The 230,686-nt window shown below is 68.0% G+C and carries 207 protein-coding genes, 2 tRNA genes, 3 rRNA genes, 2 pseudogenes and 2 riboswitches (2 of these 216 only partly in view); of the genes and pseudogenes, 83 read left to right on the top strand and 131 right to left on the bottom strand.

The window, feature by feature from the left end; genetic code table 11:
* Nucleotides 1-301: the 3' end of an A/G-specific adenine glycosylase gene (locus I1A62_RS31550; RefSeq protein WP_219456185.1), read on the top strand. 578 nt of this gene lie to the left of the window's left edge; the window shows 301 of its 879 coding nt (coding positions 579-879); its start codon lies beyond the left edge, outside the window; the stop codon is at nt 299-301.
* Nucleotide 302: 1 nt separating this feature from the next.
* Here the strand turns inward: I1A62_RS31550 and I1A62_RS31545 are convergent, their stop codons facing one another.
* Both I1A62_RS31545 and I1A62_RS31540 read right to left on the bottom strand, forming a co-directional pair.
* Nucleotides 303-1,160 (bottom strand): methyltransferase, encoded by an 858-nt coding sequence (locus I1A62_RS31545; RefSeq protein WP_257890593.1) that lies wholly within the window; start codon nt 1,158-1,160, stop codon nt 303-305.
* A gap of 140 nt (nt 1,161-1,300) precedes the next feature.
* Complete coding sequence (locus I1A62_RS31540) at nt 1,301-2,557, bottom strand: hypothetical protein (protein WP_219456184.1); 1,257 nt, start codon at nt 2,555-2,557, stop codon at nt 1,301-1,303.
* A 218-nt stretch (nt 2,558-2,775) separates the two neighbouring features.
* Between I1A62_RS31540 and I1A62_RS31535 the strand changes: the two genes are divergently transcribed.
* The 5 genes from I1A62_RS31535 (at nt 2,776) to I1A62_RS31515 (ending at nt 10,383) form a co-directional block, all read left to right on the top strand.
* Complete coding sequence (locus tag I1A62_RS31535; RefSeq protein WP_219456182.1) at nt 2,776-3,828, top strand: cupin domain-containing protein; 1,053 nt, start codon at nt 2,776-2,778, stop codon at nt 3,826-3,828.
* Nucleotides 3,822-7,265, top strand: coding sequence for an ATP-binding cassette domain-containing protein (locus tag I1A62_RS31530; RefSeq protein WP_219456180.1), 3,444 nt, complete (start codon nt 3,822-3,824; stop codon nt 7,263-7,265). Before I1A62_RS31535 ends, I1A62_RS31530 begins: the two co-directional genes overlap by 7 nt.
* Complete coding sequence (locus tag I1A62_RS31525) at nt 7,231-8,157, top strand: hypothetical protein (RefSeq protein ID WP_219456178.1); 927 nt, start codon at nt 7,231-7,233, stop codon at nt 8,155-8,157. Before I1A62_RS31530 ends, I1A62_RS31525 begins: the two co-directional genes overlap by 35 nt.
* A gap of 1 nt (nt 8,158) precedes the next feature.
* Nucleotides 8,159-9,016, top strand: coding sequence for an aminotransferase class IV (locus I1A62_RS31520; RefSeq protein ID WP_219456177.1), 858 nt, complete (start codon nt 8,159-8,161; stop codon nt 9,014-9,016).
* Between the two features lie 122 nt (nt 9,017-9,138).
* Nucleotides 9,139-10,383, top strand: a complete 1,245-nt coding sequence (locus I1A62_RS31515) for an acetyl-CoA carboxylase biotin carboxylase subunit family protein (protein ID WP_219456175.1) — start codon at nt 9,139-9,141, stop codon at nt 10,381-10,383.
* Nucleotides 10,384-10,434: 51 nt separating this feature from the next.
* Here the strand turns inward: I1A62_RS31515 and I1A62_RS31510 are convergent, their stop codons facing one another.
* The 5 genes from I1A62_RS31510 to I1A62_RS31490 all read right to left on the bottom strand — a co-directional run bounded on the left by I1A62_RS31510 (nt 10,435) and on the right by I1A62_RS31490 (nt 15,280).
* Entirely contained in the window at nt 10,435-11,628 is a 1,194-nt protein-coding gene (locus tag I1A62_RS31510; protein WP_219456173.1) for an ATP-grasp domain-containing protein, read from the bottom strand.
* 31 nt (nt 11,629-11,659) lie between these two features.
* The gene (locus I1A62_RS31505; RefSeq protein ID WP_257890591.1) at nt 11,660-12,631 is read right to left on the bottom strand and encodes an acetylserotonin O-methyltransferase; all 972 of its coding nucleotides are present in this window, start codon (nt 12,629-12,631) and stop codon (nt 11,660-11,662) included.
* A 168-nt stretch (nt 12,632-12,799) separates the two neighbouring features.
* Complete coding sequence (locus tag I1A62_RS31500; RefSeq protein ID WP_219456172.1) at nt 12,800-13,984, bottom strand: PIN domain-containing protein; 1,185 nt, start codon at nt 13,982-13,984, stop codon at nt 12,800-12,802.
* Nucleotides 13,985-14,003: 19 nt separating this feature from the next.
* Complete coding sequence (locus I1A62_RS31495; protein WP_124391726.1) at nt 14,004-14,462, bottom strand: helix-turn-helix domain-containing protein; 459 nt, start codon at nt 14,460-14,462, stop codon at nt 14,004-14,006.
* Between the two features lie 62 nt (nt 14,463-14,524).
* On the bottom strand, nt 14,525-15,280 hold the full coding sequence (locus I1A62_RS31490; RefSeq protein WP_124391727.1) for an alpha/beta fold hydrolase: 756 nt from the start codon (nt 15,278-15,280) through the stop codon (nt 14,525-14,527).
* A gap of 32 nt (nt 15,281-15,312) precedes the next feature.
* Between I1A62_RS31490 and I1A62_RS31485 the strand changes: the two genes are divergently transcribed.
* From I1A62_RS31485 to I1A62_RS31475, 3 genes are all read left to right on the top strand, one after another.
* Nucleotides 15,313-15,627 carry an antibiotic biosynthesis monooxygenase gene (locus I1A62_RS31485; RefSeq protein WP_012691525.1) on the top strand — a complete coding sequence of 105 codons (315 nt, stop codon included), beginning with the start codon at nt 15,313-15,315 and terminating at the stop codon, nt 15,625-15,627.
* Between the two features lie 50 nt (nt 15,628-15,677).
* Nucleotides 15,678-15,811, top strand: a riboswitch (cobalamin riboswitch).
* A 22-nt stretch (nt 15,812-15,833) separates the two neighbouring features.
* The gene (locus I1A62_RS31480) at nt 15,834-16,028 is read left to right on the top strand and encodes a CbtB domain-containing protein (protein WP_005244930.1); all 195 of its coding nucleotides are present in this window, start codon (nt 15,834-15,836) and stop codon (nt 16,026-16,028) included.
* Nucleotides 16,019-16,813 carry a CbtA family protein gene (locus I1A62_RS31475; RefSeq protein WP_219456170.1) on the top strand — a complete coding sequence of 265 codons (795 nt, stop codon included), beginning with the start codon at nt 16,019-16,021 and terminating at the stop codon, nt 16,811-16,813. The genes I1A62_RS31480 and I1A62_RS31475 overlap by 10 nt, the downstream gene beginning before the upstream one ends.
* Nucleotides 16,814-16,854: 41 nt before the next feature.
* Here the strand turns inward: I1A62_RS31475 and I1A62_RS31470 are convergent, their stop codons facing one another.
* On the bottom strand, nt 16,855-17,799 hold the full coding sequence (locus tag I1A62_RS31470) for a DUF5996 family protein (RefSeq protein WP_219456168.1): 945 nt from the start codon (nt 17,797-17,799) through the stop codon (nt 16,855-16,857).
* 141 nt (nt 17,800-17,940) lie between these two features.
* Between I1A62_RS31470 and I1A62_RS31465 the strand changes: the two genes are divergently transcribed.
* On the top strand, nt 17,941-18,396 hold the full coding sequence (locus I1A62_RS31465) for a hypothetical protein (protein WP_219456167.1): 456 nt from the start codon (nt 17,941-17,943) through the stop codon (nt 18,394-18,396).
* Here I1A62_RS31465 and I1A62_RS31460 read toward each other — a convergent pair.
* Nucleotides 18,393-19,052 carry a DsbA family protein gene (locus tag I1A62_RS31460; protein WP_219456165.1) on the bottom strand — a complete coding sequence of 220 codons (660 nt, stop codon included), beginning with the start codon at nt 19,050-19,052 and terminating at the stop codon, nt 18,393-18,395. The two genes, I1A62_RS31465 and I1A62_RS31460, sit on opposite strands and share 4 nt — an antisense overlap.
* A gap of 236 nt (nt 19,053-19,288) precedes the next feature.
* Between I1A62_RS31460 and I1A62_RS31455 the strand changes: the two genes are divergently transcribed.
* Genes I1A62_RS31455 through I1A62_RS31435 form a run of 5 tightly spaced genes read left to right on the top strand, consistent with a single transcriptional unit; the run spans nt 19,289 to nt 21,263 of the window.
* Nucleotides 19,289-19,483 carry a CbtB domain-containing protein gene (locus I1A62_RS31455; protein ID WP_124391732.1) on the top strand — a complete coding sequence of 65 codons (195 nt, stop codon included), beginning with the start codon at nt 19,289-19,291 and terminating at the stop codon, nt 19,481-19,483.
* A 22-nt stretch (nt 19,484-19,505) separates the two neighbouring features.
* Entirely contained in the window at nt 19,506-19,949 is a 444-nt protein-coding gene (locus tag I1A62_RS47315) for an SH3-like domain-containing protein (RefSeq protein ID WP_206007334.1), read from the top strand.
* Nucleotides 19,946-20,245 carry an SH3-like domain-containing protein gene (locus I1A62_RS47310; RefSeq protein ID WP_219456163.1) on the top strand — a complete coding sequence of 100 codons (300 nt, stop codon included), beginning with the start codon at nt 19,946-19,948 and terminating at the stop codon, nt 20,243-20,245. The genes I1A62_RS47315 and I1A62_RS47310 overlap by 4 nt, the downstream gene beginning before the upstream one ends.
* The gene (gene scnC / locus I1A62_RS31440) at nt 20,242-20,931 is read left to right on the top strand and encodes a thiocyanate hydrolase subunit gamma (RefSeq protein WP_087559755.1); all 690 of its coding nucleotides are present in this window, start codon (nt 20,242-20,244) and stop codon (nt 20,929-20,931) included. The genes I1A62_RS47310 and scnC overlap by 4 nt, the downstream gene beginning before the upstream one ends.
* Complete coding sequence (locus I1A62_RS31435; protein WP_124391734.1) at nt 20,928-21,263, top strand: SH3-like domain-containing protein; 336 nt, start codon at nt 20,928-20,930, stop codon at nt 21,261-21,263. Before scnC ends, I1A62_RS31435 begins: the two co-directional genes overlap by 4 nt.
* Before the next feature lie 7 nt (nt 21,264-21,270).
* Here the strand turns inward: I1A62_RS31435 and I1A62_RS31430 are convergent, their stop codons facing one another.
* A complete protein-coding gene (locus tag I1A62_RS31430) occupies nt 21,271-21,708 on the bottom strand; it encodes an OsmC family protein (RefSeq protein WP_005244949.1) in 438 nt (145 codons plus the stop codon).
* A 39-nt stretch (nt 21,709-21,747) separates the two neighbouring features.
* Nucleotides 21,748-22,698: a YafY family protein gene (locus tag I1A62_RS31425; RefSeq protein WP_219456162.1), complete on the bottom strand. Its 951-nt coding sequence runs from the start codon at nt 22,696-22,698 to the stop codon at nt 21,748-21,750.
* A 61-nt stretch (nt 22,699-22,759) separates the two neighbouring features.
* Here I1A62_RS31425 and I1A62_RS31420 point away from each other — a divergent pair, with 61 nt between their 5' ends.
* Nucleotides 22,760-23,341: a TIGR03086 family metal-binding protein gene (locus tag I1A62_RS31420; protein WP_219456161.1), complete on the top strand. Its 582-nt coding sequence runs from the start codon at nt 22,760-22,762 to the stop codon at nt 23,339-23,341.
* 69 nt (nt 23,342-23,410) lie between these two features.
* Here I1A62_RS31420 and I1A62_RS31415 read toward each other — a convergent pair whose 3' ends face one another.
* The 18 genes from I1A62_RS31415 to I1A62_RS31330 all read right to left on the bottom strand — a co-directional run bounded on the left by I1A62_RS31415 (nt 23,411) and on the right by I1A62_RS31330 (nt 41,704).
* Nucleotides 23,411-25,948: an ATP-dependent Clp protease ATP-binding subunit gene (locus I1A62_RS31415; protein WP_124391737.1), complete on the bottom strand. Its 2,538-nt coding sequence runs from the start codon at nt 25,946-25,948 to the stop codon at nt 23,411-23,413.
* Between the two features lie 484 nt (nt 25,949-26,432).
* Entirely contained in the window at nt 26,433-27,368 is a 936-nt protein-coding gene (locus I1A62_RS31410; RefSeq protein WP_219456159.1) for a triacylglycerol lipase, read from the bottom strand.
* Nucleotides 27,369-27,467: 99 nt separating this feature from the next.
* Nucleotides 27,468-27,818, bottom strand: coding sequence for an Lsr2 family protein (locus I1A62_RS31405; protein WP_087559761.1), 351 nt, complete (start codon nt 27,816-27,818; stop codon nt 27,468-27,470).
* A 138-nt stretch (nt 27,819-27,956) separates the two neighbouring features.
* The gene (lysS, locus tag I1A62_RS31400) at nt 27,957-29,468 is read right to left on the bottom strand and encodes a lysine--tRNA ligase (RefSeq protein WP_124391739.1); all 1,512 of its coding nucleotides are present in this window, start codon (nt 29,466-29,468) and stop codon (nt 27,957-27,959) included.
* A gap of 55 nt (nt 29,469-29,523) precedes the next feature.
* Complete coding sequence (locus I1A62_RS31395; RefSeq protein WP_012691510.1) at nt 29,524-29,946, bottom strand: rhodanese-like domain-containing protein; 423 nt, start codon at nt 29,944-29,946, stop codon at nt 29,524-29,526.
* Nucleotides 29,943-30,476: a cysteine dioxygenase family protein gene (locus tag I1A62_RS31390; RefSeq protein ID WP_219456157.1), complete on the bottom strand. Its 534-nt coding sequence runs from the start codon at nt 30,474-30,476 to the stop codon at nt 29,943-29,945. Before I1A62_RS31390 ends, I1A62_RS31395 begins: the two co-directional genes overlap by 4 nt.
* A 122-nt stretch (nt 30,477-30,598) precedes the next feature.
* Nucleotides 30,599-31,414 carry a type III pantothenate kinase gene (locus I1A62_RS31385; RefSeq protein ID WP_124391741.1) on the bottom strand — a complete coding sequence of 272 codons (816 nt, stop codon included), beginning with the start codon at nt 31,412-31,414 and terminating at the stop codon, nt 30,599-30,601.
* 3 nt (nt 31,415-31,417) lie between these two features.
* A complete protein-coding gene (panD, locus tag I1A62_RS31380; RefSeq protein ID WP_087559766.1) occupies nt 31,418-31,864 on the bottom strand; it encodes an aspartate 1-decarboxylase in 447 nt (148 codons plus the stop codon).
* 18 nt (nt 31,865-31,882) lie between these two features.
* Entirely contained in the window at nt 31,883-32,818 is a 936-nt protein-coding gene (gene panC, locus I1A62_RS31375) for a pantoate--beta-alanine ligase (RefSeq protein WP_124391742.1), read from the bottom strand.
* A gap of 5 nt (nt 32,819-32,823) precedes the next feature.
* Nucleotides 32,824-33,750, bottom strand: coding sequence for a Rossmann-like and DUF2520 domain-containing protein (locus I1A62_RS31370; protein WP_206007338.1), 927 nt, complete (start codon nt 33,748-33,750; stop codon nt 32,824-32,826).
* A 147-nt stretch (nt 33,751-33,897) separates the two neighbouring features.
* The gene (locus I1A62_RS31365; protein WP_219456155.1) at nt 33,898-34,893 is read right to left on the bottom strand and encodes a DUF6779 domain-containing protein; all 996 of its coding nucleotides are present in this window, start codon (nt 34,891-34,893) and stop codon (nt 33,898-33,900) included.
* Between the two features lie 70 nt (nt 34,894-34,963).
* Nucleotides 34,964-35,431: a DUF3180 domain-containing protein gene (locus I1A62_RS31360; RefSeq protein ID WP_192581838.1), complete on the bottom strand. Its 468-nt coding sequence runs from the start codon at nt 35,429-35,431 to the stop codon at nt 34,964-34,966.
* A 20-nt stretch (nt 35,432-35,451) separates the two neighbouring features.
* Nucleotides 35,452-35,964 (bottom strand): 2-amino-4-hydroxy-6-hydroxymethyldihydropteridine diphosphokinase, encoded by a 513-nt coding sequence (gene folK / locus I1A62_RS31355; protein WP_124391746.1) that lies wholly within the window; start codon nt 35,962-35,964, stop codon nt 35,452-35,454.
* A complete protein-coding gene (folB, locus tag I1A62_RS31350; RefSeq protein ID WP_219456153.1) occupies nt 35,961-36,323 on the bottom strand; it encodes a dihydroneopterin aldolase in 363 nt (120 codons plus the stop codon). Before folB ends, folK begins: the two co-directional genes overlap by 4 nt.
* Nucleotides 36,316-37,173 (bottom strand): dihydropteroate synthase, encoded by an 858-nt coding sequence (gene folP / locus I1A62_RS31345; protein WP_083395653.1) that lies wholly within the window; start codon nt 37,171-37,173, stop codon nt 36,316-36,318. The genes folB and folP overlap by 8 nt, the downstream gene beginning before the upstream one ends.
* Nucleotides 37,170-37,787, bottom strand: coding sequence for a GTP cyclohydrolase I FolE (gene folE / locus I1A62_RS31340; protein ID WP_043826734.1), 618 nt, complete (start codon nt 37,785-37,787; stop codon nt 37,170-37,172). The genes folP and folE overlap by 4 nt, the downstream gene beginning before the upstream one ends.
* Before the next feature lie 60 nt (nt 37,788-37,847).
* Nucleotides 37,848-40,145, bottom strand: coding sequence for an ATP-dependent zinc metalloprotease FtsH (gene ftsH, locus I1A62_RS31335; RefSeq protein WP_124391748.1), 2,298 nt, complete (start codon nt 40,143-40,145; stop codon nt 37,848-37,850).
* Between the two features lie 212 nt (nt 40,146-40,357).
* Nucleotides 40,358-41,704, bottom strand: coding sequence for an amidase (locus I1A62_RS31330; protein WP_124391749.1), 1,347 nt, complete (start codon nt 41,702-41,704; stop codon nt 40,358-40,360).
* 164 nt (nt 41,705-41,868) lie between these two features.
* Here I1A62_RS31330 and I1A62_RS31325 point away from each other — a divergent pair, with 164 nt between their 5' ends.
* Nucleotides 41,869-43,953, top strand: a complete 2,085-nt coding sequence (locus tag I1A62_RS31325) for a serine/threonine-protein kinase (RefSeq protein ID WP_219456151.1) — start codon at nt 41,869-41,871, stop codon at nt 43,951-43,953.
* 10 nt (nt 43,954-43,963) lie between these two features.
* On the opposite strand, the gene hpt is transcribed toward I1A62_RS31325, so the two are convergent.
* Genes hpt through dacB form a run of 4 tightly spaced genes read right to left on the bottom strand, consistent with a single transcriptional unit; the run spans nt 43,964 to nt 47,954 of the window.
* Nucleotides 43,964-44,518: a hypoxanthine phosphoribosyltransferase gene (gene hpt / locus I1A62_RS31320; RefSeq protein WP_072947351.1), complete on the bottom strand. Its 555-nt coding sequence runs from the start codon at nt 44,516-44,518 to the stop codon at nt 43,964-43,966.
* Nucleotides 44,519-44,522: 4 nt separating this feature from the next.
* Nucleotides 44,523-45,503, bottom strand: a complete 981-nt coding sequence (gene tilS, locus I1A62_RS31315; RefSeq protein ID WP_219456149.1) for a tRNA lysidine(34) synthetase TilS — start codon at nt 45,501-45,503, stop codon at nt 44,523-44,525.
* A 19-nt stretch (nt 45,504-45,522) separates the two neighbouring features.
* Nucleotides 45,523-46,569 carry a zinc-dependent metalloprotease gene (locus I1A62_RS31310; RefSeq protein WP_219456148.1) on the bottom strand — a complete coding sequence of 349 codons (1,047 nt, stop codon included), beginning with the start codon at nt 46,567-46,569 and terminating at the stop codon, nt 45,523-45,525.
* Nucleotides 46,569-47,954, bottom strand: a complete 1,386-nt coding sequence (gene dacB / locus I1A62_RS31305; protein ID WP_124391787.1) for a D-alanyl-D-alanine carboxypeptidase/D-alanyl-D-alanine-endopeptidase — start codon at nt 47,952-47,954, stop codon at nt 46,569-46,571. Before dacB ends, I1A62_RS31310 begins: the two co-directional genes overlap by 1 nt.
* A gap of 131 nt (nt 47,955-48,085) precedes the next feature.
* Between dacB and I1A62_RS31300 the strand changes: the two genes are divergently transcribed.
* On the top strand, nt 48,086-48,577 hold the full coding sequence (locus I1A62_RS31300) for an inorganic diphosphatase (protein WP_124391753.1): 492 nt from the start codon (nt 48,086-48,088) through the stop codon (nt 48,575-48,577).
* Nucleotides 48,578-48,664: 87 nt separating this feature from the next.
* Here I1A62_RS31300 and I1A62_RS31295 read toward each other — a convergent pair whose 3' ends face one another.
* Nucleotides 48,665-50,323, bottom strand: coding sequence for an MDR family MFS transporter (locus I1A62_RS31295; RefSeq protein ID WP_124391754.1), 1,659 nt, complete (start codon nt 50,321-50,323; stop codon nt 48,665-48,667).
* A 125-nt stretch (nt 50,324-50,448) separates the two neighbouring features.
* Nucleotides 50,449-51,279, bottom strand: a complete 831-nt coding sequence (locus I1A62_RS31290) for a crotonase/enoyl-CoA hydratase family protein (protein WP_219456146.1) — start codon at nt 51,277-51,279, stop codon at nt 50,449-50,451.
* 82 nt (nt 51,280-51,361) lie between these two features.
* Between I1A62_RS31290 and I1A62_RS31285 the strand changes: the two genes are divergently transcribed.
* On the top strand, nt 51,362-52,681 hold the full coding sequence (locus I1A62_RS31285) for a monooxygenase (protein ID WP_219456144.1): 1,320 nt from the start codon (nt 51,362-51,364) through the stop codon (nt 52,679-52,681).
* Nucleotides 52,682-52,756: 75 nt separating this feature from the next.
* On the top strand, nt 52,757-53,824 hold the full coding sequence (locus tag I1A62_RS31280) for an alpha/beta fold hydrolase (protein ID WP_219456142.1): 1,068 nt from the start codon (nt 52,757-52,759) through the stop codon (nt 53,822-53,824).
* Between the two features lie 25 nt (nt 53,825-53,849).
* Here I1A62_RS31280 and I1A62_RS31275 read toward each other — a convergent pair whose 3' ends face one another.
* Nucleotides 53,850-54,428 (bottom strand): TetR/AcrR family transcriptional regulator, encoded by a 579-nt coding sequence (locus tag I1A62_RS31275; protein ID WP_206011678.1) that lies wholly within the window; start codon nt 54,426-54,428, stop codon nt 53,850-53,852.
* A gap of 124 nt (nt 54,429-54,552) precedes the next feature.
* Between I1A62_RS31275 and I1A62_RS31270 the strand changes: the two genes are divergently transcribed.
* The 3 genes from I1A62_RS31270 (at nt 54,553) to I1A62_RS31260 (ending at nt 56,857) form a co-directional block, all read left to right on the top strand.
* Entirely contained in the window at nt 54,553-55,644 is a 1,092-nt protein-coding gene (locus I1A62_RS31270; RefSeq protein ID WP_219456141.1) for a hypothetical protein, read from the top strand.
* Between the two features lie 34 nt (nt 55,645-55,678).
* The gene (locus I1A62_RS31265; RefSeq protein ID WP_072947342.1) at nt 55,679-56,152 is read left to right on the top strand and encodes a YbaK/EbsC family protein; all 474 of its coding nucleotides are present in this window, start codon (nt 55,679-55,681) and stop codon (nt 56,150-56,152) included.
* A 66-nt stretch (nt 56,153-56,218) separates the two neighbouring features.
* The gene (locus I1A62_RS31260) at nt 56,219-56,857 is read left to right on the top strand and encodes a flavin reductase family protein (protein WP_219456139.1); all 639 of its coding nucleotides are present in this window, start codon (nt 56,219-56,221) and stop codon (nt 56,855-56,857) included.
* 6 nt (nt 56,858-56,863) lie between these two features.
* Here I1A62_RS31260 and I1A62_RS31255 read toward each other — a convergent pair whose 3' ends face one another.
* The 4 genes and pseudogenes from I1A62_RS31255 to I1A62_RS31245 form a co-directional block, all read right to left on the bottom strand.
* Complete coding sequence (locus I1A62_RS31255; protein ID WP_124391760.1) at nt 56,864-57,490, bottom strand: hypothetical protein; 627 nt, start codon at nt 57,488-57,490, stop codon at nt 56,864-56,866.
* A gap of 55 nt (nt 57,491-57,545) precedes the next feature.
* The gene (locus I1A62_RS47305) at nt 57,546-57,614 is read right to left on the bottom strand and encodes a putative leader peptide (RefSeq protein WP_369325290.1); all 69 of its coding nucleotides are present in this window, start codon (nt 57,612-57,614) and stop codon (nt 57,546-57,548) included.
* Between the two features lie 28 nt (nt 57,615-57,642).
* Nucleotides 57,643-58,938, bottom strand: coding sequence for an aminotransferase class V-fold PLP-dependent enzyme (locus I1A62_RS31250; RefSeq protein WP_124391761.1), 1,296 nt, complete (start codon nt 58,936-58,938; stop codon nt 57,643-57,645).
* A gap of 51 nt (nt 58,939-58,989) precedes the next feature.
* Nucleotides 58,990-59,105: riboswitch (SAM riboswitch) on the bottom strand.
* 79 nt (nt 59,106-59,184) lie between these two features.
* Nucleotides 59,185-59,739 (bottom strand): annotated as a pseudogene (locus I1A62_RS31245) (MlaD family protein).
* A gap of 272 nt (nt 59,740-60,011) precedes the next feature.
* Here I1A62_RS31245 and I1A62_RS31240 point away from each other — a divergent pair.
* The 4 genes from I1A62_RS31240 to I1A62_RS31225 are packed head-to-tail and all read left to right on the top strand — an operon-like array spanning nt 60,012 to nt 64,164.
* Nucleotides 60,012-61,493 carry a cytosine permease gene (locus I1A62_RS31240; RefSeq protein WP_124391762.1) on the top strand — a complete coding sequence of 494 codons (1,482 nt, stop codon included), beginning with the start codon at nt 60,012-60,014 and terminating at the stop codon, nt 61,491-61,493.
* 27 nt (nt 61,494-61,520) lie between these two features.
* Nucleotides 61,521-62,147: a TetR/AcrR family transcriptional regulator gene (locus I1A62_RS31235; RefSeq protein ID WP_124391763.1), complete on the top strand. Its 627-nt coding sequence runs from the start codon at nt 61,521-61,523 to the stop codon at nt 62,145-62,147.
* The gene (locus tag I1A62_RS31230; protein WP_219456138.1) at nt 62,144-63,142 is read left to right on the top strand and encodes a nitrilase-related carbon-nitrogen hydrolase; all 999 of its coding nucleotides are present in this window, start codon (nt 62,144-62,146) and stop codon (nt 63,140-63,142) included. Before I1A62_RS31235 ends, I1A62_RS31230 begins: the two co-directional genes overlap by 4 nt.
* Complete coding sequence (locus tag I1A62_RS31225; protein WP_219456136.1) at nt 63,139-64,164, top strand: agmatine/peptidylarginine deiminase; 1,026 nt, start codon at nt 63,139-63,141, stop codon at nt 64,162-64,164. Before I1A62_RS31230 ends, I1A62_RS31225 begins: the two co-directional genes overlap by 4 nt.
* Here I1A62_RS31225 and I1A62_RS31220 read toward each other — a convergent pair.
* Both I1A62_RS31220 and I1A62_RS31215 read right to left on the bottom strand, forming a co-directional pair.
* Nucleotides 64,143-65,396, bottom strand: a complete 1,254-nt coding sequence (locus I1A62_RS31220; RefSeq protein ID WP_124391766.1) for an RNA polymerase sigma factor — start codon at nt 65,394-65,396, stop codon at nt 64,143-64,145. The two genes, I1A62_RS31225 and I1A62_RS31220, sit on opposite strands and share 22 nt — an antisense overlap.
* Nucleotides 65,396-66,106: a YciI family protein gene (locus I1A62_RS31215; RefSeq protein WP_124391767.1), complete on the bottom strand. Its 711-nt coding sequence runs from the start codon at nt 66,104-66,106 to the stop codon at nt 65,396-65,398. Before I1A62_RS31215 ends, I1A62_RS31220 begins: the two co-directional genes overlap by 1 nt.
* Before the next feature lie 219 nt (nt 66,107-66,325).
* Between I1A62_RS31215 and I1A62_RS31210 the strand changes: the two genes are divergently transcribed.
* Both I1A62_RS31210 and I1A62_RS31205 read left to right on the top strand, forming a co-directional pair.
* Nucleotides 66,326-70,216, top strand: a complete 3,891-nt coding sequence (locus I1A62_RS31210; protein WP_124391768.1) for a Pls/PosA family non-ribosomal peptide synthetase — start codon at nt 66,326-66,328, stop codon at nt 70,214-70,216.
* A gap of 14 nt (nt 70,217-70,230) precedes the next feature.
* Nucleotides 70,231-71,529, top strand: coding sequence for a M1 family metallopeptidase (locus I1A62_RS31205; protein WP_192581842.1), 1,299 nt, complete (start codon nt 70,231-70,233; stop codon nt 71,527-71,529).
* Here I1A62_RS31205 and I1A62_RS31200 read toward each other — a convergent pair.
* The 10 genes from I1A62_RS31200 to I1A62_RS31155 form a co-directional block, all read right to left on the bottom strand.
* Nucleotides 71,460-72,794: an MFS transporter gene (locus tag I1A62_RS31200; RefSeq protein ID WP_124391770.1), complete on the bottom strand. Its 1,335-nt coding sequence runs from the start codon at nt 72,792-72,794 to the stop codon at nt 71,460-71,462. The genes I1A62_RS31205 and I1A62_RS31200 overlap by 70 nt on opposite strands.
* Nucleotides 72,791-73,438, bottom strand: coding sequence for a GntR family transcriptional regulator (locus I1A62_RS31195; protein WP_219456134.1), 648 nt, complete (start codon nt 73,436-73,438; stop codon nt 72,791-72,793). Before I1A62_RS31195 ends, I1A62_RS31200 begins: the two co-directional genes overlap by 4 nt.
* Nucleotides 73,439-73,479: 41 nt before the next feature.
* Nucleotides 73,480-73,920 carry a RidA family protein gene (locus I1A62_RS31190; RefSeq protein ID WP_219456132.1) on the bottom strand — a complete coding sequence of 147 codons (441 nt, stop codon included), beginning with the start codon at nt 73,918-73,920 and terminating at the stop codon, nt 73,480-73,482.
* Complete coding sequence (locus I1A62_RS31185) at nt 73,913-75,505, bottom strand: gamma-glutamyltransferase family protein (protein WP_219456131.1); 1,593 nt, start codon at nt 75,503-75,505, stop codon at nt 73,913-73,915. Before I1A62_RS31185 ends, I1A62_RS31190 begins: the two co-directional genes overlap by 8 nt.
* Nucleotides 75,502-75,864 carry a non-heme iron oxygenase ferredoxin subunit gene (locus tag I1A62_RS31180; RefSeq protein WP_012691457.1) on the bottom strand — a complete coding sequence of 121 codons (363 nt, stop codon included), beginning with the start codon at nt 75,862-75,864 and terminating at the stop codon, nt 75,502-75,504. Before I1A62_RS31180 ends, I1A62_RS31185 begins: the two co-directional genes overlap by 4 nt.
* A 30-nt stretch (nt 75,865-75,894) precedes the next feature.
* The gene (locus I1A62_RS31175; RefSeq protein ID WP_219456129.1) at nt 75,895-77,337 is read right to left on the bottom strand and encodes an aldehyde dehydrogenase family protein; all 1,443 of its coding nucleotides are present in this window, start codon (nt 77,335-77,337) and stop codon (nt 75,895-75,897) included.
* Nucleotides 77,334-78,575 carry an NAD(P)/FAD-dependent oxidoreductase gene (locus I1A62_RS31170; RefSeq protein ID WP_219456127.1) on the bottom strand — a complete coding sequence of 414 codons (1,242 nt, stop codon included), beginning with the start codon at nt 78,573-78,575 and terminating at the stop codon, nt 77,334-77,336. The genes I1A62_RS31175 and I1A62_RS31170 overlap by 4 nt, the downstream gene beginning before the upstream one ends.
* Before the next feature lie 16 nt (nt 78,576-78,591).
* The gene (locus I1A62_RS31165; protein ID WP_124391776.1) at nt 78,592-78,948 is read right to left on the bottom strand and encodes a Rieske 2Fe-2S domain-containing protein; all 357 of its coding nucleotides are present in this window, start codon (nt 78,946-78,948) and stop codon (nt 78,592-78,594) included.
* A 65-nt stretch (nt 78,949-79,013) separates the two neighbouring features.
* The gene (locus tag I1A62_RS31160) at nt 79,014-79,733 is read right to left on the bottom strand and encodes a TenA family transcriptional regulator (RefSeq protein ID WP_206007366.1); all 720 of its coding nucleotides are present in this window, start codon (nt 79,731-79,733) and stop codon (nt 79,014-79,016) included.
* 154 nt (nt 79,734-79,887) lie between these two features.
* Nucleotides 79,888-80,334, bottom strand: coding sequence for a heme-binding protein (locus I1A62_RS31155; protein WP_219456126.1), 447 nt, complete (start codon nt 80,332-80,334; stop codon nt 79,888-79,890).
* Between the two features lie 179 nt (nt 80,335-80,513).
* Here I1A62_RS31155 and I1A62_RS31150 point away from each other — a divergent pair, with 179 nt between their 5' ends.
* Complete coding sequence (locus tag I1A62_RS31150; protein WP_219456124.1) at nt 80,514-82,205, top strand: CdaR family transcriptional regulator; 1,692 nt, start codon at nt 80,514-80,516, stop codon at nt 82,203-82,205.
* Between the two features lie 3 nt (nt 82,206-82,208).
* Here the strand turns inward: I1A62_RS31150 and I1A62_RS31145 are convergent, their stop codons facing one another.
* The gene (locus I1A62_RS31145; RefSeq protein ID WP_124391789.1) at nt 82,209-83,591 is read right to left on the bottom strand and encodes an MFS transporter; all 1,383 of its coding nucleotides are present in this window, start codon (nt 83,589-83,591) and stop codon (nt 82,209-82,211) included.
* Nucleotides 83,592-83,904: 313 nt separating this feature from the next.
* Between I1A62_RS31145 and I1A62_RS31140 the strand changes: the two genes are divergently transcribed.
* Nucleotides 83,905-85,479, top strand: coding sequence for a hypothetical protein (locus I1A62_RS31140; protein ID WP_124391780.1), 1,575 nt, complete (start codon nt 83,905-83,907; stop codon nt 85,477-85,479).
* A gap of 39 nt (nt 85,480-85,518) precedes the next feature.
* Here the strand turns inward: I1A62_RS31140 and I1A62_RS31135 are convergent, their stop codons facing one another.
* Complete coding sequence (locus tag I1A62_RS31135) at nt 85,519-86,379, bottom strand: LysR family transcriptional regulator (RefSeq protein ID WP_219456122.1); 861 nt, start codon at nt 86,377-86,379, stop codon at nt 85,519-85,521.
* A gap of 83 nt (nt 86,380-86,462) precedes the next feature.
* On the opposite strand from I1A62_RS31135, the gene I1A62_RS31130 reads away from it, so the two are divergent.
* Nucleotides 86,463-87,467 (top strand): bile acid:sodium symporter family protein, encoded by a 1,005-nt coding sequence (locus tag I1A62_RS31130; RefSeq protein WP_124391782.1) that lies wholly within the window; start codon nt 86,463-86,465, stop codon nt 87,465-87,467.
* An 8-nt stretch (nt 87,468-87,475) separates the two neighbouring features.
* On the opposite strand, the gene ehuA is transcribed toward I1A62_RS31130, so the two are convergent.
* The 16 genes from ehuA to I1A62_RS31055 all read right to left on the bottom strand — a co-directional run bounded on the left by ehuA (nt 87,476) and on the right by I1A62_RS31055 (nt 103,221).
* A complete protein-coding gene (gene ehuA, locus I1A62_RS31125) occupies nt 87,476-88,237 on the bottom strand; it encodes an ectoine/hydroxyectoine ABC transporter ATP-binding protein EhuA (protein ID WP_124391790.1) in 762 nt (253 codons plus the stop codon).
* A 19-nt stretch (nt 88,238-88,256) separates the two neighbouring features.
* Nucleotides 88,257-88,901, bottom strand: a complete 645-nt coding sequence (gene ehuD / locus I1A62_RS31120; RefSeq protein WP_124391783.1) for an ectoine/hydroxyectoine ABC transporter permease subunit EhuD — start codon at nt 88,899-88,901, stop codon at nt 88,257-88,259.
* Nucleotides 88,898-89,629, bottom strand: a complete 732-nt coding sequence (gene ehuC, locus I1A62_RS31115; protein ID WP_124391784.1) for an ectoine/hydroxyectoine ABC transporter permease subunit EhuC — start codon at nt 89,627-89,629, stop codon at nt 88,898-88,900. The genes ehuD and ehuC overlap by 4 nt, the downstream gene beginning before the upstream one ends.
* A 22-nt stretch (nt 89,630-89,651) precedes the next feature.
* Nucleotides 89,652-90,536 (bottom strand): ectoine/hydroxyectoine ABC transporter substrate-binding protein EhuB, encoded by an 885-nt coding sequence (gene ehuB, locus I1A62_RS31110; RefSeq protein WP_124391791.1) that lies wholly within the window; start codon nt 90,534-90,536, stop codon nt 89,652-89,654.
* Between the two features lie 228 nt (nt 90,537-90,764).
* Nucleotides 90,765-90,881 (bottom strand): 5S ribosomal RNA (rrf, locus tag I1A62_RS31105).
* 153 nt (nt 90,882-91,034) lie between these two features.
* A 23S ribosomal RNA gene (locus tag I1A62_RS31100) occupies nt 91,035-94,168 on the bottom strand.
* A 337-nt stretch (nt 94,169-94,505) separates the two neighbouring features.
* Nucleotides 94,506-96,024 (bottom strand): 16S ribosomal RNA (locus tag I1A62_RS31095).
* Together the 16S, 23S and 5S rRNA genes form the textbook arrangement of a ribosomal RNA operon.
* 538 nt (nt 96,025-96,562) lie before the next feature.
* Complete coding sequence (locus I1A62_RS31090) at nt 96,563-96,760, bottom strand: hypothetical protein (RefSeq protein WP_087557290.1); 198 nt, start codon at nt 96,758-96,760, stop codon at nt 96,563-96,565.
* A gap of 48 nt (nt 96,761-96,808) precedes the next feature.
* Entirely contained in the window at nt 96,809-96,931 is a 123-nt protein-coding gene (locus I1A62_RS46625; RefSeq protein ID WP_257890590.1) for a hypothetical protein, read from the bottom strand.
* 42 nt (nt 96,932-96,973) lie between these two features.
* On the bottom strand, nt 96,974-97,411 hold the full coding sequence (locus tag I1A62_RS31085; protein ID WP_124393243.1) for a DUF2752 domain-containing protein: 438 nt from the start codon (nt 97,409-97,411) through the stop codon (nt 96,974-96,976).
* 49 nt (nt 97,412-97,460) lie between these two features.
* The gene (locus I1A62_RS31080) at nt 97,461-97,781 is read right to left on the bottom strand and encodes a DUF3224 domain-containing protein (RefSeq protein ID WP_219456120.1); all 321 of its coding nucleotides are present in this window, start codon (nt 97,779-97,781) and stop codon (nt 97,461-97,463) included.
* An 80-nt stretch (nt 97,782-97,861) separates the two neighbouring features.
* Nucleotides 97,862-97,934 (bottom strand) — tRNA-Thr (locus I1A62_RS31075).
* A gap of 31 nt (nt 97,935-97,965) precedes the next feature.
* Nucleotides 97,966-99,180: a DNA polymerase III subunit delta' gene (locus I1A62_RS31070; RefSeq protein ID WP_124393242.1), complete on the bottom strand. Its 1,215-nt coding sequence runs from the start codon at nt 99,178-99,180 to the stop codon at nt 97,966-97,968.
* Between the two features lie 52 nt (nt 99,181-99,232).
* A complete protein-coding gene (gene topA, locus I1A62_RS31065; protein WP_124393241.1) occupies nt 99,233-102,154 on the bottom strand; it encodes a type I DNA topoisomerase in 2,922 nt (973 codons plus the stop codon).
* Between the two features lie 137 nt (nt 102,155-102,291).
* Complete coding sequence (locus I1A62_RS31060; protein ID WP_124393240.1) at nt 102,292-102,876, bottom strand: hypothetical protein; 585 nt, start codon at nt 102,874-102,876, stop codon at nt 102,292-102,294.
* A 141-nt stretch (nt 102,877-103,017) separates the two neighbouring features.
* Nucleotides 103,018-103,221: a cold-shock protein gene (locus tag I1A62_RS31055; protein ID WP_005248460.1), complete on the bottom strand. Its 204-nt coding sequence runs from the start codon at nt 103,219-103,221 to the stop codon at nt 103,018-103,020.
* Nucleotides 103,222-103,617: 396 nt separating this feature from the next.
* On the opposite strand from I1A62_RS31055, the gene I1A62_RS31050 reads away from it, so the two are divergent.
* On the top strand, nt 103,618-105,981 hold the full coding sequence (locus I1A62_RS31050; RefSeq protein ID WP_219456119.1) for a DEAD/DEAH box helicase: 2,364 nt from the start codon (nt 103,618-103,620) through the stop codon (nt 105,979-105,981).
* Between the two features lie 16 nt (nt 105,982-105,997).
* On the opposite strand, the gene I1A62_RS31045 is transcribed toward I1A62_RS31050, so the two are convergent.
* Both I1A62_RS31045 and I1A62_RS31040 read right to left on the bottom strand, forming a co-directional pair.
* Nucleotides 105,998-106,780, bottom strand: a complete 783-nt coding sequence (locus I1A62_RS31045) for a CoA-transferase subunit beta (RefSeq protein WP_124393238.1) — start codon at nt 106,778-106,780, stop codon at nt 105,998-106,000.
* On the bottom strand, nt 106,777-107,697 hold the full coding sequence (locus I1A62_RS31040) for a CoA transferase subunit A (RefSeq protein WP_219456117.1): 921 nt from the start codon (nt 107,695-107,697) through the stop codon (nt 106,777-106,779). The genes I1A62_RS31045 and I1A62_RS31040 overlap by 4 nt, the downstream gene beginning before the upstream one ends.
* A gap of 110 nt (nt 107,698-107,807) precedes the next feature.
* On the opposite strand from I1A62_RS31040, the gene I1A62_RS31035 reads away from it, so the two are divergent.
* Nucleotides 107,808-108,704 (top strand): LysR family transcriptional regulator, encoded by an 897-nt coding sequence (locus I1A62_RS31035; protein ID WP_124393236.1) that lies wholly within the window; start codon nt 107,808-107,810, stop codon nt 108,702-108,704.
* 10 nt (nt 108,705-108,714) lie between these two features.
* Here I1A62_RS31035 and I1A62_RS31030 read toward each other — a convergent pair whose 3' ends face one another.
* From I1A62_RS31030 to ssd, 8 genes are all read right to left on the bottom strand, one after another.
* On the bottom strand, nt 108,715-110,124 hold the full coding sequence (locus I1A62_RS31030) for an MFS transporter (RefSeq protein ID WP_124393235.1): 1,410 nt from the start codon (nt 110,122-110,124) through the stop codon (nt 108,715-108,717).
* 203 nt (nt 110,125-110,327) lie between these two features.
* Entirely contained in the window at nt 110,328-110,684 is a 357-nt protein-coding gene (locus I1A62_RS31025; RefSeq protein WP_219456115.1) for an Rv3654c family TadE-like protein, read from the bottom strand.
* Nucleotides 110,681-111,055: a TadE family type IV pilus minor pilin gene (locus I1A62_RS31020; protein WP_124393233.1), complete on the bottom strand. Its 375-nt coding sequence runs from the start codon at nt 111,053-111,055 to the stop codon at nt 110,681-110,683. Before I1A62_RS31020 ends, I1A62_RS31025 begins: the two co-directional genes overlap by 4 nt.
* On the bottom strand, nt 111,055-111,273 hold the full coding sequence (locus tag I1A62_RS31015; RefSeq protein ID WP_219456113.1) for a DUF4244 domain-containing protein: 219 nt from the start codon (nt 111,271-111,273) through the stop codon (nt 111,055-111,057). The genes I1A62_RS31020 and I1A62_RS31015 overlap by 1 nt, the downstream gene beginning before the upstream one ends.
* 57 nt (nt 111,274-111,330) lie before the next feature.
* A complete protein-coding gene (locus I1A62_RS31010; RefSeq protein ID WP_124393231.1) occupies nt 111,331-111,918 on the bottom strand; it encodes a type II secretion system F family protein in 588 nt (195 codons plus the stop codon).
* Nucleotides 111,915-112,706 carry a type II secretion system F family protein gene (locus tag I1A62_RS31005; RefSeq protein ID WP_219456111.1) on the bottom strand — a complete coding sequence of 264 codons (792 nt, stop codon included), beginning with the start codon at nt 112,704-112,706 and terminating at the stop codon, nt 111,915-111,917. Before I1A62_RS31005 ends, I1A62_RS31010 begins: the two co-directional genes overlap by 4 nt.
* Nucleotides 112,703-113,902, bottom strand: coding sequence for a TadA family conjugal transfer-associated ATPase (locus I1A62_RS31000; RefSeq protein ID WP_124393229.1), 1,200 nt, complete (start codon nt 113,900-113,902; stop codon nt 112,703-112,705). The genes I1A62_RS31005 and I1A62_RS31000 overlap by 4 nt, the downstream gene beginning before the upstream one ends.
* Entirely contained in the window at nt 113,899-114,984 is a 1,086-nt protein-coding gene (gene ssd, locus I1A62_RS30995; RefSeq protein WP_219456110.1) for a septum site-determining protein Ssd, read from the bottom strand. The genes I1A62_RS31000 and ssd overlap by 4 nt, the downstream gene beginning before the upstream one ends.
* Nucleotides 114,985-115,367: 383 nt before the next feature.
* Between ssd and I1A62_RS30990 the strand changes: the two genes are divergently transcribed.
* The gene (locus tag I1A62_RS30990; RefSeq protein WP_219456108.1) at nt 115,368-116,204 is read left to right on the top strand and encodes an HAD-IB family hydrolase; all 837 of its coding nucleotides are present in this window, start codon (nt 115,368-115,370) and stop codon (nt 116,202-116,204) included.
* 414 nt (nt 116,205-116,618) lie between these two features.
* On the opposite strand, the gene I1A62_RS30985 is transcribed toward I1A62_RS30990, so the two are convergent.
* The 5 genes from I1A62_RS30985 to I1A62_RS30965 form a co-directional block, all read right to left on the bottom strand.
* The gene (locus I1A62_RS30985; RefSeq protein WP_124393226.1) at nt 116,619-117,368 is read right to left on the bottom strand and encodes an oxidoreductase; all 750 of its coding nucleotides are present in this window, start codon (nt 117,366-117,368) and stop codon (nt 116,619-116,621) included.
* Between the two features lie 31 nt (nt 117,369-117,399).
* A complete protein-coding gene (locus I1A62_RS30980) occupies nt 117,400-119,136 on the bottom strand; it encodes an ABC transporter ATP-binding protein (RefSeq protein ID WP_257890589.1) in 1,737 nt (578 codons plus the stop codon).
* A gap of 5 nt (nt 119,137-119,141) precedes the next feature.
* A complete protein-coding gene (locus I1A62_RS30975; protein ID WP_124393224.1) occupies nt 119,142-120,116 on the bottom strand; it encodes an ABC transporter permease in 975 nt (324 codons plus the stop codon).
* Complete coding sequence (locus I1A62_RS30970) at nt 120,109-121,035, bottom strand: ABC transporter permease (protein WP_206007388.1); 927 nt, start codon at nt 121,033-121,035, stop codon at nt 120,109-120,111. The genes I1A62_RS30975 and I1A62_RS30970 overlap by 8 nt, the downstream gene beginning before the upstream one ends.
* 122 nt (nt 121,036-121,157) lie before the next feature.
* Nucleotides 121,158-122,774 (bottom strand): ABC transporter substrate-binding protein, encoded by a 1,617-nt coding sequence (locus I1A62_RS30965; RefSeq protein WP_219456105.1) that lies wholly within the window; start codon nt 122,772-122,774, stop codon nt 121,158-121,160.
* Between the two features lie 316 nt (nt 122,775-123,090).
* Between I1A62_RS30965 and acs the strand changes: the two genes are divergently transcribed.
* Complete coding sequence (gene acs / locus I1A62_RS30960; RefSeq protein ID WP_219456102.1) at nt 123,091-125,073, top strand: acetate--CoA ligase; 1,983 nt, start codon at nt 123,091-123,093, stop codon at nt 125,071-125,073.
* A 51-nt stretch (nt 125,074-125,124) separates the two neighbouring features.
* Here acs and I1A62_RS30955 read toward each other — a convergent pair whose 3' ends face one another.
* Together I1A62_RS30955 and I1A62_RS30950 are read right to left on the bottom strand one after the other, a co-directional pair.
* On the bottom strand, nt 125,125-126,942 hold the full coding sequence (locus tag I1A62_RS30955) for an adenylate/guanylate cyclase domain-containing protein (protein WP_219456100.1): 1,818 nt from the start codon (nt 126,940-126,942) through the stop codon (nt 125,125-125,127).
* A gap of 73 nt (nt 126,943-127,015) precedes the next feature.
* A complete protein-coding gene (locus I1A62_RS30950) occupies nt 127,016-128,401 on the bottom strand; it encodes an MFS transporter (protein WP_124393219.1) in 1,386 nt (461 codons plus the stop codon).
* A 176-nt stretch (nt 128,402-128,577) separates the two neighbouring features.
* Between I1A62_RS30950 and nhaA the strand changes: the two genes are divergently transcribed.
* Genes nhaA through I1A62_RS30935 form a run of 3 tightly spaced genes read left to right on the top strand, consistent with a single transcriptional unit; the run spans nt 128,578 to nt 131,282 of the window.
* Nucleotides 128,578-129,813 carry a Na+/H+ antiporter NhaA gene (gene nhaA, locus I1A62_RS30945; RefSeq protein ID WP_219456099.1) on the top strand — a complete coding sequence of 412 codons (1,236 nt, stop codon included), beginning with the start codon at nt 128,578-128,580 and terminating at the stop codon, nt 129,811-129,813.
* Nucleotides 129,810-130,334 carry a phage holin family protein gene (locus I1A62_RS30940; RefSeq protein ID WP_124393217.1) on the top strand — a complete coding sequence of 175 codons (525 nt, stop codon included), beginning with the start codon at nt 129,810-129,812 and terminating at the stop codon, nt 130,332-130,334. Before nhaA ends, I1A62_RS30940 begins: the two co-directional genes overlap by 4 nt.
* A gap of 9 nt (nt 130,335-130,343) precedes the next feature.
* A complete protein-coding gene (locus I1A62_RS30935; RefSeq protein ID WP_219456097.1) occupies nt 130,344-131,282 on the top strand; it encodes an alpha/beta fold hydrolase in 939 nt (312 codons plus the stop codon).
* A 3-nt stretch (nt 131,283-131,285) separates the two neighbouring features.
* Here I1A62_RS30935 and marP read toward each other — a convergent pair whose 3' ends face one another.
* From marP to nth, 4 genes are read right to left on the bottom strand one after another with little or no spacing between them, the layout of a single operon-like run.
* Entirely contained in the window at nt 131,286-132,476 is a 1,191-nt protein-coding gene (gene marP / locus I1A62_RS30930; RefSeq protein ID WP_206007395.1) for a MarP family serine protease, read from the bottom strand.
* Nucleotides 132,473-133,234 carry a CoA pyrophosphatase gene (locus I1A62_RS30925; protein ID WP_206007396.1) on the bottom strand — a complete coding sequence of 254 codons (762 nt, stop codon included), beginning with the start codon at nt 133,232-133,234 and terminating at the stop codon, nt 132,473-132,475. Before I1A62_RS30925 ends, marP begins: the two co-directional genes overlap by 4 nt.
* On the bottom strand, nt 133,231-133,887 hold the full coding sequence (locus tag I1A62_RS30920) for a TlpA disulfide reductase family protein (protein ID WP_219456095.1): 657 nt from the start codon (nt 133,885-133,887) through the stop codon (nt 133,231-133,233). Before I1A62_RS30920 ends, I1A62_RS30925 begins: the two co-directional genes overlap by 4 nt.
* Before the next feature lie 12 nt (nt 133,888-133,899).
* Nucleotides 133,900-134,685, bottom strand: a complete 786-nt coding sequence (gene nth / locus I1A62_RS30915; protein ID WP_087557263.1) for an endonuclease III — start codon at nt 134,683-134,685, stop codon at nt 133,900-133,902.
* A gap of 81 nt (nt 134,686-134,766) precedes the next feature.
* On the opposite strand from nth, the gene I1A62_RS30910 reads away from it, so the two are divergent.
* Nucleotides 134,767-135,039: a hypothetical protein gene (locus I1A62_RS30910; protein ID WP_124393211.1), complete on the top strand. Its 273-nt coding sequence runs from the start codon at nt 134,767-134,769 to the stop codon at nt 135,037-135,039.
* A 219-nt stretch (nt 135,040-135,258) separates the two neighbouring features.
* Complete coding sequence (locus I1A62_RS30905) at nt 135,259-135,933, top strand: Crp/Fnr family transcriptional regulator (RefSeq protein ID WP_005256089.1); 675 nt, start codon at nt 135,259-135,261, stop codon at nt 135,931-135,933.
* 63 nt (nt 135,934-135,996) lie between these two features.
* Here I1A62_RS30905 and I1A62_RS30900 read toward each other — a convergent pair whose 3' ends face one another.
* Genes I1A62_RS30900 through I1A62_RS30890 form a run of 3 tightly spaced genes read right to left on the bottom strand, consistent with a single transcriptional unit; the run spans nt 135,997 to nt 137,439 of the window.
* On the bottom strand, nt 135,997-136,788 hold the full coding sequence (locus I1A62_RS30900) for an MBL fold metallo-hydrolase (RefSeq protein WP_219456094.1): 792 nt from the start codon (nt 136,786-136,788) through the stop codon (nt 135,997-135,999).
* A gap of 4 nt (nt 136,789-136,792) precedes the next feature.
* Nucleotides 136,793-137,269, bottom strand: a complete 477-nt coding sequence (locus I1A62_RS30895) for a RidA family protein (RefSeq protein WP_124393209.1) — start codon at nt 137,267-137,269, stop codon at nt 136,793-136,795.
* 5 nt (nt 137,270-137,274) lie between these two features.
* Nucleotides 137,275-137,439, bottom strand: coding sequence for a DUF4177 domain-containing protein (locus tag I1A62_RS30890; RefSeq protein WP_005248493.1), 165 nt, complete (start codon nt 137,437-137,439; stop codon nt 137,275-137,277).
* A gap of 55 nt (nt 137,440-137,494) precedes the next feature.
* Here I1A62_RS30890 and I1A62_RS30885 point away from each other — a divergent pair, with 55 nt between their 5' ends.
* On the top strand, nt 137,495-138,511 hold the full coding sequence (locus I1A62_RS30885; RefSeq protein ID WP_124393208.1) for an ArsA-related P-loop ATPase: 1,017 nt from the start codon (nt 137,495-137,497) through the stop codon (nt 138,509-138,511).
* Nucleotides 138,508-139,647, top strand: coding sequence for an ArsA family ATPase (locus I1A62_RS30880; RefSeq protein WP_072938071.1), 1,140 nt, complete (start codon nt 138,508-138,510; stop codon nt 139,645-139,647). The genes I1A62_RS30885 and I1A62_RS30880 overlap by 4 nt, the downstream gene beginning before the upstream one ends.
* Before the next feature lie 67 nt (nt 139,648-139,714).
* On the opposite strand, the gene I1A62_RS30875 is transcribed toward I1A62_RS30880, so the two are convergent.
* A complete protein-coding gene (locus I1A62_RS30875; RefSeq protein ID WP_072938072.1) occupies nt 139,715-140,038 on the bottom strand; it encodes a WhiB family transcriptional regulator in 324 nt (107 codons plus the stop codon).
* Between the two features lie 256 nt (nt 140,039-140,294).
* Here I1A62_RS30875 and I1A62_RS30870 point away from each other — a divergent pair, with 256 nt between their 5' ends.
* Entirely contained in the window at nt 140,295-142,640 is a 2,346-nt protein-coding gene (locus I1A62_RS30870) for a transglycosylase domain-containing protein (RefSeq protein ID WP_124393244.1), read from the top strand.
* A gap of 53 nt (nt 142,641-142,693) precedes the next feature.
* On the opposite strand, the gene I1A62_RS30865 is transcribed toward I1A62_RS30870, so the two are convergent.
* Nucleotides 142,694-143,161 (bottom strand): GatB/YqeY domain-containing protein, encoded by a 468-nt coding sequence (locus tag I1A62_RS30865; protein WP_005248498.1) that lies wholly within the window; start codon nt 143,159-143,161, stop codon nt 142,694-142,696.
* Nucleotides 143,162-143,228: 67 nt separating this feature from the next.
* Here I1A62_RS30865 and I1A62_RS30860 point away from each other — a divergent pair, with 67 nt between their 5' ends.
* The 3 genes from I1A62_RS30860 (at nt 143,229) to I1A62_RS30850 (ending at nt 145,463) form a co-directional block, all read left to right on the top strand.
* Entirely contained in the window at nt 143,229-144,200 is a 972-nt protein-coding gene (locus I1A62_RS30860) for a metallophosphoesterase (protein WP_124393206.1), read from the top strand.
* 54 nt (nt 144,201-144,254) lie between these two features.
* Nucleotides 144,255-144,328, top strand: a tRNA-Pro gene (locus tag I1A62_RS30855).
* 127 nt (nt 144,329-144,455) lie between these two features.
* Nucleotides 144,456-145,463, top strand: coding sequence for an ABC transporter substrate-binding protein (locus I1A62_RS30850; protein WP_219456092.1), 1,008 nt, complete (start codon nt 144,456-144,458; stop codon nt 145,461-145,463).
* 27 nt (nt 145,464-145,490) lie between these two features.
* Here the strand turns inward: I1A62_RS30850 and I1A62_RS30845 are convergent, their stop codons facing one another.
* From I1A62_RS30845 to I1A62_RS30835, 3 genes and pseudogenes are all read right to left on the bottom strand, one after another.
* Entirely contained in the window at nt 145,491-146,294 is an 804-nt protein-coding gene (locus I1A62_RS30845; protein WP_124393204.1) for a metal-dependent hydrolase, read from the bottom strand.
* Between the two features lie 289 nt (nt 146,295-146,583).
* A complete protein-coding gene (locus I1A62_RS30840) occupies nt 146,584-148,053 on the bottom strand; it encodes a catalase (RefSeq protein WP_219456090.1) in 1,470 nt (489 codons plus the stop codon).
* Nucleotides 148,054-148,063: 10 nt separating this feature from the next.
* Nucleotides 148,064-149,868 (bottom strand): annotated as a pseudogene (locus I1A62_RS30835) (zinc ribbon domain-containing protein).
* A gap of 139 nt (nt 149,869-150,007) precedes the next feature.
* Between I1A62_RS30835 and I1A62_RS30830 the strand changes: the two are divergent.
* Together I1A62_RS30830 and I1A62_RS30825 are read left to right on the top strand one after the other, a co-directional pair.
* Nucleotides 150,008-150,652 (top strand): hypothetical protein, encoded by a 645-nt coding sequence (locus I1A62_RS30830; RefSeq protein ID WP_219456089.1) that lies wholly within the window; start codon nt 150,008-150,010, stop codon nt 150,650-150,652.
* Nucleotides 150,649-151,695, top strand: a complete 1,047-nt coding sequence (locus I1A62_RS30825) for an IS1634 family transposase (protein WP_257890588.1) — start codon at nt 150,649-150,651, stop codon at nt 151,693-151,695. Before I1A62_RS30830 ends, I1A62_RS30825 begins: the two co-directional genes overlap by 4 nt.
* A 99-nt stretch (nt 151,696-151,794) precedes the next feature.
* On the opposite strand, the gene I1A62_RS30820 is transcribed toward I1A62_RS30825, so the two are convergent.
* A complete protein-coding gene (locus I1A62_RS30820; protein WP_192581740.1) occupies nt 151,795-151,947 on the bottom strand; it encodes a hypothetical protein in 153 nt (50 codons plus the stop codon).
* 350 nt (nt 151,948-152,297) lie between these two features.
* On the bottom strand, nt 152,298-152,756 hold the full coding sequence (locus I1A62_RS30815) for a Fur family transcriptional regulator (protein ID WP_124390288.1): 459 nt from the start codon (nt 152,754-152,756) through the stop codon (nt 152,298-152,300).
* A 93-nt stretch (nt 152,757-152,849) separates the two neighbouring features.
* Between I1A62_RS30815 and I1A62_RS30810 the strand changes: the two genes are divergently transcribed.
* Both I1A62_RS30810 and I1A62_RS30805 read left to right on the top strand, forming a co-directional pair.
* On the top strand, nt 152,850-153,161 hold the full coding sequence (locus I1A62_RS30810; RefSeq protein WP_124390287.1) for a helix-turn-helix transcriptional regulator: 312 nt from the start codon (nt 152,850-152,852) through the stop codon (nt 153,159-153,161).
* Nucleotides 153,158-153,568: an SRPBCC domain-containing protein gene (locus I1A62_RS30805; RefSeq protein WP_124390286.1), complete on the top strand. Its 411-nt coding sequence runs from the start codon at nt 153,158-153,160 to the stop codon at nt 153,566-153,568. Before I1A62_RS30810 ends, I1A62_RS30805 begins: the two co-directional genes overlap by 4 nt.
* A 10-nt stretch (nt 153,569-153,578) precedes the next feature.
* Here I1A62_RS30805 and I1A62_RS30800 read toward each other — a convergent pair whose 3' ends face one another.
* The 4 genes from I1A62_RS30800 to I1A62_RS30785 are packed head-to-tail and all read right to left on the bottom strand — an operon-like array spanning nt 153,579 to nt 158,002.
* The gene (locus tag I1A62_RS30800; RefSeq protein WP_124390285.1) at nt 153,579-154,229 is read right to left on the bottom strand and encodes a hypothetical protein; all 651 of its coding nucleotides are present in this window, start codon (nt 154,227-154,229) and stop codon (nt 153,579-153,581) included.
* Complete coding sequence (locus I1A62_RS30795) at nt 154,213-155,925, bottom strand: FAD-dependent oxidoreductase (protein ID WP_124390284.1); 1,713 nt, start codon at nt 155,923-155,925, stop codon at nt 154,213-154,215. Before I1A62_RS30795 ends, I1A62_RS30800 begins: the two co-directional genes overlap by 17 nt.
* Entirely contained in the window at nt 155,922-157,412 is a 1,491-nt protein-coding gene (locus I1A62_RS30790) for an NAD(P)/FAD-dependent oxidoreductase (protein WP_219456088.1), read from the bottom strand. The genes I1A62_RS30795 and I1A62_RS30790 overlap by 4 nt, the downstream gene beginning before the upstream one ends.
* On the bottom strand, nt 157,409-158,002 hold the full coding sequence (locus I1A62_RS30785) for a TetR/AcrR family transcriptional regulator (RefSeq protein ID WP_124390282.1): 594 nt from the start codon (nt 158,000-158,002) through the stop codon (nt 157,409-157,411). The genes I1A62_RS30790 and I1A62_RS30785 overlap by 4 nt, the downstream gene beginning before the upstream one ends.
* A 129-nt stretch (nt 158,003-158,131) precedes the next feature.
* Here I1A62_RS30785 and I1A62_RS30780 point away from each other — a divergent pair, with 129 nt between their 5' ends.
* Nucleotides 158,132-159,070 carry a formylglycine-generating enzyme family protein gene (locus tag I1A62_RS30780; protein ID WP_219456085.1) on the top strand — a complete coding sequence of 313 codons (939 nt, stop codon included), beginning with the start codon at nt 158,132-158,134 and terminating at the stop codon, nt 159,068-159,070.
* A gap of 87 nt (nt 159,071-159,157) precedes the next feature.
* A complete protein-coding gene (locus I1A62_RS30775) occupies nt 159,158-160,060 on the top strand; it encodes a hypothetical protein (protein ID WP_219456083.1) in 903 nt (300 codons plus the stop codon).
* Here the strand turns inward: I1A62_RS30775 and I1A62_RS30770 are convergent.
* The 8 genes from I1A62_RS30770 to I1A62_RS30735 form a co-directional block, all read right to left on the bottom strand.
* A complete protein-coding gene (locus I1A62_RS30770) occupies nt 160,007-160,672 on the bottom strand; it encodes a GAP family protein (RefSeq protein ID WP_124390279.1) in 666 nt (221 codons plus the stop codon). The two genes, I1A62_RS30775 and I1A62_RS30770, sit on opposite strands and share 54 nt — an antisense overlap.
* Nucleotides 160,673-160,760: 88 nt before the next feature.
* On the bottom strand, nt 160,761-161,882 hold the full coding sequence (locus tag I1A62_RS30765) for a S9 family peptidase (RefSeq protein WP_219456081.1): 1,122 nt from the start codon (nt 161,880-161,882) through the stop codon (nt 160,761-160,763).
* Nucleotides 161,883-161,962: 80 nt separating this feature from the next.
* Complete coding sequence (locus tag I1A62_RS30760) at nt 161,963-162,994, bottom strand: aspartate-semialdehyde dehydrogenase (RefSeq protein WP_095862940.1); 1,032 nt, start codon at nt 162,992-162,994, stop codon at nt 161,963-161,965.
* Between the two features lie 3 nt (nt 162,995-162,997).
* Entirely contained in the window at nt 162,998-164,263 is a 1,266-nt protein-coding gene (locus tag I1A62_RS30755; protein ID WP_012691385.1) for an aspartate kinase, read from the bottom strand.
* A 95-nt stretch (nt 164,264-164,358) separates the two neighbouring features.
* Nucleotides 164,359-165,330 carry a hypothetical protein gene (locus I1A62_RS30750; protein WP_219456079.1) on the bottom strand — a complete coding sequence of 324 codons (972 nt, stop codon included), beginning with the start codon at nt 165,328-165,330 and terminating at the stop codon, nt 164,359-164,361.
* A 53-nt stretch (nt 165,331-165,383) separates the two neighbouring features.
* Nucleotides 165,384-166,724, bottom strand: a complete 1,341-nt coding sequence (locus I1A62_RS30745; protein WP_219461522.1) for a DUF1254 domain-containing protein — start codon at nt 166,722-166,724, stop codon at nt 165,384-165,386.
* Nucleotides 166,724-168,436 carry a SulP family inorganic anion transporter gene (locus tag I1A62_RS30740; protein WP_219456077.1) on the bottom strand — a complete coding sequence of 571 codons (1,713 nt, stop codon included), beginning with the start codon at nt 168,434-168,436 and terminating at the stop codon, nt 166,724-166,726. Before I1A62_RS30740 ends, I1A62_RS30745 begins: the two co-directional genes overlap by 1 nt.
* A gap of 12 nt (nt 168,437-168,448) precedes the next feature.
* Nucleotides 168,449-168,871, bottom strand: a complete 423-nt coding sequence (locus tag I1A62_RS30735) for a hypothetical protein (protein WP_124390275.1) — start codon at nt 168,869-168,871, stop codon at nt 168,449-168,451.
* Nucleotides 168,872-169,043: 172 nt separating this feature from the next.
* Between I1A62_RS30735 and I1A62_RS30730 the strand changes: the two genes are divergently transcribed.
* Nucleotides 169,044-170,174 carry an AI-2E family transporter gene (locus I1A62_RS30730; RefSeq protein ID WP_124390274.1) on the top strand — a complete coding sequence of 377 codons (1,131 nt, stop codon included), beginning with the start codon at nt 169,044-169,046 and terminating at the stop codon, nt 170,172-170,174.
* Entirely contained in the window at nt 170,171-171,979 is a 1,809-nt protein-coding gene (locus I1A62_RS30725) for an alkyl/aryl-sulfatase (protein WP_219456076.1), read from the top strand. Before I1A62_RS30730 ends, I1A62_RS30725 begins: the two co-directional genes overlap by 4 nt.
* 68 nt (nt 171,980-172,047) lie before the next feature.
* Here I1A62_RS30725 and I1A62_RS30720 read toward each other — a convergent pair whose 3' ends face one another.
* A complete protein-coding gene (locus I1A62_RS30720; RefSeq protein WP_219456074.1) occupies nt 172,048-173,337 on the bottom strand; it encodes a M23 family metallopeptidase in 1,290 nt (429 codons plus the stop codon).
* Nucleotides 173,338-173,672: 335 nt separating this feature from the next.
* On the opposite strand from I1A62_RS30720, the gene I1A62_RS30715 reads away from it, so the two are divergent.
* From I1A62_RS30715 to I1A62_RS30705, 3 genes are all read left to right on the top strand, one after another.
* Complete coding sequence (locus I1A62_RS30715) at nt 173,673-176,225, top strand: LuxR C-terminal-related transcriptional regulator (protein WP_219456072.1); 2,553 nt, start codon at nt 173,673-173,675, stop codon at nt 176,223-176,225.
* Between the two features lie 90 nt (nt 176,226-176,315).
* Nucleotides 176,316-176,564, top strand: coding sequence for a hypothetical protein (locus tag I1A62_RS30710; RefSeq protein ID WP_072938116.1), 249 nt, complete (start codon nt 176,316-176,318; stop codon nt 176,562-176,564).
* A 49-nt stretch (nt 176,565-176,613) separates the two neighbouring features.
* On the top strand, nt 176,614-178,422 hold the full coding sequence (locus tag I1A62_RS30705; RefSeq protein ID WP_219456071.1) for a serine/threonine-protein kinase PknD: 1,809 nt from the start codon (nt 176,614-176,616) through the stop codon (nt 178,420-178,422).
* Nucleotides 178,423-178,426: 4 nt separating this feature from the next.
* Here the strand turns inward: I1A62_RS30705 and I1A62_RS30700 are convergent, their stop codons facing one another.
* Both I1A62_RS30700 and I1A62_RS30695 read right to left on the bottom strand, forming a co-directional pair.
* Nucleotides 178,427-178,762, bottom strand: coding sequence for a WhiB family transcriptional regulator (locus I1A62_RS30700; protein WP_005253437.1), 336 nt, complete (start codon nt 178,760-178,762; stop codon nt 178,427-178,429).
* On the bottom strand, nt 178,747-179,751 hold the full coding sequence (locus tag I1A62_RS30695; protein ID WP_219456070.1) for an ROK family glucokinase: 1,005 nt from the start codon (nt 179,749-179,751) through the stop codon (nt 178,747-178,749). Before I1A62_RS30695 ends, I1A62_RS30700 begins: the two co-directional genes overlap by 16 nt.
* Nucleotides 179,752-179,980: 229 nt before the next feature.
* On the opposite strand from I1A62_RS30695, the gene I1A62_RS30690 reads away from it, so the two are divergent.
* Nucleotides 179,981-181,060 carry an ABC transporter ATP-binding protein gene (locus tag I1A62_RS30690; RefSeq protein ID WP_072938119.1) on the top strand — a complete coding sequence of 360 codons (1,080 nt, stop codon included), beginning with the start codon at nt 179,981-179,983 and terminating at the stop codon, nt 181,058-181,060.
* A gap of 2 nt (nt 181,061-181,062) precedes the next feature.
* Here I1A62_RS30690 and I1A62_RS30685 read toward each other — a convergent pair whose 3' ends face one another.
* Nucleotides 181,063-182,079, bottom strand: coding sequence for a LacI family DNA-binding transcriptional regulator (locus I1A62_RS30685; protein ID WP_124390267.1), 1,017 nt, complete (start codon nt 182,077-182,079; stop codon nt 181,063-181,065).
* Nucleotides 182,080-182,263: 184 nt separating this feature from the next.
* Here I1A62_RS30685 and I1A62_RS30680 point away from each other — a divergent pair, with 184 nt between their 5' ends.
* From I1A62_RS30680 to I1A62_RS30640, 9 genes are all read left to right on the top strand, one after another.
* Entirely contained in the window at nt 182,264-183,949 is a 1,686-nt protein-coding gene (locus tag I1A62_RS30680) for a glycoside hydrolase family 13 protein (RefSeq protein WP_219456068.1), read from the top strand.
* Entirely contained in the window at nt 183,946-185,211 is a 1,266-nt protein-coding gene (locus tag I1A62_RS30675) for an ABC transporter substrate-binding protein (RefSeq protein WP_219456066.1), read from the top strand. Before I1A62_RS30680 ends, I1A62_RS30675 begins: the two co-directional genes overlap by 4 nt.
* Before the next feature lie 13 nt (nt 185,212-185,224).
* Nucleotides 185,225-186,250, top strand: a complete 1,026-nt coding sequence (locus I1A62_RS30670) for a carbohydrate ABC transporter permease (protein WP_219456064.1) — start codon at nt 185,225-185,227, stop codon at nt 186,248-186,250.
* Between the two features lie 3 nt (nt 186,251-186,253).
* Entirely contained in the window at nt 186,254-187,141 is an 888-nt protein-coding gene (locus I1A62_RS30665) for a carbohydrate ABC transporter permease (RefSeq protein ID WP_219456062.1), read from the top strand.
* Nucleotides 187,142-187,231: 90 nt separating this feature from the next.
* On the top strand, nt 187,232-188,437 hold the full coding sequence (locus I1A62_RS30660; RefSeq protein WP_219456061.1) for a low temperature requirement protein A: 1,206 nt from the start codon (nt 187,232-187,234) through the stop codon (nt 188,435-188,437).
* A 124-nt stretch (nt 188,438-188,561) separates the two neighbouring features.
* Nucleotides 188,562-189,812, top strand: coding sequence for a molybdopterin-dependent oxidoreductase (locus I1A62_RS30655; RefSeq protein WP_124390262.1), 1,251 nt, complete (start codon nt 188,562-188,564; stop codon nt 189,810-189,812).
* A gap of 1 nt (nt 189,813) precedes the next feature.
* Nucleotides 189,814-190,326, top strand: coding sequence for a hypothetical protein (locus I1A62_RS30650; RefSeq protein WP_219456059.1), 513 nt, complete (start codon nt 189,814-189,816; stop codon nt 190,324-190,326).
* A gap of 11 nt (nt 190,327-190,337) precedes the next feature.
* A complete protein-coding gene (locus tag I1A62_RS30645; protein ID WP_225857930.1) occupies nt 190,338-190,982 on the top strand; it encodes a class I SAM-dependent methyltransferase in 645 nt (214 codons plus the stop codon).
* A gap of 87 nt (nt 190,983-191,069) precedes the next feature.
* Nucleotides 191,070-191,738: a hypothetical protein gene (locus I1A62_RS30640; protein WP_124390260.1), complete on the top strand. Its 669-nt coding sequence runs from the start codon at nt 191,070-191,072 to the stop codon at nt 191,736-191,738.
* Nucleotides 191,739-191,776: 38 nt separating this feature from the next.
* Here I1A62_RS30640 and I1A62_RS30635 read toward each other — a convergent pair whose 3' ends face one another.
* Nucleotides 191,777-193,189 carry a hypothetical protein gene (locus I1A62_RS30635; protein ID WP_219456057.1) on the bottom strand — a complete coding sequence of 471 codons (1,413 nt, stop codon included), beginning with the start codon at nt 193,187-193,189 and terminating at the stop codon, nt 191,777-191,779.
* A 20-nt stretch (nt 193,190-193,209) separates the two neighbouring features.
* Between I1A62_RS30635 and I1A62_RS30630 the strand changes: the two genes are divergently transcribed.
* Genes I1A62_RS30630 through I1A62_RS30610 form a run of 5 tightly spaced genes read left to right on the top strand, consistent with a single transcriptional unit; the run spans nt 193,210 to nt 197,622 of the window.
* Entirely contained in the window at nt 193,210-194,016 is an 807-nt protein-coding gene (locus I1A62_RS30630) for an S-methyl-5'-thioadenosine phosphorylase (protein WP_124390258.1), read from the top strand.
* Nucleotides 194,013-195,080 (top strand): NAD(P)-dependent oxidoreductase, encoded by a 1,068-nt coding sequence (locus I1A62_RS30625; protein WP_219456056.1) that lies wholly within the window; start codon nt 194,013-194,015, stop codon nt 195,078-195,080. Before I1A62_RS30630 ends, I1A62_RS30625 begins: the two co-directional genes overlap by 4 nt.
* On the top strand, nt 195,073-195,735 hold the full coding sequence (locus tag I1A62_RS30620; RefSeq protein ID WP_219456054.1) for a glycosyltransferase family 2 protein: 663 nt from the start codon (nt 195,073-195,075) through the stop codon (nt 195,733-195,735). The genes I1A62_RS30625 and I1A62_RS30620 overlap by 8 nt, the downstream gene beginning before the upstream one ends.
* Entirely contained in the window at nt 195,732-196,406 is a 675-nt protein-coding gene (locus I1A62_RS30615; protein WP_219456052.1) for a DUF2064 domain-containing protein, read from the top strand. The genes I1A62_RS30620 and I1A62_RS30615 overlap by 4 nt, the downstream gene beginning before the upstream one ends.
* Nucleotides 196,407-196,452: 46 nt before the next feature.
* Nucleotides 196,453-197,622, top strand: a complete 1,170-nt coding sequence (locus tag I1A62_RS30610) for an alpha/beta fold hydrolase (RefSeq protein ID WP_219456050.1) — start codon at nt 196,453-196,455, stop codon at nt 197,620-197,622.
* Here I1A62_RS30610 and I1A62_RS30605 read toward each other — a convergent pair.
* Together I1A62_RS30605 and I1A62_RS30600 are read right to left on the bottom strand one after the other, a co-directional pair.
* Complete coding sequence (locus tag I1A62_RS30605; protein WP_219456049.1) at nt 197,591-198,490, bottom strand: phosphatase PAP2 family protein; 900 nt, start codon at nt 198,488-198,490, stop codon at nt 197,591-197,593. The two genes, I1A62_RS30610 and I1A62_RS30605, sit on opposite strands and share 32 nt — an antisense overlap.
* Nucleotides 198,491-198,520: 30 nt before the next feature.
* Nucleotides 198,521-199,306, bottom strand: a complete 786-nt coding sequence (locus I1A62_RS30600) for a crotonase/enoyl-CoA hydratase family protein (RefSeq protein ID WP_219456047.1) — start codon at nt 199,304-199,306, stop codon at nt 198,521-198,523.
* A gap of 79 nt (nt 199,307-199,385) precedes the next feature.
* Here I1A62_RS30600 and I1A62_RS30595 point away from each other — a divergent pair, with 79 nt between their 5' ends.
* From I1A62_RS30595 to I1A62_RS30585, 3 genes are read left to right on the top strand one after another with little or no spacing between them, the layout of a single operon-like run.
* Nucleotides 199,386-199,997, top strand: coding sequence for a TetR/AcrR family transcriptional regulator (locus I1A62_RS30595; protein ID WP_206007441.1), 612 nt, complete (start codon nt 199,386-199,388; stop codon nt 199,995-199,997).
* Nucleotides 199,994-201,631 (top strand): acyl-CoA dehydrogenase family protein, encoded by a 1,638-nt coding sequence (locus tag I1A62_RS30590; protein ID WP_219456045.1) that lies wholly within the window; start codon nt 199,994-199,996, stop codon nt 201,629-201,631. Before I1A62_RS30595 ends, I1A62_RS30590 begins: the two co-directional genes overlap by 4 nt.
* A complete protein-coding gene (locus tag I1A62_RS30585) occupies nt 201,628-202,641 on the top strand; it encodes a crotonase/enoyl-CoA hydratase family protein (protein ID WP_219456043.1) in 1,014 nt (337 codons plus the stop codon). The genes I1A62_RS30590 and I1A62_RS30585 overlap by 4 nt, the downstream gene beginning before the upstream one ends.
* Nucleotides 202,642-202,654: 13 nt before the next feature.
* Here the strand turns inward: I1A62_RS30585 and I1A62_RS30580 are convergent, their stop codons facing one another.
* Nucleotides 202,655-203,914 carry an RNA polymerase sigma factor gene (locus I1A62_RS30580; RefSeq protein WP_124390248.1) on the bottom strand — a complete coding sequence of 420 codons (1,260 nt, stop codon included), beginning with the start codon at nt 203,912-203,914 and terminating at the stop codon, nt 202,655-202,657.
* A gap of 1 nt (nt 203,915) precedes the next feature.
* Complete coding sequence (locus I1A62_RS30575; protein ID WP_124390247.1) at nt 203,916-204,347, bottom strand: YciI family protein; 432 nt, start codon at nt 204,345-204,347, stop codon at nt 203,916-203,918.
* A 137-nt stretch (nt 204,348-204,484) separates the two neighbouring features.
* Between I1A62_RS30575 and I1A62_RS30570 the strand changes: the two genes are divergently transcribed.
* On the top strand, nt 204,485-206,308 hold the full coding sequence (locus I1A62_RS30570; protein WP_206007445.1) for an NAD(P)/FAD-dependent oxidoreductase: 1,824 nt from the start codon (nt 204,485-204,487) through the stop codon (nt 206,306-206,308).
* A 100-nt stretch (nt 206,309-206,408) separates the two neighbouring features.
* On the opposite strand, the gene I1A62_RS30565 is transcribed toward I1A62_RS30570, so the two are convergent.
* Both I1A62_RS30565 and I1A62_RS30560 read right to left on the bottom strand, forming a co-directional pair.
* Nucleotides 206,409-206,843 carry an SRPBCC family protein gene (locus I1A62_RS30565; RefSeq protein WP_124390245.1) on the bottom strand — a complete coding sequence of 145 codons (435 nt, stop codon included), beginning with the start codon at nt 206,841-206,843 and terminating at the stop codon, nt 206,409-206,411.
* 9 nt (nt 206,844-206,852) lie between these two features.
* A complete protein-coding gene (locus I1A62_RS30560) occupies nt 206,853-207,152 on the bottom strand; it encodes a DUF4193 domain-containing protein (RefSeq protein ID WP_073359047.1) in 300 nt (99 codons plus the stop codon).
* Between the two features lie 464 nt (nt 207,153-207,616).
* Here I1A62_RS30560 and I1A62_RS46620 point away from each other — a divergent pair, with 464 nt between their 5' ends.
* Nucleotides 207,617-207,799 (top strand): hypothetical protein, encoded by a 183-nt coding sequence (locus tag I1A62_RS46620; RefSeq protein WP_257890587.1) that lies wholly within the window; start codon nt 207,617-207,619, stop codon nt 207,797-207,799.
* A 22-nt stretch (nt 207,800-207,821) separates the two neighbouring features.
* Complete coding sequence (locus tag I1A62_RS30555; RefSeq protein ID WP_308340782.1) at nt 207,822-208,475, top strand: ABC transporter substrate-binding protein; 654 nt, start codon at nt 207,822-207,824, stop codon at nt 208,473-208,475.
* Nucleotides 208,476-208,479: 4 nt separating this feature from the next.
* Here I1A62_RS30555 and I1A62_RS30550 read toward each other — a convergent pair whose 3' ends face one another.
* The 4 genes from I1A62_RS30550 to I1A62_RS30535 form a co-directional block, all read right to left on the bottom strand.
* Nucleotides 208,480-210,864, bottom strand: coding sequence for a glutamate--cysteine ligase (locus tag I1A62_RS30550; protein ID WP_219456041.1), 2,385 nt, complete (start codon nt 210,862-210,864; stop codon nt 208,480-208,482).
* Between the two features lie 135 nt (nt 210,865-210,999).
* Nucleotides 211,000-212,970, bottom strand: a complete 1,971-nt coding sequence (gene ggt / locus I1A62_RS30545) for a gamma-glutamyltransferase (protein WP_124390242.1) — start codon at nt 212,968-212,970, stop codon at nt 211,000-211,002.
* Nucleotides 212,971-213,007: 37 nt separating this feature from the next.
* The gene (locus I1A62_RS30540; protein WP_257890586.1) at nt 213,008-214,573 is read right to left on the bottom strand and encodes an FUSC family protein; all 1,566 of its coding nucleotides are present in this window, start codon (nt 214,571-214,573) and stop codon (nt 213,008-213,010) included.
* Nucleotides 214,574-214,698: 125 nt separating this feature from the next.
* The gene (locus I1A62_RS30535; protein ID WP_124390241.1) at nt 214,699-215,136 is read right to left on the bottom strand and encodes a DoxX family membrane protein; all 438 of its coding nucleotides are present in this window, start codon (nt 215,134-215,136) and stop codon (nt 214,699-214,701) included.
* 86 nt (nt 215,137-215,222) lie between these two features.
* Between I1A62_RS30535 and I1A62_RS30530 the strand changes: the two genes are divergently transcribed.
* Nucleotides 215,223-215,897 carry a metalloregulator ArsR/SmtB family transcription factor gene (locus I1A62_RS30530; protein ID WP_219456039.1) on the top strand — a complete coding sequence of 225 codons (675 nt, stop codon included), beginning with the start codon at nt 215,223-215,225 and terminating at the stop codon, nt 215,895-215,897.
* Between the two features lie 79 nt (nt 215,898-215,976).
* Here I1A62_RS30530 and I1A62_RS30525 read toward each other — a convergent pair whose 3' ends face one another.
* Nucleotides 215,977-216,765: a putative protein N(5)-glutamine methyltransferase gene (locus I1A62_RS30525; protein ID WP_219456037.1), complete on the bottom strand. Its 789-nt coding sequence runs from the start codon at nt 216,763-216,765 to the stop codon at nt 215,977-215,979.
* Nucleotides 216,766-217,113: 348 nt separating this feature from the next.
* Here I1A62_RS30525 and I1A62_RS30520 point away from each other — a divergent pair, with 348 nt between their 5' ends.
* The 3 genes from I1A62_RS30520 (at nt 217,114) to I1A62_RS30510 (ending at nt 229,317) form a co-directional block, all read left to right on the top strand.
* On the top strand, nt 217,114-227,691 hold the full coding sequence (locus I1A62_RS30520) for a type I polyketide synthase (protein ID WP_219456035.1): 10,578 nt from the start codon (nt 217,114-217,116) through the stop codon (nt 227,689-227,691).
* Between the two features lie 94 nt (nt 227,692-227,785).
* The gene (locus I1A62_RS30515) at nt 227,786-228,199 is read left to right on the top strand and encodes a DUF732 domain-containing protein (protein WP_124390237.1); all 414 of its coding nucleotides are present in this window, start codon (nt 227,786-227,788) and stop codon (nt 228,197-228,199) included.
* Between the two features lie 152 nt (nt 228,200-228,351).
* Complete coding sequence (locus I1A62_RS30510) at nt 228,352-229,317, top strand: pirin family protein (protein WP_218268017.1); 966 nt, start codon at nt 228,352-228,354, stop codon at nt 229,315-229,317.
* A gap of 90 nt (nt 229,318-229,407) precedes the next feature.
* Here I1A62_RS30510 and I1A62_RS30505 read toward each other — a convergent pair whose 3' ends face one another.
* The gene (locus I1A62_RS30505; RefSeq protein WP_124390235.1) at nt 229,408-229,758 is read right to left on the bottom strand and encodes a hypothetical protein; all 351 of its coding nucleotides are present in this window, start codon (nt 229,756-229,758) and stop codon (nt 229,408-229,410) included.
* 1 nt (nt 229,759) lies between these two features.
* Nucleotides 229,760-230,686: the 3' portion of a hypothetical protein gene (locus I1A62_RS30500; protein ID WP_219456033.1), read on the bottom strand. Its footprint extends 81 nt past the window's final position; the window shows 927 of its 1,008 coding nt (coding positions 82-1,008); its start codon lies beyond the right edge, outside the window; its stop codon occupies nt 229,760-229,762.

Below are 230,686 nucleotides of genomic sequence, written 5' to 3'. Positions count from 1 at the left end.
TCGCACGCCCGACTGCACCCGCTGTCCGCTGCCGAACTGCGCCTGGGTCGACGCCGGACGCCCCGCTCACACCGGTGAGCGACGGAAAGTCCAGAAATTCGCAGGCACCGACCGTCAGGTGCGCGGCAAGCTCATGGCCGTACTCCGCGAAAGCACCGCGCCCGTCGAACGCGTCCTGCTCGACCAGGTGTGGCTCGACGACCCCGGGCAACGCGACCGCGCTCTCCACTCCCTGCTGATCGACGGGCTCGTCGAGCAGACCGACGACGGGCTCTTCGCCCTCGCCGGCGAGGGGAGCTAGCTCACACCGGAACCGCTTCGATGACGGACGACCGGGGACCTTGCGTGACCGAATCCAGCGTGAAGCCGTGGTCGGTCAACAGCCGGCGCCATTCGGTGATCGTGCGCTCGCGACCTCCCAGGAGAACCAGCATGTGGAGATCCAGCAGAGCCATGGGGTGGGTTGTCGCCGCTTCCGGCAGGACCTGCTCGACAATCAACAATCGTCCGCTCGGCGGGATCGCTTGCCGGCAAATGCCGAGGATTTTGCCGGCGGACGCGTCGTCCCAGTCGTGGAGAATCTGTGACAGCACGTACACGTCGCCATTGCCTGGGACGTCGTCGAAGAAACTTCCGCCCACGACAGTCGCTCGTTCACCGATGCCGGCCGAACGAAATTCCGACGGCGCTTCCGCGACCACATGAGGCAGATCGAACAGAATTCCGCGCAGATGCGCGTGCCGATCGAGCAGCCGGGTGATCAGCGCGCCGGTCCCGCCTCCGACGTCGACGACCGTTCCCACGTCGGACCAATCGTGGTCGAGCAATGGCAGCAAACGCAGCTCGACCAGCCCTGCCTGACCCCGTGCGAACTCGTCGGCTGCCGACGGATTCGCCGACAACCATTCGAAATACGGCTTGCCGAACGCCGCTGAGAACGATTCCTTCCCCGTTCGGATCGAATGCGCTGCGTGCCCCCACACGTGGTAAGCCTCGTTCGACATCAAGCCGACCAAATGACGAAGCGAGCCCGGAGTGTCCGCCCGCAGAAGCGCACCGGCCTCCGTCAACGAGAATCGTCCTCCACCATCATCCGCAACCAAGCCTTCCGCGACGAGTACCCGCAGGAATCGACCGAGTGCGTCGGCGTCGGCTCCCACGCTCGCCGCGAGATCGCCGAGTAGGCACGCATCGTCCGCCAATCGGTCGGGCACACCCAGCTCGCAGACGGCTGCAATAGATTGGGACACGATGTATCCCATGATCTGTTTTCTCACTCGGTGGTTGATATCGCTCATGTTCAGGCCACCTCGGACAGCCGCGGGAAGAGTGACATCGTGGCAGCATGTTTTAGATACGACGCGCCCGCCGTCCCGCCGGTACCAGGTACCGTTCCGATGACTTTCAGGGTGATGCCCCAGTGGCCGCGCTTCATCGCAACCCACGCGCGGTCCAGGCGCCGCATCGACTCCTCGACAACACGTACATCCGGATGTGTCTTCCGCATCGCAAGATAGACGTCCTGCAACGTATCCTCCCCGATATCGATTGTCCCAGCGTGTTCGAAGTCGCGCGGATCAAGTGGAGCGCAGGCGAACTCGACCTCACGAAACGCGCGCGACTGCACTGCGCTCCGCCCATGGGTGAACCCGCGAATGATCGCGAAGGCGTCGACCGGCATCGTCGTGAGAACCCGAAAGAGCGCAGGCACCGCTTCGAGGCGGATCGACGCCCGGTCGAGACGTTCCTTTGCCGCTGCGGTCAGACCCCGGCGCAGCTCACGGATCGCCGTCGAAATCGCGGTCGCGACTTGCCGATACAGACCTTCGAAGATCTGAATGCAGCGGATGAACATCTGCTCGTCGTGCAGGCGAGTCGTCGGCAACAATGTCAACCGAACTGCACTTCCGATCTCGTCAGGGACGCCATTCAGCGCCTCCGCGGCGACCGAAGCAAACGAACTGTAGTCGGCGCACGGCTGAGCCAGCGCCGCAAGACCGGCCGCAGCGACGGCAGGATCGAGCGCGAAATCGGGTGCGATCCTGTCGAGTTGGGTCACCACCCGTGTCGCGGCACGCGCCCGGACCACCTGTGATGCGTGTGCCGACCGCCCGAGTGCGCGCGCCTCCAGCAACGCGAGGTCCATGCCCGCGGCAGCAACGAATGCGTCCACTCGCTGCGCGTCGTCGAACCGGACGACCTGGTCGAAATAGTCGAGCCCGACGTAGGACAAATAGTCGCCGTTCTGCGCATCGAACGTCATCGGTAGCCAGGCACCGAGTACGTGATGCGCACGGTTGTCGAGATGGAAATTTCGCAGCATGGCGACCAGATGGGGCCGGACCCCGTGACGCCCGACTGTCTGATAATGGGCCGCGACAGCCGCGTGGGGAAACTCCGTGTGCCCCGATTCCCATTGCCGGAGCGCATTCTCGACAGTGCGGCCAGACAATTCATCGGTCGTCGCTTCAGCAGCCTGAACGCACGTGCCCCCGACGCCGATCACGCCGGAACGAACAAATTTCTGCTCGGCTTCGAGCAACGTTTCGGAGATCAATGCGAGACTCGCCTCTCATCCGTACTGCGGTGTTCAGCCATCTTCGGCGGCGCGCGGCGAATGCAGATAGACACCCTAGGGAGACTTCTCGACACCCTTTCCGTTTGGGGAGGTGACATTTCCAACCCTGGGGTGCCTGTTCGGCCGGCAGGCACGTGCCCAGGATTGGGAGCGATTCAGAACTCGAGGCAGGTCGATCCCACAGAAGGAAGAAATCTATGCACATCATCGCCAGAAGCGCACTCGAGACGATCAACGAAGCCGTTGTCGGCGGGAGCGTCCACAACCTGGGTGTCGTCAAGATATTCAGCCAGCATCCTCAGTTGGCGCAATTCATTCCTGCTGCGAGCAATGTGGCCATCAGCTGGGTCAGGTTGGAGTGCGGTGAGGTGCTGGCGGTGCACAAGCACCCGGAGCCCAGCCTGATCCTGATCTGCGAGGGTTCCGGACGAACGATGGGCAGTGCTGAGCAGGAGGTCGGTGCGGGAGACATGATCCTCGTCCCCGGCGACTCCTGGCACGGCTTCGAAGGAACCCGGGACGGTTTCTGGGCGCTCTCGATCCAGTTCAACGGCAAGGCACTCTACGAGGACGCGGAGAAGCCCAACGCGGTGTTTGCAGGCGAGGTACCGAATCCGGCGGCTGTGCTCCTGGCGGACAACGAGAAGTACCTGCAGCAATTCGGAGCCAGCAACCTGTTGCGGCTGATCGACGACCCCTCGTTCGACGACCCACACGTTCGGGAACGGCTGCTCGACTGCCAGCAAACCTGGTCGGACGTGTTTCAGGACCTGCTGCACCTGCGTGTCGCGATGACTTCCGATGTGGCGCACAAGCAGGTGGCACTCGACCATCTGGTCGAGGAACTGGGCCACAACGACAACCTGCGCAACCAACGGGGGTCAGTGCACGCGCCGGTCACCGATGAGACGTTCGTATCGACTATGGAGTGGTTCAGGCATCAGATGCTGTACCGGAGCGACATGGTGCGCACTCTGCTGATGCATGTGGTGCTGGAAGGTAGTGGCGAAATCTGGCACCGGGAAGCGGCGCGAGCGTTCCCGGCAATTCCGCATTTCCAAGAACACGGAGAAGACGACGGCGAGCACGTGAGTATGGGGATCGATCTGCTCGATCGAGCAACGCCGGCCGAGATTCGAGAGCTCCGCGAAGCACTTGCCGAGGGATGGAAGATGATCACGCAATTGTGCGACAGAATCGCGTCGATCGCCCTGGCCGACACGGCGGTCCCCACGTACTCCACATGTTGAGCGTTCTCAGGAAAGTAGTCTGGTTCGAGGTTCCCACACCCCGAACTCGACTCGACCCTGTGCCCAACCCCTCACACCTCGCCAGATGGCAGCGGTGGTGTGACGCGGCGCAGCGGGACAGCATGAACGCGCTCGGAGGCGAGCGACTCGGCAGATCCGTCTTCGGCGGGCTCCGTCGTGACATCGTGCTCGGGCTCGTGGCCATCGCGATCAACGCAGGATGCGCCTTCGGTGCCGCGATCACGCTGAAGTCGCTGATCCAGCGCCTCGTCGCCGGCGATTCCGCGCTCACGACGAACCTCACGCTCGGCATCACCTGCATCGTGCTGACGTACGTGGCGTGGCTTGCGTTGAACCACACTTTCATGCAAGCCGACGTGGTAGGAATCGGAGCCCGGACATACGTCGAACAACGACTGCTGCACAAGAAACGCAGCATTACCCCTTCCGGCCAACCGGCCGACCTGGTCACCCTGCTGGACCGGGAGGCAGCGCGCGTCGAAAATGCTTGGTCAGGACTCATTTTCATCATCCTGGCACTCGTAACCGTCACCTTCACCTCCGCGTACTTCTTCGTGGCACTGGGGCTGAGTGCGCTGGCGGCTCTGATCGTGATCCTCATCAGTTCCGTGGTGATCTACGGGAACGCCAGACAACTGAATGCCGCACATGCCGCACTGTCGGCGACGGCGGCAGATCGCATCGAAGTCGGCCTGTTCTCGCTGAACAATCGCCTGCTCGCGTGGCTCAAGAACTGGAACGACGAACTGTTTCGGCGCTATGCCGACAAGCGAGATGGCGAGGAGCGCGCGCTCCTGAAAGCGGCGCGTCTCATCGCGCGGATCAACCTCATATCGACACTCACTCCGATCGTTGCCATGCTTGCCGCGGTGTTCACCCAGCTGGCCCACCTTGGATACGTCGATCCAGCAGGCCTGTTGTCCACAATGGCGCTGGTCGGAGGCTTGAAATCCGTCGCCAACAACATCCCTTTCATAGTCCAGAGCCTGTCCCAGGGCATCGTCGGGCACGCCAACGTCGCGAGGTACCTATCCAGTCCCCATCCGCCGGACACCGATGCGACGCCAACACGCCTACCGGCAACGACCGCGAAACACATCGCCGTCGTGGGCGCCGCAGGCAGTGGCAAGACCTCCGTTCTGAAAATCGGTGCACGCCAGAGCAGCCAGGTGAACAGCAAAACGTTCTTCGTACCGGATGAACCGTGGATATTCCCTGGCGGGCTCTACGAGAACTTGTGCCTCTATCGAAGCGAATTCACCGACGAGGAGGCCCGTCGAGCCTTGACACTGTCCCGACTTCCCGAAACCTTCTACGGCGACTACCTCTCGAGCAAGTCACGCGACCGGACCGAGGGCTGGAACGTGTCCCGCGGGCAGGGGAAGCGGCTGGAACTGGCACGGGCAATAGTGGCCGAACCGAAGTTCGTCTACCTGGATCAGCCCACAGCAGGGCTGGACGACGACCTGGCGAATGGGCTGCTGGCCGCCCTTCTGCGCGGGCCGTGGCACGACACCACGGTCATTTATGCAACGGACAAGCCCGATGAAAAGGATGCTGCAGACGAGATATGGGTAGTGGCCGGAGGCGAGGTCGTGGAGGTGATGCGAAACCTCACACCACGTGCGGCGAATCCTGTTCGAGACCGCAAAAGGGCGCTCGCTCCCGAGGATCGGTCAGTCGCTCGCCGTCCCCAAGGCATGGACCGACCGGAATTCTCGACCTCGTCACGCCGCAGTCTGATAAGCCTGGGCGTCGCGAAGGTCGCGGTTGTCGCATGCGTCCTGTTTGCGTGCCGCGACGTTCTGACGATCGTCGGTGACTACACAGCGGCCAGCGGAATTTCGACCACGAATGCGCGGACAGCAGCGACAACCCTCATCGCCGCACTGTCCGCCGGGGCACTCCTGTCGATTTTCACCTCCCTGTTCATAGTCAAGCGCAGCATCAGGGCGGCATCCCGAAAATGTCGGAATTACTTCTCGACCGTTATGAGTCCAAAGCCCTCCAGGTCGGCCTTCGACGAGGTCGATCAGGACTATCAGAGCAAACTGACATGGGATCAACGACGCATCGACGAACTTCTGCCAGAAGTACTTCTGAATACCCTGGGTGCGCTTACTCTGCTGCTCACGACTACCGCGTTCGTCTTGAGCAAGAACATTCTCGTCCTGGTACCCCTTGCCGGGATGTGCCTCGCGTACTGGCACAGTTCGAAGCGATCGGGAAGGCGATTGCAGGGCTTCAACGACAGAGAGATCGGTACGACGTCGACCGTGTTGGAGCGGGTCGAGGCCATTACCTGGAGCTCGGCGAGATTCGACTTGGCACGCGACAACTCGGCCCTCGTCAATTGGCTGAACAGAAGTCTGATGAATCGCGCCTTCGCTTCGATGGACAATGCGGGCGCGCGCCGCTGGTTCAATTACAAGCTCGATCTGATGGGTGTGCTCTTCCTGTCGGTCGTCGTCGGTTCCACCGTGTTTGTCCAGGCCGGCGGCGGATCCGGCCTCGGCAGTGTTCTCGCACTCAGTCTCTCGTACAGCCTCATCGCGGTTTTCGCCCGGGTGGGCCGTTGCCTGGTGGACCTCAGACAGGTTCTCGACAGCGCGGATCGTCTCCGCACGCCTCCGACCGGCCCTGCGCCGTGCCGGACCGATGCGGCCCTCGACGACGCAGCGCTCGTGTCGTTGTCGGAGGTAACGTACGTCGCGCCGCACACCGGGGCGGTGCTGCTGGAGGACTTTTCAGAGTCGTTCGCCAGCCGAGACGTCGTGGTCATCATGGGCCCGAGCGGGGTCGGAAAGTCGACATTCGCGAAACTCGTTGTCGGCAGTCTGCAGCCGACAACAGGCGTCCTCTCGACATTGGGCCGGACGACGGGATACGTCTCGAATTCCCACGCCGAAGACATCCTCCTCCTGACGTCGAGTCCGATCTTCAAGCCAGGAAGACTGATCGAACATTTCAACAGCCCGATGCCGCTCGAATTGGTCCGCGTCGTCGATTATCTCGACGTGGCAGACGTTGTCGGCCGACTGCCGTCCGGATTCGACGAGCCCGTCCCCGCCACCGGTCAGTTGAATCTGAGCAAGACGGAACTGCAGCGGCTGGCGCTCCTCGATCTGTTGATCAATCGCCCGGCGATCGCAATTCTCGACGAGGCGACTTCCGAGTTGAGTACGGGAGCAGAACTCTCCGTACTCCGGGCCTTGATCTCTGCCTTGCCGGACACGCTCTTCTTCATCATCACGCACAATCCCGAGCTGACCGAACTCGCCAATCGAGTCTTCCAGTTCAACGGTGAGCGACGCCTCCTCGAGATTTCCGGCGAGTCGCGCACGACAGCCGATCGGAACTGGAATGGAAAGGAGGAAGACCATGGAATGGCTGCCCCAACGAGATGCGTTCTGTAACAGCCACAACGTTCCACGGCCACAACTTCCGCTGAGGAACATCGCGCACTGGAACGCAGTGCTCCAGGGCAAAGTGAGCGGCGACGCCGCTCTGCATCACGAGCGGGCGTACGTCGCACCCGGATATTTCTACATGCCCGTGTGCGACGAGCCCGACGAACGGACACTGGCGGAGTTGTCGAGCCTGGCATCCACCGCCGACTGGTTGCTGGTCCCCTCCCTCCGCAGATCCGATCGCCGTCGGCGTGCCGATGTCATTGCAGTTCCCTTCATGAAGGCGGCATTCTTCCGGTCTTCGCGAAATGTGGACCTCGCCCTCCGAACCGCAGTAGGAGCCAGCCAATACAAATCAATCGTCAGGCTCACGAGGAAGGCAGAGGCGGCGTGCACAACCGAAATACACCGTCTCTCGGACGTAGCGGAAGACAATCGAGTTCTGCGCGATTTCGCCGGCCTTCAGGCATTGAACGTGGCCAAATACGGACACGCCAGGAACCTCTATACGAGCGATGTGCTGCGCATGCTGGCACGCTCGTCCGAAGGTGAGAAATACTTCGTGAAGCTGGACTACGACAAATCTTCGAATACTCCGTGGGCCGGATCACTGAGCTACGCCGACGATCACCGTGGCGTATTTACCAAACTCGTTCGGGGACTGGACCATGGCCGGATTCCGCGTGGGTTGAATCTGTATATCGCCGACTACTATCAAATGTATCGTTTCGCGGACCGGCTGGGTTTCGCGGACATCTGCCTCGGCCGAGGCGCCATCGACGCGAAGGTCCGGGTGGGCGCAATTCACATTGTCGAACTGGACAACTGGCTGATTCCGGTCAACACGAGACGTACACAGGCGATGCAGGAGTACGCGAGATCTCGACATGGGGATTGAGATGATCAGCGAAATAGCCTGGGCAGATGGAAGATGCGTCCGATTCGACGAGGTGAGCCTGTCACCTGCCACCCATGGGTTGTCGTATGCCACGTCGGTGTTCGACGGTATCCGCACGTACGGTGGACGCATCTTCAGATGTGACGACCACATAGCCAGGTTGCGGCGGTCCGCCGAGTTGTTCGGGCACACCGTGCACTATTCGAATGCGGACTTGGCCGATGCGTGCCGCGAATTGGTGAGGGCCAACGATCTGGCCGATGCGTACATCAAGTGCTTGGTCTTCTACGACGACACCGATGTGAGTTTCAAAGCGCAAGGCTCTTCCAGCAAGGTGGTCCTGTTCGCCCTGCCCTTTCCTTCGAATTCGGCCGCGGAGCAGTATCGGCTCTCGACGGCGACGTGGCGGCGTGCACCAGCCTCGTGCCACCCGTATCAGGCGAAAACGTCGTCTACCTACGCGTTGAGCTACTTGAGCCACCGCGGGCGGGCCGACGGCTACGATGATGTGCTCTTTCTGTCGACAGCCGACGCTGTGTGCGAGTCGAGCGGCTCGAACGTGTTCTTCGTCGAGGGCGACGCATTGTTCACGCCCACTGCCGAATTAGCCCTCGACGGGATTACCCGAAGGGTGATCATCGATGAGCTGTGTCCGCGACTGAAGCTCTCGGTAACGGAACGCGACATCGCATACGACGAGATCGGATCGTTCGACGCCGCATTTCTGTGTGGCACTGCGATTGAAATCATGGGGATTTCCGGCATCGACGAGATCCGGTATGCGAAGTCCGCAGTGGTCGATGCGATTGCAACCGAGTATCGGCATTTGACCAGCGGCAGGTCCGCAATTCGACAATGACCACGAAAGGTGGACGATCTTTCCCCCCAGGGTTCCTGGATTCCCATTCGTCGGCCCGGGATAGTACTGGAAGGTGAAAGTTCACTTCGCCGATCGGCATTCCATCCAGCGGGGTCTTCTGAATGAAACTGCTCATCCTCCATCGCGTTCCGTATTCCTTCATCGAATACCATCGTGTAATCGATCATGGAATTCACGATGTCGTCTACGTGGGAACAGGCGCGCAACTTGCCACCGTGCCGCCCGACCTTCCCTGCACGAGGGTTGAGCGGCCCGGTCGAGCAGGTCTTGCCGAGGAAGTGCGCACCCTGTTCTCCCCCGACGATTCCTTCGACAGAGTCATCAGCGTTTCCCAATACGAGATGATGGATGCCGCGCAGATAAGGCGGAGCCTCGGAGTGGAAGGGGTATTGCCGGGGCAGGTCCATGTCGTGAACGACAAGGTAGCGATGAAAGCCGCGGTCGCAGGATGCGGACTTCGCGTGCCCAGATTTATTCGCTGCGACGAGGCGCTCGCCGCTGCGTCCGCCGATGTCGCTCCGTGGGCCGGGAAGACGGTGCTCAAGCCACTCGATGGAACCGCCAGCAAGGATGTTTTCGTTTTCGCCACCTACGCTGACGCCGGCGCTGCGATTCTCGATCACCCGACAGGTGTGGAGGACTGGGATCCTGAGCGCTTCCAGCTCGAAGAGTACGTGGAGGGACCGATCTTCCACTTCGATGGCGTGATGCTTGCCGGTGCGCCGGTGGCGATCGTCGCCAGCAGATATTTGGGCACGTGCCTCGAGTTCGCCCAGGGAGTTCCGCAGGGATCGATTCAAGTCGACGACGACGGTGGGCGTTGCATGGTAGCGGTCGAGTACCTCCGGGCCGTGGGTATCGAGAATGGCCCGTTTCATCTCGAAATGATCGAGGCCGCAGAGGGAATGGTTTTCCTGGAGGTCGGCGCCCGCCCCGGCGGCGGACATATCAAGGAGACATTTCGGCTTGCCACGGGAATCGACTTGGTCGCGGCCGGTTTGGCGTGCAACCTCGATTGGTCACCTCTCGAAACCAATCCACTGAAACGGTGGTTCGAAAGGACTTCGAGCAGCAAGGTCTACGGGGATTTCATGTTCCCGGGTCACCTGCTTCCGTCGCGGTACTGCGCGATATCGGGTGGAGAACGGTTTCAGACCCACCCCGACGTTGTTCGATGGAAGGAGCTGGAAGCGGGCGCTTCACTTCCGGGGACCGTGAGCTATTTCGATTTCGAATTACCCGTCAGCGGCATCGTCGCCGGCCGGACGAGCTCTGAAGTGACCTCACTCATCCGCGAAATCCTGACGACCGTGCAGGTTATGCCCATCGAGCAGCCCATGCAATGACCCACATCTGACCGACCGGGCTAAACGTGGGCTAAACGTGAATCTGCCCGGTCAGTGCGGAAGCGGACTCGTCTCCACCCGAATCCGATCCTGCGCCTGAGCCAACCGGCGCTCGGCGTCCGCGAGATCACCACCGACCGCGACAATGACACCTTGACGATCCGCAGAGGACCGGAGCGGACCGAGGCGTTGCCCTGGTTCGAGAGAACACTGCAGGCGGATGATCCCCTCGGCCTCACGCGCGGCCTCGATGCCCTGCACGCGTTCGATCACTACATTCTCGTAACCGAAGAATGCGACGCAGCCTGCCCCGCGCCCGGGTGTTCGCGATTGCGGCGGCAGCCCGGCAAGATGACAGATCGATTCCCGGACCAGATCGCGGCCCATCGCACGGAGCACCAGCTCCCAGATGAAATCGCCTCCGGGACGGGTATTGCCCTCGATGATCCGGGGCCCGGCCGGGCCGATACGCACTTCGGTATGGGCCGGCCCGAAGGAATGACCGATGGAACCGAGGAAATCGGTGACGAGTCCGCGGAGCTCGGCAAGGGCCGATGCCGCGAGTACGGCCGGCATCAGATGACCGGTTTCGATATACCGTGGCGCGCCGGTGGTGGTTTTTGCGGTCACCGAGATGATGTCGTGCCGGCCATCCGTGGTGAAGGATTCGACGCTGTATTCGGGGCCGTCGATGAACTCCTCGACGAGGGTCGGCCCGGGGTACTCGCCGCGAGAGCGGGCGAATGCGGATTCGACCTGGTCGAGGCTGGAGACGCGAAAAACACCGGAGCTGCCGGCGCCTTCAGCCGGCTTGACGATGACCGGGCCGCCCACCGACTGAAGAAAGCTCCGTACCTCGGAGGACGAATGGCAGCTTCGGGTCAGCACAGCTCCGAGATCACGGCCGGCCAGGTGCTCGCGCATGGCAATCTTGTCGCGGGTCAACCGGACGGCTTCCCGCGCATTGCCCTTGATGCCCAGGGCCTCTTTGATCACGGCGGCCGGCATGAGGCCGTGCTCGGTGAATGACACGACGGCATCGATGCGTTTGAACTCGTGCAGCGCCCGCGCCCTGCCGAGCGCCTCTGTCTGGTTGCGGTAGTCGAATACGCACAGCCGGTGGGCGCGCCTGGCCTGCTGCGCGGTGACCGATTCGGAATTCTGAAACACAGACAGCTCGACCGGTAGATCTTCGATCATGCGGAAAGTCTCGTCATGTCCGCCGACGATCAAGATATGAGCCATGCCGACCCCGCTCCTCGAGGTCCGCTGATTCTCACTTGCGGCCCTCGATCACGCTGAAACCGCAGGGCAGGAGCGTACTGCCGGTGAGTCCGAGACCTGCGCGTTCGTACAGGCGCGCGTAGTCGTGAATGGTTCGCTCCCGGCCGCCCGTCATGACCAGCATGGCGACGTCCACCACATTTCCCCAGACGTATCCGCCGTCCTCGCTGATCACGCGCTCCAGGACCAGGATCCTGCCGCCGGGCTCGAGGGCGTTCGCGCAATTGGTGAGGACGCGTACCGAGTCGTCGTCGTTCATCGTGTGCAGAACGCTCTTGAGCAGGTGGACGTCGCCCCCGCCGGGCACCTCTGTGAAACCGTCGCCGGGCACGATGCCACAGCGCTCGTCGACGCCGTATTCCCGCAAGGTGTGACCGGCCCTGGCCAGCGAGAACTCCAGGTCGTAGATCGTGCCCCGCAGATGATCGTATGTGCGCAACAGCTGGGCGGTCACGATGCCGTAGCCACCGCCGACATCGACGACGTGCCGATTGTCCGTGAAATCGACCGCTTCCGCGGTCTCGAGGCCGGCGCGGATCGAGATCTCGTGCCAGCCCAGATGGAAGCGCTGGGCGGAGTCGGGGTGCTCGGCCAGGTACTCGAAGAGGGATTTGCCGAAGTACTGGCCGAATCCTGTCTGTCCCGTGCGAGCGCAATGGAGCAGTCCGCTCCAGGCCAGGTACGTTTCTGCGCCGGCGAAGAGCTCCACCTCGCTTGCGATCGAATCCGGATGATCCCTGCGCAAGAACTCGGCTCGTGGCGTGAGCGCGCACGTGTCCTGCTCGTCCACGGAGAAGACCCCGGCACTCATGAGTAGGCGGAGGATCCGCTTCAGCGCATCGGGATCAGCTCCACTTCGCCGGGCGAGATCGACAAGCGCCAGTGGGCCCGCCGCCAGCAGGTCGGCGAGCTCCAGCTCGACGGCTACGAACAAGCAGCTGGATATGTTGTAGCCATGAACCATCTCTTTGACACAGAGACGGTCGGGCTTGTCACGGAAGTCGAAATACATTGTGCGCCCTCGAATAGGTCGTGGAATACAGCCATACGTGGAACTCCCGGACTCCCGGGCGTTCCACCAGCGTGAGGCCTCGCCGCGCCGCGCGATAGGCACCCCGGGGTTGGCAACCATTCACCCCGTGGGGTCCGACTCCGACCCCAGATTCCGCACCAGCCAACGCCCGTCGACGAGATGCATGAGGACCGGGCACACGTACCGGGGATCGTTCGGCTGCCACAGGCCGCCCTCCAGCGCCGCGGCGTCGAGCACGTAGAGTGCCTCGATCCCCGGGGCGACCATCCTGGTCGCTGAACCGATTCCCCACGTCGCCGGATCCGGCAGCATCGCCCGGAACGACCGCAGATGCACACGCTCGAAATGCACCCACAGCGGATGATCCGGCACCGGCGCCGCAAGGGCCGCCTCGACCGTCCCACTATCCCAACCGTCAACGGTCATCTGATAGTGGTTGTCGCGCACCCACTTCTGCGCGAGCAGTGCCCGGAAGTCGGGATCCACATTCGGCCATACCGACAGCAGATCCCCGTCCACACACACCGGCATCAGGAATGCCCACGCCGCATTCACCAGATCTGTGTGCCCGAGAACCCGCACCCGTTCGGCCGGATCCATCGCACGAAGCTGCCGGTACGTCTGCCGCACCTCGGGCGGCAGCGAGTCGATCTGCTCGTCGGTCAACTCCGGAAGGGCGGACGCCGCAGGCACCGCACCGCGGTCAGAGGCGTCGTCCCGGTCGTCAAGCAACGCCCGGACCGCGTCGACGAACCGTGGGGTCAGCCGGTCGAGTAACTCGAGCAGCTCCCCCACCGTGCGCGGCGGGAGCGCATTCCGGGCTACCAGCACGTGTATACGCTCGAACACCGCTTCCGAATCCAGATCGAGCTGATCGCAGAGGAATTCGTCGGGGTGGATCGCCTCGACGTCGAACGGGTCGAGGGCCGCAGGCGGGAAGTCCGTCAGGTTCGCGGTCACGATCAATGCCGCACCGGACCGTACCGCCGCGGCCAGGACGTGCCGGTCCTTCGGATCGTTCGTCATCGCGGGAATCAACTCGCGGTACCCGCGTGACTCCTCCTCCGCGAACGGGAACGTTCTGCGCATCTGCTGGATCCGCCGCGCCGCCTGCTCCGGCGACTTACCGAACCGCTCCCCGGCCAGGTCGCGCTCCACCTCGTCGAGCAGATCCGGCGTCCACACCGGGCGGAACAACTCGGCATCGGCCAGGGTCAGCAGCAGGTTGTTGAGGACCTGCGGAAGCAGGACGCACCCGTCGAGAACCACCCGAAAGGTAGCCATCGGTTGCCCTGCCCCTCGATCAGCGGGTCGAGACGAAGCCGTCAGCGGCGTCGCCGGGGTCCGGGGTTTCCTCGTGCGCCATCTCCTCGAACACCTGACCGCGGCGCGCACGCTCGTGTTGTCTGTAGGCGAGCACGTCCGCCAACTCCACCCGCCGATGCCGGCCCGGCGACGAGTACGGAATCTTCCCGGCCTCCAGCAACCGCACCAACGTCGGCCGGGTAATGCCCAGCAGTTCCGCGGCCTCCTGCGTCGTCAACACCGTCCGATGCGGCTCCACCGTCACCGCCTGCCCCCGATCCAGAGCCGTGACCGCGTCGACGAGCAACCCCCGGACACTGTCCGGCAACGGCGCCGAACCCTCCGGGGTCGAGATCGTCACATCTCCCTGACCAGCGAGAACATACTTCAAGGCGGTGAGGAGTTCACGATCGTCGGGGCTCGGCGGCAACACCGTGTGGTTCATCGGAGCGGCCATACCTCAACCCTAAAACGAAAAAAACGAACACACAATGTCCTGCGCAGCGGACGAGGCGGCTCTCAGCCGAGCCCGTCGAGGAATTCCTCGACCACTTTCCGGTACTGCTCCGGCTGGTCGTCGTGGACGAGGTGCCCGGCCTGCGCGATGCGGACGTACTCGGCGCCGGGATGCCGCTCCGCCATGGTCCGCATCTGGCCGTCGGGGGTGATGGTGAACTCCCCCTCGATCAGCAGGGCCGGAACCGTGATCGACGCCCATTGGTCCCAGAAATGCCGGTCGCCCCACTCCGCCGAGATGTCGCGGAACGTGTCGACGTCGCCGTGCAGGTACCAGCCGTCGGCGCGCTTCTCGAACGACTCCAGGAAGTACTGTCCGGCAACCGGACCGAAGAACTCGAACAGATCCTCCCGGGTCGCGAACGGCTGCGGCCAGTTCGCGATCATCGCCGCCCAGTCGTCGGCGGTGCGGCCGCGGAAGTCGGGGGCCATGTCTTCGAGGACGAGCGCCGACACCTTGTCCGGGTGCTCGGCGGCCAGGCACCAGGCGTGCAGGGCGCCCATCGAATGGCCGATCACCACCCACGGCTCGGTGAAGGCCGCGAGAGCCGCGGACAGATCTGCGACGAACGCCTCCGTCGTCAACCGCGACGGCGCGGGTCTGCCGTGGCCTGCGGCGTCGAACGTGAAGACGTGGCCGTGCTCGCGCAGCCACGGCACGTGCCGTCCCCATGTCCGGGCACTGCCCATCAGCCCGTGCAGCAGCAGAATCGGCTGTCCCGTCCCACCCTCGTCGTGCAACGCACTCTCACCCGCCACCACTCCGACGCTAGCGGAGTAACCTCGCCCGCATGGCAGTGGTGAAGATCAACGCAATCGAAATCCCCGAGGGTGCGGGCCCCGAACTCGAGAAGCGCTTCGCGGCGCGCGCACACGCCGTGGAGAACTCTCCCGGCTTCCTCGGCTTCCAGCTCCTGCGTCCGGTGCAGGGCGAGAACCGCTACTTCGTCGTCACGCAGTGGGAGAGCGAAGAGGCATTCGCGGCGTGGCGCGACGGTCCCGCCCGGGAAGCACACGCGGGTGAGCGGAAGAAGCCGGTGGCGTCCGGGGCGTCGCTGCTGGAGTTCGAGGTCGTACTCGACGTCGCGGCCGCGAACAAGAGCTGAGCGGCGGAGGCGGGCCGAGGATTGACACGACGGCCCGCCGGGTGCAAAAGTTCGCAGGACAATGCGATGGTTCGGCAGGAATCCGGTGCAATCCCGGAGCGGTCGCGCCACTGTAAATCGGAGTAGTCCCTAGCGGGAACCACCTCGACAGCCAGATACTGCGGCCATCGCCTGGACCTAGGGGACGCGAAATCCCAGGAGGAACTATGGCACTCGCATACGCACCCGGCTCGTCGGTCGACACGACCCGCCTCGCCGTCATCTCTTTCGCGATCGTTCTGTTCGCGATGCTCGCTCTCTACCTCGTGGGATTCGACCAGGGCGCGATCTCGCGCAGTGGCATGTACATGCATGAATTGATGCATGACGGGCGCCACCTCCTGGGTCTGCCATGCCACTGACCGATTCCTTCACGAAACTCCTCATCCGCGGTCTGCTGGCCGGCCTGATCGCAGGCATCCTGGCCGGCGGCGTCGCGTTCGTTCTCGGTGAGTCGCACATCGACGCGGCCATCGCGATCGAGGAATCGCACAGCGCGGCCGAACCCGCAGACCACTCGCACGACGCCACCGAGGCGGACCAGCCTGCCGGGCACTCGCACGACGAGGAAGACGCGCTGGTCAGCCGCGACGGGCAGCGCTTCGGGCTGTTCCTCGCGACGTCCCTCGCGGGACTGGCTCTCGGAGCGATCTTCGCCGTCGTCGCGAATTACGCACGTCGGGTGACGACGCTGTCGGGGCCGTTGCTCGGTCTGAGCCTGGCCGCCTTCGGCTGGTTGGCAATCGAGGCGGTGCCGTTCTTCAAGTACCCCGCCAACCCGCCCGCTGTCGGAGACCCCGAGACGATCAACCAGCGCACCTGGCTGTGGCTTGCCGCAGTCGCGCTGGGCCTGCTCGCCGTGGTGGCGTCCGTCTTCGCGGCGAAGGCCGTCGCCGCACAGGAGTTCCTGTCGGTGCGGATCGCGGCGCCGGTAGTCGCGTTCCTCGTAGTGGCGACCATCGGATACCTCGTGCTGCCCACGATCAACGAAGTCGGTGACGACTTCCCCGCAGTGCTGCTGTGGCAGTTCCGGCTGTCGTCCCTCGCGACGCAGGCCACGCTGTGGCTGGTTCTCGGACTCGTGTTCGCGTTCCTCACGGAGCGTGCGACCCGGGCCACGGCGCCCGCGCGCGCGAACGCCGCCTGACCCATGTGAGTGGCACGGTGTGCTGGAGCACTCCATGCCACTCACATGGGGTGGGCGTCCCAACGGGCCGGGTCCGTCTCCAGGGCGGCCCGGTCCCAGCCACCCCGCTCGGCGGCCGCGTCGTACGTGCTGTGCAGGAACTTCAGCAGAGCCGCATCGGGATCGTCCGCGGTGCGGACGGTCTCGTACGGAAGCAGGAACTGCCGGAACTCCGCGCTGTAGAACGCGCCGTCCGGCCCGACCGGGTAGTCGGCGAAGCCGTCCGGTTCCGGATAGGCGTACGCGTAGAACGCGCCCTCGACGCCGCCGCCGGGCCAGAATCCGCAGCTACTCAGCTCGTGTGAGTAGCCCTCGACCATCACCCAGTCGCCGCAGTTCGGCGCTCCCCCAGGATGAGTCGGCGCGCTTCGGCCGGAGAACCGGGTACAGGCCAGGTCGAGCGCACCCCAGAAGAAGTGCACGGGACTGACCTTCCCGATGAAGTGGGCACGGAACTCGTGCAGCACACGATCCGCCTGCACGAGCTGCCGCCAGAACCGGTGCACCGACTCACCGTCGTACGAACAGTGCTGCGTGTCCTCGGCGAACGGGACAGCCGTCTCCACCTCGTTGGGCCTGGCCAGGATGGTCGTCGTCACGCCCAGTTCGGCCAGCGTGTCCATCGTCTCCGAATAGAAATCGGCCACCGACCTCGGTTCGAGCGCAACCGTCCCGGCGCCGCCCGCGCTCGTGCGGATCACCAGCCGATGGTCGACGAAGTCGAATTCGATGTCGAAACACTCGGCGCCGTACGGGACGGTCGACGTGGTGAGACCGCGGGGACTCACGTACAGCGGCACCTGCCACCAGTGGTTGATCAGCGGTGCGTGGGCCAGGCGGATCTTCCCGACGATCTGCGTCCACATGTGCAGGGTGTCCCTCGTCGACGTCCAGTCGTCCACCTTCAACGCCGGCCATGCATCTCCGGATCGTGTCTGCTCGCGCACAGTGCCTCCCTGCCGACGACGTGCTTTCAAATGTGCTCCCCGTCCGGAGTGATGGCAAGGTGCCGCACCGATACCCGGGTAGGGGTGGCCGCCACTCCCCGGGGTGATGCGCCGCGACGCTCCCGACACCAGCATGGGGACATGACCACTCGCACCGCACCCTCGGTCCCGCAGACGGTCGAGCGCGCATTCTGGCTGCTCGGGCTCGCCCTCTTCGCCGGGGTGGTGGAGGCGATCGCACAGGCGTCCACCGCGCTCGAACACCCGGGCGCCGACGTCGCCGGACTCGCCGGGCAACTCGCGGTTCGTGTTCTCGTCTACGCCGCCGTTCTGTTCGTCATGACCCGGTTCCGCAGCGGCAGGGCGTGGGCGCGGGGCGTCCTCGCGATCGGCCTCGGCGTCTTCGGCGTCGCCTCGCTCGTGGTGGAGCCGATCGCCTGGATGACGGCGGGCAACGACCCGATGTCCGCCGTCTCCGGTCTGACGCTCGACGTCGCGGTGGTCGCGATCGCGCGGCTCACGCACCTCGTGGCGGTGATCGCCGCACTGGCACTCATGTTCCGGTCTGACGCCAACCGGTTCTTCGCCCGTTGCTAGGTGACCGGCACGGCGCTCGCCTGCGTCAGAAGCTGCAGGAACACGTCCTTCGGCTGCGCACCGGACACGGCGATCCTGCGGTTGGCGACGAAGAACGGCACGCCCGACACCTGCAGCGCACGAGCGGTGTCGATATCGGCCCGGACGGCGTCCGCACCGGCACCGGAATCGAGTTCGGCGCGCACGGTGTCGGCGTCGAGCCCGGCCCGCGCCGCGATGTCGACGAGCACCTCGCGGTCGTCGATCACGGCGCCCTCACCGAAGTGGGCGCGGAACAGCGCTTCCACCACGGCATCTCGCTTGTCGCCCGCGAGGTGGATCAACCGATGCGCGTCGAAGGTGTTGGCGGCGACGACCGTGTCGAAGTCCAGTTGCAGACCCTCGTCGGCCGCAGTCTGCGCGACGTGCCCGAACATCTGACGGACCTGCTCGACCGACAGCCCCTTGCTCTCCGCCAGGGCGTCGAGTTCGGTGCGCCGCTCCCCGACCGGGGTGTCCGGGGACAGCTGGTACGACCGCCACGTCACGTTGACCCGGTCGCGCCCCTCGAACTCGTCGAGGGCCGACAGGAAACGGCGCTTGCCGATGTAGCACCAGGGGCAGGCCACGTCGGACCAGATCTCGATGTCGCCGTCGTGCTTCTGCTGTGTCGTCACAGTTCAGTGGAACAGATCGGTGCCGGATTCTGTTCCGGCTCGTTCCGCGCAGAGGATGTCTTGGTTCGACGTGGTGCATTTACGCACGCCGAATTCGACCGAACGGTACGGTGAGGGTGTCGACACGGCGAGAGTAACGTCGTATCGATCGTGCCGCTGAACGAGGGGCGCTCGTCGCGATGCCCGGACAATCGACGGCCGATGGTTGCGGAACCCGAACTCCTCCAGGAGTAGCCATGGTTTACGTCTCGTCACCGAGCAAGTCCGTCGAAGCACTCGGAATCGTGCTGATCGCCGTCGGAGTCGTCCTGCTCGCACTGCTCACCCTCTACCTGGTCGGCTTCGACCAGGGTGCGATCTCCCGAAGTGGCATGTACCTGCACGAATTGATGCACGACGGACGCCATCTCCTGGGAGTTCCCTGTCATTAGTTCCACCCCTACGGAGCACGCGATGAACTCTCCAGCAGAATTCGAAGCTCAGGCGAACCGAGTGGCGGGGTACGGCCCTCTCCATCACGAAGAGATGGATTCGCCGTACTACCTGACCAATTCCGCGTTCGACGCGCTGCGGCACGTGCTGCACGACGTCGGCGGCCAGCCCGCCCTCCCCGTCGCGTACGAGGAGAAGGTCGAAGAGGACTGGGAGATGAGCACGTACGTCACGTGCGAATGCCTCGGCTGGCGCGGGGTGTGGAATTCGGAGGAACGCCGCCGCGCCGAGAACGATCTGGGTGCCACGCTGTACTTCGGATTGCCGTACTACGCGCGGTGGATCACCGTGGCGGCCAAGACACTCATCAACAAGGGCCTGATCACGCCGGACGAACTCTCCGCCAAGATCGACGAAGTGCGGGCCCGGACCGCCGGCGGAACAGCGACCGGAGGCCGGTCATGACGAAGTTCCAGATCGGCGACCGCGTCACCGTCAAGGACGCGACGTCGATGTTCCACACCCGCACGCAGGCATTCATCCGCGGGCACACCGGCGTCGTCGTCGAACACCGCCCGGAATGGGTGATCCCCGAGGACGAAGCGTGGGGACGCGTCGACGACGGCCGGACCGAGCCGTTCTACGTCGTCCGCTTCCAGCAGACCGACCTGTGGCCCCGCTACACCGGATACGCGATCGACACCTTGGAAACCGAGTGCTCCGAGCGCTGGCTCGAGCCGGCAGGAGAGGCCGACACATGACGCATTCGCACGACGATCACGCCCCGATCCAAGCCTCGGAGGAGGTCAGCGAATTCGAGATCCTGGAAACCGCCATCCGGGAACTGTCCATCGAACACGGCCTGTTCTCCCGTGAGGATCACCGGCGCTTCTCGGAGTGGGCCGAATCGGTAGGGCCGTCGGGTGGTTCGAGGTTGGTCGCGAAGGCGTGGGTGGATCCGGAATTCAAGAAGCGCCTGCTGGCCGACGGCACCGAGACCTGCAAGGAAGTGGGGATCGACTGGCGCGACCCCACCGGGTCGGGCACGCCGAGCGACTATACGTACTTCTACGTGCTGGAGAACACCCCGAAAGTGCACAACGTCATCGTCTGTACGTTGTGTTCGTGCTACCCGCGGCCCGTCCTCGGCATGTCGCCGGACTGGTACCGCACACCCAACTATCGCCGGCGCCTGGTGCGCTGGCCCCGCGAGGTGATCGCGGAGTTCGGGCTGCACTTCCCGTCGGACGTCGAAGTGCGCGTGCATGATTCGAATCAGAAATCGCGATTCATGGTGATGCCGATGCGTCCCGAGGGCACCGAGGGGTGGAGCGAGGAACAGCTGGCATCGATCATCACACGCGACACCATGATCGGCGTCGCCGTCCCGCAGGTCGACTGGACGGCGACCACACCACCCTCGGACAACGGAGGAGCCGCACGATGATGGCGGACAAGGGCTACGACGTCATCCTGAACACGTTGACGCCGGACACAACTCGCGAAGACGTGACGCTGCCGGACCTCGACCGCAAGCCCGACCCGTGGGAGTCGAGCATGCAGGCCACCGCGGAATGCCTGTCCTGGCGTGGCGCCTGGGACAATCTCGACAGGCGCCACACCGAGGACCAGCTGGGCGAAACCATCTACCGCGACTTCCCCGTCCGCTCCCGGTCAGTCGTCGCCACCGCGCACGCGCTGATGGACAAGGGCGTCATCAGCCCGGACGAACTCCAGGCGAAGATGGAGGAAGTGCGCGAACGGTTCAACCGTCGCTAGCCGGCACTCAGGATTCGAGTGCCGCGTCCAACGTGATCTCGACACCGGTGAGGGCCTTGCTCACCGGGCACGACTCCTTCGCGGCCTGAGCGGCCTTGGCGAAGCCGTCGGCGTCGAGACCGTCCACCTCACCGCGGACCGTCAACTTGATGCCGGTCAGCTTGAAACCCGGGTTGTCCGGCCCGAGTGAGACATCGGCCTTCACCTCGAGGCTCTGCGGGGTTCCGCCTGCCTCCGCGATGAGGGCGGACAGCTGCATCGCGTAGCAGGAGGAATGCGCCGCCGCGATCAGTTCCTCCGGGCTGGTGGTTCCACCCGCCTCCTCCGCCGCGCGCTTCGGGAACGAGACGTCGAAGGTCGCGACGCCGGAACTGGTGAGTTCCACCTGGCCGCTTCCCTGTTCGAGCGATCCGTTCCAAGCGGTCCGTGCGGTACGTGTCGGCATGCCACATCCTCTCGTGGTTCTTCGGTTTACGTGTCGAACCTACTCGTACCTGGCGCACATCCGCAGCGCCCGGGAACGCAGGGCGGCCCGCAGATCGTCCGGCGCCAGCACTTCCGCGTCCTCCCCGAGCGACCACAGAACCCCGCTCGCATGGGAGTCGTCGCCGAACACCACTTCCATGCGCACCCGGTCGCCGTCGGCCTGCTGCTCGGAGCGGACGGCGAACGCACGCTCCGCCAGAACGTCGCGGCGCTCCCGGCGGACGAGAACGTCGACGACCACCGGGGTGCCGCGCGACCGGAACGCCGACCGGCGACGCTCCCAGATCGCGGCGAGGTCGATGTCGGCCGGTCGCTGCGCCGGTTCGTCGAGTTCGCGGACGTCCTCGATCCGCTCGAGCCGGTACGTCCGGTCGCGGCCGGCGTCCGTCGCCACCAGGTACCACCGTCCCCCCGCGTGGATGAGACCCTGCGGGTCGATGACCCGCCACGCCGGTTCGTTGCCCTGCGACGCGTAGAGGATGCTCAGGCGCCTGCCCACGAACACCGCCTGCTGGATCAGCCCGAGGTGGTCGTCGGCCGGTTCCGGATCGGTCAGCCACGAACCCTGGGTGACGAACACCCGCTCCGCCACCTTCGTCGCCGCGGCCCGGTGCGCGTCCGGCATCGCCGCGACCACCTTGCGCATCGCCGACGCGAACGCCGGCGCCATGCCCAGCGACTCCGAGGTCACTGCGGAACCGGTGGCCAGCAGCGCCTTCGCCTCGTCGACGGTCAGGCCCGTGAGGTCGGTGGTGAATCCCGGGAGCAACTCGAAACCGCCGTCCCGGCCGCGTTCGGCGTACACCGGGATCCCCGCCGTCGACAAACTGTCGATGTCGCGCAACACCGTGCGGGGCGACACCTCGAGTTCGTGGGCCAGCGCCGAAGCCGACATGCGGCCACGGTTGCGGAGCAGGAGGACGAGCGAGAGCAGACGGTCGGCGCGCATGCCGAAAGTCTGTCAGAAATACACGACAGAAGATGTCATGTATTGCGGCGATAGTTGCCTCATGACAAACACGACAGACCCCCGGCCCCTGTACCGCGAAGCCCTCACCTGGACCACCGGCCTCATCGACAACGTCCGCGACGACCAGTTGACGGCATCCACCCCGTGCGCCGACTTCGACGTCCGCACCATGCTCGGCCACCTCGTCGCCACCGTGGAACGTGCCCGAGTGATCGGTGAGGGCGGCGACCCGGGCACCATTCCGCTCGTCGTCGCCGACATCGACGACGACGGCTACGCGGACGCCTACCGGTCCGCCGCCGACCGCATGTGGCCCGTCTGGACCGACGACAGCCGACTCGACGCTACGGTGACCGCGCCGTGGGGCACCGTCCCCGGACGCGCCGCGATCTGGGGCTACATCAACGAGACGCTCGTGCACGGCTGGGACCTGGCGGTCGCCACCGGCCAGCCCTCCGAAACCCGCCCCGAACTCGCGGAAGCCATGCTCGCCGTCGCACAGCGCGCGATCCCGGCGGAGCCACGCGGCGGGCACGTGCCGTTCGCGGACGTCGTCAACCCGCTCCCCACCGCAGGCCCCACCGAACGCCTCGCCAACTGGTCGGGACGCAAGAGCATCTGACCCCGCACACACGAGAAGGGCCGCCGGTGGAAACCCACCGGCGGCCCTTCTCGTTCGACTACTGCGCGCCTACTCCGAGTCGGCTGCGCCCGACTTGGCCAGGTCGACCGGAACCTCGTCGGGAACCGTGACCGGCTTCGCCTCGCCACGGAACGTGAACTTCGCGTCCTCGCCCGCGCCTTCGCCGTCCCAGTTCTCGACGTCGACGTACACGATCTGACCGGGGCCGACCTCGCCGAAGAGGATCTTCTCCGACAGCTGGTCCTCGATCTCGCGCTGGATGGTGCGACGCAGCGGCCGCGCACCCAGGACCGGATCGAAGCCACGCTTGGCCAGCAGCGACTTGGCCTTGTCGGTGACCTCCATCGTCATGTCCTTGTTCTTCAAGGCCACCTCGACGCGCGCAACCATCAGGTCCACCATCTGAACGATCTGCTCGGTGGTGAGCTGGTGGAACACGACGATGTCGTCGATGCGGTTGAGGAACTCGGGCCGGAAGTGCTTCTTCAGCTCGTCGTGGACCTTGAGCTTCATCCGCTCGTAGTTCGACTCGTCGCCCTTACCGGACGTGAAGCCGAGACCCACGGCCTTGGAGATGTCCGACGTGCCGAGGTTCGAGGTGAAGATGAGCACCGTGTTCTTGAAGTCCACGGTCCGGCCCTGACCGTCGGTGAGACGGCCGTCTTCGAGCACCTGCAGGAGGGTGTTGTAGATCTCCTGGTGTGCCTTCTCGATCTCGTCGAACAGCACCACGCTGAACGGCTTGCGGCGCACCTTCTCGGTGAGCTGGCCGCCCTCTTCGTAACCGACGTAGCCGGGAGGGGCACCGAACAGCCGCGACGCGGTGAACCGGTCGTGGAACTCACCCATGTCGATCTGGATGAGAGCGTCGTCCTCGCCGAACAGGAAGTTGGCGAGCGACTTGGCCAGCTCGGTCTTACCGACACCGGACGGGCCGGCGAAGATGAACGAACCGGACGGACGCTTCGGGTCCTTCAGGCCTGCGCGGGTACGACGGATGGCCTTGGCGACGGCCTTGACCGCGTCTTCCTGACCGATGATCCGCTTGTGCAGCTCCTCCTCCATGCGGAGCAGACGGGTGGTCTCCTCCTCGGTGAGCTTGAACACGGGGATACCGGTCCAGTTACCCAGGACCTCGGCGATCTGCTCGTCGTCGACCTCGGCGATGACGTCCAGGTCACCGGAACGCCACTGCTTCTCCCGCTCCGCACGCTGAGCGACGAGGGTCTTCTCCTTGTCGCGCAGGTTCGCGGCCTTCTCGAAGTCCTGCGCGTCGATCGCGGACTCCTTCTCGCGGCGGGCGTCGGCGATCTTGTCGTCGAACTCGCGGAGGTCCGGCGGTGCGGTCATCCGGCGGATGCGCATCCGTGCTCCGGCCTCGTCGATGAGGTCGATGGCCTTGTCCGGCAGGAAGCGGTCGTTGATGTAGCGATCGGCCAGGGTGGCCGCGGCGACGAGTGCACCGTCCGTGATGGACACGCGGTGGTGCGCCTCGTAACGGTCGCGCAGACCCTTCAGGATCTCGATGGTGTGCTCCACCGTCGGCTCGCCGACCTGCACCGGCTGGAAGCGGCGCTCGAGTGCGGCGTCCTTCTCGATGTACTTGCGGTACTCGTCGAGGGTGGTCGCACCGATGGTCTGCAGCTCACCGCGGGCGAGCTTCGGCTTGAGGATCGAGGCCGCGTCGATAGCGCCCTCGGCCGCGCCGGCACCCACCAGGGTGTGCAGCTCGTCGATGAACAGGATGATGTCCCCGCGGGTGTTGATCTCCTTGAGGACCTTCTTCAGGCGCTCTTCGAAGTCACCGCGGTAACGGCTGCCTGCCACGAGCGACCCGAGGTCGAGCGTGTACAGCTGCTTGTCCTTGAGCGTCTCCGGGACCTCGCCGTTGACGATGGCCTGAGCGAGACCTTCGACGACGGCGGTCTTACCGACACCGGGCTCACCGATCAGCACGGGGTTGTTCTTGGTACGCCGCGACAGCACCTGCATGACGCGCTCGATTTCCTTCGAGCGGCCGATGACGGGGTCGAGCTTGCCTTCGAGGGCCGCCTGGGTGAGGTTGCGACCGAACTGGTCGAGCACCAGCGACGTGGACGGGGTGCCCGCCTCGCCACGAGTGCCGCCGGACTCGGCAGGCTCCTTGCCCTGGTAACCGGAAAGCAGCTGGATGACCTGCTGACGGACCCGGTTGAGATCGGCGCCGAGCTTCACCAGAACCTGCGCTGCGACGCCTTCACCCTCGCGGATGAGGCCGAGCAGGATGTGCTCCGTACCGATGTAGTTGTGTCCGAGCTGCAGTGCCTCGCGCAGGCTGAGCTCCAGGACTTTCTTGGCACGCGGGGTGAAGGGGATGTGGCCGGACGGGGCCTGCTGGCCCTGGCCGATGATCTCCTCGACCTGGCTGCGCACTCCTTCGAGGGAGATGCCCAACGACTCCAGCGACTTGGCAGCGACACCTTCGCCCTCGTGAATGAGGCCGAGCAGGATGTGCTCCGTACCGATGTAGTTGTGGTTGAGCATCCTGGCTTCTTCTTGAGCCAGGACAACAACGCGCCGTGCGCGATCGGTGAACCTCTCGAACATCGCTCTCCCTCACACTTTCCGACGTGCAGTCACGAGACCGGGTGTCTCGTCCCTGTTCGCCGCGTTTCGCTCCGGCACTACAAACAGATCGCCAGCGCCTGCTCCGAGGGCAGAAGCCCCGAATCGACGTAGGTTCCACGACCCCAGCTATTACTCTAGTTGGCTGCCGATCGACCTGCTGCCCCTCCACCCCTTTAGGTGGGCGAGCACGCCTGCTTATTCGTATTTAACGCCCCAGCTCCGGCAATCGTTTCCCCTTCGCTGTACGCCTGGAGCGAACAGGTCCGGCGGTGCCCGGTGGGCATCCGGTCGACAGAGGCCGCCGGCCCACTCCGCGAAGGGGCGAGACCTGCGTATCCGGACAGGGTATGTCGACGAGCTGTGAGTTCGCCACCCATTCGTTTCCGCCGGTGTCCGCAGCGTTACCCAGCGGGTTGCCCAGGCTTCCCCCGATAACTGGCGGCGTGATGGATCTCGCGGGGCGCTACCCCGCGACGGGGGCGACGAAACGGCACGGCACCTCGCGCGGATGGTCGCTGTCCAGCGCGTTCAGTACGAAACCGGCGGCGCGTGCCGAGCCGGCGACGGCGACGTGGTCGGAATAGTCCTGCTCACAGCCGTCCTGCACCACGATGTTGGTGGTGTCCGGCCCGGGCTCGAGGCCGCTCGTGTACGGGACGACCAGTTCGTCGTAGCGGGTGACGATGTTCGTGTACTCGATCCCGGGGACGTAGACCCCGCCCGCGCGCATGCGGTCGATGAACTTCGACCCCTGAAGCATCTCGGGACACGCCTGGCAGACGGGGAAACCGGCCGCCACCGAGTCGTCGACGCCGAGCGAACGCAGGAACCGGCCGGCACTGATCTGATCGTTTCCGTACGTGCCCTGCCACGGCGGGGCGAGCGAGACGATCTTCGCGACCTTGTCCGCACCCCCGAAGAACTTCACGTAGTTGTTCGCCTGCACCGTGCCCTGCGAATGTCCCACCAGGTCGACCTTCGCGGCGCCCGTGCTCGCCAGCACCCGATCGACGAACGCGGCGATCTGAGCGGTGCCGGTGTCGATGGGTGTCATTCCGCCGATCGCGTCGAGCGGCCACGGCAGGTCGGGGAAGTTGCCGTAGGTGAGGGAGTACACGCAGTAGCCCTCGTTGGCGAGCAGCGGTGCGTACACCGCCCAGTTGGTCTGGCGCGCGCCTCCCGTCCCGTGGACGAGGACCACCGGTTCGGGGTGCGCGTCACTCGGCCGGCAGGACCAGTCGTTCGAGCCCGGGGCCGAACCGTCCGGGTGTCCCAATTCGAGGGGCACTCCCGCGAGGAACGAATCCGGCACCGGATAGGCAGGCGCTGCGGACGCCACCCCGGCCCACATCACGAAAGCCAGGAACAGAATCCCTGAAACGGACACGCAGCGGCGCACAGCTACCCCCAGACTCCCCGAATGTCGGATCAGAGCGGGACGGTAACAGTCCAGGTCGCGTTGCGGAGCGAATCAGTGAATTCTGTTCCCAGCTAACGTTCAGTTCGCCTTGTTGTAGGCCTCGATAATTTCGGCGGAGATACGGCCGCGCGCAGAAACCTTTTTGTTGTTCTTGCGCGCCCATTCCCGGATAGCGGCGCTCTGTTCCCGATCGACCGAAACTCGGGACTTGGCGACAGCCGGAGCCGCCACCGCTTTGCCGCGCTTGCGCGAGCTCACCTTGCGCGCGTGGGAAACCCACACGTCGAGCTGCTCACGCAATTTCGCCGCATTCTCCGAGGAAAGGTCGATCTCGTACTGAACACCGTCGAGTCCGAACTCGACCGTCTCGTCGGCAGACGCCTCTTGATCGACATCGTCGATCAGGGTGACAGTGACCTTCTTAGCCATGGGATGAAATTCCTCTCGAATGAAGCGACGTCTCATCGTCAACGTGAGCTACGACCCGAGGTAACCATACCCCTGTTCTTCCGATTCGGAATACGAGGAATGGATCGAATTTATCCGCGCGAATTCACACCCGGCGAATCAGCGAGAAGAAGGCCGAACAATGGGAAAGAGGATTGTTTCGCGGATTCCCAATCCCGTCAAAGCCATGAGCAGACGGTCGATTCCCATTCCGGTTCCGGTGGTCGGCGGCATTCCCTGCTCCATTGCGGCGAGGAATTCTTCGTCGAGGGCCATCGCCTCGTCGTCGCCTGCCGACGCGAGCCGCGCCTGATCGACGAACCGCTCACGCTGGATGACCGGATCGACCAATTCCGAATAGCCCGTGGCCAACTCGAACCCACGGATGTAGAGGTCCCACTTCTCGGTCACCCCGGCCTTGCTGCGGTGGTCACGCGTCAGTGGTGACGTCTCGACCGGGAAATCGCGGACGAAAGTCGGCTCGAACAACTGGTCGCCGCACTGGTGCTCCCACAGTTCCTCGACCAGCTTCCCGTGCCCGTAACCCTTGTCCTTCGGGACTTCGAGGCCCACCTTCTCGGCGAGAGCCAGCAATTCCTCGACCGTGGTATCCGGAGTGACCTCGACACCGATCGCCTGCGACAGCGACGGATACATCTCGAGGGTCTTCCATTCACCGCTGAGGTCGTATTCGGTGCCGTCGGCAAGAGTGACGACCTGCGAACCGAAAGCGGCCTGCGCCACGTCCTGAACGAGTTCGCGGATCATGACGGCCGAATCGTCATATGTGCCGTAAGCCTCGTACGTCTCGAGCATCGCGAATTCCGGCGAGTGCGTCGAGTCGACGCCCTCGTTGCGGAAATTCCGGTTGATCTCGAAAACCTTCTCGATACCGCCGACGACGCACCGCTTCAGGAACAGTTCGGGGGCGATTCGGAGATAGAGGTCGATGTCGAGGGCATTGGAATGCGTGATGAAGGGGCGGGCCGCCGCGCCGCCCGCGACCGTCTGCAGCATCGGCGTCTCGACCTCGAGGAACCCGCGACGCTCGAGCGCGTTCCGGAGTTCACGAACCACGGCCACACGCTTACGCGCATTGTCCCGCGCCTCGGGGCGCACGATCAGATCGGCATACCGCTGCCGGACCCGGGACTCCTCGTTCATCTCCTTGTGCGCAACGGGCAGGGGCCGGAGCGACTTGGACGCGATCTGCCACGAATCGGCCATCACGCTCAGCTCACCGCGACGGGAGCTGATCACCTCACCGTGCACGAACACGAAGTCACCGAGGTCGACATCGGCCTTCCACGACACGAGCGCATCCTCACCGACCGCGGCGAGACTGATCATCGCCTGCAGCTGGGTGCCGTCGCCTTCCTGCAGCGTCGCGAAGCACAACTTGCCCGTGTTGCGCACGAAGATCACCCGGCCGACGACGCCGACCTGGTCACCCGTGGCGGTGTCGGGCTCGAGTTCCGGATACTTGGCGCGGATCTCCGCCAGCGAGTGGGTGCGCGCCACCGACACCGGGTACGCCTCGCGTCCCTCCGCCAGAATGCGCTCACGCTTCTCCTGGCGGATCCGAAGCTGCTCGGGGGTGTCGTCGACTGGCTGGGCTGCTACTTCACTCACGGGTCACCAGCCTAATCGACAGCCGGTCGTGCCCCTATTCAGAGGTCAGCGTTCCTCAGTGCGCCGAGACGGTAGCCAACTCCCGCACGCAGTGCTGCGTCGCGATGAGCGACCCCAGCAGACCCGCCGCCTTGATCGCCTTGTACCCGCCGACGAGGTCGGTCGCCTTGTGCAGACCCAGCTCCTGCAGGGCCGCCGCGGCCAGGCTCGACGTGTAGCCCTCGGAGCAGACGATGATCCACTCGACGTCGTGGTCCACGGCCAGCGCCAGGTGCGCCGAGCTGGTGGGATCGCAGCGCCACTCGAGGACGTTGCGTTCGATGGCGAGCGCGCCGGGCAGCGTCCCCTCGATCGCGCGCTGCGCCTGCGGGCGGATGTCCACGACGATCGCGCCGCGCGCCACTGCCTCGGGCAGCTCGAACGCGTACATCCGGTCGATCTTGGTGCGGGCCTCTTCGAGCATCTGGTCGATGTTCACTTCGAACCGCCCTCGGGGAGATCGGTGAGCTCGGTACGGGTACGGCGCAGCGTGCCGTGATCGGTCACCTCGTAGTAGGACATGGCCGACAGTGGCGGCGAGTAGGCGTGCACACTCAGCGTCGGCGTCACCACCTCCGCCCCGGGGGCGTCCGGCGCCCGCACCACGTCGTGGACCCAGCCGAGCGGGAACGAGGCCTGATCGCCGGCGTCGAGGGTGCGGTGACGCAGTTGGTCACCGGCCCAACGGAACTCGGACAGCGCGCCGCTGAGAACGGTGAGCGCACCGAAAGAGCCTGCGTGGTCGTGCAATTCGGTGTTCCGGTCGGGAACCCAGCTGATCAGCCAGACATCGACGTCGTCGTCCGAGTAGAGCCGGGTCGACCAGCGCTCGTCGATCGGCCAGCTCTTTGGGAGCAGGACGTCGTGGCGGCCGTCGAGGACCTCCGAAGCACCCTGATCGGTGATGCGCAGCAGGTCAGCCGGGCGAAGACGGGTGGGTACAGATGCAGAAGAATACGTTGCGAGCACGAGAGAGACTCCCAGAAGTGTGAATTGGTCAAGGCAGCGTTCAGCCTCGACAACACTCCTGAGCACTCGTGCAGAGATTCACGGGGACCATTCTGACATAACTTCCGCGAAGAGGGAACCCTTCACTCGAGCGGGCTGCGGCGCGCTCCCTTACGGGCCTGATTCCGCTCGTACACCAGGCGCAGCCCTTCGAGCGTGAGATCCGGTTCGTGCTCGTCGACGGTCTCCGTCTCGGGCATGATCAGCGGCGCACGGTCACCGGTCGCGATGACCACCACGTCGGAACCGGAGAAGGCGGGCAGTTCCTTGCGCACCCGGCGGACCAGTCCGTCGACGAGGCCGGCGAAACCGAACACCGCGCCCGACTGCATGCATTCGACGGTGTTCTTGCCGACGACGGAGCGGGGCCGCACCAATTCGACCTTGCGCAGCGCCGCCGACTGCGACGCGAGTGCGTCCGAGGAGATCTCGAGACCGGGCGCGATGGCGCCGCCGAGGAACTCACCCTTCGCAGACACGACGTCGACGCACGTGGACGTCCCGAAGTCGACCACGATGCACGGCGCGTCGTAGAGGTGATGCGCCGCAAGACTGTTCACGATCCGGTCGGCGCCGACCTCCTTCGGGTTGTCGACGAGCAGCGGAACACCGGTTCGCACCCCGGGTTCCACCAGCACGTGCGGGACGTGCCCCCAGTAACGTGTCAGCATCACCCGGATCTCCCGCAGCACCGACGGCACCGTCGACAGCGCGGACACACCGGTGATCTGATCGGTGTGCGCGCCGAGGAGCCCACGGAAGATGAGCGCCAGTTCGTCGGCCGTCATCCTCGCGTCGGTGCGCATCCGCCAGTCCTGCACCAACTTCGAATGTTCACCGGTACCGGTGAACAGTCCGAGAACGATGTTCGTGTTCCGGACGTCGACGGTGAGGAGCACGGGTTACACCAAACTGGATTCGCGCTCGGCGTCGAGCGTCGACAGCATGCGCGGGGTGATCAGGCCGGAGCCCTCCGGCGCGTGCGCCGGGTCGGCACCGAGTTCGACCGGCGAGTTGGCGGCGTCGACGAACACGACGCGCGGCTCGTAGTCGCGCACCTCCTGCTCGTTCATGACACCGTAGGCGATGAGGATGACGAGGTCGCCGGGCTTGACCAGATGCGCTGCCGCACCGTTGATCCCGATGACACCGCTTCCCCGCTCGCCGGCGATGACATACGTTTCGAGCCGCGCGCCGTTGTCGATGTCGACGATGCACACCTGCTCGCCCTCGAGGAGGTCGGCGGCATCCATCAGATCCTGGTCGACCGTCACCGAGCCCACGTAGTGCAGGTCGGCGTGCGTGACGGTGGCGCGATGGATCTTCGACTTCATCATGGTGCGAAACATGTTCCGGTCCTTACTCTTCTAGCGGGAAAGAAGTTCGTCTGTCACCGACGCGTCCGACGCCTCGGTGTCACGTTCGAGGAAACCGGTGCCGACGGCGACACCGACGTTGTCGATCAAGCGGGTGTTTCCGAGTTTGGCGGCGACGAGCAGCCGACCGTCGCCTCGTTCGGGAGCCGGGCCGAGGTCGACGCCCCGCACCTCGAGGTAGTCGACCTCCACCTCGGGGGTGGACGCCAGCACCTCGCGCGCGGTGGCGAGGATCGCCTCGGCGCCACCTGCCGCGGCGTGGGCACCGGCGATCAGGGCCGCGGACAACGTCGTCGCCGCGTTCCGCTGATCCTCGTCGAGGTAGCGGTTCCGCGAGGACAGCGCGAGTCCGTCGTGTTCACGCACCGTGGGCACCCCGAAGATGCGGACGTCGAAGTTCAGGTCGGTCACCATCTGCCGGATCAGCGTCAGCTGCTGGTAGTCCTTCTCGCCGAAGTACGCGACGTGGGGTGCGGCGATCTGCAGCAGCTTGGCGACGACGGTGAGCATGCCCGCGAAGTGCGTGGGCCTGGACGCGCCCTCGAGTTCCGCGCCCAGCGGTCCGGGATGGATCGTCGTCCGCGGACCGGCCGGATACATGGTGGCCGCCGTCGGCACGAACGCCAGCTCGACTCCGGCCTCACGCAGCAGTTCGAGATCGGCGTCGACGGTGCGCGGGTAGGCATCGAGGTCTTCGCCGGCACCGAACTGCAACGGGTTGACGAAGATCGAGACGATCACCACCGCACCGGTGAGCTTGGCCTGCCGCACCAACTCCAGGTGACCCGTGTGGAGGGCTCCCATCGTGGGCACGAGCGCGACCTGGCGGCCGACGCCGCGCAGCGCCTTCGAGACCCGCGTCAGCACACTCGGGTCGTGGTGCACGGTCAGTTCGCCGCGCTTGTATCCGCCCTGCAGATCGCTCACGGGGCTCACCTCCGGTCTTCCAGGATGTCCAGCAGTTCAGATGTCGCGCCGGCGCGCTGCGCCGACCTCAGTGAGAGGGCCCGATAGCCGGCCGCAATCCGCGGATCGACTTCCTCGAGGACGCGCAGATGTGTGGCCACCGCCTCGGAGTCACCCCGGGCGACGGGCCCGGTGAGCGCCGCAGGCCCGCGGCGCAGAGCATTGTCGAGCGCTGCGGACAGCAGCGGCTGGAGAACCCGTTCGGCCAGGCCGTTCGGATCGTCGCCGATCAACTCCTGGCCGAGCAGTTCCTGGCCCTCGAGCGCGACGCGCAGCGCGGCCACGGCGTCGACGACGAGCGTGACCAGGTGATTGCTGCCGTGAGCGAGAGCGGCGTGGTACAGCGGCCGCATGTCCTCGCGGACCCGCACCGGCTCGCCGCCGATCTCCAGAACCAGCGACTGTGCGATCGCGTAGCCGATGTCGTCGGCGGCGGTGATACCGAAACAGGCGGACGCGAGACGAACCGTGTCCTCGTCGTGGCCGGTGAACGTCATCGCGGGGTGAATCGCGAGCGGAACGACACCCTGCTCGGTGAGGGGGGCGAGGATCCCGATGCCGTTCGCGCCGGACGTGTGGGCCACGATCGCGCGACCCGGCACGGCACCGGTGGAGGCCAGCCCCGCGATCAGCGACGGCAGTTCGGCGTCGGGGACGGCGAGAATGAGCAGTTCGGAGCGGGCCACGACCTCCGCGACCGGAAGAATCTCGGTCTCGGGAAGCCGGGTGCGTGCCCGATGCCGTGACGCGTCGGAGACGGCCGAGCAGGCGACGACGACGTGACCCGCCCGCTCCAACGCGGCACCGATTGCTGTTCCGACCCGGCCTGCGGAGACGATTCCTACCGTCAATCTCGCGGGCGCAGGGCCATTAGTGATCCCGAAAGAGGTCACCTTCGTCCTCTCGTTCGTTCCAGTCCCGCTCGGCGGGTACCAGACGTTCCACGGTGAGGATAGCCCGGCTCGAACGCACCCCGCCATGAGCAGGCGGAGTGATATATGCCTCACACCGTGCGGGTTGATCCTCGGGCGTGTCCGGGCCTATTCGGCCCGGCGACGCCTGCCTCCGGCGCTCTGGGACGCCCCCGACGCGGACTGCATGTTGGCCATGATCTCGGCGACGGACAGCCCGTTCGAGTGCGCACCCGAAGAGTCGTCCTCCTCGGCCGCCCGCCTGCGGCCCCGCCGTCCCTCGGCCTCCGGCTCGGCCGCCTCGGGCTCCGTGGGCTCGGGCTCCGTGGGCTCGGGCTCCGTGGGCTCGGGTTCCGGCTCGACGACCGGCTGGGGCGCGACCTTCGCGACAGGTGCGGGCGCGGCGACCGGCGCGGTCTTGGCGACCGGCTCCGGTGTGGGCTCCGGCTCCGGTTCGACCTCGATCTCGGGTTCGGTCTGTCCGGCGCCGACAGGCTCGACGATGGACGTCTCGGCCGTGACCGGATCGTCGTCGGGATTCGCGAAATGCGAGGACTGCGCGGAACCGCTCTGATGCCCGGCGCCCGCGGCGTGCCCCGCACCCGGGACGTACAGGCCCGACGCGGCCGGCTGATAGCTGCTGTACGAGCGGCCCGCGAGTTCCTGCACCCGCGTCGAATCCGCGCGCAGCGCGATCCGTTCGGTCGGCATCGCGCCGTCGAACAGTGCCTCGAGATTCTTGCGGAGCGACGAGAGTTCGGCGCGCAACGCGGCGAGTTCCTCTGCATCGGCGCGCACTTCGCTGCGCACCCGCTTCTCGACGGTGAGTTCGTATTCGCGCCGTGCCGAGATCTCCCGCTCGAGCTGCAACTCGTAGACGGTCTGCAGATCGCTGACCTTCGCCTTGTCGAGCGCCGACTCGCGCCGGTACTTCGTCATGGCGATGGCACCGACCGTGGCGGCCCAGAGCGCGGCCACCAGGCCCACCCGCAGGAGTTGGACGCTGTCGCTGAAGATCAGGAAGAGGGACGCGATCACCGCGAGGGCGAGCAAACCCGCAACGATCATCTGGCTCGCGCTGCGCCTGTTGCGGCGCGCAGACTTGAGGCGACCAGGATTCGTCATGGTGCCAAGGGTACTTGGCCGCGAAGGGTGCACCGCGCATTCCATCCGACCTGCGGCGATCCCCTGTGCCCTAATGCGCGGGCTCGTCCGAGGGGTCGTCGGGGGTGCGGCAGCAGTGTTCCAGCCACAGCGCGGCGCCGACGAGCGCCAGTGCCGCGACGAGACCGACCCACGCGCCGGGACTGTCCGAGCCGGCGGCGCGCAGCACCGACTGCTGCGGAAGCAGGTACAGCAGGAAGCCTCCCCACACCCCGGCCGTCGCGGCGCCGACGAGTGCGGATGCCTTGGCCAGAGCGGCAACCCGGGCGGCGGTGATCGGGTGCAGCTGACGCGGCCCGTCGCCCACCTGATGGTTGCTGACCCGGGATCGCACCATGAACGCGAGCACGACCTCGATCAGCGCGACCGGATACAGCGACGCCCCCGCATACACGGGGATGGGCGGGAACGACCCGTAGAACACGCGTACCAGGATCCAGGTGGCGGCGAGGGCGAGCGCGGCGAGGAACAGCAGATCCCAGATGCGGGTGGGTTTCATCGTGCCCGTCGGTTCCGGCTTCATCGCGACCGCCGGTCCAGGGCGAGGTCCGTCCGGTGCACACCGGCCCGCTCTTCGTCGTCCAGCAGCGGCAGCAGTGCGTCCACGCGGGTCGCCGTGCCGTCGACCGGCAGCACGGCGTCGGGTTCGACGTCCAGCCACGGAATCAGCACGAAGGCGCGTTCGTGCGCTCGCGGGTGCGGCAACGTCAGTTCCGGGTCGTCGCTGCGGATGTCATCGCACGTGACGACGTCGACGTCGAGCGTGCGCGGACCCCACCGTTCGACCCGCACCCGGTCGGCGGCCGCCTCGAGTTCCTGCCCACGCCGCAGCCAGCCGTAGCCGTCGAGTGCGGGATCGTCGGCGACCAGGACCGCGTTGAGGAAGTCCTGCTGCTCGACCCCGCCCCACGGCGCCGTCGAATACACCGGGGAGACCGCGACGACCGCGTCACCCAGACCGTCGAGGACCGACTGCAGGTGGGCAAGGCTGTCGCCGACGTTCGACCCGATCGACAGCACCGCGCGACTCATGGTCTCGACCTGTGCGCCACCACCGCGACGTCCGCGAAGGTCAGCGGGATCGGCGCGGACGGCTTGTGCAACACCACCTCGGCGCTCCGGACGCGGGGGTCGGTCATCACCCCGTCCGCGATCTCGGCGGCGACGGTCTCGATGAGGTCCCGGGAGGGGCCCGCGATGATCGCCGCCGCACGCTCGGCGAGGCCGCCGTAGTCCAGGGTGTCGTCGAGATCGTCCGACGCCGCGGCGGGCGCGAGGTCCATCCAGACGGTGATGTCGACGTAGAAGTCCTGACCGTCCCGCTTCTCGTGGTCGAAGACACCGTGATTGCCGCGAACCTTCAATCCGCGCAACTCGATTCGATCACTCACGTCCGGCTGCACCCCTCGTCCAGGCCTCGGCGACCGCGATGGCGTCGAGGGAGGCCTGCGCGTCGTGCACGCGCACTCCCCACGCTCCATGGGTCGCGGCGAGGGCCGACACGACGGCGGTCGCGGTCTCCCGGCCGGCGGGGGGACGGGGTTCACCGTCCGCATCCGCGAGCAGCGAACCCAGGAACCGCTTGCGGGAGGCGCCGACGAGGACTGGGAAGCCCAGCTCGTTGAACTCGGGCAGCGCCTTCAGCAACGCCCAGTTGTGATCGGAGTTCTTCGCGAAACCGAGACCCGGATCCAGCACCAGCGAGCCCGGATCCACGCCGGCCTTCACGGCCAGGTCGACCTGCGTCATCAGTTCGTCCCGGACCTCACGGACCACGTCGTCGTAGTGGTCGGCGGTGCCGCGGTGCACGTAGTCGCCGGCCGAACGCCAATGCATCAGGATCCACGGAACTCCGGCGTCCGCGACCACCGAGGCCATCGCCGCATCGGCCCGGCCACCGGCCACGTCGTTGATGATCGACGCACCCGCCCCGATCGCGGCCTCCGCGACGGAGGCCCGCATCGTGTCGACGCTGACGCAGATGCCCTCGGCGACCAGGTCAGCGATGACGGGGGCGACCCGTCCGGCCTCGACGTCGGGATCGACCCGCGCCGCGCCCGGCCGGGTGGACTCGCCGCCGACGTCGACGATGTCGACGCCGAGACGCTTCAACGCGAGACCGCGTTCGAGCGCCGCGTCACGATCGAGGAAGCGTCCGCCGTCGGAGAAGGAATCGGTGGTGACGTTCAGAATCCCCATCACCACGGTGCGGCCCGGTGAGGGCAGCTCGATCACGGTCACTTCCGCAGAATAAGGTCCAGAGCCTCGGAACGTGAGGCCGCGCTGGACTGGAGCAGACCACGCACCGCGGACGTGGTGGTACTCGCACCAGGCTTGCGGATCCCCCGCATCGCCATGCACAGGTGCTCGGCCTCGATGACCACGATCGCACCACGCGGATCGAGCTTGCGCATGACGGCGTCGGCGATCTGACTGGTCAGACGCTCCTGAACCTGCGGGCGCTTGGCATACAGGTCGACCACGCGGGCCAGCTTCGACAGACCGGTCACCTTGCCCGTCCGGCCCGGGATGTACCCGACGTGCGCGACCCCGTGGAACGACACGAGATGGTGCTCACACGTGGAGTACAGCGGAATGTCGCGGACCAGCACCAACTCCTGGTGCCCCTCGTCGAACGTCGTGTTCAACACGGTGTCCGGGTCGGTGTACAGGCCCGCGAAGACCTCGCGGTACGACCGCGCCACGCGGGCGGGCGTATCGCGGAGTCCGGGACGATCCGGGTCTTCACCGATCGCGATCAGCAGTTCCCGCACCGCAGCCTCGGCACGCGGCTGATCGAACACCCGGCCAGTCTCGAGTGCCACGGGCTCACTACCGAGATGATTCACCGACAACCGAAACTCCTCCAGTACCGGGACCGATCGTCCCGAAGCAACAGCCTAGTGTCGGGCGGATCAGTTCGATCCGTCCGGTCCTTTCCAGGCCCTCGTCTGCGCATCGTCGTCCCCGGTGCCCCGCTGCTCATGCGGCGGATTCCACTGGTTCCCCGGACCCTGGTTGGTCCCCGGGCCCTGGTTTCCGGGGTACTGCCCCTCCGGATTCTGGTTGCCCGGATCGCGGGGCGGCCAGCCCGGAGCCGACCAGCCCGCGGGGGCGCCGTAGTCGGGACGCGGTTGCGTCATGCCACCTTGCGGCCGGGCCGGAGCAGGCTGCGAGTAGCCGTTGGCGGGCGCCGGCTGCGGGTACTGCTGCTGCGGCGGGGTCTGCTGCGACTGCTGCGATTGCTGCTGGGCGAACACCGGTTCGGGCTGCTGCGGCCACGGCTCGCCGCGCTCGGTAGCGAGTTCCCGCGGCGTCTTGACCGGCGGCTTGTCGGACGGGGTCCGGTGCCCGAAGTCGTTGAACGCCGTGATCCGGGGGCGCTTCTCGACGCTGTGGAAGATCTTCTCGAGATCCTTGCGGGTGAGGGTCTCCCGCTCGAGCAGTTCGGTGGCCAGGATGTCCAGCACGTCGCGGTACTCGTTGAGGATCGCCCACGCCTCGGTGTGCGCGGCCTCGATGAGGTTGCGGACCTCTTCGTCGATCTCGCGCGCGACCTCGTGGGAGTAGTCGGACTGCTGCCCCATCGACCGGCCCAGGAACGGGTCGCCGCCCTCCTGGCCGTACCGCACGGCACCCAGCCTGGCGCTCATGCCGTACTCGGTGACCATCGACCGGGCGATCTTCGTCGCCATGTCGATGTCGGAGGACGCACCGGTGGTGGGCTCGTGGAACACGAGTTCCTCGGCCGCGCGACCACCCATCGCCATGACGAGCCGGGCGATCATCTCGGACCGCGTCATCAGGCCCTTGTCGTCCTCGGGCACCGTCATCGCGTGACCGCCGGTGCGGCCGCGGGCGAGGATGGTGACCTTGTAGACCGGCTCGATATCGGGCATCGCCCACGCGGCGAGCGTGTGCCCGCCCTCGTGGTACGCGGTGATCTTCTTCTCGTGCTCGCTGATGATGCGGCTCTTGCGGCGGGGACCGCCGACGACCCGGTCCACGGACTCCTCGAGCGAGGCCTCCGTGATGACGGTGCCGTTCTCGCGGGCGGTGAGCAGCGCGGCCTCGTTGATGACGTTGGCCAGATCGGCGCCCGACATTCCGACGGTGCGCTTGGCCAGGCCCTCGAGGTCGGCGTGCTGATCGATCGGCTTGCCCTGCGAGTGCACCTTGAGGATGGCGCGTCGGCCGGCGAGGTCGGGGGCGCCGACCGGGATCTGCCGGTCGAAGCGGCCCGGGCGCAGCAGCGCCGGGTCCAGGATGTCGGGGCGGTTGGTGGCGGCGATCAAGATGACGCCGGTGCGGTCACCGAAACCGTCCATCTCGACGAGCAACTGGTTGAGGGTCTGCTCACGCTCGTCGTGACCGCCACCGAGACCGGCGCCACGCTGACGTCCGACGGCGTCGATCTCGTCGACGAAGATGATGCAGGGGCTGTTCTGCTTGGCCTGGTCGAACATGTCGCGCACGCGGGACGCACCGACACCGACGAACATCTCGACGAAATCCGAACCGGAGATCGTGAAGAACGGGACACCGGCCTCGCCTGCCACCGCGCGGGCGAGCAGGGTCTTACCGGTTCCGGGAGGACCGTAAAGCAGGACACCCTTGGGAATCTTCGCGCCCAATGCCTGGTAGCGCGCCGGATTCTGCAGGAAGTCCTTGATCTCGTACAGCTCTTCGACGGCCTCGTCCGCACCCGCGACGTCGGCGAACGTGGTCTTCGGCATGTCCTTGTTGAGCTGCTTGGCCTTGGATTTGCCGAAGCCCATGACGCCGCCGCGACCGCCGCCCTGCATGCGGCTCATCACGAAGAAGAAGATGCCGAGCAGGATGACCATCGGCAGGACGAACAGCAGGATGGACGTGAGCCAGCTCTCCTGCGTGACCGTGGTGTTGTAGCTCTGCAGCCCCTTGTCGGAGATCTCGTTGAAGATCTGCTCGGACGCCGACGCCGGGTACTTTGCGAGGATCTCGGTCTTGCCGTCGGTGGCGTCGTTGCCGTCCTTCAGCCACAGGCGCACCTGCTGCTCCCGGTCGTCGATCTGCGCCTTCTCGACGTTGTTCGCGTCGAGTTGCGCGATCGCCACGGAGGTGTCGACACCCTTGAATCCGCGCGTGTCGTTGCCGAAGTAGCTGAAGGCGTAGATCACCAGCAGGATGCCGGCAACTATCGCCAGGTTTCGAAACACAGTCTTACGGTTCATACAGGTCGGCCGAGATGGCCGGTCCTTTCGAGAGTGCGGGTCTTCCGGGTGCGCCTTCCGGCTGCCAACCGGACAAACCAGGTTACCGCGAAGGCACCCCGGCGACTCCAGGTAGCAGCCAACCGCTGTCGCGAGCGGTCTCTATTTCGTTCAACGCACGCGGCGGCCCATCGGTTCCCTCCGCCTCGATCCGGGTCCGGATGTGCGGGAGTTCACCGTGTGGGCGCGACCCTCGGCCAGCCGCCGCCGACCCGCTCGATGTGCGCGGCCAGGGCCAAAATCCTGGCCTCGCCACCGGGCGGCGCCGCGATCTGCACGGCCAGCGGGGTGCCCGAATGCGAGTGCGTGCCGACGGGGACACTCGCCGCCGGCCAGCCGACGAGATTCCACAGCGCACTGAGCGGGGCGTACCGCACGTTGGCCACGATGTTCGACAACCACGACCGCTCGCTCCACGTCGTCGCCGCGAGCGGCGGCTGCGCGAGCGCGGGGGTGATCACCACGTCGTAGTTCTCGAAGAAGGCGCGCAGCGAGTCCTCCAGCCTGTTCACCTGCTCCGGGCGGACGAACCGGCCCAGCGCGCGGCCCAACGCGACGTGCCTGCGGGTCCGCGGCTGCAGTCGCCTGGGGTCGAGGCCCTTCGCGTCGGCGGCCGTTCCCGCAGTCCAGCGCGCGAGAACCGGAATCAGGTTGACCGGGTACGGCAGCGTCGCGGGCTCCACGTCGTGGCCCGAGCCGGTCAGTTCCGTCCCCGCGCGCACGGCCGCGTCCCGCCACTGCGGATCGACCCTGGCCAGGAACGTCGGCGACCCCGACGCCACCGCGATCCGCAGCGGCTCCGACGGCCCGATCCGCGCGAGTTCGGGACGGTCGGCGATCACGGACAGCATGAGGGCGGCGTCGTCGACGGTCGTGGCGATCGGCCCGTTCTCTGCCATGCCGAACCAGGACGTGGCGCCGAGTTCGGACGGCACGACTCCCCTTCCCGGTTTGATGCCGAACACTCCGCAGTTCGCCGAGGGGATGCGGATCGAACCCAGGCCGTCGGTTCCGTGCGCCAGCGGCACCATTCCCGCGGCGACGGCGGCGGCCGCTCCCCCGGACGAGCCGCCGCAGGTCCGGGACGGATTCCACGGGTTGCGGGTGATGTGGCCGGGCGCGTCGGTGGTTCCCCACACCGCCAGTTCGGGGAGGGTGGTCAGGCCCACCACCACCGCTCCCGCCGCCCGCAGTCGCGCGACGACCGGATGGTCGGCGGCCCTCGGTTCGGCGCTGGTGGCGCCCGATCCCTCGCGCATCGGCAGTCCGGCCACGGGGATGACGTCCTTGATCGCGACGGGCACTCCGGCCAGTGGAAGCCTGGCCAGATCCGGTCGCCGGGACAGGGCCAGCGCTTCGGCTCGGGCCTGGTCGCCGAGGACTGCGGCGAACGCCTGGATCTTCGGTTCACGCTCTGCGATGGCCGCGAGCGCGGCCTCGACCTGCTCCATCGGGCTCGAGACGCCCGAGCGGACCTGCTCGGCGACGACGACGGCTGAGGTGAACGGGGAGTCCCCCATCACCCGAGTATATGGTGCAGCGCAGCAGCGATTTCGAGTATTCGCGCTGGATACGGTAGGTCTGCGGGGTTACCATTCGCTTGTCCCTGGATGGGACTCTTCACACCGCTCCAGACAACCTCGATGTGCCCAGAGAACCCGCCCAGTAGAACCCTCGATGTGCAATGACCAGAGGAAACGGGTCGGGCAGAGACGGATCGGCCGCTGGATCGGACTCTGCCGAACGGACCGTCGGAGTCACGAACTCCGAACACGAGAGCAGCGAAGCGACGGTTGCGGCCGGCCCGCCGACGGTGACGGCTGAGCAAACTCTGTCCGCACGGACGATGACCGCCGAGCAGACCGCACTCGCCGAGCAAACTGCCGCGGCCGAACAGACGGCGGAGGCCGGTCCGACCGTGACCGCCCGGCAGCCGGACACGCTCATCACCATGCCGCCCGGCAGTGCGGCGCTCGACGACGTGGAGGTCGGGCAGCAGGTCGACGACTTCGATCTACTGATGAGTCTGGGCAGCGGCGCGTTCGGCCGGGTGTTCCTTGCACGCCAGCGGTCGATGCAGCGTCTCGTGGCGGTGAAGATCTCCCACGACAAGGGCAACGAGCCGCAGACCCTCGCCCAACTCGACCACGACTACATCGTCCGCGTGTTCGACCAGAGGCTGCTCGAGGACCGCGAACTGCGTCTGCTCTACATGCAGTACCTGCCGGGCGGCACCCTGCTGCGGGTCCTGCGGCGTGTGCGCGTCACGCCCGAGCAGGAGCGGACCGGCAGCCTGCTGCTGGACGTCGTCGACGAGGAGATGCGGGAGAAGGGCGAACTCAGGCCCACCGATTCGAGTGTGCGGGACGAGATCGCGTCACTCACCTGGCCCGAGACGATCGCGTGGCTGGGACGGCGACTGGCCGAGGCCCTCGACTACGCAGGCAAACGCGGCGTCCTGCACCGCGACATCAAACCCGCCAACATCCTGTTGACGGCGGAGGGTGTGCCCAAGCTCGCCGATTTCAACATCAGTTTCAGCGACTCCGTCACCGGGGCGTCACCGCTCGCCTACTTCGGCGGGTCGCTGGCCTATATGTCCCCCGAGCAACTCGAGGCGTGTCACCGCGGAATGCCGGGAACGGCGGCGGACCTCGACACCCGCAGCGACATCTTCGCGCTCGGGGTGATGCTGTGGGAGCTGATGTGCGGGCGGCGTCCGTTCCAGGACGAGGACGTGTCGAGCGAGTCGCTCGCCGCACTCGAGGCGATGCTGGACAGTCGCAGCCGCGACGTCGACCCGGAGTTCCTGGACCAGTTACCCGCCGACTGCCCGCCCTCGCTGCGCCGGGTACTGCTGACCTGTCTGGCGCCGAAGCCGGAGGACCGGTGGTCGTCCGGTGCCGAGCTGGCCCAGCAGTTCGACCTGTGCTTGAACCCCCGGGCCCGTGACCTCGTCGATCCGCCGCCGCATTCCTGGCGCATGCGGTTGCGCCGGTTCGCGCTCCCGATTCTGGTTTTCGGTATCGCGGTGCCGAATGCCCTTGCCGGTGCGTACAACTACCACCACAACAAGATGCTGATCATCAGCAATCTGACTCCCGAGGCGCAGCAGTCGTTCGAGGGGATCCAGTTGGTGATCAACTCGATCGCGTTCCCGTTGGGCGCGATCATGCTGCTCTACTGGTGCCGCTACCCGCTGCTGGTTCCGCGGGGTCTGCGCAAGGGCCGGACGTACGACCGCCACACCCTGGCCCGGGCGCGCACCGACACGTTGCTGCTCGGCGACCGCGTGGTGCTCGTGGTGTTCGGGCTGTGGGTGATCGCGGGAATCGCCTATCCGATTTCCCTGCAACTGGCGGCGGGGAACGTGCCGCCGGGCGCGTACGTGCACTTCATCGCGTCGCTGATCGTGTGTGGTGCGGTGTCGGTGGCGTACCCGTTCTTCGTGGTGGCGTTCTTCGCGGTGCGCTGCATCTACCCGACCCTGCTACCGCAGGACATCGCGAGCAGCGCCGACGCGCACAAACTGCGGGGACTCGACCGCCGCAGCACGCTGTATCTCGCGGTGGCCGCGTCGGTTCCGCTGGCCGGTGTAGCCGGGGTGACGTTCCTGTCGCCCGACGAGATCACGCTGGTGATCATCGCGGTCCGCATCCTGTGCGTCGGCGGTATCTTCGCGTTCGTCGGCGTGTACTGGCTGTTCCGGCAGCTGGAGCAGGATCTGCGGGCGCTGGAACTCGCCGTGTCCCACGAAACCGCCCGCTGACGGGCGGGATTCAGCCGCCGTAGACGGAGGGCTCGAGCGTTCCGATGTACGGCAGGTCGCGGTACCGCTCGGCGTAGTCGAGGCCGTAGCCGACGACGAACTCGTTGGGAATGTCGAAGCCGACGTTCGCGACGTTGATGTCGACCTTGATGGCGTCGGGCTTGCGCAGCAGCGTGACAACCTCGAGCGACGCCGGGTTCCGCGTCGAGAGGTTGCGCATCAGCCAGGACAACGTGAGACCGGAGTCGATGATGTCCTCGACGATCAGCACGTGGCGGCCCGCGATGTCCTTGTCGAGGTCCTTGAGGATGCGCACGACACCCGAGGACGACGTGGACGACCCGTAGGAGCTGACGGCCATGAACTCCATCTGGGTGGGGATGGGGAGGGCCCGCGCGAAGTCGGTCATGAAGAAGATGGCGCCCTTGAGGACACCCACCAGGAGCAGATCCCCTTCCGGGGCGCCCTCCGGGTAGCGCTTGGCGATCTCCTCGGCCAGTTCGACGGTACGTCGACGGATCTCGTCCTCGGAGATCAGTACCGATGCGATATCGCCTTCGTACACGCGATCAAACCCTTCGTCGGTCGTCCAATCCGACGTTCAGCCTGCCACGTCGCCGTCGGACCACCAACCTCGCGTCCGGTGTTCCGCCCCCGACCGCCACCTGTCCCTGCCCCCGCCATCGGGCGACGAGGTCGTCCACGGCCCGCAACTGGGTGTCTCCGAGACCGCGTGCACCGGCCGCGAGCAGCCAGCTGCGCAGGACCCGCCTGCGGACGGGCGGCGCCGACAGGGCGAGGAGCGCCGCGTCGATTTCGCCGTCCACCACGACTTTCGCTTCGGCGTCGGCGGCCACCGCGTCGAGGACAGCTCCCTCCTCGCGCAGGTGTTCCCCGGTGCGGGCGAGGGCCCCGGCGACGCCGCCGCCGAGGACGTCCTCCAGCAGCGGCAGTACCTCGGTGCGCAGCCGCACCCGCACGAAGTCGGGTGAGCTGTTGTGCGGATCCTCGTGCGGGCTCAGGCCCAGTTCCGCGCAGGTCTGCCGGGTCATCGCGCGGCGCACGTCCAGCAGCGGCCTGCCCCACGGGCTGTCGTAGGGGCTCATCCCCCAGATGGATCGACCACCCGAACCGCGCGACAGCCCCAGCAACACCGTTTCGGCCTGATCGTCGAGGGTGTGCCCCAGCAGCACCGGGCGGGTTCCGCGCGCCGAGTCGAGGGCCCGGTAGCGGGCCTGCCGGGCGGCGGCCTCCAGCCCGCCGGATCCGGTGACGTCGACGGGAAGCACCTCGGCGGACGCGCAGCCGAGATCCCGGGCGCGCGCTGCCGCCTCGTCGGCGACGTCGGCCGACCCCGGCTGCAGTCGGTGATCGACGACGAGGGCGACAACCGAACGGGCCTCGGCGGCGGCCGCCGCGGTCAGGGCCAGCGAATCGGCGCCGCCCGACAGCCCGACCGCGACGTCGCCGTCCGGGGCGTGTGCCGCGATCCAGCGCCGCACGGCGTGACGAACCTCGAGGATCGCCGGCTCCTCGGGAAGCACTGTCACCGGCTCAGTCCTTCGCGAATCAGCCCAGCACCCGGGACACCCAGGCGTCCGGTGCGTCGATCTCCGCGAGCCGGGGCAACGTGTCGGGGCCGGTCCACACGACGTTGAACCGGTCCATCCCGACCTTGTCCACGACGGCGTCGACGAACGCCTTGCCGCGCACGTACTGCGCCATCTTCGCGTCCATCCCGAGCAGCGCCCGGATGAGGCGCTGCACCGGGTTGCTCTTGCGGCGGCGCCGGCTGTCGAAGGCCGCGCGGATGGCGGCCACCGACGGCACGACCGCGGGACCGACCGCGTCCATCACGTGGTCCGCGTGTCCCTCGAGGAGGGTGCCGAGCACCAGCAGGCGATCAAGCGCGTCACGCTGCGGCTCGGCCTGGGTCGCGCGCAGGAGTCCGACGATGCCGCCCGGTGCACCCGACTCGTCGGGTTCCGTACGTCCACGGTCGCGCAGCGCGGAGGACAGCCGGCCGACCATGTCGGTGATCGACTCGTCCTCGGCGGATCCGAGGGTCTCCACCGACTCCTGCATGTACCCGGTCAGCCACGGCGACGACGAGAACTGCACCCGGTGCGTCACCTCGTGCAGGCACACCCAGAGCCGGAAGTCGCTGGGCTGCACCCGCAGTGTGCGCTCGACGGACACCACGTTGGGCGCGACGAGCAGCAGGGTTCCGTTGTCGCCGGTGAACGGGTCGTACTGGCCGAGGATCGCCGACGACAGGTAAGCGAGCATCGCCCCGGCCTGAATGCCCGCCGGCTTGCCGAGCAGCATGCCGGGGGCGGCGTCGCCGCCGGTGAGTTGCGACATCGAATGCGCGGCGGCGTGGATCCACCCCGCCCGGTCGAGGATCTGGGCGGTGGGCACCGGCAGTCCGTCGGCGAGGCCGGTGACTTCCCGGACGGGCAGTTCCGCGCGCATCGACGCGTCGGCCAGTTCCGCGACCACGGTTTCGGCCGTGTACCGCGACGTGGCGGGCCCGCTGCGCGCCAGCCTCACCCCCGTCCTGGCTGCGAGTTTCCAGTCGACGGCACCGCTGAAGGCGTTTCCTTCGGCGGCCATCATTGGCACCCGCACGTGCGGAGCGCGGCCGCCAGTGCGTCGAGGGCGGGACGGCTGACCTCCGGTGGGCGGTCGTTGGACATCAGCGCGAACGTGAGGACGCGACCGTTCTGGTCCACCACGTAGCCGGCGAGGGCGCTGGCCGTGGACAGGGTGCCGGTCTTCGCGCGCACCCATCCGGCGCCGGTGCGGTTACCCGACGCGTACCGGTCCGACAGGCTGCCCGTGGCGCCGGCCACCGGCAGGTAGTCGAGCATCGGCCGCAGGGCGGGATTCCCCTCCCCGGCGGCGGCCGTCAGGACCTGGTCGAGGGTGTGCGGTGCGATGCGGTCGTCGACGGACAGCCCGCTCGCGTCGTGCAGTGTGAGCCCCGACAGATCGAATCCGGCGCCGGTCAGGGTCTGGCCGATGGTCGCGACGGCGCCCGCGAACGATGCTTCCGCGCCGGCATTCATGGCAACCTCCCGCCCGATCGCTTCGGCAAGCACATTGTCCGAGTGTTCCATCATCTGCCGCAACCGGTCGCGCAGCGGCGCGGACTGCACACTCGCGACGGTAGCGGCGCCGGGTGCCGCGACCCCCGACGCGACCGCCGACGGGTCGACGCCGAGCGCACCGGCCAGCGTCCGCCCGGCGTCGAGCGCGGGCGTCGAACTGCGCGGCGACTCGTCCACGAGCGGGTCGGCGCGTCCGCCGTCGATCATGATCGGCTCGGTGGGGGTGATGAATCCGGCACCGACATCGGTCGGGAACCACCCCTGCGCCATGGTGTCGCCCGAGTAGATGCTCGTGTCGACCACGATGCGCGTCACCTGGATGCCCGCATTGCGGATCTGATCGACCAGTTGCGAGACGTGCGCCGCACCCGGGTAGTAGCCGTTCTCCCCGACCGGCTTCGCGGTGAGAGTGGGATCACCACCGGCGACGAGGACGATCTCCCCGGGAGCCGCCCCCTGAACCACGTTCGTCGTGACGCGGTGGTCGGACGGCAACGACAGCAGCGCGGATCCCGCGGTGAGGACCTTGGTGGTGGAGGCAGGCGTCATCGGGGTCTGCGGGTTCACGCTCCACAGCACCTGACCGGTCACGGCGTCGGCGACCGTTCCACTGAACTTGCCGAGGTCCGGGTTGGCGGCGGCCGGACCGACCGCCGCGGCGATCCCCTGCGCGCTCGGCATCGGCGCGTCGTCCGGGACCGGCGTGACCTGCGGGGCCGCGATGATCGGTGCCGGTTCGGGGGCAATCGTCAGTTCGCCGCGCCCCGCCGACGCGTTGTGCGCGCCCACCGCGACCACCAGCACGGCGGCCATCGCGAGCACCACGACGACGACCGACGCGAACAGAATTCGCATGTTCCGACGGTGGCGTCCCGCCAACGAGCCCATCTTCTTCTTTCCCTGGCCCGGCAACGCGCCTCCGTCTTCACTGTGATTCGTGGGTGGTCAGACAACCAACCTTATCCTCGACCCGATATCCTCTCCCCGAATCATCATCGACATGACAGCGAGGAATCGGCGTGGAGTTCGACGTCACCATCGAGATCCCCAAGGGTCAGCGAAACAAGTACGAGGTCGACCACGTGACCGGTCGCGTGAAGCTGGACCGCTACCTGTACACCGCGTTCGGCTACCCGGCCGACTACGGCTTCATCGAGAACACCCTCGGCGAGGACGGCGACCCGCTGGACGCGCTGGTCCTGCTCCCCGAGTCGGTGTTCCCCGGCGTCATCGTCGAGGCACGCCCCGTGGGCATGTTCAAGATGGTCGACGAGGCCGGCGGCGACGACAAGGTGCTGTGCGTGCCTGCCGGCGACCCGCGCTGGGACCACATCCAGGACATCGGCGACGTCCCGCAGTTCGAATTGGATGCCATCAAGCACTTCTTCGTCCACTACAAGGACCTCGAGCCGGGCAAGCACGTCGAGGGCGCCGACTGGGTCGGGCTCGCCGAGGCGAAGGCCGAAGTCGAGGCGTCGATCAAGCGTCTGAAGGACAACGGCGGGCACTGAGCCGGCGGCGATCGTCTGGCACTGAGCCTGACGTTCAGGCGGCGTCCAGTTCCCCGGCTATCGGGTGGGCTGGGCGCCGTTGCCGTCTCACTCCCCCGCGTCGCCCCGGGCCGCGGCCTGGAGTCCGGACTCGCTGCGGAGGGGTACCTCCTTCCACAGCACGGTGAGGACGAAGGCGACGACGGCGAGCATCGACACGGTGAGGAAGACGGATCCGATGGCGTCGGCGAATCCTTCCCGGAAGGGCAGGGCGAGCACGTCGTCGAGTCTTCCGATCACCGAACTGTCCGTGAGGACGCCGCTGACGCCCGCGTGGTCGGGGCTGAGCATTCCCTGACCCATGGCGGCCTCGGCGGGGTCGTTGCTCTGCGCGGCGGCGACCACTGCCCGCCGGAAGTCGGACGTGCCCGCTGCGGCCGTCACCCGCTCGCCGATGGCCGGGGTGAGGCGGGAGAAGAGGATCGACAGGAAGATCGCGACGCCTGCGGTGCCGCCGATCTGCCGGAAGAAGGTGGCCGCTCCGGTCGACACTCCCATGTCCTGCGGGGGCAGGGCGTTCTGGATGGCGAGGGTGAGCGGCTGCATCAGGTTTCCCAGACCGAGTCCCAGGATCAGCATGAAGGCCATCACGACGGGCATCGGAGTGTCGGCTGCCAGCGTGTGCAGCAGGAACGCGCCGACCGCGATGAGGGCGGTCCCCAGGATCGGGAAGTACCGGTATCGCCCTGTCCGCGAAATCATCTGACCACTGACCACCGAGCCGGCCATGAGGCCGAGGACCATCGGCAGGATCTGGAATCCGGCGAGGGTGGGGCTCGAGCCCTTCACTACCTGCAGGTACTGGGGCAGGAGGCTGATGCCGCCGAACATGACGGCGCCCACGACGAGGCTGATGACGACGCCGAGCGCGAACGTGCTGTTGCGGAAGAAGCGCATCGGGATGAGCGCGTCGTCTTTCATCGCGAGTTCCACGAGCACGAAGGCGAGCACGCCGAGGACGCCGATCACGTAGCACGCCAACGACTTCGAGTCGTCCCATCCCCAGGTGTGCCCCTGTTCGGCGACGATGAGCAACGGCACGACACCCACGGCGAGGGCGATCGCGCCCCACCAGTCGATCCGCCGGCTCCCGCCCGATCGTCGAGGGAGGTGCAGCACGCGAGAGACGACGGTGAGCGCGACCAGACCGACGGGCACGTTGACCAGGAAAACCCAACGCCAGCCGTCGATTCCGAGAATCGAGTCCTGCCCGGCGAACAGTCCGCCGAGGACCGGCCCGAGCACGCTGGACGTGCCGAACACGGCCAGGAAGTAGCCCTGATATTTGGCGCGCTCACGCGGGGAGACGATGTCGCCGATGATGGTGAGCGCCAACGAGAACAGGCCGCCGGCACCGAGTCCCTGCACCGCGCGGAAGGCCGCGAGCATGTACATCGACGTCGAGAACGTGCACAGGACCGAGCCGATGACGAACACCGTGATGGCGAACATGAAGAACGGTTTGCGGCCGTAGATGTCGGACAGTTTGCCGTAGAGCGGCGTCGCCAGGGTCGCGGTGACGAGGTAGGCGGTGGTGGCCCACGCCTGCAGCGAGTAGCCGTCGAGGTCGTCGGCGATGGTGCGGATCGCCGTCGCCACGATCGTCTGATCGAGCGCAGCGAGGAACATGCCGAGCATCAATCCGCTGAGTACAGCCAGGATCTGCCGGTGGGTGTAGGCCACCGGCGTTTCGACCGAATTCGACACTGTTTCCTCGCTGCGCTGGTCGTTTACTTGTAGTCGGCAAGTATGCGAGCGCATCGAGGATTCGGGCAACTGATGAACTGGGCTTTACCTGCGGATAAGCGTCCAGCCTCGACAGTGCGGACGGATTACTCGCCCTTGAACTCGGGGGTGCGCTTCTCGAAGACGGCGGTGATCGCCTCGGTCAGGTCCTGCGACGGCAGGAACGCGGCATTCCACGCGGCGACGTAGCGCAGGCTGTCGCCGACGGCGGCCGCACGGGAGTGGTCGAGGACGTCCTTGATGCCGTGCACGACGAGCGGCGGGTTCGCCGCGATCTCGCCCGCGGTGGCGTGCGCGGCCGCGAGGACGGCGTCGGCATCGGCGTAGACACCGTTGACGAGACCGATCTTCTCCGCGCGACCCGCGCCGATGTCCTTGCCGGTGAGTGCGAGTTCCCGCAAATGTCCGTCGCCGATGATGGCGGGCAGCCGGGCGAAGCTGCCCATGTCGGCGACGATCGCGACCTTCACCTCACGGATGCTGAACTGGGCGTCCTCGCTGGCGTACCGGATGTCGCACGCGGAGATGAGGTCGACGCCGCCGCCGATGCACCAGCCCTGGATGGCCGCGACCACCGGCTTGCGGCAGTCGGCGACCGCGTTGATGCCGGACTGCATCCGCTTGATCATGTCGTGGAACGCGGTGCGCGGGCCTGCCTGCGCCTTGTCCGCGAGGACGGAACCGAAGCTGCCGCTCATGGCGGGCAGGTCGAGGCCGAAGGAGAAGTTCTTGCCCGAGCCGGCGATCACCACGGCCCGCACGTCGGGATCGGAGTCGAGTTCACCGAAGATCTCGGGGAGTTCGCTCCAGAAATCCGGCCCCATCGCGTTGCCCTTGCCGGGTCCGGTGAGTGTCACCTGCGCGACGTGATCCTTGCGCTCGACGGTGAACGCATTCCAGGTCTTCTGTTCGGTCATTACTCGAGAGTAACCTCCGCTCGCCGGTGTCCGGCGAAATACCCTGGAGGTCTCTGCACCGTCTTGCGAACGGACAGCCGCGATGACGCACCGGACAGCCCCGGGTGGCGACGCCGTGGTCGTCGGCGCCGGAATGGGCGGTCTGCTGGCCGCGGCGGCGCTCGGCAGCACGTTCCGGAACGTCGTCGTCCTCGACCGCGACGTCCTGCCCGACGAGGCCACGGCGCGCCGGTGCGTGCCGCAGGCCCGGCACGTGCACGCCCTCCTCGCCGGTGGGCAGGCCGCGATGGAGGACCTCCTGCCGGGTCTCGTGCCCGAACTCCTGGCCCTCGGAGCCACCGCGGGCGACGCGCTCGGCGACATCCGGTGGATCGTCGACGGGCACCGGATGGCCCGCGCGACCAGCGGGGTTCCCGGCATTCTCGCGAGCAGGCCGCTGGTCGAGTGGCAGGTGCGGCGGCGGGTCCGGGCCCTGCCGAACGTGCGGATCCTGGACCGTTCCGACGTCACGGGTCTCGTCCTGGACGGCGGGGAAGTGACCGGCGTGACCGTGCAGCACCGGGGCGGCGTCGCACCGGAGGTCGTCGGGGCCGATCTCCTCGTGGATTCGTCGGGGCGCAGTTCGCAGAGTGTCGCCCGGCTCGGCGCGCTGGGATTTTCGCCGCCGTCCGAGTCGCAGGTGGCCGTGGACGTCAGCTACGCGACGAGGCACTTCCGGCTCGACCCGCCGCACCTGGACGGCGATTCCGGCATCGGGATGGCGCCGGGACCGTCGAGTCCGCGCAGCGGATTCATGGGCGTGCAGGAGAACGGCGCGTGGATCGTCACGCTCGCCGGGTACGGCGACGACGTGCCGCCGCTGGATCCGGGCGGGTTCCTCGACTTCGTGAAGTCGTTCCCGGCTCCGGACATGTACGACGCACTGCGCACGGCCGAACCGGTGGACGACGGCGTGCGCTACCGGATCCCGACGACCGTCCGGCGGCACTATTCGGCGGACGATCTGCCGTCGAATTATCTGCCGTTCGCGGACGCCATCTGCTCGTTCAATCCCATCTACGGCCAGGGGATGAGCGTCGCCGCAGTGGAGGCGACGATCCTGCGGGACTGCTTGCGGTCGGGTCGGACGCATCTCGCTCGCCGGTTCCTGCGCGGGGCGAACCGGTGCATCGATGCCGCGTGGAATCTCACCGTCGACAACGACCTCCGGATCCCGGCCGTGCCGGGACGACGGTCGGCGCGGGTGCGGTTCGCCAATGCCTATGCGTCCCGACTCGACCGGGCCGCATCCGTGGACCCGGCCGTCGGGGCCGCTTTCCTCCGGGTGACGCATCTCCTCGACCGTCCGGGGACGCTGCTCCGACCGGCGACGGTGCTGCGGGTTCTGCTCGCCTCCCGCTGACGGACCACCGCAGGATTACCTGTATGTTGACGTCACAGATACCTGAAGGCTCTGCGCCGCCACGAGAGGAAATCCGTGCTCGACATCGCCTGGAACCCGACGCTGAACACGCTGACCCGCAACGCTTGGCGACTGTCCTTCGGCGGCGGCATCGCGCCGGTCCAGCGCACCCCGTCGACCCTCATCCAGGAGGCACCCCATCAGGACCTGTACCGGTTCGACGGTTCCGACACCGACGACGACCGGCCCATTCTCCTCGTGCCGCCGCTCGCCGCGCCCGCGCACTGCTTCGACCTCCGGCCGGGCCAGAGCCTGGCCGCGCACCTGGTCGGGTCGGGCAAGGCCACGTATCTCGTCGACTACGGAACGATGGGCTACGCCGACCGCGGCCTCGGATTCGAGGACTGGGTGGACGACTTCATCCCGGCCGCCGTCGACCGCGTGTCCCGGCTCCACGACGGCGCACCCGTCGACCTGATCGGCTGGAGTCTCGGCGGAACCATGTCGCTACTCACGGCCGCAGGCCGGGGAGATCTGCCGATCGGTTCGGTGACGGCGATCGGCACGCCGATCGACTACGAGTCGGTGACCATGATCGCGCCGTTGCGGGCCGTCGGCCGGTTCACCGGCGACCGTCCCCTCACCACCGCCACGGGCGCGATGGGCGGACTGCCCGCGCCGCTGGTCCAGGCCAGCTACCGTTTCACCGCACTCCAGCGGGAGATCACCAAGCCCTGGTTCATCGCGCGGAACCTGCACGACACCGAGACCCTGGCCCGCATGGAGTCCATCGACCGGTTCATGGCCGACATGCCCGGGTACCCCGCACGCTTCTTCCGCCAGGTCTGCACTCAGCTGATCCTCGGGAACGCGCTCGCCGAGGGGAGCTTCGAGACCAGGAACGGCGCGATCACTCTCGCCGATCTGACGGTCCCGGTCCTCGCGATCGGCGGCACCGAGGATGTCATCGCCCCGATCCCGTCGGTCCGGGCGGCGACGGACGTGCTCACCGGGTCACCGTCGGTGCGGTTCGAGTCCGCGCCGGGCAGCCACCTGGGACTCGTCGCGGGCCCGAAGGCCAAGGACTCCACGTGGGCACACATCGACGGCTTCCTCGACGGGGTCGTCGCACAAACCGCCTGACATCACACCAGCCCGGCCCGCGCGGTTACACGAGCCCGGCCCGGGCGACGGCACCGGCGAACAACGCGGTGACCGCGGCGCCCATCGTCGGCTGGTCCACTTCCTCCGGGTCGACGGAGTGTTCGAGCACGAGGCCGGAGATGAGGGCCATCAGCGAGATGGCCGTGGTGCGGACGTCGAACGTGTCGTCGACTCCCCACTCCCGCGCGCGCTCGCCGATCAACTCGACGAGCCGTCCCCGCAGTTGCCGCCGTTCCCGCAGGTAGGCCTGCGCGATCTGCGGGTCGCGGGCGGCGAGCACACCGAATTCGAGTACGAGCAGCGACCAGCCCGGCTCGCGCACCATCCACGACGCGACGGCCTCGCCGCCCTTGCCAGCGGCGTCCGTGGGGTTCATGCCGGCGATCTCGGCGAGCACCCGTCCCGCCAGTTCGAGTGAGCGCGCCGCGAAGAGTTCAGCGAACATGTCCTGTTTCGACTCGAAGTTCGAGTAGACCGCGCCCTTGGTGAACCCGGCCCGGCGCGCGACCTCGGCGAGCCGGGCCGCACTGAAGCCGCGTTCCGCGAATTCCTCCGCCGCCGCGTCGAGGAGGCGCTGTCGCACGACGTCGCGACCGGGACGCGTCGTCGGCGCCAATTCGGTGTGACGACTGTCCGGTTGACGTTCTTCAGCCACGATACCTAGGGTATTCAATACCCACGGTATCGACAAGGATCGAGGACGTCCGATGACCACCACCGCCAGCGAAACCACCACCCCGGCTCCCGCGCATCACGACAGTCCGGTGTCGAAGAACGGCGCGCCCAAGGTGATGACCGCGCTGGTCTTCGGCGTTCTCCTCCTCCAACTCGGCTTCATCCTCAGCTACGTCGCCGCGTTCCATCAGCCCACGCCCCGCAACATCGAGGTCGGTGTCGTCGCCGCGGCGGGGCTGCCTGCCGGGACGGACCAGCAGGTCGCCGACCGGCTCGACGCGATCGACGGCAGCCCGCTCCGCACACGCGTCGTCTCGGACACCGCGGAAGCCCGCCGCCTCCTCCACGACCGTGAGATCCAGGGCGCGTTCGTCGTGAATCCCGTCGGCCCCGACACCCTGATCACGGCGAGCGCGGGCGGCAGTTCCATCGCCAGCGCGCTCGAATCGGTCTTCACCCAGGTGGAGAACAGTCAGGGTCGCGAGTTCACGGTTCGCGACGAGATTCCCGTCGGCGCGCACGACAACCGCGGCCTGTCCGGTTTCTATCTAGCGGTCGGGTGGGTGGTCGGCGGCTACCTGCTCGCGGCGGCGATCGGCCTGTTCATCGGTGCCCCGCGGACGTTGCGTCAGGCGTCGGCGCACACGGCCGTCCTGTTCGGATACGCCCTGCTCTCGGGCGCTCTCGGCGCCCTGATCACGACGCACGTGCTCGGCACGTTCGCGGGCCACTGGTTCCCGCTGTGGCTCCTCGGGGCCGGTGTCGTCTTCGGCACGGCCGTGTTCACGCTCGGTCTGCGCGCCTCGGTCGGCATCCTCGCGGTGCCGCTCGCGATCGCCGTCTTCGTCATCCTGGGTAACCCCAGTGCAGGCGGGGCATTCGGTTCGAACGTCATCCCCACGTTCTACGCGGCCATCGGACGCTGGATCACTCCCGGCGCGGGTACCGAGGGAATCCGCAGCATCGTGTACTTCGACGACGTGGGGCTGGGACAGCCCGCGCTCGCCCTCGCGCTGTACTCCGCGGTCGGGCTGGGACTGCTGTTCGGGTTCACCGCCCGGCGCCTCCGGAAGCTGGAATCGACTACGCCCCGTTCCGATGTCGTGTCGGAAGACGCTTCTTGATGTCGTTCCAGGGGAATGGACCTACTCTTGGTTCATGCCGACGCCCCTGCACCCCCACGCCGCGCATGTCGCCGAGACTCTGATCGCGCGAGGGCACCATGGGGTGATCGTGACCCAGCCCGACTCCACCCACACCGCGGCCGAGGCGGCGGAGTCCCTGGGGGTCGATGTCGGCGCCATCACCAAGTCGCTGGTGTTCCTCCTCGACGACGACCCGATCCTGCTCCTCGTGTCGGGGGCGCACGAGGTGGATCTGGCGAACACGGGCAAACGCCTGCAGGGAAATCTGACCCAGGCGCCTCTCGACATGGTGCGGATCGCGACCGGGCAGCCGATCGGCGGTATCGCCCCGCTCGGACATCCCACGAACCTTCCGACCTACGTCGACAACGCCCTGTCGGAGTACGCGGAACTGTGGGCGGCCGCCGGTCACCCGGACACCGTCTTCCGCACGTCGTTCTCGGAGTTGGTCCGGATCACCGCGGGCCTGGCGATCGACGTCGACTGAATCCCGGGCGGTTCCCGCCCTTATAGTTGACGTCAGATCTCGTGAACGAGAATGGCGCGCGCGAGAATGACCGCGCTCGAGAATGACACAGTGCCCACACGGGCCGACCCGGAGAATGATTTGTCCGACAGAGCCGAGAACGCCGATACCGTCGATGGTTCGGACCTCCCCCGACACCCCGAACTCGCCCCCGGAATCTGCGCGGAGGATTACCGCGCAGCCCTGCGTCGTCACCCGGCGGGCGTCACCATCGTGACCCTCGACTCGGGATCGGGCCCGGTGGGCTTCACCGCATCCTCGTTTTCGTCCGTCTCGCTGGCCCCGCCGCTGGTGTCGTTCAACATCGCGAACACGTCGTCGAGCATCGATGCGCTCCACTCGGCGGGCTCGCTGGTGATCCACCTGCTCGGGGAGCACCAGCAGCACCTGGCTCAGCGCTTCTCACGGAGCGCGGACCAGCGGTTCTCGGACGAGTCGCTGTGGGCGCGGCTCGACACCGGCGAACCGGTGCTGCACGGAACTCCCAGCTGGATGCGGGTCGTCGTGGACCAGTTGATTCCGGTCGGCGACCACACGCTCGTCATCGGCCTCGTCACCCGCGTCCACGCCGAGGCCGACGACGATTCCGCGTCGGCTCCCCTGCTGTATCACGAGGGCCGGTACTACCGGCCCACTCCGCTGGGTTCAGCGAACAACGGCAACTGACCTGGGTCAGGACGCCAGCACCCGTTCGACGCGGGGGAGGTCGAAGCGGCGCAGCGCCTCGTCCACCGCGTCGGCGGACGTGACGAGACCGCGCTGCTCCAGCCACGGGAGGGTGCCGTCGACGAGTTGCTCGAGAACCCTGGGCAGCGACAGCGGGAGCAGGGTCACGCCGTCGGCGACGCCGGCCGCCTGGATGTCGGCGATGAGCCCGGCGAGGCCGACCGGAGTTCCGATGTACTGCAACGACACCGGTGTGCGCGGTGCGTCCAGCGCACTGTCGAGGAGGGCCAGTTCCTTGCGCGCGGCGCGGGCTTCTCCGGCGATGAGCACCTCGAGGTCCACCAGGACGGTGACGCTGTCGGGGTCGCGGCCATCGGCGACGATCTCGGCACGGATCCGAGCGCGCTCCTGCTGCGCCTCACGCAGATCAGCGGCCCGGATCCGGACGACGTTCGGCGGGAACGACGTGAGGTCGAGTTGATCCGTCGAGTCGGCGGTCAGGTCCACCCAGTAGTCGGCGCCGTTGATCGGCCGCGTGCCTGCGGCGCCCTCGGCGGCCGGGTGGTGTCCCGATCCGGTCAGTTCGACGGCGACGCGAAGGGGACGGGAAACGAAGGCATTGTCTCGAGACATAGGGGTTCCTCGGGAATGACGTGTGCGTGTGAATGAAACGGAACGGGAAGACCGGTCAGCTCGAACACATACCCGAGGCGGTTCGGCACAGATCCACATGCCGACGGCACCAGTGAGCAATCATTGTGCTCCCAGCCTGCGATGCCATGCCGTCATACTAGCGCGTCTCGCGAAAAACGGGTCTCGGGCACCGGATTCCACTGGCCGCTCTCCTTGGCGTAGGCCCAGTTCCGGCCTCCCGCCACCAGGGTGCGCACGGCGTCGACCAGCCGATCCACATCCTCGGAGCAGCTTCCGAGACCAACGCTCACCCGCACGGCGCCGTCGGGCCTGCCGAGGCGGCCCAGCAGCGGGTGTGCGCAGAAACGTCCGTCCCGAACTCCGATTCCGTGTTCGGCGGACAGGTAGGCGGCGATCTCCCCCGGCTCGAAACCGTCGATCGTGAACGTCACGATTCCCACGGTGTCGGGGGCGTCCGTCCACAGCCGTAGGAACTCCAGTCCGTCGACGGATCCGAGGCCGTCGAGGAGCCTGCCGGTGAGTGCCGCCTCGTGTTCAGCCACCGTGCCGAAGTCCAGTTCGGACAGCGCATCGCACGCGGCGGCGAGTGCCGCGGCGCCGAGCACGTTGGGGGTTCCCGCCTCGTGCCGGGCGGGGGCGGGCGCCCACTGGGTCGATTCGACGGTCACGTTCCGGACCGCGCCGCCGCCCGCGAGGTAGGGCTCGGCGGCGTCGAGCCAATCCCGGCGGCCCACGAGCACGCCGGCGCCGAACGGGGCGTACAGCTTGTGCCCGGAGAAGGCGAGGTAGTCGACACCCCACTCCTCGACATCGATGCGGCGGTGCGGCGCGAGCTGCGCGGCGTCGACGAGAATCCGTGCGCCGCAACGATGCGCCACCTCGGCGAGGGCGGCGATCGGCAGCACCTCACCGGTGACGTTGGAGGCACCCGTCACCGCGAGCAGGGCGGTGGGCTTGGAGCACAGTTCGGCGACGAGCAGCCGGACGGTCTCGGCCAGCGTGTCCGCCGCCCGCACGACACGAGAGTCCTTCCACGGCAGCAGGTTCGCGTGGTGTTCGATGTCGAGGACGACGGTGCTGCCGGGAACGCAATTGGCGAGCAGGTTCAGCGAGTCGGTGGTGTTGCGGGTGAACACCACCACCTGGTCGTCGCACGCTCCGACGAACCGGGCCACCGAATCGCGGGCCTTCTCGTAGCACTCGGTCGACACCCGCGAGGCGTAACCGGCACCGCGGTGCACGCTGGAGTACGTCGGAAGCAGGGCCCCGATACGGTCCGTCACCTGCGCCAACGCCGGCGCACTGGCCGCGTAGTCGAAGTTCACGTAGGTGCAGTCGCCGCCCTGAACGAGCGGAACCCGCAGGTCGGAACCCGAAACCTGAGCCAGGGGGGCAACACACACGTCAGCGGTCAATACAGCAGTCATCACGACATCCCTCGTAGTCAGGGACTCGTCGCAGGGTCGGTGCCCTCTCGGAGTCCGCGCTTGCCGGGTTCGGGTATGAACCTCAGCCTGGTCGTCACCCGGAGCACCCCGCCGCGGTGGAGGGTTGCCGACCAGCTAGCCGGGGCTTGACGCTGGTACTCGTGACCTGTTTCGAAGATTGCAGGATCGGCGCGCAGTTGTCAACCCGACACCGGGAGAGTCCGGGATCCGGGCTCGGCGCTCTCGTCAGTTGGGGGTGACTCCGAGCGGCGGAGCGAGCTGATTCGCAATCGGGTTGAGGTCCAGCTTGTTCGGGTCCTTCTTGGGCGGGGTCGCCGAACACGATCCGGTTCGCGCTGCGGACGCTGGTGAGACTGCCCTGCCGGGCCGCGCAGGTGGCGGCGGTGTTCTGCGGGAAGTCCTGCTGCGCGTCGTCGCAGTTCGGATCCTGGCGCTTCATCTCCTGGAGGATCGCCTGGGTGCCCTCGTACCCGACCCTTTCCGTCGAATGCCGCGCCGAGTTCCGTCACGATGGTGGGAGCGCGTCGACCGGTTCGCCACAACGGCTTTCGCGGACGCGGGAATGTCGGGCGCGCTCTTGTCGATCCTCGATTCGACGACGACGCCGTCCGCCGCAAGGGACATGTCCCCGACGCGGCCGACCGGCACGCCGCGGTAGGCGATTTCGGCGTTGGTGAAGATGCCGCCCGACGTCTCCAGTTCGAGGTTCACAGTGTATTCGCCGAAGCCGAGGAGGTTGTCGAGGCGCACGTAGTTGGCACCCACGTAGACGAGCCCCATGACGGCGACGAGTACGAAGCCGATCAGCTGCCACCGGATCACGAGACGGCTGGTGGCGGTGGCGGCAGATACAGGCACTCCGATGACTGATGAATAAGTGAGACTAACTGTCACACATACATCTGGTCCGGTCGCCGGAGCAGCGCAAACTCCGCGCCACTAGCCGTGGCGCACGTCACCGCCGGGTATTGACTGAATTTTCAGTTTGGAATATGTTCGATACCCAACAGGACGTGATACCGGTCACCTCCGCCCCGAATGTGAGGTCCGCAGTGTCCACGAATCTCGACCCGACGACGCCCCTCGACGACACCGCCCCCTCCCCGCCGGAGGACCGGTTCGGACACGTCGAGACGATCGGCGTGGAGTACATCCCCGAATCGGAACGCGACTCGCGACCGCTCAACATGCTCGCGGTGTTCTTCGGCGGCAATCTGGCGTTCTCCGTGATCGTGTTCGGCTGGCTCCCCATCACATTCGGGCTCAGCTTCGGCAGCGCGCTGGCGGCCAGCGCGATCGGCATCGGGCTCGGGACGCTCCTCATCGCTCCCCTGTCGCTCCTGGGCCCGCGCACCGGCACGAACAACACCGTGTCGAGTGGTGCGCACTTCGGAGTGAGCGGACGGATGATCGGGTCGGGGCTCACCCTCCTCTTCGCCCTCGCGTACGCCGCGATCGCGGTCTGGACGTCGGGCGACGCACTGGTCGCCGCCGCCCACCGCCTGTTCGGCACACCGGTCGACAACGGCATGCTCGCACTCGGCTACGGCATCATCGCCGCCGAGATCGTGGCCGTCGCACTGTTCGGCCACGGCACGGTGGTCGCGCTCCAGAAGTTCGTTCTGCCCGTCGTCGCGGCCCTGCTCCTGCTGGGGGTCTTCGCATTCGGTGGCCACTTCGACGGCGGAGCGGGCAGCGGCGACTACCTGCTCGGCGGATTCTGGCCGACCTGGATTCTGGCCGTGGTCCTCGCCGTCGGCGGTCCGCTGTCCTACGCCCCGACACTCGGCGACTACAGCAGGCGGATCTCCCGGGTGCGGTTCAGCGACCGTTCGATCGTCGCGGCCACGATGGCCGGCATCTTCTTCGGATTGTTCCTGACCGCGGCGTTCGGTTCGTTCACCGCATCGACGTTCACCACGCTGAGCGACTCCTACGTCGCCGACCTGGTAGCGGAGGCTCCCGGCTGGTACGTGCTGCCGATCGTGCTCGTCGCCCTCGCGGGCGGACTCGGCCAGGGCGTCCTCAACGTCTACGCCAGCGGACTCGACCTGGAGGCGCTGATCCCCCGGTTGCGCCGCGTCCACACGACGCTGATCACGTCGGCGCTCGCGGTGGCCCTGCTCTACATCGGCGTCTTCGTCGTCGACGCCGTCGATTCGATCACGGCGATGACGTTGGTGCTCAACGGTTTCGCTGCTCCGTGGGTGGCGATCAACGTCGCCGGCTTCCTGGTCGCCCGGCGCGGGCAGTACGACGCCGTCGACCTCCAGGTCTTCAACCTGGGCCGGAAGGGTGGACGGTACTGGTTCACCGGCGGCTGGAACCTGCGCGCCGTCATCCCCTGGGCGGCCGGATCACTGTTCGGCCTGCTCGCCGTCGACACGTCGCTGTACTCCGGGCCGCTTGCCGACATCGCGCACGGTGTCGATGTCAGTCTGATCGGATCGTCGGTCATCGCCGTGGCCGGCTACCTCGTCGCGCTGCGACTGTGGCCCGAACACGTGGCCCCGGTCGAGGCGCCGTCGTCCTAGCGCGACACGAACCGAAGGAGATCCCCGATGAGCGAGCGACGCGACGCGATTCTGAAGGCCAGCGCGACGGCCATTGCCCAACGAGGTATCCGCGGGCTGCGCGTCAACGATGTCGCGGAGGTCGCGGGCGTCTCGCCGGGACTGCTGTACTACCACTTCAAGGATCGCATCGGCCTGCTCGAGGCCGCCCTGAACTACATCAACGACCGTGCCCGCGACTACCGCAGCGAAGGCGAGGGGTCCGCGGACTCCGCACGCGACCGGCTCACCCGCTCGCTCCTCGGCGAGATCCAGGACCGCCCCGAGGTCGTGGAGAACTCGCTGGCCTGGAACGAGTTACGCGCCTCCGCCGTGTACGAGGAGGCGCTGCGGGAGCCCCTCGCCCGGACCACCGCCGCGTGGGTCGCGGAGATCGCCGACGCGATCACGCAGGCGCAGGCCACCGGCCAGATCTCCCCCTCCCTCGACCCCCGGCGCACCGCGGTCACGATGACCGCCCTCGTCGAAGGACTGTCCGGACGGTGGCTCTGCAAGGAGATCTCCACCGAGGACGCCCGCTCCCATCTGCTCGGCGCGATCGACGTCGTGATGTCCGAGCCCACCGACCGCACCACCGACAACCCCGTCACCACCAGAACGAAGGAAAAACGATGACCATCCGCACGATCACCGCGCTGCCCGCACCCGCCTCCCCCGCACGTTCCACGGCCACCGACCGCACTCCGCTGCGGGTCGGGTTGGTGCAGCACCGCTGGCGCGCCGACGCGGACGCATTGCGCACCGCGTTGACGGACGCGATCGGCGAGGCGGCGACCCTCGGCGCGGAAGTGGTGTTCCTGCCGGAACTCACACTGTCGAAGTACCCCGCCGACACCCGCGCGACCGGCACACCCGGGCGCGACGCCGAGGACCTCACGACCGGTCCCACGTTTACGTTCGCGGCCGCCGCCGCTGCCCGTCACCAGGTTTGCGTCCACGCCTCGCTGTACGAGAAGGCCGACGGGCCGGACGGTCTCGGGTTCAACACCGCGATCCTCGTGTCCCCGTCCGGTGAACTGCTGTCCCGGACCCGCAAGCTGCACATCCCCGTCAGCGCGGGATACTACGAGGACACCTACTTCCGCGGCGGCCCCGCCGACGACGCCTACCCCGTCTACCGGCCGGCCGAACTGGGCGGCGCCGCCCTCGGACTGCCGACGTGCTGGGACGAGTGGTTCCCCGAGGTGTCCCGGATGTACTCGCTCTGCGGCGCGGAGATCCTCGTCTACCCCACCGCGATCGGGTCCGAGCCGAGCTTCCCGGCGTTCGACACGCAGCCGATCTGGCAGCACGTGATCGTCGGAAACGGCATCACCAGTGGCACATTCATGGTGGTCCCGAACCGGTGCGGCAACGAGGGCGGCATCGACTTCTACGGTTCCTCCTTCATCTCCGACCCGTACGGCCGGGTGCTGGTGTCCGCTCCCCGGAACGAGGAAGCGGTCCTGGTGGCCGACCTCGACCTCGATCAGCGCAAGGACTGGCTCGACCTCTTCCCGTTCCTGACCACCCGCAGGCCGGACACGTACACCCGGCTCACGGACGCCGTCGACCACGAGCACCCCTACGGTCTCCCGTCGACGGTCGCCGCCGCGGAGACCCGGTCATGACCTGGCGGATGCCCAGCGAGACGGAACCGCAGGAGCGGGTCTGGATGGCGTTCCCGCCCCTCGGGGCGTCGATGACCGCGACGGCCGACGACGCCCACGAGGCGCGGACCGCGTGGGCGGCCGTCGCCCACGCGATCGCCGAATTCGAACCGGTCACCATGGTCGTCGATCCGGCAGACCGGAACGTCGCCCGGCAGTACCTGTCCCCGGACATCGACGTGGTCGAGGCGCCCCTCGACGACGCCTGGATGCGCGACATCGGTCCCACATTCGTCCTCGACGAGGAGTACCGTCTCGGTGCCGTCGACTGGGTGTTCAACGGCTGGGGACAGCAGGAGTGGGCCACGTGGGACCACGACCGGTCGATCGGCGCGGCGGTCACGGCGTGGTCCGGCGCCCGGCCGGTCCCGTCGTCGATGGTCAACGAGGGCGGCGGAATTCAGGTGGACGGCCACGGAACCGTGCTCGTCACCGAGACGGTGCAACTCGACCCGCTGCGCAACCCCGGCCTGGACGCGGCCGGCGTCGAGGCGGAACTCGCGCGCACGATCGGCGCCGAGCACGTCGTCTGGTTGCCACGCGGTCTGACCCGGGATTCCGAGAAGTTCGGCACCAAGGGGCACGTCGACATCGTCGCGGCCCTGCCCGCGCCCGGGGTGGTCCTGGTGCACTGCCAGCGCGACCCGTCCCATCCCGACCACGAGGTGACCGCCGAGATCCTGGAGGTGCTGTCCGACAGCCGTGACCGGTCCGGTGCGCCGTGGCGGATCGTCGAGGTGCCCGCGCCGACCATCCTGCGTGACGAGGAGGGGTGGGTCGACTACAGCTACATCAACCATCTCGTCGTCAACGGCGGCGTCATCGCGTGTGGCTTCGACGACCCCCACGACGCCCTCGCCCGCGACATCCTGTCGAGCGTCTACCCGGGTCGCCGCGTCGTCACCGTCGATGCCCGGCAGATCTTCGCGCGGGGCGGCGGCATCCACTGCATCACCCAGCATCAGCCTCGCGGGCGGATCTGACGGGCAGCGGTTTCGCTGTCCACTTCCGCGAGCCGCCGGGTCAGGAAACGGCGGGTCGGTTCGTTCGCCGCCAGTCCGATCGCGGCGCGGTACTCCACGCCCGCCTCCGCCGGCCTGCCCGCTCTCCGCAGCAGGTCGGCGCGGGTGGCGTGCAGGGTGTGTGTCCGGGCGAGCCTCGGCTCCCCGGCCAGCGCGTCCACCTCGCCGAGACCGGCGTCGGGACCGTCCCGGAAACTCACGGCCACAGCGTGATTGAGACGAACCGCGGGCGAGTTACCGTAGGCGGCGAGCTCGTCGTACCCGGCGACGACGGTGTCCCAGTCGGTGGCCTCCCAGTTCGACGCCGTCGCGTGGGCGGCGGCAATCGTGGCCTGCGCGCTGTACGGACCGCCGCCCCGGCGCCGGGCAGCCCGCAGGCACACGACGCCTTCCTCGATCTTCGCCCGGTCCCACCGCCTGCGGTCCTGGCATTCGAGGGGGACGAGATCACCGGCGGCGTCGGTGCGCTGGGCTCGCCTGCTGTCGTGGAACAGCATGAGCGCCATCAACGCCCACGCCTCACCCTCGTCCGGCATCAGCTCACACAACAGCCGGCCGAGCCGCAGCGCCTCGTCGCAGAGTTCGTCGCGGATCGCGGTGTCACCGGACGTGGCCGAATAGCCCTCGGTGAATACCAGGTAGATGCAGGCGAGCACCTGCGGGGTGCGCTCGGGGAGCAGATGGTCGGGCGGAACCCGGAACGGGATCCCTGCCGTCCGGATCTTGGCCTTGGCGCGGCTGAGCCGTTGGGACACGGTCGGTTCCGGGGCGAGGAACAACCGGGCGATCTCCGCCGGCCGCAACCCGGCCACCAGCCGGAGCGTCAACGCCACCTGCGACTCCGAGGACAGCGCGGGATGGCAGCACGTGAACATGAGCCGCAACTGGTCGTCACGCACCGGCCACACCTCTTCCTCGTCGGGAGGCGGAACGAGTCGCGCCGCATCGTGCTCCTTGTCGCCGCGCAGCGACTCCCGGCGCAACCGGTCCAGTGCCCGGTTGCGGGCGACGGTCGTGATCCAGGCGCCCGGGTTGTTCGGCACACCCGAAGCCGGCCAGGCGCGGATCGCCTCGGCGAACGCCTCCTGCACCGCGTCTTCCGCGAGGGACAGGTCGCCGACCATCCGTGCCACGGTGGCCAGCGCCCGCCCGGACTCCTCCCGGAAGACGCGGCTCAGAGTGTCGCCGTCCATCACTCGGCGTCGGCGACGATCTGCCGGAGTTCGATGCAGCCTTTCGGCGACACCGGGATCTTCGCCGCCAGCGCGATCGCGCTCTCCCGGTCGTCGGCAGCCAGCACGTACAGACCGTTCGCGACCTCCGCGGTCTCGGCGAACGGACCGTCGGTGAGCAGAAGTTCGCCGTCCCGGACGCGGATCGTCGTCGCGGAGTCCGGCGGATACAGGGCCCCGCCGCCGCGGACCGCAGACCCGGCGACGCGTCCGAACTGCTCGTGCTCGGCCATCCCCTCGTCCCATTGGGGTGTGCCCGGCGACACGGCCGCCCCCACCGGTTCACGAAGCAGCGCCAGCCAACAGCCCTTCTGATCGGTCACGGCCATCCACTCGAACATCGGCCACAGTTCGACGGAACCCTCGGAGGCCTCCGGGATGCGGCGCGCGTGTTCGAGCACCTCGTCCAGGTCCGAACCCTCGAGGACGTAGAAGCCGCCGATCACCTCCGCCGTCTCCGCGAACGGACCGTCCGTGATCAGCGCACGGCCGTCCGCGTTCCGTATGGTCGCCGCCTCCGCGCTGGGGTACAGCGCCCCACCGCCGACGAGCGCGGAGCCCGCCCCATCCCAGAACGCCTGGTGACGTCCCATCGCCACAGCGAACTCCGGACTGTCCGGTCCCCATTCGGTGGCGTTCTTCTCGCCCGCCAGCAATGCCAGGTAGTACATGACGTCATCCTTCCTCGATTCGAGGGAACCCGGGTGCTCCCTCTGACCAGACGACGAAGAAAAGGAGCGAACTTCTACATCCGCGGCGAGAAACCTCCAACAGCAGGTGAAGAATGGTCGAAGGAGCCCTACCGAACACCAACTGTTCACCATCTGTCCACTTGATCGTGAGATAACGAGCCGTACGCACCACTACCCGCTCAGAGAAGGAATCCTGGATTGTCTCTCCAGTCGCCGACGGATTCGGACCTGTCGCTCCGTATACCCCGGGAATTCCTCCGCCGTGAATTCGCACCGGCGCCGCGCACCCTCGTCGACATCCTGTTCGCGACAGCGGAGGCGAACCCCGAAGCCCCCGCGATCGACGACGGCACCACGTCGCTGACGTACCAGGAACTGCTCGAGGAGATCCGGCAGACCGCCGACGTCCTCGCCGAATCGGGAGTCGGGGCCGGCGATCGCGTCGGAATCCGGATGCCGTCCGGGTCGTGCTCGCTTTACGTCGCCATCCTGTCGACCCTCGCCGTCGGCGCCGCCTACGTGCCGGTCGACGCGGACGACCCCGAGGAACGCGCCGAACTCGTGTTCGGTGAGGCGCAGGTGCGGTGCGTGGTGACCGGTGCCGGGATCGTCGCCGGCACCGCACCGGTCAGGGCGGAAGCGCCGGCCGCCCGCCCGCCGACCGTCGACGACGACGCCTGGATCATCTTCACGTCCGGTTCCACCGGCACCCCCAAGGGTGTCGCGGTGAACCATCGCAACGCGGCGGCGTTCGTGGACGCCGAGGCCCGGATGTTCCTGCAGGAAGACCCGATCCGGCCCGGCGACCGGGTGCTCGCCGGGCTGTCGGTGGCGTTCGACGCGTCCTGCGAGGAGATGTGGCTGGCGTGGCGGCACGGCGCCTGCCTCGTTCCCGCACCCCGGTCGCTGGTGCGCAGCGGCATGGACCTGGGCCCGTGGCTCGTAGCCCGCGACGTCAGCATCGTCTCGACGGTGCCGACCCTGGCATCGCTGTGGCCCGTCGAGGCCCTCGAGGCCGTGCGCCTGCTGATCTTCGGCGGCGAGGCCTGCCCGCCCGAACTGGCCGAACGCCTCGCCGTCGACGGTCGCGAGGTGTGGAACACGTACGGGCCCACCGAGGCGACCGTCGTGGCCTGCGGCGCCCTGATGGACGGCCGCAGCCCCGTCAGCATCGGCCTCCCGCTGGACGGCTGGGATCTCGCCGTCGTCGACGCAGCAGGCGAACCCGTGCCCGAGGGCGAGGTCGGCGAACTGGTCATCGGCGGTGTGGGCCTGGCCCGCTACCTCGACCCGGCGAAAGACGCGGAGAAGTACGCCCCGATGCCGACGCTCGGCTGGGACCGGGCCTACCGGAGCGGTGACCTGGTCCGCCTCGACACGCGCGGACTCCTGTTCCAGGGCCGCGCCGACGACCAGGTGAAACTCGGCGGCAGGCGGATCGAGCTGGGCGAGGTCGACAACGCGTTGCAGAACCTCCCCGGCGTCGGCGGTGCCGCGGCAGCCGTGCGCCGGACCGGTGCCGGTCACCAGATCCTCGTCGGCTACCTGGCCAGCACCAACCCCGACTTCGACCTCAAGGCCGCGCACACCGTGCTCACCGGGCAACTCCCGGCTGCGCTGGTCCCGCGGCTGGTGCTGGTCGACGAACTCCCCACCCGCACGTCGGGGAAGGTCGACCGCAACGCCCTTCCCTGGCCGCCACCGGGCGTCGACGACGCCGCGGAGAAGCTGGGCCTCGAGGGCACTCCGGCGTGGGTCGCCGAGTTGTGGACGTCGATTCTCGGCGCCGAGATCACCGGAACCGACGACGACTTCTTCGAACTCGGCGGCGGTTCCCTCTCTGCGGCCCAGCTGGTCACGGCGCTGCGCGAACGGTTCCCCGAGGTGACGGTCGCGCAACTCTACGACCATCCGCGGCTCGGTTCGCTCGCCGAATACCTCGACGAACTGGCGCCGATCGACGCCGTCGAACCCCGCATCGTCACCCCCACTCCGCGGCGAAGCCAGGTCGCGCAGATCGCGGCGACGGTCCCGCTCACCACGCTCACCGGTCTGCAGTGGGTGACGTGGCTGGCCATCGCGAACAACGTCTTCTCCTGGTTCACGACCGTGTCCTGGGCGCCCACGGTGTCGTGGTGGTGGATTCTGCTCGCGTTCTTCGCGTTCATCAGTCCGGTCGGGCGGATGGCGATCTCGGTGCTCGGTTCACGGATCCTGTTGCGCGGACTCGAACCGGGAACGTATCCCCGCGGCGGCAGCGAACACCTGCGACTGTGGGTGGCACTGCGCCTCACCGAGGCCAGCGGCGCCGCGAACCTGTCCGGGGCCCCGTGGATGCTCTACTACGCGCGGGCGCTCGGCGCCGACGTCGGCAAGGGCGTCGACCTGCACACCCTGCCGCCGGTCACCGGCATGCTCGAACTCGGCGACGGCTGCTCGGTCGAACCGGAGGTCGACCTGTCCGGGCACTGGGTGGACGGCGACGTCGTCCACATCGGCGCGATCAAGATCGGTCCCGGCGCCTCGGTCGGCGCGCGATCGACGCTGCTGCCCGGCGCCACCATCGGCCGTAACGCCGAGGTCGAGGCCGGTTCGGCCGTGTTCGGACGCGTCAAGGCCAATCAGCACTGGGCTGGTTCACCGGCGGTCAAGGTCGGCAAGGCGGTCCACCCGTGGCCCGAGGAGACCCCGCGCCGCGCGGCCTACTGGGTTCCCGCGTTCGGCGTGACGTCCATGCTCATCGCCGGTCTGCCGATCTTCGCCCTGATCGCAGGCATCGTGGTCGTCGGGTGGTGGATCCGCGACGCGGCCACGGTCAGGGCGGCCGCACTGCAGTCGCTGGTGATCCTTCCCGCCGCGACGCTCGTCAGCCTCATCGTGTTCGCCGTTCTCACGGTGGTGTCCGTCCGGTTGCTGTCGATCGGATTGAACGAGGGCTACCACCCGGTCCGCAGTCGCATCGGCTGGCAGGTGTGGGCCACCGAACGGCTCATGGACTCGGCCCGCACGTTCCTGTTCCCGCTGTACGCGAGCCTGCTGACCCCGGGATGGCTGCGGTTGCTCGGCGCCCGGATCGGCAAGAACGTCGAAGCGTCGACCGTCCTCATGTTGCCGAAGTTCACGACCGTGGCGGACGGCGCGTTCCTCGCCGACGACACGATGATCGCGAGTTACGAACTCGGCGGCGGCTGGATGCACATCGAACACGCGAAGGTCGGCAAGCGCGCGTTCCTCGGCAACTCCGGGATGACCGGTCCGGGCCGCCGGGTCCCCAAGAACGGTCTCGTCGCGGTGCTCTCGGCCACGCCGTCGAAGGCGAAATCCGGTTCCTCCTGGCTGGGCAGTCCCCCCGTCCGCCTCCGCCGGGCGCCCGGCGACACCGACGCCTCCCGCACGTTCCGTCCGCCGTTCCGGCTCAAGGTCGCACGTGCCGTCGTCGAAACGTGCCGTCTCCTTCCGGTGATCGTGACGTTCGGGATCGGGCTCGGCGTGCTGTTCGCGCTGGAGGTGATGGCCGGCCGCGTCGGTTTCTGGCTCGCGGCGCTGGCCAGCGGGGTCGTCCTCCTTGTCGCGGGTGCGGCCGCGGGACTGATCTCCGTGATCGCGAAGTGGCTGGTGGTGGGTCGGATCGGGAAGATCGAGCATCCGCTGTGGAGTTCGTTCGTATGGCGGAACGAGGTGTCGGACGCATTCGTCGAGACCGTCGCCGCACCCTGGTTCGCCCGGGCCGCCACCGGCACCGCCGTCCTGAACGTCTGGTTGCGGGGCCTCGGCGCCACCATCGGAAAGGGTGTGTGGTGTGAAACGTACTGGCTCCCCGAGGCCGATCTCGTGACGCTGGGCGACGGGGCGACCGTGGAACGGGGGTGCGTGGTGCAGACTCACCTGTTCCATGATCGGATCATGTCCATGGACACCGTCATCCTCGGAGCCGGAGCCACCCTCGGTCCGCACTGTGTCGCGCTGCCCGCCGCCCGGATCGGTGACGGCGGCACGGTCGGACCGGCCTCCCTCGTCATGCGCGGCGACACCGTGCCGCCGTCCACGCGCTGGCAGGGGAACCCGATCGCCCCCTGGGCGGCCACGTGAAGTCCGACAAGGGGATGGACGAGCCGGTCGACCCGTACCTCCCCCAGAACGGCAACCGCGGATACCGGGTGTCCCGGTACGAACTCGACCTCACCTACAAGGTCCACAGCAACCGGCTGGCGGGCAAGGCCACGATCACCGCGGTCACGACCGCGGTACGGTCCCGGTTCGCCCTGGACCTGGCGGCCGGCATGCACGTCACAAAGGTCGCGGCCAACGGTTCCCGCAACACGAAGTGGCTGCACCGCAACGGCAAGCTGATCGTCACGCCCGCGCAGAAGATCCCCGCGGGCGGCGCTCTCGTGCTCACCATCCAGTACGGGGGTTCGCCGAAACCGATCCGCAGCATGTGGGGTGAGGTCGGGTGGGAGGAATTGTCCGAGGGCGCCCTCGTCGCCAGTCAGCCCAACGGGGCGGCGTCCTGGTTCCCGTGCGACGACCATCCCAGCTCGAAGGCCAGCTACCGCATCGCGATCACGACCGATTCGCCGTACTACACGGTGGCCAACGGCGCGCTGGTGAGTAAGCAGACCCGGGCCAGTCAGACGACGTGGGTGTACGAGCAGACCGAGCCGATGCCGAGTTACCTCGCCACCATCCAGATCGGACCGTACGAGCGCCGCAGTTTCGGTTCCGGCGGTGTTCCCATGTTCGCCGTCCACCCGCCGCGGCTGCGGGCGTCGTTCGACGTGGACTTCGGCAGGCAGCCCCAGATGATGGACGTGTTCTCCCGGCTGTTCGGCCCCTACCCGTTCGCCGACTACACGGTGGTCGTGACGGACGACGAGTTGGAGATCCCGCTCGAGGCGCAGGGACTGTCCATCTTCGGCGCCAACCACTGCACCGGCAGGCGCTGGGCCGAACGTCTGGTGGCGCACGAACTGGCCCACCAGTGGTTCGGCAACAGCCTGACGCTCGGCCAGTGGCGGGACATCTGGCTGCACGAAGGCTTCGCCTGTTACGCCGAGTGGATCTGGTCGGAGAACTCCGGTGGACATTCGGCGCACCAGCTCGCCCTCCAGGCGCATCAGGGCCTGGCCCGTAAACCGCAGGATCTGGTGATCGCCGATCCGGGACCGCAGCTGATGTTCGACGACCGCGTCTACAAGCGCGGCGCGCTCACACTCCACGCCCTGCGGCGCCGGCTCGGCGACGACAAGTTCTTCGCGTTGCTGCGCGAGTGGACTCTCGTCCATCGCCACTCCACCGTCACGAGCGAGCAGTTCACCGACCTGGCCGCCCACTACACCGACGAATCGCTGCGCCTGCTGTGGGATTCGTGGCTCGGGGAGAAGACGCTGCCGTCGATGTGATCTGACGTCGCTTCCGAATTCGGCAGGTGCGCGCGCCACTTCGTGAGTGCGAGCGCGAGGCAGCCGGCGGCCGCGATCGCCCCGAACACGAACATTCTCGGATACGTCACCGCCGGGAACGTCTCGGACAGATACGCCATCACGGCGGGCGTCCCGAATCCCAGGTACGTCAGCGAGTAGAAGACCGCGGTCAGTCCGGCGAGGTCGTCGGGGCCTGCGATCCGCTGGATCTCCTGCAGGCCCGACACCATGGCCATGCCGTATCCGCAGCCGAGCACGACGGCCGCGGCGAGCGCGAGCGGAATGGTCAGCGCGGACGCCGCGACGACGGCGATGCCCATTCCGGCGACGACGACAACCAGCGAGACCACGACGGCGCGCGCGTTGCGGGGAGTGTCGATCTTGCGGCCGAGCGCCTGGATGGCGAAACCCGCCCCGAGGCCGACCATGCACATGAGCGCGGAGAACGCGAGCGGCAGCCCACCGGTGTTCCGGGACATCAGCGACGGGAGCACCGCGTAGGCGGCGGCCGCCGTGCCGAACACCCACGGCGCGAGCGGCACGATCACGAACAGGAACCGCTTGTGCGCGGCGGACGGGATCGCGAGGTCGCGGGCGAGGGAGCCTCGTTCGGAGGCGGGCTGGGCCGCGCGGGTCTCGGGCGCCCGCCACAGTGCGACAGCGGCGGCGACGGCGATCGCACTGTGCACGGTGTAGGACAGGACGCTCGGCAGCGGCGCCCACTGCGCGAGAACACCGGCGACACCGGCGCCGAGGCCGAACCCGCCGGTCAGGCTCATCGCGGCCCGCCGCGCACCCGAACCGTCCGTGGCCGCGGGATCCCACGGCGCGGTCGACAACTCCTTCACCCAACTGCCGCCGACGGCCATGCCGAGACCGAGCGCGACGCCGCACAGGACGCGGCCGACGATGAGCATCGCCGCGGAGTCGGCGCCGAGGGCCAGAAGCGCGGAGCCGGCGACCGTCAGGAATGGGGCCGGAAGCAGGATCGGCCGGCGCCCCAGCCGGTCGGAAAGCGGTCCGCCGAGGAGCAGCGCGGGCACGATCCCGACGACGTAGGCGAACAGGAACAGGTCGACCGTGACCGGTGAGAATCCGTGATCGGCGCGGTACATGCCGAGGAGCGGCGTGAACTCGTTTCCGCCCCAGGCGACGGCGAACATGGTCGCGGCCACCAGCATCCAGGTGCGCGGCGACGCGAGGGCCTGCGGCATCTCCGTCGGGTATTCGCGGACGGCGGTCATCGCGCAACTCCTCTCGGGTTGAGGGCGTGGACCTGGCGCATGTGGACGAGCACCGCTGCGTCGAAGCCGGCGGCGTTACCGGCCTCGACGAGTTCGGTCAGCTGTTCGTGGTCGGCGATGATCCTGGGCAGCTGTCCCGGGTCGCGGGTGATGGAGTGTGCCGTCATGCGGCGCTGCCGCTCGCGGATGCTGGAGTAGAACGTCGCGAGCAGCGGGTTCTCGCCCGCCTCGACGATCATCCGGTGGAAGTCGGCGTCGGCGGCGCTGAAGGCGGCGACGTCGCCTCGTGCGGCGATCTCGCGCTGCTCCGCGAGGTTCTCGCGCAGGCGGGCGACGAGGAGTTGGCGGGCGTGCGGCTGATCGGCGAGCACCCGGACGCTGTGTGTCTCGACGAGTTGGCGGGCGTCGACCACGTGTTCCGCCTCGCCGTCCGCGACGGGCACGACGAGCGCGCCCCGCTTCGGGTACAGACGCATCCAGCCCTCGGCCTCGAGCCGGAGGAAGGCCTCGCGCACCGGAGTGCGGCTGAGCCCCATGCGTCCGGCGATCTCGCCCTCGCTGATCAGCTCACCGCCGGGCAGACCGCCCGACAGGATGAGCTCCTTGACCTCGCGATAGGCCTGCTCCGCGGCGGAATACAACATAGACACAAGATGTATTTATACGCCGGTGGTCGGTGCCGGGTCTATGCCGAGACGGCCACTGTGAGCTCTATCTCCACGGGCGCGCCGGACGGCAGGGCGTACACGCCGATCGCGCTGCGCACCGGCAGCGCGGCGGGTCCCAGGCATTCGACCAGCACGTCGGACGCACCGTCGGCCACCGCGGACAGCTCGCGGAAGTCCGGGGCACACGCGACGAAGACGCTCATCCGCAGGCACCGGGAGATGGCGGCCGTGCCACCGACGGCCGCGGCGACGGCGGCGATCGCGTTTCTCGCCGCCAACCCGGCCGCCTCCCGGGCCCGCGGAATGTCCAGGTCTCGTCCGACGACACCGGCCACGGTCAGCACCCCGTCGCGGCGCGGTGTCATCCCCGCGCTGTACGCGATCCCGTCGTGCACGACGGCGGGGATGTAGCGGCCCTGCGGCCGCGGGACCGTGGACACGGATTCCGGCTCAGACACCGAGCGCTATTCCTTCCTGACGAGGGTCGGCGGCACCGGACAGCAGTCCGCGTGCGGTGTCGACGGAGATGATCTGAGCGCTGCCGCCCGCGGCCCACGGCCCCTGCACGGCGACGTCGTGACCCAGCCGCGCCAACTCGGCACGCACGTCCTCCGGGATGCGGGACTCGCATCGCAGTTCCGCCGGGCGTCCGACCACGTCGGCGTCGCTGCCGGGGAACACCGTGAAGCGGGGTGCCGCGACGGCCTCCGCCGGGTCGAGTCCGTGATCGAGGAGGTGCGAGATCAGTTGCATGTTCCACTGCACCTGCCCGTCCCCGCCCGGGGTGTTGCCGACGTGCAGCAGATTCCCGGACGTGTCGGTGACGACCCACGCGTTGAGGGTGTGCAGCGGCTTGCGCCGCGGTGCCGCGGCGTTGGGATGTCCCGGGATCAGGTAGGCCCCGCGGCCGAATCGGTTGTTCAGCACCACCCCGGTGCCGGGCACCGTCATCTTGGCGCCGAACGTGAAGGCCAGGGAGTGGATGAAACTGACGGCGCGACCGTCGGCGTCCACCGCGACGGTCGAGGTGGTGTCTCCCGCGTTCACACTGAAGGCGCCCGACGACGCCCGGTGGCCGTCCAGCCGGTCTCTCGCCGACCCGATCGCGGCCGGCTCGAGGACCGCTTTCCACCCGTCATTGCCGGCGCCGCAGGTCGCCATCCGGTCTTCGAAGGCCAGCCGCGCCGCTCGCGCCATGCGGTCGACGGCCGGAGCGGTGAGCCACGGGGAGAAGCCGACGACGCCGTCGTTCAGCGCCGCCTGCTGCAGCACCATCCATCCGGGTGTGGGCAGCGGCGTCTGGTGCACGACCGCGCCGGCGTAGTGGCCGCTGATCGCGGACTCCGGGCGCACGTCGGCGCCGGCCGCCCACTCGTCCCCGCTGAACGGCGCCCCTCCGGCGCGGAGCGCGTCGACAGCCTGCCGAGCGAACGAGCCGGTGTAGAAACCGGGTACGTCGCGCGCCAGTTCCCGGAGGAACCGGGCCAGATCGCGCTGCGGCAGCAGCTCCCCGACCTGCGGCAATCGCCCGTCCGGCAGATACACAGCACGCAGTCCGGGGTCGGCGGCGATCGCGGCCTGCGCCTCCCGCACGTCGTCGCGGGTCTTGGCCGAGCAGGGCAGCCCCTTCTCGGCCGCGCGGACCGCGGGCGCCCAGAGATCCGCGAGCGAGCGGGTGGCACCACCCGCGTGGAGTGCGGCGAGGGCGGCAGGCGCTCCGGGAACCGCCACCGCCAGCGCCCCGTCGAGGGGAATCGACCGGAGCCCGCGTTCGGTGTAGAAGTCGACGTCGGCGCCGTCGGGCCCGAAGCCGCTGCCCCCGACCGTCCACACCGTTCCGTCGGGTTCGCGGACGACGGCGAACGCGTCGCCGCCGATCCCGCACTGTCCCGGCAACGTCAGCCAGGTCATCGCGGCCATGGCCAGAGTCGCGTCGATCGCGTTGCCGCCGTCGGCCAGTATGCGCGCACCGACCGTGCTCGCCGCGGAGTGACTCGACGAGACCATGCCGTCGGTGGAGAGAGTGGACGGTCGAGGGTTCACTTCATGCACCCCCGCGCGGCCCGCCTGCGTGGAATGGAACTGGTGTCCTCGGGGTCGATGCCGACGAAGATCTCACCGTCGCGTTCCTCGACCGGGTACGTCTTGATGGCCACCGTCGCCGGCGGGCACACGGGTTCACCGGTCTCCAGGTCGAATACGCTGCCGTGGCAGGAACATCCGATACCGTCGTCCACGAGTTTCCCGGACGAGAGCAGGCAGTCCAGGTGCGTGCAGTAGTTCGACGTGGCGTACGCCTTCCCGTTCAGGCGGGCCACGGCGAACTCGTGGTCACCGGCGAAGAAGCGGCGCACGATGCCTTCGGAAACCTGTCCGGAGCGCGCAACGCGAGTGAATTCCATGGTCTTCTCCCTCTGTCGACAGGTTAGGTCTCAGGCCGAAGGGCTGAGGTAGACGGTCTTTTCGGCTTGGTAGAACTGCATCATCGAGTCCCCCGCCTGTTCCTTGTGGGTCTGCGTGCTCGACGCCTTGTACCCGCCGAACGGCGCGTTCATGCTCATGCCGGTGGTGGGCTGGTTGATCTTCACCAGACCCGATTCGGACCGGCCGGCGAACGCGAGCGCCCTGGTCACGTCGTTGGTGACGATTCCGGCGCTGAGCCCGAATTCGGTGTCGTTCGCGAGTGCGACCGCCTCGTCGAAGCCGGCGGCCCGCAGGAAGACCAGCAGTGGCCCGAACACTTCTTCCGTGACCACCCGCATGTCCGGGCTGCCGCCGGCGAACACGGTCGGGGCGGCGAAATATCCGCGGCCCTCGTCGAGACTCATTCCACCGCACACCAGTTCGGCGCCTTCCTCCCGGCCGATCCGGACGTAGTCGAGGAATTTGGTCAGCTGTCCCGCGCTCGCGAGAGCACCCATGCCCACGCCCGGGTCCGCGCCCGGGCCGACGGTGATCTCTCCGGCGAGTTCCACCACGCGGTCCAGCAACCGGTCGTGGACGGCGTCCACCGCGATCACCCGGCTGGTGCCCGTGCACGCCTGCCCGGACAACCCGAAGGCGCCCTTGACGATCAGCGCTGCCGCTTTGTCCACGTCGGCGTCGTCGAGGACCACGACGGGATTCTTGCCGCCCATCTCGAGTTGGCTCCGGCGCGACGGACCCACCGCCGCGTGGATCGCGCGGCCCACCCCGGTGGAGCCCGTGAACGTCACGGCGTCGACGCGCTCGTCCGCCGCGATCGCGGCGCCGGCCCGGCCGGAGCCCTGGACCAGCGCGACGGCCCCGGCCGGAAGTCCCCCGGCCAGCAGCGCCTCGACCAGCCGCTGTCCCATCAGCGGCGTCAGCTCGGACGGTTTGAACACCACGACATTTCCCGCGGCGAGGGCGGGTCCGAGCTTGCGTGACGGAATGTTCAGCGGGAAGTTCCACGGCGTGATCGCTCCGACGATGCCTACGGGTTCACGCAGGGTGATGACCAGCCCCTCGCCCGGGGCGGGATAGGTACTGCCGGTGGTCCGGAGCGCCTCACCCGCGTAGAAGCGCAGGTTCATCGGAGTGCGGCCGACTTCCATGGTCGCCTCCGCCCGAGTCTTGCCCTCCTCCCGGACGAGTTCGGCGACGAGTTCGGCCGCCCGCGCCTCGAGGTGCGCGGCCGCACCTTCCAGGATGGCCGCGCGGCGCTCCGGGGGCGTCGCGGCCCACTGCGGTGCCGCCTTGGCCAGCGCGCCGACGGCGGCATCCACGTCCGCCTCGGTGGAATCGGGGAACACGCCGATCACGTCGTGATGGTCGGCGGGGTTGCGCCGCTCGAACACCTCGCCCGAGGACGACGGAACCCATTGCCCGTCGATGAAATTGAGTCCCTCGATCATGACACCGTCACCAATTCCTCGTCGTCCTCGCCCATCAGGTCGAACAGGTCGACGCTCTCGTCCGCCAACCGGGCCGGTGCGATCGCCCGGCCGATCAGTTCTCTCGCCGCGCCGATCTCCTCGCCGCGGTCGAGTGTGAAGGCGCCGCGCACGACGCCGCGGTCCAGATAGAAGGCGGTGAATTCGCCGCTGTCGGCGTCGCCGCGGAATACCAGGTCCGTGTAGGTGGCGGCGCCGATGAACTGGATGTTCCTGCCGAACTGATCGGACCAGAACCAGTGCGCGGGGTCCACGACTCCCACGCGTCCGAGCATCAGGTTCGCCGTCGCGGCCCCCTGTTTGCTCGCGTTGTCGAAGTGTTCGACGCGTACATGTCTGCCTGCCGCGTCGGAGAATCGGGCCGCCACGTCGCCGGCGGCGTACACGTGCGGAATCGACGTCCGGCCCTGCGCATCCACCAGGATTCCGCCGTCGACTGCCAGTCCGGAGGCCTGCGCGACCTCGACGTTGGGGACGATCCCGATCCCCACCACCACGACGTCGGCCTGCAGTACCTCGCCGTCGTCGAGGGCGATGAGCAGGCCGTCGGGCCGGGTGGTCACGGCGGCGACGCGGACGCCACCGCGGACGGTGACGCCGTTGTCGCGCTGCAACCGCGTGCAGACGCCGCCCATCTCGGGACCGACAATCCGGGCGAGAGGCACCGCGTCCGCTTCGAGGACGGTCACCTCTGCCCCGAGAGTTCGCGCGGTGGCAGCAATTTCGAGTCCGACGAAGCCGCCACCGATCAGCACCAGCCCGGTGCCGGGGCGAAGCTGGGCGGCGAGCCGTTCGGCGTCGTCGATCGTCCTCAGGTAGTGCACCCGTTCCGGCGCGGGGCCGGTCACCGGCATCGTGCGCGGCCTGCCGCCGGTCGCGACGAGGACGGCGTCGGCCGCGATGTTCCGGCCGTCGGACAGTTCGACCGATCCGCCGCTCGCGTCGATCCGCGTCACCGTCGTGCCGGTGAGAAGTTCGACGTTCTGCTTTTCCCGCCACGGTTCGGGCAGGAGCATCAACGACTCGCGGTCCTCCTGCCCGGCGAGGAATTCCTTGGACAGCGGTGGGCGCTGATACGGCGCGTGCGGCTCGTCGCCGACGAGGAGGATCCTGCCGTCGAACCCGCGGCGCCGCAGGGTGCGCGCCGCGACGGCAGCGGTCTGGCCGGCGCCGATGGTGACGATGGTGTTCAGCGTCATGGTGTCACTCGCTCTCTCAGTCGACTTCGGCCGGCGAAGTCGCGGTCTCGGCGTAATCAGGGCTGCGGGTGAGATCCACGTAGACGACGTCGCCCTCGACCTTCACCGCGTAGGTCGGCTGGCACAGGTCCTGGTCTTCCTCGTAGCCGGTGTCGAGGTCGAACGCCCACTGGTGGCCCGGGCAGATGACGCGCCCGTGCAGCAGTGTGCCTTTCGCCAGCGACCGATCCTGATGGACGCACAGGTCACGGAAGGCGTAGATCCGGTCGTCGGTCTGGAACAGGGCGATCGCGGTGTCCCCGGCCTCGACTCGAAGCTTCCGGCGGCGGCCGAGTTCGCGCACGGTGACCAGCCGGGTCCAGTTCGTCTCCATCGTTCTCTCCTTCTCGGGCGGCCTGCGTCCGGAGGGGCCCGGTCCGGGCCCCTCCCTTCGCACGGTCAGGCGGTCGCGAGCGTGAGGTCCGGTGCCACGTACGTGTCGTAGAGACCCTTCGTGTACGAGAAGCGCATCTCGGCTCCCCACTGCACGAGTTGCAGGCAACGCTGCTGCAGCTGCGGGGTGTCCGCGTGGTCGAGCACGATCTGGTATCCGCGCTCACCGTGCACGACGTCCGACGTGATGTGCAGGTCGAAGAACTCGATCTCGTCCTCGGTGAACCCGTACACCTCACGCAGCGGGACGATCTGCTTCTTGTAGATGCTCGGAACCTGCGATTCGAGTCCGACGACGAGTGCGGCGGTGGCCACGACGAAGTGTTCACGCTGCGACACCGCGTAGCACCAGGACTGCAGTCCGCGGGTGATCGCGTTCATGTTCGACGGGTCCTCGACGCGCTCCTTCGTGGTGCCGCACGCCTCTGCGAACTTGATGAGGAGGTCGGTGTGCCGGATGTCGGCCAATTCCTCCTCGTACATGTTCTGGAGGGTGAAATCCTTTGCATTGGTGAAGTTGTCGGGGGTGTTCGAGTAGATGTTCGCGAGGTAGTCGGCGAACGGACCGACGTAGTGGTAGTGGTTCTCGGCCCACCGTGCGAAGTGGTGCTTCTCGAGCTTGCCCTCGGCCCATGCCTTGCTGAACGACGCGTTCTTCGCCTCGCGGCCCTTGATGGCGTTCTCCAGAGCTGTGCGGAATTCGTCCCTGCCCAGTAGTTCGGTCATGATGTGCCTCGTCTTCCTCTGGTATGAGAATGGTTGGGGGATGCTCCGACTGGAGTGGGTTCGACGGTATCGATTCGCGATCAGTGCGACCACGGTCGAAGTGACTGCGTCGGAACGGTTTCGATGTGCATGTTGTCGGCACACCGGGAGGTGGTCAGTTGCGTACTGCCACGAGTGATTCGAATTCGGCGAGCATCGCCGCTCCGACAGCCTTGTCCTGCTTGCCGTTTCCGCCGCTGATGCCGATGCCGCCGACGATCTGGCCGTCGAAGGCGAGGGGGAATCCGCCGACGAACACCGCGAACTTGCCCGGCAGCATGTGGCTGATACCGAATGCCTCGTTCCCGGGCAGCGCAGGTCCGTCGGGTGCCTCGTTGAACAGGTGCGTGGCCCGCTCGTGGCCTGCCGCGGTAAACGCCTTGGCGATCGCGATGTCGACGCCGGTGAGGCGCGCTCCGGGCAGCCGGTGCAGGGCCAGCACGTTGCCGCCGTCGTCGCAGACGCACAGGGTCTGCTTGACGCCGATTTCCTCGGCCTTCGCGCGTCCCGCGGCGAGCAGCGGGAGTGCGTCGTCGAGGGTGATTCGGTGAACCTGATGCATGGTCTTCTCCGTTGCGTATTCGGGAGGAAGTGATGCACCGATTTCTATCACCGGGGCAACCGGCAGAACCATGGTCAAACTATCCGGCAATTTCGGCGAAATCAGGGCATAGTGCATAGGCAGTGCAGGTGCGCGCTCCGCCATACTGCACCTTTCGCCGCCAGCCGAGGAGGTCCGTAGTGGACGACACCACGACGCCGAACGGCGACGACGAGCGACTGTCGTTACGCGGCCTGCTCGAAGAGCCCCTGCTCGCGTCGGCCCGGGTGCTGTCGGGCACGGACGCCCTGAGCGGCCCGGTGACGTGGTGCCTGCCGTGGGGCGAGGTGATGAGCAGGCCCGACTCGCTCGCCGAGGTCGCCGTGTACACCCGGCCCGAAACGCTGTCCGCACCCGGACGGGAACTCGAGTCGCTGGTGGCGCGGGGTGCCGGCGTCCTCCTCGTCGACGGGTCCGCGCCCGCCGGCACCACCTGGCCGCGCGGACTGACGGTCGTGGAACTGGGATTTCCCGTCGGGTTCACCGCGCTCAACCGCCTCCTCGCCGAGCGCGCACTCACCCAGGAAGCGCACGTGATGCGTTATGCGCTCACCGTGCACCAGTCGCTCGCGGGGTTGCTGCACCGCGGGGCGGGACTGCCGATGTTGATCCGCGAGGTCGCGGCGCTGACCTCGGACGTCGCCGTCGCTCTGGACGTCCGGGGGCGTCTTCTCGCGCACGCCGGGCTTCCGGACGCCGAGGACGCGGGTACTGTCGCCCTGCTCGACGCGCTCGCCGACGCCCTGCCGCGGTTGGAGGAATCGCCACCGGCACGGATGCACAACGTGCACGTGATCCGCCTGGAGCATCCGGACGGACTGTTCGCGCCCACCACGGCGGTCGCCGGAGCGATGCAACTGGCGGGCCGCTACGAGGGCTGGGTGGTGGTCGTCGTGCCCGGCGCCAACCCGCGCAGGCACGACATCGCGCAGCACCGGGTGGTCGTCGAGCAGGCCGGGACGATCATCGGCACCGAGATGCTGCGGCAGCGGAGCGTCGACGAGGCCGAGGAGCGCGCCCGGGGCGACTTCGTCCAGGCCCTGGTGCACGGCAACTTCGCCAACGACCACGACCTGCGCACCCGCGCCGCACTGCACGAGATCGATCTGGACCTGCACTACATCGTCTTCGTCGCTCCCGGTCTCGTCGACCGCGCGGCGGGACGGCCCGGCGCGAGCATGGTCCGGTTGGCGCGCTACGCCGCCGGCGTGCTGCCCCGTCCGGGCGTACGTTCCCACGTCACCGTCATCGGCGACGTGCTCGTGGTGATCCGCTCCCTGAGCTCCGCCGACGCCCCCGGCGTCGAATCGGAGATCGGCGAGTATGCGCACGCCATGGCGCTCGATCTCGAAACCCGTTTGGGCCAGCGGATTCCCGTGGCCCACGGGCGCTCGGCGGCGGGTGCCCGCGACATCGGGGAGAGCTACCGCGAGGCCCGCATCACCCTGGGCATCGCGCAGCGGCTAGGGCTGTCCGGTTCGGTGGCCTACAACGACCTGCGTGGGTTCAGTGTGCTCGCCCGCGCCACCGACACCGACGAGAGCCGGCGGCTCATCCGCGACGTCCTCGGACCCCTCCGGGCATCGAGTTCACACGCCGACGCCGAGGAGTTGCTGTTCGCCTACCTCGAAGAAGGCGGCAACGTCAACGCCGCCGCGCGGCGCCTCCGGATCCACCGGAACACGATGATCGCCAAGCTCGATCGCACGTCACGGCTCATCGGCATGGACATCCGGGAACCGGAGAATCAGTTCACCCTGTGGCTGGCGCTGCGCCTCGATCTGCTCTCCCAGGTCCAGGACACCGTCAACCACGAGATCGTGACCCGCTGACCCTCAGACGGCCACCGGGTCCTCGCCGATGAAAGTTCCGGCCAAGCCTGCGATCACGACGAGGGCGGCCACGACGAACAGCAGCCCGTACGGATCGGCCGCCAGATGCGCGGCCACGCCCACCCAGGCGGCGCCGACTGCGGAGCCGCCGAAGCGGATGAGGTTGAACAGTCCCAGACCCGTTCCCACGGCCCCCGCGGGCGATCGGGTCGAGCCGGCCGCGGCGGGCGTCTGGACCATGCCGATTCCCAGACCGGCGGCGACGAGTACGGCGCCGAGCGCGATCGGGTTCCGGACGTCAGCCGATAACGTGATCGCCAGTGCCACTTGGCTACCGATCAACACCGCCAGGCCGGATCGCATCACCACCCGGGCGCCGATCCTGTCGACGAGACGTCCGACTACGGGTGCCACGCATGTCATGACGACCGGCAGCACGAAGAGCATCAGCCCGGCCTGTGTGGTCGAACTACCCGACCCCGTCAGGTAGAGCGGAAACGCGAGCAACACCGCCCCCAGCGCGAACATCTGGGTGAACGCGGCGAGAGCGCTACGCAGGAAACGTGATTCGATCACCAGGTCGATGGGCACGAACGGGTTCGCCGCCCGCCGGCAGTGGATCACGAACACGGCGATGACGACGACCCCGCCGACGATGGTCGCGATGCTGACCCAGGCGGGCACCTGCTCCTGCGAGACGGTCGTGAGGCCGAGGATCAGCAGGGCCGCTCCGAGCGTGACGGTGAACGCCCCGATCACGTCGAGCCGCATCTTCTTGCCGGGGTATCTCGGGATGTAGCGGAGGGTCGCGGCGAACCCGATCAGGGCGACCGGCACCAGTGGCACGAAGGCCCACCGCCAGCCCCACCAGTCGCTGACGATTCCGCCCATGGACGGGCCCACCGCCTGACCGATGCCGTTCACCGCCGCCCACGCGCCGACGGCGCTCGCCCGCCGCGCGGGCCCGAACAGCCACGCGATCAGTCCCATGACCGCGGGCGCGAACGCGGCCGCCGCGATCCCCCCGAGCGACCGCCACATCACGAGCAGGGGCAGCGACGGCGCGAGCGCCGCGCCGAGGGAACAGACCGCGGTCCCCAGCAGGGCGGCGCAGTACACACGCCTGCGACCGAACCGGTCCCCGATCCACCCGGCCAGCGGCATCGTCGTCGCGAAGGTGAGGAGGAATCCGACGACCACGAAGATGCCGCCACCGAGTCCTGCGTCGAAGTCCGTGAGGATCGCGTTCAGCGGGACGTTGACGATGTTGTTGCTGACCGTGCCGACGAACGTTCCGGCGAGCAGCGCCGCCAACGCGGGCGTCGTGCCCGGTCCTCGTTCGTCACTCGCGGTTGCACTCCGGTCCTGACCGATCGCCGTCATCATAGAGTCCACTTTCATCCGAGAATTCGCGCTCCGGCGATGCCGGTTTTCACCGGAAACCCCTGCCGCACCCACCCAGCACATTAGGTTAGGCAAGCCTAATTATGAACACAGGATTCCGTGAAACGGCTTCTGCCGAGCATTCCTTTACTTGCGCGTGACAACAAGCAATCCCGGCGAAAAATGTCGGGCACAATGCCCAAATACGCTGGTTGTCGATGTGCACTCTGGACGTTGACCCTGGAAAACGCCCCGCGCAGTATCACTGCACTGTGACTAGTGCCACTAGTCTGTACCTATTTCGAAGGGGCGCACTGTGGATGTAAGTCTCACCGCCGCACATTGGGTGTATCTCGGAGGAATCGTTGTCATCCTCGGGACGATGCTCATGCGGAAGAACATCGTCGTCCCCGCCGTCATCGGCACCTTCCTGACAGCCTTCGTGTTCTCCGACAGCCTCGTCACCGGTCTCGCGTCGATCTTCAACGCGAGCCTCGTCGCCGCCCGCGAGTTGTTCAACATCTTCCTCATCATCTCGTTGGTGACCGCCATGCTCGGCGCGCTCCGGCAGATGGGGGCCGACCGGCTGATGGTCGCCCCGTTCCGGCGCGTCATGCGCGGCGGCACCAGCAGCTTCGTCGTTCTGGCCGTCGTCACCTACACGATCTCGCTGTTCTTCTGGCCCACCCCCGCGGTGCCGTTGATCGGCGCCGTCCTCATCCCCGTCGCCATCCGCGCCGGCCTTCCCCCGATGGCCGTCGGCATGGCGATCGCCATCTGCGGGCAGGGCATGGCGCTGTCCTCGGACTACATCATCAAGGTGGCGCCCGGCCTGTCGGCGAAGTCGGCGGGCGTCGATCCGGACGTCGTCGCGGACCGCGCCCTGGTGATGTCCCTGATCGTCGGCCTCACCGCGCTCCTCATCGCCTACTTCACGCAGCGCAGGCACATGCGCCGCCCCGCACCGGAACTGCTCACCGACTGGGAGTCCCGCGCGGAGAGCGACTTCGGCAAGCCCGGCGGCGACGCCCCCGACGGCGGTGCGGCTCCCACCGGCGACGGGACGACCGGTCGCGCACCGGCCCAAACGGCGACGACTGCCGCTCCGCAGGCGTCGACGACGGTCCTCGCCGAACCCGTCACGGCCTCGGCGCGGCAGGTCATCGACGACACGTTCAAGAGTATCCGCGCCGCAAAGACTTTCGCGGTGCTCGTACCCACCGCGTATCTGGCGTTCATCGTCTACCTCATGGTCGGCAAGTTCACGGACCTCGTGCCCGACCTCAAGGGCGGCGACGCGGCGGCGATGGTCGGCGGCATCGCGGCGCTCATCCTGTTCGCGGCCGCCGCGACCAACGACAAGAAGGGCTTCCTCGAAACGACGTCCGAGCACCTGATCGACGGCCTGGTCTTCGCATTCAAGGCGATGGGCATCGTGATTCCGATCGCCGGCTTCTTCTTCATCGGCAACGGCGACTTCTCCGCCGCCATTCTCGGACTTCCCGCCGACGCGACCGGCCCGACGTTGCTGTTCGACCTGGTCAACGCCGCACAGTCCCACCTGCCGCAGAACGCGTTCGTCACGTCGTTCGGCATTCTCGCCATCGGCATGATCGCGGGCCTCGAGGGCTCCGGCTTCACCGGCCTGCCACTGACCGGTTCGCTCGCAGGCGCACTCGGACCCGCGGTCGGGATGGATCCCGCGACCCTGGCGGCGATCGGTCAGATGGGCAACATCTGGTCCGGCGGCGGAACGCTCGTCGCGTGGTCGTCGCTGATCGCGGTGGCCGGTTTTGCCCGGGTGCCCGTCCTCGAACTCGCCCGGAAGTGTTTCGTGCCGGTGGTGTCCGGCCTGGTGCTGTCCACCGCGCTGTCCGTCCTCATCTTCTGACAGCTCGACGACCTCGGTGGGGCAGCCCTCCCACCGAGGTCACGCGCGCAGTCGATCCGCGTTCTCGAGGATGGCGGCGCGCAAAGCCTGTTCCGGTTCGCTGAGAACACTGCGGCGGGCCTCCAGCACGAATTCGACGTCGACCGCGGGCCCCCAGTCGTCGCGCGAACGCATCCGCACCGGAACCAGTCCCGCGGGTGGCAGGGTCTCCGCATGGAACACGACGCCGAGTCCGGCGAGGCAGGCGGCCCGCAATCCGTTCAGGCTGTCCGTCACACAGGCCACCCGCGCGCCGCGGCCGGATTTCTCCAGGGCGTCCAGCGCCGCTGCCCGCGTGATCGACGGCGGCGGGTACGTCACCAGCGGCACCGGACCCTCGGCGTCCGGCACGAAGTCGGGTGCGGCGAAGAACGCCAACCGGTCCGTCCATACGAGTTCCCCGTGCTGGTCTCCTCGGCGACGCTTCCCGAAGACCAGGTCCAGCCGGCCCTCGTGCAGTTTCCGGAACAGCACTTCGCTCAACGCCACCGTGAGTTCGAGATCCACGAGCGGATGGCTGCGCCGGAACTCGCCCAGAATCCGGGGGAGTTCGTGCAGAACCAGATCCTCGGACGCCCCGAAGCGGACGCGTCCGCGCACCCCGGACTGTGTGAAGTAGCGTTCGGCGTCCGAGTGCCGCTCGAGTATCGACGTCGCGAACCCCACCATCACGGAGCCGTCCGCAGTCAGCTCGACCGAATGCGTGTCCCGCAGAAACAGGCGGCGACCCGCCGCGTTCTCGAGCTTTCCGACGTGCTGGCTGACCGTCGATTGCCGCAGGTCCAGGCGCCGGGCGGCGGCGGTGAAGCTCTTGGTGCGCGCGACCGCCAGGAAGCTCCGCAGGTGAACCGGATCGAACATGGCTCATTGTTATCACGGTTCGGCATTACAGTAAACGCCACCATCGCCTTTCGAAATATCCGCGCATTCCTTACGGTCGAACCATGCTGACGAAGATCCCGCTGCTCGGAAAACTCGATCCGTTCATCATCGGCATCCTGATCACCGTCGGGATCGCCAGCCTGGTCCCCGCCGACGGCACTGCCCTGACGGCGTTCACCTGGGCCACGAAGGTGGCCGTGGGAATTCTGTTCTTCCTCTACGGCGCCCGGCTCTCCACGCAGGAAGCGCTGCAGGGCCTGCGTCACTGGCGTCTGCACCTCACCATCCTCGCGGCGACGTTCGTCATCTTCCCGCTCCTCGGAATCGCCGCCCGCGTGCTGGTCCCGACGATCCTGACCCAGCCGCTGTATCTGGGCCTTCTGTACGTCTGCCTCCTGCCGTCGACCGTCCAGTCGTCGATCGCGTTCGTGTCGATCGCCCGCGGCAACGTGCCCGGGGCGATCGTCAGCGCGTCGTTCTCCAACATCCTCGGCATCGTCGTCACTCCGCTGCTCGTGGCGTTGCTGATGACGAGCGAGGGGACGGGCTTCGACGCGTCGTCCGCGATCGGCATCCTCGTCATGCTGCTGCTCCCGTTCATCGCCGGCCAGTCCGTGCGACGGTGGATCGGTCCGTGGGTGAAGAAGCACGGCGCACCGCTCAAGCTCGTCGACCGCGGATCCATCCTTCTGGTCGTCTACGTCGCATTCAGCGAAGGAATGAACGAGGGAATCTGGGGCACCCTGTCCGCCGGCCGGCTCCTCGGCCTGCTCGCGGTGTGCGCGGTGCTGCTCGCGATCGTCCTGTCCCTCACCTGGTTCGGGTCGAAGCGACTCGGGTTCGACCGGGCCGATCAGATCACGATCACGTTCTGCGGGTCGAAGAAGAGCCTGGCCACCGGTCTTCCGATGGCCACGGTCCTGTTCGCCAGTCAGCCGATCGGCCTGATCGTGCTGCCGCTCATGCTGTTCCACCAACTGCAATTGCTGGTGTGCGCGTGGATGGCGGGCCGGCTGGCACGGCGCGCTCCCGCCGACGAGACGGAACTCGCGACCACCTCGCGCTAGCCCGGGAATCAGTCGGCCAGCACGGCCTTGAGGAACGTCTTGGTGCGCTCGTGCTTCGGTGCGGTGAAGATCGTGGCCGGATCGCCTTCCTCCACGATGCGGCCCGCGTCGAACATCATCACCCGGTTCGACACGTCCCGCGCGAACTGCATCTCGTGCGTGACGATCAGCATCGTGATGTCGGTGGTGAGCGCGACATCCCTGAGCACGTCGAGCACGTCCGCCACCAACTCCGGGTCCAGCGCCGACGTCACCTCGTCGAGCAGCAGAATGTCGGGGTCCATCGCCAGGGCCCTCGCGATCGCGACCCGCTGCTGCTGGCCACCGGACAGCTGCGTCGGGTGCGCGGTCTCCTTGTCCGACAGACCGACCGTCTCGAGCAACTCGCGTGCCCGCTTCGCGGCCGCGGCCTTGTCCAGGCCGAGCACGTGGATCGGCGCTTCGGTGATGTTCTCGATCACGTTCATGTTGGGGAACAGGTTGAACTGCTGGAAGACCATGCCGATCCGGCGTCGTATCCGGCGGGTGTACTTCTCCGACGCCGGAACGAGTTTGCCGCCCTTCTCCTCGTGCGTCAGCGGCGCCCCATCCACCCAGATGACGCCGTCGTTCACCTTCTCGAGGGTCATGAGCAGCCGCAGGATCGTCGTCTTCCCCGATCCGCTCGGGCCGATGAGGGTCACGCGGTCGCCGCGGTCGACCTGAAAGTCCAGGTGATCGAGCACGACGTGGTCGCCGAACTGCTTCACGACGTCGTCGAATCGGATCATCGGGGTTGCTGCGCTCGCGTCATCGGGCAAGACGTCTCTCCAATCGCCGTATGAGCAGGGACGTCGGGTAGCTGGCGAGCAGGAAGATCACACCCGCCAGCGTCAACGGTTCGAGGTATTGAAAGTGCCGGGCACCGAACTGCTGCGCGGCCGTCACCATCTCCACCACCGTGATGGCGAACAGGAACGGGGTGTCCTTGAACATCGACACCGCGTAGTTGCCCAGCGCCGGGACGACGCGGCGGATGGCCTGCGGCAGGATGATCGCCCGCCACGTCCGGGTCGGCGCGATGGACAACGCCCGTGCCGCCTCCCACTGGCCGACGGGTACCGCCTCGATCCCCGCCCGGTACACCTCGGCCATATACGTCGAATAGTGGATTCCGAGTACTGCCACACCGATCTGCAGCGGCGACAATCCCGTGAACGTGTAGTACACGAACAGCAGTTGCACGACGAGCGGGGTCAAACGGATGAATTCGCTGACCGCGCGGACCGGCACACTCACCCAGCGCGGTGCGGCCTGCCGGATCAACGCGATGACGAGTCCGAGAACGACGGAGATGAGGAATCCGAGCACGGTGGCGATCAGGGTGATCTTGAAACCCTCGAGCAGCACGGGCAGAGCCTCGAATGCGCGATCCCAACTCCAGTGGGCGCTCATTGTTTCGCCGCCTCCAATCCCCGCGGATCGGACGGTGCGAGACTGAAGATCTCACGCAGAGACGGCCCCGTGCCGAGGCGATTCTTCGCCCGCACCTCGAGCGCGTTCATCAACAGCGTCAGCACGTAGCCGATAACGAAGTAGATGATAAGCCCCACGCCGAATGCGAACAGCGTGTTCCCGGTCGTCTGCCGAAGCTGGTCGATCTCGAACGTCAAGTCCTGCAAGAGGATGTAACTCGCGAGGGCGGTGCCCTTGAGCAGCTGGATCAGCAGATTCGTCAGCGGCGGAATCATCTCGGCCCAGGCCTGCGGGAACACCACCCGGCGCAGCCGCTGCCAGTGACTGAAGTCCAGTGCCGTCGCCGCCTCCCACTGCGATTGCGGCACCGAGTTGATCGCACCGCGGACCACCTCGGCTCCGTACGCGCCGTAGTTCAGCCCGAGCGCGAGGATCCCGCACAGCACCGGGTCGATGAGATATCCGAACAGCGGAACCACGTAGAACAACCAGAACAGCTGCACCAACAGCGAAGTGCCCCGGAAGAATTCGATGAACGCGCGAGCCGATCCCCGGATCACGATGTTGTGGGCACGGGCAGCCAACCCGAGAGTCAACGCGAGCACGAACGCCAGGAGCGCGCCTCCCGCCGTCAGTTGGAGCGTGACGACGATGCCTTCCTGGATGCTCGGCCACGCATCCAGCAGCGCGTCGATGTTCTCCTTCACAGGCAGCAGACCCCGGCGTCGATCAGCCGGTCTCGCCGCAGAGTTTGGCGGTGGTCAGGTTCGGATCGGGCAGTTCCTCTGCGGTGAATCCGAACGGTCCGACGATCGACAGGTACTTCTCCTTGTCGGAAGTGATCTTGGCGAGTTCGGCGTTGTAGGCGTCGCGCAACTCGGTGTCCTCCTTGCGGAAGACCGTGCCGCCGGCTCCGACCTGAGGTACCCCGTCGATCACGGCGACGAACGAGTTGGTCACCTCCACCGGGACCTGTGGGTTGTTCTGTGCCAGCCAGTTCAGTGAGATCCCGGTGAGCGCAAAGACATCGGCTCGCCCGTTGGCGACGGCGTCCATTCCGTCCTGCGGCGACGCCACCTGCATCGCGTCGATCCCGAGTTGCTGCGCGTAGTCCGATTCGATCGCCCCGGTCATCGCTGCCATCCGCACACCGCTCTGCTGCACCGACTGCATGTCGGTGAGGTTCGCGGGATTGCCCTTCGGCACCATCAGCGCGGTCGTGTAGTTGAATTCCGGCTCACTGAACGCTGCCTGCTCGCAGCGCTGCGGCAGGATCGACATGCCGGCACTGACGACGTCGAAGCGGCGCGCCTGCAGTCCGGGAATGAGGGCTCCGAAGTCGGTGCTCACACCCTCGACGTTGTCGATGCCGAGGTTCTTGAAGATTTCCCGGTGCAACGCCACGGTGGCGCCGGTCAGCTGGCCGTCCTGCTCGAAGCTGTACGGCGCCTCGCCGGCGAAACCGACGGTCACAGTTCCGCTGTCCTGCAGTTGCTGGAGGAGCGATCCGCCGCTGGCCGTGTCGGTTTTCGTGCACCCCGCGACGGAGCCGGCGGCCACTATCAAGCCTGCGAGGGCGACGGCCGCTCTGACAGCCGGACGTTGTTTCGACATCGTGCTCGTCACCACAGATTCCCCTTCGTCACCTCGGGTGATCCGGGAGGACGCGCACCGCACGGCACGATCCCAACGGATCTGCCCGGGCCACGTTACGCAGGCGAAGGACTTGCCAACGGGGAACCGAGGGGACGTTACCGCAGCGTTATCAAGTTGCGGTGGGTGAAAGTGTTCTGGAAATGCCGAAAGCCCCCCAACGAGGTTGGGGGGCTTTCGGTAACGGATGTTCGGCGGTGTCCTACTCTCCCACACCCTGTCGGGTGCAGTACCATCGGCGCTGGAGGGCTTAGCTTCCGGGTTCGGAATGGGACCGGGCGTTTCCCCTCCGCTATGGCCGCCGTAACTCTGTGAAATCAACACTCCACCACGGTCTTCGGTGGAGTGTTGATTTCACAGACCCCTTTTCTTTCAAAGAGGGTCTGTGTTCACTCCACCAATTCCCGCAGGGAACGTGTGTGTTGTTTCAGATACTGCACAGTGGACGCGTAGCTTCTTTGTGGTAAGTCCTCGGCCTATTAGTACCAGTCACCTGCACCCGTTACCGGGCTTCCAGTTCTGGCCTATCAACCCGGTGGTCTGCCGGGGGCCTTACCCCCTCGAGGGGGTGAGAAACCTCATCTTGGAACAGGCTTCCCGCTTAGATGCTTTCAGCGGTTATCCCTTCCGAACGTAGCTAACCAGCGGTGCTCCTGGTGGAACAACTGGCACACCAGAGGTTCGTCCGTCCCGGTCCTCTCGTACTAGGGACAGCCTTCCTCAAGTTTCTAACGCGCGCGGCGGATAGAGACCGAACTGTCTCACGACGTTCTAAACCCAGCTCGCGTGCCGCTTTAATGGGCGAACAGCCCAACCCTTGGGACCTACTCCAGCCCCAGGATGCGACGAGCCGACATCGAGGTGCCAAACCATCCCGTCGATATGGACTCTTGGGGAAGATCAGCCTGTTATCCCCGGGGTACCTTTTATCCGTTGAGCGACACCGCTTCCACTTGCCGGTGCCGGATCACTAGTCCCGACTTTCGTCCCTGCTCGACCTGTCAGTCTCACAGTCAAGCTCCCTTGTGCACTTGCACTCGACACCTGATTGCCAACCAGGCTGAGGGAACCTTTGGGCGCCTCCGTTACATTTTGGGAGGCAACCGCCCCAGTTAAACTACCCACCAGGCACTGTCCCTGAACCAGATCATGGTCCGAGGTTAGAGGTCCAATACGATCAGAGTGGTATTTCAACAACGACTCCACACTCACTGGCGTGAGCGCTTCACAGTCTCCCACCTATCCTACACAAACCGAACCGAACACCAATACCAAGCTGTAGTGAAGGTCCCGGGGTCTTTTCGTCCTGCCGCGCGTAACGAGCATCTTTACTCGTAATGCAATTTCGCCGAGTCTATGGTTGAGACAGCTGAGAAGTCGTTACGCCATTCGTGCAGGTCGGAACTTACCCGACAAGGAATTTCGCTACCTTAGGATGGTTATAGTTACCACCGCCGTTTACTGGGGCTTAAATTCTCAGCTTCGCCACAAGTGGCTAACCGGTCCTCTTAACCTTCCAGCACCGGGCAGGCGTCAGTCCGTATACATCGTCTTACGACTTCGCACGGACCTGTGTTTTTAGTAAACAGTCGCTTCTCACTGGTCTCTGCGGCCCCACCCAGCTCAGGAAGCAAGTTCCATCACCGGACGAGGCCCCCCTTCTCCCGAAGTTACGGGGGCATTTTGCCGAGTTCCTTAACCATAGTTATCTCGATCGCCTTAGTATTCTCTACCTGACCACCTGTGTCGGTTTGGGGTACGGGCCGTGTGAAAGCTCGCTAGAGGCTTTTCTCGGCAGCATAGGATCACTGAATTCGCCTCATTCGGCTATGCGTCACCTCTCAGGCTGTGTGAACGGCGGATTTGCCTACCGTTCGCCCTACAGGCTTACACCAGTATTACCACTGACTGGCTCAGCTACCTTCCTGCGTCACCCCATCGCTTGGCTACTACCAGATCAGGTCCCATGCATCCACATCCAGGGCCCCCGAAGGGACGTAAGGACGCTTCAGGATGGTTAGTATCACTGATTCACCAGGGGCGCGTTCACACGGGTACGGGAATATCAACCCGTTGTCCATCGGCTACGCCTGTCGGCCTCGTCTTAGGTCCCGACTCACCCTGGGCGGATTAACCTGGCCCAGGAACCCTTGGTCATTCGGCGGACGAGTTTCTCACTCGTCTTTCGCTACTCATGCCTGCATTCTCACTCGTGTGGCCTCCACGGCTGGGTCACCCCGCCGCTTCCATGGCCACACGACGCTCCCCTACCCACCCACACCACTGCCCAAGACTCCGCAGAATCAAGGGGGTGCATTGTGTGAGTGCCGCAGCTTCGGTGGTGTACTTGAGCCCCGCTACATTGTCGGCGCAGGATCACTTGACCAGTGAGCTATTACGCACTCTTTCAAGGGTGGCTGCTTCTAAGCCAACCTCCTGGTTGTCTTCGCGACCCCACATCCTTTTCCACTTAGTACACGCTTAGGGACCTTAGCTGGCGATCTGGGCTGTTTCCCTCTCGACTACGAACCTTATCGCCCGCAGTCTCACTGCCGCGCTCTCACTCACCGGCATTCGGAGTTTGGCTGATTTCGGTAAGCTTGTGGGCCCCCTAGACCATCCAGTAGCTCTACCTCCGGTGAGAAACACGCGACGCTGCACCTAAATGCATTTCGGGGAGAACCAGCTATCACGGAGTTTGATTGGCCTTTCACCCCTACCCACAGCTCATCCCCTCAGTTTTCAACCTAAGTGGGTTCGGTCCTCCACGACGTCTTACCGTCGCTTCAACCTGGCCATGGGTAGATCACTCCGCTTCGGGTCTAGAACATGCCACTACGGACGCCCTATTCGGACTCGCTTTCGCTACGGCTACCCCACACGGGTTAACCTCGCGACATGCCACTAACTCGCAGGCTCATTCTTCAAAAGGCACGCCATCACCCCCCACACCGAAGTGTGCAAAGGCTTTGACGGATTGTAAGCGCACGGTTTCAGGTACTATTTCACTCCCCTCCCGGGGTACTTTTCACCTTTCCCTCACGGTACTAGTCCGCTATCGGTCACCAGGGAGTATTCAGGCTTATCGGGTGGTCCCGACAGATTCACACCAGATTTCACGGGCCCGGTGCTACTTGGGTTTCCATCACGACAGTCATCATGTTTTCGTGTACGGGATTCTCACCCTCTACGACAGGCCGTTCCAGACCACTTCCACTAACACAATGATTTCTTACTGTCGGCCAACACGGCAGCATTGACAAGATGAACCCCACAACCCCACGAATGCAACACCTGCCGGCTATCACACATCCATGGTTTAGCCTCTTCCGCTTTCGCTCGCCACTACTCACGGAATCACTATTGTTTTCTCTTCCTGTGGGTACTGAGATGTTTCACTTCCCCACGTTCCCTCCACACACCCTATATATTCAGGTGCGGGTAACACGACATCACTCGTGCTGGGTTTCCCCATTCGGACATCCTCGGATCTCAGCTCGGTTGACAGCTCCCCGAGGCTTATCGCAGCCTCCTACGTCCTTCATCGGCTCCTGGTGCCAAGGCATCCACCGTACGCTCTTCATTACTTACAACAAAGATGCTCGCGTCCACTGTGCAGTTCTCAAACAACACACCCCGCTCGAACTCCCGCCAGCACCATGCCCACCACCGAAATGGTGCGGTCTGCCTGACATTCGAACCGGATCGTCACTTTCCTGTAGAGGAAACACTTGCGTGTTCTCTCAGGACCCAACAGTGCATCGATATATCACCCGCCGGCCGACCATCTGATCGAGCCGATACGCGGGAAAGTTTGTCAGTGTTCCACCCATGAGCGTCTGCCGTTCCACATGCGGGAACGAAACAGTCTCTGCCAGAACATCATCCACTGACTGTTCAGTGGTGCACGTCTGGAGATGTGCTCCTTAGAAAGGAGGTGATCCAGCCGCACCTTCCGGTACGGCTACCTTGTTACGACTTCGTCCCAATCGCCGATCCCACCTTCGACGGCTCCCTCCCACAAGGGGTTAGGCCACCGGCTTCGGGTGTTACCGACTTTCATGACGTGACGGGCGGTGTGTACAAGGCCCGGGAACGTATTCACCGCAGCGTTGCTGATCTGCGATTACTAGCGACTCCGACTTCACGGGGTCGAGTTGCAGACCCCGATCCGAACTGAGACCGGCTTTAAGGGATTCGCTCCACCTCACGGTATCGCAGCCCTCTGTACCGGCCATTGTAGCATGTGTGAAGCCCTGGACATAAGGGGCATGATGACTTGACGTCGTCCCCACCTTCCTCCGAGTTGACCCCGGCAGTCTCTTACGAGTCCCCACCATTACGTGCTGGCAACATAAGACAAGGGTTGCGCTCGTTGCGGGACTTAACCCAACATCTCACGACACGAGCTGACGACAGCCATGCACCACCTGTATACCGACCACAAGGGGGGCCGTATCTCTACGGCTTTCCGGTATATGTCAAACCCAGGTAAGGTTCTTCGCGTTGCATCGAATTAATCCACATGCTCCGCCGCTTGTGCGGGCCCCCGTCAATTCCTTTGAGTTTTAGCCTTGCGGCCGTACTCCCCAGGCGGGGCGCTTAATGCGTTAGCTACGGCACGGATCCCGTGGAAGGAAACCCACACCTAGCGCCCACCGTTTACGGCGTGGACTACCAGGGTATCTAATCCTGTTCGCTACCCACGCTTTCGCTCCTCAGCGTCAGTTACTGCCCAGAGACCCGCCTTCGCCACCGGTGTTCCTCCTGATATCTGCGCATTTCACCGCTACACCAGGAATTCCAGTCTCCCCTGCAGTACTCAAGTCTGCCCGTATCGCCTGCAAGCTCGAGGTTGAGCCTCGAGTTTTCACAGACGACGCGACAAACCGCCTACGAGTTCTTTACGCCCAGTAATTCCGGACAACGCTTGCACCCTACGTATTACCGCGGCTGCTGGCACGTAGTTGGCCGGTGCTTCTTCTGCAGGTACCGTCACTCTCGCTTCGTCCCTGCTGAAAGAGGTTTACAACCCGAAGGCCGTCATCCCTCACGCGGCGTCGCTGCATCAGGCTTTCGCCCATTGTGCAATATTCCCCACTGCTGCCTCCCGTAGGAGTCTGGGCCGTGTCTCAGTCCCAGTGTGGCCGGTCACCCTCTCAGGTCGGCTACCCGTCGTCGCCTTGGTAGGCCATTACCCCACCAACAAGCTGATAGGCCGCGGGCCCATCCTGCACCAGTAAACCTTTCCACCCTCAGCCATGCAGCCGAAGGTCATATCCGGTATTAGACCCAGTTTCCCAGGCTTATCCCGAAGTGCAGGGCAGATCACCCACGTGTTACTCACCCGTTCGCCGCTCGTGTACCCCGAAGGGCCTTACCGCTCGACTTGCATGTGTTAAGCACGCCGCCAGCGTTCGTCCTGAGCCAGGATCAAACTCTCCGTTGAAGACTCAAGATGACCGGCAGAACCGGCAATCAGTCATAGACATCGAGTCAAATCACTAGCGATCAAAAACTCAAACTAGCATTATCAAACACTGACCCCCCACCGACGGAAGAAGGAAGAGGGCCAGCAAATACCCACACCACACTCGCCAACCAAACCCCAAGAGGCGGTTGAACATTCGTGATGTGGAGTACCAAAAACATTTGGCACTGACATTCATCGACACACTGTTGAGTTCTCAAAGAACACGCGCACACCATCACCACCGAAGTATCAACTTCGGCCGCTCCGGGGCAACCGTTCCATCTTATCCTACCAGCCTCACCGCCGCAAGCCGCGACGCTGATCAAGATCAAACCGGGATTGAAGCACCACCATACACGGCAGTGAACTTCCGATTTACCAGGCGCCTTCGTCCAACCTCGTGTCCCCCGCCTTCCGGCCGGGGTCGGTGTCCGTGTCGCTCTGACCTGGAATAAGTTACGCGAAGGGAAACGAGAACACCAAATCGCCAGGTCAACGCCGCTAAACCCCCGATTCAGGGCACCCAGTACTTGGCTGCCAGCTGCTCGATCACCAGATCGCCCTCCGATGCCTGTTCCAACGCCGCGAGGTCGGAGTCGATGGAAACCAATCGTGGATCGTCCCCCTCCGCCTCCTGGACCGGGTGCCCCCCGTCCTCGGCCAGCTGACGCAACAGCTTCTCGCGCACCCGGTCCTTCAGCGAATCGCTCATATCGAAATCATGGTCGTGCGGCGATGGGTTGTCGAGAGTGCAACGCGCTCACTCGTCGGTCTCGTCCGGCGCCTTCACGTTGTCGCTCTTGCCGAAGACTCGCAACGCGGTCGGAATGAGGACGATCAGCGCGCCCAGGATCGCGATCAACGAAAAGACCTGCATTGCCATCTGTGAACCGACTCTCTGTTTCGTGCCCGCGGCGACCAGGTGTCAGGCCGGCGCGAGCCAGCTTCCCCAAGATGTGTTCCTGGTGACGGTAAACGCCGCAAGGAAAATGAGCACACCCACTGTCACTCGCGGTCCCACCACGAAGATGGGCTCGCTTCGTCCGTGCCAGCGCTGACGCGCCCATCGGATCCAGGCGAAAATCATCACCGCGATGAACGGGACGATCAGAACGTTGCCGGCGACGGCCGCGCCGAAGTCGAGGTTGGTCAGGTCGTGCACCGCCCGCAGCCCGCCACAGGCCGGGCACCACCACCCGGTCAGCGCGTAGACGGGACAGAAGCCGTACGAACCCGGCTGATGCGGATCCCGGAAGTGGAGGATCGCGGTCGCGACCACGGCGCCGGCAGCGACAGCCGCGGGTGCTCCGAGTGCGCGCAGCCCGCCCGCCCGCGTCGCCGGAGTTTCACTCTGGGTGTCCACCCGTCCAGTCTTCCCGATTCTTCCCGTCCCCGGTGAACCGATCGCGGTGTCAGTCGGGAAGTGCGTAGTCCAGCCACAGACGATGGGTGCCGTCTTCGTCGACGCGAATCCCACCCACACCAGTGAGTCCCGCCAGGCCTCCGGTACCACTACTCGGCACGATGTGCAGCACCATCGCCTCGACCTTACTGTCCGAGAGCACCTGCATGTGCACGAAGGCGAAGGCACCGCGGACGCCGTCGACAGAACGTTCGAAGCTCTCCCACGCCGCGTAGGCTCCCGCACTCTGGTCCTCGGTGAGGCCCCCGACGAATCTGGTGACCGCCCTGCCCTCGATGTCGCCGGAGAAGACCCCGAACTTCTTGTACATATCCGACACGGCAGACGCGTCCGGCCCCGGAGACGACTCTGGCCCTTCCCGACTGATCGGGAAGGGCCAGAGGACCGCTGAGCTGCCTGAGAGAATCGAACTCTCGACCTTTTCATTACGAGTGAAATGCTCTACCGACTGAGCTAAGGCAGCGGTGCCTTTCGGCGGTGGCGAGTCTAGCGCCTCAACCCCGAGTATGCGAAAACGGCTCCCTGAACGCGTCGCCGAGACTGGCCACCATGGCGTCGACAGCCCACTGCGGTTTGACGTTGACGGTGATCGCCTCGCGGCACTCGAGGACGGCTTCGATGCACTTCAGAAGGCCTTCCGGGGTTGTTCGCGACGCGAGGTCGGCAGCCCGATCGGCCATGTCCGGGTGGTTCGCGGCGGCGTTCGACTTCCACGCGACGGCGAGCGCGTCGCGGTAGAGACCGGCCAGATCGATCAGTGCGCGGTCGAGTGCGTCGCGACCCGTGCGGGTAGCCCGGGACTTCTGCCGCTTCTCGAGATCCTTCAGCACCCCAGCCGAGCCGCGGAGCGCTCCGGCCGCACCCTTACCGGTACCGCCCGCGCCAAGAGCGGTGCGCAACTCTTCGGTCTCCTGCTCGTCCCGAGCGGCACTCATCTCCTTCGCCTCCGCGTCGGCGGAACGCACCAGTTCTTCCGCAGCGGCGAACGCGGTGGCGGGCCGCAACGCCGCGACCGCCAGGTCCAGCGCGTCCCTCCGACGCACCTTGGCGTTCAGATCCGTCGCGAGACGCCGCGCGCGCCCGACGTGGCCGCCGCTGATCGAGGCCGCCAGTTGCGCGTCTGCGGGGTCCAGGCCGTCCCGCTCGCGCAGGACCTTGGCGATGGAGTCGGCCGACGGCGTCACGAGATGGATGTGCCGGCAGCGCGACCGCAGCGTCACGGAGATGTCCTGTGGGTCGACGGACGGCGCGCACAGCAGGAACACGGTGCGGTCCGGTGGCTCCTCCACCACTTTCAGGAGCGCGTTGGCGGCACCCTCGGTGAGCCGGTCCGCGTCCTCGACGACCACGATCTGCCAGCGCCCGGTACTCGGCCGGCGGGCGGCGGTCTGCACGATGGCTCGCATCTCCTTGACGCTGATGCTCAGGCCCTCGGGGACGACCTGCCGGACGTCGCCATGGGTTCCGGCCATCGCGGTGGTGCAGGCGTGACAGACGCCGCAGCCGGGTATGCCGTCGCTCGTGCACTGCAGGGCGGCGGCGAAACACTGCGCGGCCACTGACCTACCCGAGCCGGGCGGGCCGGTGAACAGCCACGAGTGCGTCATCGAGGAGCCCATCTCGCCGACTCCCCGACGGGCGGCAGTCGCCGCGGCCGTCAGCTCGGACTCGACGTCCTCCTGGCCCACCAACCGGTCGAATACCGTCACCGCGCCAGCCTAACCGGCACGTGCGACACCCCTACCGACCCGAGGTACCGGCTCACGCCTTCTTGTCCGCGGCCTTCTTCGAGGCAGCCTTCTTGGCCGGCGCCTTCTTGGCGGCAGTCTTCTTGGCCGCCTTCTTGGCAGGTGCCTTCTTCGCCGCAGCCTTCTTCTTGACGGGGCCGCGGGCACGCCGATCCGCGAGCAGTTCCGAAGCGCGGGCGTCGGTGATGGATTCCACCTCATCGCCCTTGCGGAGGCTGGCGTTGGTTTCACCGTCCGTGACGTACGGCCCGAAGCGGCCGTCCTTGATCACCATCGGCTTCTCGCTGACCGAGTCGACACCCAGCTCCCGCAGCGGCGGGGTGGCAGCCGCCTGACGTCCGCGACGTTTGGGCTCGGCGTAGATCTTCAGCGCCTCGTCGAGGGTCACCGTGAACATCTGGTCCTCGTTGGCGAGGGACCGCGAGTCCGTGCCCTTCTTCAGGTACGGGCCGTAGCGGCCGTTCTGCGCGGTGATCTCTTCCTTCGACTCCGGATCGACACCCACTACACGCGGCAGCGACAGCAGCTTGAGGGCGTCGTCGAGGGTGACCGTCGCCAGGTCCATGGACTTGAGCAGCGAGCCTGTCCGCGGCTTCGGGCCGGTGGCCTTCTTCGCCGCCTTCTTCGCGGGCGCCTTCTTGGCGGCAGCCGTCTTCGTCTTGGTCGTCCCGTCGCCCGATTCGTCGGTCACCGGCACCACGGCCGGCTCGGGCTCCGGTTCCGGCTCGGGCAGGATCTCGGTGACGTACGGGCCGAAGCGGCCCTCCTTCGCGACTATCTCGTGCCCGGTCAGCGGGTCGACGCCCAGCTTGCGACCCTCCTGCGGCGTGGAGAACAGCTTCTCCGCGTACTCCGGTGTCAGCTCGTCCGGCGGAAGGTCGTCGGGCAGGTTGGCACGCTGGGAGATGAGGTCGCCCTCGGGGTCGTCCGGGTTCTGGACCATCCGTTCGAGATAGGGACCGAACCGTCCGACGCGGACGTGCACTTCCCGTCCCTCGGCGTCGTCGAAGAGCCTGATCGAGTTGACCTCGCGGGCGTCGATCTCCTCGAGGTTGACGCCGACCATCTTCTTCAGGCCGCCTTCACGGGCCACCGAACCTTCGGCTCCGTGATCGCCGCCGAAGTAGAAACTGCTGAGCCAGTTGCCGCGCTGTTCGCGACCACCGGCGATCGCGTCGAGGTCGTCTTCCATGCCGGCGGTGAAGTCGAAGTCGACCAACCGTCCGAAGTGCATCTCGAGAAGGCCGATGACGGCGAACGCCACCCAGGACGGGACCAGCGCGCTACCGCGCTTGTAGACGTATCCGCGATCGAGGATGGTCTTGATGATCGACGAATACGTGGACGGGCGGCCGATGCCCAGCTCTTCGAGGGTCTTGATCAGGCTCGCCTCGGTGTACCGGGCGGGCGGGTTGGTGGTGTGGCCGTCGGGGTCGAGTTTGGTGGCGGTGACCGCCTGACCCTCGACGAGCACCGGCAGACGGGACTCGGCGTCGTCGGACTGGCCGCCTGCCTCCTCGTCGACGCTCTCCACGTAGGCCTTCAGGAAACCGGCGAACGTGATGGTGCGGCCCGACGACGAGAAGGTGCACTCCTCGCCGGTGCCCGCGGTTCCGGTGATCCGTAGGGTCAGCGTGGTGCCCCGCGCATCGGCCATCTGCGATGCGACGGTGCGCTGCCAGATCAGCTCGTACAGACGGAACTCGTCGGTGTCGAGACGCGAATGCAGCTGACCGGGGGTCTGGAACACGTCGCCTGCGGGGCGGATCGCCTCGTGCGCCTCCTGCGCGTTCTTGACCTTGCGGGTGTACTGCCGCGGAGTGTCGTGCACGTACTCGGCCCCGTACAGCTCGGTGGCCTGCGCGCGGGCGGCAGCGATCGCCGACGACGACAGCGTCGTCGAGTCGGTACGCATGTAGGTGATGTAACCGTTCTCGTACAGGCGCTGCGCGATGCGCATGGTCCGCTCGGACGTGAACCGCAGCTTGCGGCCCGCTTCCTGCTGCAGCGTCGACGTCATGAACGGTGCGTAGGGCTTGCGGGTGTACGGCTTGCTCTCCGCGGAGGAGACCGTGAGATCGACACCCGCGAGGGACTCGGCCAGACGCTGCGCCCGTGCCTCGTCCAGAACCGTGACGGTGCTCGTCTTCAGCTGTCCGTCCGAGCCGAAGTCGCGGCCGGAGGCCACGCGGGACCCGTCGACGGTCACCAGACGCGCCCCGAAACTGCGGGGGCTGGCTTCCGCGCCGGCGTCGAGGGTGGCGGAGATGTCCCAGTAGGAGGCCGAGCGGAACGCCATCCGCTCGCGTTCCCGCTGCACGATGACGCGGGTCGCGACGGACTGCACGCGGCCTGCCGACAGCCTCGGCATGACCTTCTTCCACAGCACGGGGCTGACCTCGTAGCCGTACAGACGGTCGAGGATGCGGCGGGTCTCCTGCGCGTCGACCAGGTCGTTGTCGAGCTCGCGGGTGTCCTCGGCCGCGGCGCGGATGGCCGGCTCGGTGATCTCGTGGAAGACCATCCGGCGAACCGGGATCTTCGGCTTGAGCGTCTCGAGGAGGTGCCAGGCGATCGCCTCGCCCTCGCGGTCGGGGTCGGTGGCGAGGAAGAGTTCGTCGGCGTCCTTGAGGAGGCTCTTCAGCTCCGTGACCTTGGACTTCTTCTCCGGACTGACCACGTAGAGCGGTTCGAAGTCCTGGTCGACGTTGACGCCGAGCCGCGCCCACGACTCGCCCTTGTACTTGGCCGGGACGTCAGCTGCTCCTCGCGGAAGGTCGCGGATGTGGCCGACCGACGCCTCGACGACATAGTTCTTCCCGAGGTACGGGGCGATCTTGCGGGCCTTGGTCGGCGACTCGACGATCACGAGGCGGCGAGGCTGGCCGGACGCTCCCGCCGCACCCTGTGCACTGCCGTTGTCCCCTTTAGCCACCTGAAGCCCGAGCCTTCCTGAAGTCGATCGCTGCCACTCGACAGTTGTGCAGACAAACCCTTTTATACCCGGTTCGCCTATTACTAGAGTGACATACCCGGAACCCATCCTCGCAGATCAGTACCGTCTACACGGCCCTATACGTGGGGCCAACCGGTACGGTCGTCCACATTTCCGGGAGCCTCGCCGATGCTCTCGACGAGTCTGCCGAGCCTACGCCGACCCGAGATCCGGAGCCCCGGACCGGACCCACGGGTGCCGATCAGCGTCGGCGCGATGCCCGCCCTCATCAAGGCCTGGGCCAACGGCGCGTGGGTATCCGGGGCGTGCGGATCGAGTCCGAGGACGAACCGTTCACCTTCCGCTTCACCCCTGCCCGACGCCAGCGCCCACACCCTCAGCTGACGCCCCGACGGCACCCAGCCGGAGGGCACCGCCTTGACCGCTCCCCTCGTCCACTGGTCCGCGAGAGGCCGCAGGTCGACGACGGACGCGGTGCGGACCAGGGGGCTGCCCTCGTCGCTGCGCGTGATCTCGACCTCGAGTCCGGCCTGCCCGATCAGCTCGGCGATCGCCTCCGCCCGCCACTGGGCGTCGACCACGATCGAGATGCGCGCCCGCCCGCCGGACGTGACCACCTGGCCCGTCGCCGCGAGAAGACCACACAGATCGGTGATCGCCGGCGGCATCGCCTCCGCGGAGAAGAAGGAGAGCTGGCTCACTGAAGTACCCCCTTTTGCCACGGCACCGTTGCCGTGAAAACGACTCGTCCCCCACCGCCTCAGGCGATGGGGGACGAATCAGACGCGGTCACGAGGACCCCGCCTATCTGATTTACGTGTTCACGAACGTGAACGGCAGAATCAGACTGCGCGAACGCCGGTTGCCTGGGGCCCCTTGGTGCCCTGGCCGACCTCGAACTCCACGCGCTGGTTCTCCTCGAGGGTGCGGAAGCCGCTGCCCTGGATCTCGGAGTAGTGAACGAAGACGTCAGCGGAGCCGTCTTCGGGTGCGATGAAGCCGAAGCCCTTTTCCGCGTTGAACCACTTCACAGTGCCCTGTGCCATGCTTTTCCTTCTCTTTCTAACCACCGGATTCGGCGGACAGCACATACAGTCCGCCGGGCCGGTTCCGACCGCTGTACTTCTAGATTTCCCCCTCAGGAAAAGCAGAGCACCGCGTTCGCAACATCGATCCTGCGAACGTTCACTCTTTCAAGCCTACGAACACAGAAGCTGCGACCAGTTGTAGTCAACCATGAACTCCGGGAACGCAACAGTCGAAATCCGAACAATTCACACAAAAAGTTGATCTTGTAGCGAACAGGCCCCGAACTGGGCATTAGCGACGGCCTCGCGACACCCCGGGCGACAGGCCGTCCGAGGCACTCGTTATCATCAAATGCGCAGGTCGTGGCGGTGTGGAAGCTACTCGCCCGTCCCTACGACAGCCCGGAGAGTTCAGTGAGCACACCGTTTTCACCCCGTGACGACAGTGGAAATACGGGCGAAACATACGGCCGAACACTGCTGAACCGAGTCCTCGAGGGCGTTCCCCGGGACGAAAACCCGCTCACTTTCGCAGCAGAAATGCCTGCGCGGACTTCCCAGCTGTCGGAATGGCCCGCGTGGGCGCACCCCAGCGTCGTCCGGGCCATGCAGGAGAACGGGATCGCCCGTCCCTGGACTCATCAGGCCGCCGCCGCCGACCTGGCGCATCACGGGACGAACGTCGTGGTGTCCACCGGCACCGCCTCGGGCAAATCCCTCGCCTACCAGCTTCCGGTACTCACCACTCTGGCAACGGATCCGCGGGCGACCGCCCTCTACCTCTCGCCGACCAAGGCGCTGGGAGCGGACCAGCTCCGGGCGGTGACGGCACTCATCGACTCCGAGGTCCTGGACGCCGGGGACGACCTGCGGAGCGCGTGCCCGTGTGTGTTCGACGGCGACACCCCACTCGAGGTGCGGCACTGGGCCCGGGAGAACTCGCGGTGGCTCTTCACGAACCCCGACATGCTGCACATCGCGCTCCTGCGGACCCATCAGCGATGGGCGCACTTCTTCCGCAATCTGGCCTACGTGGTGATCGACGAATGCCACTCCTACCGTGGCGTCTTCGGCTCGAATGTCGCGCTCGTGCTGCGACGGCTGCGGCGCATCGCTGCGCGGTACGGCGCCGACCCCGTCTTCGTCCTCGCGTCCGCCACCACCGCGGACCCCGGGGCAGCGGCGTCGAGGCTGATCGGGGCACCCTGCGCCGAGATCGTGGAAGACGGTTCGCCGCACGGTCCCCGGACCGTCGCGCTGTGGGAACCCCCGCTCATGCGGGAGGTCACCGGGGAGAACGGAAGCCCCGTCCGGCGGCCCGCCGGGTCCGAGGCCGCACGCATCATGGCCGATCTGATGGTCGAAGGCGCCCGCACGCTGACCTTCGTGCGCTCCCGCCGGGGCGCCGAACTGACCGCGATGGCGACCAAACGCCTACTCGGGGAGATCGATCCCGAACTCGCATCGCGCGTCGCGTCGTACCGGGCCGGTTACCTCGCCGAGGACCGGCGTGAACTCGAGACGGCCCTCGCCGACGGCACCCTGCTGGGGGCGGCGACGACGAATGCGCTGGAACTGGGCGTCGACATCGCCGGCCTCGACGCCGTCGTCGTCGCCGGGTTCCCCGGCACGGTGGCGTCGTTCTGGCAGCAGGGCGGCCGGTCCGGCAGGCGCGGCGAAGGTTCGCTCGTGGTGCTGGTCGCGCGGGACGACCCCCTCGACACGTACCTCGTCCATCATCCGTCCGCTCTGCTCGACAAACCCGTCGAGGCCACCGTCACCGACCCGAGCAATCCGTACGTCCTCGGCCCTCAGTTGCTCTGCGCGGCAATGGAACTACCACTGTCCGACGCGGAGGCCGAAGCGTTCGGGGCACTCGACGTGCTCGCGAAGCTGTCGGAACAGGGCCTGATCCGCCGGCGCGCACACGGCTGGTTCGTCACTGCCGGCACAAATCCTCATGGCGCAGTGGATATCCGGGGTGGAATCGGAACTCAGGTGGCGATTGTCGTGTCGGAATCCGGACGCATGCTCGGGACGGTCGACACCGGCCGCGCTCCGGCCACGGCGCACCCCGGCGCCGTGCACATCCATCAGGGTGAGTCGTACGTCGTCGACGAACTCGACCTCGACCAGGGCCTCGCCCTGGTGCACGCGGAGGACCCCGACTGGACGACGTCGGCCCGCGAAACCACCGAGATCACCGTCACCTCGGTGCTCGAGCAGAAGCAGTTCGGCGACGTCGAGGTCGCGCTCGTCGAGGTCGAGGTGACCCATCAGGTGATCGGGTACCTGCGGCGTCTGTCGTCCGGCGAGATCCTCGACGCCATCGAACTGGACATGCCGAAGCACACCCTCCCCACCCGCGCGGTGATGTACACGATCGCCCCGGAACTTCTGCTGCAGTCCGGTGTTCCGGCGGAACGCGTGCCGGGGGCACTCCACGCCGCGGAACACGCGGCGATCGGGCTCCTGCCCCTCGTCGCGGTGTGCGATCGAGGCGACATCGGCGGCGTCTCGACGGCGTTGCACGCCGACACCGGGCTTCCCACCGTGTTCGTCTACGACGGTCACGCCGGTGGCGCCGGATTCGCCGACCGGGGGCACGCCGAACTCACCCGCTGGCTCGGCGCGACCCGCGAAGCGATCCGGTCGTGCGAATGCACGTCCGGGTGCCCGTCCTGCGTGTACTCGCCGAAATGCGGAAACGGCAACGATCCCCTGGACAAGGACGGGGCGATCCGGGTCCTCACCGCGGTGCTGGACTCGCTCGGCTGAGATACCGGCTTTCCGATCAGCGCAGATACAGCCGCACCGTGTCGATCACGTCGCGGAGCAGGTGAATCTCCTCGCCGGTCGGCGGCGCGGTGACCGTGACATCGTCCGCGACCGTCAATTCCCAGCCGGTCTGCGCCCGCACGTCGTCGACGGTGACCCCCTCGTGCACGCTGACCAACTCGAGTTCGTCGAACGGCCCCTGCCGCGACAGCACGCCGAGGTTCGTGAACACCTTCGTCACCCCGCGTCCGCGAGGAGCGATCCCGTCGCCCGCCGCCCGGGCCCGGACCGGGCTCGGCGACGTGCAGAAGTCGAGTTCCGCGGGGAAGGCGCTCGGATCGTGGCGCCGCATCACCACGAAGATCTCGCCGGCGTTGGGCATGATTTCCGCGGCACCACCGGCTCCGGGCAACCGGACCGTCGGCTTGTCCCAGTCGCCGATGATGCTGGTGTTGAGACTGCCGTACCTGTCGATCTGGGCCGCGCCGAGAAACCCGACGTCGACGTTGCCGCCCTGCAGCACGTACCCGAACAACGCCTGCATCGACACCACCGACTCGGCGCCCGACACGACCACCGAGTCTGCGATGCCCTCGGCCATCGCGCTGGGATGGGCGCCGCACACACCCGATTCGTAGATCAGTTCGACGTCCGGGTTGCTGGTTCGTTTGGCCAGGTCGACGGCGAGCGTCGGCAGGCCGACGCCGGCGAAGACACGCCTTTTCCCGGCGAGTTCGCGGGCGGCGACGGACACGATGACCTCGGTCGCCGAGATCCCTTCGACTCGTGCTGTGGTCATTTTCTGCTCCCGTAGTCGACCGGTTCGGACAATCGAGGCGCGACGGCGAGGTCGTCCCAGTAGTCGCCGCCGAGTTTGTCCAGGTACTCCTCGTGATTCGCGGTGCCGTGGACCCATTCCTTCAGCCACGCCTGCAGGAGTCCCGAGTCCTTGCTGATCGCGGTCCAGCGCCGGTAGAACGCGCAGTCCCGGTCGTAGTAGCCCTGCACGTAGGAGGGGTGCGCCCCGCGCGGACAGACGACGACGGCATCGACGGCGTGGGACGGGATCAACGTGCGGTTGGGGTCGGAGCGGACGACGTCGTCGTCGACGATCTCCTCGACGACCACGATCGCCTTCCCCGCGGCGTAGACCGCCTCCTGCTGGACCCCGGAGATCCCCCAGATCTGCACATTGCCGTGACGGTCGGCGCGCTGCGCGTGAACGATGGTGACGTCCGGATTCAGCGGGGGCACGACGTAGACGGTGCCCTCCCCGTAAGGGTCGTCGACCAGTCGAATTCGGGGATTGAGCCGCGGAAGGTCGCTTCCGGCGTAGGACCGCAGCGGAAAGAACGGCAGACCGGCGGCGCCCGCCTGATAGCGGCAGACCATTGCGTAATGGCTGTACTCCTCGACCTCGAGCGGTGCCGGATCGTGGCGCTCGATGCGGCGTCGCAACTCGTGCAGAGACCCGGCCGAGCCGCTCGCGAAGAACGACGCCACCAGCTTGGTGACGCAGCCGGCGGCCACGAGTTGATCCGACACGATGTCCGGCGTCATCCGGCACAGCGTGAGGTTCCGGCGCTCCTGGCGGATGATCTCGTGCGCGGCCGCGAACGAGATGAGGTGCGAGAAACCCTCGAGACACACGGTCATGCCGTCGTCGACGTACGTCTCGATGGCTTCCGCCATGCTGACCACTTTGCTCATTGCCATGCCCTTCTCCGGAACCGCCGGGAGCCGCTTGGGAACCCTTCCCACCGGATTACCGCCGTCGCGCTCAATAGTGTTGACAGATTTCTTGCTCGAACTGCAATAGTTCTGTCGTGGAGATTTCTCAGATCACTGCCTTTCTCGCGGTCGCCGAGGAGTTGCACTTCGGCCGGGCCGCACAGCGCCTGCACTCGGCTCAGCCCCCGCTGAGCCGAACCATTCGGCAACTGGAGAAGCAACTCGGGGCGACCCTGTTCGACCGGAACACCCGGAACGTCCGCCTGACCTCCGCCGGCGAGGCACTGCTCGGTCCGGCGCGCGAGATCCTGGACGCCTGCCGGCTCGCGGAGATCGCCGTCGCCGCTGCCGGGCGCGGCCAGGTCGGCCGGGTGCGCATCGGTTTCTCCGGCGTCTCGTCCCATCTGCTCATCGGACGGTGGGCGAAACTCGTCCGGCACACTCATCCGGGCATCGAATTCGTTTTGAACAGTTCCGCTTTCGCGAGCGAGGCACTGAACAAGCTCCTCGACGGAACCCTCGACATCGGCTTGGGCCGGTGGATCTTCACCCCACCGGGCATCGCGTCCCGCGTCATTCTCAACGAGGACTTCGTGGTGGCCGTGACTGCCGACCACCCGCTCGCGGGCAGGGACGGCGTCCGGATCGAGGAGTTGGCGACCGAGCCCTGGGTGGCGCTGCCCGCCGATCCCGGATCCGCGCTGCGCGACTCCCTGCTGAGGGCGGCCCACGACGCCGGTTTCACGCCCCGGATCGTGCAGAGTGCGCCGGACTCGATGTCGTTGATGGCATTGGTGTCCGCGGAGGTCGGCTGTGCGTTGACCGTCTCCTCCGTCGTCGAGAACGTCAACAACCCGGATGTCGTGTTCCTCCCGCTGGTCGGAGGTCCCAGCACCCTGCAGTTGCGGATCGCGTGGCGTGCGGACGACGACAGCGCCGCGTTGCGGGAAGTTCTCAGGCTGTCCGAGGAGGCGCTGCCCACTCCGGAATGACACCTCACGATCAGGAGTGGGCTGTCGCACGTGCCTGCCCTGCGCTCGGAGTGCCGTCGACCGCGCCGTCTTCCTCGACGTCGAGTTGCAGTTCGTCGGCGTCGGACTGCTCCGCCGTCGACAACCGGCGCGCGTCGAATCCGGTCCGGTTCAGGAGCAGCAGCGTGCAGACCAGCGACACGGCGGCGTAGCCGGCCGACACGAAGGCGACACCGACGATGTTGCCGGACGAGTTGAGCATCCACTGCGCCAGCACCGGGGTGCCGCCGCCGACGATCAGCGAACACAGCTGGTAGGCCGCGGACAGGCCGGTGTAGCGAATGTTGGCGGGGAAGGCACGCGCGAGCACTCCGGCGATGGCGCCGTAGAACATCGAGTGTGGAATGGTCGCGAGGCACATCATGACCACAGCGATGGCGAAGTTCTCGGTCCGGATCGCGAAGAACATCGCCGGCATCAGGACGAACTCGGGAATCACCATGATGCACATGGCTTTCCGCATGTCGATCCGCGACACCAGGACGGCGCCGAACGGCTGCACGATGAACTGCACCACGAGGGCGATCGCGATGGCGCCGAGGAACGTGCCACGGTCGTAGCCGAGTTCGCTGGTGGCCCAGGACAACGCGAAGGTGTTCTTGAAATACGTCACCTGCGCCAGGGGCAGCGCACCCGCACCGAGCAGGACGAGGACCCAATGCTTGCGCAGCACCTCACCGATCGGCAGTGCGACGGTCTTCTTCCGCTTCAGCACGGTCTTCATGGCGTCCGACTCTTCGAGTTTGAGGCGGATGATCATGCCGACGATCACCAGGACCGCGGAGATCAGGAACGGGATACGCCAGCCGTACAGCACGAATTCCGGGGTGGGCATCGCGGAGAGCAGGAAGAACGCCATCGTGGCCAGGAGGTTCCCGGCGGGCGACCCCTGCTGCGCGAACGCCGAGTACAGAATCCCCTTCCCCTTGGGTGCGTTTTCACTGGCGATCAGGACGGCCCCGCCCCACTCGCCACCCACGGCCACGCCTTGAACGACGCGGAGGAAGACCAGCGCGACGGGCGCCCACACCCCGATCTGCGCGTAGGAGGGCAGGAGTCCGATCCCGACCGTGGCGGTCCCCATCATCACGAGCGTGATGACCAGGGTGGTCTTCCGGCCGATCTTGTCGCCGAGGTGCCCGAAGACGATGCCGCCGATCGGGCGGGCGAGGAACCCGGCCCACAGCGTGACGAACGCCAGCAGGGTGCCCATGCCCGCAGGCAGGGTGTCGGAGAAGAACACCTGCCCGAAGACCAGCGCGGACGCGGTGCCGTAGATGTAGAAGTCGTACCACTCGATCGTGGTGCCGATGAACGAGGCGATGCCCGCCCTCCGTGCTTTCGTCTCGGCCTCGGTCCGCTTCGGTGGTGCCGTGGTCATGTAGTGCCCTCTCTCGCCAAGGGGAGTGGATGAAAACCAGCTCGCTGCAGTGAGACTCGCATCACAGGATCCATGCCGTCCAATACTTCTCCAGCCGGGGATTATTACCGATCTGGTCATAATGTGGGAAACCCTGCGCACGCTGGAGCGATGGACATCGCCGGCACCGTCCTGCCGTCGACGTCACTCCGCGGGGCCCGATGTCACTCCGCCGGGCCCGCCCGCGCCACCGCCCGCGCGTCCCGGACACCCGGCACGGACAGGATCACCGGCGCGGTGACCGCGACCTCCACGTCCCAGTCATCGACCTCACAGGACACGACCTCGGTGCGCATCCGCCCCGCGACCTCCCGCGCCGCATCGCACGCCGCATCGGTGCCGCGGTCCAGACCGACGGCCGCGGCGAGAGCGGACAGATCCGCCGCCGACTGCGCGCGGTGCCGCACCGCGACCGCCGAGCCGACGTGCACGAGCATCGCCGTGACCACCACCAGGGCCGCGAGCGCGCAACATGCCAGCACCGTGGCGGCACCGCGGTCGTCGGAGATCCCCGAACTCACCGGCCGCCCCCGCTCCACCCCGGCACCGTGGGTTCGAGGGCAGCCACCGCCTCCGCGGAGATGTTCACGAGCGGAAGAAGTGGGCTGTGTGCCCGCACGGTCGCGACGACGAATTCCCCCTCGGTCCGGACCGATACGTCGGCGCCGTCCGGGGCCACTCTCTGCGCCGCGGAGATCGCCGACTCGTGATCTCCGCGGGCGGCGAGCCGGGCGGCCTCACGGGCCGAATCGACACACCGGACGTGCAGCGTCACCGCGGTGATCGCGCCGACACACAGCACGACCACCGCGACGATCGACGCGATCGCAATCGCCGCCTCCACCGTGACGCCGCCTGCCTCCGACCGGCGCAGGTTCTCGGCGGACCTCATCACACCGCGGTGTTCAGCGCTTTGTCGATGATGTTCGTCAACGCCGTGACGATGCTGTCGCCGGTGACGACCGAATACAGGACGGCCCCGAACGCCGCGGCCGCGATCGTGCCGATCGCGTACTCGGCCGTCGACATGCCGTCCTCGTCCGCCGCGAGCAGAGCGAAGTGCGCCGTCAGTGCCCGCACTGCCGCCAGAGACCGGATTCCGTGTTTCATGATGTTCCCCCTTCAGAGTGTCCGGCGCAGCGGTTCTGCGCCGGAAGTATCTGCGTGTCACAGCAATCCGCCGTCCAGCACCCGCGAGGCCAGCCCGACGACGACCGGGATGATCCCGAGGCAGATGAACGCCGGCAGGAAGCACAACCCGAGCGGACCGCTGATGAGTACGCCCGCTCGTTCGGCCGATGCCGCGGCCAGGTGCTCGACCTGGGTGCGGCCGTCGGCGGCGAGTTCCGTCATCGAACCGGCAAGCGACGAACCCGAAGCCGCAGACCGTCGCGCCATCCGGGCGAGCGATTCGGTGGCCGGGTCCGACGCCGCCGCCTCCCATGCGGTCGCCGCGTCGGCCCCCAGCGCGAGCAGGTCTGCGGCGCGGCGGAGCGATTCCGACAGCGGCGCCGGCGCCGACCGCGACACGGCCTGCGCCGCGGTTGCGACCGGCAACCCTGCGCGCAGGCACGCTGCCAGCAGGTCGAAGGCGGCGGCGGTCGCGAGCGGATCCTCGCGGCGCGTGGGGTCGTCCGCCGGGGCCGCCGGGTCACCCGCGCCGCCGGCGTCGCCGCGCAGTCGCTGCACCGGCGATCTGGGTGCGGGAAGAACCAGCACGGCGCACGCGAGGAGAAGTACCGCGCCCCAGATCATCCCGTCACCCGTCCGGTGATCCGGTCGGTCCACAGCAGTCCCGCGCACACCAGCCCCGCACCGAGCAGCAGCAGGATGCCGCCCAACCCTCCGCCGAACAGCACCGTCAGCGGGGATGCCCCCATCATCTGACCGAGGCCGACACCCAGGAGCGGCAGCCCGGCCAGTACGGTCGCCGTCGCCCTCGCCCCGGCGAGCGACGCCTCGGTTCGCTGACGGAAGCGACTGCGCCCCAGGAGGTCCGTCCGCGCCGCCTCGAGCAGTTCCGCCAGCGCGAGACCGTGCGCGTCGGCCACCGCCCAGATGTCGGCGATCCGCCCCAACTCGGTGCCGACACGGGAGTCCGCGATCCGGAACCCGTCGGCGGCGGATCCCCCGAGCCGCGAGCGCGCCGAAGCGGCCCGGAACGCCGCCGACACACTGCCCACCGATTCGTCGGCCGCCGTCTGACATGCCGAAGCGGGATGCGCGCCCACCCGGAGTTCCGCCGTCACCACCTCGAGGCCCGCCAGCACGACGCGCAGATCGGCGTTCTTCGCTTTCGCCAACCGACGTCGACTCAACCTGAACCGCACTGTTGCACAGACGATCACCGCGGCCAGAACCGCGCAGATCCCACCCAGTTCGTACACGACCGGAGCGCAGACGAGCGCTACCGGAACCGCCCAGGGCAGACGCATCCGCCGCCGGGAGCCTTCCCGTCCGGTCACCGCGAGCAAGCGCGGACGCGACCGCGCGGACGGCACGGCCAGTACCGCGCACGCCAGCACCACCAGACCTGCGATCACGACGCCTCCCGAGGAGAAGCCGCCGGTTCCCGCCGAGAACACCAGTGGCGGAGCCGGTCCACCGCCGGCCCCTCCCCCGTGTCGTGGCTCCAGGCGGGAACGATCGTGACGCGTCCGTGCTCGTCGCGGGTGACGACACCGATCTGCGTCAACTGGCGCACCCCGCTCGACGACCGGTGGACGTGCAGGATCACCTGCACGGCCGCGGCCAGCTGACTGTGCAGCGCCGCGCGGTCCATTCCGCCCAGTGCCGCAAGCGCTTCGAGCCGGGCGGGCACCTCCTCGGGCGAGTTGGCGTGCACCGTTCCGGCCCCGCCGTCGTGCCCCGTGTTGAGCGCCGTGAGCAAATCGACTACTTCGGCGCCGCGCACCTCGCCCACCACGATCCGGTCGGGTCGCATACGGAGGGACTGCCGGACCAGGTCCCGGACGGTCACCTCGCCCACGCCCTCGACGTTGGGTGCCCGGGCCACCAGCCGGACGACGTGCGGGTGCGTCGGCGCCAACTCTGCGGCGTCCTCCACACACACGATCCGTTCGGCCGGATCCACGGCCCCCAGCAGCGCGGCCAGCAGCGTGGTCTTCCCCGCCCCGGTGCCGCCGGTGACCAGGAAGGCGAGGCGTGCGTGCACGATCTTCACCAGCAGATCGTGGGCCGCCCCGGTCACGGCGCCGCCCGCGACGAGCGCGCCCAGCCCCTGGGTGGCCGGGCGCAGCACCCGCAGCGACAGGCAGGTGCCGCCCTGCGCCACGGGGGCGAGGACGGCATGCAGCCGCACACCGAACGAGCCGTTCCCGACGTCCCGCAGCCTTCCGTCGACCCACGGCTGAGCGTCGTCGAGGCGGCGGCCGGCGGACAGCGCGAGCCGCTGTGCGAGTCGGCGCACCGCTGCCTCGTCTGTGAACCGGACCGCTGCGCGTTCGAGTCCGCGGCCGCGGTCGACCCACACCCGGTCCGGCGCCGTGACGAGCACGTCCGCGACACCGGGTTCGGTCAGCAGCGACTCGAGCGGGCCTGCGCCGGTGAGTTCGGTCATGAGCACCCGCAACGCACCGAGCAGGTCGGTGTCGCCGAGCACACCGCCGGACTCGGTCCGGATGGCCGCGGCGACCGTCGCCGGTGTCGGCTCGCCGGACGTGTGCGCGAGCCGTTCACGCACCCGGTCGAGTAGGTCGGGGGTGACGAGGGAACTCATGCCGCCCACTCCCGTGTCCGCGGCCTGCTGCCGACGGTGTCGAGGACCGCCTCGGACGCGGCGCCCAGCGGGGAGCGCCGCCCCGGCCGCAGACCGCCGTGTTCGAGCATTCCGGTGAGCGCGCGCTCGGCGCGCATCGACGCGATCAGCGGCAGGTCGAGGACCTCCGCCACGTCGGCGCCGCGAAGCCCGCCCGGTGCCGGGCCACGGACCACGAGTCCCTGGTTGGGATTCCGTTCGGTGATCCACTGCGCCACCTTCCCCGCGGCGATGCAGGCTCGGACTGTCGCGGGCACGACGAGGACCACGAGGTCGGCGAGTTCGAGGACGACTTCGCTGACCGGGCCCGGGAACCGCGACACGTCGCACACGACCAGGTCACCGGCCTGTCGCCCGGCGTCGGTGACAGCGCGGACCGCGGCCGCCGTCGGTCCCGCACCGGCCCCTGTCCTGCTGCAGGCGAGGACCCGCAGGTGCTCGCCGCGCGCGGGCAGCGCGTCCCGGAGCGCGCCCGAAGAGATCCGGCCGCCTTCGATCGACAGACCCGACCACCGCAGTCCGGGCACGTCCTCGATGCCCAGCAGCACATCGAGCCCGGATCCCCACGAGTCGGTGTCGAGCAGCAAGGTGGGCTGCGACCGCGTCGCCGCAGTGAGGGCTGTCGCGGCCGCCAGGGTGGACGCGCCGGCCCCGCCGCACCCGCCGACCACGGCGACGACGGTTCCGTCCGCGTCGGGCCGCTGGGGTTGCTCGCCGAGAACGGCGACCAGGGCCGACTCGTCGTCGGGCACGGCCAGCACGTGTTCGGCACCGACCGCGGTCGCGATCCGCCACTCGTCGATGCCCGGCGGCCCGTCGCACAGCAGGACGACCCGGCGCCGGCGTGGGAGCCGGTTGCGGCACGCGGCGGCAGCGCGTGCGTCGAGCACGACGATCGGCGCGCTGCCCCAGACGTGCCGGGCGTCGGCGACCTCGGCCTCGTTCAGCGTCCGGTCGGCCGCTGCCGCCACGCGCCTGATGCTGTGCAGCAGCACCGGATCGTCGACCAGAACCAGCACTTCGCCACCGTCTCGTGCGTCCATGCAGCGAGCGTGCCCGTTGCCCGGGACCGCGGAAAGGTGCTCTTTTCGAATTGTGGACAACTTCGGGGCTGGGGATAAAAACTGGTACCACCGCACCAATTTTTGAAGAGCAGAAAGCACAGGGCGGCGGACCGGCCGCAGACAGAGGACGACCCTCGCCAGGGGGGGAGGAGGCGAGGGTCGTCAGTGTTCAGCCCCGGGGGGTCGGGCTGAACATCGTCCGGATCAAATCCGGACATCAGCAATACTACACCTCACCAGATCAGTATTTGCAAGTTCAACTGTTCAAATGTTTTACGGTGTCGGAGATACCGAACGCCCCTGTTCCGGGCGGTCACACGGAACACGCATCCAGGGCCGAAGTCCGCATATCCTTGGAAATTGTGACCGCGAAGCCACAGAGAAGTGCCAAGACAGGTCGACACACCGAGACGGGTCGGGTTGCCGCATTCTTCGACCTCGACAAGACGATCATCGCGAAATCCAGCACCCTCGCGTTCAGCAGACCGTTCTTCGACCAGGGCCTGATCAATCGACGGTCCGTCCTCAAGAGCAGCTACGCGCAGTTCCTGTTCCTGCTGTCCGGCGCGGACCACGATCAGATGGAACGGATGCGCGCCTACCTCACGAGCATGTGCGCGGGCTGGAACGTCGAGCAGGTCCGGTCCGTCGTCGCCGAGACCCTCCACGACATCGTGGACCCCCTGGTGTTCGCGGAGGCCGCCGACCTCATCGCGGACCACAAGCTGCGGGGTCACGACGTCATCGTCGTCTCGGCGTCGGGCGAGGAGGTGGTGACGCCGATCGCCGAAGCACTCGGGGCGACCCGCAGCATGGCCACCCGCATGGCGGTCGCGGACGGGCTCTACACGGGCGAGGTGGAGTTCTACTGCTACGGCGACGGCAAGGTCGAGGCGATGCGGCAACTGGCCGACGAATACCACTACGACCTGTCGGCATGCTACGCCTACTCCGACTCCGTGACCGACCTGCCCATGCTGTCCGCGGTCGGCCACCCGACGGCCGTCAACCCGGACCGGGCGCTCCGGAAGTCCGCGGCCGGAAACGGTTGGCCCATATTGACTTTCTCGAATCCGGTCTCCCTCAGGGCGCGACTCCAGGCGCCGTCCGCCACCACCGTGGCGGCCACCGCCGCGGTGAGCATCGGGGCCCTCGTCGCGGGCGCATTCACCTATGGAGTGTTGCGCCGCAAGCGCTGACCGCCGCAACCCGCGACACGGTCACAAACCTGATTTGATACTTGCTGTGAGGGGGGTCACGGGGTACAAAGGAGTTACGGAAGAACGGAAGGCCAAGGTCGACCCAGAAGAGAAGGATCGATCTCCCGACCAGGATTCCCAGCACGGGCACTAGGTACCCACGCGAAGCATAAGCCACTATAAGGGCAAAAGCGTTGTGGGCCTGCGAGACTCGAGTCTTCACCGGCAAGGACCCTGCACAGGTTGCAAGGACGACCCGACGATATTCGGACTCTCGCCGAGGCCACCTACACAACCCACCATTGCACGCTTGGTAACCGGTTGTCCGTGCTAACGGGCGGCGAAGTCGACACCAGTCGGCAGCGCCGCCCGTTTCACATGTTCGGGAACGTGTTGCAGTGCAACGGCTTCGATTTAACTCGCCGCTGCTTCCGCGATCGACGTGGCCTCGCGGGCTCCGGCCTCCAGCGCACCGCAGCAGAGGACGACCCAGCTCCCGACCCCCTCCGGCTCGCCCGAGGCGAAGGCCGCGGCCCCGTTGCGGTACGCCTGCTGCCGGCGCAGCCAGCTGACCTCCGGAACCCCGAGATTGTGGGGATCGAGCCCGCTCGACACCGAGACCAGACGGGACGCGGCGCGCGCGACGATGCCGTCGCCCACCCCGAACGGCCTCAGCGTCAACAATTCCCCGTGCACCACCGCCGCCAGAACCGGCGCGGGTGCGGCCGTTCCCCCCGTCACCAGCTGAGCCAGACCGTCCAGCCGCTCCGCGACACCGGACCCGGCTCGTGGCCTGCCGAGCAGTTCCTGATCCTCCACGAGGTCGGCCGCAGCGAGCAGGTGCAGCCGCGCGAGGGCCTGCAGTGGCGCGCGCTGCCACGTGGACTGCAGAAGCGTCAGGGCGTCACCGTCGAGAGCCTGCCCGACGCGCAGGGCACCCGACAGGATGGGGTCGCCGGCCTCGCCGGGGGCGGGCAGTTCGGTGCTGCCCCCGTCCAGCGACGCCGAGGCGCGGGCCGCCCGGACGGCCGCCTCGGCCGCCGTGGTCGGCCAGCCGCGCCGGTTGGTCTTGTGGCGGTGAACCGCGCCGAGCGCGTCGCGCGCACGGTTCGCGGCTTCGCGCACACCGGGTAGGTCGACGAGGGGCTGCAACGGGTCGCTCACGTACCGGAACGCTACCCGGCGCCGCCGCGGGTCAGGCGCCGAGCCGGATCGATCCGCCGGGAATCGCGTCCAGCAGCTTCCGCGTGTACTCCTCCTTCGGGGACGTGAAGACCTCGTCGGTGGTGGCTTTCTCCACGATCGCGCCTGCGGACATGACGAGTACGTCATCGGCGATCTGCCGCACCACCGCCAGGTCGTGGGTGATGAACAGATATGTCAGACCCAGCTCCGCCTGCAGGTCGTTCAGCAGCGTGAGGATCTGATCCTGGACCAGCACGTCGAGCGCCGACACCGCCTCGTCGCACACCACCATCTCGGGCTGCAGCGCCAGCGCCCGGGCGATCGCCACCCGCTGCCGCTGGCCACCGGACAGCTCGTTCGGGAACCGCCGCATCACCGAAGCAGGCAACGCCACCTTGTCCAGCAGGTCGCGTACCCGCGCTTCCCGTTCCGCCTTCGTCCCCACCTTGTGGGTGCGCAGGGGCTCCTCGACGGTGCGGAAGATCGAGTACATCGGGTCGAGCGTGCCGTACGGATTCTGGAAGATCGGCTGCACCCGGCGGCGGAACGCGAGCGTCTCCCTGCGGTCCAGCGTCGCGACGTCCTTGCCGTCGAACACCACGTTCCCCGCCGTCGGAGCGAGCAGTCCGAGCACCATCTGCGCGACCGTCGACTTGCCCGACCCGGACTCGCCGACGATGGCCGTGGTCGTGCCGCGCCGGACCGCGAACGACACGTCGTCGACGGCGGTGAAGTCGGTGGACTTCCGCAGCCCGTGGCGGATCTTGAACACCTTGGTCAGTCCGGTGGCCACGACCACGTCGTCGGTGGCCTTGCCGAATTCGACGCCGATCTGCCCGTGCTGTTCGGCCTCACCCACCACCTCGAGAGCGTGTTCCCGGATGTCCGCCCGGGCCAGCGAAGAACTCCGGCGTTGCGACGCCAGCGACGGCGCCGCGGCCACCAGTTTCCGGGTGTACGGGTGACGCGGCCGCTGCAGGATCTCCAGCGCGGGCCCCGCCTCGACCACCCGTCCCTTGCTCATCACGATCAGGTGCTCGGCCCGCTCGGCGGCCAGACCGAGGTCGTGGGTGATGAGCAGGACCGCGGTGCCGAGTTCGTCGGTGAGACCGTCGAGGTGGTCGAGGATCTGACGTTGGACCGTGACGTCGAGGGCGGACGTGGGCTCGTCCGCGATCAGCAGTTGCGGGCGGGCCGACAGCCCGATGGCGATGAGCGCGCGCTGGCGCATGCCCCCGGAGAATTCGTGCGGATACTGGCCCAGCCGGTTCTCGGCGTCGGCGAGGCCGGCCTCCTTGAGGAGTTCGGCGGCCCGCGCCTTCGCGGCCTTTCCCTTCGCGATCCCGTTGGCCTCCAACGCCTCCTCGATCTGGAACCCGACCTTCCACACCGGGTTGAGGTTGGACATCGGGTCCTGCGGGACGAGGCCGATCTTCTTGCCGCGCAGCGCGACGAACTCGCGCTCGGACGCCTCCGCCAGGTCCTGACCCTCGAACAGGATCTGACCGCCCGTCACCTGTCCCGTCCCGGGTAGCAGGTTGATGATCGCGTGGGCGGTGGTCGACTTACCCGAACCGGATTCCCCGACGATCGCCACCGTCTGCCCCGGATACACCGTGAGACTGACACCGCGCACCGCGGGCACGAGCCCGGAATGGGACTGGAACGACACCTCCAGGTCCCGGATCTCGAGCAGCGGCACCTCGTCGGCCGAATCCTGCGGTCCCGCCGGATCGTTCGCGGTCATCGCGCTCACCTCTTCCGGGCCTTGGGATCGAGCGCGTCCCGGAGAGCGTCCCCCATCATGATGAAACCGAGTACCGTGATCGCCAGCGCGGTCGCCGGATAGAACAGGATCGGCGAACCCTGACGCAGCGTGACCTGGGCGGTGCTGATGTCTCCGCCCCACGAGATCTCGGTGGACGGCAGCCCGATACCGAGGAACGACAGCGTCGCCTCGGCCACGATGTAGATGCCGAGGGAGATGGTCGCGATCACGATGATCGGGGCCAGGGAGTTCGGCAGCACGTGCCGGACGAGGGTGCGCACGTTCGAGACGCCGAGCGCCCGCGACGCCATCACGTAATCGTTGCTCTTCGCCGAGATCACCGCGCCACGAGCGATTCTCGCCATCTGCGGCCACCCGAACAGAGCAAGGACGACGATCAGCGTCCAGATGGTGCGGTTGGTGAACAGCTGCATCAGGACGATCGCGGCGAGGATGAGCGGGATGCCGAAGAAGATGTCGGCGACCCGGGACAGCAGCGAGTCCACCGCGCCGCCGTAGAACCCGGCGACCGAACCGAACACCACGCCCACCACGAGCACGATCGATGTGACACCGACACCCACCAGCACCGACGCCCGCGCCCCGTGGATCGTGCGGGAGTAGATGTCGCAGCCCTGCTTGTCGAATCCGAACCAGTGGCCCGCCGACGGTCCCTGCATGCTGAACGCAAGATCGCAGAACCGGGGATCGGTGCTGGTGAACAGGTCCGGAAACGCCGCCACGGCGACCACCACGACGATGATCACCGACGCAACGAGGAACAGCGGACGCTTACGCAGATCGCGCCACGCATCCGACCACATGCTCGTCGGTGGCTGGTCGATGTGGACGGCGTCGGTCTCCCCCGGCGCCGCCACTTCCTCGGGTGCCACGAAATGCGCCTGCCGGGTCTTCCGGTCGCCCGTTCCGGCGGACGCGTTCTCCACTTTCTCAGACATAGCGAATCCTCGGGTCGAGCGCGGCGTACAGGAGATCGACGATCAGGTTGGCGAGCAGATAGATGACGATCAGCACCGTCACGAAGGACACCACCGTGGGCGCCTCACCGCGGGTGACCGCCTGATAGATCGTGCCGCCGACACCGTTGATATTGAAGATGCCCTCCGTGACGATCGCGCCGCCCATCAGGGTGGCGAGATCGGCGCCGAGGAAGGTGACGACCGGGATCAGCGAGTTCCGCAGCACGTGCACCTGCACCACCCGGCGTCGCGAAAGACCCTTGGCCGTCGCGGTTCTCACGTAGTCGGCGGTGAGGTTCTCGGCGACCGACGTCCGCGTGAGACGGAGCACGTACGCGAACGACACCGACCCGAGGACGAAGGCGGGCAGCAGCAGATTCTTGAAACTGGTATTGCCCCCGACCGTCGGCGGCACCAGCCCCCACTTCACGCCGATGAAGAACTGGGCGAGGAAACCGATGACGAATATCGGGATCGCGATGATCACCAGGCTGACGAGGAGGACGGAACTGTCGAAGATGCCGCCCTTGCGGAGCCCGGCGAACAGGCCGAAACCGATCCCGAAGATCCCCTCGATCGCGAGCGCCATCAGAGACAACTTGATGGTGATGGGAAAGGCCTGCGCCAGAACCTCACTGACAGGGCGACCGGAGAAGGACGTACCGAAGTCGAGCGTGAAGATGCCCTTCAGATACAGGAAGTACTGCATCAGGAACGGCTGGTCGAGGTGGTACCGGGCACGCAGCTGCGCCGCCACCGCGGGGCTGAGGGCCTTGTCCCCCGCCAACGCTGCGATCGGGTCCCCGGGCAGCAGGAACACCATCGCGTAGATCAGGAACGTGGCCCCGATGAACACGGGAATCATCTGGAGCAAACGGCGACCGACGTACCAGAGCATCGGATCACCTCCTATTCGTCGGGGGCCGTGACGTCAGGAATCCGGAGCCTCGGCCCGTACTCCCGAACGGGGCCTCGAACTGACAGCTCGCGGCCCCACCCGTCGGAGAAAACTCCCGTGCGTCAGTTCTTCTCGATGTCCGAATACATCGGGATGCCCTTCCAGTCGATGACCACGTTCGACACGTTCTCGGACCAGCCGCTCGCCGCGTTGCGGTACCACGTCGGGACCGCGGGCAGGTCGTGCAGGAGAACCTCCTGCGCCTGGTTCAGCAGGTCCTGGGCCTTGTCGGGATCGACCTCACCCGCGGAGGCGCGCAGCAGCCGGTCGAACTCGGGGTTCGAGTAGTCGCCGTCGTTGGAGCTGCCGCCGGTCTGGTAGTTCTGCGCGAGGAATCCGTACTGCTGCGGGTAGTCGCCCTGCCACCCCGAACGGAACGCGCTGGGGATGGTCCGGTTGGTGGCCTCCGTGCGGATCTGCGCGAACGTCGGGTACTCCTTGCCCTTCGCGTCGATACCGAGCGTGTTGCGGATGTTGTTGGCGGTGGCGTCGACCCACTCCTTGTGGCCGCCGTCGCCGTTGTACGCGATCTCGAAACTGCCCGACCACGGGGCGATGGCGTCGGCCTGGGCCCACAGCTTCTTCGCCGCCTCCGGGTCGTACTTCAGGTTGCCGTTGCCGACGAGCGAATCCGACCAGCCCTCGATGGCGGGGCTGGTGAAGTCGAGCGCGGGGGTGCGGGTGTTGTTGTAGATCTGCTGGGTGATCTGGTCGCGGTTGATCGCCATCGAGATGGCCTGCCGGCGCAGCGTGCCCTCCTCACCGCTGAAGTGCGGCAGGCGGCCCGGGATCGTGAACGTCTCGATCGTCGCGGACGGCTGATTCACGGTCCGGCCCGGCAGGTCGGTCTCGAACGTGGTGACCGCGCTCGGCGGCACCTGGTCGAGCACGTCGACGTTGCCCGCGAGCAGATCCGTGTACGCCGTGTCGAGGCTGTTGTACATGACGAAGTCGACGCCGGCGTTCTTCGGCTTGCGGTTGCCGTTGTAGTCGGGGTTCACGACGGTGTCGATCCGCACGTTGTGCTGCCACGCCCCGGGTCCCGACATCATGTACGGACCGTTGCCGACGGGATTCTCCCCGAACGCGGCCATGTCCTGGTACGCCACCGCCGGCAGCGGGTAGTACGCGGCGAACCCGAGACGGTCCGGGAAGGCGGACTCGGGTTGCTTCAGTTCGATCGTGAACGTCGAGTCGTCGACCACCTTCAGTCCCGACATGGTCTGCGCCGTGGGGTTCTCGGCAGCCACCTCGTCGTAGCCCTGGATCGGGTCGAAGAAGGACGCCTGGAGCTGCGCGTTCGTCGACAGCGCGCCGTAGTTCCAGGCGTCGACGAACGAGGCCGCGGTGACGGGTGTGCCGTCCGTGAACGTCCAGCCGTCCTTCAGTTTCACGGTGAAGTTCTTGCCGTCGGTCGTCTCGATGGACTCGGCGACCTCGTTGTTCACGCCACCGTCGGAGTCGTAGGACACGAGTCCCGCGAACAGCGCATCGACGACGCGGCCACCCTGGTTCTCGCTGGTATTGGTGGGAATCAACGGATTCTGCGGTTCACCCGCCCAGGCGTTGACGATGCCGCTACCACCTCCGCCCGACGAGTCACCGGACGAGCAGGCGGACAGCATCCCTGCTGCCAGGCCGACCGCCAGAACGGCGGTTGCCACACGTGTGATGCGCAAGACGTTCCTCCCAGATCTGCATGGTTCCGGGCAGCGGTGCCGGGCGCAGCCCGAACGATGGGATGACGATAAGTCAACGTTTCAATTTGTGTGGCCACGACGGGTGAAACTCGTGGAATCGGCATCCGATCGAAACATCGCCGGCGCGGGGGTCGCCACTCGTCGTCCGCGCTTGCCGTCCGTCGCGCCCATTCGACCGATCGTCGCAGAATATGGGCATGCAACCCTGTGCAACGGTGCGCTCGGGAGCCCTTGTGACTACCCTCACACGTGCTAGAAGTGCCGAAGTCGAGACTGGAAAGAAGGCCGGCCCACAATGACCAGTGCAGCACAGGCGAGCGGAGCGACGGGGGCGACGGGGGCGACGGAGAAGGCGGACCATTCCGATGCCGCCCCGCAGGTGTATCCGCCGAGCCCCGAGTTCACCGCCACTGCGAACGCCGGACCCGAACTCCAGGCTGCCGCGGACGAGGACCGACTCGCATTCTGGGCCACGCAGGCCGAGCGCCTGCACTGGCACACACCGTTCTCCGAGGTACTCGACTGGTCCGACGCACCCGTCGCGAAATGGTTCGTCGGCGGACAACTCAACGTCGCCTACAACTGCGTCGACCGCCACGTCCTCGCCGGCAACGGCGACCGCGTCGCCATCCACTTCGAAGGCGAACCGGGCGACACCCGCGACCTGACCTACAACGACCTGCTCACCGAAGTCAGCAAGGCCGCCAACACCTTCACCGACCTCGGACTCGTCGCCGGCGACCGCGTCGCGATCTACATGCCGATGATCCCCGAGGCCATCGTCACCATGCTCGCCTGCGCCCGCCTGGGCCTGACCCACTCCGTGGTCTTCGCCGGCTTCTCCGCCAGCGCCCTGCGCTCGCGCATCGACGACGCCGAAGCCAAACTCGTCGTCACCGTCGACGGGCAGTGGCGCCGCGGCCAGGCCGCACCCCTCAAGGCCGCCGTCGACGAGGCCGTCGACGGGGCCGCGTCCGTCGAGCACGTTCTCGTCGTCAAGCGCACCGGCATCGACGTGGAGGTCGCCGACGGCCGGGACCTGTGGTGGCACGAGACCGTCGACAAGGCGTCCGGCACCCACGACGCGCAGCCGTTCGACGCCGAGCACCCGCTGTTCATCCTCTACACCTCCGGCACCACCGGAAAGCCCAAGGGCATCATCCACACCTCCGGCGGCTACCTCACCCAGGCGTCGTACACCCACCACAACGTCTTCGACCACAAGGCCGGGCAGGACGTGTACTGGTGCACCGCCGACATCGGCTGGGTCACCGGCCACAGCTACATCGTCTACGGGCCGCTGTCCAACGGTGTCACCCAGGTGGTCTACGAGGGCACCCCGAACTCCCCCGACGAGCACCGCCACTTCCAGATCATCGAAAAATACGGCGTCAGCATCTACTACACCGCCCCCACCCTGGTGCGCACGTTCATGAAGTGGGGCCGCGACATTCCCGACGCCCACGACCTGTCCAGCATCCGGCTCCTCGGCTCGGTCGGCGAACCGATCAACCCCGAGGCGTGGAAGTGGTTCCGCGAGGTGATCGGCGGAAACCAGGCCCCCATCGTCGACACCTGGTGGCAGACCGAGACCGGCGCCATCATGATCTCCCCGCTGCCCGGGATCACCGCCACCAAACCCGGCTCCGCGATGGCGCCGCTGCCCGGCATCTCCGCGAAGATCGTCGACGACGACGGACACGAACTCGGTGCCGGCGGCTCCGGCTACCTCGTCCTCGACAAGCCGTGGCCGGCGATGCTCCGCGGCATCTGGGGCGACATGGACCGCTACCGCGAAACCTACTGGTCCCGCTACCCCGAGCAGGGCTGGTACTTCGCCGGTGACGGCGCCAAGTACGACGACGACGGCGCCCTGTGGGTCCTCGGCCGCGTCGACGACGTCATGAACGTCTCCGGCCACCGCATCTCCACCTCCGAGGTCGAATCCGCCCTCGTCGGCCACCACGGTGTCGCCGAGGCCGCCGTCGTCGGCGCCGCCGACGACACCACCGGCCAGGGCATCGTCGCGTTCGTCATCCTCCGCGAAGGTGTCGAGAACACCGGCGACACCCTCATCGCCGAACTCAAGGCCGAGGTGTCCCGGGAGATCAGCCCGATCGCCAAGCCCCGCCAGATCACCATCGTCCCCGAACTCCCCAAGACCCGCTCGGGCAAGATCATGCGGCGCCTGCTCAAGGACATCGCCGAGGGCCGCGACCTCGGCGACACCTCCACCCTCGTCGACCCCAAGGTCTTCGACGCCATCCGCGGCAAGTAGGGCGCTCCGCGCCCCGTGAGTGGTTGACGAGTCCCTGCACTCCTCAACCACTCACGGGCGGCGAAGCCGCCACAGCGTCTGCTCCTCGCCGATCCCCTTCAGCCCGGTGGTGAAGACGTCGCACCGGTAGCCGGACGTCGCGAGCAGCGGCGCCACCTCCGGGTCGTCGTGAACGGCCCGGGACAGAACGATGTCGCCGCCCGCAGCACAGCCCTGCACCCGCGCCGCCAGGTTGACCGTCGCACCGAAGTAGTCGGTCCGGCCATCGTTGTCGATCATCACGGCAGGCCCCTGGTGCAACCCGACTTTCAACGACACCGAGTCGTCGTCGCCGAGGTGCCTGCGACGAAACTCGTCCCAGCCCGCCTGCATCGACGCCGCAGCCGACCAGGCCTCCCGCGCGTCCGCGAACGTCGCCATGACCGCGTCACCCATCTGCTTCACGACGCTGCCGTTCTCGCTCACCACCGCGTCACGCAGGTAGTGGAAATGGCTTTGCACGAACGCGAACGCCCGAACGTCCCCGATCCGCTCGTACAGGGCGGTCGAACCGCTCAGATCCGTGAACAGCACCGCCAGGTTCGCGATCCCGATCTCGTCGCCCGGCGCCACCCCCTGATCCGGGAACAGGTCCTGGAAACCGTCGAGCGACGTCACGAGCGCGCCGGTCGCCGCGGCGTCCTTCCACCGCTCCCGCTCGACCACCACCAGCGCCTCACCGGGAAGCCGGTTCGCGACCTCCAGCAGGCAGGCACCGTCGGTGCCGGGCGCATCACGCACCCGGAGTTCCCCGGGGCCGCAGTCGACCCGAAGCGTGCCACCGGCCGGACCGACCTCGCAGGCCACCGGGGTACCCACCTGGTAGCACCGGATACGCAGCCACCCGGGGTCGAGTTCGAGTCGCTCGCAGCGCCGCTCCCCCGGTTCGAGCCGCAACTGCGCCACCGCCGACGGCGAATTCGCCGGACCACCGATGCAGTACCGGGCCCGCTCCGCCCGGCGGACGGCCGGGTTGACGTCGAAACGGATCTCCACCGACCGCGCGAGGTCGGTGTCGAACGCGATGTCGCAGGTGTCGCAGTGGACGCGGCTCGGCAACTGTCGAATGTGGGCGGCGTCCTCGCGGGCCGTCCGGCAGACCGGGCACAGCACGCTCCAGTTCAGGTCCAGCAGACCGCAGTCCGCGGCGTGGAGGAAGACGTACAGCAGCTGTATCCGGTCGGTACCCCAGCGGTCCGCAAGCTCGAACGGGCGCATGCCCGTCACCTCCAGGTCGGACGCGGTCCGCAAGTGGGACTCCAAGCGCCCGATCAGGTTCGGGGCGTCGTGCGAGCGCGACAGCTGCGCCGTGCGGAATTCCAGCCGGCCTGCGTCGAGTTGCTCCGGCGGCGGCAGGGCGGGGACGGCATGCGTCTGCGGGTCGCGGACGTGTCGTTCCAGCGCGTGCGCGAGCACCACCGTCTTCCGTATGCCCTTGCGCGCCAGCAGCGTTCGCGCGGCGATCGCGCCGAACCGGGTACGCGGGACGATCCGGGCGAACACCTCGACCTCGGTCCCGTCGGCGGCCGGGTAGAGCCGGACACCCGTGGACACCTCCGCGAGCGGACCGCGGGCGAAACGGCGAAGGACCCGATAGAACCGGCCCTCGACCCATTCGAACGGGAACTCCTCGTACCGCACCCGCCGCCCGTACGAACGGGTCTCCGCCGAATAGTGCCCCTTGCGGCGCCGGTCCAGCATCGGAGCGAAGTGCACCGGAGACAGGTCTATGTTGCGATTGAGCCGATCGGTATCGGCGAGGAACGACCACAGATCCTGCTTCGGCAGCCGGATCCGGGCCGTCCTGGACAGCAGCACGGCTTTCGCCATGCAAGAACTATAGGCCGCTCCGCGGCTTGTGAGTGGTTGACGAGTCCCTGGACTCGTCAACCACTCACAGGCGCTACGCGCCTACGTCGTCGAGGGACTCGTTCTTCGTCTCCTTCATCACCAGCAACGCGATGAACGTGAGCGCGGCGGCGATCAGCAGGTAGATGCCCACCCAGCCGACGCCGTACGACGTGGCGAGCCAGGTGGCGATGAACGGTGCGACGGCGGCGCCGAGGATGCTGGCGGTGTTGTAGGCGATCCCCGAACCCGTGTAGCGCACGTTGGTCGGGAACAGCTCGGGCAGTACGGCGCTCATCGGCCCGAACGTCATGCCCATCAACAACATTCCGATTGCCAGGAACACGAGCATGCGGGCGTTGCCCATGCCGTCCTGGTTCAGCATGACACCGAACGTGAGTCCGAACAGCATGATGAACCCGGTGATCGTGAGCAGCGTGATGCGGCGACCGTAGCGGTCGGCCAGCCACCCCGACACGGGGACCGCGGCGGCGAAGAACAGGACCGCGATCAGCTGCAGGACCAGGAAGTCGGTGTAGTGGAACCCGGCTCCCGTACCGCCCTGGGCGGGGGTCTTGCCAGTGCCGTAGCTCAGCACCCAGGTGGTCATGATGTAGAAGAGCGTGTAGGTGGCGAGCATGACGAACGTGCCGATGATCAGCTGACGCCAGCTGGACTTGAACACCTCGGCGATCGGGGTCCTCACCTTCTCGCCGCGCGCGACGGCGCGGGCGAACACGGGTGTCTCCTCCAGCTTGAGCCGCACGTACAGGCCGATCATCACCATGATCGCGCTGAGCAGGAACGGGATACGCCAACCCCAGGTGAGGAATGCGCCGTCCAGGTCGGGGCTGCTGTTGTCGTGGTCCATGAACAGCGTGATGATCAGGAACAGACCGTTGGCGAGGAAAAAGCCGATCGGCGCACCCAGCTGCGGCCACATGGCCGCCCAGGCCCGCTTGCCCTTCTGGGCGGTCTCGGTCGCGAGCAGCGCTGCGCCACTCCACTCACCGCCCAGTCCCAGCCCCTGGCAGAAGCGCATCAACGCCAGCAGAGCGGGCGCGACGATGCCGATCTGGTGGTAGGTCGGCAGCAGACCGATCACGAACGTGGCGATGCCCATGGTGAGGAGGGAGCCGACGAGCGTCGTCTTGCGTCCGATGCGGTCGCCGAAGTGGCCGAACAGGATCGAACCGAGCGGCCGCGCGACGAAGGCGAGACCGAACGTGGCAAGTGACGCCAGCAGGGCGGTGGTGCCGTTTCCCTTGGGGAAGAACAGATGCGGGAACACGGACACGGCCGCGGTCGCATAGATGTAGAAGTCGTAGAACTCGATGGACGTTCCCACCATGCTCGCGACGACGATCCGGCTTCTGGGTACGCCGGCGACGGTGGCCCCGCCGTCCGGATCTGGCTTCGACGTATCGACGGCACTGCTCACTCGACTTACTCCTGCACGATGCTATTTCAACTATTGGGACGAGAGTCCATTCCTTAGGAATTGAACACCTCGTGTCTTTCGCTTGGCAAATTGGATAAGCTCTTCTCGGTGCGCCGGGAAGTCTGGTCGGCAGAGCATTTGCCGTACCCGGACCACATCGAAAGCGAGCGCCCCCGGTGACCCAGCCCCTCCGCTCCGAACTCTCCCGCTACCTCCGCACCGAGACGGTCGGCGGTTCGATCCTGCTCGCCGCCGCCGCGGTCGCCCTCCTGTGGGCGAACTCCCCCGTCTCGGATTCCTACTTCGCGCTGCGCGACTGGACGATCGGCCCGGAGACGCTCCACCTGAACCTGACACTCGAGACGTGGGCGCAGGACGGGCTGCTGGCGGTGTTCTTCTTCGTCGCCGGCCTGGAACTGAAACGGGAACTGGTGGTCGGCGAACTCGCCGACCGCAAACGTGCGCTGCTCCCGATCATCGCGGCCTGCGGCGGCGTGGTGGTGCCCGCGATCATCGCCGCGACGATCGGCGCCGGAACACCCGGCATGGACCGCGGCTGGGCCATCCCTGTCGCCACCGACATCGCGTTCGCACTGGGGGTGCTGGCGCTGACCGGGTCCCGCATCCCGGCGAGCGCCCGCGTGTTCCTGCTCAGCCTGGCCGTAGTCGACGACCTCCTCGCGATCGTGCTCATCGCCGTCCTGTTCACCAGTTCGATCGCCCTGCTGTGGCTGCTGGGCGCCGCCGTGTGCCTGGCCGTCTACGCCTTCGCCCAGCACCGGCGCATCACCGCCCCACTGCTCTACGTTCCGCTCGCACTGTTCACCTGGTATTGCATGCACCAAGCCGGTATCCACGCCACCCTGGCCGGCGTCGCTCTCGGTCTCCTCACCCGGGTGCGGCGCGACCCTGGAGAACGCGAATCCCCGGCGTCCCGCCTCGAGCACCGCATCCAGCCGCTGTCGGCGGGCTTCTGCGTCCCGGTGTTCGCCCTGTTCGCGTCCGGGGTCGCCCTCAGCAGCGAACTCCTCGGGCAGCTGTTCACCAACCCCATCTCACAATCCGTGATCGCCGGGCTCCTCGTCGGCAAGACCGTCGGCATCTTCGGCATCTCCTGGCTCGCGATCCGCCTGGGTATCGCGAAGAAACCGCGAGCACTGGGGTTCCGGGACATGTTTGCCCTCTCAGTGCTCGGTGCGATCGGGTTCACCGTTAGCCTTCTCGTAGCGGATCTCGCGCTTGCGGGAATCGGTGACGGCAGCGAGGCCGAAATAGCTAAGGTCGCGGTGCTCGTGACATCGTTGACAGCGTCGCTGATCGGATCAGCGTTACTGTGGCGACGCGGTCGGGCCCATGCGGCCCGGCAGGATGACTCGGACGTGCAAGAGCTACCTGGAGGGGTCGACAAGTGAGCAACACTCACGGCAAGGGAGACAGCCCGCGTTATACGGGAGACGGGGTGCCGAACACGGTGTCGTCGATCCCGCTCACGGACGTGGACGCTCAGACACCCGGCGAGGCGAGCCTCGGCACGCTGGTCAAGCATGCGACCGCGCAGGTGTCCACCCTGGTCCGCGCCGAGGTCGAGCTCGCGAAGGCCGAGGTCACCGGTGAGGTCAAGAAGGGCCTGCAGGGCAGCCTGTTCTTCATCCTCGCGTTCACCGTGCTGCTGTTCAGCTCGTTCTTCTTCTTCTTCTTCCTCGCCGAACTCCTCGACGTGTGGATCGCCCGCTGGCTGGCGTTCCTGATCGTCTTCCTGATCATGCTCGTGGTGACGGCGATACTGGCCCTGCTCGGTTATCTGCGGGTACGCAAACTCCGCGCACCCGAGAAGACCATCGACTCCCTGAGGCAGGCCAAGACGGTCCTGCCCACGTCGTACTCGGATGCGGAAGCCCATCTCGCATCGCCCACCGGACGTCACGCGCGGTAACTCGCTCCTGTGGCACCACCCGATCCGTCCACCGTCCGTTTCGACGGCCCCTGGATTCATCGCGACATCCATGCCAACGGAATCCGATTCCACACCGTCGAGGTCGGCGCATCCGCACCGGATGCGCCGCTCGTCGTCCTGCTGCACGGGTTCGCGGACTTCTGGTGGTCGTGGCGGCACCAGCTGACGGCGCTGTCCGCGGAGGGGTACCGGGCCGTCGCCGTCGACCTCCGCGGCTACGGCGATTCCGACAAACCGCCGCGCGGCTACGACGGGTGGACGCTGGCCGGCGACATCGCCGGCCTGATCCGGGCGATGGGCTACGGCGAGGCCACACTCGTCGGGCACGCCGACGGCGGCCTGGTCTGCTGGGCCACGGCAGTCCTGCACGCTCGTCTCGTCCGGTCGATCGCACTGGTCAGCTCGCCGCATCCCCTCGCGCTCAAGCAGGCCGTCCTCCACGACCGCTACCAGCGCAAGGCCCTGCTGCCCTCGTTCGTCTCCTGCCAGGTGCCGTGGCGTCCCGAACGTCGCCTCACCCGGGACAACGGGTCGGAGGTCGAGCGGTTGATCCGCGAACGCTCCGGACCCGGCTGGACGGAGAACCCGGAATTCGACGTCGTGGTGTCACGGATGCGGTCGGCGATCCAGATTCCCGGCACCGCGCACTGCACCCTGGAGTACCAGCGGTGGGCGTTCCGCAGCCAGTTCCGCCCGGACGGCAGCCGGTTCATGGCGTCGATGGATCAAATTCTGCGGATCCCCGTCCTGCACCTGCACGGCGACCTCGACCCGTACGTGCTCGCGGACACCGTGCGCCGCAGCCACCGCTTCGCACCCACCCAGCAGATGCAGACCGTCGCCGGAGTCGGCCACTACGCGCACTGGGAAGCCCCGGAACGCGTCAACGCCGCCCTGCTCGACCTCGTCGCGCCCCGCACGGTCTGACCGTCAGAGGATGCACGCCCCGGTGTCCACGGCGACCGACGCCCCGGACGCCGCCTGCAACTGACGCGACACCTCGGCGGCGGTGAGCACGAACCCGGTGTCGCTGTTGTCGACGGCGGCTCCGAACACCACTCCGAGCACCCGGCCGTCGCTGTCGACGAGCGGTCCGCCCGAGTTGCCCTGCCGGATGGAACCGCGGACCGTGTACACCTCGCGCTGGACGGTGCCCGCCCGGTAGATGTCGGGACCGCTGAGGTCCAGGATCTCCCGGACCCGCGCCGCGCTGGCCGTGTACGGGCCGCCGCCCGGGTAGCCGAGCACCAGCGCGTTGTCGCCGGTCTGCGCGGGCTCCGGCGCGAAGTTCAGGACGGGCGCGTCCAGACCGGGCACCTCGAGGATCGCGACGTCGGCGGACGGGTCGAACAGCACGACCTCGGCGTCCATCGGCCCGTTCGCGGTGTCGACGACGATCCCCGCCGTTCCCGCGACCACGTGCGCGTTGGTCATCACCCGGTCGGGTGCCACGACGAACCCGGACCCCTCCAGCGCCCGCTGGCAACTCGGGGCCACACCCCGGATCCTCAGCACACTCGACTGCAGTGACGACGCGACGGGGCTCTCCAGAACACTGGCGTCCGGCGGGTCGACGGTCGTGATGGGGGTGCGACCAAACGGCCCGATGACGTCGGGAAGCCCGGACGTGTCGAGCAGGGCGGTGAACTCGGTGGGCAGTTGCCGCATCCACGCGGGCGCGATGTTGTCGACCGTTTCGAGGACGCTGGACCCGCGCACCGCCGCCGCCAGCTGGGGCTGGGACGAGGACGTGAGCGGGATCGCCAGCAGCCACGCCGCGATGAACACCGCGACGGCCTGCACGCACGCGCCGATCACGCTGTCGACGGAACGCGCGACCGGACTGTGCATGCTGCCCCGCGCGGCCCGGCCGAGGACCATGCCCGCGACCTCGCCGACGATCACCAGCACCACGATCAGGGCGATGCCGACCAGCACGCGACCGCGGCCCTCGTCCACGTGCACCAGCACGTGCGGGGCGATCAGGATGCCCGCGACCGCGCCCAGCACCACGCCGATGAACGCGAGTACCGACGCCACGGCGCCCTGGCGCCAGCCCGACGTCGCGGCGACGAAGGCGATCAGGACGATGGCGAGGTCGATCCAGCGCGACCCGGTCATCGCTCGGCCGCCGGGCGGCCGTGACCGTGGGTCAAGTGGTCGTCGTCGAGGTCGTTGTCGAGTTCGGCGAGGACGGTGTCGAGGTCGCGGATGTCACGGCGGTCCCACTCCTGTTCCCAGCCGGAGACGGCGAACAGGGCGGCGAGGATGCCGGCGGTGAAACCCCACACGAGCATGCCGTCGGCGGCGAACGCGGGGCCCTGGTAACCGGCCGGGTGGCGCACCTGGAACCGGTTCCGCGGATCGATCAGGGTATGCACGGGAACCCGGGCGACGCGTTCCGCCTCCGCGGGATCGACCACGCCGACCTCGCTGGGCTTCTCCCAGTACGCGAGGACGGGGGTGACGTCGAACCCGGACGGCGGGATGAAGATCTCCTCGAGCACGGCCAGCGGGCGGACACCGGACGGGTCGAGTCCCGTCTCCTCCTGGGCCTCCCGCAACGCGGTGGCGATGGGTCCCTCGTCGCCGGGGTCGCTGGCACCGCCGGGGAAGGCCACCTGACCGCTGTGCTGCCGCATCGTCGACGCACGCTGGGTGAGCAGGACGTCGGCGCCCGCGGGCAGGCCGCCCGACATCAGCGGGTCCGCCTCGACGGGCCCGCCGAACAGCACGAGCACCGCCGCCTCCCGGGTGGTGGTCCCGGTGGGTGCGCGCCGATCGAGGACGGGGTTGATCCGGTGCGGGTCGGCGGGCGTGCGGTGCACGACCCGTCGCAGCCAGGGCGGAACGGCGACGCCGTCCACGGAAGACGTCATGCCGTCACCCCCAGGTTCTGTTCGACGGCGTCCGCGATCTCGTCGACGCTGCGGAACGGCTGCGGCAGGACCTTCGCCACCGTGCCGTCGGGCCGGATCAGCACCGAGACCGGGAGGACGGGCGGGGCCCCGACCGCGACGCGGACGCGACCGTCGCCGTCCTGCACACCGGGCAGGGTGACGGAGTAGTCGATGAGCCGCGACAGCGCGCTGGACTCGTTGGGATCGGTGTGCACCGTAAGCACGGTAACCGCGTCACCCGCACGATCCGAAAACTGCTGCATATAGGGCAACTCCTCGGCGCAGGGACCACACCAGTACGCCCACAGGTTCAGCAGCGCCGGCTTACCACCGAGCGCGGCCGCCAGATCCACCTGACTGCCGTCGCCCACACATTCCAGTGTGATGCCGGACAGCACCGGATCCGCCGAAGGCCCGGACGCGGCCGCGGGGCACGGGGCCAGGCCGGCCTGCGTCCTCAGGGCCGCGAGTGCGTCGGGATCGGCGCTCACCGACGTCGGGGCGGTGCCACCCGCACCGAACCGGTCCTCGTACGACGGCGTCTCCGCGTCGTCGCCCCGCGGCCAGATCGCGACGACGAGGGCCACCACGACCACGAGGGCGGCCAGACTCCACCGCGCTGCGCTAGACACTCGTATCTACCCTCACCTGCCGGCCAGACGCAGCAGATGCTCCGTCTCCGGTCCACGAACCAGTCCGGCGGCGACGTCGGGGTCGATCGGGCCGAGCCCGTACGACGGACAGTCGCCTGCGAGCACGCACACACCGCAGGCGGGCTTGCGGGCGTGGCAGACGCGTCTGCCGTGGAAGATCACCCGGTGCGAGAGCAGCGTCCACTCCTTGCGCTCGATCAGGGCACCGATGGCGTGCTCGACCTTGACCGGGTCTTCCTCCTCGGTCCATTTCCACCGCCGCACGAGCCGCCCGAAGTGGGTGTCGACCGTGATTCCGGGCACATCGAACGCGTTGCCGAGGATCACGTTGGCCGTCTTCCGGCCGATCCCGGGCAGCGTCACGAGATCCTTCAGATTGCCGGGGACCTCGCCGTCGAAACGCTCGAGCAGGGCCTGCCCGAGCCCGATCAGAGAATTCGTCTTGTTCCGGTAGAAACCCGTGGACCGGATGTACTCCTCGAGTTCGGTCCGTTCGGCCTCCGCGTACGCCTTCGCGTCGGGATAGCGGGCGAACAGCGCCGGCGTCACCATGTTGACCCGCACGTCAGTGCACTGCGCGGACAGGATCGTCGCGACGGCGAGGTCCAGGGGGGTGGTGAAGTCGAGTTCGCAGTAGACGTGGGGGAAGGCCTCGGCGAGCCTACGGTTCATCCGCCGGGCACGCCGGACGAGTCCGAGCCGGGTTTCTTCCTGTTTCGCGGCCCGCGAACGGGTGCGTCCACGCACTTCGGAGCCGTCGCTGGGGGTCGCATGCACGGGATCAACTCTACGGATACCCGGCCGATCCGAATTGCTGCTGTGTCGCTTCTGAGACCTTTGCAGTGTTTACTTCCCGGTATGCAAGGTCTCGCTGTGGTCCTCTTCCCAGTGCTGCTGATGCTGTTTGCGCTGGCAATGGAGCGGGTGGAGTTCAGACTCCGCCGGCTCACGGTTCGTCAGCAAGAGGTGGAAGAGTTCCTCGACCAGGCAAGTCACGACGAAGTGGCCACCCTGGCCCACGAAGGTTTCCCCCACGCATTGGCACGCTTCCATCGACGTCGCAAGGGGCGGTCGGGCTTCGAATCCGACGACGCCGACGTCACCGAAGTGGGCTCGCGGCGCGCCAGCTGACCCCTGGACAACCCCCGGAAAGACGCACCACCGGACGCATCATCCGGTTAACTTTTGCGACTTCCGTGGTATCGGTCACTCAGACCGAGCCGTCTCAACGTAGACTTCAGAGCCGTACCTGTTGCACAGCGACACGCCGCGGATCACCGGGGCATCGTCGACATGCAGCAAATCGCGCACAATATGCATACAGACGAACAATATTCCCAAGGAGCGCACGTGGACGACGTCCTGGCAAGAGCCGGCATCTTCCAAGGAGTCGAGCCCTCAGCGGTAGCGGCGCTGACCAAGCAGCTGCAGCCTGTCGACTTCCCCCGCGGACATGTCATCTTCAACGAAGGTGAGCCCGGTGACCGCCTGTACATCATCGTTTCCGGCAAGGTGAAGATCGGCCGCCGCTCGCCGGACGGCCGTGAGAACCTGCTGACGATCATGGGCCCGTCCGACATGTTCGGTGAGCTGTCCATCTTCGACCCGGGTCCGCGTACGTCCACCGCGACCACGGTCACCGAGGTCCGCGCGGTCAGCATGGACCGTGAAGCGCTCAAGGCGTGGATCGACCACCGCCCCGAGATCGCCGAGCAGCTGCTGCGGGTTCTCGCGCGCCGTCTGCGTCGTACCAACAACAACCTGGCCGACCTGATCTTCACGGACGTCCCCGGTCGTGTCGCCAAGGCGCTGCTGCAGCTCGCACAGCGGTTCGGCACCCAGGAGGCGGGCTCGCTGCGCGTCACCCACGACCTCACGCAGGAAGAGATCGCCCAGCTCGTCGGCGCTTCCCGCGAGACCGTCAACAAGGCGCTCGCCGACTTCGCGCACCGCGGATGGCTGCGCCTCGAAGGCAAGAGCGTGCTGATCTCCGACTCCGAGCGCCTGGCACGTCGCGCCCGGTAGTCCCCGCATCCACGACTTCGGCCACCCCCTCACAGCGAGGGGGTGGCCGAAGTCGTTGTGCGGTCAGTCGAGGCTGCGCAGGTACGCCAGCTGCACGTTGACGGACTTCTCCGCCACCGGCCACAACTTCGGGTCGACGTCGGAGTAGACGTGCTCGACCACCTCGCGGACCGTGGGGGTGCCGCCGAGCGCACCGAGCGCGGCCCGCACCTGGTCGAGTCGCTCCTCGCGGTGATCGAGGTACTGCTGCGCCACGACGTTCAGTTCGGGCAGTTCGGGTCCGTGGCCGGGCATCACCCGGTGTCCGGTACCGAGATCCAGCAGCCGGCGCAGCGACGACAGGTAGTCGCCGAGGTCGCCGTCCGAGTCGTCGAGCACCGTGGTGCCGCGGCCGAGGATCGTGTCGCCGGTGAGGACGGTGTCCTCACCTTCCACGGTGAAGGACACGGAGTCCTTCGTGTGCCCGGGCGTGGCGATCACCGTGAGGGTGAGCCCCGCGACGTCGATGGTCTCGCCGTCCACGAGGGGTTCGCCGCCGCCGCGGAGGAACTCGGGGTCCACCGAACGCACGGGTGCGCCGGTGAGTTCGAAGAACCGCTGCACGCCCCCGGTGTGGTCGAAGTGACGGTGGGTGATCAGCGTCAGGGCGACCGGTCCGAGTGCCGCGACGCGGGCGAGGTGCTCCTCGTCGGCGTCACCCGGGTCGACCACCACACACTCGGCCCGGCCCGGCGCACGCAGAATCCACGTGTTGGTGCCGTCGAGCGTCATCATGCCGGGATTGTCCTCGAGCATCACCGAGACGATCGGGGTGACCTCCCGCACCTGGGCGTAGGCCGGATGGGCAAGCGTCATGGCACTACGACTCCGGTTGCACTTCGGCGATGAGTTCCACCTCGACGGGGGCGCCGAGCGGCAGTTCCGCGACACCGACCGCCGACCGGGCGTGCGCGCCCGCGTCCCCGAACACCTCGCCGAGGAACTCGGAGGCACCGTTCACGACGCCGGGCTGTCCGGTGAAGCCCTCGGCGGAGGCGACGAATCCGACGACCTTGACGATCCGCACCACCGAGTCGATGCCGACGAGGGCGTCGACCGCCGCGAGCGCGTTCAGTGCGCACGCGCGGGCCGCGGCCTTGGCGTCCTCGTCCGACACGCCGGCGCCGAGCTTGCCCGCGATCGTCAGCTTGCCCTCGACGATCGGCAGCTGCCCGGACGTATAGACGTAGTTGCCGGTGCGCACGGCGGGCACGTAGGCGGCCACCGGCGGAACGACGGACGGCAGCGTGATGCCTAGTTCGGTCAGGCGGGCCGACCAGTTCCGAGTCTCTGCCACTGCCCTCAGCCCTTCGGACGCTTCAGGTACGCGACGTGCTGCTCACCGGTGGGTCCGGGCAGCACCGTCACCAGTTCCCAGCCGTCGGTGCCCCACTGGTCGAGGATCTGCTTGGTCGCATGTGTGAGCAGCGGAACGGTGGCGTACTCCCAGGAAGTCAATTCACTCATGCCGGTGAGCCTATCCCCCGCACATCCCGGCTCCCAGACTTATAGGCTCGACCCCGTGGTTGCATCCCCAGACCAGCTCACCCCGACGTGGCCCGACAAGGCCGCGCGGGCCCGGCTGCACTTCGTCTCCGGAAAGGGCGGCACCGGAAAGTCCACGGTGGCCGCCGCGTTGGCGCTCGCCCTGGCCGAGGGTGGGCGCCGCGTGCTACTGGTGGAAGTCGAGGGCAGGCAGGGGATCGCTCAGCTCTTCGACGTGCCCCCGCTGCCGCCGCAGGAGACGAAGGTCGCGGCCGCCGAGGGTGGCGGGGAGGTCATGGCGCTGGCCATCGACATCGAGACCGCGTTCCTCGAATACCTCGAGATGTTCTACAACCTCGGGTTCGCGGGCCGCGCGATGCGCAAGTTCGGCGCCATCGAGTTCGCCACCACCATCGCACCGGGTCTCCGGGACGTGCTGCTGACCGGCAAGATCAAGGAATGTGTGGTGCGCTCCGACAAGTCGGGTAAACGGGTGTACGACGCGGTCGTCGTCGACGCCCCGCCGACCGGGCGGATCGGCAACTTTCTCGACGTGACGAAGGCGATGGCCGACCTCGCGAAGGGCGGTCCGGTGCGCTCGCAGAGCGAGGGCGTGGTGCGCCTGCTGCATTCCGACGAGACCGTCGTCCACCTCGTGACGCTGCTCGAGGCGCTGCCGGTGCAGGAGACCACCGACGCCGCAGAGGAACTGGCCCGCGCCGACCTGCGGCTGGGCACCGTCGTCGTCAACCGCACCAGCCCGCAGTTCCTGCCCGCCGACACCCTCGCCGACGTCGCGAAGGGCCGCATCGACGCCGAGGCCGTCCGGGCCGGACTGCAGAAGACCGGGATCACCCTGGACGAGGAGAATTTCGCCGGGCTGCTCACCGAGACGATCGAACACGCGTCCGTCCTCGAAGCGCAGGAGGAGAGCGCCGGAGCGCTCAGCGAAGTGGACGGGGCTCGGCTGCATCTGCCGTCCCTCGCCGACGGTGTGGACCTGGGCGGGCTGTACGAGCTCGCGGAATATCTGACGGAACAGGGTGTCCGATGACCCAGACAACTGAACACGAGCGTCGCCGCACCGCCTCCGCACTCGACGTCGCGGGGATTCTGGAGAACAGGGCCACGCGGATCGTCGTCTGTTGCGGGGCCGGCGGCGTCGGCAAGACGACCACGGCCGCGTCGCTGGCACTGCGCGCGGCGGAGCAGGGACGCAAGGTGGTCGTGCTGACCATCGACCCGGCACGCCGACTCGCGCAGGCTCTCGGCGTCGCGGAACTCGACAACACGCCGCAGCCGGTGCAGCTCGGACCGGACGCGACGGGCGAACTGCACGCCATGATGCTCAACATGCGCCGCACGTTCGACGAGATGGTGATCGAGCACTCCACGCCGGAGAAGGCGGAGCAGATTCTCGCGAACCCCTTCTATCAGACCGTCGCCAGCTCGTTCTCGGGAACGCAGGAGTACATGGCGATGGAGAAGCTGGGGCAACTCGCCTCCAGCGACGAATGGGATCTGGTGGTCGTCGACACGCCACCGTCACGCAACGCCCTGGACTTCCTCGACGCACCCCAGCGTCTGGGCGCCTTCCTCGACGGCCGCATGATCCGGTTGCTCACCGCGCCCGGCCGCGGCCTCACCCGGCTCGTCACCGGCGCGATGGGCCTGGCGCTGCGCGGCGTGTCCACCATCGTCGGCAGTCAGATGCTTTCCGACGCCTCGAGTTTCGTGCAGTCACTGGACTCGATGTTCGGCGGATTCCGGGAAAGAGCAACGCGCACTTACGAATTGCTCCGGCAGCCGGGCACCAAGTTTCTGGTGATCGCCGCAGCGGAACCGGATGCGCTGCGCGAGGCGGCATTCTTCGTCGACCGGCTCGCAGGCGACGAGATGCCGCTCGCGGGCCTCGTCCTGAATCGGACGCACCCCACTCTCAGTTCCCTGTCGGCCGATCACGCGGTCACTGCCGCCGACCAACTCGGGGACCAAGACCCCCTCACCGCCGCTGTGCTGCGAATCCACGCCCATCGGGCAGTGATCGCCAAGCGTGAGGTCCAACTGCTGAGCCGGTTCACGGCCGCCCACCCTCGGGTGCCGATCGTCGGCGTGCCCTCGCTGCCATTCGAGGTGTCGGACCTCGAGGCCTTGAGAGCGGTAGGCGACCAGCTCACCCGGACGAGCTGATCAGCTCGCTATCGGAGAACCGGTCACCCGCCTGTGTTCTTCCTGACTGCGAATCCGATCCCGAATCTCAGACAGCGGACTGGTGCTGCCGCTGAGCTTCGAAGAAATCGGACCACGAGTCCACCTCGGGGTGCTGCTTGAGCAACGCCCGGCGTTGACGTTCCGTCATGCCACCCCACACGCCGAACTCGACACGGTTGTCGAGTGCATCGGCTCCGCACTGCATCAATACCGGGCAATGCCGGCAAATGGTTGCGGCCTTGCGCTGTGCTGCACCGCGTACAAAGAGTTGATCGGGATCGACTTCCCGGCAACGGGCCTGGGTGACCCAGGCGATTCGCGCTTCTGCTTGCTCGACGTCCAGACGGCTGGTTGGGGTGGTCATGTGCATTCGTTTCCCCTCTTCGAGTCTGCACAACCCCGCGTAGCACGCCGAGGCTGCACCACATAAGCGATGGGGTGTTATCTCCATCACACTGTTCCAACAATTTAGGTAAAGAAACCGCCACGCGCAAGACGAAGAACACGCTTTTTTGGTACGCCCGTCCATACCCCGTGCTCAGGGCATTTTCCCGGCCGAATTCTGCGCCCAACCAGCGCACCCTCAGACCCCACGTAGTCTGTAGATCGTGTCGATTGCAAAAACAGTGGGGAAGCTCGCAGGATCCTCCGCCTTGGCAGGAGTGCTCCTCGCCGGCGTGATGTTTCCGCTCGCCGGAGGCTTCGGTTACGCCTCCAACCGGGCGGCTGACACCGTCGACAACGTCTCCGCCGAACTGGTCGAAGGAACGGTCCCCGCGGTCTCGACGATGGTCGACTCCGCGGGCAATCCCATCGCGTGGCTGTACGACCAGCGCCGCTTCGAAGTCCCCAGCGACAAGATCTCCAACGAGATGAAGCTCGCCATCGTCTCCGTCGAGGACCGCCGGTTCCCGGAGCACAAGGGCGTCGACTGGCAGGGCACGATGCGCGCCTTCCTGACCAACACCACGAGCGGCGAGGTGCAGCAGGGCGCGTCGACACTCGACCAGCAGTACGTGAAGAACTACCAACTGCTCGTCGTCGCGAAGACCGACGCCGAACGCCGGGCCGCGATCGAGACGACACCCGCCCGCAAGATCCGCGAGATCCGGATGGCGCTGACGCTCGACAAGGAACTCACCAAGGACGAGATCCTCACCCGCTACCTCAACCTGGTGCCGTTCGGCAACGCCTCGTTCGGCATCCAGGACGCCGCCCAGACGTACTTCGGCATCGACGCGTCCGAACTGAACACCCAGCAGTCCGCGATGCTCGCGGGCATGGTGCAGTCCAGTTCGGCGCTGAACCCGTACACGAACCCCGAGGGCGTCCTCGAACGCCGCAACGTGGTCCTCGACACGATGATCTCGAACATCCCCGAACGCGCCGCCGAACTGCGGGAGCTCAAGGAGACGCCCCTCGGCGTGCTGCCCGAACCCAACCGGCTGCCCCGCGGGTGCATCGCCGCCGGTGACCGCGGCTTCTTCTGCGACTACGCCCTGCAGTACCTGGCGAACGCCGGCATCAGCCGGGAGCAGATCGACAAGGGCGGCTACCTGATCAAGACGACGCTCGACCCCGCGGTGCAGGCGTCGACCAAGGCGGCGCTCACCGCGAAGGCCAGCCCCGGACTCGACGGCATCGCCAACGTCATGAACGTGGTCCAGCCCGGCCAGGATTCACACCGCATCCTCGCGATGGGCAGTAGCCGCACGTACGGCCTCGACGCGAACGCCAACGAAACCGTGCAGGCCCAGCCGTACTCGCTGGCCGGTCACGGCGCCGGGTCGATCTTCAAGATCTTCACGACCGCCGCCGCGATGGAGAAGGGCCTCGGCACCAACGCCGTCCTGGACGTCCCCGGACGGTTCGAGGCCCGGGGCATGGGTAGCGGTGGTGCCCGCGGATGCCCGGCGGCCACGTACTGCGTCGAGAACGCGGGCAAGTACCCGGCGTCGCTGTCGGTGACGGACGCGCTCGCGCAGTCGCCCAACACGGCGTTCGTCAAGCTCATCCAGGCCACCGGCGTCGCCCCCACCGTCGACATGGCGGTGCGGCTGGGCCTGCGGTCGTACGCCGACCCCGGCACCTCCGGATTCGACGACCGCAGCATGGCGGACTTCCAGAAGGATCAGAACCTGGGTTCGTTCACCCTCGGGCCCACCTGGGTCAACCCGCTGGAACTGTCGAACGTCGCGGCGACGCTCGCGTCGCACGGCAAGTGGTGCCCGCCCACCCCCATCGATTCGGTCTTCGACCGTGAAGGCAAGCCCGTCTCGGTCACCCAGCAGGCCTGCGAGCAGGTGGTCGAGCCCGGCCTCGCGGACACGCTCGCCAACGCCATGAGCAAGGACGACAAGGCCGGCGGCACGTCGGCCGGGGCCGCGGGCAGCGCCGGCTGGACGCTCCCGATGTCGGGTAAGACCGGAACCACCGAGTCCCACATGTCGTCGGGCTTCCTCGGGTTCACCAACAACTTCGCCGCCGCCGTCTACGTGTTCGGCGACTCGCCGACCCCGGGCGAGATCTGCTCGGGCCCGCTGCGGCCCTGTGGTGACGGAAATCTCTACGGCGGTAACGAGCCCGCCCAGACGTGGTTCGCCGCGATGAATCCCGTCGCCAACAACTTCGGGCCGACGACGCTGCCGCCGGTCGACCAGAAGTACGCGCGGGGTTCGCAGAACGGTCAGGTTCCGGACGTCACCGGGCTGAGCCAGTCGGCCGCGACGTCCCGCCTGCAGGGAGCCGGATTCACCGTGAACGCGATCACCACGGCGTCGCAGGTCGCCAAGGGGACGGTCACGAGCTCGGCGCCGTCCGGTTCCGCGATTCCGGGGTCGACGATCACGATCTACGTCAGCGACGGATCGGTGAAGGCCGCTCCCCCGCAGGCCCCGGCTCAGGGAATCCCCGTTCCGCCCATCCAGCTGCCCGGCCTGCCGCCGATCCAGCTGCCGCCCATACCCCGGTAACCACAGGTGAGTGGGAAAGTGTGCAGGAGCACGCTTTCCCACTCACGTGGGGGTCAGAGGCGGGACTTCACCGCGTGCGAGAGCCGCGAGCCGTCCGCCTTGCCGCCCGCGAGCGCGCCTGCGGCCTTCATGACCTGACCCATCTGACGCATGCCGGGACGCTCACCGATCTCCTCGGCCACCTGGGCGATGGCGGTGTCCACGACGTCGACGAGTTCGGCGTCCGTCAGCGGTGTCGGCAGGTACTCGTCGATGATCTGCGCCTCGGCCCGCTCCTGCGCTGCCAGCTCACCCCGACCGTTCTCGGTGTAGATCTCGGCGGACTCGCCGCGCTTCTTCGACTCCTTCGCGAGGACCTTCAGCACCTCGTCGTCGGTGAGTTCGCGGGCTTCCTTGCCGGAAACCTCTTCGGTCTGCACGGCGGCCATCAGCATGCGGATCGTGGCGGTGCGCAGCGAATCCTTGGCCTTCATGGCGGCCGTCATGTCGGAGCGCAGTCTTGCTTTCAGTGAATCTGGCATGGGCGAAACGCTACGCGCCCCGATTCGTCCACTGCATCTCGATTGCGCTCATCAGTATCCTGGAAGAGTGTCTGACGAGTTCCGCACGAACCTGACCCGCGCCGCCCTGGGTACGGCGGGTGCCGCCGCCCTCGGCATCGGCTACGCCTCGCTCATCGAGCGCAATGCGTTCGCGCTGCGTGAGGTCACGATGCCGGTGCTCGAACCGGGGTCATCGACGCTCCGCGTGCTGCACATCAGCGACCTGCACATGATGCCCGGACAGCGGCTGAAACAGAACTGGCTGCGGGAACTCGACAACCTCGACCCCGACCTCGTCGTGAACACCGGCGACAACCTGTCGCACCAGCGGGCGGTGCCCGCCGTGGTCCAGGCGCTGGGGAATCTGCTCGCCCGCCCCGGACTGTTCGTGTTCGGCAGCAACGACTACTTCGCGCCGAAACCGAAGAACCCGTTCGAGTACTTCCGCAAGGACCGCAAGCGCATCCTCGGCGAGCCGCTGCCGTGGGGCGATCTGCGGGCCGCGTTCACCGAACGCGGCTGGTTCGACGTCACGCACGTGCGCCGCGACCTCGAGGTGTCGGGTGTCCGGATCGCGTCGGCCGGCGTCGACGATCCGCACCTCCAGCGCGACCGGTACGACACCATCGCCGGCCCGCCCAATCCGCTGGCCGATCTCCGGCTGGGCATCACCCACTCGCCGGAGCCGCGGGTTCTCGATCGGTTCGCGGACGACGGGTACGACCTGGTGCTGGCCGGCCACACGCACGGCGGTCAGCTGTGTCTGCCGTTCTACGGCGCGCTCGTCACCAACTGCGACATCGACCGCTCGCGGGTGAAGGGGCCGTCCAAGTGGGGGGCGCACACCCAGCTGCACGTGTCCGCAGGGATCGGAACGTCGCCGTGGGCGCCGGCCCGCTTCTGCTGCCGCCCCGAGGCGACGCTCCTGACGTTGGTCCCGGCACAGCGCGGCGGCCCGGACGCCGACACCGCGCGGGCTCGCGCCGAGTCGTCGGAGAGCACTGTTTTACGCAACTGACCAGGGGATTTAATGGTGACTGGCTGGGTAATGTAAGCTAGCCGAGGTTCAACACGGGGTGTGGCGCAGCTTGGTAGCGCGCTTCGTTCGGGACGAAGAGGTCGTGGGTTCAAATCCCGCCACCCCGACAGTGTGAGACACCGAGAAGAGGCCTCGACCGGTTCGCCGGTCGAGGCCTCTTCTGCGTGGTGGACGTGTTTTCCGGTTACCGGACCCCGCCACTACCCCTTCAGTACCTCAGGCTAGCCTCACCTCATGTCATCGAGGGTCTACGTACGCGCCGGGCTGGTCGCCCTGGCCAGCGTCTTTCTCGCCGCCTGCGGCACCACCGACACCGGTTCGACCGCCGGCAACACCGACGTCGCCACCGGCGGCAGACTGTTCGCCACGGCGGACGCCGAGACCGCCAAACTCGGCACCGACGCCGCACCCGGCGTCTTCCCCCGGACCATCACCCACGCGCTCGGCGAAACCGTCATCGAGAAGAAGCCCGAACGGGTGATCGTCCTCGACGGCGGCGAACTCGACGACGTGCTCTCCCTGGGAATCACACCCGTCGGACTGGCCAGCCCCGAGAGCGCCGCCGGACAGCCGTCCTACCTCGCCGACAAGCTCGCCGGAGTGCCGGACGTCGGGACCACCAACAACCTGAACCTCGAGGCGATCTCCGCGCTGCATCCCGATCTGATCCTGGGCAGCAAGCTGCGCGCCGACAAGCTGTACCCGCAGCTGTCGTCGATCGCACCGACAGTCTTCGGCATCCGCCCCGGATTCCCGTGGAAGGAGAACTTCCTGCTCGTTGCGGACGCCCTCGGCGAGGAGACCAAGGCGGAGGACGTGCTCAACGCCTACCAGACCCGCGCGGACGAGGTCCGGGAGTCCATCACGGACGAACCGACGATCTCGCTGGTCCGGTTCATGTCCGGCAAGATCCGCCTCTACGGCAACCTGTCGTTCATCGGCGTCATCCTGCAGGACGTCGGGCTGCCGCGCCCGACGGTGCAGAACATCGACGAACTCGCCGTCGAGGTGAGCCAGGAGACGATCGGCGAGGCGGACGCCGACCGGATCTTCTACTCCAGCTACGGCGCGCCCGAGACCACCGACGAGTCGTCCGTGGTCGGCGGCCCGCTGTGGAATCAGATGCAGGCGGTGAAGGACGGCAAGTCCGTGCACGTCAGCGACGAGACGTGGTTCCTCGCGCTCGGACCCACCGGGGCGATGCTCGTCCTCGACGACCTCGAGAAGATGCTCGCGGCCTGAGTCACCCGAGTCATTTCGGCGCCTGAGTCACTTCGGCGCAGGCACGAATGCGTCGTAGATTGCCTGGGGCGCACCGTCGATGGCCCAGATGACCATCAGTCCGACGGCCACCGTCAGGGCGGGCCCGAGCACGACCTTCTCGAAGGGCCCGCCCGCCCGGATGGACAGGAACGACGGGAGCCGGAACTCCCACCACCGTTCCTTGCCGAGCGTGAGGAACGGCGCGAGGAAGGGAACGCCCTCCTTGGTGATGGCGTCCCCGAGGCAGTGGGTGACGCAGCCGAGGGCCACCGCGACGCCGAGCCCGGTGGAACCGGCCTCGGTAGGATACGACTGCCAGGTGAGCGCGGACAGCACCGCGGCGACCGCCGAAACCGCCAGCCAGCCTTTTTCTTTGGCCAGCTCACCGGCCAGCCCGCGCAGGGCAAGGCCGAGGCAGACGAACAGCGTCGCGATGATGGCAGGCTTGCCGAACTGGACGACGAGCGCGGACACCCCGGCCCCGATGCCTGCCGCGAACAGAGCGGTGTGGGTGAGCGTGCGGTGTCCACCGCGCCGCTTGCCGTCGCGTTTGCCCTTGGTGATCGTGTAGAACCCCAGCGACACCGCGTCGACGCCCTTCGCGACGACGTTGCTGACCGGACCGAACGAGCGCGACACCGTGGACTGGCTCGTGTCGAGGTCCGGGAGCAGCGCCGCCCCGGCGCACACCGCCGCGAACGTGAGGGTCTCGGCGGTGGACGTGGGCCCACCCCAGTCGAGCGGCAGCAGATCTGCCACCGCCAGACCGACGGCCGCACCGGACATTGCGTGGGTGGGACCCATCACCATGGAAGACAGCACCTTTCGACCCCGACTCGGGACACGGTCATCCGAGCCGGTGTCCTGACACCGCTCAACCTAGCAACAACATCCGACACACCCGTCACACCCCCGTGAGTACTTGTTAACCGCCGGCGGTTAACAAGTACTCACGGGTGCGAAGCACATGGGGGATGATGGAATGGTGCACTACGTCCAGTCGGGCGAAGGAGGGCCGTCGTGGAAACTGTGGTGGTATTTATTCTCGCTTGCCTGATCTATTGGTGGGGCCTGCACTGAGCCTGCCCCACCAACGAACTCAGTTCCGGCTCTGCCCTTCCCGGACACCGATTTCCACTCGCTTGCCCAGGTCGGGGTCGACGCTCTTCCAGTAGTCGAACACCCGAAGCAGAACCGTTTCGCTGACACCGCCGAGTGCGTGACCGACGATGTTGCCGACCAGGCGGTCGCGTTCATCGTCGCTCAGGACCTCGCGGACGAGGGTGCCAGCCTGCGTGAAGTCGCCGTCCTCGGCGTGCTCGACGTAGCCGGCGCGCACCGACCTGCCGTCGAACGCCCAAAGGCCTTCGTCGCCCGCGAGCGATGCGTCAGCGTGCGGGCCGCCGTACGAGTTGGGCGCGTACACCGGGGTCTCGGGCGAATTGGTGGCGTACCGCATCGCGCCGTCCTGCGAGTACGAGTTCACCTGGTTCTTCGGGGCGTTGACCGGCAGTTGCGCGTAGTTGGCGCCGATGCGGTACCGGTGCGCGTCCGCGTAGGAGAAGACCCGGCCGAGCAGCATCTTGTCGGGTGAGAAGCCGATTCCCGGAACGACATTCGACGGTTCGAACGACGCCTGCTCGATCTGGGCGAAGAAGTTGTCGGGGTTACGGTTGAGGGTCCACTTGCCGACCTCGATCAGCGGGTAGTCCTTCTGCGACCACACCTTGGTGAGGTCGAACGGGTTGAACCGGTAGCCCTCGGCCTCGTCGACGGGCATGATCTGGACCTTCAGCGTCCAGCTGGGGAACTCGCCGCGGGCGATCGTGTCGTACAGGTCGGCGCGGTGATGGTCGGGGTCGGTGCCCGCGAGCGTATCGGCCTCGCCCTGGGTGAGGAACTCGATGCCCTGGTCGGTCTTGAAGTGGTACTTCACCCAGAACCGTTCACCGTCGGCGTTCACCCACTGGTACGTGTGCGAGCCGAAACCGTCCATGTGCCGCCACGTCTTCGGGATGCCGCGGTCACCCATCAGCCACGTCACCTGGTGCGCGGACTCGGGCCGCAGCGTCCAGAAGTCCCACTGCATGTTGTGGTCGCGCAGACCGGATCCGGGCAGGCGCTTCTGCGAGTGGATGAAGTCGGGGAACTTGATCGGGTCCTTGATGAAGAAGACGGGCGTGTTGTTGCCGACGAGGTCGTAGTTGCCGTCCTCGGTGTAGAACTTCACGGCGAATCCGCGCGGGTCGCGCCAGGTGTCGGGGCTGCCCTGCTCGCCTGCGACGGTGGAGAAGCGCACCAGCGATTCGGTCTTCGCGCCGGGCTGGAACAGCTTGGCCTTCGTGTAGCGGCTCACGTCGTGGGTGACGACCAGTTCGCCGAACGCGCCGGCGCCCTTGGCGTGAACGACGCGCTCCGGGACGCGCTCGCGGTTGAACTGCGCGAGCTTCTCGACGAGGTAGTGGTCGTGCAACAGGATGGGACCCTGCGCCCCGGCGGTGAGCGACTCGTTGTCGCTGGCGACGGGAATTCCGGCGTTGGTGGTGGTCGCGCGCTGTGTTTCAGGCATGGCAAAGCGTCTACGTAGATCTCATACTGTCTGCCACTTGCGTGGCGGCGTGGGAGATGGACGTGTGTCACGGCTACCCGCATCACCGTGAGGTGGTGCGGGTTTGACCGTGTCCCACACCGACGCTTGTGGTGCAGGAACATGCTGTTTCGGAGTCACCCCCACCCGCGGTGTCACGGTGGGCAGGCTGCGGCGGACCCGGCGATGCCGCGGCCGACGCGGGGTCGGACTGGTCTTGTCCCGGGACCGGCGCACCGGTGCGTGCTCGGCGACCCGAATCGCCGGCAGCTGCCCACGCCGCCGGGTGGCCTTGTTTTTGCCGAGGAGCGCGCGTTTGGCGAGGTTCACCCCCGCGACGTGGTCCCGGTTGCCGCCGACCCGGCAGCCCGGGCACCACGCGGTGTGATAGCCGCCGGGGCGGGCGAGGGGTTCGTCGCAGCCCGGACACTGTGCCGAGGATCCTCGGGCGGGCACCGAGACCACCACGATACCGACACCGGCGGCGGTGTGGGCGAGAGCGGCGGTCGCTTTACGGCGGGCGGACTGCGCGGCCCGATTGTTGTTGACCCGGCCATGCCCGCGGGCCTCGAGGGTGGTCAGGTCTTCCACCGCGATCACCCGTGCGCCCGCCGAGGTGGCGTAGTCGGTGACCTGCCGGGCGAAGTGGAAGGCCAGTTCTCGGTTGATCTTTCCCCGCTTGATACCCACCGCCTCGCGGTGGGCGTCGAGGACGGCGATCTTCGCCTCCAGCCGGGCGCGGACCTCGGGTGGGGCGGTGGCGGCCAGTCGCGTCAGCCGGGCCGCCTTGCGGTGCAGCATCTGCCCCTCGGCCTGCAGGCGGGCGAGTTTGGTCCCGAGGCCGCGGTCGTCGTAGGTGACGCCCCGGTAATCGGAGACCAGCCCCTCCGGGCCCTCTGCTGCGGTGGCGGCGGCACCGAGCGTGGACGGGCACCAGTCCACGCCCACCGCGGAAGTTCCCGATGTCAGATCAGCGGCGGGGACCGTCTCGGTGGCCGCGCACCGCCACAACAGGCCTTTCCGGTCGAGGACGAGGGTGGGGAGATGCCAGTCGGTGATCGGCCGGTCGTGCAGGTGCGGTGGGATCGCGGCGGTCAACCGGACTCGTCGCCACTGCGCATGTCCTGTCGGGGCGACGGTGGTGGGCAGTTTGACGGTCAACGTCATGACGGCGTCGGTGACGGTGATGTGTGCGAGTTGTCGATCCGCTGCGGACAGCCGAGCCATCGCCGAGGTCTTCGGTGGTGCCTGCATGTCGGTGATCCGCAGCCGCGCCTGCACCGCGCCGTCGGTGCGGCAGGCGCGCGCGGTGAGCTGCCGCACCACGCCCCGGGCGAAACCCAATGGCACCCAGTCACCCGGTTCGGTCGGCGGCGCCAGAGTGCCAGTGGCCGGGTCGAACCGGGCCGACAGTGCAGTAATCGCGGTGTCTCGGTATGTCAGGGTCCGCAGCGTCGCCATCGCCTGTGCGGTGACCACCCGGGTGACACGTGACGGAATGTAGACATCGTCCGGGTAGTGCGGGGTCCAGCCCAGACGCGCAGCAGCGACATGGCCCTGCGTCGGGAGCTTGCGGCCCTGGCGGTCCACGCCGGCGGCGAGGACATCGAAGGTGGCCGGTCGCCACAGCCGCGACAGCAGCCGCGCTTCGGCGCCCGAGATCAGGTCGAGCAGCCACCCCACCCGGGTGTCGACATCGTCGAGTCCGATCGGCTCACCGGTGATGTCATCGACCGCCAGGTACGGGCGGGTGGTGAACGAGAACTGCCGCAGCGCAGGCAATCCGGCATCGGCCATCAGCTGGCCCACCTCAACGCCATGATCGTCTCCCATCAGCTCCCCCACCCTAGCGTGAGTTTCCTAGGTAGCCGAGTTTTCGTGTCGCGTCGTGCGTGTTGAGCTGGGCAAACGCGACCGGAGAGTGTATTACCTATATATGGCTTCGATCGTGGGGAAACGGCAGGGAGGGAAGACGTACTACTACCTGGTCGAGTCCGCCCGGGTCGAGGGTAAACCGCGCATCGTCTCGCAACAGTACCTGGGCAGCGCGGAGGAGGTGACGGCGAAACTCGCCGGCGCGCAAGCGGGTGCGCCGGTGCGCAGTGCACACAAGAAGTTCGGGGATGTCGCCGCGGTGTGGTCGGTGCTTGAACGTCTCGGCGTGGCCGAGGCGATCGATGGGGTGGCTCCGCGCCGCTCGGATGCGGCGGTATCGGTGGGCACCTATATTGCGCTGGCCACGCTGAACCGGATCGTCGCCCCGTGCTCGAAGGCGGCGTTCGCGTCCTGGTGGGATTCCACCGCCGCACCGCGGTGGTGCCCACTGCCGGCCGGGTCCCTCGATCACCGCAAGTTCTGGTCGGCGATGGACCGTCTCGACGGCGACGATCTGGCGCGGATCGAGGGAGCGTTGTCGGCGCGGATGGTCACCGAGTTCGGTCTCGACCTGACCGCGTTGGTGCTGGACATGACGAATTTCGCCACCTACATCGACTCCGGTAACGAGGCCGCCCCGATCGCGCAGCGGGCAAGGCGAAACAAAAACGCGTCGACCTGCGCCTGGTCGGGTTGGCGTTGGTGATCACCTCCGACGGCGGTATCCCGCTGCTCTCGCACCCTTACCCCGGCGATCGCCCCGACGTGACCCAGTTCCCCGGGGTGATCGACGATCTCGTCGACCGCTACCGCAGCGTCGCCGCCGGCATCGAGGGGGCCACGATCGTCTACGACGCCGGGCAGAACTCGGCCGCGAACCACGCCCACATCGAGGCGGCGCGGATCGGGTTCGTCGGCTCCCTGCCGCCCTCGGATCACCCGGCCCTGCTGACCGTGCCCGCTGACGCCTACCACCGGGTCGACGATCCCCGACTGCCCGGGATGCGCGCCTACGACACCGAGGTCGACGCCCTCGGGGTCCGGCGGCGGGCGATTGTGACCCACTCGGCGTCGCTGCACGCCGCCCAGTCCCGCGGATTCGACCAGACCCTCGACAAGGCCCGCGACCGGCTCGGCGCCCTGCAGGTGCGCCTGGCCCGCGGGCGCACCCGCCGCGACCGGGCGGCCGTGGAGCGCGAGATCGAGCAGATCTGCGCGCCGCGGTGGGTCGCCGAGGTGCTCACCGTCACTCTCACCGGCACCACCGCGGCGGAGCTGCGGTTGCGGTACCGCACCGACCGCCACGCCCGCCGACAACTCGAGGACCGGATGTTCGGCAAGCGGATCCTGTTCACCAACCGCACCGACTGGCCGGTCGCCCGCGTGATCGCCGCCTACCGATCCCAGTCCGACATCGAGTCCGGGTTCCGGCAACTCAAAGACCCCCAGGTGATTTCGTTCTCCCCGATGCACCACTGGACCGACCAGAAGATCCGCGTTCATGTCTTCTACAGCGTCCTGGCCCTGACCGTCGCCCACCTGATGCGCCGCGAGGCCGCCGATGCCGGACTGCATCTGTCGGTGCGTGAGTTGCTCGCCGAGCTGGCTGGCATCGAGGAAACAGTGCTGCTCTACCACGACGGCACCAAAGGTCGCCCCCGCGCCCAACGAATGCTCACCGACCACAGCGACACCGCCGAACAACTGGCCCGGCTGTTCGGCATCGACCGCTACGCACCCACCCGATGACCGGCCACCACCGACTTAGGTAATACACCCCGACCACACCAAAACCAGCTCCCACCAGCACTAATCGCACCGAAGCCACAGCTATCTAGGAAACTTCCGCTAGACTGCGTCCCCATCCTCACCGACGGCCTCGACCCTAACGCCGACCACCGACACGTCACGCTCGATCCACGCCACCCCGAAACCCACGCCGACCGATCCCGCCACCACCCGCACCACCGCGAACCGGCCGGTGGCCGCGTCGTCACCCACCCGATTCACACCCGCTCGAGTCTCTCCCGTGGACCGGAACCACGATCCTGGTAGGCCCTGCACCAGGTGCCGTTGGCACGCCCACGCAACGTCACATCCTGATCGGCGGGTGAGGGGTCCTGGCCAGTCGAGCCGGACACCCAGCAATACAACTGCTTCCGCCCCGTCGGCCCGAACACTCTCCGGTGCAGGTCCATCCAGGTTGACGTCGCGATCCTCCCGGTCGAAAACTGGCTGACCGGAAACCTGTACGCCGAGGGGCCTACGACGCGGCCCCCTAGACCCCCACCCAGTTGAGAGCCTCCAGGTTGCAATCGGGTGAGGGTGTATCGGCGTGGGACGAACCGGCGTCAGGACAGGGCTGCTGCCGACCCGGTTTCGCTCTGCGCGTCGGCCTGGCACTGAGAGCAGAGCCCCCAGAAGACGACCTCGGCCTCGTCGATCTCGAATCCGTGGGCCTGCGAGGGGTCGAGGCACGGTGCCTCGCCAACGGCGCAGTCCACGTCCACGACGGTCCCGCAGCTGCGGCACACGAGGTGGTGGTGGTTGTCTCCGGTACGGGTTTCGAATCGTGCGGGCGATCCCGCGGGTTCGATACGTCTGAGCAGACCGGCGGCGGTGCATGCCTTGAGGACGTCGTACACCGCCTGGGTGGAGACCGATCCCAGCTCTTCACGAACTACGGCTGCAATGTCGTCGACGTCGGAATGCGGCCGTACGGCAACCGCATTCAACACTGCAACACGTGGTGCAGTGACACGGAGGCCCACGCCGCGCAGCTGCGCTTTGGGATCCGTGTCGTGTTGCATGTGTTCCAGTATCGCGCCTTTTTGGAATTAGTCAAGAAAAGGATGTGTCGGAGATTATTGACATGTCGGAAATCTCCGACATAAGCTCGCCCCGTGCCCGACGACGACGTCTTCCTCGCCCTCGCCAACCCGGTGCGACGGCGTCTGCTGGAAATCCTGGTGGACGGACCACTCACCGCCGGCGACCTCGCGGGCCGGTTCGACCTCAGCCGCCCCGCGGTGGCGGAGCATCTGCAGGTGCTGCGCCGGGCCGGGCTCGTCCGCGACGAACCGTCCGGACGGCAGCGGCACTACCACCTGACCGCCGAGCCGCTCGCCGACGTCGGCGACTGGCTGCACCCGTTCGAGCGGTTCTGGCGTCACCGCTTGCGCACACTCGCCGACTTCCTCGAGGAGGACTCGTGACCGACCGCACCACCACCCAGATCTCCGTCGACCAGTTCATCGCCGCGCCGCCCGCCAAGGTGTGGCGCGCCCTCACCGAGCCGGACCTGCTGGCCCGCTGGTGGGCCGCGGGCGACGTCGCCGCGACGGTCGGGCACCGGTTCCACCTCGACATGCCCGGCTGGGGCACCGTTCCCTGCGAAGTGGTCGAGGTCGAGCCCGAACGGCGCTTCGTCTACACGTTCACCGAGAACTGGACGCTGGTGTGGCGCCTCGTTCCCGAGGGCGCGGGCACCCGCCTGTTCCTCGACCACTCGGGCTTCGACCTCGACGACAAGCGCAGCCGCGACGCGTTCGAGCGGATGGGTCCAGGCTGGCGCGACACCGTGCTGCCGCGCCTCGCCGACGTCGCCGCGGAGATCGCATAGCGCCAGGCAGTCAGCGCTGCCGCGCGGGCCCGGTGGTCATCCGGCCGTCCGTGATCACGATGCCGTGATGGGTTCCCGGCGTCAGCCAGTCGGCGAGCGTGGGTCCGTCGGCCGCCACGTCCACGCGGGCGTACCGGAAGTGGCCCCGGAGCCGCGCGGACGCCGTCACGAGCCCGTGACCGTCCTCGGCCGGTTGCGCGAACCCCAACGCTCCGGCGATCGGTAGCCGGGGTCCGCGCGGCCGGGTGCTCGTGGTGACGCGCCATTCCCCGGACGACGCCGCGAAGTCGTCGTGCACGTCGCCGCCGAATTCGGCCGGCACCTTGGGCAGGCTCCAGTGTGCGCGTCCACCGTGCACGGAGGGTTCCGAATCCACGGCGATGAACGGGACCGCCATGCGCGGCAGGACGCCGATGCGACGTCCCGGCGCACGGAGCACCGGGCTGGCGAGGATTTCCCGGTAGGGGCCGACGGGCGAGTCGAGATAGTCGACCATCATCGCGAGGGTCATCGGGACGGTGGCGCCGCCGGGTCCGAGGGCGCGGGCGGCCGCGGTGCTGCGGTGCCACCACAGCGTCGCACGGACGGCCGCCGGCCACGGGGGCGGTGAACTCTCGGGCCAGTCGGTGCGGTCGGTGGTCGATTCAGGCACGCTCCACATCGACCGTCTCCCTTCGGTTCACGACCGTCAGCGGAAGCCGCAATGCGCCCGGCGCGTCGGCGGGCACCACCGGATTCCGGGGCGGCGACGGTGCGATACGTACGTATGGCTTGCCCGGTTCGGGCCGGGTGTCGGACTCACCCTTGTTGGGCCACAGCGCGAACGCGCGCTCGGCCTGGGCAGTGATGGTGAGCGACGGGTTGACGCCGAGGTTCGCGCTCACCACCGACCCGTCGGCCACGTGCAGCCCGTCGTGTCCGTACGCACGCAGGTAGGGGTCGACGACCCCGGTATCCGGCGAGTCCCCGATGGCGCATCCCCCGAGGAAATGCGCGGTCATCGGAATGTTCACGACGTCGGCGACGGAGCCGCCGGGGTCACCCCCGATCCGCGCGGCCACCTTCCTGATCGCTGTGTGGCCCTGCGGGATCCATTCGGGTGGCGGATCGCCGGGCCCCGGACGGCTGGTGACCGCGCGACCGAGTCGGCCCTTCCCCGTGGCGAGCTCGAGCGAATTGTCGTCCGTCTGCATCACGAGCGCGATCACGGTGCGCTCCGACCAGTGCCGCACCGACAGGCTGCGGGCGAACGCCCCGGGCCGGCGCAGCGCGACACCCACCGTTTTCAGCAGCCGCGGCGTCCGGCCGCCGCCGTCGCTGAGGACGGTCTGCAGCAGTCCGATCGCGTTGCTGCCCTTGCCGTACCGCACCGGTTCGATGTGGGTGTGGTCGTCCGGGTGGAACGAGGACGTGATGGCGACGCCCTTCGTGAAGTCGGTGTCGCGGTTGCGGGCCGTGGCCGCGAGCACCGCCTCCGAGTTGGTGCGCACGACCGACCCCAGCCTCGGCGACAACCGCGGCAGCGCACCGGATTCCTTCATCGCCAGCAACAGCCGGGCGGTGCCGTACGTGCCCGCGGCGATTACCACCTGGTCGGCGGTGAACGTGTGCTCGCGCCTGCGGATTCCGTCGGTGCGGCGGGTCCGCAGTTCGTAGCCGCCACCCGATCGGGGGCGCAACTCCGTCACCGTCGTCAGCGGATGGACCCGGGCGCCCGCCTTCTCCGCGAGGTGGAGGTAATTCTTGACGAGCGTGTTCTTCGCTCCCACACGGCAACCCGTCATGCAACTGCCGCACTCGGTGCACCCCGTGCGGTCGGGTCCCTCGCCGCCGAAGAACGGGTCGGCCACCCGCGACCCCGGTTCGCCGAAGAAGACACCCACCGGTGTGGACGTGAACGTCGCACCGGCGCCCATCTCCTCGGCTACCTCGCGCATGACGGCGTCGGCGGGGGTGAACGTCGGATTGGTCGTCACCCCCAGCATCCGCTTCGCCTGCTCGTAGTACGGCGCCAGCTCCGACTGCCAGTCGGTGATGTGCGCCCACTGCCGGTCCTCGAAGAAGCGGCGCGGCGGCTGGTACAGCGTGTTCGCGTAGTTCAGCGAACCACCGCCGACCCCGGCGCCGGCCATGACCAGGACGTCGGGGAGGAGGTGGATCCGTTGCACGCCGTAGCAGCCCAGCCGGGGCGCCCACAGGTAGCGTCGCAACCGCCAGCTCGTCTCGGGCAGTTCGTCGTCGGCGAAGCGCCTGCCCGCCTCGAGAACACCGACTCGGTACCCCTTCTCAGTGAGCCGGAGCGCCGCGACGCTGCCGCCGAACCCGGAGCCGACCACGGCCACGTCGTAGTGCGTCACGCGACGGTCTCCTTCGCCGTCCTGCGCCGGGATACGTAGTTCTCCCGGTCGAAGCGCTGCAACTGCGAGCGGAACTTGAAGGTGAACGTCGGCCACTGGACGGAATTCCGGCCCTCCGAGTCGTAGTACCAACTCGAGCAGCCGCCCTTGTTCCAGACGGTGGTCTGCAGTTCGGACTGGATGCGCGTGTTGTACCGGCGCTGCGCCTCCTCGGTGACCTCGAACACGGCGATTCCGCTGTGGCGCATCGTCGTCAACGCGTCGGCGATGTACGCGGACTGCGATTCGAGCATGTAGACGATGGAGCTGTGGCCGAGATTGGTGTTGGGCCCGTACATCAGGAACAGATTGGGGAATCCGGCGACGGTAGTCCCCTTGTACGCACTCGGGCTCCCCGCCCAGTGCTCGGCGAGGGTGCGGCCGTTCGCACCGCGCAACGCGTGCGCCACCGGCGGTTCCGTCGGCGTGAACCCGGTCGCGAAGATGATGGTGTCGACCTTGTGCTCGTTGCCGACCGCGTCGACGACGCCGTCCGCTGTCACCCCGGCGAGTCCGGCGTCGACGAGCGTGACGTCGGGGCGGTCGAGGGTCCGGAGCCAGTCGTTCGACAGCAGCATCCGCTTGCAGCCGATCGTGAAGTTCGGCGTGAGCTTCCGCCGCAGTTCGGCATCGCGCACCTGCCGGCGGAGGTGCACCCTGGCCACCGCCTCGAACACCGGCAGCAGTCCGGTGGCGTGCGCGAGCACCCCGCCCAGGGCTTCCCGGAAGCTGTACACCGACCCGCGGACAGCCTTCTGCACCAACGGAAGTCGACGGTAGAGGGTCTTCTCGGCGTCCGGCAGTTCGCGGTCGAGTCGCGGGATCACCCAGGCGGGCGTGCGCTGGAACACGGTGAGGTGCCCGGCGACCGGCGCGATCTCGGGCACGAACTGCACCGCCGACGCGCCGGTGCCGATGACGGCCACGCGTTCACCGGTGAGGTCGTGGTCGTGATTCCACGTCGCCGAATGGAACGTGGTGCCGCCGAAGGTGTCCAGCCCGGGCATGTCCGGGACGCTGGGTGTCGACAGCGCACCGGTCGCGGCCACCACGACGTCGGCCGTCAGCGTGCCGCGGCTGGTCCGGACGTTCCAGACGGCGTCGTCGTCGTCCCAGTGCGCTTCCTGCAGTTCGCAATCGGTGACCACCCGGGACCGGACACCGGTGTCGGCCGCGACCTTCTTCAGGTAGCGATGGATCTCGGGTTGCCGGGCGAACGTGTGACTCCAGTCGGCACTGGGCGCGAACGAGTACGAGTACAGCGACGTCGGGACGTCGCACGCGCACCCGGGGTAGGTGTTGTCGCGCCACGTGCCGCCGACGTCGTCGCCGCGCTCGATGATCAGGACGTCGGCCTGTGGCTGCGTCTGCAGGATGCGCGCCGCCAGGCCCATGCCCGCGAAACCCGCCCCCACGATCAGGGTGTGTACGTGCTGCGGAAGATTCACGACTTCTCCACCTTCGATTCCCACACGGGCAACAGCCGCGCGCGTAGTGACTGTTCGGCCTCGGGGGTGCGGAACAGTGCCGACACCGCCAGACCGCGAACCAATTCGATACTGAGCTCGATGGCGTCGGAGTCGAACCGATCGCCGAACACCTCCGCCGACCCGCGCCGGAGCGCGTCGGTGACCTTCCGCTCCAGCGGGACCGTCGCCTCGAACAGGGCCGGGTCGGTGCGGGCGGCCACCCACAGTTCGAGGGCCGCGTAGAACAGCGGGCCGGAGAAGGCGTCGGCGAGCACCTCGATGCCGCGGCCGGCGTCCACTTCGGCGGCGAGGATCTCCTCCATCCGCTTGTCGACGAGATGTTCCACCGCGGCCACCACCAGCGACTCCTTGGTCGGGAAATGGTGCAACTGGGCGCCGCGCGACACCCCCGCCCGCCGCGCGATGCCCTGCGTCGTGGTGCGGGCGTATCCGAGCTCGACCAGGGAGTCGACGGCCGCGTCGAGCAGCTTCGTGCGCATCGCCGCAGTCCGCTCGGCCTGCGTGCGGGTCGGTTTGACTACTGCCGTGTCAGGGGTCACACCCAGCACTGTAGGCGGAAGAAAGAAAACAGTCCAGACTGATTTTAAGTTGCTGTGAGTACTTATTAACGTCGGGCGGTTAACAAGTACTCACGGGCGCACGTCGCACGGCGGCCGCCGTCGTGCCAGTCTGACCCCATGACTCGTGCAGTTCCGAAGAACATGGCGTGGATCCCCGGGGGAACGTTCTGGATGGGTTCGGAGGACTTCTACCCCGAGGAACGCCCCGTCCACCAGGTGACGGTCGACGGGTTCTGGATGGACTCGCACCAGGTCACCGTCGCCGAGTTCCGGCGATTCGTGAAGGACACCGGTCACGTCACGACCGCCGAGATCGCCCCCGACCCCGCCCAGTACCCGGGTGCGGATCCGGCTCTGCTGGTGCCCGGTTCGCTGGTGTTCACCCCGACCTCCGGTCCGGTGCCCCTCGACGACTTCACCCGCTGGTGGTCGTTCACGCCGGGCGCCGACTGGCGGCACCCGGAAGGTCCGGGCAGCAACGTCGGCGGACGCGAACGCCATCCCGTGACGCACGTGTCGTGGTTCGACGCCCGCGCCTACGCGGAGTGGGCGGGCAAGGACCTGCCGACCGAGGCCGAATGGGAGTTCGCCGCCCGCGGCGGCCTGGACCGGAAGCCGTTCGTGTGGGGCGACGAACACGAACCGGGTGGCAGGCCCGGCGGCAACGTGTGGCAGGGACAGTTCCCGTGGGAGAACCTCCTCGAGGACGGTTTCGCCGGGACGTCGCCGGTGGGCCATTTCCGGCCCAACGGTTACGGACTCGGCGACATGGCCGGCAACGTGTGGGAATGGACCACCGACTACTTCACCGCCGACCACTCCGCGGGCGGCAAGAACGTGGCACCCGCGAGTTCCTGCTGCATTCCGGCGAACCCCCGCATCGACACCGCTGTCGCCGCGGACCCGCACGAACCGTACGCGCGCCGCGTGATCAAGGGCGGCTCGCATCTCTGCGCACCCAACTACTGCCTCCGCTACCGGCCCTCGGCCCGGCAGGGTGACACCGAGGAGACGTCGACCTGCCACATCGGGTTCCGGTGCATCGTCCGCCCGTGACCGGACCCCGCGTTCTCACCTGACGCGGATGATGACAACCCGGCCGAATCGGTGTTCGCTCGAAGAGTGCGGTCGACGAAACTATCTGTGGCGCTGGCCAGGGAGGCTCTGGCCGCGCGCACCGAAACGGCTAACGGCTGGCTCCAGGGAACCCCTCCCGGGCGCACGGTCCGGCGCATCATCGACGGCCTCGTGGGGATCGAACTCTTCGACCGGTCCATGACACTCGCCGCGAAAATCTTCACGTCGGTGCTGCCCGTGATGATCGCGGTGTCGACTGTCAGCGAATGGAACGTGACGGCCAGAAGTCTCGAAGACCAGTTCGGCTTCGATCCGTCCGTATTGTCGTCCGCGGTAGGCACCGTGGATCCGACCACCCCGACGTTCGCCGCGTTCGGCGTGTTCGGCCTGTTGATGGTCGCCGTCAGCGGCACGTCGTTCGCGCGGGCGCTGGCACGGATCTACGCGAAGATCTGGAACGTCCCCTCGATCTCCCTGCGCGACGCCTGGCGCTGGCTGGTCGTGCTCTTCGCGGTCGCGCTGTCGGCGTCCGCGATCGCCGCCGCCAACGAACTCACCAACCTGAGGTACTTCGGACTCACCCTCGCGCTCGTCGCCGAACTCGCGATCTGGTGGGCGGTGTGGACGCTCTGCCCGTACCTGCTGACGATGGGAACCCTCAAGGGACGCGTCCTCTGGGCCAGCGGCGCGCTGACCTCCGCGGGGCTCACGACCATCCACGCCGGGGGACGTCTCGTCCTTCCCCGCATCACCGAAACCGCCCAACACCAGTTCGGTGCGATAGGCCTCGTGTTCACCGCGATCAGCTGGCTGTTCGTGATGTCGGTGGTCATCGTGGCGGCGGCGGTGATCACCAAGGCAGTCGCGCTCGACGAGACCTACATCGGCCGCTATCTGCGAGGGCCCGTCAACGGCTCAGAACAATCCACCGAATCCCTTCCCGAGAACGACGGCGCCCATCACGAGTAGCAGCACGCTCATCACGGCGGCGTTATTGGCCTGCAACCAGACCTTGAGGCTGTCGAGGGTCCCGCGCATCCTGTCGGCGGCCACGGCGTACGCGACCACCGGGACGAGGACGGTCGACCCGGCCAGCACGGTGTACACGGCCAGGGCCACCACCTGCTCTGCGCCGCTCACCCCCGCCGTGCCGATCCCGACGCCCGCGGACACACAGAGCAGCAGGTTCTTGGGATTGATCGCCGCCAGCGCGAATCCGAGTCCCGTGGACTTCACGAAGTTCAGGTCGTCGATCGCCTGCATCCACTTCGGGGGTTCCGCGTCGGCGTTGCGACTGCGCCACTGCCGCCCCGCGAGCAGGAGCAGCAGCACACCCAGAACGACCTTCACCCACGACGCCGTCGCCGAGGGACCATCGGAGTCGGACGTGTCGACGCTGCCGGCGAGGAGCACGAAGATGCCTGTCGCGACGACGATACCCAGAATCCAGCCGACACCGAAGCCCGCGCTCGCCCCGCCCGCACGCTTCGACAGCAGCATCAGGATGACGGCGATGATCGGGATCGGCGAGATCGCGACACCCACGGCGAGCGGTAACAGTTCTCCGATGACTGAGCCCATGTCCGAACCGTAGGGTCGCGCGCCCGCGTCCGCCTCGCACGTCCCGGGTGAGGTGAGTGGCAAAGCGTGCTCGGGGACGCTTTGCCACTCACGTGGGGGACAGCACACGCGCGGCGAACGCGAGGGACGCCGGCATGGAGGCCATCAGCGACCCGCGATGGTCCTCACCGACGAGTTGCTGGAATTCGAAGTTCACCCCGTGCTGCCGCATCTCGGCGAGCTGCGCCCACGTCAACGGAATCGGCACCGACGCGTCGGACAGGCTGTGCACCACCCGCAGCGGACGGTCGAAGCCGTCGACGGGCACCTGCTGCATCTCCCGGAACAGCTCCCGGAACTGGTCGTTCCACAGCGGCGCCGCGAACAGGTCCCCGACCGACGTGGGGTGGGCGAGCAGGTACCGGCCGAGTTCGCGGCTGCACGTCACCTTCGCGAACTCCATCAGGTCGAGTCCCGTCGGCGACAGGTAGCGCCGGATGTCGACCTCGGGACGCTGGTCGTCGATACCGGCGAGGGCCAACAACGCGTAGTTCACGATTCCGGTTGTCGGCAGAGCCGGAACTGCGGGACCCGCGGCCGGGAAGAGCTGCTCGAGGTGGGTCGGCGCGGCCACGGCGACGGCGCCCCGGAAGTCGAGCGCGGGCGCCCGGGTGGTGGCCTCGCGGGCGGCGAAGTAGGTCGCCTGCCCGCCCTGCGACAGTCCTGTGACGATCCACCGGTCGGCGAGCACGTCGCCGTAGACCTCGTGTGCGGCCAGGACGACGTCGACGGCGTTCGCGGCGGCCGCCGGACCGTCCAGATAGGCGTTGACGCCCGGTGTGCCGAGTCCCGCGTAATCCGTTGCGGCGACGGCATACCCGGCGGCGAGCCACTGCTCGACCGCGGGCAGTTCGACGTAGTTGAACCCGGCGACGGACGGTGCGCACTGGTCGGCGACACCGACGGTGCCGTGGGCGTAGGAGACCACCGGCCAGCCGCCGTCGGGCGGGTCGCCACGGGGAAGGAGGACCGATCCGGTCGATTCACCAGTCGCGGTCGAGGTACGGAGGGTGGAGTACCGCACCCGGACGCTGTCTCCCGCCTGGGCGGGGACCGTACCTGGGGGCAGGTGCTCCTGCGACAGCAGGATCCCGGGTGGCTGCGCGGAGACCTCGGTCGCGCCGGTGAGCAGCAGCAGAACCGCCGCCACCGCAGCCCCGACCACTCTCATCGGCCCAGTATCCACCCGCAACCGACACGTGAGTGGCAAAGCGTGCGGGAGCACACTTTGCCACTCACGTGGGGGGAGAGCTAGACGAGCAGTTCGGCGATCTGAATGGTGTTGAGGGCGGCACCCTTACGCAGGTTGTCGCCGGACACGAACAGCGCGAGCCCACGACCCTCCGGAACACCCGGATCCTGACGGATCCGCCCGACCAGCGACGGGTCGCTGCCCGCGGCCTGCAGCGGGGTGGGGACGTCCACGAGCTGCACACCGGGAGCCTTCGACAGGATCTCCTGCGCGCGTTCCACCGACAGCGGACGCTCGAACTCGGCGTTGATCGACAACGAGTGACCGGTGATCACGGGGACGCGGACGCACGTGCCCGACACCAGCAGGTCGGGCAGGCCGAGGATCTTGCGGCTCTCGTTGCGGAGCTTCTGGTCCTCGTCCGTCTCACCGCTGCCGTCGTCGACGATGGAGCCGGCCAGCGGCAGCACGTTGAACGCGATCGGTGCGACGTACTTGTTCGGGGCCGGGAAGTCGACGGCGCTGCCGTCGTGGACCAGCTTCTCCGCGTCGCCGATGACGGCGCGGGCCTGGCCCACCAACTCCTCGACACCGGCGATGCCGCTGCCGGAGACGGCCTGGTAGCTCGACACGATGAGACGCTGCAGTCCGGCCTCGTCGTGCAGGACCTTCAGCACCGGCATCGCGGCCATCGTGGTGCAGTTGGGGTTGGCGATGATGCCCTTCGGCGGATTCTTCGCCTGCTCCGGGTTCACCTCGCTGACGACCAGCGGAACGTCGGGGTCCTTGCGGAACGCCGAAGAGTTGTCGACGACGGTGGCACCGGCCGCCGCGAAGCGCGGGGCCTGCTCACGGGACAGCGTGGCACCGGCCGAGAACAGGGCGATGTCGATGCCCTTCAGGTCCTCGTCGGACGTCGCGGACGCGTCCTCGACGACGATCTCCTCGCCGCGGAACGGCAGCTTCTTGCCCGCCGACCGCGCGGAGGCGAAGAACCGCACCTTGTCCGCGGGGAAATTGCGTTCCTCGAGGAGGGTGCGCATGACGATGCCGACCTGTCCGGTGGCGCCGACGACAGCGATGGTGGTCATGATCTACCGTCCCGTTCCTGCGTGCACGACGGCTTCTTCGTCGCCGCCGAGCTCGAATGCATCGTGGATCGCCTTGACGGCCTTGTCCAGCTCCACGTCCTTGACGAGCACCGAGATGCGGATCTCCGACGTGGAGATGAGGTCGATGTTGACGCCGGCCTTCGCGAGCGCCTCACAGAACGTCGCGGTGACGCCGGGGTGGCTCTTCATGCCCGCGCCGACCAGCGACACCTTGCCGATGTGGTCGTCGAACAGCACCTGTGTGAAGCCGATGTCGCCCTGCAGCTTCGTCAGCTTCTCGACCGCCCGCGGGCCGTCGGCCGTCGGCAGGGTGAACGTGATGTCCGTCTTGCCGGTCTCGACCTTCGAGATGTTCTGCAGCACCATGTCGATGTTGATCTCCGCCTCGGCGACCGCGCGGAAGACCTGCGCGGCGTAACCAGGGGTGTCGGGCAGGCCGACGACGGTGATCTTGGACTCGCCGCGATCGTGCGCGACTCCGGTGATGATTGCCTCTTCCACGGGGATGTCCTCCATCGATCCGGACACGATGGTGCCCGGCTTGGTCGTGTATGACGAACGGACGTGCACAGGCACGTTGTATCGGCGGGCGTACTCGACGCAGCGGAGCATGAGCACCTTCGCGCCGCACGCCGCGAGCTCGAGCATCTCCTCGAACGACACCGTCTCGAGCCGCTGCGCGTCGGGAACGATGCGCGGGTCAGCGGTGAAGATGCCGTCGACGTCGGTGTAGATCTCGCAGACGTCGGCCTCGAGGGCTGCCGCGAGGGCCACCGCGGTGGTGTCCGAACCGCCGCGCCCGAGGGTCGTCACGTCCTTGCTGTCCTGGCTGACGCCCTGGAATCCGGCGACGAGGACGATCGAGCCCTCGTCGAGCGCATCCCGGACGCGGCCCGGTGTGACGTCGATGATCTTGGCGTTGCCGTGAGCACCGGTGGTGATGACGCCCGCCTGCGAGCCCGTGAACGAACGGGCCTCCGCACCGAGCGAATGAATTGCCATTGCGACGAGAGAATTGGAGATGCGCTCACCGGAGGTCAGCAGCATGTCCATTTCGCGGGCGGGTGGGGCTGGGCACACCTGCTGAGCCAGATCGAGCAGCTCATCAGTGGTGTCCCCCATCGCTGAAACCACGACGACGACATCGTTGCCGGCCTTCTTGGTCTCGACGATCCGTTCAGCCACTCGTCGGATTCTCTCGGCGGTTGCCACCGAGGATCCGCCGTACTTCTGGACGACGAGAGCCACGCGTTTCTACCTCCAGGTCGATGAATCTGTACTGGTCCAGCTGTCGAGCTTACCGGCGGAGTCCAATCTGATCCCGGGTGAGTCCGTTGGGCGGCCTATCCGAACGCCGTGTTCGCGGCGTCTGCGACCCTCGTCACGGCGGCGCAGTTCGGGCCGTGAACAGTGACGACTGCACCCGCGTGGCCGAGCCTGCGGGTGAACTCGTCGACACCCGCCCCGGGCCGTGTGATGTCGATCGGCTCGCCCATCGGGCTCGTCCACCGGCACCGGTCACCGACCGTCTCCGGCACGGCGGGAACGGGTGGTCTGTTTTCCTTCACCGGCGACATCGTGAACGACACGGTCACCTCGCTCCCGGGCACCCGATTCGGGTTCGGGAACAGGACGCAGTCGAACGGGGCAGGCGGCGACTCCGGATCGACGACGCGTCCGCCCGCCGTGGTCCCCAGCACGTCGAGGACTTCGCAGGGGTCGTGGACGGCGAGCGCCACCTGATCCGAGGAGCCGGCGTCGCGGGCGGGCAGCCCCGACCGCATCCTGTCGAGCGCCGAGTCCAGCACCGCGTCGGCCAGCGGGCAGACGTCCTGGCCCGCGACGGTTCCAGCGCGGACGGTCGCAAGCGGCAGTCCGAAATCTTGGGCCTCGGTTCCGAGGGGTAGCCGGAAGACGCGCTCGCACGTCCCGCGGGTCAGGTCGGCGCCCGCGCCGCGGTAGACCGTCACCCCGTCCACCGTCTCCGGCCGCGTCAGCGACTGTTCGGACAGCATCGACGGCAGCAGCGACACCTCCACATACGTGCTCGCGCCGTCGGGCCGCGCCATCAGCGCCGAGCACACCGGCAGTTGCACGGCCGACCCGTACTGCTGGACCGTCCCGGCGCGCCGCACCACCGCCTCGTCGAGCAGACCGCACGGATCGGCGCCGCGGAGCGCGTCCTCGACGTGGACGTGGCGTTGCTGGTCCGAACTCAGTTCCTGCAGCGGGGACGCACCCGCGGTCCCGGACACGCTGTGCGCGCACCCGGACGTGATCGCGGCGCACAGCAGCGCCGCAGCGACCTTCTTCACCCGATCCCCCCTCGAATCGGCCCGAACACTACCGCCGATTCACGTCTCCCGGATCACGTGGTCTTCACGATCGGCGGGATCTCGAACGTCCCGTCGAACACCTCGGCCCGGGGGCTGTACATCCGCAGCATCGGCCGGAATCCCGCGTCCGGTGTGGGCAGCCAGTTGGCGCGGGCGACCGGGTCGGCCGGGGCGGTCGCGCCGAGCGTGATGGTCAGCGAACCGTCGTCGGCGAACACCAGTCCCGGGGTGCGGTCGCCGATCGAGTAGCGGTCGAGGGGATTGTCGACGAGAAAGAACTCCGGCAGGTCGTACATGGTGATCGACCAGAACGCGTCGACGGGCGGGGTCGGCGCGAACGTGAGGGTGTAGGTGTGTTCGCCGGAGAGTTCGTTGCCTTCGCTGTCGTGGTAGATCGGCGCGTACGCGGCCTCGTAGCCGTGGTTGCCCCACAGTCCCGCCATCGCGGCCCCGGCCCGCAGGCCCAGCGCCTTCGAGCGGTCCTCGATCCGCCACTCGGGTGAGTTCACGGTGCCGACCTCGAAGAAGTCGTCGTTGTAGTCGAAGGCGTGGTACATCAACTGCCAGCCGTTGACGACCGCCGCACCGGCACCCGATTTCAGTGCGGCGACGAGCGATCGGTGCCCCGCCTCGGCTCCCGCCGTCAGGACGGACGCGAGATCCGGCGGCGCCTCGAGGTACGGCGACGCCCCGGTCTCGAGCAACCCGAGCGGGGCGAACATCTGCTCGGCGATCAGGTCCTGCGCGGCGGGCGGGTACGCCTGCGAATACACCCGCAGCTTCTCCCAGAACCGAAGGTCCTCGGGGACGTTCGGGTCGGGTGCGGGCAGACCGACCGCCTTCGCCTGGTCGCCGACGGGTTCCAACGTCAGGGCCGACTGCAGTGCCTTCACCCGCTCCAGGTCGGCCTCTCCGTCGCAGGCCCAGCGGCCGACGATGGTGCCCACCGACGTGGGGAACGCGATCCGCGTCGCGCCGGCGGGGACCTCGCCGGACCATCCAGGGCCGGTCAGTAGATAACGGCCGGCCGCCGTTCCCGTCGCGCGTTTGCCGACGTACGCGAAATTGTCGGTCCACGCATCGACGAACTGCAGAACGTAGTACGCGCCACCGCTGTCGGGCACCCGCAGCAGTTGCGGGCCGTGACCGAGGTCGATCTGCGCGATCGAGTAGACGGTGTCGTTGTTGACCGAGACGAAGGTGTCCCGCGGCCCGGCGAGGGTGCCGGCGTGACTGAACGTGTTGAACGGTGCGGGCTCGAGGCTTCCCATCCCGTCCGCGACGAAACGGTTCACCTGGTCGAGGTCGAACACCAGCGGGAAACCGTACACCCACGCCTTCTCGGCGAGTTCCTGCAATTCTGCGCTGACGATCACGAATCCTCCTCTGGCCGTTCCCTGCTCACATCGGCAAGTGCTTCCCGCACGGTCGGATACAGGCCGACGGGTGAAGTTTCGGAGCCCGCCCGGCGCATCGTGTCGCGGAACTGTCCGATGTCGCGGGCCACCCGGAGGTCGACGTCCTTGCGTTTGAGGGCATCCCGCAGTTGCCCGAGCATCTGCGCCGCACTGACGTCGATGAACGGGGACGTCTCCGCGTCGAGCACGATCGTCCTGGTGTCTTCGATGCACAGTTCTTCGATGCGGTCCTTCACGTGATCGGCGTTGGCGAAGAACAATCCGGACTCGACCCGCACGACCACCACCTGCGGGGTGGTGGGCAGTTCGGGGTGACGTTCGGCGTCCACCCACAGCGATCCCTCTTTCACGAGCGCCGCGACGTGCGGGCGGGAGGCCCGGTAGAGCAGCAGGAGCATGGACACGCCGATGCCGATGACCAGCCCGGGCAGGGTGTCGAAGAGCAGGACGCCCACCATCGCCGCGAGAGCCGCCGCGAAGTCGGCGCGCGCGGCGTGGCCGTAGATGCTGCCCAGCCGCCTCGTCCACACCCCGTACAGCCTCCGGAGCGCATCGATGTCGACGAGTTCGACGACGGCGGCGATCACCACCGCGGCCAGGGTCGCTTCGGGCAGGTTCTCGAAAAGGCCGGTGAGGAACAGCAGCGTGACCACGGTCAGCGCGGCGACGACGAGACCGCTGACCTGAGATTTCGCGCCCGCCCCGCCGTTCACCGCCGTCTTGGAGAGGCTGCCGTTGACCACCATTCCCGAGCACAACCCGGAACCGAGGTTTGCGGTGCCGAGGCCGAGAAGTTCCCGGTTCGGGTCGATCTCGTAGCCTTCCTTCGCCGCGTACGTCTTCGCGGCGCCGAGACCTTCCGCGAAGCCGATCAGCAGCACGCCGACCGCCGGACCCAGCAGGTCCACGTAGTCGTCGAACCCGACTCCGGCCGGCAAACCGAGCGAGGGCAGACCCGGATCGATGTGACCGACGATGCCGACGCCCCGGTCGTCCAGCCCGAACAGCGACACCGCCGCGATCCCGAGGAGCACGGCGAGCAGGGATCCCGGGACCAGCGGCAGCCAGCGTGTGAACCCGAGCACCACCACCAGGCTGAGACCGCCGACGACGAGCGTCACCCAGTGCGTGTCCCCGAGATGGGTGAGCACCCCCCAGGCCTGTTCGAAGAAGTTGCCCTCCTCCTTCTCCACTCCGAACAGCGCGGGCACCTGTCCGACGATGATGGTGAGGGCGAGACCGACGATGAAGCCCTTCAGCACCGGCTCGGAGATGAACGAGGCGATGAATCCGAGGCGCAGCAGACCGGCCAGCAGCCCCGCGATCCCGGTGGCGATCGCGAGGACGGCGGACAGCGCCGCATACTTTCCGCCGTCCGCACCGGCCAGCGGCGCGACGATGGCCGCCGACAGGGCGGCGGTCGCCGACATCGGACCCACCACGAGATGACGCGAACTGCCCGCCGCCGCATACAGGATCAGTGCCGGGACCGCCGCGTAGAGGCCGACGACCGGTGGCACCCCCGCGATGGTCGCGTAGGCCAGTGCCTCCGGGACCAGCACCGCCCACACGGTCAGGCCCGCGATCACATCGGGCCTGACCCACCCCCGTTGGTAGTCCCGCAGCGAGCCGAACACCGGCCAGGTGCCGGTCACGGTACTCACCACGTCGGCATCGTCCTAGTCCCTGGCGGTGTCCCAGGTGGTGACCGCCCAGATCACGACGACGTCGAGTGCGATGATCAGGATCGACCACAGCGGGTAGTAGGGCAGCCACAGGAAGTTGGCGAGGATCGACAGCGCGGCGATGCAGACCGCGACGACGCGAGCCCACGTGGCGCCCGTCATCAGTCCGATCGCGCTGATCGCCAGGACGACGCCCAGCACGATGTGGATCCAGCCCCACGTGGTGGTGTCGAACTGGTAGGTGTACTGGACGCCGATGACCAGCAGGTCGTCGGACGCGACCGCGGCGATGCCCTGGAAGAAGGAGATCACGCCGACAGTCAGCAGCAATATCGCCGCTGCCAGTGAAGTTCCTGCTGCAAAACCCTGTTTCACAGGGCTGTCCGTCCTGGACTCCGGGGTAGTCGTCATGTCCATGCCCTTCTCGAAAGTGTGTTTGCGAACAGTCGAATCGTCCGGCTCCCGGCAATGGGAGGCATCATCCGCGCCGGGTGATCCTCATCTGCAACGGATGATGTGACGCCGACGTCGCGGTGCAAGAGTCGAACCGGGGCATCCCGGAAGGCCGGCCGTTGCGAAGGGACACGCAATGATCGATCCGCAGGACGTACCCGGCGCGGAGCCGGACTCTCGGTGGTCGATGCCGCGGGGGCTGATCGTGATCCTCGGACTGGCCGCGCTCGTCGTCACGGTGGCCGGGATCGAGGTGGCGGCATCGATCCTCGCCCCGGTCTTCCTCGCCCTCATGCTCACCGTCGCGGTCCATCCGCTCCCCGTATGGCTGCACAGGAAGGGCGTGCCTGCGTGGCTCGCGACGATCGCCGCGATCGTGGTCGTCAACGGCATCCTCGTCGTACTCGTGCTGTCGCTGGCGCTGTCGGTCGCGCAGCTCGCCACGCTGCTCCCGCAGTACGCGGACGACTTCACGTCCCTCATCGACAGCGCCCAGAGCTTCCTGAACAGCCACGGCGTGAACTCCTCCAGCGCCCAGACCATGCTCTCCCAGGTGGATTACACCAAGGCGTTCGGTTTCGTGGACGGCATCCTGCAGGCGATGCTGGGAATCTTCTCGAACCTGCTGTTCCTCGCCGCCCTCCTGCTGTTCATGGCGGTCGACGGAAGCTCCTACGGTTCGCGGATGAGCATCGTCACGCGGATGCGCCCCGACATCGCCACCGCCCTGTCCGCCTTCTCCCTCGGCACCCGCAAGTACCTGGTCGTGACCACGGTCTTCGGATTGATCGTCGCCGTCATCGACACCGGGGCACTGTGGGCGCTGGGGATTCCGCTGCCGATCCTGTGGGGTCTGCTGTCGTTCATCACCAACTACATCCCGAACGTCGGCTTCGTTCTCGGACTCGTCCCGCCGGCCCTGCTGGCGCTGCTCCAGGGCGGTCCGGGACTGATGCTGACCGTCATCGTCGTGTACAGCGTCATCAACGTCATCATCCAGTCCGTGATCCAGCCGAAGTTCGTCGGGGACGCGGTCGGCCTGTCCGTGACGTTCACGTTCCTGTCGCTGGTGTTCTGGACGTGGATCCTCGGACCCCTCGGCGCGATCCTCGCCATCCCGCTGACCCTGATGGCGAAGGCACTGCTGATCGACATCGACCCGTCCACGAGGTGGGTGAACACGATTCTCAGCGACTCCCCCACGCCCACACCCACGGCACCGGCCACCACCCCCACCGCACCACGACACGAGAAGGAAGAACCATGACACCCGACTTCTCCGACACCACCGATTTCGAGGACGCCGACCGCGGTTTCGTCGACCGTCTCGACCCCTGCACCGTCACGGACGCCGACGGTCGCACGGTGTGGGACATGCAGGAGTACGCGTTCCTGTCCGGCGACTGCCCGGAGACCGCCGACCCGAGTCTGTGGCGGCAGTCGCAACTGTGCGCGAAAGACGGGCTGTACGAGGTCACCGAGGGCATCTACCAGCTACGCGGAATCGACCTGTCCAACATGACGATCGTCGAAGGCGAGACGGGCGTCCTGGTGATCGACCCGCTCATCTCGCAGGAGACGGCGGCCGCCGCGCTCGCGCTGTACCGGAAGAACCGGGGCGACCGGCCCGTCACCGGAGTCCTCTATACCCACTCCCACATCGATCACTTCGGCGGCGTCGTCGGTGTACTCCCCGACGGTCGCGGCGACGTCCCGATCTTCGCGCCCGAAGGGTTCCTCGAGCACGCGGTGTCCGAGAACATCTACGCCGGAACGGCAATGGGCAGGCGCGCCACCTACATGTACGGACCGCTGCTGCCCAAGGGTCCGCGCGGGCACCTCGGTGCGGGGCTCGGAACGAACACGTCGACCGGCAGGCCGGGGCTGATCCCGCCGACCGTCGACATCACCCACACCGGTCAGGAGGAGACCGTCGACGGCATCCGCATCCTCTTCCAGGTGACGCCGGGAACGGAGGCGCCCGCCGAGATGAACTTCCTGTTCCCTGACCACCGGGCACTGTGCATGGCCGAGAACGCCACCCACAACCTGCACAATCTCCTCACACTGCGGGGCGCACTGGTCCGCGATCCCCGCGCCTGGTCGCGGTATCTCGACCAGGCGATCGAGATGTTCGACGGCGGCTACGACGTCGCGTTCGCCTCCCACCACTGGCCGACGTGGGGCCGCGACCGGGTGGTGAAATTCCTGTCGGAGCAGCGCGACCTGTACCAGTACCTGCACGACCAGACCCTGCGGATGCTCAACGCGGGGCTGACCGGGATCGAGATCGCCGAAGACTTCCCGCTGCCACCGGCCCTCGAATCCGCCTGGCACGCGCGCGGGTACTACGGGTCGGTCAGCCACAACGTGAAGGCGATCTACCAGCGGTACATGGGCTGGTTCGACGGCAACCCGACGTCGCTGTGGCAGCATCCGCCCGAAAGCGCCGCCACCCGCTACGTCGAGTGCATGGGCGGCCAGGATGAGGTCCGGTCGAAGGCGGCGCAGTACCTCGAGCGCGGAGATCTGCGGTTCGCCGCCGAACTGCTCAAGCACGCCGTGTTCGCCGACCCCTCCGACGATGCGGCCAAGGACCTGCTGGCCCGCACGTACGAGCAACTCGGGTTCGGCGCGGAGAACGCGACGTGGCGCAACTTCTACCTCACCGGGGCACTCGAACTGCGGGGCGGCATCACCACCCCGCCGCTCAGCGACCTCGGCGCGGACATGCTGAGCGCCCTGACGATCGACCAGATCTTCGACTCCGTCGCCCTCCGCATCAACGGCCCGCGCGCCTGGGACGCCACCCTCGTCGCGGAATGGCACTTCACCGAACCCGAAGCGCACTACCGGACGACGCTGTCCAACGGCGCGCTCATCCAGACGGTCGCGCCGAGGACCGCGGCGCAACCCGACGTCACGCTGACCCTGACGAAGATGCAGTTGCTCGCCCTGTTCGCCGGCCGGGGCCTGGAGGGCATCGAGGTGACGGGTGATCCGTCGAAGCTGCTCGCCCTCACCGAATTGCTCGACCCGCCCGACAACGTGTTCCCCATCGTCACGCCGTAGGCGCTTCGCGCCCGTGAGTGGTTAGAGAGTCTCTGGACTCCTTGACCACTCACGGGCGGCGGAGCCGCCTACCCGAAGTCGACGATCGCGAGATTGCTCGGAAGCTCATCCGTCCGCGGCTCACCGGTGGGCAGTTTTCCCTGCAGGAACTGCCCCGACAGGTAGTCGTCCGCGTCGAGGATCTGCTGCGGCGCCACCTGCCCCTCGTATTCGAAGCTGTCGAAGACGTACGGCAGGGAATCGGCGTAGAGCAGGCTCGGGCCGTTCATCAACTGGAAGTGCAGGTGCGACGCGTTGGCGTTGCCGGTGTTCCCGAGTTTCGCGAGCGTGTCGCCCTTCGACACCTTGTCGCCGGGCTTGACGAGCAGCGAACCCTCGATGAAGTGCGCGTACATCGCGTAGACGCCGCCCCCGAGGTCGAGGACGACGTGGTTGCCGTCGACGTTCTCGACGGTGAGTTTCGCGGCGAGTTCCGGCACCTCGGCGGGCAGTGTGCCCGGGGCGTTGGCGGGCACGTTGTCCAATGTGGCCACGACCGTTCCGTCGGCGACGGCGTACACGTCGGACCCGTAGTCGACGTAGCTCTCGTTCTTCGTCCGGTCGCCGGTGTAGAACTCGCCCTGGTCGTTGGTGCGTTTCCAGTCGATCGCGAATCGTTGACTGTTGTTGATCTTGCCGTCGACCGGGAGCGGCGACGTGCGGTGCGGGAATCCCGGCAGGCAGCAGCCGTTGAGGGCAATCCAGTTGTCGCCCTTCAGCGGTGGCGAGATGACGCGTGGGGTCCCGGCGTCGATGTCGAGGGCGGTGATCAGATAGTCGACGGGGGACGGTTCCCGCGACGACGGCGCAGCCGCGGCGCTGCCGTACAGGTGGTGGAGCACCGCCTTCGGGGCCTGATCGAGCGAGTCGAACGTGTAGTCGACGAACAGGATACGAGTCTCCTGCGGCGGAATCGCCGTGGAGGTGGCTGCCGGCGCGGTCAGCATTCGCAGCCGGTTGCAGTCGCCGTACGGACAATTCGGCTCGACGAGCGCCGCACCGGAGAACGACGCGATCACCTTCGACGGGTCGGTCCCGTCGACGACGTCCAGTTTGTCGAGGGTCGCCGGGACGGGTGTCGCGTTCGTCAGCTGGAGGTCGTAGGCGACGTGGTACTTGCCGTCGGTGCCCGGGAACGGGAAGGTCGGATCACCGATCGGGGTGAGGATCAGTCCCGTGTAGGCGTCGGGCACGGTGACCGCCCCCGTCCCGCCTTCCGTCGTCGGCGACGCACTCGTCTCCGGCGCGTCGTCGCTGCTCGAGCACCCCGCCGCGACGAGTGCGATCGACATCATCAGCCCGGCAACTGCCAACTTCATGGTCACTCCGTTCAGGCACTTCGCCGCGGCCCTGCGCCCTTCGACGTGGCCATCGTCGGCCGGTTCGCCCGCCACGGATTCACCCGTCGAGTGTGAATTTCAGGTTGCTGCCGGTTTGCGGAAAACACGTTCACCCACACAGAACAACTGGTACTCGCTAAAATCGTCGCACCGGCTTACTGCGTCGGGGATTGGCGTTTGTCGAAGATCGTTTCTCGGTGCAGCGAGAATTGGGGGTCGGCGTGACGGCAGCACCGCTCGGGGAGTTTCGTCTGAGTACTCGAATACCGTCGAGTGCTGGGGGTCGAACGGTCACCCGGACCCGCCTGCACACCATGCTCACCGACGCGCTCACCGACGAGGCCCATCCCTATCCGGTTGCGCTGGTCTGCGCGCCGGCCGGGTCGGGCAAGACACGGGCCGTGGCCGACTGGGCGCGGGAGTTGCTGGCCGCCGACGACGCTCCGACCATTGCCTGGCTCACCATCGAGGAGCGGCACAACGACCTCGACGTCGTCCACCGGGCGATCCTCCGCGCACTCACCGACGCCGGAAATCCTCGCCTGCAGGCGGCGTGCGCCGGGCTCGTTTCCGAGTCACCGGACCTCGGCGCCACCTTGTCGGCTGCGTTGCACGAACTCGGCGAGAACATCTGGATGATCATCGACGACGCCCACCTCCTCCGCGACACCGACGTCCTCACCGACCTCGAGTCGTTCATGCGCTGGCAACCGCCGATGCTGCGGACGGTCATCGTCGGACGGTTCGAGCCGCCGCTCGCGCTGCAGCGACTTCGCCTGGACGGCAAACTGTTCACGCTCACGGCAGCGGATCTCGCGTTCACGTCCGACGAGTCGGCCGAGATGCTCGACGAGCACGGCGTGGTGCTGCCGCCGGACGATCTCGACGCCCTCATGGTTCGCACGGAGGGCTGGGCTGCCGGAATCCGGCTGGCGGGAATGTCTTTGGAAGGGCATCCGGATCCGAGCCGGTTGATCGCCGAGTTCTCGGGCGACCGCCGGGCCGTCGCCGACTATCTCATCGAGGAGGTCCTCGCCGGCCAGACCGACGAGATGCGCGAGTTCCTCCTGCGCACGTCCGTCCCCGTCTCGTTCACGGTCGAACTCGCCGAGAAACTCACGGGCTGCACGGACGCGCACGGCAACATCGATTGGCTCGAGCACCACAATTTTCTGATCGGCCGGATCGCCGAGAACCCCACGCACTACCGCTACCACCCGCTGCTGCGCAGTTATCTGCGCGCGGAGATCAGCCGGATCGGCCACGTCGAAGTCGAGCATCTCGAATTGACGGCGGCCCACTGGCACGACGAATTCGGGGATGCGCTGCTCGCACTCGAGCACGCGGTGAACTCCGGTGATCACGACGAGATCGTGGCTCTGCTGGCCCGGACGTCGCTACCCCTGATCATCGGGGGCCACGGCGAGGCCGTCGACCGGATTCTCACGCGGGCGCCCCGGGCGTCGCAGGACCACCCGTCGGCGCGGCTGCTCCGCGCCGCCGCCGCGCTCGCCTCGGGAAACATCCCGGTGGCCACGTCCACCCTCGAACTCCTCGACCGCAGGAAGTCGGGACTGCTGGTGGACGGGGCCACCGAATCCCGGGTGCACCTGCTGCTCCGCGAATCGCTGCGGGTGCAGACCGCGATCGGCACCGGCGACATCGAGACCGCGCTGAAGCGGCTTCAGAGCGTGGGCGGCGGATCGAGCGGCGACCCCGATCTCGACGCGTTCGTCCTGCTCCAGGAAGGGCGTGCGCTGCTCTTCCTCGGACGGGACGACGACGCGGAGGCCGTGCTCGGGAGGTCGCTCGCGCACGCGCGACTCGGCGACGCACCGTTGAGCGTCATGTACTGCCTGGGAACTCTCGCCGCCGTCTCGATGTCGCGGGGCGACGTGGCGGTGGCGTCCGAACTGGTGGACGAGGCCCTGACGATCGGCCGGACGCAGTCGGCGACGGGCGATCCGACGTTCCAGTTGACGAAGCTCGTCGACTCGTGGTGCCGCTACATGCGGATGGACCCCGACGCCGCCCGCGTCGCCGCCGAATCCGCCGAGGCGTTGCGTCGCGCGAGCACCGGAACCGCGGGTCTCGCCGACGGCGCCGCGGCCCTGTTCGGTCTCGACGAGTCCGAACACCGGCACGGTTCGGTGACGATGGTGCATGCGGACAGCCCGGTGTCGTCCACACTGCCGATGCCGCCGGGAATCCGGGCGGTGCTGCTGCCCGCCATCCAGTACGCGTATCTGTCCGCCGGTGAGATCGGGTGGGCGCACGAGTTGGCCACCGAGGCACAGGGCTTCCTCGGGTCCACCGGCGACACACCCCTCGTCGAGGCGATCATCCACCTGCACCTGCACCGCCTCGGCCTGGCCCGCCGGACGATCCAGCCGGTCCTGGACGGTGAACTGGACTGCGCGGCGGGCACCAACCTGATCGCGGCGTGGCTCGTGGATGCGTCGATCGCGCTTGCCCGCAAACATGATTCGCGCGCCCACAGCGCGCTCACCGAGGCGTTGCGTCTCGCGGAGCCGCAGTCGGTGCTGCGTCCGTTCCACGACTGCGGACCACAGATCCGGGATCTTCTCGTGCGGAGCACCGGCCGGTTCGGGGTGCTCGAACCGTTCGCGGAGCGGCTCCGCGCGTCGTTCCCGCGGTCGGAGAGCACGGCGTCCGACATGCTCACTCCCCGTGAACTGGAACTGCTCGTGGAGCTTCCGTCGTGGCGCACCGCCGAGCAGATCGCGGCCGACCTGTGCGTGTCGGTGAACACGGTGAAGACTCACCTGCGGGGGATCTACCGCAAACTCGGCGTCACGTCCCGCCGCGACGCGATCGCCGCCGCGCAACACCACGGTCTGCTCTGAGACGGTTCACCACTTGCGGGTGAGGCGCGTCGCTCTTCCGTCGGTCACCCTGAAATCTACGGCTGACCGAGTTCTGGAACGACGATGTGAATGAAGGAGCCCGCCGTGGTGCGTCCTGAATCGAACTGGCCGGGCAAGGTCAGGTACGCCTTCCTGATCAGCGGCGCTCTGTCCGATCGGGTGCTGGCGGCCTTTCCCGAGTTGGACGTCTCGGACGTCACGACCGGTGACACGACGCTCTACGGCCCGGTCGACGGCCCGACGGATCTCCGCGGCATGCTGGCCCGCTTCGACGCGCTGGGACTGACCGTCATCGAGATGCGCCGGCTACCGGACTGACCGGGCTGCGGGGTTCAATGGTGAAGGGTCCCGGGAGGCGGTGAGCCGAGTGAGCGGCGAGTTCGAACCGGGCACGGTGTTTGCCGGCTACGTGATCGAACGGGTTCTGGGACGAGGCGGGATGGGCACCGTCTACCTCGCCCAGCATCCCAACCTGCCGCGCAAGGTCGCTCTCAAACTGCTCGACACGTCGTGGACGAGCGACGACTACGTCCGGTCGCGTTTCGAGTCGGAAGCGGACCACGCCGCCCATCTCGACCATCCCAACATCGTCACCGTCCACGACCGCGGCCGCGAGGGCGGCAGGTTGTGGATCGCGATGCAGTACGTGCCCGGCGTCGACGCCAGGAGAGCGCTCAGCTCCGGGGCACTGGACGTCGAGCGCGCCGTGCACATCGTCAGCGAGACCGGGAGGGCGCTCGACCACGCGCACGAGGCCGGGATTCTGCATCGCGACGTGAAGCCGGCGAACATCCTGCTCGCGCCGGGCGACCCCGAACGGGTGCTGCTCACCGATTTCGGCACCGCCAAGGCCCTCGACGAAACGCATCAGCTGACCCGCACCGGGATGCTGGTGGCGACGCTGCACTACGCGGCGCCCGAGCAGATCGAGGGCCAGAAGCTCGACCACCGCGTCGACATCTACGCGTTGGGCTGCACCTTCTTCCATCTGCTCACCAACGAACCGCCGTATCCCGGGACCACCGCGTCCTCGGTGATGCACGGCCATCTGAACGGGCCGATTCCCAAGCCGAGCGTGGTGCGCCCCGGGCTGCCCGCCGGGGTCGACGCGGTGGTCGCGCGCGCCATGGCCAAGGACCGCGAGGAGCGCTACTCGACGTGTCGTGAGTTCAGCGACGCCGTCCACGCGATCGAGTGGGACGGGCCGGGCAGCGTCACCCGTCCTGCCGCTCTCGCCGACTCCGCCGCGACCACCCGGACGAGCCGTCCCGCCGTGACCCGGCCCGACGCCGAGCCGGGTGCGGACCCGACGGCACCGACCACGGTCGGGGGCCGGTGGCGGCGGAAACGCTGGTTGCTCGCCGCCCTCCTGGCGGGTGTCCTCGTCGCCGCCGCTGTCGCCTACGTCGTCTGGCCGGGCGAGGAGTCGCCGGACAGTCAGGTGGTGCTCCCGCTGACCGGCCTGCAGGGCCCGGCCGGGCTCGCGGTGTCGGGCAGCGGGAACCTGTACATCGCGGACAGCGCGGCCAAGCAGGTTCTGGAGGTACGCGCCGGGTCCTACGAGCAGACGGTCCTTCCCTTCACCGGACTCGAGGTTCCGCAGGGAGTTGCGGTCAGCACGTCCGGCGACGTGTACGTCTCCGACCTCGTGACCAACACCGTGACGATGCTGCACGGCAGCACCCAGGTACCGATGCCGTTCGGCGGGCTGAACCAGCCGTTCGGAATCGCGCTCGGACCGGACGGGACGCTGTACGTGGCGGACACGCTGAACAACCGGGTGCTGGCCCTGCGCGACGTCACCGCCGCCCCCGTCGCGGTACCGCTGTCGGTGATCGGCCCGTTCGCCGTCGCCGTCGGCGAGCAGGGCGACCTCTACGTCGGCACGCCCAATAAGGTGCTCGCGTGGAACGCCGCCACCCGCGCCCAGAGCTTCCTGCCGTTCACCGACCTCCAGAGCGTCGGTGGTGTCGCGGTCGACGACGAGGGAACCGTGTACGCGATCGACCAGAACCACAACCGGATTCTGCGGCTGCCCGCCGGTTCGGACGAGCAGGAGGTCCTCCCGTTCACGGGCCTGGACCAGCCGGAAGGGATCGCCGTGTCGAGCCGGGGCGATGTATACGTCGCGGACACCGACAACAGCCGGGTGGTCATGCTGCCCGCGGGCAGCTGACCGCTCAGGCCTGGCGCGCCAGGTCGAACCCGAACGATTCGGCGACGGCCTCGTCCACCCGGCCGTGGTGATTGGCCAGCAGTTCTTCGCGTTCGTTCGCGGAGAGACCGCCCCAGATGCCGTACGGTTCACCGACACTGAGTGCGTGCTCCCGGCACTGCACCAGCACCGGGCAGCCGCGGCAGATCATCTTGGCGCGGAAGTCCCGCATCTCGCGTGCCCGGCCACGTTCGCGGTCGGGGTGGAAGAAGGTGGACGACTCGTAGCCGCGGCACGCGGCGTCCCTCTGCCAGTCCCACACCTCGGCGACCGGAATGGGAAGACTCAACCGATTGGACATTGCACTCCTCCAGATACTCGTGAGCCGTTGTGTGCAAGCCCGAGAACGCGTTCCCGGGCCAGATCGGCGGCGCCGACGATGCCGACGTTCGCGCCGAGTTCCGCCAGTCGCACCTCGGCGACCGGTCGATGTGCGCGTCCGGTGAGACGGTTCTCGAACGCGGCGGCGGCGGGACCGCGCAGCAGTTCACCGGCCTCGCACACTCCCCCGCCGATGATGAACAGGTCGGGGTCGAAGAACGCGGCGATATCCGCCATGCCGTGTCCCAGCCAGGAACCGATCACCCGGAAACATTCGAGCGCCGCGGGGTCGCCGTCCTGGGCTGCGGCGGTGATGTGCAGGCCGGTGATGGCGTCTGCCCTGCCGCCGGCCCGGGCAAGCAGGTCGGCGGCGAAACCGGGCGACACGTTCGCGAGGTCCTGCGCTTCCCGGACGAGTGCCCGCCCGCTGGCGTAACGCTCCCAGCAGCCGTGGTTGCCGCAACCGCACCGGCGGCCGTGCGGTTCGACGTTGAGGTGCCCGAACTCCGCGGCCACACCGAACTTGCCGCGGTGGAGAACGCCGTCGACGACGATGCCGCCGCCGATTCCGGTTCCCACGGTGAGCACGACAACGGTCTGTCCCGTCCGCCCGGCCCCGAAGCGCGCCTCGCCCCAGGCCGCGGCGTTGGCGTCGTTCTCCACCACCGTCGGCAATCCGCACGCCGCTTCGACCACCGCACCCAGCGGTTCGTTGCGCCAGGCGAGGTTCGGGGCGAACAGCACGGTGCTGAGGTCGGCGGCCACGAAGCCTGCCGCGCCGATGCCGACGGCCTGGACCGGATGGGTATCGGCCAGATCCCGGACGAGTTCGGCGATGACGTTCTCGACGCCGCGCGCATCGTGGGACGGGGTGTCACGACGCACCATCCGGTGGATGACTCCGTCGTTGCCGACCACGCCGGCAGCGATCTTCGTGCCACCCACGTCGATGCCAATTGTCAGAGCCATGTCTCGTGTCCTCTTCAAATCTGCGAGTGAGGGGTGTCACGCTGACAGTAGAGGACCTTTGGATTTTCATCAATACATACTTCAGTCTTTTTAAGAACAAAGGCCGTTCATCCTCGACTGGACACGGCCTGTGATCTAGGCCATAGTTCTTCTCCGTCGGCGTCTGCCGACACGCCCCTGACACTCGGATCGTCCGGCACGTTCCTGCCGGTGGAGGGATTCATTTCTCATGGCAACAATCACGTACGACCGCGCGACCAGGCTCTTTCCCGGGTCCGACGTCCCCGCCGTCGATCAACTCGACCTGCACATCGAGGACGGTGAATTCCTCGTCCTCGTCGGCCCGTCCGGCTGCGGAAAATCCACGTCGCTGCGGATGCTCGCCGGACTCGAGGACGTCGACGGCGGTCAGATCCTGATCGGCGGCCGCGACGTCACGCACGCCGAACCCAAGGACCGCGACATCGCGATGGTCTTCCAGAACTACGCGCTCTACCCGCACATGACCGTCGCCGAGAACATGGGCTTCGCCCTCAAACTCGCAGGCACCGACAAGTCCGAGATCCGCACCCGCGTCGCGGAGGCCGCCGACATGCTCGACCTCGGCGCCTACCTCGACCGCAAGCCCAAGGCCCTCTCCGGCGGCCAGCGGCAGCGAGTCGCCATGGGCCGCGCCATCGTCCGGCAACCGCAGGTGTTCCTGATGGACGAGCCGCTGTCGAACCTCGACGCGAAACTGCGCGTGCAGACCCGTACCCAGATCGCCCAGCTGCAGCGCCGCCTCGGCACCACCACCGTCTACGTCACCCACGACCAGGTCGAGGCCATGACGATGGGCGACCGCGTCGCCGTCCTCAAGGGCGGCGTGCTGCAGCAGTGCGCCTCCCCCCGCGAGCTCTACCGCAGGCCCGCGAACGTGTTCGTCGCCGGGTTCATGGGCTCACCGTCGATGAATCTGTTCACCGTGCCCGTCACCGACGGCGGCGTGCTGATCGGCGACCAGCTGGTGCCCGTCCCCCGCGACGCGCTCGCGGCGGCGGGCCGCGAGGTGATCTTCGGGATCCGTCCCGAGCACGTCGAGATCGCCGATTCCGGCGGACTGAAACTCGAGATCGACGTCGTCGAGGAGCTCGGCTCCGAGGCATTCGTGTTCGGCCGCACCACCGTTCACGGACGTACCGAGAACCTGGTCGCGCGCGTCGACTGGCGCAACCCGCCCGAGAAGGGCCAGGTCGTGCACGTCCGCGTCGACGAGGCACACGCACACCTCTTCGCCACGGACGCGGCGGGTGAGCGCCTGGTGCGCTGACCTCAGTGTTCCGCGGGACGGGCGGTCGAGCCCCTGACCACCAGGTGGGTCGGGAGCACGACCGCCCGTTCCTCCGGTTCCCGGCCGCTCAGCAGGTCCACGACCACCCGGCCCGCCTCCACTCCCTGCTCTGCCACCGGTTGCCGGACCGTGGTCAGGTCGGCCAGTTCGGCCGTCGGGTGATCGTCGATGCCGATCACCGACATCCCGGCCGGGACGGGTATCCCCGCTCGCCGCAGCGTGCGTAGCGCTCCCACGGCGACCTCGTCGGAATGACAGAACACCGCGGTGGGCACGTCGGCGCGGCTGAGCAGCAGTTCCATGCCGCGCTCGCCGCCCTCGATGCCCCAGGGCACGGTCGCGATGCAGTCGTCGTCGAGTCCGGCGTCGGCGAGCGCACCGTGGAAACCCGCGACCCGGGCGATGTCGCCCTCCCAGGACCGCCCCTCCGGGTCGACCGTGCGGATCATGCCGATCCGCGTGTGGCCGATCCTGATCAGATGCCCGACGGCCTGGCGCGCGGCCAGTTCGTCGTCGATCCGGACGGATGGGAAGTCACCGGCGTGCGCACCGATGACCACCACGGTCACGTCCATCTCCTCGAGCCGCGCCCGCTCCGGCCCGGTCAGCGGAAACGCCACGGCGATGACCGCATCGACCTTGCGGCGCAACGGAAGCCGCTCGAAGAACGATTCGCGCTGGGACGACTCCTCGAGGCAGTACAGCATGACGTCGAGGTCGGCGGCGCGGAGTTCGTGTTCGATGCCGGCGAGAATCCGCGAGTAGAACCAGGCGTCGATCCACGGCACGACGACGGCCACCCGGCCCGTCGCACCGCCCGACAGCTTCGACGCCTCGGGCGAGATGACGTACGCCAACTCGTCGGCGATCCGCTGTATCCGCAGCCGTGTCGCTTCGGAGACCCCCTTCTCGCCGCGCAGCGCACGGGAGACGGTGGCGATCGAGACGCCGGTGCGGCGCGCGACGTCGGCCATGTTCACGGACTGCTTAGGGATCACATTCCCCACAGTAAGCGAGCAACGCAAATATTTGCGTAAATTCCTCACGCGACGCAAGGCGTTGTAGTGCGAAAAAGAAATCACCCTGTTCGAGTTGACAGCACCCTGTGACGTGCCTCACGCTCATTACGCAAACGTTTACGCATCACATTCACCCATCCCATCCCCGCACCGAGGAGATTCGATGACCCAGTCCGTGGAGTCGACCGCAACCACCGTCGCGAGCCGGCACCCCGAAGCCTGGTGGAAGACGGCCGTCGTCTACCAGGTCTACATCCGCAGCTTCGCCGACGGGAACGGCGACGGTATCGGCGACCTCACCGGGTTGCGTTCCAAGCTGCCCTACCTAGCCGACCTCGGCATCGACGCCGTGTGGATCAACCCCTGGTACCCGTCGCCGATGGCCGACGCCGGCTACGACGTCGCCGACTTCCGCGACATCGAGCCGTCGTACGGCACGCTCGCCGAGGGTGAGGCGTTCATCGCCGAGGCCCACGAGCTGGGGATCCGGGTGATCCTCGACATCGTGCCCAACCACACCTCCAGCGAGCACCGCTGGTTCGAGGCGGCACTCCGCGACGAGCCCGGGGCACGCGAGCGCTACATCTTCCGGCCCGGCCGCGGCCCGGCGGGCGACGAGCCGCCCAACGACTGGCAGAGCGCATTCGGCGGTCCCGCGTGGAGCCGCCTGGACACCGGCGAGTGGTACCTGCACCTGTTCGCCCCCGCGCAGCCCGACCTCAACTGGGAGCACCCCGAGGTCCGTGCGGAGTTCGAGGACATCCTGCGCTTCTGGTTCGACAAGGGCGTCGACGGCTTTCGGATCGACGTCGCCCACGGCCTGGCCAAGGATCCCGCACTGCCCGATGCCGGTGAGCGCCTTCCCGGTTCGCAGCACACCGACCCCCACCCCGCCTGGGACCAGGATGCCGTTCACGAGGTGTACCGGGGCTGGCGGGCCGTCGCCGACGCCTACGACGACCGCGTCTTCGTCGCCGAGGCCTGGGTTCCCGGCAACGACCGGCTGGCCCGGTACCTGCGCCCCGACGAACTCCACACCGCGTTCCAGTTCGACTTCCTGCGCGCCCCGTGGCGTTCGGACAGCATTCGCGCCGTGATCGACGACGCGCTCGAGCAGGCGGCCACCGTCGGCGCACCCGCCACCTGGGTGCTCTCCAACCACGACGTGCCCCGCACCGTCACCCGCTACTCCCGCTCGCAGCCCGACCACCTCGTCGAAACCGATTGGGAGCGCGCCCGCTGGGCGCTCGAGGAACCCAACCACGACCTGGGCAGGCGCCGTGCCCGCGCCGCCGCGCTGCTGCAGTTGGCGTTGCCCGGCACCGCGTACATCTACCAGGGCGAGGAACTCGGACTGGAAGAGGTCGAGGACCTTCCCGACGACGTCCGCCAGGATCCGACGTGGTTCCAGACCGGCTTCACCGACTGCGGTCGCGACGGCTGCCGGGTGCCGATCCCGTGGTCGAACGACGCAGTGCCGTACGGCTTCTCCCCGTTCGACGCGGAAGAGGACACGTGGCTTCCGCAGCCCGGGCACTGGGCCCCGCACACCGCGGAAGCGCAGGCAGGCCACCCCGAGTCGGTCCTCACGCTGTACCGCCGGGCACTGGAACTGCGACCCGACTACTTCGACACCCCGCACGGCGTCGAGTGGCTCGACACCCCGCCCGGCGTCCTCGCGTTCGCACGCGGCGGAGTGCAGTGCTGGGTGAACACCGGCACCGAACCGGCCGCCCTTCCCGAGGGCTCGACCGTGGTGCTGGGTTCGATCGCCGGCATCACCGGCGGACTGCTCCCGTCCGACGCCGCGGTGTGGCTGTCGGAACCGGGCTCGGGTGAATCACGATGAAGCGCGTCGCCGCCGCCGCGGTGGCCGTCGGGGTCCTGTTCGCGGCGACGTCGTGCGCCGATCAGGGCATCGACGCCGCCGCGCAGGCGGAGAAGCTGAACCTCGACGGCCGCGGACCCATCACCTACGTGCAGGGCAAGGACAACTCCAACGTCGTCCGGCCGCTGATCGACGAGTGGAACGCCACCCACCCCGGTGAGGAGGTGACGTTCAAGGAGCAGTCCGACCAGGCCGACCAGCAGCACGAGGACCTGGTGCAGCATTTCCAGTCCCGTGACCCCGGCTACGACGTCGCCGTCGTCGACGTCGTGTGGACCGCCGAATTCGCGGCCCGCGGATGGCTGCAACCGCTCGAGGGCCCGATGGCGATCGACACGTCCGGTCTGCTCCCCGCCACCGTCGCGGGGGCCACGTACGGGGGCGTCCTGTACGCGGCACCGCAGACAAGTGACGGCGCCCTGCTCTACTACCGCACCGACCTGCTGGATCACCCGCCCGCCACGTGGGACGAACTGGTCGGCGCGTGCGGGACGGCGCAGCAGGCCGGAATCGGCTGCTACGCAGGCCAGTACGCCAAGTACGAGGGCCTGACCGTCAACGCGTCCGAGGCCATCAACACGGCAGGAGGGTCGATCCTCGCACCGGACGGCGTGACCCCGACGATGACCACCCCGGAAGCCAAGGCGGGGCTGCAGTCGCTCGTCGACGCGTACCGTTCGGGTGCGATCCCCCGCGAGTCCGTCACGTTCCAGGAAGAGCAGGCCCGGCAGGCGTTCCAGAGCGGCGACCTGCTGTTCATGCGCAACTGGCCTTATGCGTACAGCCTGATGAACGGCCAGGGCAGTTCCGCGGTGTCCGGCAAGTTCGCGGTGGCGCCGCTGCCCGGGAAGAACGGGCCCGGTCACTCCACACTCGGCGGGCACAGCGCCGCGATCAACGTGTACTCGGAGCACAAGGCCACCGCGTCCGACTTCCTGAAGTTCTTCCTGGAGAAGAAGTCGCAGGCGTTCTTCCTGTCGCAGGGATCGCTCGCCCCCGTCCGCGCCGACGTCTACGACGACCCGGAACTGATCGAGCAGTACCCGTACATCCCCACACTGAAGACGTCGATCGAGAACGCCGTGACCCGGCCGGTGACCCCGTTCTATCCCGCGGTCACCCGGGCCGTGCAGAACAACGCGTACGCCGCGATCAAGGGCGAGAAGACGGTGGACCAGGCCGCCGCCGACATCCAGTCCGCGATCGCCGCGGCCGGGTCCTAGAGGAGACAAGCCGATGACCGTTCACGAACTCTCGGAACCGACGACCGAGGTCGTCCCGCAACCGGATTCGTCCGCAGCGCCGCCACGGCCCCGGAAGGGACGCAGCAGGGCAGCGATGCTCCTCGTTCTGCCGACCATGATCCTGCTGGGCATCGTCGTCCTGTACCCGGTGGTCAGCGCGATGGTGATGTCGCTGTTCAAGGACCCGACCATCGACCCCGCCACCGGCAAATTCGTCGACCAGGGCTTCGCGGGACTGTCGAACTACACGCACTGGCTGTTCCAGCGGTGCACCGACACGACCGGGGCCTCCGTGTCCTGCCCCGGCGGCACACTGGGATCGCTGTTCTGGCAGTCGATGTGGGTCACCGTGTTCTTCACGGTCGTCACCGTCACCATCGAGGTCGCGCTGGGACTCTGGTTCGCCACCATCATGAACCGGGCGTTCCGCGGCCGGGCACTGCTGCGCACCAGCATCCTCGTCGCATGGGCCATCCCGACCGCCGTCACCGCGAAACTGTGGTACTTCGTCTTCGCCTACGACGGCATCGCCAACAAACTGCTCGGCACGGACATCCTGTGGACGGGTGACACGTGGCCCGCCCGGTTCGCCGTCGTGATCGCCGACGCCTGGAAGACCACGCCGTTCGTGGCATTGCTGATCCTCGCCGGACTGCAGATGGTGCCCGCCGAGGTGTACGAGGCGGCGCGGATGGACGGCGCCGGCGCGTGGCAGCGGTTCCGGTCGATCACGTTGCCCCTCATCAAGCCGGCCATCCTGGTGGCGGTCCTCTTCCGCGTCCTCGACGTCCTGCGGATCTACGACCTCCCGGCGATCCTCACCGGCGGTGGTGGCGGCGACGGCACCGCCACCACCACACTGTCGATCCTCGTGATCGACCAGATGCGCCAGGGATTCAACAGCGCGTCCGCCCTCTCCACGATCACGTTCCTGTTCATCTTCGCCGTCGCCTACGTGCTCGTGAAGGTGATGGGCGTCAACGTGATCGACACCCAAGAGCAGCAGCGAAAGGCCTGACCCATGTCCACAGCAGTCGTCACGCCGGGAACACCCCGGCCCACGGTGGCACGCAGGCGCCGGGGACCGTCGCTCGCGTCGCTCCGCACGTACGCGGGCCTCGCGGTGATCGTCGTCTGGGGTCTGGCCCCCGTCTACTGGATGGTGGTCACCGCCTTCCGTGACTCCGACTACACGTTCGACACCACCCCGTGGCCCACCCACGTCACGCTGGACAACTTCGCGAACGTGTTCTCCACGGACGCGGGCAACCACTTCGCCCGGGCGCTCGTCAACAGCACGATCATCGGCGCCGTCACCACCGCGATCGGCCTGATCGTCGGGGTCGGCACCGCGTACGCGCTGGCGCGGTTGCAGTTCCGGGGCAAACACGCGGTCCTCGGGATCATCCTGGCCGCGTCGATGTTCCCAGGGGTCGCCGTCCTGACACCGCTGTTCCAGCTGTTCACGTCGATGGGCTGGTTCGGCACGTATCAGGCGCTGATCATCCCGAACATCTCGTTCGTGCTGCCCCTCACCATCTACACCCTCACCGCATTCTTCAAGGAACTGCCGTGGGAACTCGAGGAGGCCGCCCGGATCGACGGGGCCAGCAGGCGGCAGGCGTTCCGAATGGTGCTGCTGCCCTTGGCCGCACCGGGACTGTTCACCACCGCGATCCTCGCCTTCATCGCGTCGTGGAACGAATACCTGATCTCGAGTCAGCTGTCCAACGACATCACCCAGCCGGCCACCGTCGCCATCGCACAATTCGCGGGAAGCAAACCGCACGAGGAGCCGTTCACGTCCGTGATGGCCGCGGGAACGGTCGTGACCATCCCGCTCGTCATCATCGTGCTGCTCCTGCAGCGCCGCATCGTGTCGGGCCTCACTGCCGGCGGCGTCAAGTAGAGCACCCGTGAGTACTTGTTAACCACCGGCGGTTAACAAGTACTCACGGGGGGTTTTGCCGGGCCGCCTTCCGGTGGCAGCATTCTTCCCGTGACCTTTGCCCATCGTCTGCGTCCCCGTCTCGTCGAAGAGCGAGCGTCGGTATCGCCGCTCGAGCTGTTCTTCGACCTCGTCTTCGTCTTCGCGCTCACCCGTGTCACCGACCTGATGGCCGAGGACCCCACCGGCGTCAATCTGCTGCGCGGCGCCCTGGTGATGGCCGTGCTGTGGTGGAGCTGGGTGGGGTACGCGTGGCTCTGCAACCTCGTGCGCGCCGACGAGGGCATCGTGCGGGTCGTGATATTCGCGGCGATGGGCGCCATGTTCGTCACCGCGTTGACCATCCCCGAGGCCTTCGACGACCTCCCCGGCGGACTCGACGGTCCCGTCATCTTCGCCCTCGGCTACTTCGTCGTCCGGCTCCTGCACCTGGTGATGTTCTGGGTGGTCAGCCGCGAGGACCCGCAACTGCGCGGCCAGGTGATGCGGTTCGCACCCAGCATGGTGACCGGTACCGTGTTCCTGCTCGTCGCGTCGCAGCTCACCGGCACCGCGCAAACCGTCATGTGGATCCTCGCGCTCGCCGGCGACTATCTCGGGACGCTGGTCGGCGGAACCGACTGGCGGTTGCGGTCGGTCAGCCACTTCGCGGAGCGGCACGGGCTGATCATCATCGTCGCGCTGGGCGAGTCGATCGTGTCGATCGGCATCGGCGTCGCGAGCCTGCCGATCTCGTGGCCGATCATCGTCGCGTCCCTGCTGGGGCTCGCGGTGTCGGGACTGCTGTGGTGGTCGTACTTCGACGTCACATCCCTGGCCGTGGAGCACGCGTTCGAGGAGGCAACCGGTGCGCGTCAGATCAAGATCGCCCGCAACTGCTACAGCTTCATCCACCTGCCGATGGTGATCGGGATCGTGATGCTGTCGCTGGGTCTGAAGAAGATCCTGTCGTACGTCGGCGACGGCAACCATCACCGGCTGGTGGATCCGCTGTACGGCTGGCCGTTGGTGGCACTGTTCGGTGGCGCGGCGCTGTACCTCCTCGCACTGGTCGCCTTCAAGGCGTACGCGACGAGGTCGGTGACCGTGCCGCGCGTCGTGACGGCGGTCGTGCTGATCGCACTGCTCCCCGTCGTCTGGCACATCCCCGCGCTCGCCACGCTCGGCGTGCTGACCGCGGTCCTGCTCGCGATGATCGGATACGAGATGGTTCGCTACGACCGGCCGCGGGACGAGATCCGGCACGGCCACCCGTGAGTACTTGTTAACGTCGGGCGGTTAACAAGTACTCACGGGCCCGAAGGGCATACCCGTCCTGCCCGGCGGCGGTACCGAATCACCTCTGAGGCTCGAGACGATCGAGCCGGAGGGATTGATCACGATGACCGACCATTCACGCGGCCCACGGCTCCGCAGTCCACTGCGCGGACCATGGCTGACCTCGGTATTCGGCCTCGTACTGCTGATCGGACTGCCCGTCGTCATCGTCACGGGGCTGCTCTCCTACATCGCGTACGGGCCCCAGTTCGGGCAGGCCCGACCCGGCGACGTCGGCTGGCTGCACCTTCCGTATTTCGCGTGGCCCACTGGGCCGTCGTGGCTGTACCGGCTCACGCAGGGCCTGCACGTCGGGCTCGGACTGATCCTGGTGCCGATCGTGCTCGCCAAGCTGTGGTCGGTGATCCCGAAACTGTTCGTGTTCCCGCCGGTGCGGTCGCCGGCGCAGGCCCTCGAACGGCTGTCGCTGATCGCCCTGGTCGGCGGTGCGCTGTTCGAGATCATCACCGGGGTCCTGAACATCCAGTACGACTACATCTTCGGTTTCGACTTCTACACGGCGCATTACTGGGGCGCGTGGGTCTTCATCGCCGGGTTCGTGACGCACACGATCCTGAAGGTGCCGCCCATGGTGCGGTCGCTGCGGTCCCGGTCGTTCCGGGAAGTGCTGCGCACGTCCCGCGCCGACACGCGGCCCGAACCGGCGGACGAGAACGGCCTCGTCGCCGAGGACCCCACCCCGGCCACGATCAGCCGGCGCGGCGCCCTCGCCCTCGTCGGTGGCGGCGCCGCGCTCGTCGCGGTGCTGTCGGTCGGGCAGACTACCGGCGGGTTCCTGCGGGGCGCCGCGCTGCTGCTGCCGCGCGGACGCTCGTACGGCGACGGCCCCAACGACTTTCAGATCAACCGGACGGCCGCGGCCGCGCAGATCACCCCGGAGCAGACGGACGACACCTGGCGGCTGTCGGTGACGGGTGGCGCGGAACCGGTGCAGCTGAGCCGAAGTCAGCTGCGCGCGATGCCGTCGCACACCGCGTCCCTCCCGATCGCGTGCGTCGAGGGGTGGTCCACCGTCGAGACGTGGACCGGCGTGCGACTGCGTGACCTCGCGGACGTAGCGGGGGTGACGGCGTTCGGCTCGGCGAAGGTGACGTCGCTGGAGCGGTCCGGGGCGTTCAATCAGGCGGTGCTCACGGCCGATCAGGTGCGCGACTCCGACGCCCTGCTCGCCCTCGAGGTGAACGGCGCGGAAATCTCCCTCGACCACGGCTATCCCGCGCGGATCATCGTTCCCGCCCTGCCCGGTGTCCACAACACCAAATGGGTGCAGTCCATCGAATTCCGGGAGGCGTGAGATGCGCCGATTCGCCCGCGTCTATGGAGCCGATCCGCTGCATCTGCTGGCGGTGCTGTTCACGTTCGCACTCGCCGGGTACGCGGTGTCGGTGGTGGGTGTGCAGAATCTGTGGAATCCGGATGTGTGGTGGAAGTCGATCGCCGTGTGGTTCCTCGGTGCGGTGATCGCCCACGACCTCGTGCTGTTCCCGCTGTACGCACTCGCCGACCGGTCTCTGACGTCGGGGCTGGACGCGATGCGGGGGCGGAGGCGCCCACGGTCCCGGACCGTCCCGGCGCTGAACTACATTCGTATACCGGCGCTCGCATCCGGGCTGACGCTGCTGCTGTTCCTGCCGGGGATCATCGAGCAGGGCGCCGACGCGTATCTTGCGGCGACGGGGTTGACGCAGGAACCGTATCTCGACCGCTGGCTGCTGCTCAGCGCCGCGTTCTTCGCGGTCTCCGCTCTCGCCTACGCCACCCGACTCGCACTGTCCCGCAAAGACGGCGGCGCGGTGAGCCGGCCATGAGGAAGACCGGGATGTCCACCGACCTCCTGCTGCGGCGGGCGTCGGCGGGGCTCCCGTGCTGGGTGCGTGATGCGACGGGAACGCGCCGCGCCCTGCCGCTCGACCGGTGGATGGGCGGCGCGTCGGCCTCGCTCGCCGATCGGATCGCCGACCGCGTGATGCTCGCCGGGTGTCACGGCGCGACCGTCGATCTCGGGTGCGGGCCGGGCCGGCTCACCGCGGCACTCGTGTCCGCCGGTGTCAACGCCCTGGGCGTCGATTCATCGGTCACGGCAGTGCAACTCACGATCCGCCGTGGCGGTGTTGCGTTGCACAGCGACATCTTCGCGCCGCTGCCGCGGTCGGGGAACTGGGACCGAGTGCTGCTCGCCGACGGCAACATCGGCATCGGCGGCGAACCCGTGCGCGTGCTCAGCCGCGCGCGAGAACTGTTGCAACCATACGGAATTGTGATCGCCGAGGTGGATCCGCCGACCACTGCGGGGGTTCGCCGCGAACTCCTGCGCTGGGAGACGGAGCATCTCGCCGGAGACTGGTTCGCCTGGGCCAGTGTGGGCGTGGCCGCCGCGTCCGAGGTCGCCCGCGCGGCGGGGCTTCGGGTGATCGATGTTCTGCAGCATGCGAATCGGCACTTCGTGCGAATGGAATGGGCGTAAGAGCTCCCATCCGCCGGGGAAGCCGCGTCGAATACCTAGTGAACATCCACCCACCACCCCTTCCTCCGGAAAGGTTGTTTGATCATCATGTCGAACTATCGAAAAGCACTCGTAGCGGCGGCCATCGGCGCCCTGGCACTGACCCCGCTCGCGGCGTGCTCGAGCAATGATTCGAGTGCATCCTCGGATATGAGCGCAGCAGCATCCTCCCAACCCGCACCCGTCGCCCAAGTCGACAACCTGACCGGGGTGAGTACCGCCGTCGCACTCGATCCCGGCTTCACCGGGGCGCTGACGACGCTCGGCCTCACACCCGGAGTGGTGGGCTCGGCAACGCTCGCCGACGGATCGGTCAGCTTCCCGATCACCGGCGGCAACGTGAAGTACTGGGAGCCCGGCACGGTCGACCCCTACGTCCAGGGCGAGATCATGCACGACGGCAGCGGATTGTCGCTGGCCGCACCGGGCACCGTCGTCGAACTCACCGATTTCACGATCGATCCGGGCACGTCGCTCCTCACCGGCGACGTGAGTGTCAACGGTTCACCCGCGGCGACCGACGCTGTGTTGTTCGATCTCAACGGCCGCACGCTGAAGCCGCTGCAGACCGGACCGAACGACACGGCGATCCTGCAGGGCACCGAGGTCAAGGTCTCGGCGGACGCTGCAGGCCTGCTGAACCAGACGTTCAAGACCGACGCCGTCACGCCGGGTCTGCTGGTCGGGATCGCCACCATCACGATCGCGACCAAGTGACCGTAGGCCCTCGAACGGCACCCCGGATGCGCCGGCCGTCACCAGTTGGTGAACAGCAGATGGTTGACGGCCAGCGCACCGGCGGCCTGCACGGCGAGCCAGAACCGATGGCTTCCGCGCGGCAGCACTGCGGGGGCGGCGAGGAGCCACCATTCGAACGGCAACCAGATCCGCTCGGTCTCCGCCTTGCTCAGCGCGCTCAGGTCGGCGATCACCACCGCGAGCAGCGCGGCGAGCACCAGAAGGGGGACCGGCGACAGCTCCCGCACCCGCGACCAGGCGAACGTCCGGGGCAGCGCGGCGGGCACCGCCAACCCGACCGCGCAGACCAGCGACGCGACGTTGGCCCAGCCCCAGTAGGCGAAGGGGCGGTCCGACGCGATGCCCTGGTAGTACCGTTCCTGCACCAACTGGTAGCCGTCGAACCACCAGAATCCGCACAGCGTGAACACGGCGGCCACCGCGAGCGCGCCGACCAGTGCGAACGCCAGCGGCCGGGCCGTGCGCGCGATCACCAGGACGGCGACCGCGGGAATCGCCATCAGCGTGAGCCCGTAGCTGAGGTAGACGCCGAATCCGAGCAGCACTCCCGCGGCCACGGCGACGAGCGCGGGGACCGGAACGGCACGGGTCGCCGACAGCGCCAGCAGGGCGATTCCCCACGCAACCACGCCGGCGAACAGCGCGTCCGCCGACACCGCCACCCAGATCGCGGCGGGTGCGAGCACCAGGAACGGGGCCGCGCGACGGGCCGTCGCCTCGTCACCGAGCGCCCGGACGGCGACGATCACGGCGGCGCCGGCACTCGACCCGACCGCGACGCACAGCGCGGACGCCCACGCACCGCCGTCGAGTCCGATCCGGTCGAGCCAGACGAAGGTCAGCAGCGCACCGGGCGGGTGCCCGGACACATGGGTGGTCCACGAGTCGGGCTGCAGGTCCAGGATCCGGCCGGCGAAACCCCGCAGCGTCGCCGGGATGTCCGTGACACCGGGGACCTCGTGCAGGTACTCGTCGGTGGAGGTCAGGCGGTCGACGAATCCGCGCCGCCAGCCGTCGACCAGCGCCAGCGCCATCGCCCACAGGGCGGACCCGAGCCACACCCCGACCGTCAGGCGCCGCCACGACAGCGTCTGCGCCAGCCCGGGACCCCACACGACGACCGCCGCCGCGATGACGACGGCGACCGGGCTGCCCCACCCGACATGCACGTCGCGGAACCCGAACAGCGGCGCGGCGTCCGCGAAATCCCGGACGCTCTTCGCGGTGCGGTTGACGATGGGGGTGATCGTCTCGTTTCCCAGATACGGGACGACGAATGCGACCACCACGAGGACCAGGGCGAGTCCGGCGCCGACGAAGTCGCGGTAGAGGAAATTCCGCTCGCCGGTGCTCTGCGGGGATCCGATGACGTCATCTCCTTCGACGAAAGTCGCACTCGCGCCCAGCATAACGACGGAGGATGGAGCGTATGACCGCAACGAGTTCACCCGACCCGGTCCGCGCGGACGTCGCCGTGATCGGAGGGAGCGGCTTCTACTCGTTCTTCGACGAGGAAGCCGCGGAAGTCACGATCGACACGCCGTACGGCAGACCCAGCGCTCCGATCACGGTCGGCGACGTGGAGGGCAGGACGGTGGCGTTCCTCCCTCGCCACGGCGTCCGGCACGAATTCGCTCCCCACACCATCCCGTACCGCGCGAACCTGTGGGCGCTGCGCACGCTGGGCGTGCAGCGGGTGTTCGCGCCCTGCGCCGCCGGCAGCCTCACCCCGGACCTGGGTCCGGGCACGATGGTCGTGCCGGACCAGTTGGTCGACCGCACCAGCGGCCGCGCGCAGACGTACTTCGACGGCGGCGGCGTGCACGTCCAGTTCGCCGACCCGTACTGCGCCGACCTGCGCAAGGCCGCCGCCCGGCCGGGCACCGTCGAGGGCGGTGTGCTGGTGGTGGTCGAGGGACCGCGGTTCTCGACCCGGGCCGAGAGCCTGTGGTTCGCCCGGCAGGGCTGGACACTCGTCAACATGACGGGTCATCCCGAGGCGGTCCTCGCCCGAGAGCTCGAGATGTGCTACGCCACCATCGCTTTGGTCACCGATCTCGATGCGGGAATCGAAGCCGGCGACGGGGTGCGTGCCGTGGACGTGTTCGCCGAGTTCCAGCGCAACCTCGGGTCATTGAAGACGCTGGTGCGGTCCGCGATCGCCGCCGCCCCCGAGGGTCCGTGCGACGCCTGCCGGGTCCACGAGGGCGTGACCCTGCCGATCGAGTTGCCGTGACCGGAACCCGCGTACTGCTCTCGGGCGCCGCCGGATTCATCGGCAGCCACGTCCGCACCGCGCTGACGGAGGCCGGCCACGACGTCGTCGCCGTCGACACGCTGCTTCCGTCCGCGCACGGGAACTGCGCCGACCCCCCGGACGGTGTGCGGCGTGCGGACGTGCGCGACCTACCTGCCCTGACCGAATTACTCTGGGGTGTGGACGTGGTGTGCCATCAGGCCGCCGTCGTCGGCGCCGGGGTGGATTTGAGCGACGCCCCGGCCTATGCGAGCCACAACGACCTCGGCACGGCGACGCTGCTCGCCGCGATGCACGAGTCCGGTTGCCACCGGCTGATACTCGCGTCGTCGATGGTCGTCTACGGGGCGGGCCGGTACCGCAACGGTCGGGGCGAGTTCGTGGAGCCGTCCGCCCGGCGGGCCGAGGACCTGGCGGCGGGGAACTTCGAGGAGACGGACCCCCGCACGGGTGAGCCCCTGGAGTGGGCACTCGTGGAGGAGAATTCGCCGCTGCGGCCGCGGAGTCTCTACGCCGCGAGCAAGGTAGCCCAGGAGCACTACGCTCTCGCCTGGGCACTGGCCACCGGCGGTTCCGTGACGGCGCTGCGCTACCACAACGTGTACGGCGACCGCATGCCGCGCGATACCCCGTACTCGGGGGTGGCGGCGATGTTCCGGTCCGCCCTCGAGGCCGGCGAACCACCGCGCGTGTTCGAGGATGGCAGGCAGACACGGGATTTCGTGCACGTCCACGACGTCGCGGCGGCGAACCTGACCGCGCTCGAGACAGCGCTGCCGGGATTCACAGCCTTCAACGTGTGCTCGGGACAACCGATCACGATCGGCGAGGTGGCGGCGACGCTTGCCCGGTCCTACGGCGGGCCCGAACCCGTCGTCACCGGCGAGTACCGGCCCGGCGACGTCCGGCACATCGTCGCCGACCCCCGGCGGGCCCGGGAGCGGCTCGGGTTCCGGGCGAAGATCCTGCCCACCGAGGGGATTGCGGCATTCGCGCACGCGCCCCTGCGGGACGCGGCGCCGGCAGGACCTCCCCGTGTCTGAGCGTGCGCCGATCTCGGCGCGGGACGTCACTGTCGTGATCCCGTGCCTGAACGAGGCCGGTTCCCTGCCCGGCGTGCTCGCCGCGGTGCCCCGTGACTACCGGATGATGGTGGTGGACAACAACTCCACCGACGACACCGCCGCGGTCGCGGCCGCCCACGGAGCGTCGGTGGTGCGCGAGCCCGTCCCGGGATACGGTTCCGCCGTGCACGCCGGGGTGGTCGCGGCGCAGACCCGGGCAGTCTGCGTGCTGGACGGCGACGGCTCGATGGACCCCGGTGAACTCCCCCGGCTGGTCGCCGCCCTGAACTCGGGCGCCGACCTCGCGGTGGGACGGCGACGGGGAACCTGGCCGCTGCACAGCAGGATCGGCAACGCCGTCCTCGCCGCCCGGCTCCGGCGCCGGTACGGGCTGCCGATCCACGACCTCGGGGCGATGAGGGCCGTACGCAGGCAGGACCTTCTCGACCTGGGTGTCGACGACCGCAGGTCCGGCTACCCGCTGCAGCTTCTCGTGCTCGCGGGCCGCGCCCACTGGCGGGTCGTGGAGCAGGACATCACGTATCGCCCGCGCACCGCGGGCACGTCGAAGGTGTCGGGTTCACTGAAGGGCACCGTCGTCGCCGTCCACGACTTCTGGAAGGTGATCGGGTGACCCTCGACGTCGCCGTCCTCGTGGTCGCGAAGGCGCCGGTGCCCGGCTTCGCGAAGACCCGGCTCGCAAGGGACGTCGGCGACACCCGGGCGGCAGCCCTCGCCGCCGCCTCCCTGCTGGACACGCTCGACGCCGTCGCCGGTGCCGGGGTGGCGCAGCGGGTGGTGGCGATGACCGGCGACCTCGGCCGCGCGGTCCGGGGCGGCGACATCGCCACGACGCTGAGCAGATTCACGGTGGTGCCGCAGCGGGGTGAGAGTTTCGCGGAGCGGTTGGTGAACGCCCACGCCGACACGTTCGGCCGTTTCGGGCTGCCGATTCTCCAGATCGGAATGGACACACCACAAGTGACGGCGGGGCTGCTCGCCGACTCCGCGGACCTCCTCACCGAGCGGCGAGGCCGATGCGCCCTCGGGCTCGCGGAGGACGGCGGATGGTGGATCCTCGGTGTGCCCGATGCGGTTTCGGCGCGGGCGATACTCCCGGTTCCCACATCGAGTCCGGACACCGGGCGCCTCACCCGGGCCGCGCTGCTCGCCGCCGGCGCCGAGGTACTGTCGCTGCCGACGCTCCGCGACGTCGATTACGCGGCCGACGTCGCCCCGGTCGCCGCCCTGTGCCCGGATTCCAGCCGCTTCCGCCGTGAGTACTTGTCAACGTCCGGCGGTTAACAAGTACTCACGGGCGGCGAAGCCGCCGCGCGTACCATCGGAGTAGATGCCGGAGAGAGTTACACGCCATCCGTCCACCGTGGCCGACTGGAGCAACGACCGCCGCAAGGCGCTACTGCACGCGACACGGCTCGGTCACCGGTGGCAGAAATTCGGTCGCACCAGGCGCTTCCTCGCCGCCGTCGCGCTCGGGATCGTTCCCCTGCTCCTCGCCGGCGGCCAGTACTGGGTTCACGACGTCCAGCCCGAACGCCAGCGGCTCGCACTGACCCAGCCGCAGATCCACGAGGTGTACGACGCGCAGTCGCCCGCCGACCACGACACCGCCGTCGTCGACCTCGTCGGCCTCGGCAACAAGGACGCCACCGACACGGCCAGGACGCTGTCCTCGTACGACGGCATCGGGCGGGTCTGGGCGGTCCAGTACGACAACGGCGGCATCGACACCAAGGTGATCAGTGAACTGATCGCCGCCCGCGCCGCCGAGGAGGGGATCGACAACGTCGTCCTGTCCGGGCACAGCATGGGCGGCGTCGTCGCGCTGGAGGTGGCGCAGCACATCTACGAGGACACCGACGCCAACCTCATCGGCGTCGTGCTCGACTGCACCCCGGTGGACCTGCACGCCGTCCGGGCCGGAAGTCGGGACAGCGGCGAGGACATGCTGCGGTGGATCGGCTGGCTCCCCGGCGCGCGGGAGAGCCGGACGATGCGCGTGCTGGTGGAGACCGCGGCCCGGCAGAGCAGGTTCCTCGACACGAAGTCCGATTGGTATCCGCACGTCGACGTCGACGAGTTCCGCGACGTCCTCGACGAGGTCCTCACCGAGAAGGTCCTGTCGGAGGACGTCGCGAGCAACGGGCTGATCGAATCGCAGTTCAAGACCATCGTCGCGTCCGGTGCCATCGACAACCTGAAGTCGCTGGCGGTGGAGTCGGACGACAAACCGCGACCGGGGATCGTCTTCGTGCGTCCGCGCGCTGGCTGGATGGATGGTGTGGTCGACGTCGACTACACGCAGAAGATTCTCGTCGAACAGTCCGGCGGGACCGACGGCGCACTGCTGGTGGCCAAGCTCGACGGCACCGGCCACGCGAACCCGAATCAGCAACCGGTCGCGTACAACGAGGCGATCGTCAAGCGCATCCTGCCGTTCCTCCGCACCACGCTCGACGAGGTGTCGGTCACCAGCGACGCGGCGGGTGGCCGGCGGTGAGATCCCGGCCGGGCGTCGGCGCCGTGCGGGACTCCCATGCCCGCGCCAGGAGGATCGCCAGTCCCAGGTACGCCCATCCCGCAAGCACGTCGACGACGTAGTGCTCGCCGCCGTAGACCAGCACGAACGCCATGGCGACCGGGTACGCGACCAGCAGCGCGCGCGACCACAAATTCCTCGCGAACGGCCACAGCGCGACGGCCACCAGCATCGCGAACGCCGCGTGCAGTGACGGCAGCGCGGCGACCGGATTGCTCTGCGCCTCCAGCCACCGCGTGCCGACATCCATGGGGACGACACCGAATCCGAACCCCGCGACGCGGCCCACGCTGCCGGAGATCACATCCCCCTCGGCGGCCAGCCACGGCGGGACCGACGGCAGCAGAATGTACGTGACCAGGCCGAGATACGACAGCAGCAGCACCCGCCGCATGTACCCCGACCACACGTCGCGCGAGTACGCGTAGAAGACGGCCGCGACCACCCACGGCACGAGGAAGTGACTGGTGTAGACGATTCCGGTGAGCAGCGTCCACCACGGCAGCGCACCCGTCGGCGGCAGCAGGTGCTGCTGCAACCACACGGTGGGGATGGTGCCGCCGAAGAGCCAGCCCTCCACCGACACCAGTTCCTGAGCCCGCACCGGCATCCCGAGGTGGTGGGCGACACCCCGGCTCAGGTCGTAGACCACAAGAGCGGCGATGAGCGGCAACCAATCCCACACGACCCGCACATGGTCCCGCCACGGCCGGTCGATCGTGAACGCGATCAGGCCGGCGACGATCCACGTCGCCTGGTAGAGGCGGTCGGTGGGCAGCCCCAGCGTGACGATCGTGACGGCCAGCGCGAGCAGGTATGCGACCCACACCGCCCGTGAGTACTTGTTAACCACGGGCGGTTAAGAAGTACTCACGGGGGCGGCATCACCGTGCCTGCCGGCCCCGGCGGCGAAGCGTGCGGCACCCTCGATCGTTCCGTTGGCCAGAGAGATTGCGCCGTGCCGGAATTCGTTCAGCAGCGCCTGATCCTCGGTGAGCCCGGACTGCTCGAGCAGCGACAATCGGTCCTGCCGCAGGCACACCTGGGGCAGGCCGGCGATCTCGGCGGCCAATTGCCGGGCCGCGGTGAGCGCCTCCCCCGCCGCGACCTTCCGGTTGATCAGCCCCATGCTCAGCGCTTCGTCGGCGTCGACGGCTCGCCCGGTGAGGACGAGGTCCATCGCGCGACTCTCCCCGATGAGCCGCGGCAGGCGGACGGTTCCGCCGTCGATGAGCGGCACGCCCCAGCGGCGGCAGAACACACCGAGGACAGCGTCCGCGCCCGCGACCCGCAGGTCGGCCCACAACGCGAGTTCGAGTCCGCCCGCCACCGCGTGCCCGTCGATCGCGGCGATCACCGGTTTCGACAACCGCATCCGGGAAATGCCCATGGGTGCGTCGCCGTCGGGCGCCACCCGATTCCCGGCGCCGGAACTGATGGCCTTGAGATCGGCTCCCGCGCAGAATGTTCCGCCCTCGCCGTGCAGCACGGCGACGGACGCGTCCTCGTCCGCGTCGAAGGCGCGGAAGGCGTCGGCGAGCGCCTCGGCGGTGGGCCGGTCGACGGCGTTGCGGACTTCGGGCCGGTTCAGGCTGATCGTCGTGACCGGGCCGTCCTTGCGGACGAGTACCACGTCGGAAGTCATCGAGTGCGCCTTTCCTCGCCGGTGTAGCCGACGCTAGCACTCTTGACGGAAGAACGGAACCGGTGTTCACTTCTTGGCTATGGCTTATCGGCGCACCCCCGCGGTCCAGGAACGCCTGGACGCTCTCCGCACCACCCTCATCGACTCCGCGATCGGGCTCATCGCCCGTCACGGCTACGCCGGGTGCTCGATCTCCGCGGTCGCGTCGCAGGCCGGGGTCGGCACCGGCACCGTGTACCGGCACTTCTCCAACAAGGGCGAATTGTTCGCGGAGGTCTTCCGCATCGTCTGCAGCCGGGAGGTGAGCGCCGCCGTCGAATCCGGCAACACGGCCCGGGCCGCCGAGGGCCGCTGCGTCGCCGCGGTGTCCGCGTCCGTCGGAACGTTCGCCGAACGCGCCCTGCGCGCACCGGTCCTGGCGTACGCACTGCTCGTGGAACCCGTCGACCCGCAGGTCGACACGGAACGCCTGCTGTTCCGCGAGTCGTTCCGCGACGCCCTCGCGGTGGCGATCGCCGGCGCCGTCGAGGCCGGGGAGATCCCGGACCAGGACGCGTCGGTCACGGCCGCCTGCATCGTCGGTGCCATCGGCGAAGCACTGATTCTGCCCCTCGCCCGCGGCGCCGCCGACGCCGCGATCATCCCCGCCCTGCTCACGTTCACCCTTCGATCCCTCGGGAGCCCGACATGAGTGCCACACACGAGGTCGTCAACCAGGTACCGCCGCTGATCAACTTCGACGCCGCCGACTACGCACCGATTCTCGAAGCGCTGCAACGCGAAGGCGCCCACGACGCGCTCGAGGAATTACACGACGTCGGACGCCTCGCCGGAAGCGAGGAGGCGCAGCGCTGGGGCGACCTCGCCGAGGCGCACCCTCCCGTTCTGCGCACCCACGACCGCTACGGCAACCGCATCGACGAGGTCGAGTACGACCCCGCCTACCACCAGCTGATGACCACCGCCGTCGAGATGGGCCTGCACGGCGCACCGTGGGCCGACCCGCACCCGCGCGCCCACCTGGTCCGGGCCGCGAAGATGGCGGTGTGGGGTCAGGTCGACGCCGGCCACGGCTGCCCGATCTCCATGACATACGCCGTCGTCCCCGCCCTGCGGCACAATCGTGCGCTCGCGGAACAGTACGAACCTTTGCTCACCGCACGGGTCTACGATCCCGCCCTGCACCCTCCGCTGACGAAAGCCGGACTGATCGCCGGGATGTCGATGACGGAGAAACAGGGCGGCTCCGACGTCCGCGCGGGCACCACCCGCGCCGTGCCGCAGTCCGACGGCAGCTACCTGCTGACCGGGCACAAGTGGTTCACGTCGGCGCCGATGTCCGACGTGTTCCTGGTGCTGGCCCAGGCACCCGGCGGGCTGTCCTGTTTCTTCCTGCCCAGGGTCCTGCCGGACGGCACCCGCAACCGAATGCACCTGCAGCGCCTCAAGGACAAGCTCGGCAACCACTCCAATGCCAGTAGCGAGGTCGAGTACGACGAGGCGGTCGCCTGGCTGGTCGGCGAGGAAGGTCGCGGGGTTCCGACGATCATCGAGATGGTCAACATGACCCGCCTCGACTGCACGATCGGCACGGCCACCGGCATGCGGGTCGGCACGGCGCAGGCCGCGCACCACGCCGTGCATCGCAGCGCGTTCGGCGCCCACCTGGTGGATCAGCCGCTGATGCGCAACGTGCTCGCCGACCTCGCCGTCGAGTCGGAGGCCGCCACGACCGTCGCGCTGTGGCTGGCCGCGCTCACCGACCGGGCGACCGCGGGCGACGAGCACGCGAACACGCTCCGCCGCATCTCGCTGTCGGTCAGCAAGTATTTCGTCTGCAAGCGCGGGCCGATCCACGCCGCCGAAGCCCTGGAATGCCTGGGCGGCAACGGGTACGTGGAGGATTCCCGGATGCCGCGGCTGTACCGGGAGGCGCCCCTGCTGTCGGTGTGGGAGGGCTCCGGCAACGTCGCCGCCCTGGACACCCTGCGCGCGATGGCCAAACAGCCGGAGACGCTTCAGGTGTTCTTCGACGAACTCGATGCGACCGCGGGCGCCGACGCTCGACTCGACGCCGCCGTCACAAAGCTGAAGTCCAGTTTCGGCGACGTCGACACGCTCGAGCACCGGGCCCGGCGCGTCGTCGGCGACATGGCACTCGCCCTGCAGGGTTCGCTGCTCGTCCGCCACGGGCATCCCGCGGTCGCCGACGCGTTCTGCGTCAGCCGGCTGTCCGGCGACTGGGGCACCGTGTTCGGGACGCTGCCGACCGGCGTCGACACCGCCGTCATCGTCGACCGTGCCACTCCCAAGGTGGGGTCATGACCGACCACGCCGGCACCCGTCCGGCCGCCTGGCGCGACGGCTGGGACGAGGGCGCGGACTCCCTGTTCACGGGTCGTGAACAGGATCGGGCCGACGAGCCGGAGTACCGGACCCTCACCTACGAGGTGACCGGCCGCATCGCCCGGATCACGTTCGACCGGCCGGAGCACGGCAACGCGATCACCGCCGACACCCCCCTCGAACTCGCCGCGACCGTCGAACGCGCCGACCTCGACCCCCGCGTCCACGTGATCCTGCTGTCGGGTCGGGGGAAGGGGTTCTGCGGCGGATACGACCTGGGCGTCTTCGCCGAGAACGGCGGCGGCACCGGAGAGGAATCGGGTGCTGCGACGGGCACCGTCCTCGATCCGATCGTGCAGGCGCGCAACCACAATCCGTTCGCCAACTGGGATCCGATGGCCGACTACGCCATGATGAGCCGGTTCAACCGCGGCTTCGCGAGCCTGCTGCACGCGAACAAGCCGACCGTCGCGAAGATCCACGGATTTTGCGTGGCAGGCGGCACCGACATCGCGCTGTACTGCGACCAGATCGTCGCAGCGGACGACACGAAGATCGGCTACCCCCCGACCCGGGTGTGGGGTGTGCCGGCCGCCGGCATGTGGGCGCACCGCCTCGGCGACCAGCGGGCGAAACGACTACTCCTCACCGGCGACTGCATCACCGGACGGCAGGCCGCCGACTGGGGGCTCGCCGTGGAGTCGGCGCCGGCGGAGGAACTCGACCGCCGCACCGAGGACCTCGTCGAGCGGATCGCGCAGATGCCGATCAACCAGCTGATGATGGTCAAACTCGCGCTGAACAGCACACTGCTCGCGCAGGGCGTCGCCAACTCGACGATGGTGAGCACCGTCTTCGACGGGATGTCCCGGCACACCCGCGAGGGGTACGCGTTCCAACTACGTTCGGCCACCGCCGGATTCCGGGAGGCTGTCCGCGAACGCGACGAGCCGTTCGGCGACCACAAGCAGTCGCGGCCGGGATCCTGATCCGCGATACGCCTTACGGTTCGGTGCGCGCGGACGCGGCGGCGGCCCGTGCCATGAGCAGGTTGCGTTCATGCCGCGTGGGTGCGGTGGCCGCGGCGTCCTCGAGGGTCCGGGCCGCCTCCTCGTAGCGGCCGAGGCGCTCGAGAACTTCGCCCCGCACCGCGCCGTACAGATGGAGGCGGGCCAGCCGGGGATCGTCCCGCACCGCGTCGAGGGCGGCCAACGCCGCGTCCGGACCGTCCGAATGCAGCAGCGCCACCGCGCGATTGAGCTCCACCACCGGCGACGGCGCCACCTGCGCCAACGCGTCGTACAGTGCGACGATCGCCTCCCAGTCGGTGTCCTCGAACCGAGACGCCCGGGCATGACATCCGGCGATCGCGGCCTGCAGCGAGTAGGGGCCGAGCGGGCGGCCCAGCGCGACGGCCCGCTCCAGCGCGGCGTTCCCGTGCCTCAGCAGGATGCGGTCCCACCGTGACCGGTCCTGATCCTGCAACAGGATCGGCTCACCGCCCGGGCCCAGCCGGGCGGCGAACCGCGACGCCTGCAACTCGGTCAGCGCCACCAGTCCGTGCACTTCGGGCTCGTCCGGCAACAGTCCGGCGAGGACCCGGGCGAGCCGCATCGCCTCGGCGGCCAGGTCACGTCGTATCCAGTCTTCACCCGACGTGGCCGAGTAGCCCTCGTTGAACACCAGATAGACCACCTCGAGCACCGCCGACAGTCGCGGCGGAAGTTCCTCGCGCGACGGCACCTCGAACGGCACCTTCGCCTCCGACAGCGTCCGCTTGGCCCTGCTGATCCGCTGCCCCATCGTCGCCGACGGCACCAGGAACGCCCGGGCGATCTCGTCCGTCCGGAGCCCGCCCACCAGCCGGAGTGTCAACGCCACCCGCGACTCCCGGGGAAGCACCGGATGACACGCCACGAACACCAGCGCCAGCAGGTCGTCCTCCACACCCTCGACCGCGTCCGGTGCGGGCATCGCGCTCGGCTGCTGCGCCGACGGGTCGACGGCGATCTGCGTGTACTTCGACTGCTGCGACCGCTCCCGGCGAATCCGATCGATCGCCTTGTGCTTCGCCGTCGCCGTCAGCCACGCACCCGGATTGTCCGGGACGCCGTCCCGCGGCCACTGCTCCAGCGCCAGCACGAACGCGTCCTGCGCGATCTCCTCGGCAGTGCCGACATCACGGACGAGACGGGTGAGGGACGCGATGAGCCGCGGCGACTCCATCCGCCACACCGCCTCGACCGTGCGCCGCGCGTCCATGTCAGCGGTCGGGGTGCTGCTCGCGGATCCGCGCCGCGAGCGCTTCTTCCCGCTCCCGCAATTCCGGCGTGAACTCGTCCCCGAAGTCGTCCGACTCGAAGATCGGCCGCACCTCGATCAGCTGACGCATTCCGGTGCCGGGGTCGGCGGGGCACTTCTTCACCCACTCGATCGCCTCCTCGAGGGACCGCACCTCCCAGATCCAGAAGCCCGCGACGATCTCCTTCGACTCCGTGAACGGGCCGTCGACCACCGACGTCGTCCCGCCCTCGAACACCACCCGCGCCCCGGCGCTGGTCGGCTTCAGACCCTGCCCGTCGAGCATGATCCCGGCGTTCACCAGGTCCTCGTTGTACGCGCTCATCGCGGCGAGCATCGCCTCCGTCGGGGCGATCTTGTCTTCGTCGGCTCCGGCACCCTCGATCATCACCATGACATCAGCCGTGAGTACTTGTTAACCGCCGGCGGTTAACAAGTACTCACGGGGGCGATTGCAACACGATGCAACGCTTGCCGCTCAGCTCCGACCAGCGTGTGCTGTATGTCACATACCGAGCGAAGGAGAGGTACATGACACAGACGGTCCAGCCGACTGAGGCGCAGACGACCCTGACCCCCCAGGAGCGCGTCGACCTGTGGTTGGCGAGCTTCGAGTCCGCTCTCGCCGCTCGCGACGTCGATCGTGCCGCGGGCATGTTCGCCGTCGACAGCTTCTGGCGGGACCTGGTGGCGTTCACCTGGAACCTCAAGACGGTGGAGGGACGCGACGCCGTCGCCGCGATGCTGCACGCACGCCTCGACGACACCGACCCGACGAACTTCCGCACCACCGAGACACCGGACGAGGCCGACGGCGTCACGTCTGCGTGGATCGAATTCGAGACCGCGACGGGCCGCGGCAAGGGGCACCTGCGCCTGAAGGACGACGAGGCGTGGACGTTCCTCACCACCATGCAGGAATTGAAGGGCCACGAGGAACGCCGCGGACGGAACCGCGTCAAGGGCGCCGTCCACGGTTCCGGTGGCGACACCCAGAGCTGGGCGGAGAAGCGGGAGATCGAGGAGCGGGAACTCGGCTACACCCGGCAGCCGTACGTTCTCGTGATCGGCGGCGGCCAGGGCGGCATCGCGCTCGGCGCGCGGCTGCGCCAACTCGGGGTCCCGGCCATCGTCGTCGACAAGAACGAACGCCCCGGCGACCAGTGGCGCAACCGGTACAAGTCGCTGTGCCTGCACGACCCGGTCTGGTACGACCACCTGCCGTACATGCCGTTCCCGGACAACTGGCCGGTGTTCGCGCCGAAGGACAAGATCGGCGACTGGCTCGAGATGTACACGAAGGTGATGGAGATTCCGTACTGGGCGTCCACCACCTGCACGTCCGCGACGTTCGACGAAGAGACGAAGGAGTGGACCGTCGTCCTCGACCGCGATGGCGAAGAGGTAGTGCTGCACCCGAAGCAGTTGGTGCTCGCCACCGGCATGTCGGGCAAACCGAACGTTCCGACGTTCCCTGGCCAGGACGTCTTCCGCGGCGAGCAGCACCATTCGAGCCGGCACCCCGGCCCGGACGCCTACGTCGGGAAGCGCGTCGTCGTCGTCGGAGCCAACAACTCGGCGCACGACATCTGCAAGGCGCTCTTCGAGACCGGCGCCGACGTGACGATGCTGCAGCGGTCGTCCACGCACATCGTGAAGTCGGATTCGCTGATGGACCTCGGCCTCGGCGACCTCTACTCGGAGCGCGCGCTCGCGGCGGGCATGACGACGGAGAAGGCCGACCTCACGTTCGCGTCGCTGCCGTACAAGATCATGCACGAGTTCCAGATCCCGGTGTATCAGAAGATCGCCGAACGGGACAAAGACTTCTACGCGCGACTCGAAAAGGCCGGTTTCAAGCTCGATTTCGGTGACGACGGGTCCGGTCTGTTCATGAAGTACCTGCGCCGCGGATCCGGCTACTACATCGACGTCGGCGCGTCCGAACTCGTCGCGGACGGCAGCATCCACCTCGTGTCCGGGCAGGTCGACCACCTCAGCGAGGATGCCGTGGTCCTCACCGACGGCACCGAATTGCCCGCCGACCTCGTCGTCTACGCCACCGGCTACGGGTCGATGAACGGCTGGGCCGCCGACCTCATGGGCCAGGACGTGGCCGACAAGGTCGGAAAGTGCTGGGGTCTCGGCTCCGACACCACCAAGGACCCCGGGCCGTGGGAGGGCGAACAGCGCAACATGTGGAAGCCCACCCAGCAGGAAGCGCTGTGGTTCCACGGCGGCAACCTGCACCAGTCGCGGCACTACTCGCTGTACCTCGCCCTGCAACTCAAGGCACGGCACGAGGAGATCCCGACACCCGTCTACGGGCTGCAGGAGGTGCATCACCTCAGCTGATCGGTCCCGACATACCGCGGGCGCCTCGCATCGTGCGGGGCGCCCGCAACGGTGTGCGTCCAAGAATTATGCACGGCCAAACGCGTTGTGCGGCGGATCGTTACCTCGCCTCGAGGACTCCGGTCATCTGTTTGACGGTCTTGGCCGCGAGCACCTCGAACGCGAGGCGGGCGGCGGGGTCGGCGAAGCGCGCGAGACCGGTGAATTCGAGGTGCGCGCGGTAGGTGATCGACGTCGAGGCGTCGTCCACCTTCTCGAACGACAGGTCGTCCGACGTGATCGCGGCTCCGTTGCGACCCGCGAAGACGACGTGATCGGGGTCGTCGCGGGTCATGCGGTAGGTGAGTTCGGTGGTGCGCCCGAAGAACGACGACACGTTGTGCCATTCGGTGCCCACCGCCACCGGACCGGGCGTGGTCTGCTCGCACTTCTCGGTCCCGGGATCCCAGGCCGTGGTGTTCGCGAAGTCACGCAGGTATGCGACGACTTCCCCGAGCGGTGAGGCGACGGTGAACGTTCTGCTGACGTCGGCCACGCGGGCCTCCTATGCGCAGTCGCGGCAGATCAGCTGCCCGCCCTCTTCGGACGCGAGACGCGAACGATGATGGACCAGGAAGCAACTGCTGCAGGTGAATTCGTCTGCCCTCTTCGGAATGACGCGGACGGTGAGTTCCTCACCGGACAGGTCGGCGCCGGGCAGTTCGAAGGACTCCGCCGTGTCGGTCTCCTCGACGTCGACGACGGACGACTGCGAGTCGTTCCTCCGTGTCTTCAGTTCTTCGAGCGAGTCCGCGGCGAGTTCGTCGTCGACGGTAACCCGTGGTGCGTCGTAGTCGGTTGCCATGACTTCCTCCCTTTGGCTCATGTTCCCCGTGTGGTGAAATTCCACACTTGCGGGGCACGGTTGCTAGACAACGCACCGATCCCGCATTTTGTTCCCGGGCGGCCACAGCTAGCTCTGTGATTGCGGGATGCCCGTTCCGGGTACCACTCAATCAGCCGATCGGAAGGTGGTCTGTCGATGACGAGTGCGCGCGACGAGCACGGCAATCCCGTGCCCGACCCGGAGCCGGTGCCGCCGTCACCGGGCCCTCCTCCCGTGCCGCCGACGCCGACACCGCCGCATCCGTTTCCGCCGGAGCCGGGTCCGGAACCCGCACCGCCCGAGCCGGGACCGCAGCCGGGTCCGCCGGGGCCGACGCCGCCCCCGGGGCCGCCGATTCCCGAGCCGACTCCCCCGTTTCCGCCACAAATGCACAGCCGCTGACAAATCCCTGTAGGTTAGCCTTACCTACAGGGAGGTAGTGGATGCGAACGCTCAACCGTCGCAGGTTCCTGACCGTGAGCGCCGGGATCGGTATGGCCGCCGTCGCCGCAGCGTGCTCGTCCGGCACCGAAGCCGGCGCCGAAGGCGACACCCGGACGGTGACGCACAAGAAGGGAACGACCGAAGTCCCGGGCGACCCTCAACCGCGGACAGTTCACCGGTGAGGCGAACTTCGCGTACGAGGAGATCGCGAAACTCGGCCCCGACCTGATCCTCGCGCTGTACATCGACGTCGACGACGACGCGTATCAGCGACTCTCGGCCATCGCGCCCACCGTGACGACGTCGCCGGACTACCCCGATTTCGGCATGCCGTGGCAGGACGCCGTCCGCATGGTCGGCACCACCCTCGGCGAGGACCGGAAGGCGGATGAACTCGTCGCCGACGTCGACGACCTGGTGGCGCAGCAGCGCGCCGCCCACCCCGAATTCGAGGGCAAGACGGTCGCGGTGGCAGAACTGGGCGACGCCGGGTCATTCTACGTTCGCTCCCCGAACGATCCGCGCTCACGCCTGATGACGTCGCTGGGGTTCGTCGTCCCGGAGCAGATCACGCAGCTCGCGGGCGACCAGGACGCGTTCACCATCAGTAAGGAACAGCTGAACATCCTCGACGTCGACGTCCTCGTCTGGAACGTGGGCAGCAGTCCCGGCGCCGAAGCGCAGATCACCGCGGACCCCGTCTATCAGTCGCTGCCGGTGGCGAAGGCCGGACGGGCCGCGTTCGTCGACGACCCCACCGTCTCCGGCGCTCTCACCTGGGGCACCGTCCTCAGCCTCCCCTACGCCGTCGGCGCCCTCGTGCCGAAACTGGCGGAGGCCGCCGCCGAACCGGCCTGACGGCTCAGTCCGACTCGTCTTCGAGGCGGGTGAGCGCGACCAGCGTCCGGACCCCGTGCACCATCGCGCGTTCGTCCAGGTTGAACCCCGGTTGATGCAGCTCCTGGGGTGTGCCGATGCCGTCCCACACGCCGAGCCTGGCCATCGCGCCCGGGACCTTCTCGAGGTACCAGGCGAAGTCCTCGCCGCCGCTGGACTGGTGGGCCTCGCCCAGGTGGTCGAAGCCGACGACCGATTCGATCGCCTCCCGCAGGTCGGCGGTGCAGTCGGGATCGTTGACGACGGGCGGGACACCCTGCCGGTAGGAGAGCTCGTACCGCACGTTGTACGGGGCGAGCAGGTGGCAGATCGCGTCCGTGACCAGCGGTTCGAGCGAGGCCCACGTCTCGCGGGACGCGCTGCGCAGGGTGCCCACCAGTTCACCCGACTCGGGCACGGAGTTCGCGACCTGCCCGGCGGCCACCTTGCCCCAGGTGAGGACGGTCGCGGTGCGGGCGTCGATGCGGCGGTCGAGCACGGACGCGAGTCCCGTCACCAGGACGGCGGCGGCGTGGATCAGATCGCCGGTCAGGTGCGGTCGCGCGGTGTGCCCGCCCGACGACCACAACCGCACCGTGACGGCGTCGTTGGACGACGTGATCGGCCCGGTCCGGGTGGCGAGCTTGCCGACTTCGAGGTGCGGGTCGCAGTGCAGGGCGAAGATCTTCGACACCCCGTCGAGTGCGCCTGCGGCGATCGTGTCGACGGAGCCGCCGGGTGTCGTCTCCTCCGCGGGCTGGAAGATGAGCCGCACCCGGGTCGGCGGCGGGTACTTCACGAGGACCGACGCCGCCCCCATCAGCATCGTGGTGTGCGCGTCGTGACCGCACGCGTGCGACACCCCGGGGACCGTCGACTCGAACGGGAGTCCGGTCGTCTCGGCGACCGGCAGTGCGTCGAGGTCGGCGCGCAGTGCGACGCAGTCGCCGGTCTCCGGGCCGAGATCGCACCACAGGCCGGTGCCGCCGGGCAGCACGACGGGTTCGAGTCCGAGAGCCATGAGGTGGTTGCGCACGATTCCGGTGGTCCGGCGTTCCTCGAACGACAACTCCGGATGCGCGTGCAGATCCCGGCGCCACTCGATCAGCTTCTTCTCGTCGAGCTCCGTCGACTCCGTCCATGTCATGTCGGCGGTGTCGCCGCGATCCCACAGCCTGGCGCTCCAGTACCGCCGGGTCCGGCGACCACCGATCGAGGTCGGGCCCGTCTGCGGCGGCGCGGGAGGGGCCTCCACCTCGGGGAGGTGCTCGGTGCGGCCCGCCGTCTCCGCGAGTAGCAGGTCGACGACGTCGGTGAGCCGGCCTCGGCGAGCGAGCGCGTGCCGCTGCCGCGCCGCGGAACTCCCGTGGGCGGACGCCTCGGCGGATAACTCCAGCACGGTGTCCCAGTCGCCGGTCTGCTCGAGCTGCGGTCGCAGCGAATTCACGAAGTCGCCGACGAGGTCCGCCGCGGGACGCGCCTGCGGAAACCGCACGTCGACGAGATCCCCCTCCAACCCCGACCGCGCCGCCCGCCACAACGCCGCCCGCGTCAGGGTCGGAACCACCTCGACGCCCTTCGTCCCGGCGCGCAGACCCTCCACCTCGCGTTCGACGAGCGCCCGGAACAGGGCCGCGACGAGCACGACCGTGTCCAGCCGTGGGCAGCTGTCGCACACCCGCAACTCCAGGGTCGGAAGCTTCACCGACGGCCGGACGTCGAAATACGCCATACCGGGGTCGCTGATCACCCCGCTCGCGACCAGGTCGTCGATCAGTGCGCCGTATTCGGCGGCCGAGGAGACGGGCGCGGCCGGACCGGTGCTCGGCCAGCGCAACCACAGAAGCGTCCGTGCGCTGGCATAACCGGTGTCCGCACCGTCGGACCGGAACGGTGAACTCGCGCTGAGCGCCAGCAGGACGGGCATGTGCGGGGCGACGCGGTGCGCGACCTGCACGGCCTCGTCACGGTCGGGGAGGTCGACGTGAACCTGGGTGCCGCAGATCAGCTGCTCGCGGGCGAGCATCTGGTAGTCGGCGAGCATGCGCCGGTAGCGCTGCGTCCCCGTTACGTGCATCTCGGCGGGCAGCGCCAGCGGCATCGAACCGGCGGCCGCCACCCCGATCCCGAGTCCCTCGGCCGCGTCGATCAGCACCGTCCGGTGCCGCTCCAGATCGCTGCGCAGGCCGTCGAGGTCGGCGTACACACCACTGTTGACCTCGACGACACACTGCTGGAGTTCGTCGACGTACACGTCGTCGGGAAGTCGTGCCAGCAATTCCGGCGCACGGGTGGTCAGGCGCCGGGTCTTGCGATCGATGAGATGGAATTCCTCCTCGACCCCCACTTTCCGTGGGTCGCTGACGAGCACGATGGGCCTCTATTTCCCTGTGGCACCCTCGGAATGGTCGAAGAACGCCCAGGCGCCGTCCGGGGGATCGTTCACATCGTTGTTCGCCATGGTCGATGGGTTCCCCGCCCGTCGGGGTCTGAACCATCGGATCGATTATCCCGTCCCGTCACCCATCACCGCGCCCTCGCGCCGCGGGTCCGCACCGCCGACCCACCCCGAGTCCTGACGCTGCAGCGCACTGAGCCCACTGGACTGCGGCGCGACCGACACCTGATGACCCATCGCCCGCAACTGCACGATCAAGGGGTCCGCAGCACCGTCGTCGACCGCGTCGATGTTCGGATGCTCTCCGCCGACGCCGGTGACCGGGGTGTTGGCCGCCCCGAAGTCGACCGCCGACACGGCCTGTTGCGGGTTCAGGCCCCAATCCAGCATTCCCACGAGCGTTTTCACGACGAATTGGATGATCACCGAACCGCCCGGCGACCCGGTCGCGAACTGGACGTCGCCGCGTGAGCCGTCGCTGCCGCGGTCGAAGACGAGCGTCGGCGCCATCGAACTCCGCGGCCGCTTACCTGGTTCGACGCGGTTGGCGAGGGGCGCCCCGTCGGGGCCGACCGGCTGAGCCGAGAAGTCGGTGAGCTGATTGTTGAGCACGAAGCCGTCCGTCATGTGGAACGAGCCGAACGCCGATTCCACCGTCGTCGTCATCGATGCGACGTTGCCGTACTTGTCGGCGATCGAGATGTGACTGGTGCCGTGTTCCTTGTCCTGCGGTTGCACACCGAGCGGAACGGGCCCGAAGTTGCCGGGTTGCGCGGTGCCCATGCTCTTGCCCGGGTCGATGAGGCCGGCCCGCTGCTTCAGGTAGTCCTCGTTCAGCAGTGTGTCGAGGGAATTGCCGGGCAGCGGAACGAAATCGGAGTCCGCGACGTACTTGTCCCGGTCGGCGTACGCCAGTCGCTCGGCCTCGGAAATGAGGTGCACGGCCTCCGCCGTCGGCTTTCCGCCGTTGTCGTCGAGGTTCGTCGGCCCGTACTGCGACAGGTCGAAGTTCTCCAGGATGCCGAGCGTCGCCGCGACCGCGGTGCCGCCGGAGGACGGGTTCGGCATGCCGCAGATCTCGTGGTCCCGGTACGGCGTGCACACCGGTGTCCGCTTCTTCGCCTGGTAGTTGGCGAGATCGTCGAGGGTCATCTGGCCGGGGGTGCGGCCGCCCGACGCGGTCGCCGTCGCGTCGACGATGCCCTGGGCGATGGCCCCGGTGTAGAAGGCGTCGGCGCCGCCCGCGGCGATCGCGCCGAGCGTCTTCGCCATGGCCGGGTTCGTCAGCTTCGTCCCGGCCGGTTTCGGGCTGCCGTCGGGGTTCAGGAAATACGCCTTCGACGGCTCGTCGACGGCCAGGTCGGGCGCGGACTCGGCGATCTGCCCGGCCATCCGCGGGCTGATCTCGAGCCCCTGGTCTGCGAGGGAGATGGCCGGGTCGAACAGTTCCCGCCACGCGTCCCGCCCGTGGTCGCGGTGCGCCATCTCGAGCATCCGCAGGACACCGGGGACGCCGATGGACCGTCCGCTCGCGCGGGCGTCGGGCTTTGGTTCGGTGCGGTCGGTGTCGCTGATCCAGCGGAGGTAGTTCTCCGTCGCGGCCATCGGCGCGACCTCCCGCCCGTCGTACGCCTCGACACTGTTCTGCCCGGCGTCGTAATAGAGCAGGAACGCGCCGCCGCCGATTCCGGAGGACTGCGGTTCGACGAGACCGAGAACGGTCTGGGCAACGATCAGCGCGTCGGCGGCCGTCCCGCCGTCCCGCAGCACCTCGCACGCGGCCTGCGTCGACACCGGATTGGCGGTGGAGACCGCATACGACGCCGTGGTCACGGGTGTCATCCCGGATCGGTACACGGTGGCGATCTCGGGGTTGGTCGCGAGGTTCTGGGTGGTCGGCGCCGGGCCGGGAGGCGGCGGCGCCTTGGAAACCGGGGTGCCGTTCGGAACGTCCGCGCACGTGGCCGCCGGATCGCTCTGCGGTTCCTCGTCCGACGAGCACGCGGCCAGCACCCCGACGCAGAGAGCCGCGGCCAACGAGGCCCGAAATACTGTTCCGATTCCCGTCACAGGACCCATCAACGAACCCTAACAGCGGGAATCCCGCGACAACCGGCTAAAGGCGAGGTCCGAAGTGCCGGGTGAGGATTCGGTAGCCGAGTTCGTGAAGGTGGTGGTGCTCGGGCCAGCGGTCGCGGGTCCACGCCGGATCGGTGTGGGCGGCGGTGATCGCGGCGGTCGTGGAGGCGTGCAGATCGAACTCGAGGTCCCGGCGGAGTTCGGCGACGGCACCCGGTTCCCGGGCGTCGCCGAGCCGCCCGATCGTCGCGGCCACCTGGCCGTCCGCGTCGCTCAGGATCCGCCGGTACGAACCGGGGAGCACGATCCACAGCACCACCAGCGCCACCGCGACGCCGAGCACGGTCTCGACGAGCCGGTCGCGGGACACCGTCATCAGGTCCACGTGCGTGCCGCGGCTGCCGAGCACCAGGGCGAGCGGCGTGATGAACACCATCGCCAGCCCGTAATTGCGGACGAGGAACGCCTCGATCCCCGCCATCAGACCCGCCACCACGAGCACCAGCACCGCCGCAGGCAGGTCGAACGACGACAGCACGGCGAGCACGACCAGTCCGAGCACCGTTCCGAAGAACCGGTGCATCCCGCGGTACGTCCCCAGCACCCGGTCCGGTCCCTGGTGCAGGATCATCGCCGCGGTGATCACCGCCCAGTCGGGCCTGCCGACGCCGAACCCCAGCGCCAGGAGACCGGCCGCGGGGCACGCGACCAGCAGTCGCGCGACGATCGTCCACGACCGGCCGCGGAGATGCGACGCCCGGCGGAGCCGGTAGCGGATCGACGGCCGCGGCAGCGGGACCTGCGGCCGCAGGTCGTCGTCGTCCGACGCGTGGTCCGCGTCGACACCGTCCACCGTCGCCGCGCACCGCAGGTGCGCCGCACGCAACGTGCGGGTCAGCGGGTGGTCACGGCCGACGAGGGCGGCGTCGTGGAGGCATTGCCAGGCGGCGTGCAGCGACCGCACCGCGTCCCGGCGAGAACCGGGCGACGACGGGTCGGAGAGTGCGGTGTCGACTGCGGCGACCGCGGTCGCGACCGCGGCACGCTCGGGGGTGCGGGGACGAACGATCCGCCCCGACATCGACACGAGCAACGCCGACACCGCCCCGGCCGCCGCCCAGGCCATCACCTCCGCCACGGAGACACCGAGCGCGGGCAGCGCTGACGAGATCTCCACGGTGAGCAGCGGAAGGAAGGCGCCCGGAGCGCCGAGTCGCAGTCCGTCGACGACGAAGGCGCAGACGGCGACGACCACGGTCATCGCGAGGACGAGCGCCATCCCCCACAGCGCGGACCCGCCCGCCGCGGTCGCGTCGTGCACGAGCCCGCCGACCGCCGCGCCCACCCCGGCCAGGAGCACCATCACGGCGGCGGCGATCGACACCACCCGCCACCGCACCCGGTACGCCCGGCCCTCGCCGTAGACGACGGCGAACGCACCCAAGGTGGCGGTCGCCGCGACAGCCGAATGTCCGAGGGCGACCCCCGCCAGCGCGGGCAGACCCACGGCGACGCCGGCACGGACCACGCCCGGCCAGCGTCGGCCCAGCTTGGGCACGCCCAGAAGCAACAATCGTGCCGGGGCCGGCGCAGGGATCGGCACACCGTGATCCCGCGATCCGGTTCCCTGATCCTGCGCACCTACCGACACGACCACTCACCCTACGAGCGGTCGCGTCACTCGAAACAGTCGATGAGGTGCATCTCACGTGCGGTGTGCGGCTCCGATCAGCTGTGTGGGCGGTGGAGCGGGCGCCCGTACTCGGCGGCGAGCAGGCCGAGGGCGGCGGCGCCGGCGAGCAACCCGAAGTCGCGCAGCGCGACGTCGTAGTAGCCGGACAGCGTGAGCAGGTTGACGATGATCCCGGCCAACCAGGCGACGACGACCCAGGCGCCGATCCGCGGTGCCACGGCGACGAGGATTCCGGCGATCACTTCGATCACGCCGACGACGTACATGCCCTGCTGAGCGGTTCCCGGCAGGATGTCGTCGATCCACGGCGCCAGATACTGGGGCCAGTCGGTGAGCCAGTTCGTGAACTTGTCGAGCCCGAACAGGATCGGTGCCACCGTGAAGACCGTGCGCAGCACGAGGAAGGCCTGGTAGCCCGGGTCGGACAGGGTGTGCGAACCGTGGCTGACCTGGTGGGGTGTGTTGGTAGCCATGATGACTCCTTCTAAAAACTATGTTCTTTGACTATAGAATTCGGCGCGCAATTTAGTCAACGATTCTGGGTTTTACAATGGGGTTCATGGATGCCACACCACGCTCGGACGTGTCGGCCGTCTCCGCCCTCGGCGAACCGGTTCGCAGGCAGGTGTACGACCACGTGCGCACGCAGCCGTCCCCGGTCAGCCGCGACGACGTCGCCGAGGCGCTGGGACTCGCCCGCTCGACGTCCGCGTTCCATCTCGAGAAGCTGGCCGACGAGGGACTGCTGGCGGTCGAGTTCGCGCGCCGCGGCGGGCGCTCGGGACCGGGCGCGGGACGACCCGCCAAGCTCTACCGGCGGTCCGACCGCGAGTTCTCGGTGCACCTCCCCGAACGTGCGTACGCGCTCGCCGGCGAGCTGTTCGCGCGGGCGATCGAAGACGCCGACGCGACCGGTGCCTCACCGCGCGACGCCCTGTCCGCGCGGGCCCGCGACTTCGGTCGCGGCCTCGGCGCCGACGTCGGCTGCTCGGACGACGACCTGGTCGCGGCGCTCGCGGCGTGCGGTTACGAACCGCGCAGCAGCGACGGGACCATCGTGCTGGTCAACTGCCCGTTCCACGCGCTCGCCCGGCAGCACACCGACATGGTGTGCGGGATGAACCTCGCACTGTTGTCGGGACTGCTCGACGGCGCGGGTTGCGGCAACCGCCTCGCGACACTGGCCCCGGCCGAGGGGTACTGCTGCGTCCGGATCGACCCCCCACGTGAGTGACAAAGTGTCCCCCGGGACGCTTTGCCACTCACCTGGGGGGTCGCCCACGTGGGATTGGTCGCTCACCGGGGAGAGTCGCTCAGCCCGGGTTCGTGCCGACGACGACCGTGGCGCCCACGTCTTCGGACGTCTCGATCCGGGTGGTGAGCCCGGCCTCCGCGAACGCTTCGGCGGTGAGCGGGGCCTGACTCGCGCTGGTCTCGATCAGCAGGTGACCGCCCGGCGCGAGCCAGTCGCGAGCCCCGGCGGTGACGCGCCGCTGGATGTCGAGGCCGTCGGCGCCGCCGTCGAGTGAGACCCGCGGTTCGTGGAACCGGGCCTCCGGCGGCATCAACCTGATCGCATCGGTCGGCACGTAGGGGGCGTTGGCCACCAGCACGTCGATGCGTCCCCTCAGCGCGGTCGGCAACGGTGCGTACAGGTCGCCCTCGAACACCCGGGCCGGTTCGGCGAGGTTGCGCCGCGCGCACCGGACCGCGGCGAGGTCGATGTCGACCGCGTACAACTCGATGCCGTCGAGTGTGTCGGCGAGCGCGGCGCCCACGGCCCCCGAACCGCAGCACAGGTCGACGACGACCGCGTGCGGGCACGCGAGGGCGGCGGCCTGCTCGACGAGGAACGCGGTGCGACGCCGCGGCACGAATACCCGCGGATCGACCTCGATCCGGAGCCCGCAGAATTCGGCCCAGCCGAGGACGTGCTCGAGGGGGACGCCGGCGACGCGGCGGTCCAGCATCGAGGCGAGTTCGTCCGACGTCCGGGCGGCGGAGACGATCAGGCGCGCCTCGTCCTCGGCGAACACACAACCGGCGGCGCGCAGCCTCGTGACGAGGACGAATTCGAGGGACGGGGAGAGGGACACTGGCATGGGAGAGCCTTTCGGAATGCCGATGGGCGCTCTCCCGGTCACCTTATGTCGGTACGACCGCGCGGTCGCGAAGTGAGAGCACCCGACCTGAACGAACGGACACGGTTCTCACCTCCTCGATACGGATCCTGCTCGGAGTCGCAACACTACCGACAGCGGTGGTCGCCGGGAAGCCGAACAGCCGGAATCGGCATACACCGGAGCGCCGGTGGGTATCCCCTTGGCGTGCCGAGCTGACCAGGTAGATCGGTCGTCGGTGCGAAGCTCAGACCGCTCCATCCGCGTCGTGACGGCGGATACAATCGAGGTTTCCGCGCTACGTACGGCGGATCTCGGATAGGACCTCGTATGGCCGATCAGGCGAAGCTCCTCGACTATCTGAAACGAGTCACCGCGGACCTTTATCAGGCGCGGGAGAAGCTCCGTGAGGTCGAGGGCGTGAGCCGCGAACCGATCGCCGTCATCGGCATGGGTTGCCGGTTCCCCGGCGGTGTGCGGTCGCCGCGGGACCTGTGGCGGCTGGTCGAGTCGGGTTCGGACACCGTCGCCGGGTTCCCCGAGGACCGCGGCTGGGGCCTGGCGGACCTCTACGACCCGAAGGCCGAGCAGGCCGGTAAGACGTACACGGTGCAGGGCAGTTTCCTCGACGACCCCGCCGGGTTCGACCCCGAGGTCTTCGGCATCTCGCCGCGCGAGGCGCTGGCGATGGACCCGCAGCAGCGGCTTCTCCTGGAGACGAGCTGGGAGACGTTCGAGCACGCCGGTATCGACCCGCGGTCGGTGCACGGCAGGCAGGTCGGCGTCTTCACCGGGCTGTCCGGCATCGATTACGCGGCGCGGGCGGGCGGCATGCCGCCTGAGGATCTGGAGGGGTATTTCATCACCGGCAACGCGATGAGCGTCGCGTCCGGCCGGGTGGCGTACAGCTTCGGCCTCAACGGACCCGCGATCACGGTGGACACCGCGTGCTCGTCGTCGTTGGTGTCCATCCACCTCGCCATGCAGGCGCTGCGCAGCGGCGAATGCGAACTGGCGCTGGCGGGCGGAGCGACGGTCATGGCGACTCCCGCGGTGTTCGTGGAGTTCAGCCGTCAGCGCGGACTGGCCCGCGACGGGCGGTGCAAGGCGTTCTCCGCCGCGGCGGACGGCACGGCGTGGGGTGAGGGCGCGGGGATGGTCGCGTTGGAACGGCTGTCCGACGCGGAACGCAAGGGTCGCCGGATCCTGGCCGTCATCCGGGGCAGCGCGGTGAACCAGGACGGCGCCAGCAACGGGCTGACCGCGCCGAACCGGCAGGCGCAGGAGCGGGTGATCGCGCAGGCGCTGGCGAATGCGGGACTCGGACCCGGCGACGTCGACGTGGTCGAGGCGCACGGCACGGGCACGAAACTGGGCGACCCGATCGAGGCGTCCGCCCTCCTGGCCGGCTACGGCCGCGACCGCCCCGCCGACCGGCCGCTGTGGCTCGGCTCGGTGAAGTCGAATCTCGGGCACACCCAGGCGGCCGCGGGCGTCGCCGGGGTGATCAAGATGATCATGGCGATGCGGAACGGCGTCCTGCCGAAGACCCTGCACGTCGACCGGCCGACCCCGCACGTCGACTGGTCGGCCGGTGCGGTGTCGCTGCTCACCGAGAACCGGGAGTGGCCGGAATCCGACCGTCCGCGCCGGGCCGCGGTCTCGTCGTTCGGCATCAGCGGCACCAACGCCCACGTCGTGCTGGAAGAGGCGCCGCCCATCGAACCGTCGGACGCCGAACCGCCCCGCCCGTCAGACGAAGTCGTCGCCTGGTTCGTGTCGGGACACACCGAACCCGCACTCCGCGCGCAGGCCGAGCGGCTCCGTGAATACGTCAGCGGCCACCCCGACCTGACGCCCGCCGCGGTGGCCGGCGCCCTGCTGGGTTCCCGCGCCGCGTTCGACCACCGCGCCGCCGTGATCGGCGCACAGCCCCACGCCCTGCTGAACGGTCTCGACGCGCTCAGCCGCGGCGCGCCCGGCGCCGACGTGGTCACCGGTGTGGCGCTGGAGGCCGGCGACCGGCCAGTGTTCGTCTTCCCCGGCCAGGGTTCGCAGTGGGTGGGCATGGCCACCGAACTGCTGGACACGTCACCGGTGTTCGCCGACACCGTGCGGGAGTGCGCCGAAGCGCTGGCCCCGTACACGAATTTCTCGCTGCTGGACGTGCTGCGCTACCGCGATCCCGCCGCGCTCGACCGCGTCGACGTGGTGCAACCGGCGCTGTTCGCGATGATGGTCGGGCTCACCGGGCTGTGGCGTTCCCACGGCGTCGAACCCGCGGCGGTCGTCGGGCATTCCCAGGGCGAGATCGCGGCCGCGTATGTCTCGGGGGCGCTGAGCCTGTCCGACGCGGCGCTCGTCGTGGCGGCCCGCAGCCGGGTGATCGGCGCGTCGGCCAAGCGGGGCGGCGGGATGGCGTCGGTGACGCTGCCCGCGGACCTCGTGCGGGAGAGGATCCAGCCGTGGGCCGGGGCCGTCGAGGTCGCGGCGATCAACGGTCCGTCCGCGACGGTGATCTCCGGCCCCGTCGACGCCCTCGACCTGCTGATCGGGCAGTTGCAGGGCGACGGCGTCCAGGCCAGGCGGATCGCGGTGGAATACGCGTCGCACTGCGCGGACGTGTCGGTGCTGCGGGAGCCGATTCTCGACGTCCTCGCGTCGATCAGCCCCCGCCGGTCGCGGATTCCGTTCTACTCGTCGGTGACCGGTGGCGTGCTGGACGGCACCGCGCTGGACGCCGACTACTGGTACCGCAATCTGCGCCGGACCGTCCGGTTCGAGCAGGCGACGAGATCGCTGGCCGCGGACGGGTACCGGTTATTCGTCGAGTCGTGCAGCCACCCCGTCCTCACGGTGGCGTTGCAGGAAACCCTCGACGCGGCGGGTGTCGCCGGCCGCGCCGTCGGCACCATCCGCCGCGACCGCGCGGGGCTGCGGCAGTTCACCACCGCACTCGCCGAGGCGCAGGTCCACGGACTGCACGTCGAGTGGGACCGGGTGAGCTGGGCCCGGCACGACGACCGGCAGCAGTGGGTGGACCTCCCCACGTACGCCTTCCAGCATCGCCGCTACTGGCTGGAGAGCCCGGTTCCGCAGGGCGACTTCGCGTCCACGGGCATGGAGTCGGGCGGGCACCCGATGCTCGCCGCATCGGTCGAACTCGGCGACGGCCGGGGCGCGGTGTTCACGGGTCTCCTGTCGCCGCAACGCCTTCCCTGGCTGAGCGACCATGGCGTCGACGGCACGGTCATCCTGCCGGGCACGGCTTTCGTGGAACTCGCCCTGCACGCCGGGAACCGCGTCGGGTGCGGCCGGCTCGAGGAACTCGCCATCGAGGCGCCCCTGGTGATTCCCGCCGAGGGCGAGGTGGCGTTGCAGGTGAGCGTGCTCGCCGACGGCGAGGCGGGCCGCTCCACGGTGTCGGTGCACTCCCGGCCCGCGGATGCCGCGCCGGACACGCCGTGGACCCGGCACGCCACCGGCACGCTCACGGTGGCCGTGGACACCGCCGACTCCCTCGAGCAGCAGTGGCCGCCCGCGGAGGCCACGCCGATCGACGTGCGCGGCCTGTACGACGTGCTCGACGACGCCGGCTACGAATACGGCCCGGCGTTCCGCGGTCTGAAGGCGGCGTGGCGCCGCGGCGACGACCTGTACGGCGAGGTGCGGCTGAGCGGGGAGGACCCCGCCGCCGCGGTCGCGGGGTACGGGATCCATCCGGCGGTGCTCGACGCGGCGCTGCACCTGATTGCGCTCGGGGCCGCGGACACCGGCATCCGGTTGCCGTTCGCCTGGGACAGGGTGCAACTGCACGCTGTGGGCGCCACCGCCCTGCGCGTGCACGTCGGAACGACCGGGCCCGAGCGGTACCGCGTCTCCGCGTACGACGCGGCGGGCAGACCCGTGTTGACCGCCGACTCGCTGGCACTGCGGCCGCTCGGCGACGCGGGTGTGCCCGCCGCCCGGGTCCGCGACAGCCTGTACCGGGTGGAGTGGATGCCGGTGGGTGCGTCCAGTACTTCTCCGGCGGACCTGCTGCCGCTCGACGAGGCGCTGGCCGGCGGTGACCCGGACCGTCGCGTGCTGTGGCTCGACCGCGCACCGGGCGACGAGGCGGACGTGCCGGCCCGGTCGCACGCCGCGGCGGAAGCGACGCTGCGGGCGGTCCGGTCCTGGCTCGGCGACGACCGCCTGGCCGAGACCCGGCTGCTGGTGACGACGCGGCTCGCGGTGGCGGTCCGGGACGACGACCCGGTCGACGACGTGTCCGCGGCACCCGCGTGGGGGCTGATCGGCGCGGTGCAGAACGAGCACCCGGACCGCATCACCCTCGTCGACCTGGACGCGGCGGCTGGTGAACGGTCCGATCCCGCGCTGCTGTCCATGGCGCTGGCCTGCAACGAACCTCAGCTGGCGGTCCGGGACGGGGTGCTGCTGGCGCCGATGCTCGCCGCGGTGACGCCCGCGACGGCCGCGCCCGACGAGGGCCCCGCGACGTTCGGCCCGGACGGCACCGTCCTGATCACCGGCGGCACCGGCACCATCGGCAGGCTGATCGCGCGGCATCTCGTCGCGCAGCACGGGGTGCGGCGGCTGGTGCTGACCGGCCGGCGCGTACTCGACGCCGAGGCGGCGGACGAACTGCGGGCCGAGTTCGCCGAGTCGGGAACGGAAGTCGACGCTGTCTCGTGCGACGTGGCCGACCGCGACGCGGTGGCCGCGCTGCTCGCCGGCATTCCCGACCTGTCCGGCGTGATCCACGCCGCCGGCGTGCTCGAGGACGCCACCGCCGCCACCCTGAGCGCGGAGCAGTTGCACGCGGTTCTCCGACCGAAGGTGGACGGCGCCTGGAATCTGCACGACCTCACGCGGGACCGCGACCTGTCGGCGTTCGTGCTGTTCTCCTCGGCGGCGGGCGTGCTCGGCGGCGCGGGACAGGCGAACTATGCGGCGGCGAACGTCTTCCTCGACGCGCTCGCCCAGCACCGCCGTGCCCGCGGGCTGCCCGCGACGTCCATGGCGTGGGGACTGTGGGACCGGCCCAGCGGGATGACGTCCCATCTGAACGCGGCCGACCTGGACCGGTTGCAGCGCAACGGCATCGACACCATCAGCCCGGAGGCGGGGCTGGCGCTGTTCGACGCCGCGCTCGCCGTGAACCGGCCGTTGATCGTGCCGGTCCGGCTGTCGACGCGCGCCTCCCGGTCCGAGGGCGAGTCGCTGCCGCCGATCCTGCGCCGGGTGCTCGGGGTCCGTCGTCGCCGCGCCGCCGCCGCCGATTCCCCGACCGGCCTCGCCGAGGAGTTGCGGGCGCTGGACCCTGGGGAGCGGCACAGCCGGGTGCTCGACATCGTCACCACCCACGTGGCGGCCGTGCTGGGTCACGAAGGCAAGGAGGCGATCGACCCGGAACGTGCCTTCAAGCAACTCGGTTTCGACTCGCTGACCGCGGTGCAACTGCGCAATCAGCTGACGACCGCCACCGGTGTGCGTCTGGCCGCGACGGTGGTGTTCGACCATCCGACCGCGGACGCGCTCACCCAGGAACTGGTGTCCCGCCTGCTCGGGGACGAGGCGGCTCCGCAGGCGGCAGGTCCGGCGCGGGCCCGGCGGGACGACGACCCGATCGTGATCGTCGGGATGGCGTGCCGCTACCCGGGCAAGGTGTACAGCCCGGAGGACCTGTGGCGGCTCGTCCGCGACGGCCACAACGCGGTGGGCGAATATCCGCACAACCGGGGCTGGAATCTCGACGAGGTGTACGACCCCGACCCGAACCGGCCCGGCACCACGTACATGAAGGAGGGTGGGTTCCTCTACGACGCAGACGAATTCGACGCCGCGTTCTTCGGCATCAGCCCGCGCGAGGCGATCGCGATGGACCCGCAGCACCGGCTGCTCCTCGAAAGCGCGTGGGAAGCGTTGGAACAGGCCGGGATCCAGCCGACCGCGCCCGGCCTCACCGACACCGGTGTGTTCGTCGGGCTGATGGGCGGCGACTACGGCTTCCACCTGATGACGCAGCGCAACGTCGACGCCGAGGGCTATCTGATGACCGGGACCAGCAACAGCGTGGCGTCCGGCCGGATCTCCTACACGCTCGGCTTCACCGGCCCCGCGGTCACGGTGGATACGGCGTGCTCGTCGTCGCTGGTGGCGATGCATCTCGCGGCGCGCGCACTGCGCGACGGTGAATGCACGCTTGCGCTGGCCGGCGGGGCGACGGTGATGGCCACACCCGGTGTGCTGGTCGAGTTCAGCCGCCAGCGCGGGCTCGCCTCGGACGGACGCTGCAAGCCGTTCTCCGACCGGGCCGACGGCACCGGACTCAGCGAAGGCGCGGGAATGGTGGTGCTGGAACGGCTCAGCGACGCCCGGCGCAACGGGCACCGGGTGCTGGCGATCGTCCGCGGATCCGCGGTCAACCAGGACGGGGCGTCGAACGGTTTGACCGCCCCGAACGGGCCGTCCCAGGAACGCGTCATCCGCCAGGCTCTGGCCGACGCCGCGCTCGGCCCCACCGACATCGACGCCGTGGAGGCGCACGGCACCGGCACGACGCTCGGCGACCCGATCGAGGCGCAGGCGCTGCTCGCCGCGTACGGGCAGGGCCGGGAGGGCAGGCCGCTCTGGCTCGGTTCCGTCAAGTCGAACATCGGCCATTCCCAGGCGGCGGCGGGCGTCGCCGGCGTGATCAAGATGGTGATGGCGATGCGGCACGGGGTGCTGCCCCCGAGCCTGCACGGCGACGTCCCCACCCGGCACGTCGACTGGACCGCGGGCGAGGTGTCGCTGCTCGGCGAATCGGTTGCGTGGCCGGAAACCGGGCGGCCCCGGCGGGCGGCCGTGTCGTCCTTCGGGATCAGCGGCACCAATTCGCACATGATCCTCGAACAGCCACCCGAGGACGTGGTGCCGGAGGCCTCGCCGCCGTCGGCGTCGCCACTGGTGTGGGTGCTCTCCGGGAAGACCGGCGACGCACTGCGCGCGCAGGCCACCCGGTTGGCGGAATTCCTCGACACGAGCGAGACCGAACTCCCGGACCCGGCCGACCTCGCCTACTCGCTGGCCACCACCCGATCCGGTTTCACGCACCGCGCCGCGGTGATCGGGCAAACGCTGGACGACCTGCGCGACGGCCTCGCCCGCATCGTCACGGAGCGTCCCGGCGGCAACGTCGTCACCGGGACGAGCGCCCGCGGCAAGACGGCGTTCATGTTCACCGGCCAGGGCGCTCAGCGCATCGGGATGGGCCGCGGCCTCTACGACGCCTACCCCGTGTTCGCGACGGCACTGGACGAGGTCTGCTCCGCCCTCGACGAGCATGTGGAAACCCCGGTGCGGCAGGTGATCTGGGACGAGAACGGCGGCGCGAAGCTCGACAGCACCGAATACACCCAGCCGGCCCTGTTCGCGATCGAGGTCGCGCTGTACCGGCTGCTGCGGGAGTGGGGCATCACCCCCGACTACCTGATCGGCCATTCGATCGGCGAGATCACCGCGGCCCACGTCGCGGGCGTGTTCAGCCTGCCCGATGCGGCCGCCCTGGTCGGTGACCGGGGACGGTTGATGCAGTCCACCAAACCGGGTCGGATGATCGCCGTCCGGGCACGCGAGGAGGACATCCTGCCGCGGATCGACGGCCGCGTCGACCTCGCGGCCGTCAACGGCGCCGAATCCGTCGTCCTCGCGGGCAGCGAACGGGACGTGCACGCCGTCGCCGCCGAACTGTCCGCCGCCGGACTGAAGACCACGAGCCTGCGGGTCGAGCGGGCCTTCCACTCGACCCTGATGGATCCGATCCTCGACCAGTTCACCGCCGTCCTGTCGAAACTGACGGCGCAGCAACCGAAGATCCCGGTCGTCTCCAACGTCACCGGACGCGTCGCCACCGCCGACGAACTCGTGTCGCCGGACTACTGGACCCGGCACATCCGGCACACGGTGCGGTTCCACGACGGCGTGCGCGCCCTCGACGAACTCGGCGTCACCCGCCTCGTCGAGGTCGGTCCCGGCGCAACACTGACGGCACTCGCCGCCGAGGTCGTCCCGAATACGATCGCCACGCTGCCCGGGCGCGAGAACGAGGCGCACGGAATCATCGAGGCGGTCGCCGCCGCCTACGTGCAGGGCGCAACCGTCGACTGGGATCAGGTGCTACCCGGCCGCCGCCGGGTTGCCCTGCCCACGTACGCATTCCAGCGCCGTTCCTACTGGCCGACGGCGGCCGTCCGGAACACGGGCGACCCGACCGAACTGGGGCTGACCCCGTCCGATCATCCGCTACTCGGTGCCGCGGTGAGTCTCGACGACGACGCGACCCTGTTCACGGGACAGCTGTCGCTGCACCGGGACCCCTGGCTCGTGTCACCGTCGGTCGACGACGGCGACTCCCCGTCGGCGAGCGACGCTCAGACGGTGCTGCCCGCGGTGCCAGTCGAACTCGCGTTGCACGCGGCCCACCACGTCGGCCTCGACCACATCGACGAACTGACTCTGCACAATCCGCTCGTCCTCTCGACGTCCGGGCTGGCCTCGATCCGCGTCCTCGTGTCGCCGCCGGACACCACCGGGGCACGCACCGTCACCGTGTCGTCGAAGTCGGGCGACACCGACAGCCCGGACAGCTGGGTTCGGAACGCGTCGGCGAAGATCGACGACGTCGTCGGCTCGTCCGCCGCAGTGCCGCAACAGGATCCGGGCGACACCGAAACCGAGGTGCGGCTCGGGGACGGCGTCGACACGAGCGGGTTCGGCATCCACCCGGTGCTGCTGCAGGCCGCGATCGAACCCCTCCTCGGATGGGACGGCTGGCCGCAGACCTGGTCGGGGATCCGGCTGCACACCGTCGGTGCGGACGCCGTGACCGCCCGGTTCACCCCCGGCGACGACGGACGGCATCGCATCACCGCCGTCGACCCCGCCGGTGAGCCGGTGCTGACCGTCGAGGCGCTGCGCGTGGTGCAGAGGACAGTCGACGGGGGCCGTCCGGCGCCGCTGCGACTGCACCGGACCGCCTGGATCCGGGTGGAGGCCGCGCCGTCCGGGCCTCGCGGACCGGTGGTCGTCCTCGGCGCCGACGGGTTCGGCGATCCTGGCATCGGTTCGACGTTCCCGGGGTGTCCCGACCTGGAGTCGTTGCGGACCGCGATGGAATCCGGGCCGGACGAAGAAGACCGGCGTCCGTGGACGGTGCTGGTCGGGTGCGCGACCGACGGCGACCACGGTCCGGACGCGACCCACGAACTGTGCGCGCGGGTGCTGCGACTGCTGCAGGACTGGCAGGACGACGAGACGTTCGCCGACAACCCGCTCGTGATCGTGACGCGCAACGCCATGGTCACCGACGACGGGCAGGACCACGACGCTCCTCCCGACCTCGCGGCCGCGGCGGTGTGGGGTCTGGTGGGCTCCGCGCAGAACGAGAACCCGGACCGGTTCGTGCTGATCGACCTCGACGACGCGTCGGACGCCGAGGCCGCGATCACGTCGGCACTGGCGAGCGGGGAACCGCAGGTGGCAGCCCGGAACGGCACGCTGTGCGCACCGCGGTTGCGGCGGATGCCCGCCGTCGACGAACCGACGACGTTCGATCCCGCCGGCACCGTCCTCGTCACCGGCGGCACCGGGACGGTCGGGTCCCTGGTCGCCCACCACCTGGTGACCGAGCACGGGGCCCGGCACCTGTTGCTGACCAGCAGGCGCGGACCCGGCGCCGAGGGCAGCGACCGGTTGCGCCGCGAACTGAGCGATCTGGGCGCCGAGGTGAGCATCGTCGCCTGTGACACCGCGGACGAGTCGGCGGTCGCCGGGTTGCTGGCGGGGATACCGTCCGAGCATCCCCTGACAGCGGTGGTCCATGCGGCAGGAGTGATCGACGACGGCACCCTGGCGTCGCTGACACCCGAGCGACTCGACACGGTCCTGCGGCCGAAGGTCGACGCGGCCTGGAACCTGCACCGGCTGACCGCGGACAGCGACGTGCGGGCGTTCGTCGTGTTCTCCTCGCTCGCCGGCGTCCTCGGCGCCCCCGGGCAGGCGAACTACGCGGCCGCGAACATGTTCCTCGACGCCCTCGCCCACCACCGCCACGCCCTCGGGCTGCCCGGACTCTCCATCGCGTGGGGCATGTGGGCGACACCGAGCGCCATGACCGACAACCTCGGTGCCATCGACCTCGCCCGCGCCCGTCTCAGCGGGATGGTGCCGATGCCCGCAGCCGACGGTCTGGCGCTGTTCGACAGCGCGCTGGCCGCCGGTGCCCCCACCGTCGCGGCCGCGCGGTTCGACCACTCCGGTTCGGCCGCACCGTACGTTCCCCCACCGCTGCGGGGCCTGATCCGGGAGTCGCGCCCGCACGCCGCGGGATCGGACTCCGTCGTGACCGGGCCGAACGGGTCGGGGCCGTCGGACTGGTCGCAGCGACTCGCCGACCTGTCGATCCCCGAACAGCGGCACCTGATGCTCGACCTGGTGCGGGGCGGGGCCGCCACCGTGCTCGGCTACGACGCGTCGGACTCCGTGGACCCCGACCAGGCGTTCAAGGAACTCGGCTTCGATTCACTCGCGGCCGTCGCGCTCCGCAACCATCTCGGCGCCGCCACAGGGCTGCGGTTGCCGCCGACCATGGTGTTCGACCACCCCAGCCCGCGGGCCGTCGCCGAGTTCCTGCGCTCGGAACTCGTTCCGGATCCGATGTCGGTGGCGCTCGCCGACGTCGACCGGCTTCGCGCCACCATCGCCGAACTCGGCGACGACGCCGAGGCGCGGTCGGCCATCGCGCAACGCCTCGGAAGCCTCCTGGCCGAGGTCGGAACGTCCGACGACGCGCATGCCGCCGCGGTCGACAAGATTCATGCCGCGACGAGTGAGGAAATCCTGGACCTGATCGATCGCGGTCTCTGACCGGGAACAGCGTGGGTGATCGCCGCCGGGAACACCGGCCCCGCAGGCGATACGATCGTCGCCGTCACAGGCCTCGAAAGGAATCACACGCCCCATGCGCCGCACCCTTGCTCTGACCGCCCTCACCGTCTGCTCCGCGGCACTCCTCAGCGCCTGCGGTGGCGGCGACACCGACACCGCAGCATCCGAGACCACGTCCGCCTCGGCGTCCGTGGCGGCGCGGACGACCGCCGCCACCGCCCCCGGCAGCCGAGTGTTCTCGGTCGCCGACGACCCGCAGACGGCCGCCGACTACCTGGCCTACCTGCGCGCGAACAACCAGACCGTCACCGACGACGACCTGGCGGTCCATCAGGCCGGCGAGATCTGCACCGCCCTCGACGCGGGCAAGCCGCTCGACCAGGTGCGTGAGGAGTGGACGCCGATGCTCACCAACGACGGCGTCTACCCGTACGTCATCGGCGCGATCACGCGGTACTGCCCGGACCACGAGAACGTCCTCAACTAGGCGCTCCGCGCCCGTGAGTGGTTAACGAGTCTCTGCACTCGCCGGCCACGCACGGGCGGCGGAGCCGCCCTGTGGGAATACCTGGACGCCGCGGGTGTTACACAGCATGAAGTAGTTGAACAATCAATTACCTGAGTACGAGGAGACACCCCATGCCAGCCGTGACGGTCGACAACATCCTTGCCCTGCCGCGTATCGACGCACCTGCTCCCGGCGCCGTCGACCGCCCGGTCCGTTCGCTCACCACCGCACCCGTCGGGTACGAGGGCGAAGGCTTCCCGGTGCGCCGCGCGTTCGCCGGCATCGATCTGCCGGCCCTCGACCCGTTCATCCACATGGACCAGATGGGCGAGGTCGACTACGCACCCGGCGAACCCAAGGGCACACCGTGGCATCCGCACCGCGGCTTCGAGACCGTCACCTACATGATCGACGGCATCATGGAGCACCAGGATTCCAACGGTGGCGGCGGAACCATCGGCGGCGGCGACACTCAGTGGATGACCGCGGGTGGCGGCATCCTGCACATCGAGACCCCGCCCGAGCACCTGGTGACGAGCGGCGGCCTGTTCCACGGCGTCCAACTGTGGGTGAACCTGCCGCGCGACAACAAGATGGCCGCACCCCGCTACCAGGACATCACCGGCGCAAAGGTCGCCCTGCTGTCCTCGTCCGACGGCGGCGCTCTCGTTCGCGTCATCGCCGGCGACGTGGACGGTCACCACGGTCCCGGGTCCACCTACACGCCGATCAGCCTCGTGCACGCGACGGTCGCGCCGGGTGCGAGCCTGACGCTGCCGTGGAACCCCGAGTTCAACGCGCTCGCCTACGTCCTCGCGGGCGACGGACTCGTCGGCTCCGAACGCCGGCCGATCCACATGGGTCAGACGGCCGTCTTCGGGCGCGGTGACACCCTGACGATCGCCGCGGCGGACACGCAGGATTCGCGGACCGAGTCGTTCGAGGTGTTCGTCCTCGGCGGCAAGCCGATCCGCGAGCCCGTCGCGATGGCCGGACCGTTCGTCATGAACACCAAGGCCGAGGTGCTGCAGGCGTTCGAGGACTTCCAGGCCGGCCGCCTGGGCTCCGTTCCCGCAGCGCACGAAACGCTCGCCTGACGGGTACGTGAGTGGCAAAGCGTGCGCGAGCACACTTTGCCACTCACGTGCCGGAAGCCCCAGCGCGACAGCCGGATCAGAAGCAACCGCTCAGGGGCGCCGGATCTTCGCGTCGATGCGGTGGATGCGCAGGTCGTGCGGCGGGATCCGGAACGTCTCGACCACCCGGACCGTCGCGAGGGTGCGGCCGAGAAGTCCGGCGTCGAGGAGATAGTCGACGGTGACGTTTTCGCCGTCGACGGTCCACACGCAGTCGCGGATCGACCGGATCACCCGGTACTGGGGGCCGCCGGACAGGCTTCGGCGCAGGTGATTTCCGGAGAATGCCGTCTTCAGCCCCATCTCGTACCGCACGGCCCGGGGTTCGATGGGCACCGAGTTGCCGTCGTGGCTGAGCAACGCGTCCAGGTAGGCCCGGGCGACATCGACCTGTGTGTTCATCTCAGTAGTCGAACACTTCGGTCGCGGCGAGCACCAGCGTTTCCGCGTCGTCGCAGCTAGGTGCGGACGCCGCGACGGACGCCGTCAGCCGGTTGCCGATTTTGTCCCGTTCGCTCACCGGACTCGACGGCAGGTTCGTGTCGAACACCGTCCCCGGATAGAAGTAGTAGTGGCATTCGATCGCATCACGGAAGTAGGTGAACGGCGTGCCGTCGAGTTCGACCGTTTCGGGGCCGCCGGCCTGCGACGGTTCCGGCGACAGCGCCAGTTGCACGGACGCCTCGGCGCCGCCGCGGAGTGTCAGGAGGCATTCGTAGGGGCGGCTGCCGGGGGTGAACGTCTCGACGGACAGCTTCTCGACCACCCGGCACGGATCCTGTTGCGCAAGAGGAATATCCGAAGGCGCAGATGCCGGCGCCGCCAGCCTGCCCACGACCGATCCCAGTACCGTCCGCGCTTCCGCGCAGTCGTCGCCGGCCGCGGAGTCGCCCGTGCCGCCTGCCCCGTCGAGGTACGACACGTGCCCCCAGCGCCCGGGGGCGGCGGCGTCCGGGACCGGCGGCAGCGAGAAGTACAGGGTGCACGTCCCCGGGAGTGCGCCGGCCGTGGGACGCACCTCGATTCCCGACGTCGCCTCCCCAGCACCGGTGCGTTCCGTGGGTTCGCGCTCACCGACCGTCACCTCGACCCAGACGGGGTTGGCGGGGGTGCCGCGGGCAGGCACCAGTTCGGCGTGGCAGGTCGACAGGTCGCCGACGGGTCCGTACGCGGTGACCTGCCCGAACGACGCGACCAGGTCCCGGTCGAGCAGTCCGCACGGCGCGAGGTCACGCGCCGCGGCGGCGACGGCCAACTCCGCGCGGGTGTGCTCGCTGACCGGCAGGCCGTAGATCGGCTCGCCGTCCCCGGCGACGCTCGGCACCCCCGC

This window comes from Rhodococcus sp. USK10 (assembly GCF_019378875.1).
Lineage (GTDB): Bacteria > Actinomycetota > Actinomycetes > Mycobacteriales > Mycobacteriaceae > Rhodococcus_F > Rhodococcus_F pseudokoreensis.
This window is presented reverse-complemented; position numbering and strand designations above follow the sequence as displayed.

Excerpts from the sequence above, each read along its gene's own strand:
- I1A62_RS31535 (WP_219456182.1), top strand. The coding sequence starts at position 2,776 with ATGCACATCATCGCCAGAAGCGCACTCGAGACGATCAACGAAGCCGTT.
- I1A62_RS31530 (WP_219456180.1), top strand. The coding sequence starts at position 3,822 with ATGTTGAGCGTTCTCAGGAAAGTAGTCTGGTTCGAGGTTCCCACACCC.
- I1A62_RS31525 (WP_219456178.1), top strand. The coding sequence starts at position 7,231 with ATGGAATGGCTGCCCCAACGAGATGCGTTCTGTAACAGCCACAACGTT.
- I1A62_RS31520 (WP_219456177.1), top strand. The coding sequence starts at position 8,159 with ATGATCAGCGAAATAGCCTGGGCAGATGGAAGATGCGTCCGATTCGAC.
- I1A62_RS31515 (WP_219456175.1), top strand. The coding sequence starts at position 9,139 with ATGAAACTGCTCATCCTCCATCGCGTTCCGTATTCCTTCATCGAATAC.
- I1A62_RS31510 (WP_219456173.1), bottom strand. The coding sequence starts at position 11,628 with ATGGCTCATATCTTGATCGTCGGCGGACATGACGAGACTTTCCGCATG.
- I1A62_RS31505 (WP_257890591.1), bottom strand. The coding sequence starts at position 12,631 with ATGGTTCATGGCTACAACATATCCAGCTGCTTGTTCGTAGCCGTCGAG.
- I1A62_RS31500 (WP_219456172.1), bottom strand. The coding sequence starts at position 13,984 with ATGGCTACCTTTCGGGTGGTTCTCGACGGGTGCGTCCTGCTTCCGCAG.
- I1A62_RS31495 (WP_124391726.1), bottom strand. The coding sequence starts at position 14,462 with ATGGCCGCTCCGATGAACCACACGGTGTTGCCGCCGAGCCCCGACGAT.
- I1A62_RS31485 (WP_012691525.1), top strand. The coding sequence starts at position 15,313 with ATGGCAGTGGTGAAGATCAACGCAATCGAAATCCCCGAGGGTGCGGGC.
- I1A62_RS31480 (WP_005244930.1), top strand. The coding sequence starts at position 15,834 with ATGGCACTCGCATACGCACCCGGCTCGTCGGTCGACACGACCCGCCTC.
- I1A62_RS31475 (WP_219456170.1), top strand. The coding sequence starts at position 16,019 with ATGCCACTGACCGATTCCTTCACGAAACTCCTCATCCGCGGTCTGCTG.
- I1A62_RS31465 (WP_219456167.1), top strand. The coding sequence starts at position 17,941 with ATGACCACTCGCACCGCACCCTCGGTCCCGCAGACGGTCGAGCGCGCA.
- I1A62_RS31455 (WP_124391732.1), top strand. The coding sequence starts at position 19,289 with ATGGTTTACGTCTCGTCACCGAGCAAGTCCGTCGAAGCACTCGGAATC.
- I1A62_RS47315 (WP_206007334.1), top strand. The coding sequence starts at position 19,506 with ATGAACTCTCCAGCAGAATTCGAAGCTCAGGCGAACCGAGTGGCGGGG.
- I1A62_RS47310 (WP_219456163.1), top strand. The coding sequence starts at position 19,946 with ATGACGAAGTTCCAGATCGGCGACCGCGTCACCGTCAAGGACGCGACG.
- scnC (WP_087559755.1), top strand. The coding sequence starts at position 20,242 with ATGACGCATTCGCACGACGATCACGCCCCGATCCAAGCCTCGGAGGAG.
- I1A62_RS31435 (WP_124391734.1), top strand. The coding sequence starts at position 20,928 with ATGATGGCGGACAAGGGCTACGACGTCATCCTGAACACGTTGACGCCG.
- I1A62_RS31430 (WP_005244949.1), bottom strand. The coding sequence starts at position 21,708 with ATGCCGACACGTACCGCACGGACCGCTTGGAACGGATCGCTCGAACAG.
- I1A62_RS31425 (WP_219456162.1), bottom strand. The coding sequence starts at position 22,698 with ATGCGCGCCGACCGTCTGCTCTCGCTCGTCCTCCTGCTCCGCAACCGT.
- I1A62_RS31420 (WP_219456161.1), top strand. The coding sequence starts at position 22,760 with ATGACAAACACGACAGACCCCCGGCCCCTGTACCGCGAAGCCCTCACC.
- I1A62_RS31415 (WP_124391737.1), bottom strand. The coding sequence starts at position 25,948 with ATGTTCGAGAGGTTCACCGATCGCGCACGGCGCGTTGTTGTCCTGGCT.
- I1A62_RS31405 (WP_087559761.1), bottom strand. The coding sequence starts at position 27,818 with ATGGCTAAGAAGGTCACTGTCACCCTGATCGACGATGTCGATCAAGAG.
- panD (WP_087559766.1), bottom strand. The coding sequence starts at position 31,864 with ATGTTTCGCACCATGATGAAGTCGAAGATCCATCGCGCCACCGTCACG.
- I1A62_RS31365 (WP_219456155.1), bottom strand. The coding sequence starts at position 34,893 with ATGACGAATCCTGGTCGCCTCAAGTCTGCGCGCCGCAACAGGCGCAGC.
- I1A62_RS31360 (WP_192581838.1), bottom strand. The coding sequence starts at position 35,431 with ATGAAACCCACCCGCATCTGGGATCTGCTGTTCCTCGCCGCGCTCGCC.
- folK (WP_124391746.1), bottom strand. The coding sequence starts at position 35,964 with ATGAGTCGCGCGGTGCTGTCGATCGGGTCGAACGTCGGCGACAGCCTT.
- ftsH (WP_124391748.1), bottom strand. The coding sequence starts at position 40,145 with ATGAACCGTAAGACTGTGTTTCGAAACCTGGCGATAGTTGCCGGCATC.
- I1A62_RS31330 (WP_124391749.1), bottom strand. The coding sequence starts at position 41,704 with ATGGGGGACTCCCCGTTCACCTCAGCCGTCGTCGTCGCCGAGCAGGTC.
- I1A62_RS31325 (WP_219456151.1), top strand. The coding sequence starts at position 41,869 with ATGACCAGAGGAAACGGGTCGGGCAGAGACGGATCGGCCGCTGGATCG.
- I1A62_RS31310 (WP_219456148.1), bottom strand. The coding sequence starts at position 46,569 with ATGGCCGCCGAAGGAAACGCCTTCAGCGGTGCCGTCGACTGGAAACTC.
- dacB (WP_124391787.1), bottom strand. The coding sequence starts at position 47,954 with ATGGGCTCGTTGGCGGGACGCCACCGTCGGAACATGCGAATTCTGTTC.
- I1A62_RS31290 (WP_219456146.1), bottom strand. The coding sequence starts at position 51,279 with ATGACCGAACAGAAGACCTGGAATGCGTTCACCGTCGAGCGCAAGGAT.
- I1A62_RS31285 (WP_219456144.1), top strand. The coding sequence starts at position 51,362 with ATGACGCACCGGACAGCCCCGGGTGGCGACGCCGTGGTCGTCGGCGCC.
- I1A62_RS31270 (WP_219456141.1), top strand. The coding sequence starts at position 54,553 with ATGACCACCACCGCCAGCGAAACCACCACCCCGGCTCCCGCGCATCAC.
- I1A62_RS31265 (WP_072947342.1), top strand. The coding sequence starts at position 55,679 with ATGCCGACGCCCCTGCACCCCCACGCCGCGCATGTCGCCGAGACTCTG.
- I1A62_RS31260 (WP_219456139.1), top strand. The coding sequence starts at position 56,219 with ATGACCGCGCTCGAGAATGACACAGTGCCCACACGGGCCGACCCGGAG.
- I1A62_RS31255 (WP_124391760.1), bottom strand. The coding sequence starts at position 57,490 with ATGTCTCGAGACAATGCCTTCGTTTCCCGTCCCCTTCGCGTCGCCGTC.
- I1A62_RS31250 (WP_124391761.1), bottom strand. The coding sequence starts at position 58,938 with ATGACTGCTGTATTGACCGCTGACGTGTGTGTTGCCCCCCTGGCTCAG.
- I1A62_RS31235 (WP_124391763.1), top strand. The coding sequence starts at position 61,521 with ATGAGCGAGCGACGCGACGCGATTCTGAAGGCCAGCGCGACGGCCATT.
- I1A62_RS31230 (WP_219456138.1), top strand. The coding sequence starts at position 62,144 with ATGACCATCCGCACGATCACCGCGCTGCCCGCACCCGCCTCCCCCGCA.
- I1A62_RS31225 (WP_219456136.1), top strand. The coding sequence starts at position 63,139 with ATGACCTGGCGGATGCCCAGCGAGACGGAACCGCAGGAGCGGGTCTGG.
- I1A62_RS31220 (WP_124391766.1), bottom strand. The coding sequence starts at position 65,396 with ATGGACGGCGACACTCTGAGCCGCGTCTTCCGGGAGGAGTCCGGGCGG.
- I1A62_RS31215 (WP_124391767.1), bottom strand. The coding sequence starts at position 66,106 with ATGTACTACCTGGCATTGCTGGCGGGCGAGAAGAACGCCACCGAATGG.
- I1A62_RS31205 (WP_192581842.1), top strand. The coding sequence starts at position 70,231 with ATGGACGAGCCGGTCGACCCGTACCTCCCCCAGAACGGCAACCGCGGA.
- I1A62_RS31200 (WP_124391770.1), bottom strand. The coding sequence starts at position 72,794 with ATGACCGCCGTCCGCGAATACCCGACGGAGATGCCGCAGGCCCTCGCG.
- I1A62_RS31195 (WP_219456134.1), bottom strand. The coding sequence starts at position 73,438 with ATGTTGTATTCCGCCGCGGAGCAGGCCTATCGCGAGGTCAAGGAGCTC.
- I1A62_RS31180 (WP_012691457.1), bottom strand. The coding sequence starts at position 75,864 with ATGGAATTCACTCGCGTTGCGCGCTCCGGACAGGTTTCCGAAGGCATC.
- I1A62_RS31175 (WP_219456129.1), bottom strand. The coding sequence starts at position 77,337 with ATGATCGAGGGACTCAATTTCATCGACGGGCAATGGGTTCCGTCGTCC.
- I1A62_RS31170 (WP_219456127.1), bottom strand. The coding sequence starts at position 78,575 with ATGACGCTGAACACCATCGTCACCATCGGCGCCGGCCAGACCGCTGCC.
- I1A62_RS31165 (WP_124391776.1), bottom strand. The coding sequence starts at position 78,948 with ATGGAGACGAACTGGACCCGGCTGGTCACCGTGCGCGAACTCGGCCGC.
- I1A62_RS31160 (WP_206007366.1), bottom strand. The coding sequence starts at position 79,733 with ATGACCGAACTACTGGGCAGGGACGAATTCCGCACAGCTCTGGAGAAC.
- I1A62_RS31155 (WP_219456126.1), bottom strand. The coding sequence starts at position 80,334 with ATGCATCAGGTTCACCGAATCACCCTCGACGACGCACTCCCGCTGCTC.
- I1A62_RS31145 (WP_124391789.1), bottom strand. The coding sequence starts at position 83,591 with ATGATGACGGCGATCGGTCAGGACCGGAGTGCAACCGCGAGTGACGAA.
- I1A62_RS31135 (WP_219456122.1), bottom strand. The coding sequence starts at position 86,379 with ATGTTCGATCCGGTTCACCTGCGGAGCTTCCTGGCGGTCGCGCGCACC.
- I1A62_RS31130 (WP_124391782.1), top strand. The coding sequence starts at position 86,463 with ATGCTGACGAAGATCCCGCTGCTCGGAAAACTCGATCCGTTCATCATC.
- ehuA (WP_124391790.1), bottom strand. The coding sequence starts at position 88,237 with ATGATCCGATTCGACGACGTCGTGAAGCAGTTCGGCGACCACGTCGTG.
- ehuD (WP_124391783.1), bottom strand. The coding sequence starts at position 88,901 with ATGAGCGCCCACTGGAGTTGGGATCGCGCATTCGAGGCTCTGCCCGTG.
- ehuB (WP_124391791.1), bottom strand. The coding sequence starts at position 90,536 with ATGTCGAAACAACGTCCGGCTGTCAGAGCGGCCGTCGCCCTCGCAGGC.
- I1A62_RS31090 (WP_087557290.1), bottom strand. The coding sequence starts at position 96,760 with ATGAGCGATTCGCTGAAGGACCGGGTGCGCGAGAAGCTGTTGCGTCAG.
- I1A62_RS46625 (WP_257890590.1), bottom strand. The coding sequence starts at position 96,931 with ATGGCAATGCAGGTCTTTTCGTTGATCGCGATCCTGGGCGCGCTGATC.
- I1A62_RS31080 (WP_219456120.1), bottom strand. The coding sequence starts at position 97,781 with ATGTACAAGAAGTTCGGGGTCTTCTCCGGCGACATCGAGGGCAGGGCG.
- I1A62_RS31055 (WP_005248460.1), bottom strand. The coding sequence starts at position 103,221 with ATGGCACAGGGCACTGTGAAGTGGTTCAACGCGGAAAAGGGCTTCGGC.
- I1A62_RS31045 (WP_124393238.1), bottom strand. The coding sequence starts at position 106,780 with ATGACCACAGCACGAGTCGAAGGGATCTCGGCGACCGAGGTCATCGTG.
- I1A62_RS31040 (WP_219456117.1), bottom strand. The coding sequence starts at position 107,697 with ATGGCAATGAGCAAAGTGGTCAGCATGGCGGAAGCCATCGAGACGTAC.
- I1A62_RS31030 (WP_124393235.1), bottom strand. The coding sequence starts at position 110,124 with ATGACCACGGCACCACCGAAGCGGACCGAGGCCGAGACGAAAGCACGG.
- I1A62_RS31020 (WP_124393233.1), bottom strand. The coding sequence starts at position 111,055 with ATGAGGTCCGCCGAGAACCTGCGCCGGTCGGAGGCAGGCGGCGTCACG.
- I1A62_RS31015 (WP_219456113.1), bottom strand. The coding sequence starts at position 111,273 with ATGAAACACGGAATCCGGTCTCTGGCGGCAGTGCGGGCACTGACGGCG.
- I1A62_RS31010 (WP_124393231.1), bottom strand. The coding sequence starts at position 111,918 with ATGATCTGGGGCGCGGTACTTCTCCTCGCGTGCGCCGTGCTGGTTCTT.
- I1A62_RS31000 (WP_124393229.1), bottom strand. The coding sequence starts at position 113,902 with ATGAGTTCCCTCGTCACCCCCGACCTACTCGACCGGGTGCGTGAACGG.
- ssd (WP_219456110.1), bottom strand. The coding sequence starts at position 114,984 with ATGGACGCACGAGACGGTGGCGAAGTGCTGGTTCTGGTCGACGATCCG.
- I1A62_RS30980 (WP_257890589.1), bottom strand. The coding sequence starts at position 119,136 with ATGACCGCGAACGATCCGGCGGGACCGCAGGATTCGGCCGACGAGGTG.
- I1A62_RS30975 (WP_124393224.1), bottom strand. The coding sequence starts at position 120,116 with ATGTCTGAGAAAGTGGAGAACGCGTCCGCCGGAACGGGCGACCGGAAG.
- I1A62_RS30970 (WP_206007388.1), bottom strand. The coding sequence starts at position 121,035 with ATGCTCTGGTACGTCGGTCGCCGTTTGCTCCAGATGATTCCCGTGTTC.
- acs (WP_219456102.1), top strand. The coding sequence starts at position 123,091 with ATGACCAGTGCAGCACAGGCGAGCGGAGCGACGGGGGCGACGGGGGCG.
- I1A62_RS30955 (WP_219456100.1), bottom strand. The coding sequence starts at position 126,942 with ATGGCGAAAGCCGTGCTGCTGTCCAGGACGGCCCGGATCCGGCTGCCG.
- marP (WP_206007395.1), bottom strand. The coding sequence starts at position 132,476 with ATGACCGGGTCGCGCTGGATCGACCTCGCCATCGTCCTGATCGCCTTC.
- I1A62_RS30925 (WP_206007396.1), bottom strand. The coding sequence starts at position 133,234 with ATGACGTCTTCCGTGGACGGCGTCGCCGTTCCGCCCTGGCTGCGACGG.
- I1A62_RS30910 (WP_124393211.1), top strand. The coding sequence starts at position 134,767 with ATGCAAGGTCTCGCTGTGGTCCTCTTCCCAGTGCTGCTGATGCTGTTT.
- I1A62_RS30900 (WP_219456094.1), bottom strand. The coding sequence starts at position 136,788 with ATGACGCTTGCCCATCCGGCCTACGCCCAGGTGCGGGAGGTCACCCCG.
- I1A62_RS30890 (WP_005248493.1), bottom strand. The coding sequence starts at position 137,439 with ATGAGTGAATTGACTTCCTGGGAGTACGCCACCGTTCCGCTGCTCACA.
- I1A62_RS30880 (WP_072938071.1), top strand. The coding sequence starts at position 138,508 with ATGACCCAGACAACTGAACACGAGCGTCGCCGCACCGCCTCCGCACTC.
- I1A62_RS30875 (WP_072938072.1), bottom strand. The coding sequence starts at position 140,038 with ATGCACATGACCACCCCAACCAGCCGTCTGGACGTCGAGCAAGCAGAA.
- I1A62_RS30865 (WP_005248498.1), bottom strand. The coding sequence starts at position 143,161 with ATGCCAGATTCACTGAAAGCAAGACTGCGCTCCGACATGACGGCCGCC.
- I1A62_RS30850 (WP_219456092.1), top strand. The coding sequence starts at position 144,456 with ATGTCATCGAGGGTCTACGTACGCGCCGGGCTGGTCGCCCTGGCCAGC.
- I1A62_RS30845 (WP_124393204.1), bottom strand. The coding sequence starts at position 146,294 with ATGGTGATGGGTCCCACCCACGCAATGTCCGGTGCGGCCGTCGGTCTG.
- I1A62_RS30840 (WP_219456090.1), bottom strand. The coding sequence starts at position 148,053 with ATGCCTGAAACACAGCGCGCGACCACCACCAACGCCGGAATTCCCGTC.
- I1A62_RS30830 (WP_219456089.1), top strand. The coding sequence starts at position 150,008 with ATGGCTTCGATCGTGGGGAAACGGCAGGGAGGGAAGACGTACTACTAC.
- I1A62_RS30815 (WP_124390288.1), bottom strand. The coding sequence starts at position 152,756 with ATGCAACACGACACGGATCCCAAAGCGCAGCTGCGCGGCGTGGGCCTC.
- I1A62_RS30800 (WP_124390285.1), bottom strand. The coding sequence starts at position 154,229 with ATGTGGAGCGTGCCTGAATCGACCACCGACCGCACCGACTGGCCCGAG.
- I1A62_RS30780 (WP_219456085.1), top strand. The coding sequence starts at position 158,132 with ATGACTCGTGCAGTTCCGAAGAACATGGCGTGGATCCCCGGGGGAACG.
- I1A62_RS30770 (WP_124390279.1), bottom strand. The coding sequence starts at position 160,672 with ATGGGCTCAGTCATCGGAGAACTGTTACCGCTCGCCGTGGGTGTCGCG.
- I1A62_RS30765 (WP_219456081.1), bottom strand. The coding sequence starts at position 161,882 with ATGAGAGTGGTCGGGGCTGCGGTGGCGGCGGTTCTGCTGCTGCTCACC.
- I1A62_RS30760 (WP_095862940.1), bottom strand. The coding sequence starts at position 162,994 with ATGACCACCATCGCTGTCGTCGGCGCCACCGGACAGGTCGGCATCGTC.
- I1A62_RS30735 (WP_124390275.1), bottom strand. The coding sequence starts at position 168,871 with ATGGACATGACGACTACCCCGGAGTCCAGGACGGACAGCCCTGTGAAA.
- I1A62_RS30730 (WP_124390274.1), top strand. The coding sequence starts at position 169,044 with ATGATCGATCCGCAGGACGTACCCGGCGCGGAGCCGGACTCTCGGTGG.
- I1A62_RS30725 (WP_219456076.1), top strand. The coding sequence starts at position 170,171 with ATGACACCCGACTTCTCCGACACCACCGATTTCGAGGACGCCGACCGC.
- I1A62_RS30720 (WP_219456074.1), bottom strand. The coding sequence starts at position 173,337 with ATGAAGTTGGCAGTTGCCGGGCTGATGATGTCGATCGCACTCGTCGCG.
- I1A62_RS30715 (WP_219456072.1), top strand. The coding sequence starts at position 173,673 with ATGCTCACCGACGCGCTCACCGACGAGGCCCATCCCTATCCGGTTGCG.
- I1A62_RS30710 (WP_072938116.1), top strand. The coding sequence starts at position 176,316 with ATGAAGGAGCCCGCCGTGGTGCGTCCTGAATCGAACTGGCCGGGCAAG.
- I1A62_RS30700 (WP_005253437.1), bottom strand. The coding sequence starts at position 178,762 with ATGTCCAATCGGTTGAGTCTTCCCATTCCGGTCGCCGAGGTGTGGGAC.
- I1A62_RS30695 (WP_219456070.1), bottom strand. The coding sequence starts at position 179,751 with ATGGCTCTGACAATTGGCATCGACGTGGGTGGCACGAAGATCGCTGCC.
- I1A62_RS30690 (WP_072938119.1), top strand. The coding sequence starts at position 179,981 with ATGGCAACAATCACGTACGACCGCGCGACCAGGCTCTTTCCCGGGTCC.
- I1A62_RS30680 (WP_219456068.1), top strand. The coding sequence starts at position 182,264 with ATGACCCAGTCCGTGGAGTCGACCGCAACCACCGTCGCGAGCCGGCAC.
- I1A62_RS30675 (WP_219456066.1), top strand. The coding sequence starts at position 183,946 with ATGAAGCGCGTCGCCGCCGCCGCGGTGGCCGTCGGGGTCCTGTTCGCG.
- I1A62_RS30670 (WP_219456064.1), top strand. The coding sequence starts at position 185,225 with ATGACCGTTCACGAACTCTCGGAACCGACGACCGAGGTCGTCCCGCAA.
- I1A62_RS30665 (WP_219456062.1), top strand. The coding sequence starts at position 186,254 with ATGTCCACAGCAGTCGTCACGCCGGGAACACCCCGGCCCACGGTGGCA.
- I1A62_RS30655 (WP_124390262.1), top strand. The coding sequence starts at position 188,562 with ATGACCGACCATTCACGCGGCCCACGGCTCCGCAGTCCACTGCGCGGA.
- I1A62_RS30650 (WP_219456059.1), top strand. The coding sequence starts at position 189,814 with ATGCGCCGATTCGCCCGCGTCTATGGAGCCGATCCGCTGCATCTGCTG.
- I1A62_RS30645 (WP_225857930.1), top strand. The coding sequence starts at position 190,338 with ATGTCCACCGACCTCCTGCTGCGGCGGGCGTCGGCGGGGCTCCCGTGC.
- I1A62_RS30640 (WP_124390260.1), top strand. The coding sequence starts at position 191,070 with ATGTCGAACTATCGAAAAGCACTCGTAGCGGCGGCCATCGGCGCCCTG.
- I1A62_RS30635 (WP_219456057.1), bottom strand. The coding sequence starts at position 193,189 with ATGCTGGGCGCGAGTGCGACTTTCGTCGAAGGAGATGACGTCATCGGA.
- I1A62_RS30630 (WP_124390258.1), top strand. The coding sequence starts at position 193,210 with ATGACCGCAACGAGTTCACCCGACCCGGTCCGCGCGGACGTCGCCGTG.
- I1A62_RS30610 (WP_219456050.1), top strand. The coding sequence starts at position 196,453 with ATGCCGGAGAGAGTTACACGCCATCCGTCCACCGTGGCCGACTGGAGC.
- I1A62_RS30600 (WP_219456047.1), bottom strand. The coding sequence starts at position 199,306 with ATGACTTCCGACGTGGTACTCGTCCGCAAGGACGGCCCGGTCACGACG.
- I1A62_RS30595 (WP_206007441.1), top strand. The coding sequence starts at position 199,386 with ATGGCTTATCGGCGCACCCCCGCGGTCCAGGAACGCCTGGACGCTCTC.
- I1A62_RS30590 (WP_219456045.1), top strand. The coding sequence starts at position 199,994 with ATGAGTGCCACACACGAGGTCGTCAACCAGGTACCGCCGCTGATCAAC.
- I1A62_RS30585 (WP_219456043.1), top strand. The coding sequence starts at position 201,628 with ATGACCGACCACGCCGGCACCCGTCCGGCCGCCTGGCGCGACGGCTGG.
- I1A62_RS30580 (WP_124390248.1), bottom strand. The coding sequence starts at position 203,914 with ATGGACGCGCGGCGCACGGTCGAGGCGGTGTGGCGGATGGAGTCGCCG.
- I1A62_RS30575 (WP_124390247.1), bottom strand. The coding sequence starts at position 204,347 with ATGGTGATGATCGAGGGTGCCGGAGCCGACGAAGACAAGATCGCCCCG.
- I1A62_RS30570 (WP_206007445.1), top strand. The coding sequence starts at position 204,485 with ATGACACAGACGGTCCAGCCGACTGAGGCGCAGACGACCCTGACCCCC.
- I1A62_RS30560 (WP_073359047.1), bottom strand. The coding sequence starts at position 207,152 with ATGGCAACCGACTACGACGCACCACGGGTTACCGTCGACGACGAACTC.
- I1A62_RS46620 (WP_257890587.1), top strand. The coding sequence starts at position 207,617 with ATGCGAACGCTCAACCGTCGCAGGTTCCTGACCGTGAGCGCCGGGATC.
- ggt (WP_124390242.1), bottom strand. The coding sequence starts at position 212,970 with ATGGGTCCTGTGACGGGAATCGGAACAGTATTTCGGGCCTCGTTGGCC.
- I1A62_RS30535 (WP_124390241.1), bottom strand. The coding sequence starts at position 215,136 with ATGGCTACCAACACACCCCACCAGGTCAGCCACGGTTCGCACACCCTG.
- I1A62_RS30530 (WP_219456039.1), top strand. The coding sequence starts at position 215,223 with ATGGATGCCACACCACGCTCGGACGTGTCGGCCGTCTCCGCCCTCGGC.
- I1A62_RS30525 (WP_219456037.1), bottom strand. The coding sequence starts at position 216,765 with ATGCCAGTGTCCCTCTCCCCGTCCCTCGAATTCGTCCTCGTCACGAGG.
- I1A62_RS30520 (WP_219456035.1), top strand. The coding sequence starts at position 217,114 with ATGGCCGATCAGGCGAAGCTCCTCGACTATCTGAAACGAGTCACCGCG.
- I1A62_RS30515 (WP_124390237.1), top strand. The coding sequence starts at position 227,786 with ATGCGCCGCACCCTTGCTCTGACCGCCCTCACCGTCTGCTCCGCGGCA.
- I1A62_RS30510 (WP_218268017.1), top strand. The coding sequence starts at position 228,352 with ATGCCAGCCGTGACGGTCGACAACATCCTTGCCCTGCCGCGTATCGAC.
- I1A62_RS30505 (WP_124390235.1), bottom strand. The coding sequence starts at position 229,758 with ATGAACACACAGGTCGATGTCGCCCGGGCCTACCTGGACGCGTTGCTC.